This is a genomic window from Kitasatospora indigofera (genome assembly GCF_014655955.1).
GTDB classification, from domain to species: Bacteria; Actinomycetota; Actinomycetes; order Streptomycetales; family Streptomycetaceae; genus Kitasatospora; species Kitasatospora indigofera.
Genome location: NZ_BNBO01000011.1, coordinates 1 through 175,966, shown reverse-complemented (window position 1 = coordinate 175,966; position 175,966 = coordinate 1). Strand labels below are relative to the sequence as shown.

Here is a 175,966-nt window from a genome sequence, read left to right as displayed (position 1 = left end):
CCAACGACGCCGTCGACCCGCTCTCCTTCCAACCCGAGTTCAAGGCCTGCGCGGTCTCGTTGGCCAAGGTCGCCGCGCCGGCCCGGCCCGCGGCGGGCCGGCGGCCGGCCGGGGCGGCGCCCGCCCCCGCTCCGGAGGCAACAGCGGCCGGCCCCGCCCAGGCGCAGCCGGGTGCCGGCCCCGCCGCCCTGCTGGCCCGCGCCCTCGGGGTCGCCGACCTCGTACCGCCCGCCTTCGACCCGGACGAACGCCGCTACCTGGCCGGGTACCTGGCCGGCCTCGGCAGCGCCGGGCAGCCCGCCGGCGGCGCCGTACCCGTGCTGCCGGTCGAGGCCCCGCTCGACCAGGACCGGGCCCGCTGGGTGAACGGGCTGCTGGCCGGGCTCTTCTCGCGGGCCCCGCTCGCCCCGCAGACCGCCGCCGGCGACGGCCCCGGCGGCAACGGCGGCCGAGGCGAGCCGGCGGCCGAGGTGATCGTCCTCTGGGCCTCGCAGACCGGGAACGCGGAGAAGGCCGCCGCCGGCGCCGCCCGCCGGCTGGCCGAGGCGGGCTGGGCCCCCACCGTGCTCAGCATGGCCGGCCGCACCCCCGGATCGCTGCCGCCCGGGGTGCCCGTCCTGATCGTCACCAGCACCTTCGGCGACGGCGAGGCCCCCGACAACGGCACCGGCTTCTGGGACGCCCTCAGCGCCGACGGGCACCCGGGCATCGGCGGCCTGGCGTACTCGGTGCTCGCCCTGGGGGACTCCAGCTACGACGACTTCTGCGGCCACGGCCGCCGGATCGACCAGCGCCTCGGCGAGCTCGGCGGCACCCGGCTGGCCGCCCGGGCCGACTGCGAACCGGACGACGAGCAGGCCGCCGCGCGGTGGCTGGAGGAGGTCCTCGCCGCGCTGACCGCCCGGCGCGCCAGGGCCCGGGCCGCCGCCCGGCTGTCCGCCGCACGAACGCCCGCCGCACAGCGGCCCGGCGCGGCGGCCGGCTCCGGGTACTCCAGGACCTCGCCGTTCGCCACCCTGCTGGTCGGCAACCGGCTGCTCAGCCTGCCGGGCGCCGGCAAGGAGGTCCGGCAGTTCGCCTTCGACACCCGGGGCGGGGAGCACGGCGGCCTCGGCTACCAGGCCGGCGACGCGCTCGGCGTCTGGCCCGTCAACTGCCCCGGGCTGGTGGCGGAGTGGCTGGCCGTCACCGGACTGGACCCGGACGACCTCGTCGCACCGGCCGGGGGCGGCGCGGGCGGGCCGGACGCCGTGCCGCTGCGCGAGGCCCTGCGGACCCGCCTGGAGATCGCCCGGATCACGCCCGACCTGCTGCGCTTCGTCGCCGAGCGCACCGGCGACCGCGACCTCAAGCGGCTGCTGCGCCCGGACAACAAGGGTGAGCTGGCGAGGTGGAGCTGGGGGCGGCAGGCCGTCGACGTGGTCGGGGCCCACCCCGTCCGGGCCACCGCGCAGGAGTGGGGCGGCGTCCTCAAGCGCCTCCAGCCGCGCCTGTACTCGATATCGTCCAGCCCGCTGGCCCACCCGGGCCAGGTGCGGCTGACCGTCTCCGTCGTCCGGTACCCGGGCGAGACGGGCCGCGGCCGCAAGGGCGTCTGCTCCACGTACCTGGCCGACGCGGCCGACGACGGCCCGGTGCCGGTGTTCGTCCAGCCGTCGCCGCACTTCAGGCCGCCCGCCGACCCCACCGCGCCGATGGTGATGGTCGGGCCGGGGACGGGCGTGGCGCCGTTCCTCGGGTTCCTGGAGGAGCGTCAGGCCCGCGGGCACACCGGCCCGAACTGGCTGTTCTTCGGCGAGCAGCGGGAGGCCACCGACTTCTACTACCGCGAGGAGCTGGACGGGTTCCGCCGCGCCGGCCACCTGGACCGGCTGGACCTGGCCTTCTCCCGTGATCAGCGCTCCAAGATCTACGTCCAGGACCGGATGCGCGAGCAGGGCCCGCGGCTGTGGGACTGGCTGCAGAACGGCGCCCACTTCTACGTCTGCGGCGACGCCGGCCGGATGGCCAAGGACGTCGACCTGGCCCTGCGCGAGATCGCGGTCAACCACGGCGGCCTGACCGAGGAGGAGGCCGCCGGGTACGTGAAGCAGCTCGCCACCGAGAAGCGCTACGTCCGGGACGTCTACTGACGGCGCGGCGCCCCGCTCAGCGCGCCGCGGCCGGCCGCCGGCGCAGCCTGCGCCAGGCCGTCCGGCCGGCCCGGACCGGGTCCCACAGGCCCGGGCGGGCGCGGGTCAGCGGGTAGCAGGCGAGGCCCAGCAGCACGGCGGAGAAGTGGCCCACGCTGGTGAAGTCCCGGCCCTCGACCAGGGCCAGGCCGTAGAAGAACAGCACCCCGCCGACGTAGAGGTAACGCCAGGGCGCGGTGATCCGGTACGTCAGCACGGCCTCGACGCCGGCCAGGGCGTAGCTGACGCCGTAGTCCAGCGTGTAGACGGCGCTCTGCGGCGCGTGGCCGTGCTCGATCGCCCAGTAGAGGACGCCTTCGCTGAGGTAGGTGGCGCCGACGTGGGCGATCAGCAGCACCGCCAGCCAGCGCCGGGTGCCCAGCCAGCGTTCGGCCGGCACGTGGAAGACGTTGTAGAGGACGAAGTAGAAGTACCAACCGCCGCCGGCGATCCACATCGCGCTGGTCACCAGCACCCGGACGGGCGACTCGGCGAGCTGGTGGAGGTTGGTCGAGCGCCGCTCCAGGATGTGCTCGGCCGTCTCGGGCGACACGTGCCGGATCACCACGGTGGTCGCGAACAGGATCGCCAGCCAGATGTGGGTGCCGGGGGCCCGGCGGATGTACGCCCAGTAGGCGCGGGCCGCGCGGGCGAGGTGCGTCGGCACGGGAGGCCCCCTCCGGCAGGGCCGGCCTGGCACGGCCGGCGTCAGGCCCAGCCTGCTGGACGGGCGGCCCGGGGACGCTCCGCACTGCTCCGACCGGGTGAGGCGGGCGGTCGCGGAAGCTGTAGCAGAACTGTGACGTGCGCCACATCGGATCCGGAAGCCGGGCTGTCACCCTGCTGGGGACCGTCACCGTACCCGGGGGGAAGCACCGATGTCCGTACGCACCCGCCTGAGCACCGTCGCCGCCGTGGCCCTCACCACCGCCGTCACCGCCGGCGCCGCCGCGCTGCTGGCCGGCTGCGGGCCCGAGGACCAGGCCGGGCCGGCGGCCGCCCCGCCCGTCAGCACCGCGCCGGCCGGGGCCGGGACGGCGCCAGGACCGGGCGGCACCGCGTCCCCCACCGCCCCGGCCGTGAACGGCACCGAGGGCAACCACCTGACCATCAGCAACGGCACCGACCACGTCCTGATGAACGGCACCTCGGTCGACTTCGGCACGGTGGTCCGGGACCTCGCGTGGTCGCCGGACGGCGCCAAGGCGGCCTTCGTCGACGGCGCCGGCAACCTGATGGTCGCCAACCCGGACGGCAGCGGCCGGGTCCTGGTGGCCCGGGCGCCCAGCGGGGAGACCTGGTCCCACCCCACCTGGCAGGTCAGTTCGGTGCTGCCGGACGTCGAGCTGCCGCTGAAGAACAACATCTTCTTCGCCGCCGCCAAGGGCGGGGTCTCCCGGCTCAAGGGCATCGCCGCCACCAGCGTCGACGGCACGCCGCAGGTGCTCCGGCTGGGCACCGAGGAGGGCCCGGACAACAAGCAGCTCCCGCAGACCGGCAACACCTGGCCGAGCGCGGCGGGCGCACAGGGCACCGCGGTCTACGCGAACAGCGACACCGGCGAGGTCTACATCCGGGACGACTTCCTGCGCCAGCAGGGCAGCTCGCTCCTCCCCGGGTCCCAGCCCGCGCTGGCGCCGGGCGGCGAGGACCTGGTCTTCGTCCGGGCGGTGGGCGGTCACGACCACGTCTTCGAGGGCGGGGTGGCCGAACGGCCGGCCAAGGACCTCACCCCGAACGCCACCACCGACTTCACCGAGCCGGCGTGGTCCCCCGACGGCAGGACCCTGGCGGTCCGGGCGCCCGACGGCATCTACACCCTCCCGGTGGACGGGTCCGCCGCGCCGGTGAAGATCTCCACGTACACCGGCCTGCCGGCCTACCGGCCCTGACGGCCCGGCGGCGGAGCCCGCGGCGGCCGGGCCCCGGCAGGCGGAGCCGGTGCCGGCGGGGGTGCCCGGCGGGCACCGCCCGGCGACGGCTGCCCGGCGACGGCTGCCCGGGCTACCGCCCGGTGCGGGCGATCTCGGCTCGCAGCTCGGCCAGCTGCTCGTCGGCCAGGCCGTACGGCAGGAACTCGGCCAGCCCGAGGAAGCGGAACAGCACCTGGGCGCCGGTGACCGCGTACTCGTAGTCGCCGAAGCCCGCCACCGCGCCGACGGCGCCCCTGGCCGCGCCCCGGACGACGTGCCCGGTCAGCTCGTCCGGGGTGTCGGCGGTCAGCCCGCGCCGCGCGCCGGGGCGGGCCAGGTACGGGCAGACCATCGAGGCGTACAGCATGCAGACCCGGTGGCCGGGGGCCTCCGGGGTCGGCACGAGGTTGCGGTACGGGCGGCCGGCGGCCAGGGCGGCCTCGATCGCGGTGCACTCCGCCGGGCCGACCACCCGCCAGACCGGTCCGGGCGCCATCTCCCGGCCGCAGACCGAGCAGCGCCGCTGCCGCGCGCAGTCGGCGCTGCGGCCGTGGTCGGTGCGCGCGAACTGCGGCTCGCCGCCGGTCCAGGGGGTGATGGCGGGCACCGGGTAGCCGCGGGTGTCGCGGGGCCTGCCCGCGACGGCCGGCGGCATCGGAACGCGGTCGAAACGCACGCCTCCTGCCTACAAGTCACCGCGGCACGGCACCAGGGCCGGGCCGGTCGCCGGCCCCGGCCCCGACCCACGTCCCGTCCCGGACCGGTCCGGACCTAGGCGCTGCCCGGCCGCACCAGCCCGCTCTCGTAGGCGATCACCACCACCTGGGCCCGGTCGCGGGCGCCGAGCTTGGCCATCGCCCGGTTCACATGGGTCTTCGCGGTGAGCGGGGTGACGAACAGCCGCTCGGCGATGTCGTCGTTCGAGAGGCCGGCCGCGACCAGGGTGACCACCTCCTGCTCGCGGGCGGTGAGCACGTCGAGCCGGGGCAGCGCGGCCCGGTCGGCGGGCGCCGGCTGGGCCAGGAACCGGCCGATCAGGGCCTTGGTCGCGGCCGGGGAGAGCAGCGCGTCACCCGCCGCGACCACCCGGATCGCGTCCAGCAGCTCCTCCGGGTTGATGCCCTTGCCGAGGAATCCGCTGGCCCCGGCGCGGATCGCCTCGGCGACGTACTCCTCGCTCTCGAAGGTGGTCAGCACCAGCACCTTGACGCCGGCCAGGTCCTCGTCGGCGGTGATCAGCCGGGTGGCTTCGAGGCCGTCCAGCTCGGGCATCCGGATGTCCATCAGGACGAGGTCGACCCGGGCGGTGCGGGCCAGCCGGACGGCCTCCCGCCCGGTGCCGGCCTCGGCCACCACCTCCAGGTCGGGGGCGGAGTCGATGAGCATCCGGAAGGTGCCCCGGAGCAGTGCCTGGTCGTCGGCGAGCAGCACACGGATCGTCATGGACAGCAGCCCTTTCGGCCGGCGCCGGCGGGCAGCGGCAGTTCGGCGTGGACGCGGAAGCCCCCGCCGGGGCGCGGGCCGGCCGCGAGGGTGCCGCCGGCGGCCCGGGCGCGTTCGTGCATCCCGATCATGCCGTGCCCGGTCCCCGCCCCCGGGCCGGTGCCGGGCGGCCGGCCGGCCGGCGGAGTGCGGCCGTCGTCCTCGACGGTCAGCCGCAGGGTGTCGGTGCCGAACTCCAGCCGGACCCTCGCCCCGACCGGCCCGGCGTGCTTGTGGGTGTTGGTCAGCGCCTCCTGGATGATCCGGTAGGCCGTCAGGTCGGTGATCGGCGGCAGGTCGGCCACCGGGCCGACGCGCTCCAGCCGGACCGGCAGCCCCGAGTGCCGGAAGGCCTCCAGCAGGTCGTCCAGGCCGGCCAGGCCCGGCGCGGGCTCCCGGGGGGCCGCCTGCTCACCGCTGTTGCGGAGCAGGCCGACGGTGGCGCGCAGCTCGTCCAGCGCGGCGCGGCTGGTGTCGCGGATCCGCTCCAGCGCCTGGTAGGCGTGCTCGGGGTCGGTGCGCATCAGGTGGTGCGCGACGCCGGCCTGGGCGTTGACCAGCGTGATGTGGTGGGCCACCACGTCGTGCAGCTCGCGGGCGATCCGCATCCGCTCCTCGGTGACCCGGCGGCGGGCCTCCTCCTCGCGGGTGCGTTCGGCCCGTTCGGCCCGCTCCATCGCGGAGGCGAGCAGTTCCCGGCGGCTGCGGACGGCGTCCCCGACGGCCACCGACAGGGACGTCCAGGCGATCAGGCCGAGGTTCTGCGGCAGCTCCTCCACGCCGGGGCGGCTGACCAGCCCGGCGACGGTGAGCGCGACGGCGGCGCAGAGCCCGGTGCGCCAGGCGGTGCGCCGGTCGGTCCGGATCGCGACGGCGTAGAGGGCGAACCCGACGGCGCCCGGCGGCGGCCCGTCGACCGGCACCAGGACGAACTCGACCACCCCGATCAGCACGGTCGCCGCGGCCACCTGGACCGGCCAGCGGCTGCGCACCAGCAGCGGCACGCAGGAGATCGCGAGCAGCACCAGGTAGACCGGGATCGAGGCGTTCCGGTGATAGGCGGTCGCCGCCGCGAACGGCGCGACCAGCACGAAGCAGACCAGCGCCACGGCCAGGTCGGTCATCAGCGGCCGCGCGCGCAGCCACTGCCTGATCGGGTCGGCCATCTGCACTCCTTCACCGTACGCAGTCGGGGCGGTCGGCGGGCCGGGCGGCGGCCCGGCGGGGCGGGTAACGGGCGGGTCGGACGTGGTCCGGGTCGGACGTGGTCCAGGTCCGGCACGGTCCGGGTCCGTGTCCGGCACGGTCCAGGTCCGGCACGGTCCGGGTCCGTGTCCGGCACGGTCCAGGTCCGGCACGGTCCAGGTCGGGCACGGGCGGCACGGGGCGGGGCCCGGACCGGTCCTGCCGCCCGGTCCGGGCCCCGCACCGCCCGGGCGGTCAGTGGGTGGCGTCCACCGGCTCGGGGGCCGGCTCCGGGACGACCCGCAGCGGCGGAGCCTGGTCCGGCTCGCCCTCGACCGAGACGTGCGGCAGCAGCCGGTCCAGCCGGCGGGGCAGCCACCAGTTGGCCGCGCCGAACCGGTGCATCAGCGCCGGGACCAGCACCATCCGCAGCACCAGCACGTCGAGCAGGACGGCGAGCGCCAGGCCGATCCCGAACTCGGCGATCATCCGCTGGCCGCCGAAGATGAAGGCGGCGAAGACGCAGGCCATGATGACGGCCGCGGCGGTGATGACCTGCCCGGTCTCGCCGTGGCCGACCCGGACGGCCCGGCGGTTGTCCCGGGTGTGGGTCCACTCCTCGTGCATCCGGCTGATCAGGAAGACCTGGTAGTCCATCGAGAGGCCGAACAGGATCGCGATGATCATGACCGGCGCGAAGGCCTCGATCGGTCCGGCCGCACCGGCCCCCAGCGCCTCCGACCCCCAGCCCCACTGGAAGACCGCGACGATCGCGCCGAACGCCGCGCCCATCGTGAGCAGGTTCATCGCCACACCGATGAGCGGCACCAGCAGGCTGCGGAAGGCCACCATCATCAGCAGGCAGCCGAGGCCCACGATGATCGCGATGAACACCGGCAGCTTGGAGATCAGGACGTCCGCGAAGTCCGCCGCGGTCGCGGTGGCACCGCCCACGTACACCTGCAGCCCGGTGCCGGCCTCGGCCTGCGGGACGACCCGCTCCCGCAGGTCGGTGATCAGGTCCGAGGTCTGCTCGGACTGCGGGGAGGTGCTCGGCACCACCCGTACGGTGCCGATGCTCTGGCCGTCCTTCAGCGGCGCGGAGGCCACCTGGGCCACCCCGGGCACCGTCTTCAGCTCGGTGACGAGCTTCGCCAGCGCCGCCTTCTCCGGCGCGCCGGGCGCCTCGGCGACCAGCAGCAGCGGGCCGTTGGAGCCGGCGCCGAAGCCGTCGGCCATCAGGTCGTACGCCTGCCGGGTGGTGCTGGTCCTCGGGTTGTTGCCCGCGTCCGAGCTGCCGAGGCGCAGGGAGAACACCGGCACCGCGACGGCGGCCATCACCAGCAGCGCGACCAGCGCCTTGCCGGTCGGCCTGGACTGCACCCGCAGCGCCCAGCGGGCCCAGACGCCGGCGGACTGCAGCTCCGCCGGGCCCTGCTCGGCCAGCTGCCGGCGCTGGGCGCGGCTGAGCACCTTCAGCTTCAGCATGCCGAGCATGGCGGGCAGCAGGGTGATCGCGGCCAGTACCGTCAGCCCGACGGTCAGCGCGGCGGAGATGGCCATCCCGTTCAGGAAGCCGATGCCGAGGATCAGCATGCCCAGCAGGGCGATCACCACGGTCAGGCCGGCGAAGAGCACCGCCCGGCCGGAGGTGTTCAGCGCCCGGACCACCGACTCCTGCACGGTCAGCCCGGCCATCAGGCCCTTGCGGTGCCGGTTGACGATGAACAGGGCGTAGTCGATGCCGACGCCCAGGCCCACCAGGGCGCCGAGGGTGGGGGCCACCGAGGCGACGCTCATCCCGTGGCTGAGCAGGCCGGTGCCGATCACACCGGTGCCGACCCCGGCCACCGCGGTGAGCACCGGCAGCGCGGCCGCCCACAGCGAGCGGAAGACCAGTGTCATCACGATCAGCGCGGCGACGATGCCGATCAGCTCGCTGGCACCGCCCATCTCGCTCTCGCTGTTCTGCACGGCCTGCCCGCCGAGCTGGACGTCCAGGCCGTCGGTACGGGCCTGCTGGGCCAGCCCGACCACGTGCTCGACGTCGGTTTTGGGGATCTCCCGGGCGTTCCCGGTGAAGTTCACCTGGGCGTACGCGGTGGTGCCGTCCTTGCTGACCTGCGCCGCGCCCTGCGGGTCGTAGGGGCTGACCACCGAGGCCACCGACGGGGCGGTGGAGATCTCCTCCAGCACCTTGCTCATCCGGTCCTTGGTCGCGGCGTCGTTCACCGAGCCGCCGGTGCTGTGCCAGACCACGGTGTCGGTGTCGCCGGCCGCGGCCGGCATGCCGGCCTTCAGCAGGTCCAGGGCCTTGCTGGACTCGGTGGCGGGCATCGACATGCTGTCGCTGTACTTGGTGCCGAAGGCTCCCGAGGCCGCGCCGAGGCCGACCAGCAGGCCCAGCCACAGCAGGACGGTCACGAGCCGGTGCCGGTGGCACCAGCGGGCAAGCGCGGACATCGGGTCTCCAGAAGGTGTCGGGCCCGGGGTCGGGCCGGCCGGCGCGCCGCCGCGCACGTCGCCATGGGTGCCCGGCGCGGGCCCCGCCGCTGACGGCGGTCCTGCGGCCGGGCGCGGCCGGCGCCCGGTGGGCGCCCGGCCGTCGCACGGGTCGGGGCCGGGGTGCGGACGGCACTGTCCGGCCCGGCCCGGCGGGGCCGCGGGCCTCTCCCCCGGTCCGTTCCACCCTCCCTTCCGGCGGCCGCGCTGTCGTCACCCGTCCGCAGACACCGGGCGTACCGCGCCCGCGGTATCCGGCCCGGCGGGATACCGCGGGCGCGGGCAGCGGCGCCGCGCGCTGGCGTGTTGCCCCGGCGCTCCCGGCCCGGTCCGGGAGACTGGCACCGCCGGACGGACGAAGGCCGGCCGGAAGCGAGGACCGGACCCATGGACATCACACTTCGGCTCGCCCAGCAGCCGGAGGCCGACGCGTTGCTCGGCCGCAGCCCGCTGGCCGCCCTGGCGGGCATGCTGCTCGACCAGCAGGTCCCGATGGAGTGGGCCTTCTCGGGGCCGTACACGATCGCCCGCCGCCTGGACCGGGACGACCTGGACGCGCACGAGATCGCCGCCTACGACCCGGAGGCCTTCGCCGCGCTGCTCTCGCAGAAGCCGGCCGTGCACCGCTACCCGGGCTCGATGGCCAAGCGCCTGCAGCAGCTCTGCCAGTACCTGGTCGAGCACTACGACGGGGACGCCGCCGCCGTCTGGGAGGGCGTGGCGAGCGGCAAGGAACTGCTGACCCGGCTGAACGAGCTGCCCGGCTTCGGGAAGCAGAAGGCCCAGATCTTCCTGGCCCTGCTGGGCAAGCAGTTCGGGGTGGCCCCGGAGGGCTGGCGGGAGGCCGCGGGCCCGTACGGGGAGCAGGGCTGCCACCGCTCGGTGGCGGACATCACCGGCCCCGAGTCGCTGGAGCAGGTCCGCGCGTACAAGCAGGAGGCGAAGCGCGCGGCGAAGAAGGCCTGAGGTGTCCATGCGATCTTTTCAGAAGCCTCACACGAACGTCTGTTCGTGGGCGGCGCGGGCTGCTTAGGCTCCGCGTGCGTGCCCAACGGCGTGTGCGGCCTCCGGTGCCGGCGGCGCGTCCTCGCGCCTCCGCCCGTACGGAAAGATCACATGGACTACTGCGCATCCTGCCGACGCCATCTCAACGGCGCCCTCTCCTGCCCCGGGTGCGGTGCGGCCGCCGCGACGGCCACCGCCCCACCGCCCGGGCCCGCCCGGCCGGCGGCGGCCGGGACCCCGGCCGAGCTGCTGCCCGCCGTGCCCCCGGCACCCCGGGCCCGCGCCGACCGGCGCGGCCGTGGCCGGCCCCGACGGCGGCGCGGCGCGCTGGTGCTGGGCGCCGCCGTCCTGGTGCTGGCGGGCCTCGGCGCGGTGGCCCTGGCCGGTACGGACCAGGAGCCGGTGGCCGCACCGGCCGCCACCCCCGCCGCGCCGTCCCCGGCGCCCACCGCCGGCGGGCCCGCCACCACCGCCGCGCCGGCGCCCGCCCCGGCGGCCACCAGCGCGAAGCCCGCCACGGGTACGCCGAGCGGCCGGCCGAGCGCCACCGCCTCCCCCTCGGCCACCGCCACGGCGCCCTCGCCCGGGCCGGCCGCACCCGGGCCCGCGACCGCGCCGGGGACGGCCCCCGCCACGCCCGCACCCGGGCCGACCACGCCCGCCCCCGCGCCGACCACGCCCCGGCCGCAGCCCTCCCCGACGGCCTCGCCGAGCTGCACCCGGATCCTCTTCTGGTGCTCCTGAGACCGGACGCCCCCGGGGCCGTCGCCCGCGGCCGAGGCTCCGTCAGCGGATCCTGCGGTACGGGTAGCGGCCCCTGACCGTCCGGCCGAAGCAGCGGCCGTGGCTCGGGGCGTCCACCAGCTCCTCGTGCACCCGCCGGGGGACGTCCGCGTAGGTGTACACCGCGCCGCTGACGAACTCGATCTCCAGCACCCGGCTCGCCGCGTCGTAGCCCACCGAGCGCAGCGCCGAGGAGTCCACCGGCCGGCGGCCGCCGGCCGTCCGCGTCCGTGCCATGGGGCCACCAGCCTTCGCCGTCCCGGGTCCTGGCCCCCCGTCCAGTGTGCGCCCGTCAGGCCTACGACGCGAAGGGGTCCCGGCCGGCGGCCGGGACCCCTCGGGAACGCTCCGGCTCAGAGGACGGCGACCGGCTCCCCCTTCGCGGGCACCCCGGCGGCGGGCTCCGTCGCCGGACCGTCGGCGGCCTCCCCGGCGATGCCGTCCGCCGCGTCCCCGGCGGCGTGCCCGGCGGAGTGCTTCGGCAGGGCGAACATCAGCGCGAAGACCGCCAGCAGCACACCGACGACCCACCACATCGCGTGGACGAACCCGGCGGTGAACGCCGCCCCGACCGCCTGCGGCGCCGTGTTCCCGTCGATCACGCCGAAGAAGGCCACCGAGACCAGGCCGAGCCCGAGCGCCATGCCGAGCTGGCCGGTGGTGTTGATCAGCCCGGAGGCCGAACCGGCGTGCTCGCGCGGCACCTCGGAGAGGATCGCCTCGGTGATCGGGGCGACGATCAGGCCCATCCCGGCGCCCATCACCACCAGCGGCAGCGCCATCTGCCAGGACGCGACGGCGCCCGCGTACCGGTCGGCCTCCCAGATGTAGAGCAGCACGCCCGCCGCCATCACCAGGGCGCCGGCCTGCAGCACCTTGCGCCCGAACCGCGGCACGAGCTTCTGCACCGACATCCCGGCGGCCACCGAGACCGCGATCGAGAACGGGATGCCGGTCGTCCCCGCCTTCAGCGCGCTCCAGCCGAGCCCGACCTGCATGTAGAGCGTCCAGACCAGGAAGAAGATGCCGGTGACGATCCCGAAGGTCAGCTGCACGCCGATGCCGGCGGCGAAGCTCTTCACCCGGAACAGCGTCAGCTCGACCAGGGGCGAGCCGTCCCGGCGGGTCTTGACCTGCTCGTACCGGACGAACAGCGCGAAGACCGGCAGGCTGCCCGCCATCGAGAGGTGCCCCCAGAGCGGCCAGCCCGCCTCGCGGCCGTGGGTGAGGGGGTAGATCAGCATCAGCAGGCCGACGCTGGCCAGCGCCATCCCGGCCAGGTCCAGGCGCAGCGCCTTCTCGGCGCGGGACTCGGAGATGTACCGGCGGCCGAGCAGCAGGCCCGCGACGCCGACCGGCAGGTTGATCAGGAAGATCGGCCGCCACTGCAGGCCGAAGAGGTCCCACTGGGTCAGCAGCGCGCCGATCAGCGGCCCGGAGACCGCGCCGAGGCCGACGATGGCGCCGAACATCCCGAACACCTTGCCGCGCTCGTGCGCGGGGAAGGTCGCGTGGATGATCGACAGCACCTGGGGCACCATCAGCGCGGCGGTCGCGCCCTGCAGCACGCGGGTGGCGACCAGCATCTCCGGGCCGGTGGCCAGGCCGCAGAGCGCGGAGGCGACGGTGAACCCGCCGATGCCCAGCAGGAAGAGCCGCTTGCGGCCGTAGATGTCGCCGAGCCGTCCGCCGGTGATCAGGCCGATCGCGAAGGCCAGCGCGTACCCGCCGGTGACCCACTGGACGGCGCTGAACGAGGCGCCGGTGTCCTGCTGGATGCTCGGGATGGCGATGTTGACGATGGTGACGTCGACCAGGTCCATGAAGGAGGCCATCATCACCACGGCGAGGGCGATCCAGCGACGGCGGTCGGCCGCGCCGTCGGGTTCGGTTCCGGTGGCGGTCCTGGGTACTGCTGCGGCGGTCATCGCACGCCTTTCCTTGGCTGTCCGGGGCACGTCGCCGACTCTAGAAGCGATGTAGGCCGGATCCTGTCCTCGTTCTGCGGCATGCTGACGGCCATGACGGACACCCCGGCACGACTGCTGAATCTGCTCTCCCTGCTGCAGACCCCGCGCGAGTGGCCCGGAAGCGAACTGGCCGAGCGCCTGGAGGTCAGCCCGCGCACCATCCGGCGCGACATCGAACGGCTGCGCGACCTCGGCTACCCCGTCCAGGCGACGATGGGCGCGGTCGGCGGCTACCGGCTGGTCGCGGGCACCGCGATGCCGCCGCTGCTGCTGGACGACGAGGAGGCGGTGGCCATCGCCGTCGGCCTGCGGGCGGCGGCCGGGCACGCCGTGGGCGGCATCGAGGAGGCGTCGGTACGGGCGCTCGCCAAGCTGGTCCAGGTGCTGCCGTCCCGGCTGCGGCACCGGGTGAGCACCCTGAACGAGGCCACCGTCCCGCTGCTCAGGGGGGACGGGCCGACCGTCGACCCGGAGGACCTCACCCTGCTGGCCGCCGCCATCTCCAACCGCGAGCGGCTGCGCTTCGGCTACCGGGCCGTCGACGGCGCCGAGAGCAAGCGGCTGGTGGAGCCGCACCGGCTGGTCCCGGCCGGGCGCCGCTGGTACCTGGTGGCCTACGACAACGGCCGGGACGACTGGCGGATCTTCCGGGTGGACCGGATCACGGAGCCGTTCGCGACCGGGGTGCGGACCCCGCCCCGCGAGCTGCCCGCCGAGGACGCCGCCGCGTACGTGGCCGCCAAGTTCTCCCGGCTCACCCCGTCCTTCCGGGCGGTGGCGACCGTCCACGCGCCGGCCGAGGAGGTCCTGCGGCGCTTCCCCCGTGCCGACGAGGTGCTGCCGCTGGACGAACGGAGCTGCCGGCTGCAGAGCCGGGAGGACTCACTGGAGTGGCTGGCGATGCGGCTGCTCATGCTGGGCTGCGAGTTCGAGGTGCACGAGCCGCCGGAGCTGGCCGGCCACCTGCGCGCGCTCGGCGCCAGGGCCACCCGCGCGACGGCGGGCGGCCCCGGCTGAGCACCGCTCAGCTGCTCGGCTGTTCGGCTGCTCGGCGGCGCCTCAGGCGCTGTACTCGGCGGTGATCACCGCGCGGGCCAGCGTGTGGAAGGTGAGGTGGAAGCCGATCTGGGCGGCCGGGGTGTCGCGGGTGACGTCCAGCGCCGGGACGTCCAGCGCGTGCACGGCGAAGAGGTACCGGTGGGCCGGGCCGGGCGGCGGGGCGGCGCCGTCGTACCGGTGGCCGGGGAAGTCGTTGCGGGCGTGGAAGGACGCACTGCCGGGCAGGTCCGCGTCCGAGGAGCCCGCGCCGCGCGGCAGTCCGGTGGTGCCGGCGGGCAGGTCGAGTGCCAGCCAGTGCCACCAGCCGCTGCCGGTGGGAGCGTCCGGGTCGTAGCAGGTGACGGCGAAGCCGCGGGTCCCCTCCGGCGCGCCGGACCAGGCCAGCTGCGGCGAGAGGTTGCCGCCGGCGTGGGCGAACTCCTTCGGCAGCACACCGCCGTCGGTGATGTCACTGCTGGTCAGTTCGAAGGACGGCACCTGCGGCAGGAAGTCGTAGGGAATCGGCGGACGGGCGCTCACGATGGGTCACCTTTCGACGGGGGCGGCCGGGCGTCCCCACTTTAGGGTTCCCCCTCCCGCCGGGGCAGCAGCTCGCCCTAGAGTCTGCCCATGGCCTCGGACGACCGCAGCAGCACTCCCGCCCTGGACCCGGCCCGCATGATCGCGGACGCGCGCCGGGCCTTCTTCGTGATGATCGGCGCCCTGGCCGCCGTCTGGCTGATCCAGGTCGCCAACTGGGCCGGCGACTACCGGCTGACGCAGGACTTCGGCATCCGCCCGCAGCAGCTGGGCCGGCTCGGGGACGTGTTCGCGGCGCCGTTCCTGCACATGAGCTGGAGCCACCTGGAGGGCAACTCGGGGCCGTTGTTCATCTTCGGGTTCCTGGCCGCGTACCGGGGCGTGCGCAAGTTCCTCGGCCTGACCGTGCTGATCACGGTGACCAGCGGGGCGGCCGTCTGGCTGTTCCAGGGCGCGGACACCATCTCGGCCGGGGCCAGCGGGGTGATCTTCGGCTACTTCGGCTACGTCGTGCTGCGCGGGGTCTTCGACCGGAACCTGGTCGACACGCTGATCGGCGTGGTGATGGGGGCGTCCTTCGCCTACATCCTCACCACCGCCCTGCCGGGCACCCCGGGCGTGAGCTGGCTGGGCCACCTGGGCGGCCTGGCCGGCGGCCTGGCGGGCGCCTGGATCTTCCGCGACCGGAGCGGGAGGAAGGCGCCCGCCGCCACCGCTTCGGTGCCCGGGCCGGCCCGCAGCGCGCACGCCGACCTGCTGAAAGAGCTGGACGACCTCGGCATCTGAGCCCTCCAGGTATAGACCAATCCGGAGCGCCGGGCTAGCGTGAGCAGCACCTGTACCCCCTGCTCCGGAGCCGCGCCGTGGAGTCGTCCGTCCTCGCCTTCGCCACCGACCTGATCGACGAGGGCGCCGACACGTTCTTCGGCAACCTGACCGACCGCGCCGGCGTCGGCGGCGTCACCCTCGCCTCGGTCTACCACGAGGCCCGCGACGTCTTCCCGCACAACCCCGGGCGGGTGGTCAGGTACCTGGAGCCGGGCGCCGCGTACTTCCGCCCGGACCCGGCCCGCTGGGCCGGCCGCCGGCTCGCCCCGGCGCCGTCCACCGCGATCGGCGACCGCGACCCCTTCGCCGAGGCCGCCGACGAGGCCCGCCGGCGCGGCCTCAAGCTGCACGCCTGGACGGTCTTCTGCCACAACGACCGGCTCGGCTTCCAGCACCCGGACTGCGCCCCCGCCAACGCCTTCGGCGACCGCCACCTCACCGAGCTGTGCCCGGCCAACCCGGAGGTCCGCGAGTACGCCGTCACCCTGGTGGCCGAACTCGCCCGGTACGGCGTCGACGCGATCCGGGCCGAGTCGCTGCACTTCCACGGCCTGCGGCACGGCTACCACCACGAGCGCTACTTCGAGGAGCTCGGCCCGCTCGCCGAGGCCCTGCTCGGCATCTGCTTCTGCGACCACTGCCGGGCGAACGCCGTCCGCGCGGGCGTCCCCGCCGAGGAGGTCCGCACCGCCGTCCGGGCCGAACTGCGCCGCCGCCTCACCGACGAGGCCGCCGCCGCCGAGCCGACGCCGCTGGACCAGCTGGCCGGCGGCGCGGTCGCCGGGTACGTGGACGCCTCGGCGACGACCGTCACCTCGCTGGCCGCCGACGTGGCCGAGGCGGCGCAGCAGCACGGCATGCGGCTGACCTTCATGGACGGCGGCGGCCCCGGCACGGGGTGGCTGTCCGGCATCGAGCTGCCGGCCCTCGCGAAGGCCGCGCACCAGATCGAGACGCTCGGCTACGCAAAGACCCCGGAGGCCGTCCGCGAGAAGGTCGCCGCGTTCGCGCTGCACGGCGTCCGGCCGGAGTCGATGGCGGTGATCCTGCGCCCGATGGCCTCGGACTGCGACGGCCCGGCCAACCTCGCAGCCAAGATCGAGGTGCTGCGCTCGCTCGGCGTGCCGGAGGTCGAGTTCTACAACTACGGCCTGATGCGGCTCTCCTCGATGGACCGGATCGGCGCCGCACTGGCCGGCTGACGGACCGGCTCGCCGACCTGCCGGCCCTGACCTGCCCAGCCCTGACCTGCCCCCTGACCTGGCCGGGCCGGGCCGGCCCGCTACCGCCGGCGCCGGGACGTCCCGAACAGGCTGCGGCTGATCTCCCGGCCGAGCTGCGTCCCCGCCGAGCGGGCGAAGGACTTCAGCGCGGGGTTGGCCAGCAGCGAGCCGAGCAGACCGCCCTCGTCCTTCCCGGCCCGCTCCGCCTTCCCGGCCCGCTCCGGCTCCGGCGTCGGCGCGGGCCCGGCCGGCGCCGGTGCGTCCGCCGGCGCGGGCCGGGCCGCACGGGCCGCGAGCTTCTCGTACGCCGACTCCCGGTCGATCGCGTCCCGGTACCGCGCGCCCAGCGGGGACGCGTCCACCGCGGCCCGCAGGGCCGGCTCCCCGAGCGGGCCCATCAGCGAGCGCGGCGCGCGCAGCCGGGTCGCCGCGACCGGCGTCGGCGCGCCCGTCTCGGAGAGCACCGTCACCACGGCCTCCCCGGTGCCGAGCGAGGTCAGCACCTCGGCGAGGTCGTAGGAGGACCGGGGGAAGGTCGAGACCGTCGCCTTCAGCGCCTTGGCGTCGTCCGGGGTGAAGGCCCGCAGCGCGTGCTGCACCCGGTTGCCCAGCTGGGCCAGCACCTCGCCCGGCACGTCCTTCGGCGACTGGGTGACGAAGAAGATCCCGATCCCCTTCGACCTGATCAGCCGGACGGTCTGGGTGATCGCCTCCAGGAAGGCCTTGGAGGCGCCCTTGAAGAGCAGGTGCGCCTCGTCGAAGAAGAAGACCAGCTTGGGCCGCTCCAGGTCGCCGACCTCCGGCAGCTCCTGGTAGAGGTCGGCCAGCAGCCACATCAGGAAGGTGGAGAAGAGCCTCGGCCGGTCCTGCACGGCCGGCAGCTCCAGCACGGAGACCGTCCCCTCCCCGTCCGGGCCGACGCGCAGCAGGTCGGCGGTGTCGAACTCGGGCTCGCCGAAGAACGCCCCCGCGCCCTCGTTGTCGAGCACGGTGAGGGAGCGCAGGACGACACCGGCCGTGGCCGCCGAGAGGCCGCCGATGCCCTTCAGCTCCTCCTTGCCCTCGGGCGAGGTGAGGAAGGTGATGACGGCGGTGAGGTCCTTGAGGTCGTACAGCTCCAGGCCCTGCTTGTCGGCGTAGTGGAAGACCAGGCCGAGCGAGGCCTCCTGGGTCTCGTTCAGGTCGAGCACCTTGGCGAGCAGCAGCGGGCCGAAGCTGGTGACGGTGGCTCGGACGGGGATGCCGGTGCCCTGCCCGCCGAGCGCGTAGAACTCGGCCGGACAGCCGCGCGGGGTCCAGTCCTGGCCCACGTCGGCGGCCCGGCCGGTGATCCGGGCGCCGGGGGTGCCGGGCGCCGCGATGCCGGAAACGTCGCCCTTGATGTCGGCGAGGAACACCGGGACGCCCTGGGCCGAGAGCTGCTCGGCGATCAGCTGCAGGGTCTTGGTCTTGCCGGTGCCGGTCGCCCCGGCGACCAGCCCGTGCCGGTTGAGCACCGGGAGCGGGATCCGGACCGGCGCGGCCGGGTAGGCCGTGCCGTCGAGCAGGGCGGCGCCGAGGTCCAGGGCCGGACCGGTGAAGGCGTAGCCCGCGGCGATCTCCCGGACGGCGTCCGGCAGCCCGGCGTCCCGGCCGGCCGCCGGCCCGCCGGATCCGTCCTCGCCCGCCGGGCCCGGCTTCTGGTCGGTGGTCATCCGGGCACGCTCCTGGGCAGGCTGGGCAACGATCGCGACATTTCCCATGAAACATCCGCAATCGCCCGCCGGGCCTGAACGACAGGCCACTTCACCAGGGAACATTTCGCCCGCGGTTCCGGGCATCGACGCAGGTCGGCCATGTTCACGCAGTCTTGCCGGGCCGCGTCTGCTGCGCCGGCCGCCACCCAAACGGTAGGCTTTCCGTGTGATCTTCAAGCGCATCGGCAATGGGCGGCCGTACCCGGATCACGGCCGGACCAGCACCCGCCAGTGGGCGGACGTCGCCCCACGCCCGGTGCGACTGGACCAGCTGGTGACCACCAAGGGGCAGTTGGACCTCGAAACCCTCCTGGCGGAGGACTCCACCTTCTACGGGGACCTCTTCGCCCACGTCGTGAAGTGGCACGGCGACCTCTACCTGGAGGACGGGCTGCACCGGGCCGTCCGGGCGGCCCTGCAGCAGCGTCAGGTGCTGCACGCCCGCGTCCTCGAAATGGAGTGACGGGCCCGCTCCGTCGCTCCACCGCGTCCGGCAGGCGGCCCTGCCTGCTCCGCGGCGCCCTGGACCAGGGCGCCCCCGGCCGGGCCCGTACATCCTTTCGGGTGCCGCCGTACTCCAGATGATGATCATTTAGTACCTTCGGAGCGGTCCCGCACTAGTCTGCTGACAACGGCCGAAATCTCCCTGGCGCCCCGCCCGACCGGCCGTACCCGTCACCGAACCCCGCCCTGGCACGAGGGGGAGACAAACCGTGAGCATGTTGACTCCCCAAGGCTTGAAGGGGAAGCAGTACCGGGTCACCGGCACCGCGTATCCGCGGCTCGGCCGACCCCCCAGGAAGGGCCGCAAGATCTTCGCGTTCATCGGCTCGCTGCTCGCGCTGGCGCTGATCGGCCTCGGCGGTGTGCAGCTGGTGGACATCTTCACCGGCAAGGGCAAGCACGCCACCGCCCAGGCCTGTGCGACCCCCTCGTCCGCCGTCAGCGGCAAGGCACTGGCGGCACCGGCCGCCGACGCCCCGCCGGGGGCGACGCCCGCCCCGGCCGCGCCCGTCGACCCGGCCGCCATCCCGCAGCCCCAGACCGTGACCGTCAACGTCTACAACGCCACCGCCAAGGCCGGCCTGGCCGGCCGCACCGCCGAGGAGCTGAAGAAGCGCGGCTTCGTCATCGGCACCGTCGGCAACGCGCCCACCGCCCTCGACAAGAAGGTGCCCGGCACCGCCCAGGTGATCGGCGGCCCCGCCGCCGTCGGCGCCATGACCCTGCTGACCTCGCAGATCGCCGGCGCCACCAGTACCCCCGACGCCCGCACGGACGGCAGCGTCGACTTCGTGATCGGCGACAGCTACAACGCCCTGCTCGACGAGACCCAGGCCGCCGCGGCACTCGCGCTGGCCACCAAGCCCTCGCCGAGCCCCACCCCGGGCAGCTGCTGAGCGGCCGCGGATCCCCGAGCACGGCGAAGGCCCCCGGTACCGGTACCGGGGGCCTTCGCCGTGCTCGGGAGTCAGGGGCCGGCGGCGCCGGTCCGGTTCAGCCCGCGGTGCCGTAGAGGCGGTCCCCGGCGTCGCCGAGGCCCGGGACGATGTAGCCGTTCTCGTTGAGGCGCTCGTCGACGGCGGCGGTGACGACGGTGACCGGCAGGCCGGCCAGCTCCTTCTCCATCACCGCGACGCCCTCGGGGGCCGCCAGCAGCACGACCGCGGTGACGTCGGTGGCGCCGCGGTCGATCAGCATCCGGATGGCCGCCACCAGCGTGCCGCCGGTCGCCAGCATCGGGTCCAGCACGTACACCTGGCGGCCGGAGAGGTCGTCCGGCATCCGGGTCGCGTAGGTGGAGGCCTCCAGGGTCTCCTCGTTGCGCACCATGCCCAGGAAGCCGACCTCGGCGGTCGGCAGCAGCCGGGTCATCCCGTCGAGCATGCCGAGGCCGGCCCGCAGGATCGGGACGACCAGCGGGCGGGGGTAGCTCAGCCGGGTGCCGGTGGTGACCGCGACCGGTGTGGTGATCTCCACCGCCTCGGTGCGGACGTCCCGGGTGGCCTCGTACGCGAGCAGGGTGACCAGCTCGTCGGTGAGGCGACGGAAGGTCGGTGAGTCGGTGCGCTCGTCGCGCAGGGTGGAGAGCTTGTGGGCGACCAGGGGGTGGTCGACGACGTGGATCCGCATGTCTCGACCATAACCGCGGCCGGACACCCGTACGACCCGCCGACCGGGGCCTTCCGGCCGCTTCCGGGGCGGTGCCCGCGGGACGCCCTCCCCGACGGCCCCCGGACGACCGCTCCGGCCGCCCCACCGGCCCGTTCGCCGGATGCCCGGGGGGCCGGCCGGCGGCGGGCACCGGCCGTCACGCGATCCGCGGCACGCCGTGACACACCGCGCATGCCCGAGTCGGTCCCGCTCCTGTGGTATCAAACCGGCGGATCTGGGAAGGTCAGACGCTATGACGAGCAACCCGAACGCCGGGGGCGGCTCGACGGGCGGGCCGTTGGGCCCGTCGGGCGGGCCCGCGAGGGCGGCCCCGGACCACCCGGAGACCGAGACGGAACGCCGTAAGCGGCGGGCCGTGTTCCTGCGCGAGCTGGCCGAGGCCCGCGAACTGCGGGCCCGGGTGCAGCCCCGGCGCACCAAGGAACGCCGGATGCGCGAGGCCATGCGGATGCGGACCTTCCGGATCTGACGGCGTGTCGCCCCACTTCTCGGCCCCCGGCCAATACTTCCGACACGACCTGCGAAGACGCGCTGCCGAACACCCCCCGCAATCGCGGGCTTTCTGTCACGATTCCGATGGGACGGTCCGAACAGCGGACCGCCTCTGGCGCGGGGGCGGCCAGACCGCGTTCGCCCGAGATCGCCTACAGCCGAGACCAATCTTGGGAGTGTCCCTGGTGGCGTACTTCGCTGCAGTGCTTGCTCGCACCGAGGACGGGTGGGATGTGAGCGAGACGGAACTCGACGCCGTCGAGAGTCTCGCCGACCTGGCCGACCTGGCCCGCGAGGCCGCACAGGAGGACGACAGCGTGCTCGTCTTCATCGAACAGGAGGACGCGTGGTTCGCCATCGTCCGGGTGGACGGTGAGGAGGACCCACGGATCTTCGTCTCGGACGGCGCCGCAGCCGCCCGGAGTTCCTACGGGTCGGTCCTCACCGACGAACTGGTGGAACAGGCCGGCGAGAGCGAGTTCGACGACCTCGACAACCTCGTCGCCGAACTGGACGACGAGGACTCCGCCTCCGAGGAGGAAGAGGACGAGGACGACGGCCCGGCCGTGGGCCCCGGCGGGGTGCCGGTCGGCCCGCTCGGCGACTCCGAGATCCTGGCCGAGTTCGGGCTCGCCGCCAAGGACCTCGTCGACCTCAGCGGCGAGGGCGCGGTGCCGGGCGACGCCCTGGCCGAGATCGCCGACGCCCTGGGCTGCGGCGAGATCCTGGAGGCGGTGCGGTAACCGCCGTGCGGATGCCCGGCGCGGGCGGCCCGCCGGCCGGGTCCGGCGGCTCCCGCAGGACGGCCCCGGCGGACGGCCCCGGCGGCGCACGCCGCCCGGACGCCGCCGCGGATGCCCGACACTGGATGCCATGCAGTCCGCCCCGCAGATCGCCCCGCTGCCCGCACCCGTCCGCCCCGACCCGGTCCGCGACCGGTGGGCGGCGCCGATGCGCCTCGCCGTCGCCGAGGCCGCCCTGGCGCCGGCCGCCGGCGACGTCCCGGTCGGGGCGCTGGTGCTGGGGCCCGACGGGACCGTCCTCGGCCGGGGCCACAACGAGCGGGAGGCGGTCGGCGACCCGACCGCCCACGCCGAGGTGGTGGCCATCCGGGCGGCCGCCAAGGCCCTGAACGAGGGCCTGCACACCCTGCCCGGCACCGACGGCGAGGCCGAGGACCGGCGGGCGGGCGAGTGGCGGCTGGCCGGCTGCACCCTGGTCGTCACCCTGGAACCCTGCACCATGTGCGCGGGCGCGATCGTGCTCTCCCGGATCGCCCGGGTCGTGTACGGCGCCTTCGACGAGAAGGCCGGCGCGGCCGGCTCGCTCTTCGACGTGGTCCGCGACCGCCGGCTGAACCACCGGCCCGAGGTGATCGCGGGCGTCCTGGCCGACGAGTGCGCCGAACAGCTCCGCTCCTTCTTCGACGGCCACCGGCCCGGTTCCGCGGAACGGATTTCGTGACCGCCACCGGCGTCCGGTAGAGTCTCCCTCGGTAGCGTGTCCGAGCGGCCAAAGGAGCACGCCTCGAAAGCGTGTGTGGGGGCAACTTCACCGTGGGTTCGAATCCCACCGCTACCGCCACTTCGTCAGAAGGGCCCGTCCTCGCGGACGGGCCCTTCTGCGTTCCCCCGGCCCCGCACCGGCGGGTGCCCCGGATCCTGCCCGGGCCGCCGCGGCGGCCCGGCTCTCCTGACATGGCAAGGCTCCGCACCCGGAACGACGACCACCATCGTCGGACGGGTGCGGAGCCTGGAGGGGGAACGGTTCCGGGGGGGTCGAACCGCTCCCCCGGCGGAGTCCCACAACCGGCACCGCGTCGGGGGGAAGCCGCGGCGGCCGGTCCCACAGCGGGGAGCTCCGGATCGTTGTACCGGTGATTCCTGCCAGATCCTCGGTACAACAACCATCCTGCTCCACCGGCCCCGCCGGGGCACCCGCAGAAAGCCCCCACTCGCGGGGACCTTCGTCCCGTCGGGCGAACGGGATGCTGATCCGCTGCGCCGTCCGGTGGAACCGGCCGGCCGGCGGGCAGTGCCGCAGAAGGGCGCGAATCCGGGCGCCGCGCCGCCGCCCGCGCTGGGCCGGTCGGTCTAAGCTGCTGCACAGCAGGGGCCGCTCGGGGACCGGATGACGGCGGCCCACGGCAGGGAGGCGGGCAGTTCGATGGCACAGGCGCGGAAGATCGGCATGTACCTCCTGCTCATCTTCGTCCTCTACACGATCATCACCTCCCCCGCCCGCGCGGCCGAACTCGTCCAGTCGGGGTTCGAGGGGATCTCGACGGCGGCCAAGGCCGTCGGCACGTTCATGACCGGTTTGGTCAAGTAACTCCCCCGGCCGGCCGCACCCCGGCGGGCACCCGGCCCGGTCAGGGGCGTGCCGGGCCGGGCCGGACCGGCGGCTACCGTGGCACGGTCCACAACCCTCGCCCGCTGGGAGCGGCATCATGATCCGGCACCTGGTCCTTTTCAAGCTCGACGAAGGCGTCACCAAGGACGACGAGCGCGCGCTCGCCGGCGCCAAGGCCTTCGAGGAGCTCGGCTCGCTGATCCCCGAACTCCGTGAGTGGGAGTGCGCCTGGAACATCACCGACCGCGACATCGCCTACGACTACGCGATCAACAGCCTGGTCGAGGACCGCGCGGCGCTGCAGGCGTACATCGCCCATCCGGCCCACCAGGCCGCCGCCGGGCAGTGGCGGGAGTTCGCCACCTGGGTGATTGCCGACATCGAGGTCTGATCCCCCGAGCACGTCGGTCGCATCCGCACGACCCCTGGCGCCCCGCCTCCGACCGAGCCGGGGCGCCTTTCGCGTGCCCGGACGGGGCGCCCGGGCGCTGCGCCGGATGCCCCAACGGTGCTTCAACACACCTCGGCGCGGTACTTGAACGAACTGTGCCCACCTTGTGATGCTATGACCGGTTTTGCCGGACATGGCGAGGTGATGAACGGGGGCACGACACCCGACCCGCAGGTCCCCACCGTTGTCGATCTTGGGAGGGGTGAGTCCGTGCGGACTCGAGGGAGTGCACCTGACACCGGCGCGGGCCCGGCGGCCGTGACCGTCCCGGCGACCGCCGTCACCGGCGCCGCCGCCTCGACGGTGGCCGCCGTACAGGCCGCCGGGACCGTCCAGGCACCCCCGCCGCCCCAGGGCGCCCAGGCACCCCAGCCCCTCCCGGCCGTCCACCCCCTCCAACCTCTCCAGACCGTCCAACCCCTCCAGGCCGTCCCAAGCACCCAGAGCACCCAGACCGTCCAGGGCGCCGAGGCCGGCCGGCCCACCGGGCCCGCCCGGGGCACCCCGGCCGCCCGGGCCGTCCGGACCGGTTTCGCCGGCCGGGCCGAGCCCGACGACGATCCGGCCGAGGAGCCCCCGCCCAGGCCCTCGCCGGACGAGGCGGTCGCGGCCGTCTTCGGACCGGCGGGCGAGCTCAGGCCCGGCGGGCGGCGGCCCGCGGTGGACGTCCGGACGCTGACCCGGGTGCTCTTCGAGCGGCTCGCCGAGCTGCCGCCGGACGCCCCCGAGCGCCGCCGGGTGCGGGCCGCCCTGATCGAGGTCAACATCCCGCTGGTGCGTTACGCCGCGACCAGGTTCCGCAGCCGCAACGAGCCGATGGAGGACGTCGTCCAGGTCGGCACCATCGGGCTGATCAACGCGATCGACCGGTTCGACCCGAGCCGGGGGGTCCAGTTCCCGACGTACGCGCTGCCGACCATCCTCGGCGAGATCAAGCGGTACTTCCGCGACAACGTCCGCACCATGCACGTGCCGCGCCGGCTGCAGGAGCTGTGGGTCCAGGTCAGCGGCGCGATGGAGGAGCTGACGGTCACCCACGGGCGGGCGCCGAAGGTCCCCGAGATCGCGGCCAGCCTGCGGATCCCGGAGGAGGACGTCCGGGCCTGCCTGGACGCCGGCCGGGCGTACAACGCCGCCTCGCTGGAGGCGGCGCAGGAGCACGAGGGCGGCCTGGCGCTGCTGGACCGGCTCGGCTACGAGGACTCCGCGCTGGCCGAGGTCGAGCACCGCGACATGGTGCGGCACCTGCTGGTGCAGCTGCCCGAGCGCGAGCGGCGGATCATCATGCTGCGGTTCTTCGCCAATCTGACGCAGTCGCAGATCAGCAATGAGCTGGGCATGTCACAGATGCACGTCTCCCGTTTGCTGTCCCGGATCCTGACGAGGCTTCGGACCGGCAATTCCTGGGAAGACTGACCGTCACAGACCCACCCATACCGCCAGAATCGGACCAACCGAACCAGGATTGCTGCGCGTTACTGCCACGTGACATCTTGCGATGTTCGGGTTTGCGGGCGCCCGGGGACCGGTATGGAGGGGGAGGGCGCCGCGCGGGAACCACCGGGCGGTGACGAGCGTTCAACAGTCAGTCACAAGGGGGTGGGTGCATGTCCGCAGAGCTGGGCACTGCTGAGATCCACGGCGCCATCACGGTCGTCGACCAGATCCCTGTCCAGGGGGCCCGGCGGCAGGCCGGGCCGCCGCCCACGCCGGACACTGTCGACACGCCCGGCACGCCGGCCGCACCCGTCGCGGCCGCGGCCCCCGCCGCACCGGCGGCGCCGGCCCTGGACACCCGCACGCTCTCGCGGGCGCTGTTCCTGCGGCTGGCCACCCTGGAGGCGGGCAGCGCGGAGCACACCTACGTCCGGGACACCCTGATCGAGCTCAACCTGCCGCTGGTCCGGTACGCCTCCGCGCGCTTCCGCAGCCGCAACGAGCCGATGGAGGACATCGTCCAGGTCGGCACCATCGGGCTGATCAAGGCGATCGACCGGTTCGACCCGGAGCGCGGCGTCGAGTTCCCGACCTTCGCGATGCCCACCGTGGTCGGCGAGATCAAGCGCTTCTTCCGTGACACCAGCTGGTCGGTCCGGGTGCCGCGGCGCCTCCAGGAGCTGCGGCTGGCGCTCACCAAGGCCGGTGACGAGCTGGCGCAGAAGCTCGACCGCTCCCCCACCGTCGCCGAGCTGGCCGTCTGCCTGGGCGTCAGCGAGGAGGACGTGGTCGAGGGCCTGGCGGTGGGCAACGCGTACACCGCGAGCTCGCTCGACTCCAGCCCCGGCGAGGAGGACGGCGACGGCCCGCTGGCCGAGCGCCTCGGGTACGAGGACCTCGCCCTGGAGGGCGTGGAGTACCGCGAGTCGCTCAAGCCGCTGCTGGCGAAGCTGCCGCCGCGGGAGCGCCGGATCATCATGCTCCGGTTCTTCGGGAACCTGACCCAGTCGCAGATCGGCGAGGAGATCGGCATCTCGCAGATGCACGTCTCCCGGCTGCTCACCAAGACCCTCACCCAGCTGCGCGAGGGCCTGATCAGCGAGGCCTGAGAGGCCCCGGAGGTGTGGCCGGGAGCCCGTGGCTCCCGGCCACACCTGTCACAGGCGCCCCACGGGCCCCTCAGAGCCTCAGGAGACCCACCGGGCCGCCTCCGGGCCCCGGCCCTCGCGCGGCGCCCGCCCAGGGCGGGCCCAGGGCCCGCCGGGCGCCCTCCGGGGCGTCAGCCGGCCAGCAGGTTGGCACGCAGGCCCGCCAGCACCTCGTCGTCCAGGCCCAGGCCGTCCTGCCAGAACTTCTCGAACGACGCCCAGCCGGCCGCGACCTCCTCGAAGGCGGCGTCCAGGTAGGCGCGGTCGGCGCGGAAGACCGGCAGCAACAGCTCCGGCTCCTCCATCAGTCCCCGGGTGCCGAAACTGTCGACGATGTGCTCGACGATCGCGGCGGACCGCTCATTGGTCAGCAGGTAGTCCGTGAAGACGGTGTCGCGGTCCACCCCGAGGGCGGTGAGCAGGATCGCGGCCGTCCAGCCGGTCCGGTCCTTGCCGGCCGAGCAGTGGAAGAGCAGCGGTGCGCCGTCCGGCGCGGCCAGCAGTCGCAGCACGGTGGCGAACCGCTCCCGGGCGACCGGGTCGGTGACGAACCAGCGGTAGAGGCCGACCATCATCGCGGCGGCCCGCCCGTCGCCGAGCAGCGCGCGCTGCTTCTCGGGGCTGCGGTCGGCCAGCGCGTCGCGCAGGGCGACGTAGATGTCGAAGTCGGCGGCGAAGACCGGCAGGTGGTGCAGGGTGACGCCGTCGGGGGTGGTGCGCCCGACGGTGATCGGGGTGGCGGAGAGCTCGGCGGCGGCGATCTCGGCGACCGGCAGGCCGGGGACCCGGTCCGGGCCCGCCTCGCGGACCTCGTCCAGGCTGCGCAGGTCGACGACCTGGCGCAGGCCGTACCCGGTGAGCACGTCGAGGTCCTCGTCGGTGAGCCGGTTGAGGCCGTCGCTGCGCAGCGCGACGCCGTGCCGCAGCACCCGGCCGTCGGCCGTCCGGTACCCGCCGAGGTCGCGGGCGTTGACGGCCCCGCGCAGGCCGAGACTGCGGGCGGCCGCGAGGCCGGCGAGCGGCCCGCCGGCCAGGACGTCGGCGGCCCGGCCGGTGGCGCCGGGGGCTGCGGTCTCGGTCTGCTGATCTGTCACGGGTCGGGCCTCCATCGAATATTCGGAACGCCGCAGCGCAGAACCTCGCACGATGTTGCATGAACCTGCCCGACGGGGGGCACAGATGTGCGAGAGTGGTGGTGCTTGATCAGTCTAGGCAGCCCGGTGGGGCCTACCCGGGAGTAGTCGGTGACCAGCAGGTATCCGGCCGACGGCCGCATTGGTCAACAGATTGCTGTCAGCTGCTGACGGATTGTTGTTCTCATTTAATTATTTGCGTAGATTGTGGCTTTCTGACCACGTTCAAACCCTTTATGGCATCGCCATGAACGTTGGTAACAGATTCGCTGCACTCTCACCCATTTGGTCCCTAGCACCCCTGAACCTCCACCAAGATGACACCAGGCAGCCTGCTGCCTTCGAACAGAGTCAGGGCAGGCGCGCCGAGCAGCGGACCGCCCCTGCCCAATGGGGAGGAACCACATGGGTCGAGCGACCCGAAGAGCTGCCGCTTGCGCGGTGGCAGTCCTGCTGGCCGGCGGTCTCCAGTCGTCCTTCGCCAACGCCGCGACGACGACCCGGATCGACCTCACCGTGCTCGTGATCAGCGACGGTGGCCCCGCCACCGCCGCCATCGCCGCCGAACTGGCGAGCCAGGGCACCCCCTACAAGATCGTCAATCTGAACGACGCCAACCGGCCCGTGATCGATGCCGCCTTCCTGAGCGACACCGTGAACGGGCAGCCCCGCGCGAAGTTCCAGGGTGTCGTCCTGCCCAACGACAACCCCTTCGCCGCCGGGTCCGCCGAGATGACGGCCCTTGCCGCCTTCGAGGCCGCCTTCGGCATCCGACAGGTCGACGCCTACACCTATGCCCGCCCGGACGTCGGTCTTAACTGGGCGCAGAACCCCGGTTACATCGGCAGCCTCGACGGCGCCCAGGGCCAGGTCACCACGACCGGCCTGGCCGGCCCGTTCAGCTACCTCAAGGGCAGCGTCCCGTTCGAGGACAACGACCCGAACATCGGCGAGAGCTACGGCTACCTCGCCACCCCGCTCGCCGGGGCCGACTTCAAGCCGCTCGTCGAGGCCCCGATCCCGGACACCACCGAGAAGGGCTCGCTGGTCGGCGAGTACACCCACGACGGCCGCAAGGAGCTGGTCGTCACCTTCGTCTACAACCAGTACCAGCAGCAGTACCGGCTGCTGGCCCGCGGCATAGTCGACTGGGTGACCCAGGGCATCCACCTCGGCTACGACCGCAACTACTTCGCGGCCCACGTCGACGACGTCTTCCTCGCGGACGACCGTTGGGACACCAGCCTCAAGTGCACCCCCGGTGACGTCACCTGCCCGCCCGGCACGCCCGAGTCGAGCAACCCGATCCGGATGACGCCGGCCGACGCGCAGTACGCGAAGCAGTGGCAGATCGACCACAACTTCACCATGGACATGGTGTTCAACGGTGGCGGCAGCGAGGACTGGAAGGCGGACCACGAGGTCACCGCCGACCCGGTCGTCGACCAGATGGTGGCCGACCAGGCCAGCTACCGCTGGATCAACCACACCTACACGCACCCGTACCTGGGCTGCCTGCAGGACGTCTCGGTGGTGCCGTGGAAGTGCACCAAGGACGCGGGCGGCAACACCGTCTGGGTGGACCAGGCGACCATCACCGGCCAGATCAAGAACAACCTGGACTGGGCGGCCGCGCACCACATCACGCTCGACAAGAGCGAGCTCGTCACCGGTGAGCACTCCGGTCTGCTGACCGCTCCCCAGGAGACCAGCGACAACCCGTACCTGGCGCCCTCCCTGGTCACCAACGGTGTCAAGTGGACGGCGAGCGACGCCTCCCGCGAGGCCGGCCAGCGCGCCGTCGGCAGCTCCACGCTGACCGTCCCGCGGTACCCGATGAACGTCTTCTACAACGCCGGCACGGCGGTGGAGGAGACCGACGAGTACAACTGGATCTACACCAGCGTCGCCAACGGCGGCAGCGGGGTCTGCGAGAACAACGCGAACTCCACCTGCCTCACCACCCCGCTGAACACCTCCACCGGCTACACCTCGTACATCGTGCCGCTGGAGGCGCGGATCGACCTGGGCCACGTGCTCAGCAACGACCCGCGGCCGCACTTCATCCACCAGTCGAACCTGGCCGAGGGCCGGATCGTCTACCCCGTCCTGGACACGGTGCTCTCCACGTACCGCAACCTGCACGCGGACAACGCCCCGATCGTGAACCTCCCGCAGCGCGAGATCGGCGCCGAGTTCCAGCGCCGCGCGGCCTGGAACACCGCCCTGGCCGCCGGCCAGGTCACGGCGTACCGGATCGGTGACACCGTCACGGTCAACGCGCCCGCCGGGCTCGCGACCGAGGCCACCATGCCGACCGGCACCGTCCAGAAGCTCACCTTCGGCAGCACCGCGTTCGGCACCGCCTACGCCGGTACGCTGTCCGGCTGGGTCAAGGCCGGTTCGCTGCAGAGCACCGTCACGCTGAAGCTGACGGCCGCGCAGACCCCGGCGGCCCCGGCCGCCGCCGCTGCCGCCGCCGCCAAGACGGCGCCCGTCACCGCTCCGGCGGCCAAGACGGTCGTGCCGAGCGGCGCCGCCACCGCGGTCCCGGTCGGCCCGACCGACACCGACCGGACCGACGCGGCGACGCTGGTGCCCGGCAGTGGCAAGCCCGTCCTCGGCAAGGCCCTCCTGGGCAAGGCCGGGAACAACACCGCGGGCAAGCCCGCCGCGGGCAAGAGCACGGCGACGAAGCCCGCCGGCAAGACCGGCAAGCAGTAAGACGCAGGACCGGTGGTGGGGCGGGCGATCCCGCCCCACCACCGGCTGTACGTCCGCCACCACATCGGACGTCGACGGGAGAAGGAGGGGGATCGGGGATGCGCGTCACCCTGCTCACCGAGGGGACGTATCCGCACCAGCACGGGGGCGTGAGTGTCTGGTGCGACCAGCTCGTCCAGGGCATGCCGGACGTCGATTTCGACATCGTCGCGGTGACCGGCACCGGCCACGAGCCGCTCGCCTGGGAACTGCCCGCCAACGTGCGGTCGGTGACCACCGCACCGCTCTGGGGCCCGGCCTCGGGTGCCAAGCCTCCGCGCCGCAAGGAGCTGCGGAGATTCCTCGACGCGTACGAGCGCTTCCTGCACTCCATCCTCGACCCGGTCTACACCACCCACTTCGGCACGGAGCTGTACGGCTTCGCCGACCTCGCCAGGCGCGGCCTGCTCAGCCCGGCGCTGCGCAGCGAACCCGCCCTGCGCACCCTCCAGCGCGTCTGGACCCGTGACTACCTGCCGACCGCCGTCTCCCGGCCCACCCTCCACGACGCGCTCAACGCGACCGACCTGCTGGAGCACGCCCTGCGGCCGCTCTCGGTCGAGCCGCCGCAGGACGGCGTCGCGCACGCGGCCAGCGGCGGCCTGGCGACCCTGCCCGGCCTGATCGCCTCGCAGCAGTTCGGCGTACCGTTCCTGCTCACCGAGCACGGCATCTACCTGCGCGAGCGCTACCTCGGCTACCGCACCGGCCCGTACCGCTGGCCGGTCAAGGCGCTGCTGCTGGGCTTCTACCGGATGCTCGCCGAGGAGAGCTACCGGCGGGCCGCGCTGGTCACCCCCGGCAACCGGTACAACCGGCGCTGGGAGGAGCGCGGCGGCACGCCGTCCGCGCACATCCGCACCGTGTACAACGGCGTCGACCCGGCGGCCTTCCCGCCCGCCGGGCCCGAGCCGGAGACCCCCACCCTCAGCTGGGCCGGCCGGGTCGACCCGATCAAGGACCTGGAGACGCTGATCCGGGCCTTCGCGATCGTCCTCAAGGAGCTGCCGGAAGCCAAGCTGCGGCTGTTCGGCGGCACCCCCAAGGGCGGCGAGGGCTACCGCGACGGCTGCGTGGCGCTGGCCGCCGAGCTCGGCATCGCCGACTCGGTGGTCTTCGAGGGCCGCGTCGCCGACATCACCGACGCCTACGCGGCCGGGAACGTGGTGATGCTCTCCAGCATCAGCGAGGGCTTCCCGTTCACCCTGATCGAGGCGATGTCCTGCGGCCGCTCGACCGTCTCCACCGACGTGGGCGGCGTCCGCGAGGCCGTCGGCGACACCGGCCTGGTCGTCCCGCCCCGGGAGCCCGAGCCGATGGCCGCCGCCGCCCTGGAGCTGCTCCGCGACCCGGAGCGGCGGGCCCGGCTCGGCGAGCAGGCCCGGCTGCGGGTGATCGAGCAGTTCACCCTGCGGCAGAACATCGACGGCTTCCGGAACATCTACACCGAGCTGCTCGGCACCGCCCGCTGGCTGCCCGAGGGCGTCGTCGCCGTCGGCGCCGACGGCCCGGACCTCCCGCAGGAGCGCCCCGGCACCGCCGAAGGGCGCCCCGTCACCAGCTGGGGCCGGCGCGCCGAGAAGCTGCAGGAGGCCCGATGAGCGGCCCGCTGCGGCTCGTCCCCGACGAGGCCGGCCCCGAGTGGGCCGAGCAGACCATGCAGCTGCGCACCCTCCCGCGCCAGCGCCGCCGGCCGGCCCCGCCGGAGCCGGCCGACGACGGCCTCGACCTCTCCGCCGACCCGATCGACGCGCTGGCCGAGCGGCTCGCCGACGTCTGCGCCGACGCCGTGCACCCGTACGAGATCGCGGCGTTCCTGGAGTCGGACGGGCTGACGGACGAGCAGGCCGCGCTGAACTACGGCCGGCCCGACTCCTTCACCCTCGCCGAGGAGCTGTTCACCAAGGTCGCCCGGCGCTACCCCGGCCCGAGCGCCGAGTTCGCCAACCCCTGGCGGGCCGACCCCTGGCGCTGCGTGGTGCGCGGCCTGGTGTTCGCCCTGCCCGGCCTCGGCTACCTGCTCGGCGCCAACCTCTTCGCGGTCGACCGGATGCGCTTCGGCCTGCCCTCGGGCATGGTCGCGCTCTCCGTCGCCACCCTGGCCAGCTGGTGCTGGAACCAGGCGCTCGCCCACCGCTCCTACGCCTGGCTCGGGCGCGGCCGGCGCCGGGCCGCCGGACGCTGCCTGGCGATCGGCGCACCCGCGGGCGCGCTGGTCGCGGCCGTCAGCGCCTACGTGGTCGGCGGGCCGCTCAGCTCCCTGCTGTTCGCGGCCGGGCAGTCCGGGTACCTGGCGGCCGCCACCGTGCTGCTGGTGCTCGGCCGGGAGAAGTCCCTGCTGGTCGCCCTGGCACCGTCGGCCCTCGGCGCGGGCGTGGTCCTCGCGGTGGACGTGCCGCAGGTGGTCCGGACCTGCGTCCTGCTCGCCACCCTCGCGCTCGCCCTGGCGCTGGCCGTCCGCGAGGTGGTCCGCTGCCTGCGCTCCGAGCAGGACGCCACCGTGCTGCGGCTGCCGCTCAGCAAGGAGATCCCGCAGGGCCTGTTCGGCCTCGCGGTCGGCACCCTGACCCTGATCGCCGGCCTCGGCACCACCATCCACCAGGCCGTCGACGGGGGCGTCCGGGCCACCGACGCCGCCGCCCCGACCGGGCCGGCGATGGTCGCGCTGACCCTCAGCCTGGGCCTCGCCGAGTGGCTGCTCTTCCGCTACCGGGCGATGGCCGTGGCCGCGCTGCGCACCAGCCACACCCCCGGCCAGTTCGTCCGCCGGACCGGCGGCGTGCTGCTCGGCTGCCTGCTCACCTACCTCACCACGGTGGCCGCGCTGGACGCGGCCGCCACCGTGCTCTGGCCGGGCGCGCCGAACCTCGGGACCGTCCAGCTGGGCGCCCTGCTGGTCCTCGGCGGCGCGCTCTGGCTGGCCCTGCTGCTGAACGCCTTCGGCCACAGCTGGAGCACCGCCCTGATCTGCCTGGCCGCCGCGATCGCGGAGTGCGCCGGGCTGCTGGCCGGTGCGGACCCGACCCTCCTGCAGCTGATCGGCTGCGGGGCGGCCGCCCTGGTCCTCACCTCCATCGCCGGGCCCGCGCTCGGCAGAACCACCAAGCACCGCTGAACAGCTCCGGCCGCGGGGCCGGGCACGCCACCCACCTCAGCTGATCACCCACCAGAAAGAGAACGCGTATGAGCACCGTCGCCGTCACCGGAGCCGAGGGCTTCATCGGCTCCCACCTCGTCGAGACCCTGGTCGCCGACGGCCACCAGGTCCGCGCGATGGTCCAGTACAACTCCTTCTCCTCCTTCGGCTGGCTGGAGACCCTCGACCGCGAGGTGCTCGACTCGGTCGAGATCGTCCTCGGCGACGTCCGCGACCCGGGCTCGGTCAACGGCCTGGTCAAGGGCACCGAGGCGGTCTACCACCTGGCCGCCCTGATCGCGATCCCGTACTCCTACCGGGCACCGCACTCGTACATCGAGACCAACGTCACCGGCACCCTCAACGTCCTGGAGGCCGTGCGCCACCTGGAGATCCCGCGCCTGGTGCACACCTCGACCAGCGAGACCTACGGCACCGCGCAGACCGTGCCGATCACCGAGGACCACCCGATCAACACGCAGTCCCCCTACGCGGCCTCCAAGGCCGGCGGGGACCGCCTCGCGGACAGCTACCACGCGAGCTTCGAGACCCCGGTCGTCACGCTGCGCCCGTTCAACACCTTCGGCCCGCGCCAGTCGATGCGCGCGGTCATCCCGACCGTGATCGCCCAGCTCGCCGCCGGCGAGACCGTGATCACCCTCGGCGACCTGCGCCCGACCCGTGACTTCACCTTCGTCAAGGACACCGCGGCGGCCTTCCGCACCGTCGGCACCGCGCCCGCCGAGACCGTGGTCGGCAAGACCTTCAACGCCGGCACCGGCGGCGAGATCTCGGTCGGCGACCTGGTCACCCTGGTCGGCAAGCTGATGGGCGTCGACGTCACCGTCAAGGAGGACGAGCAGCGCATCCGCCCGGCCAACTCCGAGGTCATGCGCCTGGTCGCGGACGCCACCCGGCTGCGCACCGCCACCGGCTGGGCCCCGGGCCACTCCCTGGAGGAGGGCCTGGAGCAGACCATCGAGTTCTTCCGGGACCCGGCCAACCTGTCCCGTTACAAGACCGACCTGTACAACGTCTGATCCGTCCAGCACATGCAGACATCGTCTTCCGTGGGGGAACCACCATGCACGCAGTGATCCTGGCCGGCGGCAAGGGCGTACGCCTTCGTCCCTACACCACCGCCCTTCCCAAGCCGCTCGTCCCGATCGGCGACCAGCACGCGATCCTGGAGATCGTGATGCGCCAGCTCGCCTCGGCGGGCTTCAAGACCGTGACGCTGGCGATCGGCCACCTCGGCCACATCATCCGCGCCTACGTCGGCAACGGTTCGCAGTGGGGGCTGCGGGTCGGGTACGCCGTCGAGGACAGCCCGCTCGGCACCATGGGCCCGCTGCTCACCATGCAGGACCGGCTGCCGGAGAACTTCCTGGTGATGAACGGTGACATCCTCACCGACCTGGACTTCGCCGGGGTGCTCAAGCACCACGAGGAGTCCAAGGCGCCGCTGACCATCGCCACCTACGCCCGCCAGGTCAAGATCGACTTCGGCGTGCTGACCACCGAGGGCAGCAGCATCACCGGCTTCCAGGAGAAGCCCAGCATCGACTACCGCGTCTCGATGGGCGTCTACGGCGTCTCGCGCTCCACCCTCGCCAAGTACACCCCGGGCCTGCCGCTCGGCTTCGACGAGCTCGTCCTGGACCTGCTCGCCGCCGAGACCCCGCCCTCCGCCTACGAGTTCAGCGGCTACTGGCTCGACATCGGCCGGCCCGACGACTACGACCGCGCCAACGCCGAGTTCGCGACGCACCGTTCGCTGCTGCTGCGCGACGAGGCCCCCGAGGGCCTGCGCTCGGTGCCGTCCGCCGACGCCCCGGCCGCGCCGGTGCCCGCCGCCCGGACCGCCGCGGACGCCCCCTCCGAGCCGGTGGAGCCCACCGGCGCCGACGGGCGGGCCGCGTGAGGATCCTGCTGCTCGGCGCCGACGGCTTCCTCGGCCGGCACGCCGCCGACGCCCTGCGCGCGCTGCCCGGCGCCACGGTGCTCACCGGCGGCCGGCGGGCCGCCCACGACCTGCCGGTCGACCTCGCGACGGCGCAGGCCGACGTGCTGGCCGAGCAGCTCCGGCAGCTCGCGGTCGACGCGGTGGTGAACTTCGCCGGTGCGGTGGCCGGCAGTGCCGTCAAGCTCGCCGAGGTCAACGCCCGTGGCCCGGCCGTGCTCTGCGAGGCGCTCCGGGAGGGCGCCCCGCAGGCCCGGCTGGTGCACATCGGCTCGGCCGGCGAGTACGGCGCCTGCGAGAACGGCACCTCGCTGGGCGAGTCCGCGCAGCCCCGCCCGGTCGGGGTGTACGGCGCCACCAAGCTGGCCGGCAGCCTGGCGGTGGCCGGCTCCGCGCTGGACGCGGTGGTCCTGCGGGTCTTCAACCCGGTCGGGCCCGGCGCGCCGGCCGGTTCGCTGCCCGGACGGCTCGCCGCCGAGCTGCGCCGGGCCGGCCCGGACGGCGTGGTGGAGGTCGGCGACCTCTCCGCGTACCGGGACTTCGTGGACGCCCGGGACATCGCCCGGGCGGTCGCGCTGGCCGTCTCGGCGGACGGCCCGCTGCCCCGGGTGATCAACCTGGCCGGCGGCGTGGCCCGCCCGGTGCGGGCGATCGCGGACGGCCTGGTGGCCGCGGCCGCCTTCGCCGGCCGGATCGACGAGAGCGGCGCCGGCTCGGAGCGGTCCGCCGCCGTCTCCTGGCAGCAGGCCGACATCTCGCTCGCCGCCCGGGAGCTGGGGTGGAAGCCGGAGACCGACCTCGGTGACACCCTGCGCGACCTGTGGCTGAGCACCGGCCCGGACCCGGTCGCCGCATGACCGCCGGCTCCTCCCACGACGGCCGCCTGCTGGTGCCGCTGTACGTCCACCCCGCGGTGGACCCGGCGGCCTGGCGGGCGGTCGCCGCCGCCGGCCCCGCCCGGGTCGCCGGCGTCGTGATCAACATCGCCGACGGCCCCGGGGACGCCTTCGACAACGTCTTCGCGGCCGGCGCCGAGGAGGTGCGCGCGGCCGGCATACCGCTGCTCGCCTACTCGGACACCGACTACGGCCGCCGGCCCCACGCGGACGTGGTCGGGGACCTGCTGACCTACCGTCAGTGGTATGCGCCCGACGGTGTCTACTTCGACCAGGTCGCCGGCCACGCCGGCGCCCTGCCGCACTACCGCCGGCTGGCCACCGCCGCCCGCGCGGCCGGCTGCGGCACGGTCGTCTTCGGCCACGGCGACCACCCCGAACCCGGCTACGCCGAGATCGGGCTGGCCGATCTGCTGGTCACCTTCGAGGGCGACTGGGAGGCGTACCGCGAGATGACCCTGCCGCTGTGGACGGGCCGTCACGCCGCCGCCCACTTCTGCCACCTGGTGTACGACGTGCCGGCCGAGGCGGCCGCCGAGGCCGCGGCGCTGATCACCGCACGAAGAGCCGGCGTCGGCTGCGCGGTCCCCGGCAGCGGGGACAATCCGTGGTCGACCCTGCCGTTCGAGCTGTCGGCGCTCCAGACCCAGGGCTGACCGGCCGCACCACCGACCGGCCACGGCCCCGCGCCGCACGACACCTCACGACACCGAGCCGGCCCGGCTCGGAGCCCGACCAGACAGAGATCCGAGCAACAGACCAGACCGACCCGATCCGATCCGGAGTTCGAGTACTGTGACCCGCCGTTCCCGGCCCCTGCTGGCCGCCATCGCCCTGACCACCGCCCTGCTGGCCAGCTCCTGCAGCAGCTCGGACGACGGCGACGACGACACCTCCGCCGACGCGACGGGCTCCGGATCGCCGGTGGCCACCGCCCCGGCGGTCCCCCAGCCGGCCACCCCTTCGGACACCCCGACCGACACCGGCTCCGCCACCCCGGGCGCGACCCCGTCCGCGCCGGCCACCCCGGCCCCCGGGACGCCCCCGGCCCCCGGCACCCCCCGGCCCACCGGCCAGCCGCCCGCCCCGGGACCGGCCGGAGCGGTGTGGCAGCCCAAGCCCGGCGTCACCTGGCAGTGGCAGCTCGGCGGCACCCTCGACCAGTCGGTGGACGTACCGGTGTACGACATCGACGGCTTCGAGCACGACGCCTCGGTGGTCGCCTCGCTGCACGCCAAGGGCCGCAAGGTGATCTGCTACATCAACGCCGGCTCCTGGGAGGACTTCCGCCCGGACGCCGCCGCCTTCTCCAAGAGCATGCAGGGCTCGGGGAACGGCTGGCAGGGCGAGAAGTGGTTCGACATCCGGCAGATCGACAAGCTGAAGCCGCTGATGGCGACCCGCTTCGACATGTGCAAGGCGAAGGGCTTCGACGCCGTCGAGCCCGACCTGCTCGACGCCTACATCAACAAGACCGGTTTCCCGCTGACCGCGGACGACCAGCTGAAGTACAACCGCATGATCGCCGGCCTGGCGCACGAGCGCGGCATGGCGGTGGCCCTCAAGAACGACCTCGACCAGATCCCCGCCCTGGTCGGCGACTTCGACTTCGCGGTGAACGAGCAGTGCGCGGAGTTCAGCGAGTGCGACAAGCTCAGCCCGTTCATCAAGGCGGGCAAGGCCGTGCTGCACGTCGAGTACAAGGTGCCGACGAGCAAGTTCTGCGGGCAGGCAAAGGCCCTGGGCCTCAGCTCGATGGAGAAGCACCTGGAGCTGGACGCCTGGCGCCAGCCCTGCTGACCGGCTCACCACGACGAGCGGCCGGGCCTGCCCAGCAGGCCCGGCCGACGCGTCGGTCCGGCCGGCGGGCCGGGGCCGGCCCGCGCGGCGGGCGGCCCTGGCCGGGCAGGGTCAGGCCGGGCGGGATCGGACGAGGTCGGGCGGGAGCCGCCGGGCAGTTGCGAACTGCCCGGCCCGGTAAGGACGTTCTTACTTGACCGCGAGCCAGATGACGACGGCCAGCACGGCCACCACCACGACGGCCACGCCGGCGATCACGCCGGTGCGGCTGTTGCCGCGGCTGCTGCCATAGGTGGAGACGGAGCCGGGCGCCTGGGGGGCCGGGGTCTCGTCGACGAACGCCCGGAACATCTGGGTGCTGCCGGCGGGGTCGTAGTCGTTGTCAGCCATGGCAGGGACTCTAACGAATCCGCCCGCCCTACCGACACCCCGGATCCCCCGCCGACCGGCGGGCCGCCCGGCCGGGCGGCACCGCGGGGGTGCCGGCGGCCCGTCTGCAACGGCCGCACGACAACATCGTGAAGTCCTGGCGGTCCCGGAATGGCCGCTCCCGCGATCAGGTTGACTTCGGGCATGACCGAAAACCACAGTGACTCCCGCCCCGGTGTGACGCTCGGCACCTCCGACCTCACGGTGTTCCCGCTGTCGCTCGGCGGCAACGTCTTCGGCTGGACGGCGGACGAGGCGCAGTCCTTCGCGGTGCTGGACGCCTTCGCCGCCGGCGGCGGCAACTTCATCGACACCGCGGACGTCTACTCGGCCTGGGTGCCGGGCAACACGGGCGGCGAGTCGGAGACCATCATCGGCAACTGGCTGCGCAGCCGGGGCAACCGGGACGACGTCGTGGTGGCCACCAAGGTCGGCGCGCACCCCGAGTCGACCGGCCTGAAGGCACACACCGTCAAGTCCGCCACCGAGGAGTCGCTGCGCCGCCTCGGCGTGGAGCGGATCGACCTGCTCTACACCCACCGGGACGACACCGACACTCCGGTGGAGGAGTTCATCGCCGCCCTGGACGAGCTGGTCAAGGAGGGCAAGGTCCGGGAGATAGCCGCCTCCAACATCAGCGCCGAGCGGCTCACCGAGGCCCTGGACTTCTCCGCCCGGGAGGGCCTGGCCCGGTACGTGGCCGTCCAGCCGCACTACAACCTGGTCTCCCGCAACACCTACGAGGGGCCGCTCGCCGAGGTCGTCGCCGCCCACGGGCTCTCCTCGGTGCCCTACTTCGCGCTGGCCTCCGGGTTCCTGACCGGCAAGTACCGGCCCGGCGGCGCCGACGTGGACAGCGCCCGGGCCCAGGGCGCCGCCCGCTACCTGGACGACCCGCGCGGACCGAAGGTGCTCACCGCCCTCGACGCGGTCGCGGCCGCCCACGGCACCGAGCCGGCGACCGTCGCGCTGGCCTGGCTGGCGTCCCGCCCGACCGTGGCCGCGCCGATCGCCAGCGCCCGGACGGTCGAGCAGTTGCCGCCGCTGCTGGCCGCCGCCACCCTGCGGCTCGCCCCGGAGGAGCTGGCCCTGCTGGACGAGGCCTCGGCCTGATCCGCCCGGCGCCGTGTCCACAGGCTGTGGACGGACTCGTGCCCGGTCCGCTTGTCCACAGGCCTGTGGACAAGCGGACCGGGCACGGTGCTTGCGGACGCCCGGGCGGGGTCTCCGGCGACGAGGGCCGCCCGCGGCTCCCGGGACGCTACGGCCGCCCGAAGTGGGTCGGATGGAAACCGCTGCTGAGGGTGGAGACCCGGACGTTCTTGCCGGGCCGCGGGGCCTCGACGAACTTGCCGCCGCCCAGGTAGATCCCGACGTGGTGGATGGCGGACGCCCGGCCGCTGTCCGACCAGAAGAGCAGGTCACCCCGGCGCAGGTCGCCGGCGTCGATCGGGGTGGTCGCCGCGTACTGGTCGTTGGCGACCCGAGGGAGGCTGACGCCGGCCCTGCGGTAGGCCTGCTGGACCAGCCCCGAGCAGTCGAAGCCGCCCGGGCCGTCGCCGCCCCAGACGTACGGCTTGCCCACCTGCGCCAGTGCGTAGGCGACCGCCGTCTCGGTGCTGCCCCGGTCGGTCTCCCCGGCCGTGTCCGGCCCGTCGGAGTCCGGGCCGGCCGCCTGGCCGGACGCGGCGCCCTGGCCGGTCCGGCTGAGGTAGACGTCGTAGTGGCTGGTCCACCGCCACTCGCCGCTGACGCTGCGGAACCAGTACTTCGAACCGTCCCAGCCCTGCTGGGGACCGCTGCCGCTCGCACCGCCGGCGGTCTTCGGCGCGGTGCCATTCGGCGCGGTGGCCTTGGGCGCGGTGGCCTTGGGCGCGGTGGCCTTCGAGGCGGTGCCCTTCGGCGCGGTGCCCTGGGCCTGGCCGGCCGAGGACGCGGCGGGCCGGCCGGCCGACGTACCGCCCGTCCGGTCCAGGTAGACGTCGTAGTGGCCGGTCCACCGCCACTCGCCGCCCACGCCCTTGAACCAGTACTTCGAACCGTCCCAGCCCTGCTTCACCGGCGCGGGCGCCGCGTGCGCCGATCCGGTGCCGGCGGTCAGCCCGACCACTCCGGCGCCGGCCACCACCGTGGTCGCCAGGCAGGTGCCGCGAACCGTGCGGAGTATTCGGCTGTCCCCCGGCCGCGCGGCCCGGGCGGGCGTACGCACCCGGGCGGCGCAGCTGAGGCAGCCGCAGCCCGCCAACGCGGGGATGCTGCCGCGGCTCTCCACGAACCCCGCCAGCGCCGGATCGGCGACGGCGGGTGCGGTGGCTATCTTCATCGGGATCGTCCTTCCTTACGCCCGGCCCGCACGGCCGGCGACGGTCCGCCGGCGCGGACACTGGGGGATGGCACCGAGGCGGCCACTCCGGACGGAGCGACGAACGCGACGAGCAGGTGCTCCATCAGGGCACTGCGCGCGGCCTCGTCCAATTCGTGGGCGGTCGCCCGCTCCAGACGGCGGACCGCCAGGGCCGCCGCCTCCACCGCGTCGTCGACGAGCACGGTGCGCAGGCCCGCGTCGAGGTCGGCGAGACGGCGGCGCCGCATCGACTCGGCGACCTCGGGGGCGTAGTCGAGCGCCATCGGCTGCACGGAGTAGACCTCCAGCCCGGCCGGGGCGACCTCGGCCGCCAGCGCCCGGGTGAGCTCGTCCGCGAACCACTGGCCGTCCCGCAGGGCCGGCCCGGGCACCGCGTTGCTGTCGCACGGCAGTGTGGAGGCGGTGCGGGTCAGCACCGCGTGAACCTGCTCGCGCAGGTAGTTCTCGTGGTCGGCGATCGAGAGCAGGGCGCGCGCCGTGTCCTTGACCCGCCAGACGATCAGCAGCCGGACCACGATGGGCGTGCCCGTCCGGTCGACGGCGTTGACCGGCTCGCTGCGCCAGTGCCGCAGCCGGACGTCCAGCCGGCGCCGGCGGAGCAGCGGGTTGACCCAGACCAGCCCGGTCCGCCGGACGGTGCCGCGGTAGCGGCCCCAGCGGGTCAGCACCCGGGTCTCGCCGCCGGCGTTGGCCAGCAGTCCGGCCAGGACGAACAGGATCAGCAGGCCCGCCCCGCTGACGGCGGCGACGTCCCGCAGGGCCACCACCGGCCGGCCGGCCGCCCGCGCGGCGCCGACGCGGACGTCGGGGAGGACCTGCCAGTGCGGGATCACCCCCGTCCGGGCGAGCAGCAGGACCACACCGGCGAAGCCGGCCAGCAGGGCGAAGAGCGCGAGCCAGCCGGGCAGGGCCACCGCGCCGTGCTCCCGCAGGGCGGGATCGGCGCGCGGAGGGCGCCGGGTGGTCGTGGCGCGCACCACCGTCTCCTCCTCCGGCCGGGCCGGCCGGGCCGCGCCCAGCGGCAGGACCGGCTGAACCGGCTGAACGGCCTGCACCGGCGGCATCTGGTGGGCCGGCTGGGCCGGCTGCGCCGTCACGGGCCCGGCGGCCGGACCGTCCAGCGGGTCGAGGACGGTCCGCGGCCCCGACCGGCGGGCCGGCGGGTCCAGCGGGAGCTTCGCCATCCTGGTGAGCGGCGTGGCCCCCGCCGTCGGGGACTCGGGCAACGGCCGGATGAGGGCGTTGGCCAGATTGTCGGGTCGCTGCGAAGAATCGCGGGTGACGTCCATGCACGGATCCTCGGGGTCGGTGTGTCGCGCAACGGGCGGCCCGGATCTGACGGGCAGTGCCAGACTCAGGCTAGGTTCATATGTCATCAAATGCGACATTTAACGCGTAGCGTGTCGACATTCACTGACGAACCGTCTGAGTTCGACCTGACGCGCAGGCACATGCTGGGTGTGGGGACGAACATCTTCAGCGCCGCCGCCGGCCGGCCCCCCGGCCGAACACCCGGCGGGTGATCAGCCCCACCGAGGCGAGCAGCAGCAGGGCTCCGGCGAGGGCGGCCCGCCATCCGGTCGACACCGGCCGGTGCCGGGCCACCGCTCCGCCGCCGCCGGGCTCCGCCAGCGCCCCGGCCGGCTCGGCGGCTTCCCCGGCGGCCCCTCCCCTGCGGCAGCGTCCTGAGCCCCCGGCCCCGGCAACCGGACGGCGGACGGGCCGGCGGGCGGCAGCGGCCGGGCGGAGCCCCGCGCCGCGGACGAGGCGGCGGAGACGGCGGCGACGGAGACGGACGGGACGGGCGACGGGGACGACGAGGTGAGCGGCGGGGTGAGTGGCGACGGCACCGCGGACGGTGCGGACGGCCGTCCGGACGGCGCCGAGGAGGCCGCGGGCAGGGCGGCGGGGGCAGCGGAGGCCGACGGCGCGGCGGGAGCGCCGGCCGGCGGGACGAGGATGGGCAGCAGGCCCGGCGGTGCCGGTGGTGGCGACTGGGCCGTCCCGGCCTCCGTCGTCGACGGGACCGGACTCACCACCGGGGCGGCGGCTGCCGAGGACGCCGCCGCGGCGGCAACAGGGCTCGGCGGGACGGACGAGGAGGGCCTGGGCGAGGACGCGGACGCGGACGCGGACGCGGACGCGGAGGGCCGGGGCGAGGGCGAGGGCGGGAACTGCCCCGAGGGAGCCGCCGCGGCCGTGGACGCCCTCCCCGGCGCGGGGGAGGAGGCGGACGCGGCCGGCGTCACCGGCGAAGGCGAGGGTGACAGCGGCGAAGGCGAGGGTGACGGCCGCGACGGCGACGGCGTGGCCGCGGGTACGCCCGCCGGGGCCGGCGCCGAAGGCGTCGCGGAGGGCGTCACCGAGGCCGAGGCGGAGGGCGCCGCGAGCCGGACCGTCACGGCGTCCGCCGTCGTCCCGTTGCCGGCCCGGTCGGTGGCGCTGACGACCAGTGAGTGTTCGCCCGGCGCGAGGTCCCGGGCCGCCGTGCAGCTCCAGCCGCCGTCCACGGCGGCCACCGCGCTGCAGGACGGGACGCGCTCCGCCGCCGGGGCGGCCGCCCGGGTGCCCACCATCACGGTGCTGCCGCCCTCCGCGCGGCCGGCGAACCGGGGGCGGGCCGTCCGGAGGACCTCGCCGGCCGCCGGGGTGGTCAGGACCGGGGCGGCCGGGGCGACGGTGTCGACGACCAGGGCGGAGGCCCGGCCGGTCGCCCGGTTGCCGGCCGCGTCGACGGCGGAGGGGGTGAGCCGGTGCGTCCCGTCCGGGAGGTTCTCGACCGGCAGGCAGGACCAGCCGCCCGTCGGTCCGACCAGGGTGCTGCACAGCTCGGTGACCGTGGCCGTGGCCGTGGCGCCGGCCTGGTCGGCGACCGAGACGGTGCTGCCGGGATCACCGGTGCCGGTGAGCAGCAGTCCGGGGTCGTTGGTGAACTCGGGCAGGTCGAGCACGGGCACGGCCGGCGGCGCGCTCTTCACGGTGAACCGGACGGGGTCGCCGGTCAGCACCACCCCGCCGGTGGTGGTCTCGACCGGGGTCAGGGCGTGCGCCCCCTGCGCCAGCGCCGCGTCGGGCCGGCAGGCCCAGCCGCCGCCCTGGTCGACCCTGGCCCGGCAGAGCACGGAGCCGCCCTCCCGGATCTCGACGGACGCGCCCACCACCGCGCCCTCGCCCCGGACCTCGGGGCGGGCGTCGGCCACCGTGCCGCCCTCGACCGGGCGGCCGATCTCGGGCCGGGCGGCGCCGACGGTGAGCCGGACGCGCTGGTCCTCGACCCCGCCGGAGTCGGCGAACCCGCCGGGGGCGACCAGTTGGGAGGCCTCCCGGGCGAGGCGCAACCGGGCCCAGGTCTCCCCCGCCGAGGCGCCGGGCGGGACGGTCCATTCGAGCCCGGCCGTGGTGGCACCGGCCGGGGCCTCGGCCTGCACCCGTTCGGCGGCGTCGAAGCGGCCGTTGCGGTCGAAGTCGATCCAGCCGGCCAGGGTCGCCGGGGCGCCGCCCACCGCGACCGGCACGCTCAGCCGGTAGTAGTGCCCGATGGAGGCCTCGGCCGGGTAGCTGACGACGGGGCCGGTGCCCCGCCGGTCGGTGCGCCCTGGCTGTGGCCCGGGCGGGGTGAGCCCGGCGAAGGGGCTGCGCCGGGCGGCGCCGTGGTCGAGTTCGACCAGCGGCCCGCCGCCCTCGGCGGCGCCGTCGGCGGCCGCCGTCCGGTCGGTACGGGCCGGGCCGAGTCCGGCCGCGGAGCCGAGGAGCAGGTCGGTGGCGAGGTGGGAGGCGTTGGTGTAGCCGGCGGGTGCGGTGCCGACCGTCTCGTCGAGGGTGACGGTGTACGCCTGACGCAGCGCGGCCGGGGCGGTGCTGCTGCCGGCCCGCGCGGTGGAGCGCTGCTCGACCCGCAGGGTGGCGGTGCTGAAGGTGCCCGCGAGTTCGAGACTGCCCTCGGCGACGGCCTCCGGCGAGGCGTCCGAGCCGCCGTCCGGCCCGGCCGGGGCGAGGGCGTTTCCGGCCACCGTCCAACCGGTCCAGCTGCTCCGCGCGGTCAGCACCGGGGCGGCGGGGGAGCCGCCGGTGACGGTCAGCCGGGCGGCGGTGGCGGTGCTGCCGCCCCGGCCGGTGGCGAGCGCGGCCAGGCCGCTGACGTGCAGCCGGGGGTTGCGGACGGCGCGCGAGAAGGAGATCTGGAGGGTGCCGAGGGTGCTCCAGGCACCGTCGGCCCGCAGGCGGTCGGGGGCGAGGCCGAAGGCCTCGGCGGGGGCTCCGGCGGCGAGCCCGTCCGCGTAGCCGGCCGGCCGGCCGCCGGCGCGGTCGGCCAGCCGGCCCGGTTCCGCCGTCACGGTGACGCCCGGGGCGGCGGCGAAGTCCAGGCGGACGGTGAGGCCGGAGGGAAGCGTCGCGCGGCCCTGGCCCGACCAACCGTCAGGGGACTGCTGGGCCAGCACGGGGGGTGAATTCCAGCCAAGCAGCAGGCCGGTGGCGAACAGGGCGGCCGTGGCCGCGCCGAACACCCGCCGGCGCGCTTTCCGCGGCTCGTCCGGGCACCCGCCGAAGGTGGGACCGGCGGCGGGGCGGGAATACTGTCGGCTCATCCGGCTCTCCTTCGGCGTCGGCCACCCGAAGGGGGTCTGGGCACAAGATCCGACAAAACGGAATCACGATCACGAGCCGGTAATACTCCGACACCGGCAACATTGCCCAGGTCGTACCCAAATGGCGGCCCCCCACCCGGCCGACCGCCCGGATGGCACCGGGGGCCGCCCGGTGTGACAGCCGCCGAGGGATCGTCAGATCATTCCAACCGACCGTTACTGACCAGTATTTGACCATTCATCGGTCATCCCTGTTCGAATTGCCGAAAGGCTCAGTAGAGTCGGCGCCCGTGACCATCAATCCCGTTCTCATCAAGAGCAGTTTCGCGGTCGTCGAACCTCATGGCACGGACGTCACCGCGCACTTCTACCAGCACCTGTTCGAGCACAACCCCGGCGTCCGCCCGCTCTTCGCCGAACATCTCGACGCCCAGCAGGACCGTCTCTGGGGCGCGCTGGGCGCACTGGTCACGCACCTGGAGGACACCGAGACCCTGGTCGGCATCCTGCGTGACCTGGGCGCCCGGCACGCCCGCTACGGGGCCCTGCCCGAGCACTTCCCCGCCGTCGGGGCCAGCCTGCTGGCCACCCTGCGGCACTTCGCGGGCGAGGAGGCCTGGACGGCCGAGGTGGAGGCCTCCTGGACCGCCGTCTACGGCGTGATCGCCGGCACCATGACCGAGGCACTCACCGCCGCGCAGTCCCACTCCTGAGGCCGCCGCGGTGCCCTTCGACCCCGCGGTCATCCGCGCCAGCTTCGCCGTCGTCGAGCGCCGCGCCGACCACATGGCCAAGTACTTCTACGCCCACCTGTTCGCGCACCACCCCGGCGTCCGCGATTTCTTCCCCGAGCAGATGGCCGAGCAACGCGACCGGCTGTTCGCCGCGCTCACCCAGCTCGTCCTGCGGCTGGAGAACCCCGGACAGCTCACCGGCTACCTGCGCGCGCTCGGGCGCGACCACCGCAAGTTCCAGGCCGCGCCCGAGCACTATCCGGCCGTCGGGGCCAGCCTGATCGCCGCACTGCGGCACTTCTCCGGCCACAGCTGGACCCTGGAGATCGAGAAGGCCTGGACCGAGGCGTTCACCGTGATCGCCCAGGTGATGACCGAGGCCGCCGCGGAGGACGAGCCCGAGTCCCCCGCCTGGTGGGAGGCCGAGGTGACCAACCGCCGCCGGGGCGCCCCCGACGTCGTGGTGCTCACCCTCGCGCCGGACCGCCCGTACCCGTTCACCGCCGGCCAGTACCTCAGCCTGTGCAGCCCGCGGGTGCCCCGGGTCTGGCGCCCGTACTCGATCGCCAACGCCCCCCGCCCGGACGGCAGCCTGGACGTCCACGTCCGCCGGGTCCGCGGCGGGCTGCTGAGCACCGCCCTGGTCGAGGACGTGATGCCCGGCGACCGGCTGCGGCTCGGCCCCGCCATCGGCGACGCCTGCCTGGTGCCCGGCTCCCGGCGGCCGCTGCTCGCGGTGGCCGGCGGCACCGGCTGGGGCCAGATCAAGGCCCTGCTGGAGGACCTGCTGGCCGCCCCCGACCCCCGCCGGGTGATGGTCTACCTGGCCGCCCGGAGCGACGCCGACCAGTACGACCTGGCCGCCGTCGAGCAGCTGGTCGACCGCTACAGCCGCCTGGACGTCCTGCTGGCCGCCCCCGCCGACGGCGCGGACCGCACCTCGGCGAACGGGCTCCTCACCGACGGCCTGCGGGCCCACGGCGACTGGGAGGGGTGGGACGTCCACCTCAGCGGCCCGCCCGGCCTGGCCCCCGAGATCACCGAACTGCTGCTGGGCCTCGGCGCCGAGCCGGAGCGGATCCGGCACGACCCGGTGCCCGAGACGCTCAACCGGACCCGCCCGCTGACCTCCTCCGACTGGTTCCTCGACCGCCGGGACGTGGCCTGGATCAACCGCACCGAGCTCGGCCGCACCGAGCCACCCGCCCCGGAGGAGTAGCGGGCGGCGGCCCCGCGAACGACGGAAGCCCCGCCGACCTGGTGGTCGGCGGGGCTTCCGTTTCAGCTGGTGCGCTCAGCAGGATTCGAACCTGCAACCTCTTGATCCGTAGTCAAGTGCTCTATCCGTTGAGCTATGAGCGCCCTCGGGGACCTTGCGGCACCCTGTGGTACTCGGGAAAGCCTACCTGATCCAGGGGCCCTCCCCGCACACCCGGCGCGGCGCGTGCGGCAAGCGGCGAGGCCCCGGGCCGGAGCCTGGGGCCTCGCGATTGCAGTGCGCTCAGCAGGATTCGAACCTGCAACCTCTTGATCCGTAGTCAAGTGCTCTATCCGTTGAGCTATGAGCGCTCGCCCTGGCGTTGTTGCCGCCGGGGCGGTGCGGGAACAACATTACATGACCTGCGACGTGGGGCGAAATCGTTTGATCCGGGCGCCCGGCGGCCCGGCCGGAGAGCACCGGACGGGCCCGCGGCCCGCGGCCTGCGGGGCGGCCAGCCGGCCGGGCGGGCAGGCTTCGGCCACGGGGTGGGGCGGGACGTCGGCAGACCGCCGGCAGGGCGGCCGGCCCCGGGCACGCAGAAGCCCCGCCGGCCTGAGGGCCGACGGGGCTTCCGGAGGCGGAGGCTGAGGGATTTGAACCCTCGATGGGCTTTAAAACCCAAACCGCATTAGCAGTGCGGCGCCATAGACCGGACTAGGCGAAGCCTCCTCCACAAGGACCGTCCCCGCATGGCGGATCCGTTCCGTGTGCCTGTGATGATGCCACAGCCTACCGGCCCGGCACCAACCACCGCTTACGTTACTAGGCGGGTCGTCCCCACCGCAAAGAACAATGAGATACTCCAGTCTCCGGAGGAGCTGCCCTGAGCCGAGGAGACCTGTCGACGTGAGCAGCAGGCCGATCCGAGGCGCTGCTCGCCTCGCCGCCATACTCGACGCCCTGCCCGACGCGCTGCTGCTGGTGAACAGCAACGGCACCGTCGTCGATGCCAACAACGCCGCCGTGCAGAGCCTGCAGGCGCCCGGGACCTCACTGGTCGGGATGGGCGTGCTCGATCTGCTGCCCGAGTTCGACCCCAGTCGGATCCCGGGCTCGATGCGGCCCGCCCCGCGCGAGGACGACGCGCTCGACCGGCCCGTGCGGATGACCGCGCGGCGCACGGACGGCACCGCCTTCCCCGTGGAGGTGTCCGGCAACGACTTCGCGGACGACGGTGCGAGCGAGGGCCGCGGGTACGCGCTCTCGCCGCTGGTGCCGTACGACCCGTACCGGGACACCCCGCGGCAGTCCTCCGGCAGCGACCTGCTGCTGCTGCTGGTGCGCGACCTCTCCAGCCGGCTCGGCGTGGAGGCGGAGCTGCGGCGCCAGCACAAGCAGACCGAGATGATCCTGCGGGCCGCCGCCGAGGGCGTGCTGGGCGTCGACCTGGAGGGCCGCTGCGTGCTGGTCAACCCGGCCGCCGCGCACATCCTGGAGTACCGGGCGAGCGAGCTGGGCGGGCGCGAGCTGCACCCGCTGATCCAGCACTCCAAGGCGGACGGCACCCCGCTGACGCTGGAGGAGTCCGCCCTCCTGGACACCCTCACCTCCGGCCGCAAGCACCGGGTCCGCGGCGCCGTGCTGTGGCGCAAGGACGGCCGGCCGGTCACCGTCGACCTGACCACCGCCCCCGTCCGGGACGGCGACCAGCTGGTCGGTGCGGTGATGACCTTCACCGACCGCAGCCGCGAGCTGGCGCTGGTCGCCCGCAACGAGCACCTGACCGCCGTGCTGGAGAGCGAGCTCGGCGGCGCGCTGACGGCCCTTCACCGGCGGATCGACGCGCTCGCCGGCGACCCGGCCGGCCAGCTGTGGCCGGAGGCGAACTGGACCCTGCGGCGGCTCGCCGACGAGTGCCGGCGGTTCGGCAAGCTGATCGACGGCGTGCTGTCGTACCAGCGCTACGAGGCCGGCGCCGAGAGCGGGCAGAGCGCCCCGGAGCGCGAGCCGGTCGGCCTGGACAAGGTGGTCCGGCGGGCCGTGGAGCACGCCGGCGAGCTGGTCGGCGCCGGGCGGGTGCGCTTCTCGGTGCACGCCGCCGCCGTCGAGGTGATCGCGGACGAGGACCGGCTGGCGCAGGCGCTGGCCCACCTGGTCGCGGACGTGAGCGGCGTGGCGCTGTCGCTGGACGCCGTGCCGGTGGTCGACGGCGTTCCCGCGCCGGCCCCCGCCGGCCCGCTCGAACTGCCGCCGTCCGGCGGGGACGCGCCCATGGTGGTGCTGGCGGCCGCCCAGCGCGGCGAGGTCGCCCGGGTCGAGATCCGTGGTCCGGGCCTCGGCCCCAGCCCCGTCCACCTGCCGATAGCGCGCAGCGTGGTCGAGCGGCACGGCGGCGTGCTGCAGTCCCACGAGCTGCCGAACCGGGCCGGCACCACGTACGTGGTGGAGCTGCCGCTGGACCCGGCCGCGGCGAAGGCCGCCGCCGAGCGCGCGGCGGCCGGCGGACGCCGGGACACCCCGAAGGAGTCGGACACCGCGGTGCTGCCCGACCTCCCGGGGATCCCGCAGCTGCCCTCGGGCGAGCAGGCGGAGGCCGCCGGTCCGGAGGGCGGCGCCGCGAAGGACGGTGGTGCGGAGGCCGGCGAGGAGCCGGCCGGGCGCACGGCGGAGCAGCTGCCCGCGGCGCCCGAGGAGGAGGGCCGGACCGGCCGCGGCCGCCGGGCCGCCCGGACCGCCGAGCCCGAGCACTGGCAGGAGGCGCCCGCCGCGCGCACCGGTCAGGGCAGCGGCACCGGGACGGGCGTCAGCCTGGGCCGGTCCGTCCCCGAGCAGTGGAACGGCGGCGAGCCCGGCTACGGCAGGGCCGCCGGGGCCGCCGAGCAGCCCGAGCACGACCCGTGGCGCGGTGGCGACGACGGCGGGACGGCCTATGCCGTCCCGGCCGGCGAAGGCGACCGGACGGCCGGCGGCCGGGACTCCGCGGCGGCCGGGCAGAGCGCCCCGAAGCCCTCCGGCGGGCCGATCGCGCTCGGGCCCGGCCCGTCCGCGGCACCCGCCGCGCCGGAGCGCCCGGCGGAGCCGCAGGCTCCGGAGCGCGGGCCGATCGCGCTCGGGCCGGCCCCCGAGCCCGCCGCCGACCCGGCGCAGGCCCAGAGCCAGGGGCAGAACCAGAGCCAGGCCCAGAACCAGGGGCAGGCCCAGGGGCAGGGCGCCTCGCGGCGCCGCCGGGCGCTGCCCGCCGCCGGCGAGGAGGCCCAGCCCGGTTTCTCGCTGCCCGGCGTCCCCGACCCCGGCACCCCGCTCTACCCCGGCCTGGAACACGCCCTGCCGGCCGGCCCGGCGCCGGCCGCGCCCGAGCCGGGCACGGTGCCGCCCACCGGCCGGCGCCGGCGCCTCGCCGTGCCGCCGGGCGGCGAGGCCGAGGCCAGGCCCGAGGAGCAGGGCGAGGAGCCCGGCCCCCTCCCCGCCGTGCCCGAGACGGCCCCCGCGGCCTCCGGGGCCCTGGAGATCGCCAGACCGGCGGGCGACAACCTGCCCGCGACCACCCAGCCCATGACCGGCCAGCCCGGTCAGCCCGGCACCGCCGAGGCGGGCGAACCGCGTCCGCCGCAGCCGGTCGGCAGCGGGCTGGGCGAGCTGGCCCCGCCGCGTCCGATGGGCGCCGGCGGCGGGTTCCCCGGCTCCTTCCCGGCCGCCCCGGGCACCGCCGTGGCGGTGTCCCAGCCGGGCGGCCAGGCGGACGGCGGGGCTCCGATGGAGGCCCGCACTCCCCCGCGCCCGATGGCCGAGCTGGCGCCCGCCGCGCACGGCGAGCCCGCCCCGGCCCTGGCCGCCGACCCGTCCGCGCCCGCCAACCCGGCCGCCGCCGGGGACCCGCGCCGGCTGCTGGTCTGGCCGGAGCCCGACCCGTCCACCAAGCAGGCCTTGCAGGACCGCGGCTACCACCCGGTCATCGTCCGCTCCCGCGAGGAGGTGGACGCGCAGGTCGCCGGCTTCCCCGCGGCGCTCTTCGTCGACCCGCTGACCGGCCCGATCACCCGCACGGCCCTGCAGTCGCTGCGGACGGCGGCGCTGAACAGCCGGGTGCCGGTGCTGGTCACGGCCGGGCTCGGGCAGTCCACCCGGGAGGCCGCCTACGGCGCCGACCCGGCGGTGCTGCTGCGCGCCCTGGCCCCGCGCGACGGGGAGAACCACGCGCCCCGGGTGCTGCTGGTGGAGTCCGACCCGGACATCGCGGCCGCGATGATCAGCAGCCTGGAACGGCGTGGCATGCACGTCGAGCACGCGGTGGACGAGAACGACGCCGTCGCCCGCGCCAGCAGCGTGCAGCCCAACCTGGTGGTGATGGACCTGCTCCAGATCCGCCGCCGCCGGGTCGGCCTGCTGGACTGGCTGCGCGCCAACGACCGGCTGCACCGCACCCCGCTGGTCGTCTACACCTCGGTGGACCTCGACCCGCGCGAGCTGCCGCGGCTGCGGACCGGCGAGACGGTGCTCTTCCTGGCCGAGCGCTCGACCGACGCGGACGTCCAGTCGCGGATCGTGGACCTGCTGGGCCGGATCGGCTCCCTCGGCGAGCCGGGGGCGGCGGCCGGCGCCGGGGTGATGCGGATGGCCGACCGCTGAGCCGGTAGCCGTCGAACGCCGTCGGGCCGCCCCTCCGGACGGAGGGGCGGCCCGACGGCGTTGCGCCCGGACGGGTCCGGCGGCTACTTGCCGAGGACGGTGACCTCCAGCTCGTCGGCCGCGTACGAGGCCCGGATCACCTTCTTGTCGAACTTGCCGACCGAGGTCTTGGGCACCGCCGGCACGATCGACCAGCGCTCGGGCAGCTGCCAGGAGGCCACCCGCTCCGCCAGGAAGGCCCGCAGCTCGGGCAGGCCCGCCACCGCGCCGGGGCGCAGCACGACGGTGGCCAGCGGGCGTTCACCCCACTTCTCGTCGGGCACCGCGACCACCGCCGCCTCGGCCACCTCCGGGTGGGCCATCAGGGCGTTCTCCAGCTCCACCGAGGAGATCCACTCGCCGCCGGACTTGATGACGTCCTTGGCGCGGTCGGTCAGCGTCAGGTACCCGTCCGCGGTGATGGTGCCGACGTCGCCGGTGCGCAGCCAGCCGTCCTCGCTGAACTTGTCGTCCGGACGCTCCGGGTCGTTGCCCGCCCCGCCGTAGTAGGCGCCGGCGATCCACGGACCGCGGACCTCCAGCTCGCCGGCCGCCGCGCCGTCGTGCGGCATGAACTCACCGGACGGGCCGGCCAGCCGGGCCTCGACGGAGGCGGGGAACAGGCCCTGGGTGAGCCGGTAGGGCCACTCCTGCTCGGTGGTCAGCCCGCCCGGCGGGAGGGCGAAGGTGCCGAGCGGCGAGGTCTCGGTCATGCCCCAGGCGTGCACCACGCTGATGCCGTGGCGGTCCTGGAAGGCCTTCATCAGGGCGGGCGGGCAGGCCGATCCGCCGATCACGACCATCCGCAGGGCGGAGGTGTCGTAGTCGCCGGCGTCCAGCTCGTCGAGCAGGCCGCTCCAGATGGTGGGGACGGCCGCGCTGACGGTCGGCTTGATCCGGTCAATCATCGCGGCCAGCGGCTTCGGCTGCAGGAAGCGGTCCGGCATCAGCAGGTTGGCCCCGGACATGAAGGCGGTGTGCGGGATGCCCCAGGCGTTGACGTGGAACATCGGGACGACCGGCAGCGCGGTGTCGCGGGCGGTCAGCCCGAAGCTGTCCGCCGCGATCACCTGGAGGCAGTGCAGGTAGACGGAGCGGTGGCTGTACAGCACGCCCTTCGGGTCCCCGGTGGTGCCGGAGGTGTAGCAGAGCGCCGCCGCCTGGCGCTCGTCGATGTCGGTCTGCCACGGGTACTCGGCCGGGCGGCCCTCGATCAGCTCCTCGTAGTCGTGGACGGTCCCGGCGAAGCCGGCCAGGACGGACCGGTCGCCCTCCCCGTTGACCACGATGTGCTGGAGGGTCGGGTTCAGCTGCGGCAGCACGGCCGCCAGCAGCGGCAGCAGGCTGCCGTCCGCCACGATCACGCGGTCGGCTGCGTGGTTGACGATGAAGGACAGCTGGTGCGCGGGCAGGCGCAGGTTCAGGGTGTGCAGCACGGCACCCATGGAGGGAACGGCCAGGTAGGCCTCCAGGTGCTCCGCGTTGTTCCACATCAGGGTCGCCACCCGGTCGTCACCCGCGACGCCGAGCTCGTCCCGCAGCGCGTGCGCGAGCCGGGCCGCACGGGCCCCCACCTCGGCGTACGTCCGGACCACCGGGCCGGTGCCGTCCCAGGTGGTGACGGTGGAGCGACCGTGGACGGTGGATCCGTGCACGAGGATCCGGGCGACGGTGAGCGGTACGTCCTGCATGGTGCTGAACACGCGGGTCCTCCTTGACCTGGCGGCTCCTGGCTTCGGCTACCCGACGGTAACGAAGGGCGTCCGTGGCCGATTCTGCCGTTCACGAGGGCCGATGTCAGCAGGTGCGGCCGTTGCGCCGGTCACGGCTGGGCCACGTTCGACCGGCGCACCACCCGTCATCCGTCGCGACCGGGGAACGCGCCGGGTGCTCCGGCCCCGCGTCCGCCGGCCCGTCCGCACGGCTCCCGGCGCCCGCCCGGAGCCCCGCGGCGGGCCGGTGATCACCAGGGGACGACGCCGTCGTCCTCGAAGAAGGACCCGGTCGGGCCGCCGTCGGGGAGGGTGGCGAGCCGGATCGGGGTGGCCGCGCCCTGGGCGGGGGTGCGGGGTCCGTGGAAGCCGGTGAAGTCGGTCGCGACCAGGCCCGGGCAGGCGGCGTTGATGAGGATGCCGGTCCCGGCGAACTGGCGGGCGTACTGCAGGGTGAGGGCGTTGAGGAAGGACTTCGTCGGTGCGTAGGCCGCCATGACGGGGCCGATCTCGGTGTCCGGGTCCGCCTGTCGGGTCAGCGAGCCGACGCTGCTGGAGACGTTGACGATGCGTGGGGAGACGGAGCGCCGCAGCAGCGGCAGCATCGCGTTGGTCACCCGGACGACGCCCAGGACGTTGGTGTCCACGACGGTGCGGACCACGTCCAGGTCGAGCACGGTCGGGTCCTGCAGCCATCCCGGTCCCATCTCGCCCGGGATGCCGGCGTTGTTGACCAGGGCGTCCAGGCGCCCGGCCAGTCCTTCGACCAGTTCCGCGGCGGCGGTGACGCTGCGGTCGTCGGTGACGTCCAGCGGCACCCCGAACGCGTCCACGCCGGCGGCGCGCAGTTTGCCGACGGCGCTCTCGCGTCGGGCCGCGTCGCGGGCTCCCACGCCGACCCGGTAGCCGAGGCCGCCCAGTCCGGCCGCGATCTCGTAGCCGATCCCCTTGTTCGCGCCGGTCACCAGCGCGATCTTCGTTTCGCTCATGCCGATGATGTTGGCCCGCGGGCGAGTGGCGCGGCCAACACCGATACGGTGCCCTGTCATACCCGGCGGGTATCACCGCGTATGCTGCGGCCGTGGACACCCTGGAGACCCGCGAGTTGAGGTACTTCGTGGCCGTGGCCGAGGAGTTGCACTTCGGGCGCGCCGCCGAGCGTCTCGGCATGGCCCAGCCGCCGCTGTCGCGGGCCATCCAGCAGCTGGAGCGGCGCCTGGCGGTCTGTCTGCTGGAGCGCAACCGCCGCGGTGTCCGCCTGACCGGCGCCGGGGAGGTGCTGCTGCAGGAGGGCCGGGCGGCGCTCGACGCGGCCGCCGCCGCCGTTCGCCGCACCCGGCGCACCGGGGACGCCGGCGGTCCCGGCGGCCCCCGCGGCCGGCTGGTCCTGGCGGTGAAGGCCGCCGCGTCCCACGAACTGCTGCGGAGGCTCCTCGACGCCTACGCGGCCGAGCCCGACAGTGCCGAGATCGAGGTGCTGCCGTGCGGCATCTGCGAGCAGGAGGAGCTGCTGCGCGACGGACGCGCCGACGTCGCGCTCATGCACACGCCGTGGAACTCCCTCGCCGGCTTCGACAGCGAGGCACTGACGGCCGAGGGCCAGGTCGCCGTCCTGCCCGCCGGGCACCCGCTCGCCGCCCGCGAGACCTTGTCCCTGGCCGAGGTCAGGGACGTCCCCGGTCTGCCGCTCGCCCGCTGGCCCACCCGCGGCGTCTACGCACCCGGCCCCGGCCCCGAGATCCACAACCAGACGCAGCTGGCCCAGCTGATCGCCCTCGGACGCACCGTGGCGGTCGCCCCCGACTCCGCCCGCTCCTGGCTGTGGGCCGAGCACGCGGCCGTCCCGCTGACCGACGCGCCTCCCGTCGTGACCCACATCGCCTGGCCCGCGCACAGCCGTTCCCTCGCCCTGGCCGGCCTGGTCCGTACGGCCACCGCGATGACGGGCCCGCCGGCGAGCACGGTGCCGGCCGGTTGACCCGTCTCCGACGGATGGGTTCGGCCCCCGGCCGGGACCACCCGGTGCGAGGCGTCAGGCCGCGACCAGGGCGTCCAGCTGGTTGCGGTCGACGGTGAGGGTGACGCCGCCGTGGGTCTCCTCGACGTCGCCGCGGTACTGGTGGATCCGCTGGTGCTTGGTCCAGAGGCCGCGCAGGCTCGCGTGGTCCGTGGTCGGGCGGTCGTCCCAGCGGGCGTACCAGAGCGCGTCCGGGAGCGGGGCGGCGCCGGCCCGGGCGGCGGCGGCCAGGTCGGCGATGCCGGAGTCGAGGCTGGAGTAGAACCCGGAGCGGTATCCGGCGGCGTGCAGGGCCTGGGTCCAGCCGAGGGCGAAGTCGACCACCGCCTGGCCGCAGGCCGGGTCCTGCAGCGGGTAGGACTCGATGTCCAGGTAGACCGGGCTGCCCTTGCCCAGCCCGACCGCCTTCAGCCCGCGCACGGCGGCGGCCGCCTCGTCCCGCCCCTGTCGGACGGCGTCGGCGGGGTCGATCCGGCGGGGCTTGCCGGCCTGGGTCCGGCACGGCGCCTGGAGGCCGACGTGGACCGGGAGGAAGCGCCACCCCATCGCGCGGGCCTGCCGGATCCAGTCGGCGGTGAGCCGGGGCTGGCCGCAGGCGCGCTGGGCACCGCTGGTGTAGATGCCGACCGCGCCGTAGGGCGAGTCGGCGCGCCAGGCCTTCAGGGTCTCCAGCGAGGGCGCGGTGCAGGCGTCGAAGCCGGGGCCCTCGAAGACCTCCCGGCGCACGCCCTGCAACGGTCCGGCCGGGTCGTCCAGGACGGTGGCGCGGATCCGGGGCGGTGGTGCCGGCGCACCCGCGGCGGCCGTGGCGGCGAGCGCCTCGGCACCGGAGCCGGCACCGCCGTCGGTGGCGAGGAGCAGCACGAGGGAGGCGGCCGCGAGGGACGTGGGGCGGAGGTAGCGCACAGTCCATAGGTACTGACGGTTCGTCGGATGATCTGAGCGACAGGGCCGCCGCGGCACCCCCGGGCCACCCATTTGGCCGACCCGTCCAGGTACGTCCATATTCTGGTAACGAGCTTGCCGGGCCAGCACTCCTTACGGCACACTCACTGGCATGCCCGCTCCCCAACCGACCGCCCCCGCCTTCCCGGCCCGGCCCGGCGCCACCGTCGCCACCGCCGAGGCCCTCGCCATGCCGCCCGCCCCCAAGGGCGAGCCCGCCGGCGAACGCGGTGGCTGGCGACGAGGCGGCGGCAGCAGCACGACCGACGGGCCGGCCGCCGCACCACCGGGCACACCCGTCGGCCGGACACCGTCCGGCCGACGGACCTCGAAGCTGCTGCGGCGCCCGGCGAGAATCCCGGCGCCGCTTCTCTGTGTTCTGGCCATGTTCACCGTCCAGGGCGGCACCGCCCTGTCCAAGCCGCTGTTCGGACTGCTCGGCGTCGGCGGCACGACCTTCCTGCGGCTCGGCTTCGCCGCGATCGTGCTGCTCGCGGTCGCCCGTCCCCGGCTGCGCGGCCGCAGCCCGCGCGACCTCGGCGCGGTGGCGCTGCTCGGCGTCGCCTCCGCCGGGATGACCCTGCTCTTCGCCGGGGCGGTCGACCGGCTGCCGATGGGCACGGCCGCGACCATCGAGTTCCTGGGCCCGCTCGCGGTCGCCCTGGTCTTCGCCCGGCAGGCCGCCCACCTGCTCTGGGCCCTGCTGGCCGGCGGCGGGGTCGCCCTGCTGACCCTGTTCACCGGCGGCGGGCACGGCGGCTCCGCGCTGGACCCGGTCGGCCTCGCCTACGCCTTCGGCGCGGCCGCCTGCTACGCGGTGTACATCCTGTTCACCGACAAGGTCGGCGCGGCCTTCCAGGGGTTCCAGGGCCTGGCCGTGTCGATGACGGTCGGCGCGATCACACTGGCGCCCTTCGGCCTCGGCCAGGCCTGGCACGGGCTGAGCTCGCCGGGCGCCTCGCCCGTCCTGCTGCTGCTCGCCGTGGCCGGGGTGTCCCTGCTGCTGCCGGTGATCCCGTACGCGCTGGAGATGACCGCCCTGCGGCGGATGCCGCAGCGGGTCTTCAGCGTGATCGTGAGCCTGGAGCCGGCGGTGAGCGCGCTGGTCGGCCTGCTGGTGCTGCACCAGCTGCTCGGCCGGCCGCAGCTGGCCGGGATCGGGTGCGTGGTCGCCGCCAGCGTGGGCGCCACCCTGACCGGACGCCGGTAGCGCCGCCGTCGCCCGCCCGCTCCGGCGCGCGGGCGCGGCGACCGACGGCGGATGCCCCGGCGGCCCGAGGAGGGCTGCCGGGGCATCCGCCGTCCCGGCGTCAGGGCCAGAGCAAGGTCCGCTGCCAGCCGGCGGGCGCGTGGTCACCGGCCGGGGCCTCGCCGGCCGCGGCATCACCGGCTACGGCACCACCGGCCGCGGCGTCCGTCCTGCGGTAGTGCAGACGGACGTGACGGCGGCTCTGGTCGCCCTGCCAGAACTCCACCTCCCGGGCCCGCAGGGTGTAGACGGTGTGGGTCGGTGCCACCACGGCCGGGTCCAGCTCCAGCCGGCGGGCCACCTCCTCGGCGGCGAGGTCGTACGCGGCCGGCGACGGCAGCGGCTCGCTCTGGTGTCCGACCAGCGTCGCCGCCCGCGCCCCGGGGGACCTGGTGGCGAACTCGGCCGCCGAGACCGCCGGCGGGGCCTCCTCGACCGTGCCCCGTACCCGGACCTGCCGGCCCTGCGCGGGCCAGTACAGCGTCATCGCGGCCACCGGGTGCCCGGCGAGCTGGCGGCCCTTGGGGCTGTCCGCGTCGATCGCGAAGACCCACGCCCCGCCGTCGGCGTCGACGTCGCGCAGCACCAGCGCCCGGGCGTCCGGCGCCCCGTCCGTCCCGATGGTGGACAGGGTGACCACCTGCGGGTCGAGGACCCCGGCCGCGAAGGCTCCGGCGAGCCAGTCGGCGAACAGCGGCCCGGGTGCGTCGGGAGCTCGCTCCGGGTCGAAGAAGGGCAGTGCGCGGGCCATCGGCGGCCGGCCGAACAGCAGCCCGGCAACCACGCTCCGGCCGGGACCGGCCGGCCGGGGGGCGTCCACCGAGTCACTCACCATGGGTCTCTCCTCCGTGCTGGGCGGGTCAGGTCGGCGTGGCGGCGCCGTGCGAGCGCCACCGTACCCGGCGTACCTCCGCCGGCGGCGGAGCGACCGGCGGCCGGGCACCGGGCACCGGGCGGCGGCCCGATCGGCCGCGGGGCCGGTTGCCCCGTCCCGGAACGCACCGCTCCGCGGTGTTCCGCGCTGTTCCGCGGTGCTCCGCGCCGAGCGGCGGACACCCCCGGGTGCGGCGCCCGGACGCGCCGGTGGGCGGCGCCGGTGATCGGCGCCGCCCACGAGGCCGGTTCGCGGTGACCCTTTCCGCTGTCCCGGTGAGGCCGGACGGGCGCGGTCGCGCCGCGCCGTCCCGTACGGTCTTCGAGCCCGCTCCGGGGTGCTCAGCTCACCCGCGGCCGCGGCCCGTCCGACGATGCCCGCCTCCGGCGCCCCCGCCGTCGGTGTGCGTGTCGTGCGGGCGCGGTGCCCGTCGCCGTACTCCCCCGCGCTGCCGCTGCGGCGCCGCGGGGTGTCGTTCGCCCGGCCGTCGCCGCCGCTGCCGGCGCTGCGACGACCCGTGAACCCGGTGGACCCGGGGATGGACCCGATGGGCCCTTCCGGGCTCAGGGCTAGCCGAAGGCCGGCACGAAGACCGGGTTGAAGTAGACGTTGAGGTTCTTGTTGGACTGGTCGGCGAAGACGAGACCGGCGTTGTCCTTCACCCCGACGGTGTTGTTCTGGTTCGAGGCACCGGACCCGGTCGCCGTTTGCTGCGTCGCGTTGTAGTTGCCGTCCACCGAGCCGAAGATGTTGCCGCTGCCGATGTTCGACACCACGCTGCTGTTCGAACCGTCCCCGGCCAACGCCCCGTTGTCGGCGACCGCGGCCCCCGCTCCGGCCAGCAACAGTGCCGCGGCGATCGGGAGCGCGGCGAGCAGACCAAGGCGACGAGTGGTGCGGATGCGAGCCATGAATGCCTCCATAAAAGCTGTAAGTCATGCTATCTGTGCAGAAGTTCGCGGCCAGACGAACATCTGCGGGCTGCGACGCCGAGACACAGACTTCCGCAACAAATCGACAAAGCACCACCCCCACCCGGCTTTTTCGCCCATTAGCGTGACATCGAGCCGACGGCGAATATCGGGCGGACACCCGGTTCGACAACCGACACACGGATCACCACCTGGCATTTCCCCCGAACGGCTGCCCCGCGCGGCCTCCCCGGACGGACCTAGGACCGGCGCGAACGGCGCGACATGGAAACGGCCCGCACCACCCCGGCGCGGGCCGACGGCCGACGCGCCCCTTTTCGGTGCGGTCGGCCATCCAAGTCGACATATCAAGCCATTCTTCGGCGGCGCGAAAATCATTTCGTCAGCCACCCCGATATTGGCCCGCAGAATGCGGACCCGAGCGCCGGCCCCGGCCGATCCACCGGCCGGCCCGCCCGAAGGACCGGACCGCCCGAAGGACCGGACCGTCCGAAGGGCAGGACCGTCCGAAGGATCAGACCGCCTTGCCCGGGTTGAGGATCCCCAGCGGGTCGAACACGGACTTCAACTGCCGCTGCAGCTCCACGGCGACCGGCCCCAGCTCCCGCTCCAGCCAGTCCCGCTTCAGCAGCCCGACCCCGTGCTCGCCCGTGATCGTCCCGCCCAACTCCAGCCCCAGGCCCATGATCTCGTCGAAGGACTGCTTCGCCCGGGCCGCCTGCTCCGGGTCGTCCGCGTCGAAGATGACGATCGGGTGGGTGTTGCCGTCACCGGCGTGACAGACCACGCCGATGGTCAGGTCGCAGCGCTCGGCGATCGCCGCCACCCCGCTGAGCATCTCGGCCATCCGCGAGCGCGGCACCGCGACGTCGTCGATCATCGTGGTGCCGAGCCGGTCCAGCGCCGTGAGCGAGAGCCGCCGCGCCTGCAGCAGCATCTCCGACTCGGCCTGGTCCTCGGCCGGCACCACCTCGGTCGCCCCGGCCGCCAGGCACAGCTCGCCCACCGCGGCCAGCTCGGCCGCCGGGTGCGGACCGTCGAAGGCCACCAGCAGCAGGGCCTGGGTCGACTCCGGGAGCCCCATCTGCGCGAGGTCGTTGACCGCCCGCACGGTCACCGTGTCCATCAGCTCCATCAGCGAGGGCGTGAAGCCCCGCGCCATCACCTCGCACACCGCGGCGCAGGCCGCGTCGGTGCTCGGGAACTCCGCCGCCAGCGCCAACTGCGGTGCCGGGGCCGGACGCAGCGCCACCACGGCCCGCACCACGACGCCGAGCGTGCCCTCCGAACCGACCAGCAGCCGGGTCAGGTCGTAACCCGCGACGCCCTTGGCCGTCCGGCGGCCGGTGGACAGCAGCCGCCCGTCCGCCAGCACCACGTCGAGGCCGAGCACGTACTCACTGGTCACCCCGTACTTGACGCAGCAGAGCCCGCCCGCGCCGGTACCGATGTTGCCGCCGATCGTGCAGGACTCCCAGCTGGACGGGTCCGGCGGATAGGTGAGCCCCAACTTGCCTGCAGCGCGTGAGAGTTCGGCGTTGACCACGCCGGGTTCGACCACCGCGATCCGGTTCACCGGGTCCAGCTCCAGGATCCGGTTCATCTTGACCATCGACAGCACGATGCAGTCGTCCACCGCGTTGGCGCCGCCGGACAGGCCCGTCCTGGCGCCCTGCGGCACCACCGGGACGCGCAGTTCGGTCGCGGTGCGCATGATGTGCTGCACCTGCTCGACCGTCTCCGGGAACACCACCACGGCGGGCGCCCCGGCCTCGCAGAAGCCCGCCATGTCGTAGCGGTACGCGGCGGTGACGTCCGGGTCCACCACCAGCGCCCCCGCCGGAAGCCCCTCCGCCAAACGGTCCGTCAGGTCACTCACAGTGCTCTCCGATCGCTCGCCGCGCGGGCAGTCCCACCTCTCCCCGCACTCTGCCCCGCCGCCCGGGCACCGGCAAGCACCCGGCACCCCTACCCCGGCCGGAGGCCCGCAGGGGTAGGGGTGGTGCCGGGCAGGCCCGGTCAGGCCTTGGTGACCGGCTCCTGGATCTCGGTCACCCACTTGTCCCGGTCCTCCGGGCACTCCAGGTAGAGCTCGCGCGCGTACCCGGTCGAGCGGTAGCCGTTCGCGTCGGTCCAGCGGGCCAGGGTCTGCACGGTCGGCATGATCCCGTCCATCGGACCGCGGTGCACGACGGTCGCGGCCGTCTCGATCGCGGGCAGGTCGACCACCGCGAAGTCGTACCCGTCGGCGGGGCCGACCGTGACGGTCATCCCGGCGTGCACCAGCACGGCGTCACCGTCGCCGGGCGCGTCCTCGTACCAGGCGATCCCGGGACCGAACGGGCCGACCCCGGCCGCGACCAGCCGGCGGCACAGCTCGTCGTACAGCGGACCGATCACCGGGCCGATGTCCTCCGGCCCGTAGGAGGCCGCCACCCCGGTCAGCTCGGCCACCCGCACCGCCGGGATCCTCTTCACCACAACGTCGTCGGCAGGCATCCGTCCCTCACTCTCGATCGTCCGGAGCCTCGCCTCGACCTGGGCCAGCCGCCTGGCGTCCGCCGCCATCGCGGCCGCCAGTTCCGCCCGCCGCAGCCGGAGCATCCCGCGCAGCTCCTCCGCACCCACCTGCTCGTCCAGGACGGCCTGCACCTGCTGGAGCGTGAAGCCGAGGTCCTTGAGGGCGATGATGCGGTTGAGCCGGGCGAGCTGCTCCGCCTCGTACGAGCGGTAGCTGCTGACCGGGTCGACCCGGGCGGGGCGGAGCAGTCCGATCGCGTCGTAGTGACGCAGCATGCGGACCGACACCCGGCCGTGTCTGGCGAAGTCTCCGATGTTGAACATGACGCCTCCTACTGGACAGCCTCACACGGTGTCATGGTCAAGCCCGCCCTCCCCGACGCCTCCGCCGCCCTCCCGGGCCGGGTGCCACCGCCCCTCCCCCCGCCCGGCCCGTGACCGCTCCGCCGGTCAGTCCGTGACGGTGAAGCCGTGCCGGTCGCCGAGTTCGGTCAGGCTGCGCTGGCCGGGGATGCCGTCCGCCTGGGCGCCCTGGTAGCCCAGCCGCCGCTGGAACCCGGCGTACGCCTCGATGGTCCTGGTGCCGAGCGAGCCGTCCACCCAGACCGGGTCGAGGAGCCCCTCGTCGACCAGCGCCTGCTCGACGATCCGGACCTCGTCGCCGTACGTCCGGTGCCCCTGCTCCGCGCCCGGGTCGGTGCGGGCGGCGGCCCGGACGTGCGCCAGCGAGACGACCCGCGGGGCGGGGAGGTGCCCGAGCAGGCCGCGCAGCGAGGACTCGCCCGGGACGCCGTCCGCGTCGGCGCCGGAGTAGCCGAGCGAGCGCTGGTAGTCGGCGTAGTTGAGGGTGTCCGGGTCCCGCCAGTCCTCGTCCGGGCCGCTCCGGTAGTGGGTGCCGAAGCCGTGGGCGACCAGCGCCTCGCCCACCTCGCGGACGTGCGGGCCGTGCGCGCCGTAGCCGTAGACCAGGCCGCCGATCGTCACCTGGTAGCGGGCGACGGCGGGCTCCGGGGCCGGCGGGGGCGGGGTGGGGGTGCGCGGGGTGGGCAGCGGGCCGCCGCCGGCCCGGGCGACGATCCCGGGGAGGACCGCCTCCAGGAACTGGCGCACCCGGGCGTCGCCGGGGCAGGCGGTGCCGCCGTCCGACCACTGCGGGAACAGCCGGTGGTACCCGTACCCCGGGTCGTCCCAGGTGCGGCAGACGCGGAGCGGGATGCCGTGCTGCTGGTGCATCCAGACACCGAGCCGGATCAGCGTCTCGACCTGGGCGTCCGTCCAGGGGTCGGTGTGCTGGAGGTTGGACGCGCTCTCGACGGACACCGCGCCGGTGCCGTCGGGGCGGCGGTTGGCGTACATGTTCGCGTCGGCGCGGGTCTGCGTGCCGATGTACTGCGCGATCGCGCCGTCGTACCCGAGGCCGAAGTGGCTCTCCAGGTTCGTGCTGTCCCGCCAGTACTCGAAGATCCGCTGCGGCGTCCACGGCGCAGCGATGCTGTGCAGGATCAACTGGGTCGGGACGATGGCCGGCTGGCCGTCGGATTCGGGTTGCAGCTCCATGCGCTCAGCGCCGGGGTACCAGGCCATGAGGTGCCTCCTGGACATGCCGAAGTTCCCGGCACGACGGCCGGGACGTGGTGCGCGGACTGTTCGCCCGCGATCCACCAGCGAACGGCAAAACCGGAACGTCGGCCCTCAGATCGTATTCAAACCACCCGATCGAGGCACCCGGCGAGTCTCCTGGGGCTGATGATCCGAACAATCGCGCACGCCACCGACGGCCGAGCGAAGCCTGCCCCGACCTGCGTCGGAACGGGTGGTGACGCCGTGTCGGCCACCGGCGGACGGCGCCGCCGCCCTAGGGTCGGCGGCATGCCCAAGCTCGTCCTGATCGACCTCGACCACACCCTGATCGAGCGCCGGGTCCCGGTGGCGGACTCGGTCGCCCGCTTCTGCGCGGCCCGCGGCCTCGGCCAGGACGCCGCCCGCCGCCTGGCCGCCGCCCTGAAGGACCGCACCTCCCCCGACACCTTCGCCGCCCTGCGCGAGCCGCTCGGCCTGCCCGGGAGCACCGAGGAGCTCTGGGCCGCCTACGTCGCCGCCCTCGCCGCCGACGTCACCCACGAACCCGCGACGCTGACCGGCCTGGACCGGCTCCGGGCGGCCGGCTGGACGGTCGGCGTCCTCAGCAACGGCGTCACCGACGTCCAGCGCGCCAAGATCCACGCGGCCGGCATCCACCACCACGTGGACGCCGTCTGCATCTCCGAGGAGGCCGGCGCCCGCAAGCCCGACCCGGAGGTCTTCCGGATCGCCGCCGAACGCTGCGGCCTCCCCCTCTCCTCCGCCACCTGGATGGTCGGCAACAACCCCGCCACCGACATCACCGGCGCCACCGCCGCCGGCATCCGCTCCCTCTGGATCTCCGCCGGCCGCCCCTGGACCGCCGACCAGCCGGCCACCCCCGACCACATCGAGGACGACGTGGCGGGGGCGGCGGGACACCTGCTGGCCCTGACGGGTGCGGGAGGCTGACGGGCCTACGGCCGGGGCTGGTGCCGACCGCCGGACCCCGGTCACCCGCCGCGCGACGCCCGCCCGGCGACGCGGGCCTGCCGGTGGAGCGCGGCCGAGCTGGGGCTCCGGCCCAGGACCGGCGGCCGCGGGCCCGGAGCGACCCGGCCCGGGCCGTCGCGGCCCCGGGAGCGGAGGAAGTGCCGGCCAAGATCGGGCGGACCTGCCCGGCCCGGCGGGCGGCGCCCGCCACAGGGACCCGGTCCATGCCGGCCAGGAGCACCGCTCAGGTTGGACGGGCGAGGCCGGGCAACGCGAAGGGCGGGTACCGGTGAGTTGCCGATACCCGCCCTGAGCAGGTGTTTCTCCTACCAGCGGAGAGCGTGGGATTCGAACCCACGGTGACGGGTCACGCCACGACAGTTTTCAAGACTGTTCCCTTAGGCCGCTCGGGCAGCTCTCCAGGCGGAGGTCAGCCTAACGGGTCCGGCGGGGTTCGGTGCACCTGGTTTGCCGGGTGGGTGGGAGGTGGCGCCGGGGCGCCGCCCGGGGTCAGTTGTCGCCGGTGCGCTCGCCGAGGGTGACCTTGGTGGTGCCGGTCTTGCCGTCGCGGACGTACTCCACGTCGACCGTCTCGCCGGGCTTGTGCGTCCAGATCTTGCTGACCAGGGCCGGGCCGTTCTCGATCGGGCTGCCGCCGAGCTTGGTGATGACGTCACCGGGCTTGAGGCCGGCCTTGTCGGCGGCGCCGCCGGGGGTGACGGCGGGGGTGCCCTGGACGGCGTTGGTCTGGATCTGCGCGCCGTCGCCCTTGTAGTCGTCGTTGCGCAGCACGTCGAGCTTGGCGTACACCGGGCGGCCGGTCTTGATCAGGGTGTCGGCGACCCACTTGGCCTGGTTGATCGGGATGGCGAAGCCGAGGCCGATGCTGCCGGCCCGGCCGCTGCCCGAGGAGTTGGACTGGATGGCCGAGTTGATGCCGATCACGGCGCCGGCGCCGTCCAGCAGCGGGCCGCCGGAGTTCCCGGGGTTGATCGAGGCGTCGGTCTGCAGGGCGTTCATGTACGAGGCCTGCGCGCCGGTCTCGTCGCCGGAGGCGACCGGGCGGTCCTTGGCGCTGACGATGCCGGTGGTGACGGTGGACTCCAGGCCGTACGGCGCGCCGATCGCGATGGTCGCGTCGCCGACGTTGACCTTGTCGGAGTCGCCGAGCGGGAGCGGGCTGAGCTTGTCCTTCGGCGGGTTGTCCAGCTTGACCACGGCCACGTCGTAGCCCTCGGCGCGGCCGAGCACCGAGGCGGTGTAGGACGAGCCGTCGGCGAACTTGACGGTCAGTTTGCCGCCGTTCGCGGCCGGGGCGACCACGTGGTTGTTGGTGAGGATGTGGCCCTCGGTGTCGAAGACGAAGCCGGTGCCGGTGCCGGACTCGGTGCTGCTCTGCGCCTTGATGGTGACGGTGCTGGGCAGCGCCTTCTGGGCGATGGCGGCGACCGAGCCGGGGGCGGCCTCGTTCTTCTGGGTGTTGCCGGCCGGGACGGTGGTGCTGCGGTGGTCGTTGGCGGAGCTGACCGTGTCGCCGTTGTCGGTGACCGCGACGCCGACGGCGCCGCCCGCCACGCCGGCCACCAGGGCGACCGCCGCGATCAGGGCGACCAGGCCGCCGCGCTTCTTGCGCGGACCGCCGGGCGCCGCGCCCGGGTACTGGCCCGGGTAACCGGGGCCGCCGGGCAGGCCGGGCCCGCCCGGGCCGCCGTAGGTGCCACCGGCACCGGCGTCCTGGGCGCCCCAGCCGCCGAGCGGCTGTCCGGCGCCGAACGGGTGGTGGCCGTGCTCGGCCGGGGTGCCGGGCGGCGGGCCGTACGGGTCGGCGGCGGGGCCCTGGCCGGGCGCGGGCGCGGCCGCGTACGGGCCGGCGGCGACCGGGACGGGTGCCGCGTACGGGTCGGCCGCGGGGGCCGGGGCCGCGTACGGGTCGGCCGCCGGGGCGGGGGTGGCGTACGGGTTGGCCGGCGGCGGCGCGTCCAGGTAGGACGGGGCCGCGGGGGCCGCGGGGGCGGCCGGGGCGGCCGGGGGCAGCACCGGCGGCGGCGCGTCCAGGTAGGACGGGGCGGCCGGGGCAACAGGTGCGGCGGGTGCCACTGGCGACCCGGGTGCGGCCGGCTCGGGCTCGCTCAGCTTGCCGAAGGCCAGCGTCCGCGGGGAGTCCCCGGCGGGCGGCGTACCGGCACCCGCCGCGGCGGCCGCGGGCTGCTGCGCCGGGCCGTCGGACGCCGGACCCACCGCCCCGTGACCGCCGGAGGGCTGCCCCTCCTGCGGTCCGGTGGACCCACTCTCGCGCTCGGTGCTCACTGACGACCTCCATAGCTGACAGGACCAAGAAGCATAGTTTTTCGTATGCGGGATTCGATTGCCGTAAGGGGCCCTCTGAAGAACTCATAAGAATCCTTAGCCGGACCGAACACCGGCGCCCGTCAGGGCCCACGCGTCCCGCGATGCGGACGGCCCGCGGCCCCGGCCTTGGCGTTCCACCCGGCTCCCGCTAGCCTGTCGCTTCAATCTGAACACGCGGGAGCTTGGACCCCTTCCAGGCTGAGAGTGCGCTGGTCGACCGTACGCCACGGTAGTCGTGGAGGGCGGGCGAGGGAGCGCTGACCGCCGGAACCTGTCCGGGTAATGCCGGCGTAGGGAGTATCGGCCATGCCGTCTGCTTCGCCATCCTCTTCTTCGGACGCGTCGGCGTCCACGGAATTCCCCGCTCCTCCGGAAGGCCTTCACACGGACGTCGCCGTGCTGGACCGTCCGGAGGCCCACGGGCGCGCCGAGGCGCCGCTCGTCCTCGACACCGAGCCGCCGCGCACCCTGTCCTTCAAGGACCAGTTCGCGCTCTGGCTCAACCTGGGCGTCAGCCTGATCGGCTTCAGCACCGCCGCGACCGTGCTGGGCGCCCCGGGCTCGGAGATGTCCTTCACGGCCGCCGTGGTCGCGATCCTGGCCGGCACCGTGATCGGCACCGCCGCGCTCGGCGTCGCCGCCCTGATCGGGGCGAAGACCGGTGCGCCGGCGATGGCCAACCTGCGCGGGCTGTTCGGCACGAGGCTGAGCTACCTGCCGACGGTGCTGAACATCGCCCAGTGCGTCGGCTGGGGCGTCTTCGAGCTCACCGTGATCGCGCAGGGCGCCCAGACGGTGGCCGGCACCGACGGCTACCGCTGGCTGTTCGTCCTGCTGGCCGGGTCGCTCACCACCGTGCTGACGATCTGGCCGCTGGGCTCGATCGCCGTCCTGCGCAAGTACGTGGCCGTCGCGGTGGCCGTGGCGATGGTGTACTTCACCGTCCAGCTGGGCCGCCAGGGCTTCCCGGACCCGGGGGCGGGCAACTGGCACGGTTTCCTGCCCGCGACCGACGCCGTCATCGCGCTGTCGATCTCCTTCGTGCCGCTGGCCGCCGACTACACCCGGCACTCGCGCACCGCCGCGGCCTCCTTCTGGGGCACCTTCTCCGGCTACACCGTCGCCCAGGTCTGGTGCTACGTGCTGGGCCTGATCGCGCTGCTGCAGTCCGGCGGGGACACCGAGAAGATCTTCTCCTCGTTCACCGGGGTCTGGGCCGGCTGGGCCTTCCTGCTGGTGCTGGTGCTGCGCGAGACCGACCAGTCCTTCGCGAACGTGTACTCGACCGCGATGTCGGTGCACAACCTCTTCCCGCGGGTCGACCGGCGGCTGCTGACCGGCGGGATCGGCGTGCTGACCACCGTCCTCGCCCTGCAGATCAAGGAATTCACCGCCTCGTACTACAACTTCCTCGGCCTGATCGGCTCGGTCTTCGTGCCGCTGTTCGCGGTGCTGGCGGTGGACTACTTCTTCGGCGCCGGGCGCCGCGGCTGGGACCTCTCCGAGCGGGCGCCCTCGCGCTGGCTGATGCTGCTGCCGTGGGCACTGGGCTTCGCGGTCTACCAGTTCATCGCCCCGACCGCGATCACCAGCTGGTGGGTGGACCTCTGGACGGACGCGCAGAGCGCCCTGCACTTCACCCCGCAGGAATGGACCTCGGCCTCGCTGTTCGGCTTCCTGGTGCCCGCGCTGGTCACCCTGGCCCTCACCCCGCTGACCGGGGACCGCCAGGCCGGCTGACCGGCTGACCCTGGCCGGCCCGGCGACCGGCCCGGCGACCGGCCCGACCTCCCGGATTGCGCCACCACGGCGACGGCGGCCCCGCAGGTTGGGGCCGCCGTCGCCGTTCCGTCATCCGGGCCGCCTATCGTTGGCGCTGTGACCAGCGCCGACCTGTCCCCCGCGACCGCCCGCACCGCGCAGCCCGTCCAGGTGGTGGCCCACCGCGGCTCCTCCCGGGCGCTGCCCGAGCACACCCTGGCCGCGTACCGGCGGGCCCTGGCGGAGGGCGCCGACGCCTTCGAGTGCGACGTCCGGGTGACCGCGGACGGGCAGCTGGTCTGCGTGCACGACCGGCGGATCCAGCGGACCTCGGACGGACGCGGGGCGGTCTCCGCGATGACCCTGGCCCAGTTGGAGGCGTACGACTTCGGCTCCTGGAAGGACGGGGCGGGGGCGGCGGACCCGGAGGCGCGGGCGGTGCTGCGGCTGGACAGCCTGCTGGAGCTGGTGGCCGACTGCGGCCGCCGGGTCGACCTGGCGATCGAGACCAAGCACCCGGTCCGGTTCCGCGGCCGGGTGGAGTCGGAACTGCTGAAGGCACTGGCCCGGTACGGGATCTCGGGGCCCGGCGGGAATCCGGAGAGCCGCCCGCAGGCCCGGATCATGAGCTTCTCCGCACTGGCCCTGGGCCGGGTGCGGCGGGCCGCGCCGGAGTTCTCCCGGGTGTTCCTGTTCGACCGGATGCTGCCGCTGCGGCTGCGGCCGGGCGCCTCGCTGCCGGGCGGCGCGACCATCGCCGGGCCCGGGATCGACCTGGTGCGGGCCCGCCCCGGGCTGGTGCCGGCGCTGCGCCGGGCCGGGCACCAGGTGCACGTCTGGACGGTGGACGAGCCGGCCGACGTGGAGCTCTGCCTGGAGCTGGGCGTCTCCGCGATCATCACCAACCGCCCGGCCGAGGTGCTGGCACAGCTCGGCCGCTGACGGATCGAGGGCCGGCGGGTCGGGCGCCGGCGGGTCGGTCCGCCGACCGGTAGGACGCTGACACGGCGGAGCCGACCGGCCGGGCGGTGAGGCGGCCCCGGGACGCGGCGCGGCCACTGTCCGGTTTCCGGTGGGTTCCGCGGGACGGAACACATTCAATGTCCGGAATGTACCGAGGGTGAGCGCGGAATCACCTCGCGCTGCTGGTTTGCCGTTCGTCTTGAAATGTCCGCGCAGGATCGCCCCGCGGCCGTTTCCGACCCATTCCCAAGGGGCATCCATCCCTCGGCATACGCTGAAGGAGGTCCGGGGGTGGCGTTGATGGTGGCACGCGAAGTGCCGACTTCATCGACCATGGCGGTGCCGCACGGCCCGGCCAGCGTCGGGGTCGCGCGGCGTCGGCTGCGTCGGGATCTCGGCGAACGACAAATACCGGACACGGTCGTGGACGACGCGGTTCTGATTCTCTCGGAACTGCTCAGCAACGCCTGTCGGTACGCCAGACCGCTCGGCCGGCTGCTGGACCTGGGCCGGGACACCGAGGCGGAGCTGGTCGACGAGGTGCTGGTGGCGGTGCCCTCGCGGCAGCCGGCCGGCGCCCGGTCCAACGGCTTCCAGGCCGGCGGCTTCCAGCCCAACGGCTTCCAGTCCAACGGGCATCCGGCCGACGGGCTTCGGGGCCACGACGCGGACGACGGCGAGAGCGCCGAGGAGCCCGGCGGCGTCCTGGTCCGCTGGGGCCTGCATCCGGACGGGATGCTCACCCTGGAGGTCACCGACGGCGGTGCGCCGACCCGGCCGATCCCGTCCAGTCCTTCGCTGACCTCGCGCGGCGGACGCGGACTCAGCATCGTCGGCCAACTGGCCAGCGACTGGGGCGTGCGGGATCTCCCGGGCGAGGTGACCGTCTGGGCCGCACTGCCCGTCCGGGGCAGGCACGCCCGGCGGGGCGGGAGCGACGCGCGAAGCGCGTGAGGAAACCTCAGTAGGCTTCCGGGAGCACGACCGACCGGCCGGCCGGGATGGGTGACGCCATCCCCGGCGGCCGCCGGTCCCAAGAAATTCACCGTTCCCGGGAGAGCCGCACCATGGGCAAGAAGGCCGCCAAGAAGGCGCCGCAGCGCAGCCAGTCCGCCACCGCCACGACCTCCGCCACCGGCGGGATCCCCGTGGTCGGAGCCCGGGAGGACTGCCCCTGCGGGTCGGGCCGCCGGTACAAGGCCTGTCACGGCCGGGAGGCGTCGCACGCCGTCCAGGAGCTGGTGCACCGTCCGTTCGAGGGCCTGTCGGGCGAGGCCGACTGGGTCGCGCTGCGCGAGCTGGTGCCGGCCGCCACGGTGCCGCTGACGCTGGCCGCCGGTGTGGTCGACGAGGCCACCGGCGACGTCCCGTCGGTGACCCTGGCGACCGTGCTGCCGCTGGCCTGGCCGGCCCTGCGCCGCCAGGACGGTTCGATCCTGCTGGGCCTGCAGACCCAGTCCTCCTCCGGCGACCTGAGCCGTGACCTGGCGGACGCCCTGGAGCTGGCCCTGACCGCCGAGCCCGGCGCCCCGGTGCCCTCCCGCCGGACCGTCCCGGGCGGCCGCCGCCTCCAGGACCTGCTGGACGCGTCGGCCCCGTTCACGCCGGCCGTGCACACCGGCTTCGAGTTCTGGCTGGAGGACGCCGAGTCCGCCACCGGCGAGGTCGCCGCCTCGCTGGAGCGGGCCAACGCCTCGGCCATCCCGACCGAGAAGCTGTCCGGCGTGGACTCCGCCTACTGGTGCGGCACCCCGGACAAGAACCACCTGCGCTGGGTGATGACCGTCCCCGAGGAGCAGCTGCTGGACGCGCTGGCCCGGCTGACCGCCGCCGACCTGTCCTCGATCGGCCCGGACACCCGCCTGGTCGGCTCGTTCCGGGCGCACGGGCTGACCGTCCCGGTCTGGGACCTGCCGCTGGAGATGACGGCCGCCGACTGCGAGAAGCCGGCCGCCGAGTTCGCCGAGCGGCTCGCCGCCACGCTGGCCGACCCGGCCCCGTTGACGACCGAAGAGCGGCGCGCCCGCGCCAACTTGGTGAACCGTCAGGTAACGCTGAACTGACGGCATGTGATACGCGTCACAATCCGGCCGTCGCCCGCAATTTCCGGGCGGCGGCCGGGTCTTGGAAATTGGCGCGGCCGCGGATCCTTGTTACTGTTTAAACAGTCCGGTCGCTGGTGCATCCCCCGTCGCCAGCGGCCGGATTTTTTCGTGCCCGGCGCCGGCCCGGCCGACCGCCCCGAAACGACCGCCGACACCCGGCGCGGACACCGCCGCGGACGCCGGCGCGACAGTGGAAATCCCGCCCGACGGAGCCGGCCCGACAACTGGCCCGGCTGCCGGGCCGACAGCCGGGAACGGCCCCGGGCGGGTGCCCGGAGCCGTTGCCGAGGAGAGCCGGCCGGACAGCACCGGCCGAGCCGCACCGGCCGGACCGGGCCGACGGGCGCGACCCCGGAAACAGGCCCTAGAACCGCGGCCGGCCGCTGTCCTGCTTGGCCGTCGCCGCCACGAGTTCCTCCAGCATCGGCCCGACCTCCGGCAGCCGCACCCCGCCGCCCTCCAGCCGCTCCGGCGCCAGCACCCAGCGGACCCGGCCCCGGTCGCACCCCGGCGGCAGCGCCAGGTATCCCCCGGGCCCGTGGTAGCGCATCGAACCCGGGACCCACGGCTGCTGCGCCAGCAGCTCGGCCAGCGCGTCCAGCGAGTACGGGGCCACCAGCAGCGTGTACCGGCCCGGCGTGGCCAGCACCGGGCCGAGCGGCATCCGCAGCGCCTCGAAGTAGGCGAGCGCCCTGGCCGCCGCCGGGGCAGGCAGGCTGACCGCCGAGACCGCCCGGCCGGTGGCGACCAGGACCGGCGCGTCCGGGCTCTGCCGCTCCCACCACCAGCGCACCATCCGGGCGTCGGTGGTGGCCGCCAGCAGCTCCGGGTCGTGCGGGTGCGCTCCCGGCACCGGGCAGTCGGGGCTGTCGCAGGAGCAACGGCCGCCGGGTGCCCCCGCGCCCGGCACCACGGGCCAGCGGTACTCCACGGCGGCCTCCAGGGCCGCGGCCAGCCGCGCGGAGCGGCCCTCCTGCCGGTCTCGCCTGGTCTCACGCATGGGCGCTCGTTCCTTTCCGTGACCGCTGGGGCTTGCCGGCCCCGACGGAGCCATACGGCCGCAAGGGCCGGCCATCACCGCAGCCGCGCCGTACCGCACGCGACGTGGAACACGACATGGAACAGGACTTGAAAAGGGCCCCTGAGAGGTCGGCCCCTGGAACGAGAATCCCTCATGCGACCAGATGGACGCCGCTCAGACGCCCCTGGTTCCACCGTACGAGTGAGTGACCCGCGACCGGCCCGGGCCACGGGCCGCGCAGGCATACGATCCGGACGGCCACCGGTTCGGTCGTCGGGACCGGCGGGCCGCGAAACACCGTCCCTGCCTGTCTTGCCCGCTCTCCGGGCTTCCATGCCGACCGGCCGGTACCCGGTGCGGGCCGGCCGGCCCGGTGCGGCCCGCGCCCGGCCGCTCCGGGACCGGCTCCGGGAAATGCCCCGAATGGCCGGTCCAGAAGTAGGGCCGATGCTGTCGATCAATGACGAGTAGTGCCGAGAAATGACGAGTAGTGCCGAGCGGTGACGCCTGACGGCGATTCGCAGCGACCGAAGGCGAAGCAACGGCTCGGCCGGACTTGGGGGTATCGCATGACACGTACCACCGTGCTGGGAGAAACGGCATGACCGAGCCCCACCCGTCCGCCGCCAGGCTGCGCACCACGCAGCCGCTCACGGCGGCCGCCGCCCCCGGCGACCTCGGCCACGGCAGCCGGCTCCCGCTGCTCGACCTCCCGCCCGCGGCCCCGCCGGCCGGGCCGGGCCCGTACGCCGCCGCCAGCGGCCCGGCCGGGCCCCCGGAGCCGGCCGGCGCACCCGCCGCCGAGGCCGGCCCGGACGGGCTGACCGGCGCCCTGGCCGACCTCACCGAGCTGTACGAGCACACCGCGCTGCTCGCCCGCGCCCGCGGCGCGGAGGCCGCCCTGGCGGCCCTGCTCGGCTCCGGGGCCGCCCTGCTCGGTGCCCGCCGGGGCTTCGTGGTCATCGGGTCGCCGGGCGGCGTGAGCCGGCCCGTCGGCCTCGGCCTGGACCGCTCCGCCCTCGGCGCGCTGGAGACCGTACCCGCCGACCACGGCCCCTTCGGCGGCCTGCTGCGCCCGCACGGCCGCCCCCGCCAGGTGCTGCACCCGGACCTGGCCGGCCCCGCGACCCCCGCCCGGCTGCGCGAGGTGGCCGGGCAGCTCGGCCTCGGCGCCAGCGTCGGGCTGCCGCTCAGCACCGAGGAGGACGGCCCGCCGGCCGCCGCCGTGTGGTTCTACGACGGCCCCGCCGAGCCGGACGAACGACGGCTGCGGCTCGCCCGCGCCTACTGCGAGGCCGCGGCCCCGCTGCTGGCCGGGCAGCTGGAGGCGGACCGGGCCCGGCGGGCCGGCGAGGCGCTGCGCCGGGGCCTGCTGCCGGACCGCCTCCCCCGGCTGCCGGGCGTGCGGCTGGCCGCCCGCTGCGTGCCCGCCGGGCTCGACCGGTCCACCGGCAGCGACTGGTACGACGCCATCGCCCTGCCGGACGGCACCCTCGGCCTGAGCGTCGGCAGCGTCTCCGGCGACGGGCCCGGCGCGGGCCCCGGCTCCGCCCCCGGCGCGGCCGCCGCGATGGGCCGGGTCCGGGCCGCCCTGCGGGCCTACGCGGTGCTGGAGGGCGAGGACCCGGTCTCCGTCCTCGGCGACCTGGAGCTGCTGCTCAAGACCACCGAGCCGGCCCGCAGCGCCACCGCCGTCTACGCCTGGGTCGAACCGGACGAGCGCCGGATCACCCTGGCCGGCGCCGGGCACTGCCCCCCGGTGCTGGTCACCCGGCACGGCGCGAACTTCGTCGAGACCTCGCTGTCCGCGCCGCTCGGCATGCTCAGCTGCTGGGAGGCGCCCGGCGTGGAGCTGGACGCCGAGCGCGGCGACCTCCTGGTGCTCTACACCGAGGGCGTGGCGCGGCGCTTCGGCCCGACCCTGCACGCGGGCCAGAGCGCGCTGCGCCGGGCGGCGGCGGACGCCCCGCGCGACGTGCGGACCGACCCGGACCGGCTCTGCGCCCACCTGCTGGCCTGCTCCGCCCCGGCCGGTGCCCCCGGTACCCCCGGCGTCGCCGGCGGCACCGGTCCGGACACCGGCACCGACGACCTGGTGCTGCTGGCCGCCCGCTTCGAGTAGGCCGCCCGGGCGGTCCGGCCGCCGCCCCCGAACGGGTGAACGAGCGGCCGTCCGTACCATGGGACGGACGGCCGCCCACGGGTGTCGCGATCCGACGCGTCCGGGGCGGCGAGACTCGCAAGGAGGCGACGTACGTGACCGAGGACCGTACCCCGGCAGTGGCCGAGAACCCCGAGGCCGCCGGAACCGATGGGGACGAACGGCCCAAGGGCCGCAAGAACGGCCTCTACGACGAGGTGTCCGACGAACTCGCCGCCTCGATGAAGACCGGCTGGGACGACACCGAGCTGCACGGCCTCGCCCCGGTCGCCCAGGCCGGCTACGCCGCCGAGCGCCGCGCCAAGCTGTCCGCCGCCTACCCGGGCGAGCGGCTGGTCGTCCCCGCCGGGAACCTGCGGGTGCGCGCCAACGACACCGAGTACGCCTTCCGCGCCGCCAGCGAGTACGTGCACCTCACCGGTGACCGGACCGAGGACGCGGTGCTGGTCGCCGAGCCGGCCGGCGCCACCGGCCACGACTTCTCGCTCTACCTGCTGCCCCGCTCGAACCGCGAGAACGGCGAGTTCTGGCTGGACGGCAACGGCGAGCTCTGGGTCGGCCGCCGGCACAGCCTGGACGAGGCCCAGCAGCTGTACGGCCTGCCCGCCCGGGACGTCCGCAAGGCCGCCGAGGAGCTCAAGGCCGCCGCCCCCGCGCCCACCCGGATCGTCCGCGGCTACGACGCCGGCCTGGAGGCCGCGCTCGCCGGCGTCCTGGACGAGGACAAGGACACCGAGCTCAAGGAGTTCCTGAGCGGGCTGCGCCTGGTCAAGGACGAGTGGGAGATCGGCGAGCTGCGGGCCGCCTGCACCGCCACGGTCAACGGCTTCACCGACGTGGTCCGCGAGCTCGGCCAGGCCGTGGCCACCTCCGAGCGCTGGATCGAGGGCACCTTCTGGCGCCGCGCCCGGGTCGAGGGCAACGACGTCGGCTACGGCTCCATCTGCGCCGCCGGCCCGCACGCCACCACCCTGCACTGGGTCCGCAACGACGGCGACGTCCGCCCCGGCGAGCTGCTGCTGCTCGACGCCGGCGTGGAGACCAACACCCTCTACACCGCCGACGTCACCCGCACGCTGCCGATCAACGGCCGCTTCGACGAGCTGCAGCGCAAGATCTACCAGGCCGTCTACGACGCCCAGGAGGCCGGCATCGCCGCGGTGAGGCCCGGCGGCCGGTTCCGCGACTTCCACGACGCCTCGCAGCGGGTGCTCGCCGAGCGGCTGCTCGCCTGGGGCCTGCTCGACGCCACCGTCTACGACGTCGAGAAGGTGCTGGAGCTGGGCCTGCAGCGCCGCTGGACCCTGCACGGCACCGGCCACATGCTCGGCCTGGACGTCCACGACTGCGCCCAGGCCCGCCGCGAGTCGTACGTCGACGCCCTGCTGGAGCCCGGCATGGTGCTGACCGTGGAGCCCGGCCTGTACTTCCAGCAGGACGACCTGACCGTCCCGGCGGAGTACCGCGGCATCGGCGTCCGGATCGAGGACGACATCCTGGTCACCGCCGACGGCAACGAGAACCTGTCCGCCGGGCTGCCCCGCCGGGCCGACGAGGTCGAGGCCTGGATGGCGTCCCTGACGGGCTGACCGCCGCCTCGCGTACGACGGCGCGGGCCCGCCCCCGGACCCTCGGGGGCGGGCCCGCGCCGTCGTACGTGCCCGCGGAACGGCTCGGCCGGCGTACTCGGGCGCGACCTCGGCGCTCGGGGCGCGGTGCGCGATGACGGCGGCGAGGGGCGGGGTGAGGGCCGGGCGGCGGGAGCGTCCCTTGGCCGAACCGGCGGTGACGATCTTCCGGCGGCCTCGTCCGGGGCGTCAGCAGGCCCCACGGGACTCCCGCCCGGGCCCGCCGGCCGGCCCCGGAGAGCCCCGGGCCGGACACCGGGCAGGGCGCCGTGGCCAGGGATCCCCGGCTCACGACGCCCTTCCCGAGGAGCGCGCGCCGCTTCCGGCACGCCGCCCACGGCCCTACTTCACGACCACCCGGACCGGGGTGCTCTTCTGCCCGATGACGGTCAGTTCGCCGTTGCCGTCGTAGGGCAGCACGGCCTGGGCGGTCATCGGCAGCACACCCGCGGCGTCGTCCCGCGTCAGCTTGAACCGGTACTTCACGGTCCGGCTCTGACCGGGCGCCAGCGGGAAGGCCGCGTCCTTGCCCTGCGTCGCGTAGTCCATGCCACCGCCGACGCCGAGGCCCAGCGGCTTCCAGGCCGTACCGTCCAGCCGCTCCAGCGATCCGTTGGTGATCGGCACGGCCGTGCCCGGCGAGCCCGCGTACCACTCGGCGAAGAACAGCGGCTGCACCGAGGGGCAGTTGGCCTGGGTGGTGTTGCGGTAGGTGACCGCCACCTGCACCGTCGTCCCATCGTTCGGGATCGACTGGCCCGGGTTCAGCCCCTCCACCGTGATCGCGATGTCGTTCTGGTGCGCCTTGAGGGCGGGCGCCGGCCGTCCGCTCAGGTCGAGCGTGTCGAGGATGGAGACCAGGTCCGCCTGGTACTCCGGCTTCAGGCCGACGGCCGCGACGAAGACCTGGTCGTCGGCGAGGCCCCAGAGCTGGGCGGTGAAGCTCTCCCGGCTGTTGCAGGACACCTGCCACTGCGTCTTGCTGATCGTCTTGCTGGCGACGATGTCCTTGGTCCGCACGCCGGTGTCGGCCGGCTTGAGGCTGTCCCCCTTGCCGATCGCGTGCGGGTTCCCCCAGACCGGGCAGTTCGGCTGAGCACTCCAGCCGGCGTCGGTGTCCAGCGAGCCCATGGTCGGCCAGCCCGCTCCCTGGACCTCGGCGGCCGTGTTGTACGCGGTCAGACTGACGCCGTACGGGGCACAGTCCTTCGCGCCGGCGCCGGCCGGGGCACCCGGGCTCAGCACGCACAGGGTGGAGGAGGACGCGTCCTGCTCCGGCACCGTCCACCCGTTCGGAATCCTGAACTTGACGCCCCGGAAGTTGTACGGAACCGCCGCACCGCTGCCCGGCGTCATGGTGGACGAGGCGGCGACACCGTCCGGCGGGGCCAACGGGGAGACAGTGGACGTCGTGGAAGCACTGGGCGAGGCGGCGGCGGTGGGCTCCTGCGCCGACGGGCTCGGGCCGGCCGGGACGGTCGCGGCCGGTGGTGCGTCATGGCGCTGAGCCGCGGAATCGCCCCGGAATCCGAGCACGCTGACCGCCAGCGCCGCGGCGAGCCCGAACAGCGGCACCGCGGCGACGTACACCGGCCGTAGCCGGCGGACCCGGCGGCTCGGCGGGCCGGCCGGCCGCAGGTCGTGCGCGGAGATCTGCCCCGCGCGCGCTTCGAGCGCCTCGCGGAGCAGGCGTTCCATCGGGGTGCCGCCCTGCCCGTCGTCGTCGCCTTCGAGCGACCGGGGATGCTTCTTGCTCATCGGACCTTCTCCAGCTGCTTCTCAAGGGCGTCCAGGGCCCGACTCGCGGTGGACTTCACGGCGCCCCGGGACAGCCCCAGGGTTTCGGCTATCTGGGCCTCCGACATGTCGGACCAGTAGCGCAGCACCAGCACCTCGCGCTGACGCGTGGTCAGCTCCTGGAGGGCGACCAGCACCCGGCGGTGCTCGTCGTTCAGTACGGCGTGGTCCTCGGCCGAGGGCGCGTCGGCCTCGTGCGGCGGGACGTACTCCCGGGCCGTCCGGCGGCGGCGCAGCATCGAGCGGGCGCCGTTGAGCACCGCGGTCCGCAGGTAGCCGAGCGCGTTGTCGAGGTCGTCCAACTCCTCGCCGTGCCGCTGGTAGAGGGCGGTGAAGGCCTCCTGCACCACGTCCTCGGCGAGGTCCTGATGGTCGACCAGCAGGACGGCCATCCGCACCAGGCCGAGCCGGTGCGCGTGGTAGAGGTCGGTCAGGGTGGGCTTGTCCTCGGCGGGCTTGCGGCCGCCTCGCAGCAGCCGGAAGCCCGACCGCCGCCGGGCCGCCTCCTGCTCGGCCGGCGGCCCGGCGGGCGCCTCCCCGGCGCTCTCCTCAGCCGGCCGGGCACCGAAGAGCAGTTTCAACAGGCCCCGGAGAGTGACGACTCGCCCCCCGTGGGGTGCCCCTGCCCGCGCGATGGCCATGGACATCTACAGTTCGCTTTCCCCCAGGACGGCGGCGATGGGCCCATCGCCCCCGCCAGGTCAACTGATCAAGGTCGTGATCGGTGTGATTGTGTCAGCGGCGCAGCCGTCGGCCACGCCGCCCCCACTGGTAGGGACGTCCGTCCGCCGCCGAGGTTGCAGGTGACTTCGGTCCTTCTCGGCAGGAGTGCCGCGGCGGCATGCCGGAGGGCGCCGGCCCCGGTGTCCCCACCGGCGCACGGCGCCCCCGGTCACGCATCGCCGGCCTGCGGCCTTCCGCCTGCGCACGGCCGGTCCGCGGCCTGTTCCCGCCCGCGCGTCGCCCGTCCGCGGCCCCCTCGCCGCCCGGTGACCGGACGTCAGCAGACCAGGCCCGGGTCGGCCGCCGTGGCGGTGCGCGGGTCCACCGGCCGCCGGCCCTCGGTCGGCCGACCCTCGCGGATCCAGTACTCCAGGCCGCCGATCATCTCCTTCACCTCGCGCCCGAGCGCGGCGAGCCTCATCGCACCCTTGGTCGAGCCGTTGCAGGCCGGGCCCCAGCAGTGGACGAGCAGCAGGCCGGACGGCAGTCGGGCGGCCCGCTCGGGGGTGATGCCGGACAGCGGCAGGCTGATCGCACCCGGCAGGTGGGTCTTGCGACGGGCGCCCTCGGCACGGACGTCGACGACGGTGAAGTCCTGGAGGCCGTCGCGCATCGCGTACCAGACGTCGGCCGGGTCGGCCGGGCAGCCGAGCCGCTCGGCGAAGAAGGCGAAGGCCCGCTCCGGGGTGAGCGCCGGGATCGCGGTGACCGGCGGGACCGGGACGGCGGTGGTGGCGGCGGGTGGCGGACAGGTCGGCTCTGACGGGCGAGGTGGTCATGTCCGGTCTCCTGGTGGTCGGTTGTGCTCCCTGCGCTGTCGGTTCGATCCTCCTCCGCGGCCACCGGCACCGACGGTGGCGGGAGCAACTACACTCGCCAACATTCCGCCAACCCACTCGATCAAGGGGATCCCGTGGCCGAGCAGCAGACCTCCGCGCCGGTGACCACCGCGGCCGGACCGGTGGCCGTCACCATCGGCCGCCGGCCGGAGCCCGTGCACGACGTCGCCGTGTACGCCTTCGACGGCATGACACCGTTCGAACTCGGCGTGGTGGTCGAGGTGTTCGCCCTCGCCCGGCCCGAGCTTGGCGGCCTGCTGGCGGTTCCCTGGTACGGCCTCAAGGTCTGCGCGGACCGGCCCGGCGCCGCCCTCGGCGCGGTCGGCGGTTTCTCCCTCACCGCCCACCACGGCCTGGACGAGCTCGCCGCGGCCGACACCGTGGTCGTCCCCGGGGTGCCGAACGCCTTCGGCGGCGAGGTCTCCCCCGGCCTGGTCGCCGCCCTGCGGACGGCGCACGGGCGCGGGGCCCGGATCGTCTCGATCTGCTCCGGCGCCTTCGCCCTCGCCGCCGCCGGCCTGCTCGACGGACGGGAGGCCACCACCCACTGGCGGTACGCCGGCCTCCTCCAGCAGCGGTACCCGCTGGTCCGGGTCAACCCCGATGTCCTCTACGTCGACAGCGGCGACGTGCTGACCAGCGCGGGCAGTGCGGCCGGCATCGACCTCTGCCTGCACCTGATCCGGCGCGACCACGGCGCCAAGGTCGCCAACAGCGTCGCCCGCCGGTTCGTCGTCCCGCCGCACCGTGACGGCGGGCAGGCCCAGTTCATCGAGGCGGCGGTCAACCCGGTGGAGGAGGAGGACGACGGCATCGCGCTCAGCATGCAGTGGGCGATGGAGCACCTCTGCACCCCGCTCACCGTCTCGCTGCTCGCCCGCGCCGCGCGGATGTCCGACCGCTCCTACCTGCGCCACTTCACCGCCCGCAACGGGACCACGCCGATGCGCTGGGTGATCACCCAGCGCATCGCCGCCAGTCTCCCGCTGCTGGAGTCCCCGGACGGCACCGTCGAGGAGATCGCCACGGCCGTCGGCTTCGAGAGCGCCGCCACCTTCCGCCACCACTTCGGCCGCGCCATGCGGACGTCGCCGACGGCCTACCGGCGCTCGTTCGGGCGCGGAGCGGCGTAGCGCGCGGGCGGTCGGCGCCCCGGCGCGGCGGTGCCCGGACCGGCGTACGGACGGCCCGGGACAGGTGTACGGCCGGCCCCGGACCGGCGTACGGGCGGTGCGGCAGGGTTGGCTGCCGCACCGCCCGTGAGCGTCAACTCCGTTCGGCGCGGTCCGCGTTGGCGATGATCGCGTCGTGCAGCCAGCGGGCCAGGCCCGGCGCGAGCTGCTCATAGGTGGCGGTGAAACGCGGGTCGGCGAGGTACATCGCGGCCAGGCCGCGGTGGATCCGGTAGCCGCAGTCGTAGAAGTTGTCGGTGATGTGGCCCCGGTGCACCTCGGCGAGGTCCATCGCCTCGCCGCTGTCCGGCGCCAGGCCCGCCGCCATCGCCCGGACCAGCCGCTCGTTGAGGGCATCCAGCTCGGCCTTGATCCGCTGCCAGTCCGCCTTGCCGTAGCGGGTGGTGCGGCGCCGGGACTCCTTCCAGGCGTCGGTCCCGCCCCACTTCTGCTCGGCCTCCTCCTCCCAGCTCTCCTGGTAGTCGGCGCCGAACACCTCGAACTTCTCCTCGGGTGTCAACCGGTGTCCCATCCGCTCTGCCTCCATCGCTCGTTCGACCGCCGCGGCCAGGTCCTGGAGATGACCGATCCTCGCGGTCAGCAGCTGGTGCTGACGTCGGAGGTGTTCGGCCGGGCTCACCGAGCCGTCGTCCAGGATCGCCGCGATCTCCTCCAGCGGGAACCCGAGCTCGCGGTAGAACAGGACCTGCTGCAGCCGGTCCAGGTCGGCGTCCTCGTAACGGCGGTAGCCGGACGCGGTGCGGCCGCGCGGTGACAGCAGGCCGATCTCGTCGTAGTGGTGCAGGGTCCGGACGGTCACGCCCGCGACCCCGGCCACCTGGCCCACCGAGTAGCCGGTGCTCATTCGGGTTGCTCCCTTCTGCTGCCACCGACCCTCCCGCCTCACGTCGCGTGAGGGTCAACCCCAGTTTCGGGGAGCACCACCCACCCCCCGGGTGCACACCGCCGTGCGAGTCTCCGAGCGCGGGCCCGGGCGGCGGGCCCGCTTTGGACGGAGCCGCCAATTGCCGGGGCCGGGCGGCTCCCGCGAGCATGTGGCCATGACCCTCATCGCGCCGCCCCTGCCCCGACGTCTGGCCGCGGAGGCGGTCGGCACGGCCGCGCTGACGGCCGTCGTGGTCGGCTCCGGCATCCGGGCGAGCGCCCTCAGCCACGACGCCGGGGTGCAGTTCCTGGCGAACGTCACCGCCTCGGCGCTGGCCCTGGTGGTGCTGATATCGGTGCTGGGCCCGGTGTCCGGCGGCCACTTCAACCCGCTGGTCTCGGCCGCCGCCTGGTGGACCGGACGGCACACCGGGACGGGGCTCACCCTCCGGGAGCTGGGCGGGTACACCGGGGCGCAGCTGGCCGGCGCGGTCACCGGGACGGGGCTGGCCAACGTGATGTTCGAGCGGCCGTTCCTGGAGGTCTCCACCCGGGCCCGGGACGGCGCCCACCTCTGGCTGGCCGAGGTGGTGGCGACCGGGCTGCTGATCCTGCTGGTCTTCGGCCTGGTCCGGGGCGGCCGGGCCGGATTCGTGCCGGCCGCGGTCGGCCTGTGGATCGCCGCGGCCTGCTGGGCGACCTCCTCGGGCGCCTTCGCCAACCCCGCCGTGACCGTCGCCCGGATGTTCACCGACAGCTGCACCGGGATCGCGGCCGGCTCGGTGCCGCCCTTCCTGCTGGCCCAGCTGGCGGGCGCGGTGGCCGGGGCGGCCCTGTTGCCGGTGCTGTTCGGGCGGCCGGCCCGGCCGGCCGCGGTGCCGGACGACGCCCGCGAACTGATCGCCGGCTGAGCCCCCGGCCGGTCCGGGGCCTGGGCCTGGCCCGGGCCGCCAAGGGATCCGTACGGGTGAGGACGCCGTCCCCGCCGCGCGGCCCCGGGTGGTTCAGCCGCGGCTGCCGGCCGGCACCCGCCCCGCGCCGGCCCGCCGGCGCCCCGGCTCCGTACCTGCCCGGCCGCCGTCCGGCGCCCGGCCCCGCCGTCCGCCCCGCCGACCGCGCGACCGCTTGGCCGGCCGGAGCAGCACGTACGCCGTGGAGACCACCACGAAGGCCAGCCGTACCAGGCCGCAGGCCGAGTCGGACGGGATCACCAGGGTGCCCCCGTACAGCGCCGCCAGCGCGATCCAGCTCCACCACGGGACCAGCCGCTTCTGGCCGACCGCGTCCCAGAGCAGGGTGCCGAGCAGGATCGACGCCGTGTAGTACGTGTAGACGCTGGGGTCGAACAGGATCCGGGCGTTCGCACCGACCAGGACGACGGCCGGCCAGCGGCCCCGCAGCACCGCCGCCGTCCCGAGGCCGAGCCCCAGGGCGGCCTGCGCCGGGCGGTCCCACCAGGGGGTCGCCGGGTCGGAGACGCCCAGCCAGCGCAGCGAGGACGCCGCCTGGTTGGGGATGGTGAACCTGGCGGCCGCGAACGAGCCGGAGGTGCCGAGGTAGAACGGCAGCCAGGCGACCGCCACCAGCGCGCCCAGCCACAGCGCCGCGCGCCGCCACTGCGGGCGGGGCAGGGCCAGGATCAGCGGGACGAACGACAGCGCCCAGGGCTTGGAGTCCACCGCCAGCGCCAGGTAGACGCCGACGGCGGTGGCCCGGCCACGGCTCAGCGCGTAGGCGGCGAGCGTGGTGAAGAACAGCGCCAGGACGTCGTCCAGGTGCGCGAACCGGACCGAGACCTCCACCCACATCGGGATGAAGGCCAGGCCGGCCACCAGCAGCCGCTGCTGGAGGCGCCGGTGGTTGGTGCCGGTGCCCAGGTAGTACCAGGCGGCGGTGCGGCCGACCACCACCAGCATCAGCAGGCCCAGCGCGGACATGGTGGCCTCGGCCAGCACCTGGCCGACGTGGTCCGGGAAGGGCGCGAACAGCCGGGCCGCCGCCAGGCTGACCGGGCCGATCTGGAGTTCCGGGTGGTGGGCGTAGAGCGAGAGCCCGCCGCCCGGCTGCTGGTCGAACAGCAGCTGCTCGCCCTGGCGCAGGTAGTGCCAGGAGACGCCGCCGCTGGGCTCGACCACCAGGAACCAGAGCACCGTCCAGGCCACCAGCAGCACGTGGTGTCTGCGGACCGGCAGGCCCGCGATCCGGCCGGTGGCCGCCTCGTAGTCGCCGGTGCCCCTGGCCGGACTGGCTGTGCGCACGTGTACCTCTTCCCCGGCCGTCCGGTCGCCCGGGGCCGTCCCCGTCGGCCGGTCATCCTAGACCGGCCGGGAGGACGACCGGTGCAGACCGGGTGGCGAAGACGTGAGGGCCGGCGCGCGGGGGAACGCGCGAGCCCCCGCTCCCGGCGGAGGGCCGGGGGCGGGGGCTCGGGTCAGGGCGCTCCCGGCCTCGGCCGGGAGCGGCCGTGACCGGGGTCAGCGGTGACCGGGGATCAGCTGCCCTGGGTGGTCTTGCGGCGGCGGAGCACCACGAGGGTGCCGATGCCGGCGGCCAGGACGGCACCGCCCGCGATGGCGATCGGGGTGCTGTCGCTGCCGCCACCGGTCGCGGCCAGGTCCTTGCCGGCCGCGTCGGCCTTGGCCTTGGCCTTGCTGACGGCCGCGTCCGTGATCTTCGGCGGGGTGACGGTCGGGACGTTGACCGGGAAGTCGACCGGCGTGCTGTCCGTGGCGCTGGCGGACGGCACCGGGGCGCTGGTCGAGGCGGCCGGGCTGGTGGCCGCGGTGGTGGCCGGCGTGGTCGGCGTGCTGCTCTGGGTGGCCGTGGCCGAGGCCGAGGGGGACGCCGACGTCGAGGGGGACGTCGTGGCGGACGGCGAGGTCGTCACGGTGGCGCTCGGGCTCGGGCTGGTGCTCGGCTTGGTGGTGCTCGCGCTGGGGCTCGGGACCGGCTTCGGGGCCTTGATGGTGAAGCCCGCGCCCTTGATCTGGTCGCAGGACCAGACGCCGTCGCCGTTCGGCTCGTGGGTGGTGTCGTCCAGCTCGGCGGAGACCACGACCGGGACCACGGCGGCCTTGCCGAGCGGCGCGTCCTTGGTGAAGGCGACCCGGACCTTGATGGTCACGTTGGTGCCCTTGGCCACGTAGAGCACGCTGTCGTCGGTGAGCTCGCCCTCCGGGGTCAGCGCGGCGAGGGCGGTCAGGCCCGCGTCGTCACCGCTGGTGTCCACGCCGGGCGGCGGGACGGTCGGCAGCCAGGCGGTGGTCTTGGGGAGCTGGTACTCGGCCTTGAAGTCGGCCGCGTGCAGCTTGCCCTTGCTGTCCTTGAACTTGAGCAGCGGCACGAAGGCGAAGTCGTGCCCCGTGGAGTTGTCGATCGTGAAGGTGAACTCACGGGCCTCGCCACCGGCGAAGAACTCGTTCGGAACGCCCTTCACGGACAGGTCGAGGATCTTGTGCCCCGCCTTTTCGGCCTGGGCCGCGGCGGTGGCCGACGGGGAGGCGCTTCCGACGGCGAGCGCGCCCTGAGCACCGCCCAGCACGATCGAGGAGGCGAGCGCGACAGAGCCCGCGAGGGCAAGACTACGACGAATGGACAAAGCGATACCTCACGAAGAAGTCCGGGTCGTCCCGGAGGGCGCGGCTCGGATCCGCCGCCGTGCAGCAGAGCCCCCGCGAAGCTGAAGTCCGACGGACGATACCGAAAGATCCGTGCGATTCGGTAGCCGGATACCATCTTGTGCCCCGGAATGGGAGATTCGATGTCCGTTTAAGGCAAGTCCGTCACTACACAAGGCTTTTGTCCCGTGGTTTCGACGGCCCGAAATGGCCACGACGCGCCCCCCGCGAGCGCCGGGCACCGGGGAGTTCGAACGTACACACCCTTCGCCGCGTCAGATTTCCGGGACGCCGTCAATCGGCCGCGCAAATTCCGCTCTGCACACGACAATGATCATTTACCCGGCGCGGGACCGCGACCGGTCCGGCCGGGGGGCCGGTCCCCCGACGAGGCGTCAGTCCGGCAGGCCGGCCCGGCGGCGGGCGACGGCGGCGACCGCCGCCCAGTCCTTGTCGGCGTCACCGTGGGCCAGCGCGTCCAGGAAGGCGTCGCGGAGCACGCTCCCGAACGGCAGCGGGACGTTCCGCGCCTCCCCCGCCGCCAGCGCCAGCCCGACGTCCTTCAGGCCCAGCGGCAGCCGGAACCCGGCCGGCTCGTACCGGCGCTCGGCGACCATCGCCCCGTAGCCCGAGTAGACCGGCCCGGGGAACAGCGTCCCCGTCAGCATCTCGATCAGGTCGGTGGGCCGCACGCCGTTCGCCTCGGCGAGGGTGCAGGCCTCGGCCATCGACTCGATCGCGCAGGCCAGCAGGAAGTTCGCACTGATCTTGGCGGTGTTGGCCTGCACCGGCCGGTCGCCGAAGTGCCAGGTCCGGCGGCCCATCGCGGCCAGCAGTGGCCCGACCCGCTCCAGCTGCGCGGCCTCGCCGGCCGCCAGGATGTTGAGCTCCCCCGCCGCCGCGACCCCGGGCCGGCCGAGGACGGGAGCGGCGACGTACCCGATGCCGTGCTCGGCGTGCAGCGCCGTGGCGTGCTCGGCGAGCGCGGCCGAGACCGTCGCCATGTTGACGTGCACCCCGGCCCGGGCACCGGCGAGCAGCGCGCCGTCCAGCAGCAGGGCCTCGACCGTCCGGTCGTCGGGCAGCATCGAGACGACGGCCTCGCTGTCGTAGACCTCGTCGAGGCCGGCGGCCGCCGTGGCGCCCTTCGCCACCAGCTCCTGCACCGGCCCGGGCGAGCGGTTCCAGACCCGCACCGGGTGCCCGGCCGCGAGCAGCCGGGCGGCCATGCCCCGGCCCATCGCACCGAGACCGACGAATCCGACCGTCATCACGGACATGGCTGACTCCCTGTTTCGCGTTGCGGCGCCCTACGACGCTCCGACCCTAGGGCCTCGGCGGCCGGGCGGGGTGGATCAGCACGCGACCGGGCCACCGGCGGGGCACGCCGGGTGCGGCACCGGCGGGCCGGCGGCTCGCGGCGGCCGGGTCAGCGGGCCGCGGCGGCGACGGGCGACCTGCCGTGCTCCCGGGCCCTGGCACCGGCGGCCAGCGCGGCGAGCACCCGCCCGCGCAGCAACTCGTACTCGCCCTGCAGCCGGCCCGGCCGCTCCGGCCGGGCGACCGGCCGGCCCGGGCCGACCTGCTCGCAGGCGTCGAACTGCTCCCGGGTGAGGTCGATCTCCACCCCGCCGGCGAAGCGGTTCCACCAGTGCAGGTCGGTCCGTACGCCGTCGACGTGCACCTCGCCCATCATCAGTTCGCCGCCGAGCAGGTCGTTCAGCACCATCGCGACCACACCGCACTGCCCGCGCGCGGGATTGCCCGGATGCCACCGGCCCAGGTCCTCGGGCGCACAGGTGTCGACGCCCCAGGAGGAGCGGATCGCGCGTTCGATGTCGATGAGGGTCCACGGCGTCATGCCCGGAAGCCTGCCACGCGGCACCGACAATCGGCGGCCGCCACCGGCCGGCGGCGGCGCGAGGTCACGCCGACGGCCGCCGGACGGGCCCGGACCGGACGGGCGGACGGCCCCGGGCGACGCCGGAGGCACCGCCGGCCCGGGCCGGCGGGAGGGCCGGCGGTCAGTGGGCGATGCCCGACTCGGCCGTCACCTTCTCGATCCGCACCCGCACCAGCAGCTCGCCGGGCACACCGTTGCGTTCGCCGTACTGCTCGGCGAGGTCCTCACCCATGTAGCGGGCGGCGATCCGGGTGGCCCAGGCACGGACCTCCGGAAGGTCCTCGCTCAACGTCGCCGTGCCCTGCACCAGCACGAAGGAGAACGGCGGCCGGTCGTCGTCCACGCAGAGCATCACCCGGCCGTCGCGGGCCAGGGTGCGGCCCTTCACCGTGGTGCTGCCGGTGTTGAGGACGATGTCGTCCCCGTCCAGCAGGAACCACACCGGGGCGACGTGCGGGCGCCCGTCGGCGCGGGTGCTGGCGAGCTTCGCGGTACGGGTGCCCGCTGCGAGGAAGGCGCGCCACTCGGGTTCGGTCATCTGGGCCATGCCGCCCATCCTGCTGGATCATCCCGCGGCGCGCCGCCCGGCGGACCGGATCGGGTGTGCCCGGCCGTCGTCCGTCCGCCGCGCGGCCGCGTCCGGCGGTCGGCAGGGCCTCGGCACCCGCGTCCGCGTCCGGACGGGCCGGCCGCCCGGGCCGGGGTGTGCCGGCACCCCGGCCCGCCGGCGGCGGGGTCCGGTCACTTGCCGAGCGCCGCCACACCGGCCTGCGCGAACTGCTCGTCCAGGTCGCCGCTGGGGGCGCCGGCCACGCCGATCGCCGCGATCGGGGCGCCCTTGGCCTGCACGGGCGCGCCACCGGCGAGGAACAGCGTGCCGGGAATGTCCTTCAGGTTGGGGGCCTGGGCCAGGCGCTTCGCCAGCTCGGAGGTCGGGGCGTTCCAGGAGACGGCGGTGAACGCCTTGCGCTCGGCCGAGACCGGGGACTGCGGGCCCGCGCCGTCGCCCTTGAGCAGCACCCGGGTGATGCCGTCCCGGTCGACGACCGCGACCGAGACGTGCTGGCCGGCCTTGGCGGCCGCGTCCAGGGTGGCCTGCGCGGCCTTGGTGGCGGCCTCGACGGTCAGCTCGGTGGTCTCGGTCAGGTTCTTGTTCTGGGGGTCGGCCTTCACCGCAGCCTGCACGGCCGGGGTCTGCGCGGTGTCCGCGCTGGCGGAGACGGCGCCGAGCGTGCCGGCGCCGAGGGCGGCCGCCGCGACGGCACCGGTCAGTACCCGGGTGCGCATGCTGATCTTCTTCATGGTCCAGCTCCTCGTCGGATCGGGCCGGAGCCGCGCGGCTCCCGCTCTGCTTCGATCCTCGGGCCGGATCCGGCCGCGCCGGGTCGGCGTTCCGGCCCGCCCGGCGACGCATGATGGTGGACGGCGGGGTCAACCGATCGGCTGATGCGCGCGTGGGCCGGGCGGGCCAGGATCGTGGTGTCGGCGCAGGTCGGGGCGGTGTCCGGAGCCACGGCCGGAGGCACGGCCCGGGCCGCGGTCACCGGGTCCGCCGGTCCGCCGCCGGGTCACCGGCCGGGCGGCGCGTCCGCCGCCTGCGCGTCCACCCCCTGCGGGCCCGCCCTCCCCGGGCAGCACGGGCCCGCCCCGCAGCAGAAGGAGCCTCCGGTGCAGCATTCCCGCCGTCCCGGCACCGACCCGGACGCGGGCTGGCTCGCGGCCGTGCTGGACTCGGCCTTCCTGCTGCTGCTCGCCGCCTCGCTGGTCCGCTACCTGAGCCACCACCCGGGCAATCCGCGGGTGCCCTGGGTGCTCGGGCTGAGCGCCGCCCTCGCCGTCGCGCAGCCGGCCGGTTCCTGGCTGCTCCGCACCCGGCCGGCCGGCGCCCGCCGGGGCACGCCCCGGCCCCCGGGCGCCGGTACGGATTCCGACCCGAACGGCGGTACGACGTCCGGTCCGGGCGCGAACGCCGGTACAGGGTCCGGCGCGGGCCCGGACACCGGCGCGCACACCGGCCCGGGCGCCGGCCGGCCCGCCGCACGCCGCCGGCTGCTCCCGCTCACCGCCGTGGTGGCCCTCTGGGTGGTGCTGGTCCTGCTGGCGCCCAGCTTCGCCTGGTGCGCCGTCCCGCTGGTCTACACCGCCCTGCGCGCCCTCCCGGCCCGGACCGCGATCCCCCTGGTGGCGGCGCTCACGGCGCTGGTGATGGTCGCCCAGGCGCGGCTCGCCCACACCCTGGACCCGATCCAGCTGCTGGTCCCGCCCGCGGTGGCCGCCCTGGCCACCGCCGTCTTCCTGTACATGGAGCGACAGGCCGCCCGGCAGCGGGCCCTGATCGACGACCTGGTCCGCACCCGGCGCGAACTCGCCGCCACCGAGCGCCGGGAGGGCACGCTGGCCGAGCGCGAGCGGCTCGCCATGGAGATCCACGACACCCTCGCCCAGGGCCTGTCCAGCCAGCAGATGCTGCTCCAGGCCGCCGACCGCACCTGGGAGAGCGACCCCGCGACCGCCCGCGGCCACGTCCGCACCGCGGGATCGGTGGCCGCCCGCAACCTCGCCGAGGCCCGCCGGTTCGTGCACGACCTCGCCCCGGCCGAACTCGCCGACGGACGCACCCTCGACCAGGCGCTGAGGGCCCTCGCCGAGCGCGAGTCCGGGGAGAGCGGCCTGCCGGTCCGGTTCCTGCTGGACGGCGTGCCGGCGCCGCTGCCGGCCGCCGCCCAGTCCGCGCTGCTGCGGATCGCGCAGGGGGCGCTGGCGAACGTCCGGGAGCACGCGGACGCCACGGCCGCCGCGCTGACCCTCTCCTACCTGGGCCACCAGGTGGTGCTCGACATCGCCGACAACGGCCTGGGCTTCGCCCCGCCCCCCGCGGGCGCCGGACCGGACGGCCCGGACCGCCCGGCCGGGCGCGGCCACGGGCTCCCCGCGATGCGCGCCCGGCTCCGCCGCTTCGGTGGCACGCTGACCGTGGAGAGCTCCCCCGGCGAGGGCACCGTGGTCTCCGCCGCGATCCCGCTCGACGCCGCATGACCCCGGCGGCCGGACGCCCCCGGGCACCGCACGACCCCGGACGGCGCATCCCCCGGCCGCCCGGCCACCCCGGACGCCCGACCACCCTGGAGGCCGCATGACTCCGCCCGTACGCCTGCTGGTCTGCGACGACCACGCCGTGGTGCGCGCCGGACTGCTGGCGCTGCTCGCCAGCGCCGGCGACATCGAGGTGGTGGGCGAGGCCAGCAGCGGCGAGGAGGCGGTCGCGCTGGCGGCCAAGCTCCGCCCGCAGGTCGTCCTGATGGACCTGCAGCTCGGCGAGGGCATCGACGGGGTGGAGGCGACCCGCCGGATCAGCGGCGCCCCCGGCGCACCGCACGTGCTGGTGCTCACCACGTACGACACGGACGCCGACATCACCCGGGCGATCGGGGCCGGCGCGACCGGCTACCTGCTCAAGGCCGAGCGGCCGGAGGAGCTGTTCGCCGCCGTGCACGCCGCCGCCCAGGGCCGCACCACCCTCTCGCCGCCGGTCGCCTCCCGGGTGATGGCGCAGATGCGCGCGCCCGCGCCGCAGCTGACCGACCGCGAGCAGGACATCCTCGCCCAGCTCGCCCAGGGCCTGGGCAACCGCGAGATCGCCCGGGCGCTGTTCATCAGCGAGGCCACCGTGAAGACCCACCTCGGCCGGATCTACGACAAGCTGGGCGTGGACACCCGGGCCGGCGCGGTGGCCGCGGCCAAGGAGCGCCGGCTGATCCGCTGAGGCGGGCGGCCGGTCCGGGCCCGCGTTCGGGCCCCGCCCGGCCGGTCCGCCGACGCGGCGGTCGGTCCGCCTCGCGTTCAGACCCCGCCCGCCCCGCCGGACGCCGCGTCCGCGCAGGCCGCCGCCCGCCCCAGGAGCAGGGTCCGCTCCCGTTCGTTGCCGGTGAGCGAGGCCGCCCGCCGGAACTCCCCGGCCGCCTCCTGGTACCGGCCCAGCCGGGCCAGCAGGTCCCCGCGCACGCTGGGCAGCAGGTGGTACGCCTTGAGGGCGGGCTCCGAGGTGAGCCCGTCCACCAGGGCCAGCCCGCGGGCCGGCCCGAGGGCCATCCCCACCGCCACCGCCCGGTTCAGCTCCACCACCGGCGACGGCGTGACCCGGGCCAGCACGGCGTACAGCGCGGCGATCCGCACCCAGTCCGTCTCCTCCGCGGTCCGGGCCCTCGCGTGGCAGGCCGCGATCTCGGCCTGCAGCCGGTACGGGCCGCGCGCCGTCCCGAGCGCCTCCGCCCGCTCCAGCGCCGCGAGTCCGCGCCGGATCAGCACGTGGTCCCAGCGCCCGCGGTCCTGGTCGAGCAGCAGCACCGGCTCCCCGGCGGGACCGGTCCGGGCGCCGGCCCGCGAGGCCTGGATCTCCATCAGGGCGACCAGCCCGTGCACCTCGGCCTCGGCGGGCGCCAGCTCGGCGAGGATCCGGCCGAGCCGCAGGGCCTCCTCGCAGAGCGCCGGCCGCATCCAGTCCTCGCCGGCCGTCGCCGAGTACCCCTCGTTGAAGACCAGGTAGACCACCTCCAGCACGGACGAGAGCCGGCCGGCCAGTTCAGGCCCCCGGGGCACCTCGAACGGGACCTTCGCCTCGGCGAGGGTCCGCTTGGCCCGGACGATCCGCTGCGCGACGGTCGGCTCGGGGACGAGGAAGGCCCGCGCGATCTCCTTGGTGCTGAGGCCGCCGAGCAGCCGCAGGGTGAGCGCCACCCTCGCCTCCGTGGACAGCACGGGGTGGCAGGCCGTGAACACCAGCCGCAGCAGGTCGTCCCCGATGTCGTCGTCCAGGGCCGCGTCGACGTCCGGAACGGCCCCGGCGGCGTCCCCGTCCACCGCCAGTTCGTGGCCGAGTTCGTCGATCTTGCGGCGCAGCACCTCCTTGCGGCGCAGCGCGTCCACCGCCCGGTGCTTGGCGGTGGCCGTCAGCCAGGCCCCGGGGTTGCGCGGGACGCCGGACTGCGGCCACTGCTCAAGCGCGGCGACCAGCGCGTCCTGCGCCAGCTCCTCGGCCAGCCCGACGTCCCGCACCAGCCGGGCGACGGCGGCGACGACCTTGGCCGACTCGATCCGCCAGACCGCTTCGACGGCCCGGTGCACCTCGGCGGTCTCCCGCGCCCCGTCGGTCTCCCGCGCCCCGTCCGGGGCGGCCGGCGGGGCACCGGGGACGGCGGGGCCGTCAGGGCCGACGAGGTCGTCAGGGCCGGCGGTGCTGTCCGCGGGAGGCGTCACGGCCACCCATCAGAGCAGTTCGCCGCAGGCCGGGCCAACACCGACGCGCCCGCCCGGCCGGCGCCGCGGGGCGGGCCGGTCGGTGTGGCCGCGCCTACGACCCGGGGGTGTTGCGCAGCGGCTCGTCCCGGAAGGCCTGCTCCTTGGCGACGATCTCCGGCGAGACCACCTCGGGCGGGAAGTCCGCCGCCTCGAAGACCTGCCGCAGCTCCACCGCGCCCTCCTCGAACGGGATCCGGGTGGCCCACTGGACGGCCTCGTCCTTGGAGGAGACCTGGATCAGCCAGTACCCGGCGATCAGCTCCTTCGCCTCCGCGAACGGCCCGTCCGTCACGGTGGCCCCGTCGCCCGAGTACGAGACGAGCGCGCCCCTGGAGCTCGGGTGCAGCCCCTCGGCGGCGAGCAGCACGCCCGCCTTGATCAGCTCGTCGTTGTAGCGGTCCATCGCCTCGACGATCTCCTTGGCGGGCGGTGCCCCCTGCTCGGTCTGCGCGTCCGACCTGACCAGCATCATGAATCGCATGGCTGTCCTCCTGCGTCCCGGTCGGGGCCAGGTCCGGCCGGACGCGTCGTCCGGCCCGGGTGTTCCGGCCTCTACCCGGACGTCGAACGGCGGCCCCGGTTCTCGACACGGGCGGCGAGGTTTTTTCGAGCCGGCGCCGGAGCGGGCCCGGAGCGGGCCCCCGGGCCCGGCCTCACCGGCCGGTCCGGGTGGAGTCACCGGACGGGCCTCAGGCCGGGTCGCCCTTCAGCCGCCGGCTGTGCCGGGCCACCCGGACCCGGTTGCCGCAGCCGACCGTGCACCACTCCCGGCGGCCGTGGCTCTTCACGAAGTAGAGGATGCAGCCGGGCGCCGGACAGGCCCTGACCTGCCCGGCCGCCTCCCCGGCGAGGAGTCCGACGCCGGCCACCGCCACCTCGCCCAGCGCGGCCAGGAGCGGGTCCGGCTCGGACCACCGGGTCACCGTCCGGGCCGGCCCGCCGGACCCGGGCTCGAACTCCGGCCAGCTGACGGCCAGCCGGGCCGAGCTGTTCAGCAGGGCGACCGGCGCGTCGGCCGGCCGTTCGCCCGCGACCAGCGCCGCCGCGAGGTCCCGCAGTGCCTGGCGGAGTTCGCGGAACCGTGCCACCTGGGCCCCGGTCACGGCCGCCCCGGCGAGTCCGGCCCGCAGCGGCTCGCTGAACAGCGGAGCCCGGGCCGCCAGCCAGTCGCCGAGGTCCTCCGGCGTCCGCAGGGCGTCCACCAGGACGCCCCGGACCCCGCCCCGGACGAAGGTGGTGTTGACCAGCTCAAGGGCGAGGGGCTCGCCCGTGAGCGGCATCCCGTCCGCCGTCGCCCGGTCCTGCGCCCGCGCCTGCGTGTCCACCGTGCCACCGCCGTCCATCGCCCCATCATCCCGCGCCCGGCACGGGCGCCCGGGGTACCGCGGCCGGGCACCCGTCCCGGCGGGCGGGCACTCCGACCATTACTAATGCAAGTTCTCCGGTTCATACATTATCTTGAGTCGGTCACGGACCCCCGACGTAGGGAACGCCATGTCCAACGCCCCCAGCACGGCCGCCACCGCCCCGGCCCCCACCACGGCCGCGGCCACCGCCACGGCCGCCGAAGCCGCCGGGCCCCGGCGCCGCCCGGCGAGGACCAGGTTCGCGAGCAAGGCGCCGGCCCGGCCCCCGGCCGCGTTCCTCGCCGTGGCCACGGCCGGCGGCGTGGCCGGACTGGTCCTGCTGGTGGCCGTCGGGAAGGTCCTGCACCTGCCCGTCCTGATCCCGCCGCTGGCCGCCAGCGCCGCCCTGGTGCTGGCCGCGCCGGCGCTGCCGCTCGCCCAGCCGCGCAGTGTCGTCGGCGGACAGCTGGTGTCGGCCCTGGTCGGGTTCGGCGCCCTCGCGGTCGGCGGCGGTTCGCTGTGGACGGCCGCCGTCGCGGGCGGCCTGGCGATCGGCGCGATGGCGGCGGCCCGGACGCCGCACTCCCCGGCGGCCGCGACCTCGGTGATCGTCGTGCTGACCCAGCCGCCCGCCCTGCGGTTCCTGGGCCTGCTGGCGCTGGCGACCGTCCTGCTGGTGCTGGTCGGCGTCCTGGCCGGGCGCAGCGGCCGGACGGCCCGCTACCCCGCGTACTGGTGGTAGGACGGGCGGCCGGGCCGCACCCCGCACGGCCGCGCCGGGGAATTGCGCCGGCGCCGGCCGCTTCCGCGGGAATTCCTCCGGGCAGGCGGGCGGCCACCGCCGTTCGGAATGCCGGACACCGGCCGGAATTCCGGCGAGGACGGTGAAACGGGAACCTCCCGTACTCCCCGGGGAGGAAATCCCGGGCCGCCGGCAATTCCAGCTGCGGCCGAGGTCACCGGACCTCCGGCGGGCGGCGGCGCCACCGGGCACCCGGAGGTCGACGGGCCGGGGCCGGCCGGCGCTCCGACCGGCCGGTCAGCACCGTTCGCTCGGCACCGTTCGCTCGGATCAGCCCGCTCGGCGCGGCCCGCTCAGCCCCGGCCGCCGGCCCAGTGGCGTCGGGCGGCCAGGCCGATCAGCCCCAGGCCCAGGCCCACGGCGAGCCCGCCGGTGGCGGCCAGCGACAGCCCGCCGGTGCCCCCGCCGGTCTCGGCCAGGCCGGCGCCGAGGGAGCCCTGCGAGGTCGGGGACGGCGCTGCCGGGGCCACGGTCACCGCGGCAGGCGGCCCCGTGGACGGCTCCGGGCCGGTCTCCTCCACGGCCGGGGCGACGGCGCGCAGCGCGGGCCCGGGCTCGGCGGTCCAGCTGCGGATCGTGGTGGGAGCCGGCGCCGCACCGGAGGTGACGGTGAACAGGGCGGCGCCGGCGAGGGCCTGGCCCTCGACCGAGGCCCGGCCGGGCGCCCGGTCCAGCGGCTCGGCGAGCAGCAACTGGAAGGTGTAGGCCTCGAACTCCCCGGGCGCCAGGGTCCGGGTCCGGGCGCACAGGAAGACGGTGGGTTCGGCCGGCCGCCCGGCGCAGCCGGCCGGGGCGCCGGCGATCCGGACCCCGGACGGGAAGCTCACCAGCAGCCCGGACGGGTCGCCGTCCGCCGTCCGCCCGTCGCGGACCGCCGCGGGCGCGTCCCCGTCGTTGCGCAGGGCGAAGGTGGCCGGCACGGTCGCGCCCTGGACACCCGTGACATCGGTGGCGACGGCCGCCAGCGCGTACCGGCGGCCGGTCTGCAGGTAGCTGGAGGCGGCCTCGTCGCCGAAGCCGCCGGCCGGGCCGGCGGTCAGCGTCAGCGGCGCCCCGGCGCCCGGCCGGCCGGCGCCCTGGGCGGCGGTGAGCTGCCGGTCCGTCGGGCCGCCGGCGACGTCCGCGCCGTACTCGAACCGCCCGTCCCGCGGGTCGTCGCCGGCCAGCAGGGTCACCGGCACGGACGGGCGGAGCACCTCGCCGGGGCGGACCACGGTGTCGTCGAGGCGGCAGAGCACCAGGCCGGCCCCGCGGTCCGGGTAGCGGCAGTTGGCGAAGTCCCCGAAGGCCGCCGCCGGGGCGTACCCCTCGGGTATCCGGAACCACAGCAGGACGCCGCGGGCGTCGCGGTCGCCCTGGTTGGTGAGGCCGGTGGTGAGGGTGGTGGCGGTGCCCGGCTTCGTCCGGGTGAGGACCGGCAGCCGGGCGACGGAGAGCTGGGGGCCGTCGCCGACGCGCACCTCGGTGACGTCCCGTCCGGCGGCGTGGTTCACCACGGCGTTGCCGGCGGTGACGCTGAAGAGGACCTTGCCGGTCGCGCCGGCCTGCGCGCCCTGGGCGGCCCGGACGCCCAGCGTCAGGTGCCCGCCGCCGGTGAAGTCCCCCGGTGCGCAGAGCGCTTGGAGGTGCTCGGCGTCGGTGAAGGCGCAGGACGCGGGGAGGCTCAGCTCCGCGAGGCGGGCCAGCTGCCGGCCGTCGACGACGATCTTGACGCCGGCCAGCGGGCTGCTGCCGTCGTCGGCCGCGAAGGAGACCAGCAGGTCGGAGAAGCCGCCCTCGCCGCCGGCGGACGGGGCGACCAGGGTGCGCGCGGCGGCGGTCACCGTGAACGAGGCCCGGGAGCTGTCGGCCAGCGCGGGCAGTGCGCCCGCCGCGCCCGCCAGTGCCGCGACCGAGAACACCGTCGCGGCGCCGCCTGCCCAAGGTCTCCGGCGTACCGGCGAGTCCCCCATGAAAAGCCCACTCCCCCACAGAACATGACGCACAGCACTCCGGATCAAACCACTCCCGACCCGGAGACGCCACTTCGTTCCACCGCCGTCCGACTCGTACACGCAGCACCCTGCCCACGGCGCGCGACGGCGCCGGGACGACCGCCGGAACAACGCCTGTACGGGTGGTGACCGGGCATCGCCGCCGGGGCCGCCGGCCGGCGGCCCCGGGCGGCCCTCCGGCGGTGGCGGAAATCCGCGCGGAGGGGGGGAAGGCGTAGTGTCGTGCGAACTCCTGCACCGAATGACCGTTCGGCCGGTCGGACCGGCATGCGGAAATGCGCGGAACGCGGTGAATTTCCCCCGGGGCCGCACTGTCGTCATCTGCAAGTTCCTGCACTTGCGGAAACCTGCAATCAGGCGCCACTTGTTCACCGGCCGACACACTGTGATGGTGGATACACGCCAAGTCGTCCGGGCAATCGCAGCCCGATGATGGCGACTTGCTCTTCGCATGGGTGCGCCCGGTACGTCCGTGCCGGCGCCCACGGGGGAGGAGCACCGGGGGGAAGCCATGTGTGGTGATGGCTTCCCGGCTCCGGGACCGGTGAGGCGTTGCTGCTCCGCCTCACCGGAAGCGCCGTGCGCTTGGCGTTCACCGGCGGGCCCCTGGGGCCGGGCGTGCCGACGCACGACCGGCCCGGGGGGCCGCCGGCGGCGGAGTCCTTGATCGCGGACATGCATGAGCCCTGCGATCATGATCGGACGTTGAGGGACATCCGGCAGGGAGTTGTTCGAGTGACCGCGGATCCGACGGCCGGCCAGGGCACGGGCGTGCCAGACGAGGCGGCCCGCCAGCTGTACCTCGCGATCCTGGCCGAGGGCGGACGGATACCGGTCAGCGCGGTGGCGCCCGCGGCCGAGCCCGCCCTGCGGCAGCTCCTCGACACCGGCCTGCTGATGCCCAACGCGGTGGACGCCTCGTACAACGCGGTCAGCCCGCGCGCCGTCACCGACCGGCTCGGCGCCGAACTCCGCTCCGAGGCGACCCGGTTGCTGGTCCGCGCGGAGGGCCTGCCGACCGCGCTGGACACCCTGACGAAGGCCTACGACGCCGTTCCCCGGCTGCCCGACCAGCCGGGTGACACCACCCTGGTCCAGGGCCGCGAGGCCATCCGGCACCGGATCGCGGAGCTGCTCTCGGACTGCCAGGAGGGGCTGCTCACCGCGCAGCCCGGCACCCGCGAGGCCACCACGATGGCGCTGGCGCTGCGTCAGGACGTCCCCCTGCTGCTGAGCGGCCGGAGCCTGCGCACGTTGTACCAGCCGACGGCCGTCCTGGACGGCAGCGCCGCCGACTACGCGCTGGAGGTGACCCGGCTCGGGGCCCGGCTGAGGGTCCTGGACGAGCCCTTCCAGCGGATGATCATCGTCGACCGGTCGATCGCCGTGGTGCCCGCGGCCGACGACCACAGCCGGGCCGCGTTCATCTCCGACCCCGCCGCCGTGGCCTTCCTGGTCGCGGTGTTCGAACGCGACTGGGCCCGGGCCGACTCGGTGGAGTGGGAGCCGGCGGCGGCGAAGGGGGCGGCCCGCCTGGCCGCCGACCGCGTCGGCCGCCTGCTCGCCACCGGGCTCACCCAGCGCGCGGTGGCCACCCGGCTCGGCCTCAGCGAGCGCACCGTGGCCGCCCACATCGCGCGGCTGCGCGAGCGGCACGGCGCCCAGACGCTCTTCCAGCTGGGCTGGCTGATGCGGGGCGGCCGGGGTGAGTGAACGCACCGCCACCACCCCGCCGGACGGCCGGACCGGCACGCCGGGACGGACGGCACACGGCCCGGACCCGGTCCACCGGCGGCTCGCCCGGGTGGGGGCGGTCGGCCGTCGGGCGTGCACGGCGGCGCTGCCCGGCCGTCCCGCCGGGCCACGGGCACCCGGCCGGGCAGCACGGGTTGGAGTGACGGTCCAGGTTCGGGCTGCACTGCGGGTTCGGACGGCACTGCGGGGTCGGGCTGCACTGCGGGTTCGGACGGCGGTGCGGGTTCGGACGGCGGTGCGGCGGTTTCCGGCGGCGGTCACCGTCCCGGCGGTCTTCGCCGCCTCGACGGTCGCCGGTGTCCCGACGGTTATCGGTGTCCCGCGCGTGATCGGCGTCCTGCCGGCGGTCGGTGTCCTGCCGGTGCGCCGCACGCGGGGCGGTCAGCGGGCCGCGCGGAGCCGCCGGGTGGTGCCCGGCACCGGGAGCGGGTGCGGGCGGTCTGCCGGCGTCCGGTTCGGGCGGCTGCCGTCCCGGGGGGTGACCCGGTGGGTGATCAGCAGTCGGGAGGGCCTGGCGAGCGTGCGGTTGCCGGCCGCCGCCCGGGGTTGCGGGAGCGGTACGGCGCCGAGTGGCTCTTCCGGCCGGGCCGGCGGGTGCGGGGAGCCGGGGTGTGACCCGGTGTGCGGAAGCCGGTGCCGGGGGTCAGCCGGTCGCGGCGCCGGTGGCCCAGAAGTCGAACGGTCCGACGGCCGGCGGCTGCTGGCGCGGGATGGTGAAGTGCTCGCCGGGGGCGGTCCAGAAGCCCTCGCGCAGGGAGAGCGCCATGCCGGCCCAGTCGAGCGCGGTCTCCACGGTGTGCCGCAGGGCCTCCTGCGACCAGGTGTCGTCGAAGACGAGCGGCAGCACGGGGGCGACCTGCTCGATGGTGGCGATCAGCGGGTTGTGCGTGATCGCCTCGTCGACCAGCAGGACGACCGGCTTGCGCAGCGCCGACGCCCAGCCGAGCTCCAGGCTGACCCCGGCGCTGAGCGGCGCCCCGACGTACGCGAAGACCAGGTCGGCGGTCTGCAGCGCGCGGAAGTCGGAGGGGACCCGCGGCTCGGGCGCCCGGCCGGCCACCGTCCAGGCGTCGCTGTGGTGGGCGCTGTACACGGCGGCACCGCTGCGCAGCAGCGTGGACCGGAGCGTGGTCAGCCTGGTCCGGCTCGCCAGGGTCACCACGCTGTCGGCAGGCCCGGTCAGTCGCATCAACGGCGCGGCGAGGAACACTCGGGCTCGCCGGCCCTCGGGGGCATGACCGGCGTGATCGCGCTGGTAGGGCTCACTCATGTCGACTCCGGGGGAATGGCCGGCCGGAGCGGGGGCTCGGGTCGGCCTGCGGGCTTTCGGGCTGGCGGTGACCGACGCTCACGGCATTCGGATGCCAGTGTTGAGTTTTGGTTGACGGATCAATATGTGGCGATATGCCTGGTATGGTCTGCGGAAACCATGAGCTGATCGTCCAACAAGCACCACAAAGGCGTCCACTGTCACGCGGTGTCATCTGGCTGCCTGGCAGAGAGATGACAGCCCCCCGCCCTACTACTGCCGCCGACCGTCTGCCAGAGTTAGCTTCGCTTCGAAAGATTGAGGATCAGGAATCCGGCAGAATCGATTGCCGTTCCTGGACAACGGCGGGCACAGTCGATCGAATGTGAACCGCAGTAGTCATGTAGGCCTGATCTTGAAGGAAGTGGTCTTGTGCGCAAGGCGCGTCGTCTCGTCACCGTGGCCCTCCTCGCCGGAGCGGCCCTTTTCGTCGGCTCCGGTCCGGCGAGCGCCGACCTCATCTGGAACCGGTCCGTCCCGGCCAACCCGGTCGAGACCGTCACGGTGGCGCCCCAGCCGGCCCCGCAACCGGCGAGCGACGGCGACCTGATCTGGACCGTCGCCACCCCCCGCCCCGCCACGCAGTCCCTGACCGGCGACCTCATCTGGACGTGATCCCGGGGCACCGGGTCAGTCGTCGAGGTCGCCGTCACCGTCGGGCAGCCGGTGGAAGCTCTCCGAGAGCTTCCACCCCAGCTGGAAGAGGGTCTCGGCGTCGTACTCCTCACGGAGCTCGGCGATGTGCCGCGCCAGCGTGCGCTCGCTGAGGCCCAGGTTGCGGGCGATCACCCGGTGGCCGACCCCCTGCAGCATCATCCGCACGATGTTGCGGCGCAGCCGGGTCACGACCTCCGGCGGCACGTCCCCGTTGCCGAGGAAGGGTATGGCCCGCTCCCAGCAGCCCTCGAAGAGGCTCAGCAGGTAGCCGATCACGGCCTCGTCCCGGATGAAGGCGGCCCGCTCCGTGTCGCCGCTGCCGGGGATGACCGCCACCGTCCGGTCGATGATCATCAGCCGGGTGAACGGCTCGTCCAGGGTGCGGACCTGGCCGCCCTCGGCCGTCATCGCCGTGACGTAGTGCCTGGTGGGCGCCGAGTAGCGGGTGCTCGGCTGGTAGATGGTCCGCCGTGACACCCCGCGCCGCAGGATGCCCACGTCGAGCGCTATCGCCGCCTCCGTGGGGAACGACCTGGCCCCGCCGCCGGGCTGGGCGCTGAGTATCTCCTTGGTGCTGCCCTCGAAGAGCGCCGACAGCCGCTGGTTGATCTCGGTCTTGCCCACCAGGTGCTCGACCGGGCCGCCCTCCCGGGGGTCGGCACCCACCTCGCTGTAGGCCTGGCTGAGCTGCTGGAAGTCGCTGGGCAGGGCCATCGACCGGCTGAGCAGCTCCAGTGCCTTGCGCTGCCAGGCGGCCGAGAGGCCGGCCGTCAGCTGCCGCGGGTCGACCGCCACCAGGACCCCGGGGTCGTCCATGTCGGGGACCAGCAGGCCGATCTCCACCAGCTCGCGCAACTGGCTGGTGCCGTCACAACCCGACTCGGCCGGGACCAGCCGGCCTCCCGACCGGACCGCCGAGAGGTAGAGCGTCCGGGCGCCCGCGGACAGAACGCCAAGTCCGCCCTCGGTCACTCCTGGCTCATCGGTGCCGCCCATTTATGGCTCCTTGACCCCCGCCAGGCCGATAGTTGGAAGATCGGCCGTACTCACCCACCCTGATACCAGTGAATACCGTATAGGAGTTGACGCTTGGCACTACCGTCCACGATCCGGCTTTTCGGTGTGGAGAGCAAGAAAGATGTTGTGCGCAGAACAAGTTCGGGAACGGCCGAAGGCCGCCGACGGTCGGTGGAATAGACCGTCGGCGACCTGCCCATGACAATGCCGGCTTTACCGCTTCGGCCGCCAGACCACGAGTGCGCTGGACTGCGTGACCTGCTGGTACGGAACCAGGTCCCGGCGGTAGGAGGCGTGCACGGCGGCCTCGCGCTGCTGGAGCGCGCTCGCGGCGCCTTCCAGGGAATCGGCCAGCTCGGTGATCCGCGACTGCAGCGCGGCGACCTGGTTCTCCAGCTCGATGATGCGCTTGATCCCGGCCAGGTTGATGCCCTCGTCCTGGGACAGCCGCTGCACCTCGCGCAGCTGCTGGATGTCCCGGGCGGAGTAGCGCCTGCCGCGCCCGGCCGTCCGGTCGGGGCAGACCAGGCCGAGCCGGTCGTACTGGCGCAGGGTCTGCGGGTGCAGGCCGGAGAGCTCGGCGGCGACCGAGATGACGTAGACCGGGGTGTCCTCGGTCAGCACGTACGCGGGGTTGCCTGCCGGGCTGCGGGTGGGCCGGCCGGGACGGGGGCCTCCGGGGAGGCCGTCGCCGAGGCCGACGCCGATCGAGTCACGGTTCATGTGCTGGTCACGCTCCCTCCGCCGCCCGGAAGAGGGCGGCCCGCGGGTCGTCCGAGGCGGTGGCCTCGCGGTACTGCTCCAGAGCCGTCAGCGCGTCACCGGTGACGTGCTGCGGTACCACGACGTCCACGGTGACCAGCAGGTCCCCGCGGGTGCCGTCCTTGCGGGTGGCGCCCTTGCCCCGGGCCCGCAGGGTGAGGCCGTTGGCACTCCCCGCGGGCAGTCTGAGTTTCACCGCCGGCCCCTTCAGCGTCGGCACCTCGATGGTGCCGCCCAACGCCGCTTCGGGGAAGGACACCGGCACACTGACCGTCAGGTTGTCGCCCTTGCGCCCGAAGACCGGGTGCGGGTCGACGTGCACCAGGACGAACAGGTCGCCGGGCTGGCCGCCGCGTTCGCCCTGGGCGCCCTTGCCCTTGAGCCGGATCTTCTGGCCGTCCTGGACCCCGGCCGGGATCCGCACCTGCATGGTGCGGGCCGAACTGGCCCGGCCGCTGCCGTGGCAGTCGGGGCACGGGTCGTCGACGATCATGCCGCGGCCGCGGCAGTCCCGGCAGGGCTCGGAGAGCGCGAAGGCGCCCTGGCCCCGGCTGACGGTGCCGGCGCCGACACAGGTCGGGCAGACCCGCGGCGTGGTGCCGGCCCGCGCCCCGGTGCCGCTGCACGAACGGCAGGGCGCCTGGCTGGTCATCCGCAGCGGCACGGTCGCGCCGTCCACCGCCTCCTCGAAGCTGAGGGTCACCTCGGTCTCGACGTCGGCGCCGCGGCGCGGCTGGGCCTGACGGCCGCCCCGCCCGAACAGGCCGCCGAAGACGTCGCCGATCCCGCCGCCACCACCGGCACCGCCCTGGGTGCCGCTGAAGAGGTCGCCGAAGTCGAAGCTGTAGTTGCCGGCACCGGGGCCGCCGGCCCGGTAGCCGCCGTTGGCGAAGAGGGTGCGCGCCTCGTCGTACTCCTTGCGGCGCTTGTCGTCCGAGAGGACGTCGTAGGCCTCGGAGATGTCCTTGAAGCGGTCCTCCGCCTTGGCGTCACCCTTGTTGGCGTCGGGGTGGAACTCCCGCGCCAGCTTCCGGTACGTCTTCTTGATCTCGGTTGCGGAGGCGTCCTTGGGCACGCCGAGGACCTTGTAGTAGTCCTTTTCCACGTAGTCCTTGCCGCTCATGGCTGCCGCCACCTCCCAGAGTCAATAGATCCGTGGTACCCCCGGGTGGTCCCGGCGGCACTGTCCGCCCCGCCGGGACCACCCGTGGATACGGCGCTGCGGAGCCGTTCGCCGTACTGGACGACGTACGACTCCGCAGCGCACAGGGTGTCAGCTTTCCGCGCCACCGTCAGCCTTGTCGGCGTCGGCGTCCGCCGCCTTGTCGGCGTCGTCCGGCCCGGACGTGGTCTGGGTGCCCGGCTGGGGCTCCGCGACCGCGACCATCGCCGGGCGGATGATCCGCTCGCCGATCCGGTAACCCGGCTGGAGGATCTGCACGCAGGTGTCCTCGGTGACGTCCGAGGAGTAGCTGTGCATCAGCGCCTCGTGCATCGTCGGGTCGAAGGGCTCGCCCTCCTTGCCGAACTGCTGCAGGCCCAGCTTGGCGACGACCGTCTCCAGGCTGTCGGAGACCGACTTGAAGCCGCCGGTCACCTCGCCGTGCTCGCGGGCCCGGCCGATGTCGTCCAGCACCGGGATCAGGCTCTCCAGGATGTTGGAGACCGCGATCTCGCGCACCGTCAGACGGTCCCGCTCGACCCGCTTGCGGTAGTTCTGGTACTCGGCCTGGAGGCGCTGGAGGTCACCAGTGCGCTCGGCCAGCTCACGCTTGGCAGCGGCGAGCTCCTCCGAGGCGCCGCCGGAGACCGCCTCTTCGGCGGCCTTCAGGACAGCCTCCTCGGCGGCGGAGTCGTCGCCGGGCTCAGCGCCCTGCGGCTTCTCCGTCATGCCGCACCACCCTTGGGCTTCTCGTCGTCGACGATCTCGGCGTCGACCACGTCGTCCTCGGGGGCACCGGCGGCCGGGCCCTCACCGGCGGCCGCACCGGCGGCGTCGGCGTTGGCGTAGAGCGCCGTGCCGAGCTTCTGGGCGGTGGTGGAGACCTTCTCGGTGGCCTCGCGGATCGCCGCGATGTCCTCACCCTTGAGGGCTTCCTTGAGCTCGGTGATCGCGGCCTCGACCTCGGTCTTGACGTCGGCCGGGAGCTTGTCGGTGTTGTCCGCGATGAACTTCTCGGTCGAGTAGACGAGCTGCTCGGCCTGGTTGCGGGTCTCGACCGACTCGCGACGCCTGTGGTCCTCCTCGGCGTACTGCTCGGCCTCGCGCATCATGCGCTCGATGTCGTCCTTCGGCAGCGCGGAGCCACCGGTGACGGTCATCCGCTGCTCCTTGCCGGTGCCGAGGTCCTTCGCGCCGACGTGCATGATGCCGTTGGCGTCGATGTCGAAGGTGACCTCGATCTGCGGCAGGCCACGGGGGGCCGGGGGCAGGCCGGTCAGCTCGAACATGCCGAGCTTCTTGTTGTACGAGGCGATCTCGCGCTCGCCCTGGTAGACCTGGATCTGCACGGACGGCTGGTTGTCCTCGGCCGTGGTGAAGATCTCGGAGCGCTTGGTCGGGATCGTGGTGTTGCGCTCGATCAGCTTGGTCATGATGCCGCCCTTGGTCTCGATGCCCAGGGACAGCGGGGTGACGTCGAGCAGCAGGACGTCCTTGACCTCGCCCTTCAGGACACCGGCCTGCAGGGCGGCGCCGATGGCGACGACCTCGTCCGGGTTCACGCCCTTGTTGGCGTCCTGCCCGCCGGTCATCTCCTTGACCAGCTCGGCGACGGCCGGCATCCGGGTCGAGCCGCCGACCAGGACCACGTGGTCGATCTCGGAGAGCGAGATGTTCGCGTCCTTGATGACGTTGTGGAACGGGGTCTTGCAGCGCTCCAGCAGGTCGGCCGTGAGCTGCTGGAACTGCGCCCGGGTGAGCTTCTCGTCCAGGTGCAGCGGGCCCTCGGCGGAGGCCGTGATGTAGGGCAGGTTGATCGAGGTCTCGGAGGACGAGGACAGCTCGATCTTGGCCTTCTCGGCAGCCTCGCGCAGACGCTGCAGGGCCATCTTGTCCTTGGACAGGTCGACGCCGTGGCCGGCCTGGAAGACCTTCACCAGGTGGTCGACGACCTTCTGGTCCCAGTCGTCACCACCGAGGTGGTTGTCACCGTTGGTGGCCTTCACCTCGACGACCCCGTCGCCGATCTCCAGCAGGGAGACGTCGAAGGTGCCGCCGCCGAGGTCGAAGACCAGGATGGTCTGGTCGTCCTTGTCGAGGCCGTACGCCAGCGCGGCCGCGGTCGGCTCGTTGACGATGCGCAGGACGTTGAGGCCCGCGATCTCACCGGCCTCCTTGGTGGCCTGGCGCTCGGAGTCCGAGAAGTACGCCGGAACGGTGATGACGGCGTCGGTGACCGTCTCGCCCAGGTAGGCCTCGGCGTCCCGCTTGAGCTTCTGCAGGATGAAGGCGGAGATCTGCTGGGGGTTGAAGTCCTTGCCGTCCAGGTTGACCTTCCACCCGGTGCCCATGTGGCGCTTCACCGAGCGGATGGTCCGGTCCACGTTCGTGACCGCCTGGCGCTTGGCGACCTCGCCGACCAGCACCTCGCCGTTCTTGGCGAAGGCGACGACGGACGGCGTGGTCCGAGCGCCCTCGGCGTTCGTGATGACGGTGGGCTCGCCGCCCTCCAGAACGCTGACGACCGAGTTCGTCGTACCGAGGTCGATGCCGACCGCGCGTGCCATCGTAAATACCTCCACGGAAGAGTTGAGCTTTACGGGCTCAAGCATGCCTGACGAGATCGGGAGCGTCAACAGGCTTGAGCCGTCGCCACTCAACTTTACTGCGCGCTTATCTGTACGCCACCCCGCGCCACGCCGCCCCACCGGCCCCGACCAGCACGCATTCCCGCCCCGCCGACGGCCGCCAACTCCGGCCGCCACCCCGCGAAGCACCCACCGACGGCACCCCGCCACCCGCACGAGCACCCCGCCCCGGACCCCCGCCGGCCGAAGGCCCCAATCCCTTCGCGCACCCCCCGCCGCGGTGGCCGGCGGAAGGCCACCCCCGCGAGCGGGCCGAAGGGACGCGCCGGCGCCGAAAGGGCGGGCCCCTCCTGCCCGTCGGCGGGCAGGAGGGCGAGCGCGGGAGGGAGCGGAGCGACCGACGAGGCGACGAGTGTCGGCGCCGGATCAAAGCGTCCCGGAGGCGAGCGAGCTCCGACAAGGCAGCGCCCCGGAGGCGGGAGAGCCTCAACCAAACAGGTGAGTAAGCCCTTAGTGACTGCCGCCATACCTTGCGCATCTTCTGAACGGGCGTTAACGAGCGATAGTCTCCGCCGAGGTCCACCTGCAAGTTACCGATGAGTACAATCGGTCGGACCCCTCTATACACAGCTCGACCCCAGCCGCAGGAGACGGAGAGCCGATGCAGCTAGCAGCGATCGTCATCTCGCTGGTCACCACTGTGATCGGCACCGCGCTCGCCGCCCGTGCGGCCGCGTACATCTACAAGGTGGTGAAGACCGGTTCGCCGGACGCCACCCGCACCGGGAACCCGGTGCTGAGGGCGAAGACGGTGGCCGTCGAGTTCCTCGGCCACACCCGGATGAACCAGTGGGGCGTCGTCGGCGTCGCCCACTGGTTCGTCGCGGTCGGCTTCTTCACCCTGATCACCACCCTGGTCACGGCCTTCGGGCAGCTCTTCGACGCCGAGTGGACGATCCCCGTGATCGGCCACTGGCTGCCGTTCGAGATCTTCACCGAGCTGGTCGGCACCCTCACCACGCTCGGCATCGCGACCCTGATCGTGATCCGGCTGCTCAGCCTGCCCGGCCGGGCCGGCCGCAAGTCCCGCTTCGCCGGCTCGATCGCCTGGCAGGCCTTCTACGTCGAGTACACGATCCTCGGCATCGGCATCTGCATCATGGTGCTCCGCGGCCTGGAAGGCGCCCTGGCGGGCGTCGAGTCCTACGAGGCCGCGTACCTGGTCTCGTACCCGCTGGTGCTGGCCTTCAAGGGCCTCTCGCACGGCACGCTGGAAAACCTGATCTACCTGTTCGCGATGCTGAAGATCTGCATCTCCTTCGCCTGGGCGACCACCATCGGCGTCAACCCGTCGATGGGCGTGGCCTGGCACCGCTTCCTCGCCTTCTTCAACATCTTCTTCAAGCGCGAGGAGAGCGGCTCCGTCGCCCTCGGCGCGCTGCGGCCGATGACCAGCGGCGGCGCCCCGATCGACTTCGAGGACCCGGCCGACGACGCCGTCTTCGGCGTCTCCCAGGTCGAGCACTTCTCCTGGAAGGGCATCCTCGACTTCTCCACCTGCACCGAGTGCGGCCGCTGCCAGTCGCAGTGCCCCGCCTGGAACACCGGCAAGCCGCTCTCGCCCAAGCTGCTGATCATGAGCCTGCGCGAGCACGCCTTCGCCAAGGCGCCGTACCTGCTGGCCGGCGGCGGCAAGGACGCCGAGGGCAACGAGACCGCCACCGCCGAGCAGCTCAAGGACGTCCCGGCGGCCGCGCTGGCCGAGGCCGAGCGCCCGCTGATCGGCACCGCCGAGGAGAACGGCGTCATCGACCCGGACGTGCTCTGGTCCTGCACCAGCTGCGGCGCCTGCGTCGAGCAGTGCCCGGTGGACATCGAGCACATCGACCACATCGTCGACATGCGCCGCTACCAGGTGATGATCGAGAGCTCCTTCCCGACCGAGGCCGGGACGATGCTCAAGAACCTGGAGAACAAGGGCAACCCGTGGGGCATGGCCACCAAGGCCCGCCTGGACTGGGTCAAGGAGCTCAAGAAGGAGACCGGCATCGAGGTGCCGGTGATCGGTGAGGACATCGACCCGGCCGAGGTCGAGTACCTCTACTGGGTCGGCTGCGCCGGCGCCCTGGAGGACCGCGCGAAGAAGACCACCAAGGCCTTCGCCGAGCTGCTGCACACCGCGGGCGTCAAGTTCGCGATCCTCGGCAAGGAGGAAACCTGCTCGGGCGACTCCCCCCGCCGTCTGGGCAACGAGTTCCTCTTCCAGATGCTCGGCGCGCAGAACGTCGAGACGCTGAACGCCGCGCTGGAGGACGCCCCGGTCAAGCGGATCGTCGCGACCTGCCCGCACTGCTTCAACACCATCGCCAACGAGTACCCGCAGCTGGGCGGCCACTTCGAGGTCATCCACCACACCCAGCTGCTGCAGCACCTGATCGACGAGGGCAAGCTGCTGCCGGTCAACCCGGTCGAGGGCCTGATCACCTACCACGACCCCTGCTACCTGGGCCGGCACAACAAGGTCTACAGCCCGCCGCGCGAGATCATGGACAAGGTCCCCGGCCTGCGCCAGCAGGAGATGCACCGCCACAAGGAGCGCGGCTTCTGCTGCGGCGCCGGCGGCGCGCGGATGTGGATGGAGGAGCGCATCGGCAAGCGGATCAACAACGAGCGGATGGACGAGGCGCTGTCGCTCAACCCCGACATCGTCTCCACCGCCTGCCCGTTCTGCCTGGTGATGCTCTCCGACTCGGCCAACGGCAAGAAGAACGAGGGCGCGGCCAAGGAGCACCTGAAGGTGGTCGACGTGGCCCAGCTGCTGCTGGAGTCCGTCAAGGCGGCGCCGACGGCCGAGGCGGCCGCCGAGACCGTCGACGCCTGAGCCGTACCGGCCCGGCCCGCCACCCGTGCGGGCCGGGCCGGGCGGGGCGCCGTTCGACAGTTCTGCTACAAGATCTGCGCCGGCCCGCCGCCCTCACCGGGCCCGGTCCACGCCTCCTCGGCGTCGGCCGGGCGCGGTCGTTCCGGGGCCGCGCCGGGCCGCGGCCGGGGCCTCGTCCGGCTGGACGTCCCGCCAATCGGGCAGCCGCCTGACCGGGCCGCCGCGGGAAGGAAATACAGTAGGCGCCTGACCCGCGCCGTGCGGGTCTGTCCCACCCCCGGACGGACCGGGCGGGACCATCACCAGCGGAGGCCGCGGCCGCACCATCGGCGGCGCCACACCGGAGCACAAGGGGAACAGGGCAGACCATGACCGAGGCGATCATGCTGGTCGGCGGCAAGGGCACGCGACTGCGCCCGTTGACGACGCACACCCCCAAGCCCATGCTCCCGGTGGCGGGCGTCCCGTTCATCGCGCACCAGCTGGCCCGCGCCGCGGCGGCCGGCGTCACCCGGGTCGTGCTCGCCACGTCCTACCTGGCCGAGGTGTTCGAGGACCACTTCCAGGACGGCACCCCGTACGGGATCGAGCTGGTCTACCTGACCGAGCGCGAGCCGCTCGGCACCGGCGGGGCCATCCGCAACGCCGCCTCCGGCCTGACCTGCGGCCCCGACGAGCCGGTCCTGGTCTTCAACGGCGACATCCTGTCCGGCGTCGACATCGCCGGCCTGCGGGACGGCCACGTGGCCGCCGGCGCGGACGTCACCCTGCACCTCACCCGGGTCGAGGACCCGCGGGCCTTCGGCCTCGTCCCGACCGACGAGGACGGCCGGGTGCTGGAGTTCCTGGAGAAGCCGGAGACGCCCGAGCAGATCGTCACCGACCAGATCAACGCGGGCTGCTACGTCTTCACCCGTTCGGTGATCGACCGCATCCCGGCCGGCCGCGAGGTCTCGGTCGAGCGCGAGACCTTCCCCGAGCTGCTGGCCACCGGCGCGCTGCTGCGCGGCGTGGTGGACACCTCGTACTGGCTCGACCTGGGCACCCCCGCCGCGTTCGTCCGGGGCTCCGCCGACCTGGTCCTCGGCAAGGTCGACTCCCCCGCCGTCCCCGGCCCGACCGGCGACGCGCTGCTGCTGCCCGGCGCCAGCGTGCACCCCGGCGCCGTGCTCAGCTCGGGCACCGTGGTCTCCGAGGGCGCGGTGGTCGAGGCCGGCGCGATCGTCGAGGGCAGCGTGGTGCTCCCGGGGGCGACCATCGCCGCGGACACCTTCGTCAAGGACTCCATCGTCGGCGCCTACGCCGTCATCGGCGCCCGCACCTCGCTGGACGGCGCCGTGATCGGCGACGGCGCGACCGTCGAGGCCGACAACGAACTGCCGAACGGCATCCGGATCGCCTGCGGCACGCTGCTGCCGGTCGGCGCCGTGCGGACCACCGCGGGCCCGGGCGGCTGCCCGGCCGGCGCCTCCGCGGCGGCCGCCGTCCACGCACCGCGGGTCGGCGCCCAGCACTAGGCCGAGCGCTTCGGCGGGGCAGGCACCCGGCCCCGCCGAAGCACTCCCGCCCGGCCGTCGGAGGCGGGGCGACCGCGGACGGCCCGTCACAGAGTCGCTGCAATCCGGCCCCGGAGCCTTGATCGACCGCCGCGGGGGCCGAAGGACCGGTACCTTCGGAACGTGGCTGGCAATCGATACGACAACGGTCAGGGCGCCGATCCCCGCAGGTGGACGGCGCCCCCTGGGGGGAATCCGCAGCAGCAGTACGGGCAGGCGGACGGACCCGAGTACTTCACCGCGCCGCAGGGCCGCGGCCCCGCGGCCGGCTCCGGCGGCTACGACCCGTACGGCGCCGACCAGCCCGGCCACACCCGGGCCTTCCCGGTCGGCGACGGCGACCCGTACCCCGGCGGCCAGGACGGCCCCCCGCAGGGGTATCCGCAGCAGTACCCGCCGGAGTACCCGCAGGACGGCTACGGCCCGCAGGGCTACGACCAGCAGGGGTACGAGCAGCAGGGCCACGGCCCCGAGTACGGGCAGGACAACGTCGCGGTCTACCGGGCCGGCGGCCAGTCCGCGCCACGGGTGTCCGGGCCCCGCCCGCGCTGGCGCGAGCTGCTGACCGGCATCTACCGCTCGCCCTCGGCCACCTTCGACCGGGCCCGCGACCACCAGGTCTGGCTGCCCGCGCTCTGCGTCTCGCTGCTCTACGGCGTGCTCGCCGTGCTCGGCCTCGGCCTGACCCGCGACGACGTGCTCAGCTCCACCTTCACCGTCGCGCTGTCCGCCCTCGCCGCCTCCGCGGTGGTCTTCGCCCTCGCCGGCGGCATGCTGGGCGCCGTCACGTACGCGCTGGCCCGGCAGTTCGGCGGGGACGGCCCGTGGCGCTCGACGGTCGGCCTGGCGATCCTGATCGGCTGGACCACCGACGCGCCGCGGCTGCTGCTGGCGCTCTTCCTGCCGGCCGACAACCTGGTCGTCCAGGTGGTCGGCTGGGTCACCTGGCTGCTCTGCGCCGGGCTGCTGACCACCATGGCGCGCCGGATCCACGACCTGCCGTGGGGCAAGGCCGCCGGGGCCGCCTCGCTGCAGCTGCTGGCGCTGCTCGTCCTGATCAAGCTGCCGACCCTGGGCTGAGGGCCCGGCAGGGTCCGGACGGGGCGCTGGCCGGGTGCGGGCGGGGTGGACGCGGGGGTCCGGGCGGGCCCCGGTGCGGGGCCGCGTCCGGGGGGAGAATGGCCGGGCGGGCCGCGCGCACCGGGGCCCGCCCCGCTTCCAGCTCCTCGGAGCCGTTCCCACCCACCCTCGCACCAGTGCACGGAGCCCGCATGACCCTCCCCACCACACACGTCAGCTTCCCGGCCGGGGCGGTGACCGGCGAATCCCCGGTCCTCGCCGTCCAGCGGCTGGCCGACGGGCGGTACGCCGTCGTCACCGCGGCGACGCCGTTCCACCCGCTCGACCACACCTGGCCGGACCAGCCCGCCGACACCGGGACGCTCACGGTGGACGGCGTCGGGCGGCCCGTCGTGGACTGCCTGACCGGCGCCCTCGGCCCGGACGGCGGCGAGCTGCTGGCCGGCCCGGACATCCCGGTCCGGCGCGGCGACGAGCAGTGGTCCTGGCTGGTCCTGCACGTGCTCACGGACGACCCGGGCGACATCGTCGGCCGTCCGGCCGCCCTCGCCGTCGACACGGGCCGCAGGGCCGCCCTCAGCGCCTCGCACAGCGGGTGCCACCTGCTCGCCCTGGCCCTCAACGCCGCACTGGCCCCGCGCTGGCGCAAGGACCCGGGCCGCGCCGACGCCTTCGGCAACCCCGACTTCGACAGTCTGGCGATGGCCTCCTCGGTGATGGACACGGAGGCCAGCACCGACACCTACCGGCTCGGCAAGTCGCTCAGGAAGAAGGGCTTCACGGCCGAGGCCACCGACGAGCTGCCCGCCCTCGCCGACGCCCTGCCCGCCGTCACCGAGACCGTCAACGACCTGCTCGCCGCCTGGGTCGCCGCCGACGCGCCGGTGCGCGTCGAGACCCCCGGCCCCGAGCTGACCGCCCGTCGCCAGTGGCACTGCGAGCTGCCGGAGGGCCCCGCGCAGATCTTCTGCGGCGGCACCCACCTGCACCACCTGGGGGAGCTCGCCGAGCTCCGCACCGAACTGCGGCTCTCCGCGGACGGCGGCGAACTGACCGCCGTCACCCGCCCGAAGCGCGCCTGAGCCGTACCGGCCGCCCGGGCCCGCGCCGGTGACGGCGGCCCGGGAACGCCTGCGGGCGGCCACCCCCCGAGGGGTGACCGCCCGCTGCTGCGTTCTCTGCCCGGATCAGACCTGGCTGCGGTGGAAGTTCAGGTGCGAGCGCGAGGCCGTCGGGCCGCGCTGGCCCTGGTAGCGCGAGCCGTAGCGTGCGGAGCCGTACGGGTGCTCGGACGGCGAGGAGAGCCGGAACAGGCAGAGCTGCCCGATCTTCATGCCCGGGTAGAGCTTGATCGGCAGCGTCGCCACGTTCGACAGCTCCAGCGTGACGTGCCCGCTGAACCCGGGGTCGATGAAGCCCGCCGTGGAGTGCGTCAGCAGCCCGAGCCGGCCGAGGCTCGACTTGCCCTCCAGCCGCGAGGCGACGTCGTCCGGCAGCGAGATGACCTCGTACGTCGACGCCAGCACGAACTCACCCGGGTGCAGGATGAAGGCCTCGTCACCCTCCGGCTCGACCAGCCGGGTCAGGTCCGGCTGCTCCTCGGAGGGGTCGATGTGGGGGTAGCGGTGGTTCTCGAACACCCGGAAGAAACGATCCAGCCGGACGTCGATGCTGGAGGGCTGGACCATCGAAGGGTCGAAGGGGTCGATGACGACCCGGCCCTTGTCGATCTCGGTTCGAATGTCCTTGTCAGAGAGCAGCACGCTTCGAGGTTACGTGCACGGGCGGGCCCCGGACGAATCCGCCCGGGGCCCGGCACCGCCCTCACCCGGCCTCAGGCCAGGAACTCCGCGGCCTCCAGCCGCAGCGCCCGCTCCAGTTGCGGCTCCGACAGCTCCCGCACATCGGCGAGCACCGAGCTGCGCATCCGTCCACACTGCGGACACCGGATCAGTCTCCCGGGGCCCAGCCGCGCCGGGCCGAGATTCTGCATCGGGAACGTGGTGGTGCTGAACAGGTGCCCCTCGGCACAACGAACGACGGCGCGCTGCTCCATCGGTCCCCTTCCCATTCTTCCCCCGTGCTCATGGCGTCCCGACGGGATTCGCCTCGCGGGACAGCGACACATTAGGGGATCTTCCGGACATTCCGCACAGCGGCTCGCCGCCCCGGGAAGGCGCCTCCGGGACTCTCCGCGCGACCAGAACAGTACGCCTCCGCACCCCTCCCGGGAGTGCTCCGACGCGACTCCCGCCCGACTCCCGCACACCCCCGCCGCGCGGGCCCGCCCGCCACGGCGCCGGCGTCACGGCGCGATCCGGCAGGGCGCTACAAGCACCTGCGGCGATGGGGTAGAGTGATCGTGGATCGAGCGGTCTCGTGACGGCTCATCAGGCGGGCGTAGTTTAATGGTAGAACATGAGCTTCCCAAGCTTATAGCGCGAGTTCGATTCTCGTCGCCCGCTCTTCAGTGAAGCCCCAGGTCAACGACCTGGGGCTTTTTCGTTGCCGGAATCGCCGGCGCACGGCGGGCTCCACGTACCGGCGGAGCCGGACCCACCGGCTTGATCCGCACCTGCCATATTCCACCCGGCGCCAATGCCGGCGCTCTCGCGGCGAGACCCGGACACCGGTATCCGCTTGACGGTGGGACACACCACGTCACACGCCTGAAATCTGGCGTACTGGTCAATTCGGGCTGCCGGAATTCATCGGTCCGCTTTTCCCGGCAGCAGCCGGAGGGCGCCCAGGGAATGCATTGCACACCTTCTGACCTCGGCATTCTCAGAACATGAGATCGAAGATCAAACTTGGTCTAGACAACCTAGGACGTGTTCGATAGGTTTTCGGCACGAGATCTCGCCAGCGCTGGATCGACCAAACGCATCCGTCTTCGCAGTCGTGGAGGATCCATGGTTCAGGCAATTCTTGAGATGACCGACCGCGCGCTCTCGCGAGTGCTGCGCAAGGAAACCGCCGAGGCTTACTGTGCCTGCCCGGCGGGCAGCTCCACCTACTGCGTGGGTGACACTCTCGTCACCAAGTTCTGCTGCTCGTGGAACTGCGCGGTGGCCCCGTCGTGCACCTACACCTACGTGTACGGCGCCTGCTGATCACCGTGATCATGTCCGGTTCCGGGCACCGGCGGGACGGCGTTTCCGAAGCCGCCCGCACCGCCCGCCGCCCGACCTGACGGCCGGCGCGCGCCTCGGTCGAGCGGGCCGTGTTCCTGCCGCCACCGACGGGTGGCGGCAGGAACACGGCACCGTCTTTTGGGGGAATTCATGAACGAGTACCTGGAACTGGCCTTCCGCTCCGTCGTGACCATCGTTTTCGCGGCCTCCGCGGTGGGCAAGGCCCGGGCCCCGCAGGAGTTCGCGGCCGCGGTGCGGGAGATGCGCGTCGCGCCGGAGCGGTTGACCGGGCGGATCGTCCTGGCCGTGCCGCTGCTGGAGGCCGCGCTGGCGGCGGCGGTCTGGGTGCCGGCGGCCGCGCCCTGGGCGTACGCCCTGGCGGCGGGTCTGACCGCGGTGTTCACCGCCGTCCTGGTCTCGGTGATCCGGCGCCGGATCGACACCGCCTGCTCGTGTTTCGGCGTGTCCGCGACACCGGTCGGAACGGCCCATGTCGTCCGCAATTGCCTGCTCTTCGCGGTGGCCGCGGCCGGCTGCGCCACCGCGCTCGCCGGCGGCCCCGGATCCGCTTATTCAGCACATTTCCCGGAAGCACTCCTCAGTATTTTCGCCGCCGCCTGCACCAGCATTCTCATCATTGCCACCGATGTTCTTGCCGATGTCTTTTCCAGCCCTTCGAAGGCGACTCCCCGAAGCTCCTCCTGAGTTTCCCCGCCCTTCCACCGCTCCGCCTTCTCCCCCCGTTGCCGCACTCCTTGTGCACACTCATTAGCGAGCGCCGAAGCGAGGCCCCGTCATCATGCTTGTTGCCGCTGTCGTCCTGATTGCCTGCCTGTCCGTCTTCAATTTGGTCCTGACGCTCGCCGTGGCCCGCCGGTCGTCCGGCACCACGACGTCCGGCAACGAGCCGCCGGCGAACAGCCTGCCGGACGGATCCCCGCTGCCCGAATTCACCGCGCACACCCACGCGGACGGCCCGATCAGCCGGGACGATCTGCGCGGGGAGGCGATTGTCGGATTCTTTTCGACCACCTGCCTGCCGTGCCGCGAGCAGGCCCCGGAGTTCGCCCGCCTGGTGCGGGACATTCCCGGCGGCCGCGCGCAGGTGCTGGCGTTCGTCAAGGGCGGCGGCGCCGCGGAGGCGGAGCTGGTCGGGCTGCTGAGCCCGGTCGCCCGGGTGGTGACCGAGCCGGCCGGCCACGCGGGGCCCTCGGCGGCCTTCGGGATCGTCCGGTGGCCGAGCTACCTGAACGTGGACGCCGAAGGCAGGATCACGGACCGCGGCCAGGTCTCCGAACTCGCCGTCCCGACGCCGTCCCCGGCGCCGTGACCGGGGCGTACACCGCGCCCGGCACCGGCCTGCGGGCGCTCGGCTCGGCGCGGGCCGCCGCCGGGCTCGCCTGGCGGTCGGGCCCCCGGACCATCACCTGCTACGCGCTGGCCAGCGTGGTCGCCGGCCTGCTGCCGGCCCTGATCGCCTTCCTGGTCCGCGAGTTGTTCGACGCGATCACCCAACTGCGCTCCACCGGCGTACTGGTGCGGGTCACCGCGCTGCTGGTAGCGGCGAGCCTCGGGCTGTCGCTGGTCCCGTCGGTGATCGAGTACCTCCGGGCCCAGAACAGCCGGGCGATCCGGCTGCGGGTGCAGGACGAGCTGTTCGACGGCGTCAACCGGCTGCCCGGCCTGCGCCACTTCGAGGACCCGCGGTTCCAGGACGAGTTGCGGCTCGCCCAGCAGGCCGGCGCCTCCGCCCCCGAGCTGCTGATCGGCTCGGCGGTGAGCAGCCTGCAGGCGCTGGTGACCCTCACCGGGTTCCTGGCCACGGTGTTCGTGCTCAACCCCGTCCTGGGCGTGGTCACGGTGCTGATGGCGCTGCCGCTCTTCGGCACCCAGCTGGCCGCCGGGCGGCGGCGCGCCGCGGTGCTGCAGGACAACATGCCGCGCAACCGGCGGCAGATGTTCTACGGCAGCCTGCTGACCGACGTCGACGCGGTGAAGGAGATCCGGCTCTTCGGGCTGCAGGACTTCTTCAAGGACCGGGCCGGGGCCGAACTGCGCGCCGCCTCCGCGGCCGAGCGCCGCACCGACCTGGGCAACCTGCTCCGGCGGCTGCCGCCCTCGCTGCTGGGGGTCGCCGTCCACGGCGCCGGCCTGGCCTGGGCGGTGCACACCGCACGCGCCGGTGCGCTGTCGATCGGCGACGTGTCGGTGTTCCTCGCCGCGACGGCCGGGATCCAGGCCGGTGTCGCGCAGTTGGCCGGCACCGGCAGCGCCGCCTACCAGGCGTCGATCACCTTCGGGTTCTACCGCGGCCTGCAGCTCGTCCCGCCGGACCTCTCCCGTCCGCCGGTGCCGGCGACCCCTCCCCCGCCCGGCCCCGGCATCACGTTGCAGGACGTCTGGTTCCGCTACGACGACGCCTCGCCCTGGGTGCTGAAGGGCGTCGACCTGACCATCCCGGTCGGCGGCACGACCGCGCTGGTCGGCCTGAACGGCGCGGGCAAGAGCACCCTGGTGAAGCTGCTCTGCCGGCTGTACGACCCGACCCGGGGCCGGATCCTCTGGGACGGCCTGGACATCCGGGAGTTCACCCCCGAGCAGCTCCGGGAGCGGATCGGGGTGGTCTTCCAGGACTACTGCCGGTACGACCTCACGGCCGGCGAGAACATCGGCCTCGGCCTGGTCTCCCGGCTGGACGACCCGGAGCCGGTGACCGCGGCCGCGAAGGCGGCGGGGGTGCACGGGCGGATCGCCGCCATGGAGGCCGGCTACCGGACGCTGCTGAGCCGGATCTTCGTCCCGGAGCCGGAGCAGGGCGGCGCCGGCCGCTCGGGCCGGTCGTTGTCCGGCGGCGAGTGGCAACGGGTCGCCGTCGCACGGGCGTTCATGCGCCGGGACGCGGACCTGCTGATCCTGGACGAGCCGAGCGCCGGCCTGGACGCGGCCGCCGAGAAGGAACTCCACGACAGCCTGAGGGAGTTGCGGCGCGGCGCGACGAGCGTGGTGATCTCGCACCGGCTGAGCTCGGTCCGGGACGCGGACCGCATCATCGTGCTGAAGGGCGGCCGGGTGAGCGAACTGGGCACCCACGACGAGCTGATGGCGCGGGCCGGCGACTACGCCGGACTGTTCACCCTGCAGGCGGAGGGCTACCAACTGGCCGCACCGGGCGTGCCGGGCCGGGTCTAGGCCGGGCCGGGTCTAGGCCGGGCCGGGTCTAGGCCGGGCCGGACCGGGAGCGAACCACATCCGGGCCCGCTCCGGGAAGCACCGACCGGGCCCGCCGGACGGAAGGAGGAAACCGAAGTGAACCTGCTCCACCTGCTCCTGGGGGCCGCGGCGCTGCTCGCGGCCCTGCTGGTGCTGCTCCGGCTGTCGGTGTCCGTCCTGCTGGTCTCCGGACCGAGCATGACGCCGGCCCTGCGGCACGGGCAGCGCGTGCTCTTCGTCCGGCCCGGGCTGGCCCGGCTGCGGACCGGCCGGATCGTCGTGGTGACCCCGCCGGCCATGGCCACGGACGGCCGGCCGGCCCGGACCGGACGACCGCCCGGCGGCCGGCCGCTGCTGGTGAAGCGGGTCGCGGCGGTGGCCGGGGAGCCCGTCCCGCCGGAGGTCCGCGAGGCCGCCGGGGCCGCCGCCGGGGACGTGGTCCCGCCCGGGCGGCTCGTCCTGCTCGGGGACAACCCCGGCTTCAGCACCGACTCCCGGCTCTGGGGCCTGCTCCCCACGCAGAGCGTCGTCGGAATCGTCCTCGACGGCATCCGGCCCCGAGGCTGACGGAAGTGGTACGCGCGATGAGGTGGTCGACTTGCTCGTGATGGTGCGGTCCCAACTGCGGCACCGGCTCGGCAGGGCCGTCGCCCTGATGTCCGGAATCGCGGTCGCCACGTCCGCGTTCACCGTGCTCACCGGCGCGGCCCGGACGCAGGAGCTGCAGGTCCGCCGGACGGTGGACAGCAACTACCGGTCGGCGTACGACATCCTGGTCCGGCCGAACGGCGCCCAGTCCGAGGCCGAGCGCGCCCAGGGCGTGGTGCAGGCCGGCTTCCTGTCCGGGATCTTCGGCGGGATCAGCCTGGAGCAGTGGCAGCGGATCCAGCGGATACCGGGCGTGGACGTGGCGGCGCCGATGGCCATGGTCGGCTACGTCATGGCGAGCGCCTCGGTGCCGGTCGACCTGGCCGCGCAGATCCCGGCCGGACAGGACGGCGCCGTCTTCAGGATCACCACCACCACCGCCACCGACCAGGGCCTCAGCCGGACCCCGCCGGCCGTCACCTACCAGTACGTCACCCGCAACCAGCTGGTCGAGAACCAGGGCGGCCAGAGCGGCCCCGGGCCCGTGATGGAGGAGCTCCCCTCCGGTGCCCAGGTCGCGGCCTGCCCGGTCGAGGCGCCGCCGCCGGCCGGCCCCTTCGACACCCCGGACCGGATCGGCTGCGACTCCACCAAGGGCTCCCGCTCGGTGGTCAACGGCGAGACCATCAGCACCCGGCCGGCCTCCGGCCCGGTCGGGTACAAGGTCAACATCCGGGTGCCGATGCTGATCGGCGCGATCGACCCGGCCTCCGAGGCCCGGCTGGACGGCCTGGACGGCGCCGTCGTCTCCGGCCGGTACCTGGCCGACCACCAGGGTGCCGGTACCCGCCAGGTGCCCGCCGCCGTGGGGACCGCCACCGACACCACCGCCACCACCGTCCCGCAGCCGACCTTCCCGGTGCTGGCGGCGGCCCGGAGCAGCCTCGACCAGACCGTCGACGTAGCGGTGCAGCGCCTGTCCGGGACGGACGGCCGCACCCCGGCGCAGCTCGGCACCGCGGCCCTCGGCGCACTGGCCGGGCAGCCGGTCACCACCCGGACGGTCACCGCCGAGGAGGCCTACGGGCAGCTGCTCGGCGGGATCTCCGCAGGCACCCCGGCCTCCCTGAACTCGCTGGCCGCCACCTGGACGACCGGCCCGCTGACCTTCACCGAGGGGCCGGGCGGCGTGCTGCGGCCCACCGCCGCGCAGAACCCGGACTCCACCTGGGCCTCCGGGGTGCCGAACTCGCCCTGGCTCAAGGTGCCGCCGAGCAACGCCGAGACACCGCTGCGGCCGGTCGCCAAGCACCTGGCCGTCCCGCAGTCCGAGCCCGGCCGGCTGACCGTCCCCGTGCCGGAGGCCGTCGGCGTCTTCGACGCCGCGAAGCTGCCCGCGACCAACCCGCTCACGGCCGTCCCGCTCGGCGCCTACGACCCGCCGACCACCACGCCCGCGGACGCCGCCTCCACCGCCGCGCTCGGCGGCAAGGCCCTGCAGCCCGACGGCAGCCTCGGCGGCCTGCTCAGCCAGCCGCCGCAGCTGCTCACCACCCTGGACGCGCTGCCCGCACTGACCCGGGGCGCCTTCCAGGGCGACCTGCACGCCGCCGACCCGATCAGCTCGGTCCGGGTCCGGGTCTCCGGGATCACCGGCACGGACGCGGTCAGCCGCGAGCGGGTGCGGCTGATCGCCCAGCAGATCCAGGACCGCACCGGCCTGCACGTGGACGTCACGTACGGCTCCTCGCCGCATCCCACCACCATCGCGCTCGACGCCGGCCGCCTGGGCCGGCCGGAGCTGACCGTCCAGCAGAACTGGGCCAAGCTCGGGGTCGCCTTCACCGTGCTGGACGCGCTGGACCGCAAGAGCCTCACCCTGTTCGTCCTGATCCTCGCCGTGTGCGCGCTGTTCGTCACCAACTCGGTGGGCGCCGCCGTCCGCTCCCGGCGCACCGAACTGGGCGTGCTGGCCTGCCTGGGCTGGTCGCCCGGCCGGGTGCTGGCCACCCTGCTGGGGGAGGTCGCCCTGCTCGGACTGCTGGCCGGACTGGCCGGCGCGGCGCTGTCCTGGCCGGTGTCGGTGCTCTTCGGCCTGAAGATCACCCTGGCCCGCGCGGCGGCCGCGGTACCGGGGGCCGTCCTGCTGGCCCTGCTCGCCGGCGCCGTCCCGGCCCTGCGCGCCGCCCGGACGGCGCCCGCCGCGGCCGTCCGCCCGGCCGTGTCGGACGCGCACCGGGTCAGCCGGGCCCGCGGCATCTCCGGACTGGCCGCGAGCAACGTCCGCCGGACCCCCGGGCGCAGCCTGCTCGGCGCGCTGAGCGTCGCCATCGGCACCTGTGCGCTGACCGTCCTGATCGGCGTCACCTGGACCTTCCGCAACGCCCTGGTCGGGTCGCTGCTCGGGCAGGCGGTGTCGTTCCAGGTCCGCGGCATCGACTACGTGGCCGTGGCGACGGTCGTGCTGCTCGGCGCCCTCGCGGTGGCCGACGTGCTCTACCTCGGCATCCGCGAGCGGGCCGCCGAACTCGCCGCGCTCTGCGCCGCCGGCTGGGACGACCGCGAACTCGGCCGGCTGGTCGTCACCGAGGGCGCGCTGATGGGCCTGCTGGGCGCGCTGGCCGGAGCCGCCGCCGGGGCCGCCGCGACCGCGACGCTGGCCGGCGCCCTGCCCGCCGGGATCGTGGCGACGGCGGCCGCCGTGGCGGCCGGCGGCGTACTGACGACGATCGTCGCCTCACTCGTGCCCGCCGCTCTGCTGCGCCGCACCCCCATCGGCCAACTGCTCACGGAGGACTGACCCTTGACCGACACACCCACTGGCTCCGGGGCCGCCGTACGGGCGCTGGACGTGCGGAAGTCCTTCCGGACCGGCGCGGACCAGAGCCTGGCCGCCGTCGACGGGGTGAGCGTGCGGATCGAGCCCGGCCGGGCGGTCTCGCTGACCGGTCCGTCCGGCTCCGGCAAGTCGACGCTGCTGCACATGCTGGGCGCGATCGAGCGTCCGGACAGCGGCTCGATCCATGTCGGCGACGCCGAGATCACCGCTCTGTCCCGCCGCCGGCTGGCCGCCTACCGGCGCGGCATCGGCATCGTGTTCCAGCGCTTCCACCTGCTGCCGGCGCTGTCCGCGCTGGACAACGTGATCGCGCCGGTGCTGCCCGTCCGGACCGACTTCGACAAGCGCGCCCGGGCCCGCGAGCTGCTGGAGGTGGTGGGGCTCGGCGGGCGGGAGGCCGCCCTGCCGTCGAAGCTGTCGGGCGGGCAGCAGCAGCGGGTGGCGATCGCCCGGGCCCTGATCAACGACCCGGCGCTGCTGCTCGCGGACGAGCCGACCGGCAACCTCGACAGCCGGACCGGCGCCGCGGTGGTGGAACTGCTGCTGAACCTGCGGGCCGAGCGGGGCATGACGATGGTGATCGCCACCCACGACCCGGGACTGGCCGACGACTGCGACGAGCAGATCCGGCTGCGGGACGGACGTCTGCTGGACGGCTGAACCCCGTCCGGACGGGCGGGGCCCGCGGCGTCCGGCCGCCGCGGGCGCGGGCGCCGGGCCCGCGGCGGACGCCGACCGGGCCGCCGGCCCGGTCAGCGCCCGCCGGGGTGGTCCTCGTCCTCGGCCGGCGGCCGGCGGTGGGCGTCCTCGGCCGGCGGCCGGCGGTGGGCGTCCTCGCCCGGGGCCAGCCGGGCCACCACCTCGGCCAGCGCGACGCAGGCCTGTTCGATCCTGGAGTAGGTGTTCCGCTGCTCGGCGATCAGCGCCGACAGCAGCAGCGCGGTCAGCGCCGCCGCGCCGTTGAGGGCCTGCAGCGTGAACATGACCGCGAGCGTGCTGTGGCCGGCGAACGGTCCGACGTCGTCGACGGCGGCCCGGACGGCGACCACCGAGACGGCCAGCACGCAGGGCGCCGCGGCCGTCAGCTGGTAGCGCAGCGCCGCCCACATGAGCAGCGGGAAGACCAGGAAGAGCAGGTGCAGGGTGCTGCGGGTGCCGGCCAGCGCCACCGCCGTGGTGACCATCACCAGCAGCGGCGGCTCGATCCACTGGTGGGGCCGTATCGCGGCCGGCCGGCGGAAGGTGTAGGCCGCGAGCAGCAACGGCGTGATGACCAGGACGCCCATCGCGTCGCCGGCCCACCAGGCCGACCAGGTCGCGCAGAACCCGCTGGCCGGCAGCGAGCCGACCAGCATCAGCGCGAGGCTGCCCACGGTCGCGCTGATCAGCATCCCGGCCAGCGCGCCGAGGAAGACCAGGGCGACGCCGTCCCGCAGCCGGTCCAGCTCGATCCGGAACCCCACCCGGCGGAGCATCAGGCAGGAGCAGACCACGGCGAGGCTGTTCCCGGCGGCGATCGCGACGGAGGCGCCGTTCACCGGCCCGATCGTGGCGATGACCAGCAGGGTGCCGATCGCGATGCCCGGCCAGACCCGCAGGCCGAGGATCAGCAGGCAGGTCAGGGCGATGCCGGTGGGCGGCCAGAGCGGCGCGACCTTGGCGCCCCCGACGACCACCTGTTGCAGCAGTCCGATCCGGCCGGCCACCAACCAGGCGGCCGCGACGGCGAGGATCCGCAGGCCCGCTGCGGTGAGACGCCGGAATTCCTCGTTGCGCACCACAGAAGCCATCAGACAACGCCGCCGGCCCGGCACCGGCCCGTGACACGCGCTGCGGGGCGTCTTCCGCCGGCCGGCCCGGGAAGCGGGGGGCGGAACGGGCCACGGGCAGGGCCGGGGACGGCCTACGGCTCGCGGTCCCGCTCGTCGTGGCACAGCACCAGGACGGCGGCGTCGTCCGTGTGGCCGGTGAGGTCGGCGACCTTGATGATCTCGGTGGCCAGCTCGCCGGGGTCGGGGGCGCCGCCGTCCGCGGAACCGCTGCCGACGCCCTCCTGGACCACCCGGGTGACCTCCTCCAGGCCGGCCTCGATCGGGAACGAGGGCCCCTCCACCACCCCGTCGGTCACCAGGACGAAGGCGCCCGGCACCGGCAGCCGGCGCCGGGTCACCGGGTACTCCTCGCCGGGCAGGATCCCGATCGGCAGTCCGCCCTCGTCCTGGGTGACGCCGCTGCGGCCGTCGGTGGTGGCCCAGACCGCGGGCACGTGGCCGGCCCGGGAGTCCGACAGCTCCCAGCTGACCGGGTCGAAGCGCAGGAAGCTGCAGGTGGCGAAGAGCGTGCAGTCCATCGAGAGCAGCAGTTCGTTGGCCCGGGCCAGCACCTCCCCCGGGTCGGCCGAGATGCCGGCCACCGCCCGCAGGCCCACCCTGACCTGCCCCATGAAGGCGGCCGCCTCGACGTCGTGGCCCTGGACGTCGCCGATCGAGAAGCCGAGCGCGCCGTCCGGCAGCCGGAACCCGTCGTACCAGTCGCCGCCGATGTCCAGGCCGTTGCGGGCGGGCGCGTAGCGGGCCGCGGTGCGCAGGCCGGGCAGCTCCGGCAGGGCGCCGGGGAGCAGCTCGCGTTGCAGGGCCTGGGCGAGTTCCACCCGGGCCTGCTGCAGCTCGGCGCGCTCCAGGGCCTGTGCTGTGAGGCGCCCGAGTTCGGTCAGCAGGTCGTCGGCGCTGGCGGGCCGGCGTCGGGTCATCGACCCTCCCAGGGGCTTGGGTCACGGGCCCGCGGCCGGTCACCGCGGGTGCGACCGTACCCGGGACACTCCCCGGTGCGGGTGACCGCGCGGCGGCCGGAGGCCCGGCCCTGCCGGTCACCCGGCGAATCGCAGGTTCATCCTATTTGTGCGGTGCCGCCGCCGCTTGACGGAGCGGCCCGGCCCCCGGCCCGGGCCGCTCCCGCCCTGGTCGGCCCGCCCTGGTCGGCCCGCCCTGGTCAGCCCGCTTCGGCGAGCGCCTGGTCGAGGTCCGCCCACAGGTCGTCCGGGTGCTCGATGCCGACGGTGACGCGGATCGTCCCGGCGCCGATGCCCGCCGCCCGCAGCTGCTCGTCGTCCAGCTGGCGGTGCGAGGTGCTCGCGGGGTGCATGACGAGCGTGTGCACCCCGCCGAGCGAGGGCGCCAGGGCCGCGAGCCGGACGGCCCCGGCGAAGGCGTGGCCGGCCGCCCGGCCGCCGGCGTGCTCGAAGGCGAGCATGCCGCCGTGGCCGCCGTCCAGCAGCCGGCCGGCCAGGACGTGGTCCGGGTGCTGGGGCAGCCCCGGGTAGTGCACGGCGGCCACCGCCGGGTGGGCGGCCAGCCGGGTGGCCAGCGCGAGGGCGTTGTCGCAGTGCCGCCGGACCCGCAGCGCGAGGGTCTGCATGCCGCGCAGGGTGAGCCAGGCGGTGAACGGGTCGGCCGAGGCGCCCAGCTCCGAGGCGTGGTGCCAGACCTTGGCGTGCAGCTCGGCGGAGGCGAACACGGCCACGCCGCCGAGCACGTCGCTGTGACCGCCGAGGTACTTGGTGGCGGAGTGGACGACGATGTCGGCGCCGTGGTCGAGCGGACGGCAGAGCAGCGGGGTGGCGAAGGTGTTGTCGACGACGCTGAGCACGCCCGCCTCCCGGGCGACGGCGGTCAGCGCGGGCAGGTCCGAGACCCGGGTCATCGGGTTGGAGATGGTCTCCAGGTAGAGCAGGCGGGTGTTCGGGCGCAGCGCCTGCCGGACCTCCTCGGCGCTGTCGCCGCCGACGTGGGTGACCTGCACGCCCCAGCGCCCGGCCAGGTCGCCGAGCATCGCCATGGTGCCGCCGTAGAGGCTGCGCTGGGCGATCACGTGGTCTCCGGAGCGCAGCAGCGCGAGCAGCACGGAGTTGATCGCGCCCATCCCGGAGGCGGCGGCGAGGGCGGCCGCGCCGCCCTCCAGGTCGGCGACCGCGCGTTCCAGGGTCCGGACGGTGGGGTTGCCCATCCGGCCGTAGAGGAAGGCGCCGGCCGGGTCCGTGAAGGCCGCGGCCAGGGCGTCCGGGTCGTCGAAGGCGAACACGTGGCCCTGGTGGATCGGCACGCCGAGCGGCCGGCTGCCGGCCACCTCGGCGGCCGGCGGGTGGACGGTCCTGCTCTCGGGGTGCCGCTCCGGGGGAAGTGTGGTCATGACGCCATCCTCGGAACCCCCGGCCGGGCCGTCCAGGGCCAATCGGAGCGAATTGGCCCAGGCCCCCGGTGGCGCCCCGGGCGGGCGCGTGGCCGGCCGGTCACCGCCGGGCCGGCCCGGCGGGGACGTGGGCCAGGCCGAGCAGCACGCTGACGTCCGCCAGCGCCGGGACGTCGTAGAGCAGCGGGCGGGGCCCGGCCTGGTCGGGGCGGCTGAGGTAGCCGCCGTCCGCCTGCTGGCGGTCGGTGAGCAGCCGGACGGCCCGGCCCAGCAGCGGGCCGTGCTCCGCCGAGCCGGCCAGGGCGATCACCGCGTACGCCGTGCTGATCGGGTCGCTCGGGTCGCCGGGCCGGTGGCCCCAGCCGCCGTCGGCGTTGCCGGTCGCGACCAGGTGGCCGACCGCGCGCCGCCTGACCAGGTCGAGCTCCGGGCGGGCGGCGGGGGCGGCGCCCGCCCGGACGGCGTCGCAGGCCAGCACCGCCCGGAAGACCGCGTTGGAGGCGTTGCGGCTCCAGCCGCGTCCGAAGCCGCCGTCCGGCCGCTGGCCGGCCGCGATGAAGCGCACGCCGTGCTCGACCACCGCGCGGTGCGCCGGGTTCGGGGCCAGCGCGTTGACGGCCCCGGCGGTCATCGCGATCTCCGAGGGGATGCCGCGGGCGTAGGTGGGGAAGCCGCCGTCGGGGTTGCGCCGGTCCAGCAGGTAGCGCTCGGCCGCGCCGATCCGCCCGCGGTGCCGGGCGGCGCCGGAGCCGCGCAGGAACTCGACGGCGTACGAGGTGTCGTCCACGTCGCTCTGCGTCACGCCCGGGTGGAAGCCGAACCCGCCGTCGGGGTTCTGCCGGCCGGCGAGGGCCTCGGCCATCCGGTCGACCAGCGGCCCCGCGTACCCGCAGCGGACGAGGGCGAGCCCGGCGGTGGCGGTGGCGAAGAGACCCATGCCGGTGATGAACGGGAGTCCGCCGTCGGTGCGCAGCCCGGCCAGCACGTCCACCAGGACGCGGCGGACGGCCCGCCGGTGGGCCGGGTGCTTGCGCAGGGCCAGCAGCCCGAGCAGCCGGGCCAGGTTGTTGCACTCCCAGGCCGGCCCGGGCCGGACGGCGGGCGCGAGGACGGCCCAGTCCGCGGCGGTGACCAGTCCGGGGGCGCCGGTGCCGTACGCCGCCATGATCTTGAGCGAGGTCATCTCCAGCTGGAGCCAGCTCTGCTGGCCGCGCATGTCGTAGGCCTCGGGCCGCACCCGGGGGAACTCCCCGACGCCGAGTTCGGCCAGCAGGATGCCGAACATCAGCCGCTTGCGGCCGGCCGTGAAGTGGTCGGCCATCAGGTGGTCCGCCGTGACGCGGTCGGCCGTCAGGTGGTCCACCGCGACGTGGTCCGCCGTGACGCGGTCGACGGCGTCGGGGGCCCGGGCGGCCGCCCGGTCGGCGCGGCCCGCACCGGCGGCACCGGCGAGGCCGAGGGCGGCCCGGCCCAGCGCGCGCTGGACGGCGTCCGGCGGACTGTCGTCCAGGGCGTCCCGAAGGTACCGGACGAGCCGCCGGCGGGCCCGTGGGGCGGCCCCCTCGGCGGTGAGCAGCCACAGCGCCAGCGCGGACTCCAGCACCCGGCTCTCGCAAGGCGCCCGGAGCAGGCCGTCCGGGCCCACCCGGGCGGCCACCCTGCGGGCCAGCCGGTCGCGGCAGCGCAGGAGTTCAGGGGTGAGCGGCCCGTGGGCGCGGGGTTCGACCCGGCCGCCGGAGGGCAGCAGGACAGGCGTCAACTTCGGGGCTTTCGACGGGGGAGGACGCGGCCGGGCCGGTCGCCGCGGACGTGCGGCCGGACGGTGGCGGGCCCGGCCGGGCCGCTCCGCCGCCGCGCCCGGCCGGGTCGCCGGGGCACGACAAGATCATGACTCACGGATCGTAGCCCATCGGGCACGTTGGGTGACCTGATTCCCGGAATTCCGCCTTCCGGCCAACTCCCGCCCCGGCGGCATCCGGTGACGCCCGGGCCTCAGGCCCGGGCGGCCAGTTCCCGGACCACCTCGGCGAAGCCCCGCACCAGCGGGTTGTCGGCGCCGGCCACCCAGGCGAGCACCACCCGCAGCGGCTCCGCGTCGGTGAGCGGCACCCAGCGGAGATCGGGACGGCCGTAGTACCGGGCCATGCTGGCCGGCGCGAAGCAGATGGCGGCGCCGTCGGCCACCTGCTCCAGCATCTCCTCGACGTTGTCGTTGGTCGGCCCCCAGCGCGGGGCCGACCCGTCCGGCCGGGGGTTCACGGCCCACCAGTCGACCCACTCGCGGGGCGCCCGCTCGGTCCACATCAGCGGCTCGTCGTTGACCTCCATGACGCCCACGCCCGCCCGGCCGGCCAGCGGGTGGCGGGCCGGCAGGCCGACCACCCGGGGCTCGGAGTGCACCAACTCGGCGTGCAGGCCGGTGAGGTCCGCGGGCAGCCAGACGAAGGCGACGTCGACCCGGCCGTCGCGCAGCGCCGCGGCCTCCTCGCTCCAGTCGAAGCGCTTGGGCGTCACCCGGACCCCGGGGTGGCGGCGGGCGAACTCGGCCCGCGCCCGGGTGGTCAGCTCCCCCGCGCCGCTGGCCTCGAAGCCGACCCGCAGCACCCCGGTCTCGCCGCGCAGGTGGCGCTCGGCGGCGGCCGTCACCCGGTCGGCCTGGCGCAGCGTCCGGCGGGCCTCGGCCACCACGTCCAGCCCGGCGGCGGTGGCGTTCACGCCGCCGGAGTGCCGCTCGAACAGCCGCAGGCCCAGCTCGGACTCCAGGTTCCGGAGCGCGTAGGAGAGGGCCGGCTGGCTCACGAAGAGCCGTTCCGCGGCCCGGCCCAGGTTGCCCTGATCGGCGATCTCGACGAGGTAGCGCAGTTGCCGGAGCTCCACGCAGCGATGATAAGCAGCCTCTATCGGGCGGCGGAAGCTCTGTCTTGGACGACGGACACCGCGCGATGGCTCACTGGATCCGTCAACAGCGGACGAAGGAGCAGGACATGACGAACACTCACCAGGGCGCCACCCGCACGGCGGCCGGCCGGGTCTGGCTGATCACCGGGGCCTCCTCGGGCTTCGGCCTGGCACTGGCCGAGGCCGCCCTCGCGGCCGGCGACACCGTGGTGGCGGCGGTCCGCCGCCCGGAGGCGCTCAAGGACCTCGCCGACAGGCATCCCGACCGGGTGGTGCCGGTCGCCCTGGACGTCACCGACCAGGCGCGGATCACCGCCGTGGTGGCCGAGGTGCTGCTCTGGTACGGGCGGATCGACGTCCTGGTCAACAACGCCGGGCGCGGCCTGATCGGCGCGGTCGAGGAGAACACCGACCGCGAGCTGCGGGACTTGATGGACCTGCACTTCTTCGGCCCGGCGGCGCTCACCCGGGCGGTGCTGCCGGCCATGCGGCGGCAGCGGTCCGGCGCGGTGGTGCAGGTGAGCAGCATGGGCGGGCGGTTCTCGTTCGCCGGGGTCGGCGCCTACTCGGCCACCAAGTTCGCCCTGGAGGGGCTGTCGGAGGCGCTGGCGCTGGAGGTGGCCCCGTTCGGCGTGAAGGTCATGATCGTGGAGCCCGGCTCGTTCCGGACGGGCTTCGCGGGCGGCGGGGCGCTGCTGGAGTCGGCCGCCGTCGACGCGTACCGGGAGACGGTCGGCCAGGTCCGCGAGCTGCTGCCGCAGAGCGACGGCAAGCAGCCCGGCGACCCGGCCAAGGCCGCGGCGGCGATCCTGACCGCGCTGGCGGCCGAGCGGACCCCGCTGCGGCTGGTGCTGGGCAACGACGCGACCGACGCGATCCTGGCGAACGCCGACGCGGCCCGCGCGGAGCTGCTGGCCTGGGAGCCGGTCAGCCGGGGCACCGACTTCGACGCCTGAACCGCCGCCGGGGCGGGGCCGCCGGGTACGCGGCGCGGGCCGGTCGCACCGGCCCCGCCCCGCAGCCTGGCCGCCGTTCAGGCCCGCAGCAGCCGGCCGCCGGCCAGCCCGCCGACCGTGCGGACGGCCGCGACCGCCCAGGCCGCGAGCAGCAGCAGGTACAGCGCCACGGCCAGACCGGCGAAGCCCGCGAAGCCGGTGTGCCGGGCGAGGCCGGCCGCGCCGGTGACGCACGTCCCGACCGGGAAGGTGAAGGCCCACCAGGTCATCGCGAACGGCATCCCGGCCCGCCAGGCCCGCAGGTTGGCGGCCGCGGCGACCAGCAGCCAGAGCATCGCGACGCCCATCACCGCGACGCCGTACAGCTCGGACAGCACCAGTGCGGCGGGCGCCAGCGCCGGGGCGGCCGGCCCGGCGGCGTCGGCCAGCTGGCCGGTCGCGGTGGTGGACTGCCCGAGCGGCCCGAGCACCAGGAACAGCGCGGGGGTGAGGGCGGGCGCGAGCGGCTTGCTGTGCAGCAGCCCGGTGATCACCACGGGCAGCAGCGCCAGGGTGGCCAGCAGGCCGGCGCCGAGCAGCGCGTAGCAGCCCTGCAGCATGGCCGTCCGCCAGCCGCCGGCCGGCAGGTACGGGACGAGCGCGGGCCCGGTGGCGGCGGCGACCAGCGGCGCCACCACCGGCAGCAGCCAGGTGGGGTTGGCGTCCTGGGCGGCGAGCCGGTGCCGGGTGATCATCAGGTAGGGGATGCCGGCCGCGACGGCCAGCGCGTACCCGGTGCCCGCCGTCCACAGCACGGCGTCGACGGCCAGTGCCGGGCCGGTGCCGATCACCCGCGGGCCGAAGGCCAGCGTCGCGTACCCGACCGCGAGCAGGGCCATCGGCGGGCAGCCGTAGAAGACGGCGGTGGCCGGGTTGTCGAAGAGGCCGGCCCGGGCGGTGGCGCGGTGCCGGGTGAGGTGGACGGCGCGCGCCACCACCAGGGCGAGCAGGGCGGCGGCCGACAGCCCCCAGAGGATCTCGCCGAAGCCGGTCAGGCCGGGCGGGCGGACGGGCAGCGCGGCCGCGCCGTTCGCCACGATGGCGGTCCCCATCACGGCGGCGTACCAGTGCGGGCCGAGTCCGGCCAGGGCGGGAGCGCGGCCGTGGCCGGTGAGCGGGCGGGTGAGGGTGAGGGTGGCCATGGCACCACCGTGCCCGGGGCGTGGTCGCGCCGGTAGCGCCCGCGCTCCTATGAGCGCATAGCCTGGGCCTATGCCTCTCTCCTCGCACGTCCCCGAGCTGGGCGCACTGGAGCTGCTGCTCGCGGTCGCGCGACTGGGCAGTGTCGGGCGGGCGGCGGCCGAGCTGGGCGTGAGCCAGCCGACCGCCAGCGCCCGGATCAAGGGCATGGAACGGCAGATCGGGGTGGCGCTGCTGGAGCGCTCGCCGCGGGGGTCGAAGCCGACCGGGGCCGGCCGGCTGGTGGTCGAGTGGGCCCGCAACGTGGTCGAGGCGGCCCAGGCGCTGGACGCCGGGATCGACGCGCTGCGCGAGAACCGGGACGCCCGGCTGCGGGTGGTGGCCAGCCTGACCGTGGCCGAGTACCTGATGCCCGGCTGGCTGCTGGCGCTGCACGGGGTCAGCCCGCAGACCTCGGTGACGCTGCGGACGGCGAACTCCGCGGACGTCGCCGGGCACGTCCTGGCCGGCGAGGCGGACCTCGGCTTCGTCGAGGGCCCGACCACGGCCGCCGGCCTGTCCGGCACGGTGGTGGCGGCCGACCGGCTGGTCGTGGTGGTCGCCCCCGACCATCCGTGGGCCCGCCGCCGCGCGCCGCTGACCGGCCCCGAGCTGGCGGCGACCGCGCTGGTGCTCCGCGAGCCGGGCTCGGGCACCCGGGAGGTGCTGGAGATGGCGCTGGAGCCGTACGGCGGCGCGGCCCGGCCGCTGATGGAGCTGGCCTCGTCGACGGCGCTGAAGGCGGCCGCGATGACCGGCGCCGGGCCGGTCTGCCTGAGCGAGCTGGCGGTGGTGGAGGAGCTGGCGACCCGCCGGCTGGTGGAGGTCCCGCTGGTGGCGGGGCTGGACCTGCGGCGTCCGCTGCGCGCGGTCTGGCCGGCCGGGCAGCGGCCGTCCGGCCCGGCCCGGGAGCTGCTGGGGCTGACCCGGCGGACCGGCTGAGGCCGCGATGCCCGTCCCCGGCCGCCGGTCCGAACTGTTCACCCGAAAGTTGAGCGGAATAGACTCAACTTAGTGCATGCTGTATTCAGCAGGAGCGACCGCTCCCCCACCCCGGGCACCGGCCCCGGCGGCCGGCCCGGCCCCCGACGTACAGGAGGACGACCCAGCAGTGGACGCCAGCAAGTTCACCACCAAGACGCAGGACGCCCTGTCCGCCGCGATCCGGCAGGCGGGCGCAGCGGGGAACCCGGACGTCAAGCCGGTGCACATCCTGCTCGCCCTGCTGGAACAGCCCGAGGGCATCGCCAAGCCGCTGCTCGAAGCCGTCGGCGCGGACGCCGGCCAGGTCACCGCCGAGGCCCGGCGCCAGCTGGCCGGGCTGCCGAGCGCCAGCGGCTCGACCGTGGCCGCTCCGCAGCTGGCCCGGGACACCCTGGCCGTGCTGACCGAGGCCGGCAAGCGCGCCGACGACCTCGACGACCAGTACCTCTCCACCGAGCACCTGCTGGTCGGCCTGGCCGCCGAGGGCGGCGCGGTGGCCGACCTGCTGAGCCGGCACGGCGCCACCCCCAAGGCGCTGCTCGCCGCCTTCAAGGACGTCCGCGGCAGCGGCCGGGTCACCTCGCAGGACCCGGAGGGCACCTACAAGGCCCTGGAGAAGTACGGCACCGACCTCACCCAGGCCGCCCGGGACGGCAAGCTCGACCCGGTGATCGGCCGCGACCAGGAGATCCGCCGGGTCGTCCAGGTGCTCTCCCGCCGGACGAAGAACAACCCGGTGCTGATCGGCGAGCCCGGCGTCGGCAAGACCGCCGTGGTCGAGGGCCTGGCCCAGCGGATCGTCGCGGGCGACGTGCCCGAGTCGCTGCGCGGCAAGCGGCTGGTCGCGCTGGACCTCAGCGCGATGGTCGCCGGCGCCAAGTACCGCGGCGAGTTCGAGGAGCGGCTGAAGGCCGTCCTGAACGACATCAAGCAGAGCGACGGCCAGGTCGTCACCTTCATCGACGAGCTGCACACCATGGTCGGCGCGGGCGCCGGCGGCGACTCCGCGATGGACGCCGGCAACATGCTCAAGCCGATGCTGGCCCGCGGCGAGCTGCGGATGGTCGGCGCCACCACCCTGGACGAGTACCGCGAGCGGATCGAGAAGGACCCGGCGCTGGAGCGCCGCTTCCAGCAGGTGATGGTCGGCGAGCCCTCGGTGGAGGACTCGATCGCGATCCTGCGCGGCCTCAAGGGCCGGTACGAGGCGCACCACAAGGTGCAGATCTCGGACGCCGCCCTGGTCGCCGCCGCCACCCTGTCCAACCGCTACATCACCTCGCGCTTCCTGCCGGACAAGGCGATCGACCTGGTCGACGAGGCCGCCTCCCGGCTCCGGATGGAGATCGACTCCTCCCCGGTGGAGATCGACGAACTCCAGCGCTCGGTGGACCGGCTGCGGATGGAGGAGCTGGCCCTGGAGAAGGAGTCCGACCCGGCCTCGATCGACCGGCTGGCCCGGCTGCGCCGCGACCTGGCCGACAAGAACGAGCAGTTGAGCGTGCTGACCGCGCGCTGGGAGCAGGAGAAGAAGAGCCTCAACCGGGTCGGCGAGCTCAAGGAGCGCCTGGACGACCTGCGCGGCCTGCTCGAACGCGCCCAGCGGGACGGCGACTTCGAGCGCGCCTCCAAGCTGATGTACGCCGAGATCCCGGCCGCCGAGCGCGAGCTCACCGAGGCCCAGGAGCGGGCCGCGGACGAGGACGCCAGCCAGTCGATGGTGAAGGAGGAGGTCGGCCCGGACGACGTGGCCGACGTGGTCTCCTCCTGGACGGGCATCCCGGCCGGCCGGCTGCTGGAGGGCGAGAGCGCCAAGCTGCTGCGGATGGAGGACGAACTCGGGCGCCGGCTGATCGGCCAGCGCGAGGCCGTCCAGGCCGTCTCGGACGCGGTGCGCCGCACCCGCTCCGGCATCGCCGACCCGGACCGCCCGACCGGCTCCTTCCTCTTCCTCGGCCCCACCGGCGTCGGCAAGACCGAACTCGCCAAGGCCCTGGCCGACTTCCTGTTCGACGACGAGCGGGCGATGGTCCGGATCGACATGAGCGAGTACGGCGAGAAGCACTCCGTCTCGCGGCTGGTCGGCGCCCCGCCCGGCTACGTCGGCTACGAGGAGGGCGGCCAGCTGACCGAGGCGGTGCGCCGCCGCCCGTACAGCGTCGTGCTGCTGGACGAGGTGGAGAAGGCCCACCCCGAGGTCTTCGACGTGCTGCTGCAGGTGCTGGACGACGGCCGGCTCACCGACGGCCAGGGCCGGACGGTGGACTTCCGCAACGCCATCCTGATCCTGACCTCCAACCTCGGGTCCCAGTACCTGATCGACCCGAGCACGCCGGAGGACCGCAAGAAGGCGCTGGTGCTGGACACCGTCCGGGCCACCTTCAAGCCGGAGTTCCTCAACCGGCTCGACGACATCGTGGTCTTCGAGCCGCTGGGCACCGCGGAGCTCAGCCGGATCGTGGACCTCCAGGTCCACAAGCTCGGCGAGCGGCTGCGCGAGCGCCGGCTCACCCTGGAGGTCACCCCGGCCGCCCGGGACTGGCTGGCCCTCACCGGCTACGACCCGGCGTACGGCGCCCGGCCGCTGCGCCGGCTGGTGCAGTCCGCGATCGGCGACCAGCTGGCCAAGGCGATCCTGTCCGGCCAGGTCCACGACGGGGACACGGTGGTGGTCGAGCTGGCCGAGGACAGCGACCGGCTGACGGTGCGCGCCCGGGGGCCGCTGGAGAAGTGACACCGCGCGCCGGGGCGGGCCGTTCCCTTCGGGGCGGCCCGCCCCGGCATTCCCCCGGCACTACCCCGGGGCGGCGCCGGCCGACGGCGCCCCGGCGGGCTCAGGACCCGGCGACGATCCGGGCGAGCTCGGCGTCCCGCGCCTCGGCCTTCCTCCGACACTCCGTCAACTGCTGCTGATGGGAGTCGATCAGCTGCTTCTGGTAGCCGGCCAGCGCCTCGAACCAGATCCCGGCCAGGTTGGTGCCGGTCGTGCAGGCGGCGTCCGAGGTCGCCGCGGCGATCTCCTCGGGCGGGACTCCGGCGGCCGCCTGCGGCCGGCCCCGGTACCGGTCCACCAGCCCCTGCGGGGTCACGCCGGGGAACCCGGCGGCGCCCATGCACCCCTGCCAGGCCGTGGTGGCCGCGGACACCCTCGGATCCTTCGCCAGCGCCGCCAGCGAGGCCGCGTAGAGCCGCCCGAGCAGCTCCGCACCGGCCTTGTCGGTGCTGTTGATCTGCTGGAACGCGCCGTCCATGCAGGCCTGCACGGCCCGCTCCTCGCCGGCCTCCAGCTCCCGGCGGGGCGGGGCGGCCCCGGGCGGCGCCCCGTGGAAGCCCTGCACGGCCGCCACCCGCTCCGGGAAGTAGCCGAAGGCGCCGGCCGGCATCGCCGAGATGTTGTCGGGCGGCGGGCCCTCGTTGAGCGCGTCGTCCCGGGTGAAGGTGGCGTAGCCGCCCTTGTGCATGCACTCGGTGATCAGCGCCCGCACGGCCTGGCCCGCCATCTCGCTCCGGCCGTCGGTCGATCCGTAGGCGGAGAGAGGGAGTTGCATCATCCCGTCGCGCCCTGAGGGGGGCGCGAGCGCGGCTCCGGCCGGCGGCGGGGTCAGGGCCGGACCGGCCGCCCGGCCGCCCTGGCCGGAGGCACAACCCGAGAGGGCGGCGAGCAGCCCGGCGCCCGCCAGGACCGATGCCGCGACCCGTGCCCGCACCTTCACGCATACGCTCCGGTCTTGAGGTTCCGGCCGGCCCGGTCGCGCTCGGCACGGGCCAGCCGGTGCAGTTCGGCCCCCTGGGCCTCGGACAACTTCCAGGTCTGGGCGAGCAGTCGGAGGGTGGAGATCCGCGGGCAGGAAACCCCGCGCTCCAGATCACGGATGGACCGCACGCTCATTCCGGAAGCCGCACCCAGGTCCTCCTGGGTCATTCCCCGGTCGAGCCGCATGCTCCGGAGCAATGCCCCCAGACAATTGCCCGTCGCCATGACAGGACCCCCCACCACTGACTCCCCCGAACCAATGAAAACCTCAACTGGACGTCCGACAGCGGAAATTGTCCTGCCGGGAGGGTTTCACCGCACGCTAACGGCATCCGGCGGCGACGGCAACGGAATGCGATCACTCAGCGCGTGACAAAGCTCACTGCCCGTGAACGTTTGGGTGCGCCGCCCGGCAGTTCCTCCGGTCAACCTCCGGTCAACCTCCTGGCCCGTGCCACCCCGCCTTGCGAGGATCCGGTCGGCCCACGCCGACCGCCGGCGGCCCGCCGGACCCGCCCCTGGGCCGGCCGGGGGAGACGCCAGGGACATCAGGAGAATCATGACCCGCCGCTGGAAGAAAGCCGCCTGCACCGCCGCGGCCGCCGCCGCCCTCACCCTCGCCGCACCGGCCACGGACGCGAGCGCGATCAACCGGGTCAACTGCGACGGCCGGTGGGACTTCGTGAACATCCTGACCACCAGCGACCACCTGTGCTTCGCCAACGACGGGTACCTGGACGTGGCGATCTACAACACGGGGGACATCTATTCGGGCAACAACGATTTCTTCTTCTACTACAGCATCTCCTCCCCCGCCGGCAGCGGCAGCCGCCACCTCCGCGCCTGGACCTGGAACAGCGGCACGTACAACGACGCCGGCCGGCGCGGGACCGTCCGCTCGGTCGAGTCGTACCGGCCCTGACCCTGGTCGGACCGGCGCGGCCGCCCCGGGGAGCCCCTGTGTCCGCGGCCCCGGATGAGGCAGGATGGGACGTGGAAGGGCGGCCTCTCATTGCCGACCACCCACGTGCACTGAGAAGAGGACCTCCCCATGAGTATCGACCCGTCGTCCATCCCTTCGTTCGGCGTCCCGCAGGGCCCGCAGGGTGGTCAGCCCGGTCAGGGCCAGCCGGCCGGCCCGCCGCCGGTCGTGGTGCCCGACCAGGCCCTCGTAGCCCAGCTGCTCGACCAGATGCAGCTGAAGCACGTGGTCGACGAGGAGGGTGACCTCACCGCCCCCTGGGACGGCTTCCGCGTCTACTACATGTTCCGTGGCGAGCAGAAGGAGCTCTTCGCGGTCCGCGCCTTCTACGACCGCTCGTACCCGCTGGAGGACAAGGGCGAGATCCTCGACCTCATCGACGAGTGGAACCGCGAGACCCTCTGGCCGAAGGTCTACACCCACACGCACGAGGACGGCGTGGTCCGCCTGATCGGCGAGTCCCAGATGATCGTCGGCACCGGCGTGAACCTGGAGTACTTCGTGACCACCACCGCCAACTGGACCCAGGCCGCGGTCGGCTTCGAGCAGTGGATCGTCGAGCGCCTCGGCCTGCAGAAGGACATCGAGGGCGACGAGGGCACTCCCGAGGGCGGCGACTCCTCCGACGAGTCCTGAGCCGCTCCGGCGCGCGTCCCGCGGGCCCGTGGCACTCGCACGGCCCGCCCCGGGGGCGGGCCGTCGTCGTGCCCGGCTCCGGCCCGCCCGGGCCCGCCCGGGCGCGCCCCGGACGTCGGCCCGGACGTCGGCCCGGACGTCGGCCCGGGCGTCGGCCCGGGCGTCGACCCGCCGGGCGGACTTGTCCCGGGCCGGGCGCTGCCCGGAGGATGATCCCGACGACAAGCCAGGAGGAGCCGGTATGGGTACCAGGCCGCTGCTGAACCGCAGGCTGCAAGGCCTCGGCACGACGATCTTCGCCGAGATGTCCGCGCTGGCCACCGCCACCGGCTCGATCAACCTCGGCCAGGGGTTCCCGGACACCGACGGGCCGCGCGAGATCGCCGAGGCCGCCGCCCGCGCCGTCCTGACCGGCCAGGGCAACCAGTACCCGCCCGGCCCGGGCATCCCCGAGCTGCGGCAGGCCGTCGCCGAGCACCAGCTGCGCTTCCACGGCCTCGGCCACGACCCCGACACCGAGGTGCTGGTCACCGCGGGCGCCACCGAGGCCATCGCCGCCGCCCTGCTCGCCCTGCTGGAGCCCGGCGACGAGGTCATCGCCCTGGAGCCCTTCTACGACTCCTACGCCGCCTGCATCGCCATGGCCGGCGCCGTCCGCGTCCCGCTCACCCTGCGCGCCCCGGCGTTCCGCCCCGACCTGGACGAGCTGCGCTCCCTGATCACCCCGCGCACCCGGCTGCTGCTGCTGAACACCCCGCACAACCCGACCGGCACCGTCCTCACCCCCGAGGAGCTGGCCGGGATCGCCGCCCTCGCCGTCGAGCACGACCTGCTGGTGGTGGCCGACGAGGTCTACGAGCACCTGGTCTTCAGCGGCGTCCACCACCCGATCGCCGCCCTGCCCGGCATGCGCGAGCGGACCGTCTCGATCTCCTCGGCCGGCAAGACCTTCTCCTTCACCGGCTGGAAGGTCGGCTGGGTCACCGCCTCCGCGCCGCTGGTGGCCGCCGTCCGGACCGCCAAGCAGTACCTCACCTACGTCAGCGCCGGCCCGTTCCAGTACGCCGTCGCCGAGGCGCTCCGGCTGCCGGACGAGTACTTCGCCGCCTTCCGCGCCGACCTGCTGCGCAAGCGCGACCTGCTCGCCGACGGCCTGGACGCGGCCGGCTTCCAGGTCTTCCGTCCGGAGGGCACCTACTTCATCACCACCGACATCACTCCGCTGGGCGAGAAGGACGGCCTGGAGTTCTGCCGCTCGCTGCCGGCCCGCTGCGGCGTGGTGGCCATCCCCAACGTGGTCTTCTACGACAACACCGACGCCGGCCGGAGCCTGGTCCGGTTCACCTTCTGCAAGCGCGACGACGTCCTGACCGAGGCGGTGGCCCGCCTGCGGCGGCTCTGACCGGGCCCGGGGCGGTCAGGTGGTGTAACCGGAGTTGAGCCCGACGTAGCCCTCGGTCAGGTCGCAGCCGTACACCGTGAAGGCGCCGTCGGCGATGCCCAGGTCGATCCGGATCACCACCTCGTCGCCGGAGAGGTACCGGCGGGCCCGCGCCAGCATCTCCTCGTCCGGCTCCTCGGGGAACATCTCCAGCTCGCCGTAGTGGATCCGGGTCCGGGACGGCTCGATGTCGAGGTCCTCGTCGAGCTTGCCGACGGCCATCGCGACCCGTCCCCAGTTCGGGTCGGCGCCGTGGACGGAGGTCTTGACCAGCGGCGAGTTCACCACGGCCTTGCCCGCCCGCTTGGCCTGGGCGGCGTCCCGCGCGCCGGTGACCCGGACCTCCAGCAGCTTGCCGGCGCCCTCGCCGTCGGAGGCGATGTCGCGGACCAGCGCGAGCGCGGCCCGGTACAGCACCTGCTCGAACCCGGCCTCGTCCACCGGCCCGGCCAGGCCGTTGGCGAACACGGCCGCGCTGTCGCTGGTGGAGGTGTCGGTGTCGATGCTGAGCGCGTTGAACGTCCGGTCGACCACCCGGCGGAAGACGGCGTCGAGCCGCTCGGGGGCGAGTTCGGCGTCGGTGAAGAAGAAGGCCAGCAGCGTCGCCATGCCGGGCTCGATCATGCCGACGCCCTTGGCGATGCCCACCACGACGGCGTCGCCGCAGCGCAGGTGGACGGACTTGGCCCGGGTGTCGGTGGTCATGATGGCGGCCGCCGCGGCCTCGAAGTCCGCCGGCGGCAGCGGCGTGGGGATCGCGGCGATGCCCTCCCGGATGCCCTCGATCGGGTACGGGCGGCCGATCACCCCGGTGGAGCCGATCACCAGTTCCTCGGGCCGGACCCCGGCCTTCGCCGCGGCGAGCCGGCGGACCTCCTCCGCGTGCGCGGCGCCGACCCTGCCGGTCGCCACGTTGGCGTTGCGGGAGACCACCACCATGCCGCGACTCCGCTGCGCGGCGGTGTCCGCGCGGCTCAGCACGACACTGGGCCCGGCGAAGCGGGACTTGGTGTACACCGCCGCGGAGACGGCGGGCACCTCGGAGACCACCACCGCGAAGTCGTGGGCCGAGTCCTTCAGCCCCATGTTCGCGGTGTACGAGCGGAACCCCTGCGGCACTGCCTGGTCCATGGCCACCCTCTTGTTGATGCATATAGATGCGACAATCAACATACATCCTCATGGCGCCGGACGCCATGGATTCATCGAGGGGCCGTCGACAGCACCGCAACTCATGCCCTGGACCAGTCACATGACATGCCACCGGCTCCGGAGCATCGAAGCCATGGGCCGACCGTGCGTCATCATGTGCATAATTATGAGCAGCCCACGCCGCCCTGGAACCGGCCGGAGCACCGCTCCCCCGGCGCGGCCCGCCTGACGCCCTGTCACATCGGACGGACCCGCCGGGACGGCCGCCCGTCGCCCCGCGGCCACGGGGCCACCGCGCCACCGCGCCACCCGGACGGCGGTACGGCACCCGGTCACCGGGAGCGGGGTGCGGCAGGCGGCGCGGATCGAACGGCGAAGGCGCGCGGAGCCAGCTGCCCGAGGGGCGCACGACCGGATTGCACGGCGCACACTCCGGTCAAGGGGGCGCACTCCGAACACAGTCACGCACCGGAGTGATCGGACTGGGGAAGCGCCGGTGCCCGAACCGGTGAATGCTTGACAAAGTTGGGTAAATCACCGACGGACCCGGCGTATTCATGCTTCTCTGCTGCTGAATCTCCAGCCGGAATCCTTCCTTCCACGGTCGGCCGCGCCCTGGACCGCACAGCCTCGAACAGCCTCGTCTTCGGCCTAGTCGGACGCTGCACGGCGGGCGCGCACGGAGCTGAAACGCGGAGCCGAGCATGCTCACCACACTGCAGACCTCCTACACCGACACCCGCGCCGGTGACCTGGCCTGGTGCCTGGGCGGCGAACCGCTGCCCGCACTCGCCGTCCGCGACCTGAGAATCGGCGGCGTCCGCGGACCAGGACCCGCCGGAACGCTGCAGCTGCGCCTGCTCGGCGCCTCCCACCAGGTCCTGATCGCGGCCGGGCCCGGCGAGTGCCTGGAGACGGTCGCCTGCCTGCCGGGCCGGCGCACCCCGCTGCCCGCCCGGGTCGCCAAGCAGGTCGCAGGCTGGGAGTACGAGTTCGCGGCCCGGATCGAGGCGATGCCGCCGCACGACTTCGCCGCCCGCGCCCAGGAGCTGCTGGCCCTGGTCGAGGGCCACCCGCGCGGCCTCGCCGGGGTCTTCCCCGGCGACCCGAGCGCCTTCACCGCCCTGATGACCCAGGGCGACGCCGACCGGCTGCTCTGGCGCACCTGGCACGCCTACCCGCAGGAGGGACGGCTGGTGTGCACCCGCTCCTCGCTGGTGGTCCGCGGCCGATGACGGGGACCACCCCCGATTCGCACGCAGGAACGATCCGTCAACCGGACGCACCGCGCTGTCCCACGGACGGACGCAGCCATCCGCATCATCCGTCGCCTAGCGTTTGTTCGTGATCAACCATCCGGCGGGTCCACCCGCTCAGCCGGTTCTCGACCCGAGCCCCGACCCGGCCGCCGGCCCCGGCGGCCCCGGCGCCGACGGCCGCCCCGCGCGGCCCGGCCCGGCCGGGAGCCGACGGGCCCCGCGCCGTCGCAGCCGGCCGCGGACCCGGCCGGGCCCGGCCCGGACGGCGGTGCTGCTGGCCGCCTTCGTCTGCGCGGCCTGCGGCCTGGTCTACGAGCTGGAACTCGTCGCCCTCGGCAACTACCTGATCGGGGACTCGGTCACCCAGACCTCCGTCGTGCTCTCCGTGATGGTGTTCGCGATGGGCCTCGGCTCGTTGCTGGCGAAGCGGTTCACCCGGCGCCCGGCCAGCGCCTTCGCCCTGGTCGAGTGCGCGCTCGCGCTGGTGGGCGGGCTGTCGGTACTCACCCTGCACGCCTGGTGGGCCAGGTTCGGCGGCTACCAGGCCGCGATCGTCGCCCTGACCGGGCTGATCGGCGTCCTGATCGGCGCCGAGATCCCGCTGCTGATGACCCTGATCCAGCGGATCCGCCGGGAGGACGCCGGCCGCGCCGTCGCGGACCTGTTCGCCGCCGACTACGTGGGCGCCCTGGTCGGCGGGCTGGCCTTCCCCTTCCTGATCCTGCCCGCCTTCGGCCCGGCCGCCGGCGCGCTGGCCACCGGTGCGGTCAACGCCGTCGCGGGCGGCGCCGTGGTGCTCTGGCTGTTCCGCGACGAACCCGAGCCCCGGGCCCGCGCCCTGCTCTGGACGGGCTGCGGCCTCGTCCTGGTCACCCTCGCGGCCGCGGCCGCCTGCTCCGGCGCGATCGAGCGGGCCGCCCGGCAGGCCCTCTACGGCGCGCAGGTCCGCTTCGCCGCCCAGAGCCGCTACCAGGAGATCGTGCTCACCGGCCCGGCCGGTGCCCGCCCCGGCACGGACACCGGCACCGGCACCGGCACGGACCCGGCCCAGCCCTTGCGGCTCTACCTGGACGGCCGGCCCGCCGTCTGCGGCCCCGACGAGTACCGGGACAACGAGGCGCTGGTCCACCCGGCCATGGGCACCGGCCCGGACGCCCGGGTGCTGCTGCTCGGCGGCGGCGACGGGCTGGCGCTGCGCGAGGTGCTGCGGCACTCGGGGGTGCGCAGCGTCCGGCTGGTCGAGCTGGACCCGGCGCTGACCGGCCTGGCCCGGACCGACCCGGCACTCGCCGCGCTGGGCGGGCACTCGCTGGACGACCCCCGGGTGCGGATCACCCACGCCGATCCGCTGGAGTGGCTGCGCAGCCCGTCCGGCGGGCGGGCCGCGGGCCCGTTCGACGTGGTCCTCTCCGGCCTGCCGGCGCCGCCCGAGGCCCGCGGGGCCAAGTTCCAGTCCCAGGAGTTCCTCGGGCTGGCCGCCCGGGTGCTCGCCCCGGGCGGGCGGCTCGCCGTCCGGGCCGGCTCGTCGGAGGCCGGGCTCTGGCCGGTCGAGTCGGGCCTGCGGGCGGCCGGCCTGCAGACCCTGCCGTACGGGATCGCGGCCGGTCCGGCCACCGGCTGCGGCCCGGCCCGCCCGCAGGGGTTCCTGCTGGCCGCCGCCGGGCGGCCCGGCCTCGCCCTGGCCGCGGACGCGCCGCTCCCCCGTTCGCTCACCGAGGCCGGCCTGCGCGCCGCGGCCGAACGCCTGGCGGCCGCCCGGCCGGCCCGGGCACCGGCCGCGTCGACCGTGCTCGGCCTGCGCCGGCAGCCGCCCGCAGGACCGGACCGCCGCAGGACCGGACCGCCGCAGGGCGAGGGCCGGTGATGACGGGGGGCCGGTGGTGAAGGGGGGCCGGTGGTGACGGTGGCCGGTTCCGACGGTGGGCCGGGGCGGCCTCCGGAGGCTCCGCGGGGGCCGCCGGGGCGGTCCGTCACCGGCGCACGGGCCCGGACACCGCTCACAACCCGCGCCGGTGGGTAGGCTCGCAGACATGGAGCATGAGGTTGTCGTCCCGATGCCGGCCGCACTGGTCCGGCAGGCCCTGCAGGATCCGGCCCTGCTGGCACGCTGCGTCCCCGGTCTGAGCACCGAGCCGGCCGCCGCGGGCAGCGGGCAGGCCGAGGAGATCAGCGGCCGGCTCAGGCTGCGGATCGGCACCTCGACGATCACGTACCGGGGCGTGCTGTCCCTGATCGAGGGCCGCGAGGGCGTCCTCACCGCGTTCGCCGAGGGCCAGGAGGCGCGGGGCAGCGGCGAGGCCACCGCGACCGTCCGGATCGCGGTCCGCCCGGGCGGCGGCGCCGACAGGGACGGCGGGAGCGACGAGCCTGCGGCCGACAGCGCCACCGCGACCGTCCGGTTCACCGGCGACCTGAGCGCGACCGGGCGGCTGGACGAGTTCGACGCGGAGACCCTCGCCGCCACCGGACGCCGCCTGCTGGACCGCTTCGCGGCCGCACTGTCCTCCGCGGGCGACGGCCTGCCGGAGGAGGACGAGGGCGAGGAGCCCGAGGAGGAGGCCGCCGAGGGCCCCGGCGCCACCGTGCTGTTCCTGGAGGACCGGGCCCAGGCCGCCGACGAGGCCGGCGGCGAGGCCGGGCCCCCGGCCGAGGACGCGGACGGCGGCGAGGGCGGGACGGAGAGCGGTGACGCGGGCGCGGCTGCGGCTGCGGCGGCGGCCGACGCGGCCTTCGAGGAGGCCTTCGACGGCGACTCGCTGGACGACGACCTGTCCGACCTGATCGCCTTCACGGACGCCGACGCCGAGCGCTTCGGGCTGCCCACCGGTGCCGGGGAGGAGACCGGGCAGCCGGCCAACGCCTCCGCCGACCTGCCCTACGACTACGACCAGGACCAGGCGCTCTCCGGCCCGGTGCGCCGCAGCATCGTGGGCCGCTCCGCCGAGGAGGTCGACCACGCCCCGCCGCGCGGCCGGTACGCCCCGGCCCTGCCGGCCCGCAGCGCGCGGGCCCGGGCCGCCTCCCGGTGGGGCGGCGACGCCGGCGGCGCCGTCCCGGGCGGCCGGGCCGCCGTCCCGTGGGTGATCGGCGGCGGGGTCGTCCTGCTGGGCGGAGCGGTGGTGCTCGTCCGGGCGCTGCGCCGGCGCTGAGGCCGGGCCGGACCGCCGGACCGTCCGGCCGGACCGCCGCCGGGCCTGACGCCCGCCCGGCCCGGCACGGCCGGGTGACCCGGCGGGCGGTCCCGCCGCGGGACGGCCTCTAGACTGGCTGTTCATGAGCAACGACCTGAGCAACGACCGCGACGCCCTGCTGGCACAGATCAAGGACAAGGCCGTCGTGCACGGCAAGGTCACCCTCTCCTCCGGGCTGGAGGCCGACTACTACGTCGACCTGCGCCGCATCACGCTGGACGCCGAGGCGGCGCCGCTGGTCGGCAAGGTCATGCTGGACGCGACCGCCGACCTGGACTACGACGCGGTGGGCGGCCTGACCCTGGGCGCCGACCCGGTGGCCGCCGCGATGCTGCACGCCGCCGGCGCCCGCGGCCGCAAGCTGGACGCCTTCGTGGTCCGCAAGGCGGGCAAGGCCCACGGCCTGCAGCGCCGGATCGAGGGCCCGGACGTGAAGGGCCGCCGGGTGCTGGCCGTGGAGGACACCTCCACCACCGGCGGCTCGGTGCTCACGGCCGTCGAGGCGCTGCGGGAGGCCGGCGCCGAGGTGGTCGGCGTCGCGGTGATCGTGGAGCGCGGCGGCGAGGAGGCGGTCCGGGCGACCGGCCTGCCGTACCGCACCGCGTACAACCTGGCCGACCTCGACCTGGGCTGAGCCCGCCGCACCACCGGCACCGCGAGCCGCGCCGCACGCACCCGCGCCACCGGGCCCGCCGACGACCGGCGCCGGTGCCCGCGCCGTGCGGTGCGAACGGCGGCCGGGCGCGTACGCACGAGAAGGCCCCGCTCTGTTTCACGTGAAACAGGGCGGGGCCTTCTCGTGCGTACGGCGGGGCCGTCCGGCGGGAGCCGGGGCACCCGCGCGGCGGTCAGCCGCGGCGGTGACGGCCGCCGGACTGCACCGCGTCGACCTCCTCGGCCGCCACCGGCCCGCCGGCCTTCTTCTTGCGCTCGCGCATCACCTCGACCAGGACCGGCGAGATCGACAGCAGGACGATCAGCAGCACGGCGGGGATCAGGTACTTGTCGATCACCGGCGCCAGCGCGTCGCCGAAGAAGTAGCCGATCAGCAGCATCGACTCGGTCCACAGGACACCGCCGACGACGTTCCACAGCAGGAAGGTCTTGGCGGGCATCTGCAGGGTGCCGGCCACCGGGTTGAGGAAGGTCCGCACGATCGGCATGAAGCGGGCCAGCACCACGGCCTTGCCGGGGCCGAACTTCTCGAAGTACTCCTCGGCCTTGAGCACGTACTCGCGGCGGAAGATCTTCGACTCCGGCTTGTCGAACATCCGGGGGCCGACCCTGACCCCGATCAGGTGGCCGAGCTGCGCACCCGCGACGGCCGCGAGCGGCGCGCCGATCAACAGCGCGGCGATCGGCAGCCGGGCGCCCTCGCCGAGCACCGAGGAGGCCGCGCTGGAGGAGGCGACGCCGGCCAGGATCAGCAGGGAGTCACCGGGGAAGAAGAACCCGACCAGCAGGCCGGTCTCCGCGAAGATGATCGCGATCAACCCGATCGCGCCGAGCGACGAGATCAGCGATTTGGCGTCGAGCAGGTTGACGGCGAGCTGGTTGTAGTCCACGGCCGCAGGATAGCGGGCCATCCTTGGCGGAGTCCTCAGCCTCCGGGGCGGCGACGGGTCATCCGTTCGTAGCATGCGGGGGCCGGGCGTCCGACTGGCGGGCCCTTGGTGGACCGCGGGGGCAAGTCTGGGAAGATGGCACCGGCGTCCGGCCCGTGGTAGCGAACACCCTCTTCGTGACACCGCGGCGGCAGCCCCGAAGCCCGGTACCAGAAAGCCGTGTCGCAGAGCCGCGTCGGCCCCGGTACCTCAGGTCGTACCGAAGGCGTACACAGCGTCGGACATCACCGTCCGTACGCCGCAACCCGACAGGAGCGGATTCGCATGCCCATCGCAACTCCCGAGGTCTACAACGAGATGCTGGACCGGGCCAAGGCGGGCAAGTTCGCCTACCCGGCCATCAACGTCACCTCGACGCAGACCCTGCACGCGGCCCTTCGCGGCTTCGCCGAGGCGGAGAGCGACGGCATCATCCAGATCTCCACCGGTGGTGCGGAGTTCCTGGGTGGCCAGCACAACAAGGACATGGTGACCGGCGCCGTCGCGCTGGCCGAGTTCGCCCACATCGTGGCCGCGAAGTACGACATCACCGTCGCGCTGCACACCGACCACTGCCCCAAGGACAAGCTGGACGGCTACGTCCGCCCGCTGCTCGCGATCTCCGCCGAGCGCGTCGCCAAGGGCCAGAACCCGCTGTTCCAGTCGCACATGTGGGACGGCTCGGCCGAGACCCTCGCCGACAACCTGTCCATCGCGCAGGAACTGCTGGCCCAGGCCGCCGCCGCCAAGATCATCCTTGAGGTCGAGATCACCCCGACCGGCGGCGAGGAGGACGGCGTCTCGCACGAGATCAACGACGAGCTGTACACCACCGTCAACGACGCCGTCCGCACCGCCGAGGCCCTCGGCCTGGGCGAGAAGGGCCGCTACCTGCTGGCCGCCTCGTTCGGCAACGTGCACGGCGTGTACAAGCCGGGCAACGTCGTCCTGAAGCCGGAGCTGCTCGCCGAGCTGCAGGCCTCGATCGGCAAGCAGTACGGCAAGCAGGACCCGTTCGACTTCGTCTTCCACGGCGGCTCGGGCTCCACCGCCGAGGAGATCGCCACCGCGCTGGAGAACGGCGTCGTGAAGATGAACCTCGACACCGACACCCAGTACGCCTTCACCCGCCCGATCGCGGACCACATGTTCCGCAACTACGACGGCGTGCTGAAGGTCGACGGCGAGGTCGGCAAGAAGAACACCTACGACCCGCGCACCTGGGGCAAGCTGGGCGAGGCCGGCATGGCCGCCCGCGTCGCCGAGGCCGCCCAGAGCCTGCGCTCGGCCGGTACCCGCCTGAAGTAGTCCGGCCGGCCCGCGACGAGCAGGCCCGACCGAACCGCGCGCCCCCGGCCCGGACACCACGTCCGGGCCGGGGGCGCGGTGCGTTCCGGGCGTGGTGCTTTCCCGGCCCGGCACGTTGCGGGCGCCGGTCCGGGCGGGCCGCGCCGGGCGGACCGGCCCGGAACCGGCACACCGTGGCCACGGCCCCGGCGTCCGCTGATGGTTCACTGGGGGCATGAGCGCACACGAGAACCCCTTCGCGGGCCAGAACCTCCTCGGCGGCCCGGCCCCGACCCACCTGCCCGTCGAGACCGCTCCGCTGGAGCTGCTGGCCGGCGGCGCCTCCCCCGCCGAGGTGGCGGCGAAGTACCCCACCTCCTCCCTCGCCTGGGCCCAGCTCGCCGACGACGCCTTCGTCGCGGGCCGGGTCGTCGAGTCCTACGCCTACGCCCGGACCGGCTACCACCGCGGGCTCGACTCGCTGCGCCGGGCCGGCTGGAAGGGCCACGGCCCGGTGCCGTGGGAGCACGAGCCGAACCGCGGCTTCCTGCGCGCGCTGCACGCCCTCGGGCGCGCGGCCGCCGCGATCGACGAGAAGGGCGAGGCCGAGCGCTGCGCGCAGTTCCTGCGGGACAGCTCGCCGACCGCCGCCGACACCCTGGGCTGACCACCCGGCGCGCCGCGCCCCCGCCGTCCGGCCGTCCAGCGGCCAGCCGGCGGGGGCTTCGTGCATACCGGGTATGTGGACAGCGGTGCCGCGGCCGTGCCAAGGTGAAGGCGCGACGGGGGCGCGCAGCAGGTTTCGCACGCCTCCTCGGCCCTGCCCCCGGACCAGGAAGCGTACGCCGTGCGAACTGCCCCACCCGCCCCGAACACCGCGCGGCCCGGACGTGGCCGACGACGGCGGGCCCGGCGGGGACGGGGCCCCGGCGCAGCCGTCCTGCTGGCCGTCGCTACCGTCCTCCTCGGCGGCACGGTCTACGCCCTCGCCCGGCCCCTCGGCCCCGACGGACCGGCCACCCCCGCCGCCGCGCAGCCGCCGGCCGCCGCGGCCCCCGTTGGTACGCCCGGGGCCGGACCCTCGGGGGACGCGAAGTCCCAGGACGACCGGCCCGCCGGCGACCCGCCGGCGACCGCCGCCCCCGCACCGTCGCACAGCGCCGAGCCGCACCCGGCCGGCAGCCCGCCCGCCCCCTCCCCGACCGTGACGGCGTCCACGCCCGCCCCGCCGGCCGCCGGCCCGGTGCACGGCTCGGGGACCTTCACCGTCGCCGGCGCCGCGGGCGACCAGGTCGGCACCGGCACCGTCCGCCGCTACCGGGTCGAGGTCGAGGACGGCAGCGGGGTCGACCCGCAGGCCGCCGCCGCCCAGATCCGCGGCATCCTGGCGGACCGGCGGGGCTGGACGAACGACGGCCGCAACGCCTTCCAGCCGGTCGCCTCCGGCCCGTACGACTTCACCGTGAAGATCGCCTCGCCCGACACCGTGGACCGGATCTGCGGCGCGGCCGGGCTGGACACCCACGGCGAGGTCAACTGCAACGTCGGCGACCAGGTGGTGGTCAACGTCAAGCGCTGGAACACCGGCTCGCCGCAGTTCGACGGGCCGATCGACGAGTACCGCGCGCTGATCGTCAACCACGAGGTCGGGCACCGGATCGGCCACGGGCACGAGACCTGCCCGGGCAAGGACAAACCGGCCCCGGCGATGATGCAGCAGATCTACGGCCTCAAGGGCTGCCGGCCCAACGCCTGGCCGTACAGCGCGGAGGGCGGCTACCTCGGCGGCCCGGCCGTGCCCTGAGCCGCGGGCGTCCCCCGGCCTTCCCCTGAGCCGCGGGCGTCCCAGGCCGGAGCCGCGCCCGGGCGGGCGGGGCTCCCGGCCGGTCAGCCGATCAGTCCGCCCATGTGCCCGTCCTCGGCCAGGCCGCGCCAGGGCCGCCGCTCGGACGCGAAGGCCGCCGGATCGATCTCCGCCAGCAACTCCTCCAGCAGCCCCTCCAGCAGCGCCGACGGATCGAAGACCCGCCGGCCGCCGCGTCGGGGCCCGGCCGCGCCGCGCCCGTGCTCCGCCCGGATCCGGTCCACCGTCCAGCACATGAGGAGCAGCGCCGAGAGGTCCTGGTTCAGGTAGGCCTCCGGCCAGCCCTCCTCGCCGTCCCCGGCCGTCACCTCGACCCGCCCGGTCCGGCCGTCCAGCACGATCCCGCAGTCGTAGGGCCAGCCGCCGATCCGCAGGAAGTCCCGCTGGTGCGGGCGGTCGTCCTCGGCCTCGTCCAGGTCCTCGTCGAACCGCCACGGCTCGGCCTCGGCCAGCGGGAGGAGCTGCCGCGACACGTCCCGGAGCAGGCGGTGGCCCGCCGGCAGCCCGAGCTCGGTGAGCAGCCGGCCGGTCGGGCCGTGGGTCAGCGCGGCCGGCAGCCCCGCCGCCGGGTGGCGCACCGGCTCGCCGAGCTCGGCCACCAGCTCCGGCGCCAGGTCGAAGGCGAGCCCCGTGCCGTCCCCGCGCGAGGCGCCCCAGCGCAGCCCCTCGGCCCGGACGAGCGTGCTCCAGTACGGCGCCGAGCCGTCCGTGCCGAACGGCGCCGGGTCCAGCTCCCGCATCCGCTCCTCGGCCGCCGCGATCACGCGGCGGCAGGCCGCCGGCCCGCGCCGGAGCGGCCCGGCCGCGGGATCGGCGGCGCCCCGCCGCAGGGCGACCGCCTCCCGCAGCAGACGGACCAGGCCGGCCAGGCCGGAGGCGATCAGCTCCAGGTCCGGCTCCGCCGGGGGCCCCGGACGCCGGGTGGCCAGGTGGACGGCTCCACCGACCGCGTCCAGCACCAGCAGGCCGTCCCCGTACGCGGGCGCGCCGATCACCAGCAGCCGCCCGCCGTCCAGGACGTCCTCGCCGAGCACCGCGGACAGCGTCGGCCAGGGGGCCACCGCGTCGGCGTCCAGCTCCAGCCCCGCCGCGCGCAGCGGGAGCCCCACCCGGGTCAGGAAGCGCCGGCTGGGCTCGTGGACCAGCGCGCCGGGCAGCAGCCCGGCCGGCAGCCGGCGAACCTCGGCCGGCCCGAACCAGTCGTCCAGGTCCCGCGCCGTCACCGGCGCCCGCAGGCCGTCCATCCGCTACCCCGCCCCGAGTCGCACGGCCACCGGCCCCTCGGGCCCGCCGATCACCAGCAGCCCGCCCGCCAGCGCCAGCGACCAGACCGGGGACCCGAGCCGCAGGTCGAGGACGCCGTCCGGGTCGTCCGGCCACCGCACCCTGACCAGTCCGTCCTCCCAGGCCGCGGCCACCACCGGCCCGGCCGCGCCGATCCCGGCGGCGACCGCCGTCACCGGGCCCTCGCGCCGGTCGAGAGGGCCCGGCATCGGCTCCGAACGCGGGCCCCAGAGCCGGACGACGCCGTCGAAGCCACCGCTCACCAGCAGCGGGAAGCCCTCGTCGGACACCCCGTCACCGTCCACCGCGGCCCCGGCGAGCGCGGTCACCGGGCCCTGGTGCAACTGCTCCCGGCGCACCACGCCGTCCTCGTCCCAGCACACGCCGCCGGCCACGTCGCCGACCGCCGGCGCGGCGCCGGACAGCCCCGGGACGGCCGCGAGCGTGCTGAGCTCGCCGGCCGCCGCGGCGCGCAGCCGCTCCAGCGCCCCGCCCAGGGCGTACGGGTCGAGGCCGGGCCCGGGCCGCGGCGGCGCCAGCAGTTCGGTGCGGCCGCCGGCGTCGAGCAGCACGACCGTCCCGCCCGGTGTCGCGGCGAGCGCGCGCAGCGGCCGGGGGCCGGGCACCAGCAGGCTCCCCGGGCGGCCGGTGGCCGCGTCCACCGTCCGTACCGCGCCGGTCGGGCCGGCCAGCAGCACCTGCCCGGCGTGGGCGCCGAGCCCGGCGGCCAGCGCGGTGACCGGCCCCGGCCAGGCGTCCCCGGCGGACGGCCAGAGCGCCCAGGCGCCGGCCCAGGCGGCGGGTACGGCGGACAGCCTGGCGACGGCGGCCTCGTCCACGCCGAGCAGCCGCGCCCGCAGGGTGGCGGCCCGCTGGGCGGGGTCGGCCTGCTCCACCAGCGCCGGGCCGGCCGCCCACCAGGCCCGGGCGACGGTGCCGTCCTCGCCCTCCAGCGCGGCCGTGACGGCCACCGGCCCGGCCAGCACCAGCAGCAGCGGGTCGGCCTGCATCCGGCCCGCGCCGCCCTCGCGGGCCGCGGCGGTCCAGAACTCGGAGAGCAGGTCCTGCTCCGTCCGCAGCAGGTCGGGCGTGCCGTCGGGGCGGACCGGGATCCGGGCCGCCAGTTCACCCAGCGCGGCCGGCCGGGGCCGCTCCGAACGCCCCAGCGCGGCGGCCGCGTTGGGGTACGCCCCGGGGTCACCGCCGTGCCCGAGGCACCAGGCGCCGAAGCGTTCGCGGTCGGTCCACTGCGGGTCGTCCAGCTCCATCACGGCCGGCGCCGGGCCGGGGCCGAAGGCCGCCGCGCCGGGGCTGCCGGTGACCGCCTCGACCACCAGCCGGACCTGCGGCAGCTCCAGCAGCGGTCGCAGCAGCCCGGTCACCAGGGCGGCCGGGTCGGCCGCCCGGTTGAGCCCGGGGACGCAGATCACCGTGGGCCGGCCGTCCTCGGCCAGCGCGGCCGTCAGCTCCTGCGCCGTCCGCGCGGACAGGCCGAGCCGGACGCCGAGCGACCAGACGGCGGAGCTGAGGGAGTGGCCGGCGGCGGGCAGCACGGCCCTGATCCGCCGGGCGGCCGGGGTCTCCGGCCGGGTGCAGCCGGTCGCCAGCCAGTCCAGCAGGTGGCTCTTGCCGACGCCCGGCGGGCCGGACACCCGGCACAGCCGGGGCGCCCGGGCGTCGTCCAGCCACCCGAACAGGGCCAGCCCGGCCGGGTGGCGGCCCGCCAGGAGGGGCGGGATCCGCCGGCCGTCCGTCGTCATGCCTGCCCCTGTCCGTCCCGGCTGCCGGCCCGCAGGAGACCGCCGTGCCGGGGCGGGCGTCCGTCGGGCAGCACGCTCTCCCATCAACGCTACGAGCATACTTACTGGGCGTCAGCCGGTCCGGCCGGGCCGCAGGGTCATGACAGCCGAGGGCCCGGCGAGGCGAAGCCGCGCCGGCGCCGGCACCCGCTCCGCCCGCACGCGGACTCCCCCGACGAACCGCCCCCGCACCATCACCGTGGCCGATATCCGGCAACCGGCCGGAATGCCCGCCCGGCAGGGAAATCCAGCCGCCGAAGCCCCCGGGGCCGCCCGGCATTCGCCGGTGAATGCGGCGCACCCGCCCGCTCCCACCGGAATGCACGAAGGATTCGCCGGCCCGATCACGGGCCGCCGGGACGGCGGGCCGCACCGGCCACCTCCGCGAGCAGCACCGACAACCCCTCGGACGACACCGGCCGCATCCACGGGTGCCACCTGGAACTCGGGCGGGAATCACCGGGGCGAAATCCACCGACCGCGCCAATTCCGCCGGGGGCCACCCGACGGGCGGGCCGGACCCAGCCCTCCCGGGCCACGGCGGAACTCCCGGGCATTGCGGGGCGGATTCCCGGGAATGGCCGGCCGGGGTGAAGTCGGGGCGGGCGGGCGGGCCCGCTCCGGACCGGCCCGCCCGCGCCCGGCCGTCGCCGCCGGCCGCGCCGCCCGGCACCGCAACTCCCCCTTGCCCACGGCTTGCAGGGTGGTAACGTCCGGATGAAGCATCACCTGGACCGCCTCTCGCGAGAGGCACGGAGTCCGGTGCCCGCAGGCCCCCGACCCCGCCCCGGAGAGCAGCAGAGGAGCGCCATGGCCCGGGTCACTCCCGAGATGTTCGATTCGGTATTCGCCGCCGACCAGCTCGTCCGGATTCCCGGCGAATCCGTACCCGTACGGATCACGCACGGCCCCTCGCGGGAGTACTTCACCGGGACCGGGTTCCCGCTGGTCCGGAACTGGCTCTACCGCTCACCGGTGGACGAACCGTCCGGCGAGTTCTCCGACCTCGGGACGCTCCGGCCCGAACTCGACGAATTCATCGACATTCCGGGCGGCGCCAAGGAATGGCTCCTCGTCGGGCGCCTCGGGCCCGACCTGCTGATGCTGGACGGGGCAAGCGGTCGGGTACATGCCATATTGAACGGCTCGGACGAGATCACGCCCGCGCACGAGAGCCTCCAGGAACTGGGCTTCTTCCTCTATGTGATGCAACGCGAGCGGGCGCTCTTCTACGGCCCGTACGAGGACACCGACCGGAGCGAGGACGTCCGCGGGGCCATCGACCAGGTCCGCGAGGAGCTTGCCGCGGCCGGGCCCGACGCCTTCACCGCCCCCGGGGGCAGCTGGCCCCGGCTGCTGCGGGAGTTCAAGGACGAGTGGGTCGAGTACGCCCCGGCGGGGGGCGGACAGCACGCCGGCACGTCGTACCCCGGCGAGCACGGCTGGTGGGTGCCCCCGCACCCCGCCTGACCCGGCCGCCGGACCGCCCGCGCCCAGATCATGACGGACCGTCAGTTCAGCACGGGGAGCAGGCCGCCGAGGTCACTGCGCTCACCGCTCGCCGAGACCAGGGCCTCCTCGACGGCGGCCGCCCAGCCGGTCCGCCCGGTGGCCAGCCGGATCCAGGTCAGCGGGTCGGTCTCGACGACGTTCGGCGGCGTGCCCCGGGTGTGCCTGGGCCCCTCCACCGCCTGCACCACCGCGTACGGCGGCACCCTCAACTCCACCGCCCCGCCGGGCGCCTGGGCGGCCAGCGCGTCGGCCAGCAACCGGACCACCGCCGCCACGGCCTGCCGGTCGTGGGCGAAGGCCGGCAGACCGAGCGCGTCCGCCAGGTCGTCGGCGTGCACGACGGTCTCCACCAGCCGGGTGACCAGCATGTCGGAGAGCAGCATCGAGCCCAGCCGGATCTCGAACCTCCTGGCCGGGTCGGCCACTTCGGGGCCCGCCAGCAGCGCGAGCAGTTCCTCGGCCGCGTCGTCGAACCCGGCCGCCACCTCGGCCGGGGAGCCGTCGAAGGCCTTCGCGGTGTACTCCCGGGTGCCGGCGTCCAGCAGCGGCGCCACCGTGCCCACCCCCGCGACCCACTGCGCCAGGCTCAGGGCCGGCGCACCGCGCAGCGGTTCCCGGACGTGCCGGGGCACCCAGGCGATCTGCAGGGCGAGATGGGCCACCAGCTCCCGCACCCGCCACTCCCCCAGCCGGGTCGGGCGGGCGAGCCGCCGCTCGGCGTCCGGGCCGGCGCACAGCTCGTGGACGGTGGCGCGGAGCGCCCCGACCTGGGCGGCCAGCGCGGCGCGCACCTTCACGGGGTCGTAACTGCGGGTCTTCGGCGGCATACCGGCAGGCTATCGCCCCCGGCCGAACGGCCCCAGGACGGCGGGGAACCGCCGGGGACGAGCCGAGGAGGGCCGGGGAACGGCCGAGGGGCGGCCCGCGCCTGCGCGCGGACCGCCCCTCGGATCGCTGCTGGTCGCAGCCCTGACCGGATCAGGCGAGCAGAGCCTCGATGACGCCGGTGTGGGCGTCCTTCAGCTCGGCCAGCGAGACGGTGAACTGGCCCTGGACCTCCAGGACGTCGCCGTCCACCACGCCGATCCGGGTGGCCGGCAGGCCACGCGCACCGCACATGTCGTTGAACCGGAGTTCCTCGCTGCGCGGCACCGAGACGACGGCGCGGCCGGCGGACTCGGAGAACAGGAACACGAACGGGTCCAGCTCGGCCGGCACCACGATCCGGGCGCCGTTGCCGCCCTTGAGGCAGCTCTCCACCAGGGCCTGGGCCAGGCCGCCGTCGGAGAGGTCGTGCGCGGCGTCGATCATGCCGTCGCGGGAGGCGGCGATCAGGATCTCGCCGAGCAGCCGCTCGCGCTCCAGGTCCACCTTGGGCGGCAGGCCGCCGAGGTGGCCGTGGACGACCTGGGACCAGGCCGAACCGCCCAGCTCGTCGGCGGTGTCGCCGAGCAGGTAGAGGTGCTGGCCCTCCTCGGCGAAGCCGATCGGGGTGCGCCGGGTGACGTCGTCGATGACGCCGAGCACCGCGACCACGGGGGTCGGGTGGATGGCGACGTCGCCGGTCTGGTTGTACAGCGAGACGTTGCCGCCGGTGACCGGGGTGCCGAGCACCAGGCAGGCGTCGGCGAGGCCGCGGGTCGCCTCGGCGAACTGCCACATCACGTCCGGGTCCTCGGGGGAGCCGAAGTTGAGGCAGTCGGAGACGGCGAGCGGCTTGGCACCGCCGGCCGCGACGTTGCGGTACGCCTCGGCCAGGGCCAGCTGGGCACCGGCGTACGGGTCCAGCTTGGCGTAGCGGCCGTTGCCGTCGGTGGCGACCGAGACGCCGAGGTTGGTCTCCTCGTCGATCCGGACCATGCCGGAGTCCTCGGGGGTGGCCAGCACGGTGTTGCCGATCACGTACCGGTCGTACTGGTCCGTGATCCACGCCTTGGAGGCCTGGTTCGGCGAACCCGCCACCTGCAGCAGGGCCTCCTTGAGCGCCTCGCCGGTGGCCGGGCGCAGCAGCCGCTCGGCGGTCGGGGCGTCGGCCTGCAGCGCGTCCTGCCAGCTCGGCCGGGCGTACGGGCGGTTGTAGACCGGGCCGTCGTGGGCGACGGTGCGCGGCGGCACGTCGACGACCTGCTCGCCGTGCCAGAAGATCTCCAGGCGCTCGCCCTCGGTCACCTCACCGATCACGGTGGCGATGACGTCCCACTTCTCGCAGATCTCCAGGAAGCGGTCGACCTTGCCGGGCTCGACGATCGCGCACATGCGCTCCTGCGACTCGCTCATCAGGATCTCCTCGGGGGAGAGCGAGGAGTCGCGCAGCGGGACGGTGTCGAGCTCGACCCGCATGCCGCCGGAGCCGGCCGAGGCCAGCTCGGAGGTGGCGCAGGAGAGGCCGGCGCCGCCGAGGTCCTGGATGCCGAGCACCAGCTTCTCGGCGAAGATCTCCAGGGTGCACTCGATGAGGAGCTTCTCCTGGAACGGGTCGCCGACCTGGACGGCCGGGCGCTTGGCCGGGCCGGTGGCGTCGAAGGTCTCCGAGGCGAGCACGGAGACGCCGCCGATGCCGTCGCCGCCGGTGCGGGCGCCGTACAGGATGACCTTGTTGCCGGCGCCGGAGGCCTGCGCGAGGTGGATGTCCTCGTGCTTCATCACGCCCACGCAGAGCGCGTTGACCAGCGGGTTGCCCTGGTAACAGGAGTCGAAGACGACCTCGCCGCCGATGTTCGGCAGGCCCAGGCAGTTGCCGTAGCCGCCGATGCCCGCGACGATCCCGGGCAGCACGCGCCGGGTGTCCGGGTGGTCGGCCGCGCCGAACCGCAGCGGGTCCATCACGGCGACCGGGCGGGCGCCCATCGCCAGGATGTCGCGGACGATGCCGCCGATGCCGGTGGCCGCGCCCTGGTAGGGCTCGATGTACGACGGGTGGTTGTGCGACTCGACCTTGAAGGTGACCGCGTAGCCCTGGCCGACGTCGACCACACCGGCGTTCTCGCCGATGCCGACGAGCATGGCGTCCGAGGCGGGCGCCTTCTCGCCGAACTGCTTCAGGTGCACCTTGGAGCTCTTGTAGGAGCAGTGCTCCGACCACATGACCGAGTACATCGCGAGCTCGGCCCCGGTGGGGCGGCGGCCCAGGATCTCGCGGATCCGGGCGTACTCGTCCTCCTTGAGGCCGAGTTCGGCCCAGGGCTGGGCCGCGTCCGGGGTCTGCTCGGCGTTCTTGACGGTGTCGAGGCTCATCAGGCGTTCACCAGCTGCTTCAGTACGGAGGTGAAGAAGCCCAGGCCCTCGGTGGTCGGGCCGGTGAGCGGCTCCACGGCGTGCTCGGGGTGCGGCATCAGGCCGACGACGTTGCCGGCGGCGTTGGTGATGCCGGCGATGTCGCGGTACGAACCGTTGGGGTTCAGGTCGAGGTAGCGGGCGACGACCCGGCCCTCGGCCTCCAGCTCGTCCAGGACGTGCTGGTCGGCGACGAAGCGGCCCTCGCCGTTCTTCAGCGGCACCACGATTTCCTGGCCGGCCGAGTAATCACGCGTCCACGCAGTGTTCGCGTTCTCGATCCGCAGCTTCTGGTCGCGGCAGATGAAGTGCAGCGAGTCGTTGCGGGTGAGCGCGCCGGGCAGCAGGTGCGATTCGCAGAGCACCTGGAACCCGTTGCAGATACCGAGGACGGGCATTCCCAGCTTCGCCTGCTCGATGATGGTGTCCATCACCGGGGAGAAGCGGGAGATCGCACCGCAGCGCAGATAGTCGCCGTAGCTGAACCCGCCCGGCAGGACGACCGCGTCGACCTGGTGGAGATCCTTGTCACGGTGCCAGAGCGCGACCGGCTCGGCGCCGGCCAGGCGGACCGCGCGCTGCGCGTCGCGGTCGTCGAGCGAGCCCGGGAAAGTGACGACGCCGACGCGGGTGGTCACGAGGACTCCTCCACTCGAACGGTGAAGTCCTCGATCACGGTGTTGGCGAGAAAGGTTTCGGCGGCTTCGCGGATGCGGGCGAGCGCGGCGTCATCGACCGGGCCCTCCAGCTCCAGCTCGAAACGCTTGCCCTGGCGGACGTCGGCGATCCCGGCGAAACCAAGGCGGGGCAGTGCACGCTGCACCGCCTGTCCCTGGGGGTCGAGGATCTCCGGCTTGAGCATGACGTCGACTACGACGCGTGCCACTGGCACTCCCGGTGGTGTTCTCGTGAAGGCGGGGGAACTCCAGACTACCGGGGGTTTGAGGTCCGATTGCGGCCCGGACGTCGCGACGCGCGTAGACCACAGCCCCTTACGCCACAAGGGCATCACCTCCACGGACACTCCCGCCGGTGCCCCTTTTCGGGGGATTCGGGACCCTTCTCAAGAACACCCGAATACCGGCACTCCGGACAGATCGGCCATCACGCGGCGCCGGTATCCGGTCCTCGGTGAATCACGTGAATATCCGGAAAAGAAAGCAGGACTCTTCGATTTCACCCCGCTTCGGGTGCAGAATAGGGCCACCTGCTGCGGCAAGTGCTGCGTATCCGGCATGGCATCCCGCCTGCCCGTATGCGCTTGCGCGACTGGTGCACATCGGGCCTCAGGAGCGCACCCTGCGCCCTGCGGCCGAAATGCCCGAGAGGATTGACACCCATGGCTCAGCGTGTAGTTGTCACGCTCTCCGACGACCTGGACGGCGGCGCGGCAGCGGAAACCGTCCACTTCGGCGTCGACGGGAAGTCGTACGAGATCGACCTGTCCCTGGACAACGCGGAAAAGCTGCGGGAGGCCCTCGCGCCGTTCGTCGCCGCCGGCCGCCGCCAGAGCCGCACCGGAAAGTCCTTCCGCCGCACCGCCCTCACCCCCGACCCGGCCGCCGTGCGCGCCTGGGCGCAGTCCCGCGGCATGGAACTGCCGGCCCGCGGCCGCATCCCCAAGCACGTCTACGAGTCCTTCGCCGAGGCCAACTGACCTCCCGGAGCAGCTGGTCGCCCCGCCCGTCCGGAAGGGTGGGGCGACCACCCCGATCGATGGGGTAAAGTATTCCTCGTCGCCGCAACCGGAGTCCGGTCGAGGCGGCCGGTGCCCTGCAAAGCACCGTGCGGACGTGGCTCAGTTGGTAGAGCATCACCTTGCCAAGGTGAGGGTCGCGAGTTCGAATCTCGTCGTCCGCTCGCAGTAAGCACGAACAGCACGACCGGGTAGTATGCCCGGGACGGACAACTCAATAGCTCAGCATGCGGACGTGGCTCAGTTGGTAGAGCATCACCTTGCCAAGGTGAGGGTCGCGAGTTCGAATCTCGTCGTCCGCTCCATGAATCGAAGGCCCCCTCTCACGAGGGGGCCTTCGTCGTTCGGTGACACAGATCACAAACCGCCGGCGCTCCCCGGTCGCATACCGCCGGCGCTCCCGGCCCATGACATTTGTCACCGCCGACCCGTGAATCCGCGTCCGTGACCGATGACAGCGCGCACTGCCCGCGCCGCGCCGGTGGCGGAAGGCTGGAGCCATGGAAACGAGCCACCCCCAGCCGCCCGCGGACCACGTGATCGAGGTCGCCGGCCTGCACCGCCGCTACGGTCCGGCCGACCCGGCCGGCTTCGACGCCGTCCGCGGCGTCGACCTCACCGTCCGCCGGGGCGAGCTGTTCGCCCTGCTCGGCACCAACGGGGCCGGCAAGACCTCCACCATGGAACTGATCGAGGGCCTGGCCGCCCCCACCGGCGGGCAGGTGCGGGTGCTCGGCCACGACCCGTACCGCGAGCGCGGGGCACTGCGACCCCGGATCGGCATCATGCTCCAGGAGGGCGGGTTCCCCGGTGACCTCACCGTCGCCGAGACGGGCCGTGCCTGGGCCGGGATCACCAGCGGCGCGCGGCCCGGCGACGGCGGCCGGACGCTGGACGAGGCGTTGGCGCTGGTCGGGCTGACCGGCCGGCGCGGCGTCCGGGTCAAGCAGCTCTCCGGCGGCGAGCGGCGCCGGCTCGACCTCGCGGTGGCCCTGCTCGGCCGCCCGGAGGTGCTCTTCCTGGACGAGCCGAGCACCGGCCTCGACCCGGAGGCGCGTGCCGCGACCTGGCGCCTGGTCCGCGACCTGCGGGCCCAGGGCACCACCGTGCTGCTCACCACCCACTACCTGGAGGAGGCCGAGGAGCTGGCCGACCGGCTGGCGATCATGCACCGCGGCCGGATCGTCACCACCGGCACGGTGGCCGAGGTGATCGCCGGCCGCCCCTCCCGGATCTCCTTCGAACTCCCCGAGCGGGAGCTGGAGTTCGCCGACCTGACACTGCCCCCGCTGGCCGGCGCCGAGGTCCGCGCCGAAGGCCGGCGGATCACCGTGCAGACCCCGCGACTGCAGGACACCCTCACCGAGCTGCTCGGCTGGGCCGCCCGCCACCGGCTCGCCCTCGGCGGGCTCGACGCCCGCAGCGCCTCGCTGGAGGAGGCCTTCCTGGCCATCGCCGCCGGCGCCGAGGAGCAGAGCCCCGAGCCCCCGGCCGTGCCCGCCCGCCGCAACCCGCTCCGCAAGCTGATCGGAAGTGCCCGATGACGACCGCCGCTCCCGCCGCCCCCGTCCGGCCGGCCACCGCCGCGCCCACCACCACCCCGGCGGGCCGGATCCTGGCCCTCGGCCGGGCCGAGGCCACGCTGCTGCTGCGCAACCGCAGCGCCCTGTTCATCGCGGTCGCCCTGCCGCTGCTGATGATCGGCGCCCTGCGCGGCGTCCTGGACCAGCAGGCCGAGAAGCTGGCCGGGCTCGACCTGGACGCCGCCCTGGTGAACGGCGTGGTCGGCTTCGTGCTGATGTTCGTCGTCTACTACAACCTGACCAGCGCCTACGTTGCCCGCCGCAACGAACTGGTGCTCAAGCGACTGCGCACCGGCGAGGCCGGCGACCTGGAGATCCTGGCCGGCACCGCCGTCCCGGCGGTCGCCCTCGGCCTGCTGATGTGCGCGCTGGTGGCCGTCGGCGGCGCCGTCATGATGCACCTGCCCGGCCCGGCCAACCCGCTGCTGATCGTGGCCGGCCTGGCCCTCGCCCTGGTCCTGCTGATCGCCCTCGCGGCCCTCTCCAGCAGCTTCACCAAGACCGTCGAGAGCGCGGGGATCACCACCCTGCCGCTGATGCTGGTGACCCAGTTCGGCTCCGGCCTGCTCGTCCCGCTCGAAGCGATGTCCGACCGGGTGGCCGACCTCTGCCGGCTGCTGCCCGCCACTCCGGCCTTCGAACTGATCCGGCTCGGCTGGTTCGGCACCGACGGCTCCGCCCCCGCCACCGGCTTCGCCGGCACCTGGGCCGAGGCCGCCCCGCACCTGGCCGTCGGCACCCTCTGGACAGCCGTCGCCGTCTGGACCACCCTGCGGGTGTTCCGCTGGGAGCCCCGGCGCTGACCGGCCGGCCGCCCCGTCGATGGTCACCGCGCCCCGCCACTGGTAGGAAGACAGGCAGCAAGATCATGACTTCAGGGGGAGCGGCGGAGATGGACGTCACGGCACCGGTCCGGCGCTGGCGGGGCTACGGCAAACCGCAGCGCAGCGAGCTGTACCTGCGCTGGTCGCTCTACCTGATGGCGTTCTCCCAGCCCCCGGTGGTGCTGCTCACGCTGGTCGGGACAGCCCCGCAGCACGGGCCGGGACCGGCCGGCGGGGCCGCCGTGCTGGCCCTGTCCTGCGGCGTCAGCTGGCTGTCGATCAGGGCCTACGGCGCCGCCCTCGACCACTACCTCGGCCGTCCGAGCGCGGTCGACCGCCGGCTCCGGTCGACCGCCGCAGGAGCGCTGGCGGCGCTCTGGATCACCGTGCTGATCGGCTCGGACATCAGCCCCCGGGAGGACGGCGCCAGCCTGGCCGTCACGCTGGCGGGCGGCCTGGCGGTGCTCTGGTTCGGACCGCTGAGCGTCGCCCGCCCCGTCCGGACCGTCGCGCTGCAGGGGCCGCTGGGGCTGGCCCTGCTCGCGCCCCCGCTGCTGATGGCCGGCACCGACCCCGCCACCACCTGCGGGCTGCTGGTGGGCCTCGGAGTGATCCTGCCGCTGCTCGGCGCCAGCTGCCGCAGCTTCGCCTGGCTGCTCGGCGTGGTGTGGGAGCTGGACGCGGCCCGCGAGGCGCAGTCCCGGCTGGCGGTGGCCGAGGAGCGGCTGCGGTTCTCCCGGGACCTGCACGACGTGATGGGCCGTAACCTCACCACCATCGCGCTGAAGAGCGAGCTGGCCGTCCAGCTCGCCCGGCGCGGGCGACCCGAGGCCGCCGACCAGATGACCGAGGTCCAGCGGATCGCGCAGGAGTCCCACCGCGAGGTCCGTGACCTCGTCCGCGGATACCGGACCGCCGACCTGAACGCCGAGGTGATCGGCGCCCGCGCGGTGCTGCGGGCCGCCGGCGTGGAGTGCGGGATCGACCTCGGCGAGGACGCGGCCGCGCTGGCCGGGCCCGTCCAGTCGGTGCTCGGCTGGGTGCTGCGGGAGGCGACCACCAACGTGCTTCGCCACAGCGAGGCCCGGCACTGCTCGGTCCGGCTGCGGGTGGCCGACGGCCGGGCGGTGCTGGAGCTGGCGAACGACGGCGTGCCGGCCGGCCCTCCGGTGCCGCCGGGCGGGCGGCCGCCCGGCGGCACCGGGCTGCGCGGCCTGCGCGAACGCCTCGCCGCCCACGACGGCACCCTCGACCTGCCGCCCGCGGCGCCCGGCAGCTTCCTGCTGCGCGCGAGCGTCCCGCTGGGCGCCGGCCCGGCGGCCGGCGCCCCCGAACCCACCGCACTGGAGAAGACCGCCCGATGAACACCCCGACGGAGCCGACCGCGCCGACCCCGGTCCGCGTCCTGCTCGCCGACGACGAGCACCTGATCCGGGGCGCGCTGGCCGCCCTGCTCGCGCTGGAGGACGACCTGACGGTGGTCGCCGAGGCGGCCTCCGGCCCGGAGGCGCTGGCGATGGCGAAGGCGCACCGGCCGGACGTCGCGGTGCTGGACCTCCAGATGCCGGGCCTGGACGGCATCGAGGTGGCCACCGAGCTGCGCCGGCTGCTGCCGGACTGCCGCACGATGATCGTCACCGGCCACGGCCGCCCCGGCTACCTGAAGCGCGCCCTGGAGGTCGGGGTCCGGGGCTTCCTGCCGAAGACCGTCTCGGCGGCCGACCTGGCCGGCATCATCCGCACCGTGCGGGCCGGCGGCCGGTACGTCGACCCGGAGCTGGCGGCGGACGCGATCGCGGCCGGCGAGACCCCGCTGACCCCGCGGGAGACCGACGTCCTGGAGCTGGCCGCCGACGGCACCTCGATCGCCGGGATCGCCGAGCGGGCGGCGCTCTCCCAGGGCACCGTCCGCAACTACCTCTCCTCGGCCGCCGCCAAGCTCGGCGCCGAGAACCGGCACGCGGCGGTGCGGATCGCCCGCGAGCACGGCTGGATCTGACCGGCCGGCCCGCGGGCGGGCTGCTCCCGGGCGGGACTACACCCAGTCGGTGGGCCAGTCGGTGCCGGTCAGCCGCTCGTACGCCTCGACGTACTTGGCCCGGACCCGCTCGACGACCTCGGCCGGCAGCTCCGGCGGCGGCTGCTCGCTGTTGCGGTCCCAGCCGGACGCCGGGGAGGTCAGCCAGTCCCGGATGATCTGCTTGTCGAAGGACGGCTGGGCCCGGCCCGGCTGCCACTGGTCGGCCGGCCAGAAGCGGGAGGAGTCGGGGGTGAGCACCTCGTCGCCGATCACCAGCCGGCCGTCGGCCAGGCCGAACTCGAACTTGGTGTCCGCCAGGATGATCCCGCGGTCGCGCGCGATGTCCCGGGCCCGGGCGTAGACGGCCAGCGTGACCTGGCGCAGCTCGGCGGCCAGCTCGGGGCCGATCCGGCGGGCGGTCTCCTCGTAGCTGACGTTCTCGTCGTGCTCGCCGACCTCGGCCTTGAGCGCGGGGGTGTAGATCGGCGCGGGCAGCTCGGAGCCGTCCTCCAGGCCCTCGGGCAGCGCGATGCCGCAGACCGTGCCGTCGTTGCGGTACTCCAGCAGGCCGGAGCCGGTCAGGTAGCCGCGGGCCACGCACTCGACCGGGGCCATCTCCAGCGGACGGCAGACCAGCGTGCGGCCGGCCCAGTCGGCCGGGGCGCCCGCCGGGACCTCGGTGGAGATCACGTGGTTGGGGACGATGTCGGCGATCCGCTCGAACCACCACAGCGAGAGCTGGGTGAGGATCCGGCCCTTGTCGGTGATGGCGTTCGGCAGCACCCAGTCGTAGGCCGAGGTCCGGTCGCTGGCGACCATCACCAGCTCGCCGGACTCGGCGCGGTACAGGTCGCGCACCTTGCCGGTGTGCAGGTGGATCAGGCCGGGTACCTGGACAGGCTCGGGCTTGGTGACAAATCCGCTCAAGGTCGTCTCAGTCCTCAGGGTGGTTCGCGTGTCCGCGGGCACGAACAGGGGGGGTCGGTGGGGCCGAGTCTTTCACGAGGCCCCTTGTCCGTTCACCCAAGGGCGCGGGCCGTTCAGCCGTCCTTGCACAGACGATCCAACAGGTTGGCGGTGGCCCGCTGGACCCGCTCGTCGGTGTGCCCGGGGCGGTCCAGCGCCGGCGACCAGGCGAAGGTGCCCGCCGCGAAGACGTACGCGCCGCTCGGCGCCCGGTAGAGCGAGGTCTCCTGGTAGCGGGTCCGCCCGGCCGAGTCCTGGTACGGGGAGTGCGCCAGCAGCACCCGCTCGGTGTGCTCGGGGAGCGCTACCTTGGGGAAGTAACGGTCCGCCTCGCCGGCCACCAGGCCGGGCAGGCCTTCGCCCTCGCGCAGTCCGGTGCCGTCCCAGAGCCAGTGCTCGGTGTTGCGCGCCACCAGCGGCACCGGCGCGGCGACCCGGCTCGCGTACTGGATGCCCAGCAGGTGCTGCTCCGGCTCGGCCGCGTCCCGCCAGAGCGCGCTCTGGCTGCCGGCCACCCCGGCGGCCGGGCTGCCGGCCGGCACCTTCTGCCGCTTGCGGCAGTTCAGCAGCCGGTTGGGCTCGCCGGACGCCGCGGCGGACAGCTCCACCCGCCAGTACATGGTGTTGGCGGAGAGGAAGACCAGCGAGGTGCCGTCGTCCCGGGCCCGCTCGACGGCCCGCCGCATCGGCTCGGACCAGTACTCGTCGTGGCCGGGGAAAATCAGCGCCCGGTGCCGGGCCGGCTCGACCAGGCCGGCGTGCAGGTCGCCGGCGGTGGCGTAGGCGAGGTCGTAGCCGTACCGCTCGGCCCAGCGGATGAAGTCGTAGGCGTGACCGACGTGCAGCGGCAGCCCGGCGCCGGCGTGCGGGCGGTCGAAGGAGACCGTGACGGCCGCCTCCCGCTCGCCGAGCAGCCCGCCCCGGTCGTCCCAGGCGTGGTAGAGGCTGGCCCCGTGGCGGCCGTCCTCGGGGAAGAGGTTGTAGGCCTGCCAGGTCACGTCGGGGAGCACCAGCAGCAGGTCGGGGGTGTGCGCCGGGTCGTCGTGGTCCCGCACGGTGAACGGGATGTGGTTGCGGTGCAGGTTGTCGCTGGTGGTCAGCACGGCCACGTAGGCGCCGGGCCGCCAGTGGGCGGGCACCTGCAGCCGCCAGGACTGCCACCAGTGGTGGCAGGAGACGGTGCGGCCGGCCACCAGCGGCGCGGGCTGCGCGAGACCGGCGATCAGCGGGCTGGACGTCATGTGGTGGGCGCCGTCGCCGCCGTAGTGGCCGATCCGGTAGACGTCGACGGTGAACTCGCGCGGCGGGCGGACGGTGACCCGGAAGTCCACCGACCCGCCGGGGCGGACCACGCCGGCCGAGGCGAAGCCCTTGATCTGCTGGTCCACGTCGTCGGAGTTGGCCGGGGTGCCGACCGGGGGTCTGGGTCTGGCTCCGGTGAGCGGCTGCTGGCCCGGCGCGTCCAGCGAGACGTACCAGGGCACGGCCTCCCCGGTGCCGGCGACGTACTGGTCGGGGCTGCGCAGCCACGGCAGCGGGCCCTGTCCGAAGGGGTCGGAGACGCCGTGGGCGTGCGTTCCCGACTCCCAGCGACGGTTGAGTTCGGTCCCCACGCGCCCCTCCCAGGTGCACCTCCCCCGGGCGGGCACGTGCCACCCGGATGTGCGTGCGGTCTAATACACCACACACTGCTGGCGCTGCGTAGCCTCACCGTAGCAACTAGTGGCGGTCAATCCGTTCCGCTCCCCGCACCGGGCCGCTGTCCTGCGGGAACAGCGGATCCCGGGGGCGCGCACCCCGGCACCGTGCGCCGCCCCGCAGCCCGGCCGGGGCCGGTCGGGGGGCCGTCGGGTGCCGGTCCAGGGGCTGGTGCCGCTGCCGGGCCGGCGGCCGGTCCCGGTGCCGGGCTCAGAGTCGTACGGGCTTCTCCAGTCGTACCCCGGCCGCGTCCAGCCAGGCCCGCAGCGGGCCGTCCTGGCCCTGCTCGACGGCCTGCGCCACCGGCTCGGCCAGGTCGGTGCGGCGCACCCCGCCGATCAGCAGGACGGGGCCGTCCAGCCAGTCCAGGCCCGGGGTGCCGCCCGCGGTGTCGACGGCCGCGCAGCAGACCATCGCGGTGACGTGCTCGACCAGCAGGTCCCGCCCGCTGCGGGCGGGCTCCAGCAGCGAGGGCGGGCGGCCCGTCCGGGCCAGCTGGCTGGCCAGGGCGGCGGCCAGCGGCTCGCCGTCGCCCTCGGCGAGCCGGGACAGCAGACGGGTGAGGGTCGGGGCGCCCGGCCGGGCCTGCGGGGCCAGCCGGTCCAGCGCGGCCTGCAGGGCGGCGGCCCGGGCCCGCCAGCCGAGGTCGACGACCTCGGTGGGGTAGTCGGCCCAGTCCAGTTCCTTCCAGCCCTCGGCGGCCGCGGCCGCCGACCGGTCGGCGACGGACCGCTCGGCGGCGGGGCCGGCCGGGGTCGCGGGCCCGGTCGCGGCCGAGGCCGTCGCCGGACCGGTGGCGGAGGGCCTCTCGGGCGCCCCGAAGAAGAGTTCGGCGGCGAGCAGCGAGACGGCCGTGTCGACGGTGCCCGGCTCCTCCAGCAGGTCGCAGGCGGGCCGGTCGCCCAGCCGGGTGCCGTAGCCGTCGGCGGCGAGCCGGTCGCGCCGGGAGAGTTCGGTGAGTGCGGCGACCACGCCGGCGTTCAGGTGACAGGGGTGCCGGCCGAGCTTCCAGGCGGGCAGCGCCACCCGGGTCAGCAGCCGGTCCCAGCCCGCGTACGCCAGCCCGACCTGCTCCTGGGCGGCGATCCGCAGTCCGTAGTCGACGGCCTTGGCCTGCTCGGAGGCCCAGCCGGCGACGGCCCGCTCCAGTTCGGCGGAGTGCTCACGGCAGGCGCCGAGCAGCCGCCGGGTGATCCGGTCGGTCAGCAGCCGGGTGCCCCGGCGGGCGGGCCGGCCGGCGGCCGGATCGAGGGCGGACCCGTGGTCGAGGGCGGACCCGGCGCCGGAGTCCAGGCTCGCGTCGAGGCCGCGGACGAACCGGCGGGCGGCGGCGATGTCGGGGTCGGCCGCGGCCGCGGTACCGGCCACCACCGGGGCCAGCAGGGCGCGCAGCTCGCCGGCCCGCATCCACCACAGGAACGGCGAGCCGATCACCAGGACCGGCGCGGGCGGCCGGGTGTCCGCCCGCCCGCGCCCGGAACGGCGGCCCGTCCGCGGGACCGGCACGTCCTCCAGCCAGCTGTCGCAGTCGGGGGTGAGCGCGATGGCCGACGGCGCCGGGACCTCCAGGCGGTCGGCCAGCTCGCCTATCAGGCGGTAGAGCTCGGGGGCGTCCGCCCGGGAGAGCGGGACGGCCGGGGTCTGCGGCACGGCGGCGGTGCGGCGGGCCCGGGCCACCAGGCCGGCCACCAGCAGGGTGGCCGCGGCGACCGCGCACACCGCCCAGCGGACGGCGTCCCAGGCCGCCGCGTCGGGCGACCCCGGAGCACCCAGCCGGCCGGTGACCCGCCCGGCGAGCAGCACCACCGCGACGGCCGCCGGCAGTACGGCGGCGGCCACGGCCCGGCCACGGACCCGCAGCACCGCTTGGGCGCGGGCGCGTGCGGTCTCGACAGCGGCCATACGGTGCGGCACCCCCTTCGGAGTCCCCGGGCGCCTTGTCAGGACGACCGGGCCGACTCGAAACGATCAGTTCCGACCGGGAACGGCGGTATCCGAGCCCGGTTGTGCATCCTGCGTGGCGCTCCTGACAGTTTTGACGCCCGCGTCCTGGCCGGTGTTCCGGATCGCCCCGGTTTCCACTCGTCCCAGTGACGCCGCACGCATTCCGGACGCCGACGTCCGGCGTCGATGCGCGGCGGGCCCGGACCGGACCGGCACACCGGGCCACGCACCCCCCAGCATCCCCCCGTACGGGCCCCGCCACCTGGCGACGATCATCGCGGCGCGGCCCGTGGCACTGCGATCCAGCGCACCATAAGGCCGATGGCCGGACCACGTCAGCCGGACGAGGATGCTGTCACTCGAACTGGTGGAATCCGGCGGCCGACCGGTGTGGCAGCTGGCGCCCGCCGCCCGGCCGGGAAGGCCCGAGGGCGCTGCGTCCATGAGGGTCGCCGCCCCGGATCGGGGCGGGGACCGGACGCAGCGCCCTCGGGGAGCCCGCTCGTGCGGCGGCCGGCCGGTGCCCGGCGGCCCGGCCGGCCGGTGGAGCTGCAGGACGGTGGAGCTGTCCGACGGTGGAGCTGTCCGACGGAGCAGGCAGGACCTAGCCGGCCGCCTTCGCGGCGATGTCGGTGCGGTGCTGGCCGCCCTTCAGGCGGATCGACGCGAGCGCGTCGTAGGCCCGGCCGCGCGCCTCGGCGAGGTCCGCGCCGGTCGCCGTGACCGACAGCACCCGGCCGCCGGCGCTGAGCACCTGGCCGGTCCCGTCCAGACGGGTGCCGGCGTGCAGCACGTAGGCGGTGCCGTCGGCGGCCTCGGCCTCGGCCAGGCCCTCGATCGGGTCGCCGGTGCGCGGGTCGGCCGGGTAGCCCTCGGAGGCGATCACCACGGTGACGGCGGCGCCGTCGTCCCAGCGCAGCGGCTCCAGCAGCTCCAGCGTGCCGGTGGCGGAGGCGTGCAGGACACCGGCCAGCGGGGTCCGCAGCCGGGCCAGCACGACCTGGGTCTCCGGGTCGCCGAAGCGCGCGTTGAACTCGATCACCCGGGTGCCGCGCGAGGTGAGCGCGAGGCCCGCGTAGAGCAGGCCGGAGAACGGGGTGCCCCGGCGCCGCAGCTCGTCCACGGTCGGCTGCAGGACGGTCTCCAGGACCTCCTCGACCAGGCCCTCGGGCGCCCACGGCAGCGGCGAGTACGCGCCCATGCCGCCGGTGTTCGGGCCCTCGTCGCCGTCCAGCGCGCGCTTGAAGTCCTGGGCGGGCTGGAGCGGCAGCACGGTGACGCCGTCGGTGATCGCGAAGAGCGAGACCTCCGGGCCGTCCAGGTACTCCTCGATCACCACCCTCCCCCCGCCCTGACGGCCGGACGGCGCCCCCATGCAGGAGGCGGCGTGCGCCAGCGCCTCGGCGCGGTCGGAGGTGACCACCACGCCCTTGCCGGCGGCCAGGCCGTCGTCCTTCACCACGTACGGGGCACCGAAGGCGTCCAGCGCCTCGGCGGCCTCCTCCACGGTGGTGCACAGGTAGGAACGGGCGGTGGGCACGTTGGCGCCCGCCATCACGTCCTTGGCGAAGGCCTTGGAGCCCTCCAGCTGGGCGGCCTGGCCGGAGGGGCCGAAGACCGGGATGCCGATCGCGCGCACGGCGTCGGCGACGCCCGCGACCAGCGGGGCCTCCGGGCCGACCACGACCAGGTCGGCGGTGAGCAGCCGGGCGAGCGCGGCCACGGCCGCACCGTCCAGCTGGTCGACCGGGTGGACCGTCGCCACCTGCGCGATCCCGGCGTTACCCGGGGCGCAGTGCAGCTCGGTGACGGCGGGATCTTGGGACAGAGAGCGGCACAGGGCGTGTTCGCGGGCGCCGCCGCCGATGACGAGGACCTTCACGGTTGGCAAGGGTAGTCGGTGACGCGATCGGGCCGCTCTCCGGTCTCATGCGGACGTCCGAGGCGGGGGCGGATCCGGCGCCGCCCACCTGGAGGAAACTCCGAACCCGGGCCCGCGGCGGCCCGCCCGCGGCAGCAGCGGGTGCCCGGGTCAGGACAGCGGGTCACCGGCGGCTCGCTCGGAAGGGTGAAATCTCGCCGGCCCCCGCAACCCTCCCACCTCGGGATCCTGAGGTCATTTCCGGTAACGATCATTGGCGAAGCGACCCCACGGTCAGCCATTTGGCGGTAAGAAGTGCTGTTGGACAACCACCGGCGATGTGCCGGTACGCGAACCTACGGGCGGCCCGCACCGCCCGGCGGCCTCGCCCGTCCACCGCACCAGCAGGATTTCACGAACCGTCAGGGGGATGAACCGTCAGGAAGTCACCTCTTCCGGGCGATTCCGCCCCCGGCCTCCGAAGCCCGCGCCCCGGCACCCGGGCCGTGCGGACCACCGGCGGTCCGGCCGTTCGTGGCCCGGACCCAGTCGACCCAGCAGTCAGCCCGCCACAGGGAGCCCCACAGGTGAGCCAGCCGGAAATGCAGCCCGAGGAGAGTGCCTGGGGCAAGGACGTCGGCGAGGAGGACCCGCCCGCGACGGCCCCCGCCGCCCCGGGCCGGGCGTCCACCCGCCGCCGGACCGACCTGAGCGCCCGCCAGTTCCCCCTGGGTGACTGGGGCGAGCCCGCCGAGCGGCTGGAGGAGCTCTACCGCTGGTCGGAGGAGCGGGCCGTCGAGGCGATCGACTGGTACCGCCGCGACCGCCTCGCCAAGCGCCGCTGGGCACGCCTGCTGCGGCTGGGCACCGCCACCTTCACGGTGGCCGGCGCGACCGCGCCGCTGGTGGACCTCACCGGCGTGCTCGACCACGCGTCGAACTGGGGGTACGTCGGCCTGGCGCTCGCCGGGGCCTGCCTCGGCGCCGACCGCGTCTTCGGCCTGACGTCCGGCTGGATGCGGGACGTCAGCACCGCGCAGGCCCTGCAACGACGCCTGGAGGCCTTCCAGTTCGACTGGGCCTCGGAGTGCGTGCGCGAGGTGCTCGGCCCCACCGAGGGCACCGCGGGCGAGGCGGCCGAACGCTGCCTCGGGGTGCTGCGCCGGTTCTGCGAGGACGTCTCGGACATGGTCCGCAGCGAGACCTCGGAGTGGATGCTGGAGTTCCGCGCCACGATGACCCAGCTGCCCACCCAGACCCCGGGAGCCTGGGGCGGGCGGTCGGAGCCGGGCAGCGGCGCGCAGGTCCGGATCCTGCCCACGCCGGGCACCCGGCCCACCATGCCGCGCCAGCGGCCGCCGGAGGGCCCGCTCCGCTGACCGCGGGGCCCGGAGCGCGGTGCTCCGGGCCCGCAGCGCCCAGCCCCGGCAGCCCCGGCAGCCCCGGCGGAGCGGCGCGGACGGCCCGCTCAGGCGAAAACGATCATCGATCCCTGGGTGAGGCTGCGGGTCGCGGCCGCGTACAGGCCGGCCCAGGCGTGCCGCTCCCGCGCGTACGGGTGCACGTCGTCCAGCGGCGGCCCGAAGGGCTGCTCCAGCCCGGTCGGGCCGAGCGGCCTGGTCGGCGCGGGCGGGGCCATCGGGTCGATGCCGAGCACCGGCGCGACCGCCTGCAGCTCGCGCAGCAGCCCCTGGGTGGAGCCCAGCGGGCCGCCCGAGGCGAGCAGGGCGTCGTCCACCAGCGGGGTGGCGAACTCGATCGGCACGTACGCCCCGGCGTGGTCGAAGTGCCAGACCAGGTGGGACTGCTCCGCGGTGCTCTCGAACATCTCCAGCAACTGCTCGTAGTCGCCGCCGAGCGCGTCCACCGGGGTGATCTCGAAGCCGGTCAGCCCCAGCAGGTAGGCCCGCCGCAGGAAGTGCAGCGAGTCGTAGTCGAAGGCGGCTATCGGCTCCACCGCCCCGCTGAGCCCGGGCACGTACTGGTAGACCGGCACCTCGGGCAGCCCGTGGGCGGCCAGGGCGGCGTTGTAGACCACGAGGTCGTCCCGGAAGGGGTTCTCGGGGCTGTGGCTCAGGACGTCCACCAGCGGGACGAGCCAGAGGTCGCAGGCCATGAGCCGGCCTTCCTCTCGGGCGGTGACGCCCGCACGGTGGCGGGCGGCGGACGGGTGCGGTCGGTTCAGCGACCGCCACCCTACCGGCCCGGCGTGCGCCGCGAGTCCGGCTCGGAGGGGGGCAGGGCGGGCCCGAACCGGCTGAAGGGGATCGAGCGGGGCTGCGGCACCAGGCCGAGCCCGACGTCCCGGGAGAGATCGAACAGCCGGCCGGTGCCCGGCACCGCCGGCCGTGCGCCGGCGGACGGCCCGGCCTGCCGCGGCGCGGCCTGGTCACCGCTGCGGGCCCCCGGACGGCCGGCGGCCTCGCCGGGCCGGCCGCCGGAGCGGGTCGCGGGCCGGGCCGCCGGTGCCGCGCCCGGCTGCTGCGGGGCGACCGCCTCCACCAGCAGCGGGAGCACCACGAGGCTCTCCGGGTCGTGCCCGGTCAGCTCCGCCATCAGGCGGACGGTGATCAGGTTGTACTCACCCACCACCCGGCGGGCGGCGGCCACGTCCGCCTCCTCGACCGCGTCGACGAACGCGTGGTGCCCGTCCCAGCACCGCCCGGCCAGGTCGGGCGTCGCCCGCAGGTACGGCGCCGCGAACATCCAGGACTGCACCCGGAGCCAGTCCAGGTAGTCGGCGATCCGGCGGTTGCCCAGCAGGGCGCCCGCCTCCTGCCAGAACCGGCGGTCGCAGCCCACCATCACGTCCAGCTGGCCGGCCCGGGCGGCCCGGGCGGCCGCGTCCGCCCGGCGGCGCAGCTGGGGCAGCCGGGCGGCGTCCGGCAGGGTGGCCCGGCCCGCCAGCCGCCGGAAGGCGCTGTCGGTGAGCAGGGTGCGGGTCTCGAAGATCTCCACGAAGTCGTCCCAGCCGAACTCCGGAACGGTGAAGCCGCGGTGGTGCTCGGTCCGGAGCAGGCCCTGCGCGGCGAGGTCCACCAGCGCCTCACGGGCCGGCGTCGCCGAGACCCCGTAGAGCTCGGCGATCTCCCGGACGGTGAAGTTGCGGCCCGCGGCCAGCCGGCCGGCCATCATCTCCTCACGCAGCGCGCCGGCGATCTGCTCGCGCAGGCTGTTGCGGTGGATGGCGGAGCGGCTCTCCTCCGTGCCTGGGTCCGGCATGCGTGCGACCTCCTCCCCGGCGGGACTGGAACGACGGCCGCTCATCTTCTCAAACTTGCCCATGCGGTGCACAGGGGATCAACACCGGAAAACCGGACGCCGCCCGGGGCCACGGGCGGCCGGACCGCCCGCGGCCGCCGGGCCGGGGTGCCCTACGCGCCTAGGTGCCGGACGCCCGGGTGCCCGTCCGGGGGCCGGACGCCCGGGTGCCGGGCCGGGGGCCGGACGCCCGGGTGCCCGTCCGGGGTCAGCGCTGCACCGGCGCCGGGATCCCCAGCAGCCGGTCGCGCAGCACCGGGAAGTCGGCCCGGGCCTTGGCCACCTCGGCCGGGTCGAACTCGACCGTGAGGACCTCCTCGCCGTCGCCCGCCTCGGCCAGCACCCGGCCCCAGGGGTCCACCACGATGCTGTGGCCCGCCTGCTCGACCCCGCCGTGCGTCCCGGCGGTGTTGCAGGCCAGCACGAAGGCCTGCTCCTCGACCGCCCGGGCCCGGCTCAGCAGGGTCCAGTGCTCCCGCCGGCGCGCCGGCCAGGCGGCGGGCACCACCAGCAGTTCGGCCCCGGCGTCCAGCAGCGCCCGGAACAGCTCGGGGAAACGCAGGTCGTAGCAGGTGGCCAGGCCCAGTACGCCGAAGTCGGTGCCGGCGGTGACGATCTCCTGCCCCGCACCCATCACCACCGCCTCGCCGCTGTCGAAGCCGAAGCGGTGGATCTTGCGGTAGGTGTGCACCAGCTCGCCGTCCGGGGCGAAGACCAGCGAGGTGTTGTAGATCGGCCCGTCCGGGTCCCGCTCCACGATCGAACCCGCGTGCAGCCACACCCCGGCGGCCCTGGCGGCGGCCGCCATCACGTCGGAGGTCGGCCCGTCGAGCGGCTCGGCGCCCGTCGGCCAGGCGTCGTACGCGAAGCCGCCGAGCGGCCAGAGCTCCGGCAGGACGACCAGGTCGGCACCCTCCTGGGCCCGCACCAGGGCGGCCGCCCGGGCCCGTCGCTCGTCGGCGGGCTCGGTGTCGGAGACCGAGAGTTGGATCAATGAAGCGCGCACAGTACCACCGTCCACGGCAAGAGTCCTACGATCGTCACCCGAAAGCGCTGCCCTGCTCTCTCCAGGCAGCGTAACGTGCGGTTAGCGCGTGCGCCCGGAAGCCGCCGTTCCCGTCTTCCGCCATTCCTGGGCACGTGTGTTGGGCAGCTGACGGAGGCCGGAGATTCCCGTGACGGACAACCAGACCGTGCAGGCATACACCGATGCGTGGACGCAGTCCATCGAGTCGATATCGGAGCTGGTGGCTCCGCTGCCCGCCGATGCCTGGAACCGGGCGACCGAATGCCCCGGCTGGTCCGTCCGCGACGTCGTCTCGCACGTCATCGCCTTCGAGTCCGAACTCCTCGGCGACCCGCGCCCGATCCACTCGCTGCCGAGCGATCTGCGGCACGTCACCGACGAGTTCACCCGGTACATGGAACTCCCGGTCGACAAGCGCCGCTGCCACACCTCGCCCGAGATGACCGGCGAGCTGGAGTACACGATCATCCGCCGCTCGCGCGCCCTGCGCACGGCCCGCCACGAGCCCACCGACCTGGTCCGCTGGCCGGCCGGCCCCTTCACCCGCGACATCCCGTACCACGAGCTGCTGCGGCTGCGGGTCTTCGACGTCTGGGTGCACGAGCAGGACCTGCGGCGGGCCCTCGGCGAGCCCGGGAACCTGGACTCCGCCGCCGCCCTGATCGCCCGTGACCACCTGGTCGCCGGGCTCCCCAAGGTCGTCGCCAAGCTGGCCGGCGCACCGGCCGGCAGCACGGTCGGCTTCGACGTGACCGGCCCGGTCGAGTTCCTGCGGACCGTACGGGTGGACGGCACCGGCCACGGCACCGTCGACGACAGCATCAGCCTCGCGCCCGACGTGCAGTTCACCCTCGGCTGGGAGACCTACGTCCGGCTGGCCTGCGGCCGTGGCCGGCCGGGCCCGGTCAAGGCCGAGGGTGACGAGGAGCTGGCCGCCCGGATCCTGGCCAACTTCGCCGTGACCCCCTGACCCCGGTGACCCCCTGACCCCGGTGACCGATTGAGCCGGTGACCGATTGAGCCGGTGACCGGACGGGTCACCGGAGCGCCGGGCCACCGAGGGAATCCAACTCGACGACGACGCCGGTGCGATGAGATGCTGACCCGCTGATCTTCACCGGTTCTCCCAAGGGGATTCCCACCTTGCGTCTGCGTCCATCTGTCGGCCTCACAGCGGCGGCGGTCATCGCCGTCCTCGGGTTCCCGGCACCAGCCCTCGCGGCCCCGGCCGCCACCGTCCTGTTCGTGAACAACGAGGACGACTCGCACTGTTCCGACTCCGGCACCGGCACCTTCGCCCAGCCCTACTGCAAGGTCTCGGCCGCGGCCAAGGCCGTGCAGCCGGGCCAGACCGTCAAGGTCCTCGCCAGCAGCAACCCGTACCTCAACGACGAAGTCCGGCTGACCCGCTCCGGCACCCCGGAACAGCCGATCACGTTCCTGGGCGCGCCCATGGCGTACGACTGGAGCGAGCAGCCCTCGCTGGCCTCCAACGACGGGACGACCAGCAGCTTCGTGCTGTCCGGTGTCCACGACGTGGTGATCCGGGGCTTCCACAACGCCGGCAAGCAGGACGCGGTCGTCATCACGGACTCGTCCCGGATCACCGTCGACCAGAACCGGTTCGACGAGTCGCGCGGCACCGCCGACGTCCGGATCTCGGGTGCCAGTGACCACGTCACCGTCAGCCGCAACCTGTTCTTCGCCGGTATCGGTGTGGCGCTCGGCCCGGGGACCCACGACAACCTGGTGACCACCAACGACTTCAACCGCACCACCGGCCCGGCGGTGACGGTGAAGGACAGCCCCGGACTCGCCGTCACCCACAACACCATCGCCTTCTCCTGCCAGGAGAGCGTGCTGATCGACGGCGCCTCGCCGGGTGCGGTGATCGAGAACAACGTGATCACGGCCGACAACCCGGCCCGGACCCAGTACGACCCGCCGCAGTGCGACGCCGCCCACCGGGGCGAGGCGGAGATCTCGGTCTCGGCCGGCTCCACC

143 protein-coding genes, 8 tRNA genes and 2 pseudogenes are annotated in these 175,966 nt (G+C 74.6%); 80 read left to right on the top strand and 73 right to left on the bottom strand.

Translation table 11 applies throughout. The features are described 5' to 3' along the window. Nucleotides 1-2,132 (top strand): diflavin oxidoreductase (locus IE329_RS13315; RefSeq protein WP_190211036.1); only part of this gene is annotated, 2,132 nt, incomplete at its 5' end. 16 nt (nt 2,133-2,148) lie between these two features. On the opposite strand, the gene IE329_RS13310 is transcribed toward IE329_RS13315, so the two are convergent. Next, the gene (locus tag IE329_RS13310) at nt 2,149-2,838 is read right to left on the bottom strand and encodes a rhomboid-like protein (RefSeq protein WP_190211035.1); all 690 of its coding nucleotides are present in this window, start codon (nt 2,836-2,838) and stop codon (nt 2,149-2,151) included. Nucleotides 2,839-3,049: 211 nt separating this feature from the next. Between IE329_RS13310 and IE329_RS13305 the strand changes: the two genes are divergently transcribed. Then, a complete protein-coding gene (locus tag IE329_RS13305) occupies nt 3,050-4,063 on the top strand; it encodes a TolB-like translocation protein (RefSeq protein WP_190211034.1) in 1,014 nt (337 codons plus the stop codon). Between the two features lie 112 nt (nt 4,064-4,175). Here the strand turns inward: IE329_RS13305 and IE329_RS13300 are convergent, their stop codons facing one another. The 4 genes from IE329_RS13300 to IE329_RS13285 all read right to left on the bottom strand — a co-directional run bounded on the left by IE329_RS13300 (nt 4,176) and on the right by IE329_RS13285 (nt 9,214). Then, nucleotides 4,176-4,760, bottom strand: a complete 585-nt coding sequence (locus tag IE329_RS13300) for a hypothetical protein (protein ID WP_229927402.1) — start codon at nt 4,758-4,760, stop codon at nt 4,176-4,178. Between the two features lie 95 nt (nt 4,761-4,855). Next, nucleotides 4,856-5,527 (bottom strand): response regulator, encoded by a 672-nt coding sequence (locus tag IE329_RS13295; protein WP_073929058.1) that lies wholly within the window; start codon nt 5,525-5,527, stop codon nt 4,856-4,858. Next, a complete protein-coding gene (locus tag IE329_RS13290) occupies nt 5,524-6,732 on the bottom strand; it encodes a sensor histidine kinase (protein WP_190211033.1) in 1,209 nt (402 codons plus the stop codon). Before IE329_RS13290 ends, IE329_RS13295 begins: the two co-directional genes overlap by 4 nt. A gap of 274 nt (nt 6,733-7,006) precedes the next feature. Then, nucleotides 7,007-9,214: an MMPL family transporter gene (locus IE329_RS13285; protein WP_190211032.1), complete on the bottom strand. Its 2,208-nt coding sequence runs from the start codon at nt 9,212-9,214 to the stop codon at nt 7,007-7,009. Nucleotides 9,215-9,640: 426 nt separating this feature from the next. Between IE329_RS13285 and IE329_RS13280 the strand changes: the two genes are divergently transcribed. Further along, complete coding sequence (locus IE329_RS13280) at nt 9,641-10,219, top strand: HhH-GPD-type base excision DNA repair protein (RefSeq protein ID WP_190211031.1); 579 nt, start codon at nt 9,641-9,643, stop codon at nt 10,217-10,219. Between the two features lie 150 nt (nt 10,220-10,369). After that, on the top strand, nt 10,370-11,002 hold the full coding sequence (locus IE329_RS13275) for a hypothetical protein (protein ID WP_190211030.1): 633 nt from the start codon (nt 10,370-10,372) through the stop codon (nt 11,000-11,002). A 42-nt stretch (nt 11,003-11,044) separates the two neighbouring features. On the opposite strand, the gene IE329_RS13270 is transcribed toward IE329_RS13275, so the two are convergent. After that, nucleotides 11,045-11,278: a KTSC domain-containing protein gene (locus IE329_RS13270; protein WP_190211029.1), complete on the bottom strand. Its 234-nt coding sequence runs from the start codon at nt 11,276-11,278 to the stop codon at nt 11,045-11,047. 116 nt (nt 11,279-11,394) lie between these two features. After that, on the bottom strand, nt 11,395-12,969 hold the full coding sequence (locus tag IE329_RS13265; protein WP_190211028.1) for an MFS transporter: 1,575 nt from the start codon (nt 12,967-12,969) through the stop codon (nt 11,395-11,397). A gap of 93 nt (nt 12,970-13,062) precedes the next feature. Here IE329_RS13265 and IE329_RS13260 point away from each other — a divergent pair, with 93 nt between their 5' ends. Beyond that, nucleotides 13,063-14,028 carry a helix-turn-helix transcriptional regulator gene (locus IE329_RS13260; protein WP_190211027.1) on the top strand — a complete coding sequence of 322 codons (966 nt, stop codon included), beginning with the start codon at nt 13,063-13,065 and terminating at the stop codon, nt 14,026-14,028. Nucleotides 14,029-14,070: 42 nt separating this feature from the next. Here the strand turns inward: IE329_RS13260 and IE329_RS13255 are convergent, their stop codons facing one another. Next, complete coding sequence (locus IE329_RS13255) at nt 14,071-14,592, bottom strand: YbhB/YbcL family Raf kinase inhibitor-like protein (protein ID WP_190211056.1); 522 nt, start codon at nt 14,590-14,592, stop codon at nt 14,071-14,073. 87 nt (nt 14,593-14,679) lie between these two features. Between IE329_RS13255 and IE329_RS13250 the strand changes: the two genes are divergently transcribed. Both IE329_RS13250 and IE329_RS13245 read left to right on the top strand, forming a co-directional pair. Next, the gene (locus IE329_RS13250) at nt 14,680-15,375 is read left to right on the top strand and encodes a rhomboid family intramembrane serine protease (RefSeq protein ID WP_190211026.1); all 696 of its coding nucleotides are present in this window, start codon (nt 14,680-14,682) and stop codon (nt 15,373-15,375) included. A 77-nt stretch (nt 15,376-15,452) separates the two neighbouring features. Continuing rightward, nucleotides 15,453-16,619: a hypothetical protein gene (locus tag IE329_RS13245; protein ID WP_190211025.1), complete on the top strand. Its 1,167-nt coding sequence runs from the start codon at nt 15,453-15,455 to the stop codon at nt 16,617-16,619. Nucleotides 16,620-16,699: 80 nt separating this feature from the next. On the opposite strand, the gene IE329_RS13240 is transcribed toward IE329_RS13245, so the two are convergent. Beyond that, complete coding sequence (locus IE329_RS13240) at nt 16,700-18,334, bottom strand: helicase HerA-like domain-containing protein (protein ID WP_190211024.1); 1,635 nt, start codon at nt 18,332-18,334, stop codon at nt 16,700-16,702. Nucleotides 18,335-18,542: 208 nt separating this feature from the next. Here IE329_RS13240 and IE329_RS13235 point away from each other — a divergent pair, with 208 nt between their 5' ends. After that, a complete protein-coding gene (locus IE329_RS13235) occupies nt 18,543-18,839 on the top strand; it encodes a type II toxin-antitoxin system VapB family antitoxin (protein ID WP_030061387.1) in 297 nt (98 codons plus the stop codon). A gap of 256 nt (nt 18,840-19,095) precedes the next feature. Next, nucleotides 19,096-19,776: a LytR C-terminal domain-containing protein gene (locus tag IE329_RS13230; protein ID WP_308438365.1), complete on the top strand. Its 681-nt coding sequence runs from the start codon at nt 19,096-19,098 to the stop codon at nt 19,774-19,776. 97 nt (nt 19,777-19,873) lie between these two features. On the opposite strand, the gene upp is transcribed toward IE329_RS13230, so the two are convergent. Continuing rightward, nucleotides 19,874-20,509 carry a uracil phosphoribosyltransferase gene (gene upp, locus IE329_RS13225; RefSeq protein WP_073929070.1) on the bottom strand — a complete coding sequence of 212 codons (636 nt, stop codon included), beginning with the start codon at nt 20,507-20,509 and terminating at the stop codon, nt 19,874-19,876. A 274-nt stretch (nt 20,510-20,783) separates the two neighbouring features. On the opposite strand from upp, the gene IE329_RS13220 reads away from it, so the two are divergent. The 8 genes from IE329_RS13220 to IE329_RS13185 all read left to right on the top strand — a co-directional run bounded on the left by IE329_RS13220 (nt 20,784) and on the right by IE329_RS13185 (nt 26,392). After that, a complete protein-coding gene (locus IE329_RS13220; RefSeq protein WP_229913337.1) occupies nt 20,784-21,020 on the top strand; it encodes a hypothetical protein in 237 nt (78 codons plus the stop codon). A gap of 208 nt (nt 21,021-21,228) precedes the next feature. Continuing rightward, nucleotides 21,229-21,786: a tRNA adenosine deaminase-associated protein gene (locus tag IE329_RS13215; RefSeq protein WP_190211022.1), complete on the top strand. Its 558-nt coding sequence runs from the start codon at nt 21,229-21,231 to the stop codon at nt 21,784-21,786. A 130-nt stretch (nt 21,787-21,916) separates the two neighbouring features. Next, on the top strand, nt 21,917-22,507 hold the full coding sequence (locus tag IE329_RS13210) for a nucleoside deaminase (RefSeq protein WP_190211021.1): 591 nt from the start codon (nt 21,917-21,919) through the stop codon (nt 22,505-22,507). Nucleotides 22,508-22,537: 30 nt separating this feature from the next. Further along, nucleotides 22,538-22,627: transfer RNA gene (locus IE329_RS13205), tRNA-Ser, on the top strand. Between the two features lie 582 nt (nt 22,628-23,209). Further along, nucleotides 23,210-23,374 (top strand): hypothetical protein, encoded by a 165-nt coding sequence (locus IE329_RS13200; RefSeq protein WP_190211020.1) that lies wholly within the window; start codon nt 23,210-23,212, stop codon nt 23,372-23,374. 118 nt (nt 23,375-23,492) lie between these two features. Beyond that, nucleotides 23,493-23,786 carry a Dabb family protein gene (locus tag IE329_RS13195; RefSeq protein WP_190211019.1) on the top strand — a complete coding sequence of 98 codons (294 nt, stop codon included), beginning with the start codon at nt 23,493-23,495 and terminating at the stop codon, nt 23,784-23,786. Between the two features lie 270 nt (nt 23,787-24,056). Further along, nucleotides 24,057-25,262 (top strand): RNA polymerase sigma factor SigF, encoded by a 1,206-nt coding sequence (locus IE329_RS13190; protein ID WP_229927400.1) that lies wholly within the window; start codon nt 24,057-24,059, stop codon nt 25,260-25,262. 191 nt (nt 25,263-25,453) lie between these two features. Next, on the top strand, nt 25,454-26,392 hold the full coding sequence (locus IE329_RS13185) for an RNA polymerase sigma factor SigF (protein WP_190211018.1): 939 nt from the start codon (nt 25,454-25,456) through the stop codon (nt 26,390-26,392). Nucleotides 26,393-26,562: 170 nt separating this feature from the next. On the opposite strand, the gene IE329_RS13180 is transcribed toward IE329_RS13185, so the two are convergent. Then, entirely contained in the window at nt 26,563-27,525 is a 963-nt protein-coding gene (locus tag IE329_RS13180) for a tyrosine-protein phosphatase (RefSeq protein WP_190211017.1), read from the bottom strand. A 444-nt stretch (nt 27,526-27,969) separates the two neighbouring features. Here IE329_RS13180 and IE329_RS13175 point away from each other — a divergent pair, with 444 nt between their 5' ends. The 8 genes and pseudogenes from IE329_RS13175 to IE329_RS13140 all read left to right on the top strand — a co-directional run bounded on the left by IE329_RS13175 (nt 27,970) and on the right by IE329_RS13140 (nt 38,122). Continuing rightward, the gene (locus IE329_RS13175; protein ID WP_229927399.1) at nt 27,970-30,288 is read left to right on the top strand and encodes a hypothetical protein; all 2,319 of its coding nucleotides are present in this window, start codon (nt 27,970-27,972) and stop codon (nt 30,286-30,288) included. A 98-nt stretch (nt 30,289-30,386) separates the two neighbouring features. Next, nucleotides 30,387-31,928: a GT4 family glycosyltransferase PelF gene (gene pelF, locus IE329_RS13170; RefSeq protein WP_190211016.1), complete on the top strand. Its 1,542-nt coding sequence runs from the start codon at nt 30,387-30,389 to the stop codon at nt 31,926-31,928. Next, on the top strand, nt 31,925-33,442 hold the full coding sequence (locus tag IE329_RS13165) for a hypothetical protein (protein ID WP_190211015.1): 1,518 nt from the start codon (nt 31,925-31,927) through the stop codon (nt 33,440-33,442). The genes pelF and IE329_RS13165 overlap by 4 nt, the downstream gene beginning before the upstream one ends. Nucleotides 33,443-33,510: 68 nt before the next feature. Further along, nucleotides 33,511-34,503, top strand: coding sequence for an SDR family NAD(P)-dependent oxidoreductase (locus tag IE329_RS13160; protein WP_190211014.1), 993 nt, complete (start codon nt 33,511-33,513; stop codon nt 34,501-34,503). Nucleotides 34,504-34,547: 44 nt separating this feature from the next. Beyond that, a pseudogene (locus tag IE329_RS13155) lies at nt 34,548-35,252 on the top strand (nucleotidyltransferase family protein); the annotation flags it as partial. A gap of 131 nt (nt 35,253-35,383) precedes the next feature. Continuing rightward, nucleotides 35,384-36,283: an NAD-dependent epimerase/dehydratase family protein gene (locus tag IE329_RS13150; RefSeq protein ID WP_190211012.1), complete on the top strand. Its 900-nt coding sequence runs from the start codon at nt 35,384-35,386 to the stop codon at nt 36,281-36,283. Further along, on the top strand, nt 36,280-36,978 hold the full coding sequence (locus IE329_RS13145; protein ID WP_073929078.1) for a spherulation-specific family 4 protein: 699 nt from the start codon (nt 36,280-36,282) through the stop codon (nt 36,976-36,978). Before IE329_RS13150 ends, IE329_RS13145 begins: the two co-directional genes overlap by 4 nt. A 139-nt stretch (nt 36,979-37,117) precedes the next feature. Next, nucleotides 37,118-38,122, top strand: coding sequence for an endo alpha-1,4 polygalactosaminidase (locus tag IE329_RS13140; protein WP_229927398.1), 1,005 nt, complete (start codon nt 37,118-37,120; stop codon nt 38,120-38,122). Nucleotides 38,123-38,311: 189 nt separating this feature from the next. Here the strand turns inward: IE329_RS13140 and IE329_RS13135 are convergent, their stop codons facing one another. Continuing rightward, a complete protein-coding gene (locus tag IE329_RS13135) occupies nt 38,312-38,512 on the bottom strand; it encodes a hypothetical protein (protein WP_073929080.1) in 201 nt (66 codons plus the stop codon). Nucleotides 38,513-38,695: 183 nt separating this feature from the next. On the opposite strand from IE329_RS13135, the gene IE329_RS13130 reads away from it, so the two are divergent. Beyond that, complete coding sequence (locus tag IE329_RS13130; RefSeq protein ID WP_190211011.1) at nt 38,696-39,664, top strand: aldo/keto reductase; 969 nt, start codon at nt 38,696-38,698, stop codon at nt 39,662-39,664. Nucleotides 39,665-39,812: 148 nt separating this feature from the next. Here IE329_RS13130 and IE329_RS13125 read toward each other — a convergent pair whose 3' ends face one another. The 3 genes from IE329_RS13125 to IE329_RS13115 all read right to left on the bottom strand — a co-directional run bounded on the left by IE329_RS13125 (nt 39,813) and on the right by IE329_RS13115 (nt 45,502). Then, nucleotides 39,813-40,874 carry a C40 family peptidase gene (locus IE329_RS13125; protein WP_190211010.1) on the bottom strand — a complete coding sequence of 354 codons (1,062 nt, stop codon included), beginning with the start codon at nt 40,872-40,874 and terminating at the stop codon, nt 39,813-39,815. Further along, nucleotides 40,871-42,205 carry an SPFH domain-containing protein gene (locus IE329_RS13120; protein WP_229927397.1) on the bottom strand — a complete coding sequence of 445 codons (1,335 nt, stop codon included), beginning with the start codon at nt 42,203-42,205 and terminating at the stop codon, nt 40,871-40,873. The genes IE329_RS13125 and IE329_RS13120 overlap by 4 nt, the downstream gene beginning before the upstream one ends. Nucleotides 42,206-42,439: 234 nt before the next feature. Further along, the gene (locus IE329_RS13115) at nt 42,440-45,502 is read right to left on the bottom strand and encodes an Ig-like domain-containing protein (protein ID WP_190211009.1); all 3,063 of its coding nucleotides are present in this window, start codon (nt 45,500-45,502) and stop codon (nt 42,440-42,442) included. A gap of 290 nt (nt 45,503-45,792) precedes the next feature. Here IE329_RS13115 and IE329_RS13110 point away from each other — a divergent pair, with 290 nt between their 5' ends. Both IE329_RS13110 and IE329_RS13105 read left to right on the top strand, forming a co-directional pair. Beyond that, nucleotides 45,793-46,215: a globin family protein gene (locus tag IE329_RS13110; RefSeq protein ID WP_190211008.1), complete on the top strand. Its 423-nt coding sequence runs from the start codon at nt 45,793-45,795 to the stop codon at nt 46,213-46,215. Between the two features lie 10 nt (nt 46,216-46,225). Then, a complete protein-coding gene (locus IE329_RS13105) occupies nt 46,226-47,455 on the top strand; it encodes a globin domain-containing protein (RefSeq protein ID WP_229927396.1) in 1,230 nt (409 codons plus the stop codon). Nucleotides 47,456-47,522: 67 nt separating this feature from the next. Here IE329_RS13105 and IE329_RS13100 read toward each other — a convergent pair. From IE329_RS13100 to IE329_RS13090, 3 genes are all read right to left on the bottom strand, one after another. Next, nucleotides 47,523-47,598 (bottom strand) — tRNA-Arg (locus IE329_RS13100). 134 nt (nt 47,599-47,732) lie between these two features. Next, a tRNA-Arg gene (locus tag IE329_RS13095) sits at nt 47,733-47,805 on the bottom strand. A gap of 270 nt (nt 47,806-48,075) precedes the next feature. Then, nucleotides 48,076-48,166: transfer RNA gene (locus IE329_RS13090), tRNA-Ser, on the bottom strand. Nucleotides 48,167-48,343: 177 nt separating this feature from the next. Between IE329_RS13090 and IE329_RS13085 the strand changes: the two genes are divergently transcribed. Continuing rightward, entirely contained in the window at nt 48,344-52,063 is a 3,720-nt protein-coding gene (locus IE329_RS13085; RefSeq protein ID WP_190211007.1) for a hybrid sensor histidine kinase/response regulator, read from the top strand. A gap of 83 nt (nt 52,064-52,146) precedes the next feature. Here the strand turns inward: IE329_RS13085 and IE329_RS13080 are convergent, their stop codons facing one another. Both IE329_RS13080 and IE329_RS13075 read right to left on the bottom strand, forming a co-directional pair. Next, a complete protein-coding gene (locus IE329_RS13080) occupies nt 52,147-53,805 on the bottom strand; it encodes a long-chain fatty acid--CoA ligase (protein WP_190211006.1) in 1,659 nt (552 codons plus the stop codon). 260 nt (nt 53,806-54,065) lie between these two features. After that, nucleotides 54,066-54,803 (bottom strand): SDR family oxidoreductase, encoded by a 738-nt coding sequence (locus IE329_RS13075; RefSeq protein WP_190211005.1) that lies wholly within the window; start codon nt 54,801-54,803, stop codon nt 54,066-54,068. A gap of 92 nt (nt 54,804-54,895) precedes the next feature. On the opposite strand from IE329_RS13075, the gene IE329_RS13070 reads away from it, so the two are divergent. Beyond that, nucleotides 54,896-55,792, top strand: coding sequence for a LysR family transcriptional regulator (locus tag IE329_RS13070; protein WP_190211004.1), 897 nt, complete (start codon nt 54,896-54,898; stop codon nt 55,790-55,792). Between the two features lie 54 nt (nt 55,793-55,846). Here the strand turns inward: IE329_RS13070 and IE329_RS13065 are convergent, their stop codons facing one another. Then, on the bottom strand, nt 55,847-56,737 hold the full coding sequence (locus IE329_RS13065; protein WP_190211003.1) for a DUF1906 domain-containing protein: 891 nt from the start codon (nt 56,735-56,737) through the stop codon (nt 55,847-55,849). A gap of 151 nt (nt 56,738-56,888) precedes the next feature. Here IE329_RS13065 and IE329_RS13060 point away from each other — a divergent pair, with 151 nt between their 5' ends. Beyond that, entirely contained in the window at nt 56,889-57,986 is a 1,098-nt protein-coding gene (locus IE329_RS13060) for an EamA family transporter (RefSeq protein ID WP_229927395.1), read from the top strand. A 100-nt stretch (nt 57,987-58,086) separates the two neighbouring features. On the opposite strand, the gene IE329_RS13055 is transcribed toward IE329_RS13060, so the two are convergent. The 5 genes from IE329_RS13055 to IE329_RS40540 form a co-directional block, all read right to left on the bottom strand. Next, the gene (locus IE329_RS13055) at nt 58,087-58,860 is read right to left on the bottom strand and encodes a pyridoxine/pyridoxamine 5'-phosphate oxidase (protein WP_190211002.1); all 774 of its coding nucleotides are present in this window, start codon (nt 58,858-58,860) and stop codon (nt 58,087-58,089) included. 608 nt (nt 58,861-59,468) lie between these two features. Continuing rightward, nucleotides 59,469-59,810, bottom strand: a complete 342-nt coding sequence (locus tag IE329_RS13050; RefSeq protein WP_190211001.1) for a hypothetical protein — start codon at nt 59,808-59,810, stop codon at nt 59,469-59,471. 535 nt (nt 59,811-60,345) lie between these two features. Beyond that, on the bottom strand, nt 60,346-61,710 hold the full coding sequence (locus tag IE329_RS13045) for an FAD-binding oxidoreductase (RefSeq protein ID WP_190211000.1): 1,365 nt from the start codon (nt 61,708-61,710) through the stop codon (nt 60,346-60,348). A gap of 140 nt (nt 61,711-61,850) precedes the next feature. Then, on the bottom strand, nt 61,851-62,675 hold the full coding sequence (locus IE329_RS13040) for a MerR family transcriptional regulator (RefSeq protein ID WP_190210999.1): 825 nt from the start codon (nt 62,673-62,675) through the stop codon (nt 61,851-61,853). Between the two features lie 126 nt (nt 62,676-62,801). Further along, nucleotides 62,802-63,935: a peptidoglycan-binding protein gene (locus tag IE329_RS40540; protein WP_229927394.1), complete on the bottom strand. Its 1,134-nt coding sequence runs from the start codon at nt 63,933-63,935 to the stop codon at nt 62,802-62,804. 285 nt (nt 63,936-64,220) lie between these two features. Between IE329_RS40540 and IE329_RS13030 the strand changes: the two genes are divergently transcribed. Next, nucleotides 64,221-64,883 (top strand): HAD family hydrolase, encoded by a 663-nt coding sequence (locus IE329_RS13030; protein ID WP_190210998.1) that lies wholly within the window; start codon nt 64,221-64,223, stop codon nt 64,881-64,883. 354 nt (nt 64,884-65,237) lie between these two features. On the opposite strand, the gene IE329_RS13025 is transcribed toward IE329_RS13030, so the two are convergent. Both IE329_RS13025 and IE329_RS13020 read right to left on the bottom strand, forming a co-directional pair. Further along, nucleotides 65,238-65,325: transfer RNA gene (locus tag IE329_RS13025), tRNA-Ser, on the bottom strand. A gap of 89 nt (nt 65,326-65,414) precedes the next feature. Then, complete coding sequence (locus tag IE329_RS13020; RefSeq protein ID WP_190210997.1) at nt 65,415-67,211, bottom strand: S1C family serine protease; 1,797 nt, start codon at nt 67,209-67,211, stop codon at nt 65,415-65,417. Between the two features lie 438 nt (nt 67,212-67,649). Here IE329_RS13020 and IE329_RS13015 point away from each other — a divergent pair, with 438 nt between their 5' ends. The 4 genes from IE329_RS13015 (at nt 67,650) to IE329_RS13000 (ending at nt 72,040) form a co-directional block, all read left to right on the top strand. Beyond that, nucleotides 67,650-68,993 (top strand): purine-cytosine permease family protein, encoded by a 1,344-nt coding sequence (locus IE329_RS13015; RefSeq protein ID WP_229927393.1) that lies wholly within the window; start codon nt 67,650-67,652, stop codon nt 68,991-68,993. 138 nt (nt 68,994-69,131) lie between these two features. Then, nucleotides 69,132-69,956 carry a glycerophosphodiester phosphodiesterase family protein gene (locus tag IE329_RS13010; protein ID WP_190210995.1) on the top strand — a complete coding sequence of 275 codons (825 nt, stop codon included), beginning with the start codon at nt 69,132-69,134 and terminating at the stop codon, nt 69,954-69,956. A 312-nt stretch (nt 69,957-70,268) separates the two neighbouring features. Further along, nucleotides 70,269-70,931 (top strand): ATP-binding protein, encoded by a 663-nt coding sequence (locus IE329_RS13005; protein WP_373311168.1) that lies wholly within the window; start codon nt 70,269-70,271, stop codon nt 70,929-70,931. Between the two features lie 113 nt (nt 70,932-71,044). Next, nucleotides 71,045-72,040 (top strand): DUF5926 family protein, encoded by a 996-nt coding sequence (locus IE329_RS13000; protein ID WP_190210994.1) that lies wholly within the window; start codon nt 71,045-71,047, stop codon nt 72,038-72,040. Between the two features lie 406 nt (nt 72,041-72,446). Here IE329_RS13000 and IE329_RS12995 read toward each other — a convergent pair whose 3' ends face one another. Then, the gene (locus tag IE329_RS12995; RefSeq protein ID WP_190210993.1) at nt 72,447-73,082 is read right to left on the bottom strand and encodes a bifunctional DNA primase/polymerase; all 636 of its coding nucleotides are present in this window, start codon (nt 73,080-73,082) and stop codon (nt 72,447-72,449) included. 622 nt (nt 73,083-73,704) lie between these two features. Between IE329_RS12995 and IE329_RS12990 the strand changes: the two genes are divergently transcribed. Next, entirely contained in the window at nt 73,705-75,225 is a 1,521-nt protein-coding gene (locus IE329_RS12990; RefSeq protein ID WP_190210992.1) for a PP2C family protein-serine/threonine phosphatase, read from the top strand. 134 nt (nt 75,226-75,359) lie between these two features. After that, nucleotides 75,360-76,853 (top strand): aminopeptidase P family protein, encoded by a 1,494-nt coding sequence (locus tag IE329_RS12985; protein WP_190210991.1) that lies wholly within the window; start codon nt 75,360-75,362, stop codon nt 76,851-76,853. A gap of 381 nt (nt 76,854-77,234) precedes the next feature. On the opposite strand, the gene IE329_RS12980 is transcribed toward IE329_RS12985, so the two are convergent. From IE329_RS12980 to IE329_RS12970, 3 genes are all read right to left on the bottom strand, one after another. After that, nucleotides 77,235-78,650 carry a hypothetical protein gene (locus tag IE329_RS12980; RefSeq protein ID WP_190210990.1) on the bottom strand — a complete coding sequence of 472 codons (1,416 nt, stop codon included), beginning with the start codon at nt 78,648-78,650 and terminating at the stop codon, nt 77,235-77,237. After that, entirely contained in the window at nt 78,647-79,270 is a 624-nt protein-coding gene (locus IE329_RS12975; protein ID WP_373311166.1) for an RNA polymerase sigma factor, read from the bottom strand. Before IE329_RS12975 ends, IE329_RS12980 begins: the two co-directional genes overlap by 4 nt. A 419-nt stretch (nt 79,271-79,689) precedes the next feature. Next, on the bottom strand, nt 79,690-80,025 hold the full coding sequence (locus tag IE329_RS12970) for a rhodanese-like domain-containing protein (protein ID WP_190210989.1): 336 nt from the start codon (nt 80,023-80,025) through the stop codon (nt 79,690-79,692). Nucleotides 80,026-80,325: 300 nt separating this feature from the next. Between IE329_RS12970 and IE329_RS12965 the strand changes: the two genes are divergently transcribed. Continuing rightward, nucleotides 80,326-81,384 carry a helix-turn-helix domain-containing protein gene (locus IE329_RS12965; RefSeq protein ID WP_229927392.1) on the top strand — a complete coding sequence of 353 codons (1,059 nt, stop codon included), beginning with the start codon at nt 80,326-80,328 and terminating at the stop codon, nt 81,382-81,384. A gap of 133 nt (nt 81,385-81,517) precedes the next feature. On the opposite strand, the gene IE329_RS12960 is transcribed toward IE329_RS12965, so the two are convergent. Next, a complete protein-coding gene (locus tag IE329_RS12960) occupies nt 81,518-82,288 on the bottom strand; it encodes a MerR family transcriptional regulator (protein WP_190210988.1) in 771 nt (256 codons plus the stop codon). A gap of 196 nt (nt 82,289-82,484) precedes the next feature. Here IE329_RS12960 and IE329_RS12955 point away from each other — a divergent pair, with 196 nt between their 5' ends. Beyond that, nucleotides 82,485-83,219: an aquaporin gene (locus IE329_RS12955; protein ID WP_190210987.1), complete on the top strand. Its 735-nt coding sequence runs from the start codon at nt 82,485-82,487 to the stop codon at nt 83,217-83,219. Between the two features lie 93 nt (nt 83,220-83,312). On the opposite strand, the gene IE329_RS12950 is transcribed toward IE329_RS12955, so the two are convergent. The 6 genes from IE329_RS12950 to IE329_RS12925 all read right to left on the bottom strand — a co-directional run bounded on the left by IE329_RS12950 (nt 83,313) and on the right by IE329_RS12925 (nt 89,130). Beyond that, on the bottom strand, nt 83,313-84,566 hold the full coding sequence (locus IE329_RS12950) for a hypothetical protein (protein ID WP_373311165.1): 1,254 nt from the start codon (nt 84,564-84,566) through the stop codon (nt 83,313-83,315). 233 nt (nt 84,567-84,799) lie between these two features. Next, nucleotides 84,800-85,906 carry an LPXTG cell wall anchor domain-containing protein gene (locus IE329_RS12945; RefSeq protein ID WP_190210986.1) on the bottom strand — a complete coding sequence of 369 codons (1,107 nt, stop codon included), beginning with the start codon at nt 85,904-85,906 and terminating at the stop codon, nt 84,800-84,802. Nucleotides 85,907-86,320: 414 nt separating this feature from the next. After that, a complete protein-coding gene (locus tag IE329_RS12940) occupies nt 86,321-87,205 on the bottom strand; it encodes an NAD(P)-dependent oxidoreductase (protein ID WP_229927391.1) in 885 nt (294 codons plus the stop codon). Nucleotides 87,206-87,354: 149 nt separating this feature from the next. After that, nucleotides 87,355-87,786, bottom strand: coding sequence for a YunG family protein (locus tag IE329_RS12935; RefSeq protein WP_190210985.1), 432 nt, complete (start codon nt 87,784-87,786; stop codon nt 87,355-87,357). Between the two features lie 163 nt (nt 87,787-87,949). Next, nucleotides 87,950-88,375, bottom strand: coding sequence for a PPOX class F420-dependent oxidoreductase (locus IE329_RS12930; protein ID WP_190210984.1), 426 nt, complete (start codon nt 88,373-88,375; stop codon nt 87,950-87,952). A gap of 194 nt (nt 88,376-88,569) precedes the next feature. Next, complete coding sequence (locus IE329_RS12925; protein WP_190210983.1) at nt 88,570-89,130, bottom strand: GlcG/HbpS family heme-binding protein; 561 nt, start codon at nt 89,128-89,130, stop codon at nt 88,570-88,572. Between the two features lie 366 nt (nt 89,131-89,496). Between IE329_RS12925 and IE329_RS12920 the strand changes: the two genes are divergently transcribed. Both IE329_RS12920 and IE329_RS12915 read left to right on the top strand, forming a co-directional pair. Further along, nucleotides 89,497-90,864, top strand: coding sequence for a sensor histidine kinase (locus IE329_RS12920; protein WP_229927390.1), 1,368 nt, complete (start codon nt 89,497-89,499; stop codon nt 90,862-90,864). A gap of 97 nt (nt 90,865-90,961) precedes the next feature. Beyond that, on the top strand, nt 90,962-91,591 hold the full coding sequence (locus IE329_RS12915) for a response regulator (RefSeq protein WP_190210982.1): 630 nt from the start codon (nt 90,962-90,964) through the stop codon (nt 91,589-91,591). Nucleotides 91,592-91,668: 77 nt separating this feature from the next. On the opposite strand, the gene IE329_RS12910 is transcribed toward IE329_RS12915, so the two are convergent. The 3 genes from IE329_RS12910 to IE329_RS12900 all read right to left on the bottom strand — a co-directional run bounded on the left by IE329_RS12910 (nt 91,669) and on the right by IE329_RS12900 (nt 94,466). Further along, complete coding sequence (locus tag IE329_RS12910) at nt 91,669-93,081, bottom strand: RNA polymerase sigma factor (protein ID WP_461782294.1); 1,413 nt, start codon at nt 93,079-93,081, stop codon at nt 91,669-91,671. 94 nt (nt 93,082-93,175) lie between these two features. Next, nucleotides 93,176-93,604, bottom strand: coding sequence for a YciI family protein (locus IE329_RS12905; RefSeq protein ID WP_190210981.1), 429 nt, complete (start codon nt 93,602-93,604; stop codon nt 93,176-93,178). Between the two features lie 208 nt (nt 93,605-93,812). Then, a complete protein-coding gene (locus IE329_RS12900) occupies nt 93,813-94,466 on the bottom strand; it encodes a CGNR zinc finger domain-containing protein (protein ID WP_190210980.1) in 654 nt (217 codons plus the stop codon). Nucleotides 94,467-94,617: 151 nt separating this feature from the next. Between IE329_RS12900 and IE329_RS12895 the strand changes: the two genes are divergently transcribed. Next, a complete protein-coding gene (locus tag IE329_RS12895; RefSeq protein WP_190210979.1) occupies nt 94,618-95,211 on the top strand; it encodes an HPP family protein in 594 nt (197 codons plus the stop codon). A 353-nt stretch (nt 95,212-95,564) separates the two neighbouring features. On the opposite strand, the gene IE329_RS12890 is transcribed toward IE329_RS12895, so the two are convergent. Further along, the gene (locus tag IE329_RS12890) at nt 95,565-97,172 is read right to left on the bottom strand and encodes a hypothetical protein (RefSeq protein WP_190210978.1); all 1,608 of its coding nucleotides are present in this window, start codon (nt 97,170-97,172) and stop codon (nt 95,565-95,567) included. 828 nt (nt 97,173-98,000) lie between these two features. Here IE329_RS12890 and IE329_RS12885 point away from each other — a divergent pair. Next, nucleotides 98,001-98,978 carry a LuxR C-terminal-related transcriptional regulator gene (locus IE329_RS12885; RefSeq protein ID WP_190210977.1) on the top strand — a complete coding sequence of 326 codons (978 nt, stop codon included), beginning with the start codon at nt 98,001-98,003 and terminating at the stop codon, nt 98,976-98,978. 685 nt (nt 98,979-99,663) lie between these two features. Here IE329_RS12885 and IE329_RS12880 read toward each other — a convergent pair. Continuing rightward, nucleotides 99,664-100,290, bottom strand: coding sequence for a TIR domain-containing protein (locus tag IE329_RS12880; RefSeq protein ID WP_190210976.1), 627 nt, complete (start codon nt 100,288-100,290; stop codon nt 99,664-99,666). 411 nt (nt 100,291-100,701) lie between these two features. On the opposite strand from IE329_RS12880, the gene IE329_RS12875 reads away from it, so the two are divergent. Then, nucleotides 100,702-100,944, top strand: a complete 243-nt coding sequence (locus IE329_RS12875) for a hypothetical protein (RefSeq protein ID WP_190210975.1) — start codon at nt 100,702-100,704, stop codon at nt 100,942-100,944. A 15-nt stretch (nt 100,945-100,959) separates the two neighbouring features. Here IE329_RS12875 and IE329_RS12870 read toward each other — a convergent pair whose 3' ends face one another. The 5 genes from IE329_RS12870 to dnaK all read right to left on the bottom strand — a co-directional run bounded on the left by IE329_RS12870 (nt 100,960) and on the right by dnaK (nt 106,494). Next, a complete protein-coding gene (locus IE329_RS12870) occupies nt 100,960-101,982 on the bottom strand; it encodes a hypothetical protein (RefSeq protein WP_190210974.1) in 1,023 nt (340 codons plus the stop codon). Between the two features lie 234 nt (nt 101,983-102,216). Further along, nucleotides 102,217-102,726, bottom strand: coding sequence for a heat shock protein transcriptional repressor HspR (locus tag IE329_RS12865; protein WP_190210973.1), 510 nt, complete (start codon nt 102,724-102,726; stop codon nt 102,217-102,219). Between the two features lie 7 nt (nt 102,727-102,733). Continuing rightward, on the bottom strand, nt 102,734-103,888 hold the full coding sequence (gene dnaJ / locus IE329_RS12860; RefSeq protein WP_190210972.1) for a molecular chaperone DnaJ: 1,155 nt from the start codon (nt 103,886-103,888) through the stop codon (nt 102,734-102,736). A 150-nt stretch (nt 103,889-104,038) separates the two neighbouring features. Beyond that, the gene (gene grpE / locus IE329_RS12855) at nt 104,039-104,656 is read right to left on the bottom strand and encodes a nucleotide exchange factor GrpE (RefSeq protein WP_190210971.1); all 618 of its coding nucleotides are present in this window, start codon (nt 104,654-104,656) and stop codon (nt 104,039-104,041) included. Beyond that, a complete protein-coding gene (gene dnaK / locus IE329_RS12850) occupies nt 104,653-106,494 on the bottom strand; it encodes a molecular chaperone DnaK (RefSeq protein WP_190210970.1) in 1,842 nt (613 codons plus the stop codon). The genes grpE and dnaK overlap by 4 nt, the downstream gene beginning before the upstream one ends. Before the next feature lie 682 nt (nt 106,495-107,176). On the opposite strand from dnaK, the gene IE329_RS12845 reads away from it, so the two are divergent. The 4 genes and pseudogenes from IE329_RS12845 to IE329_RS12830 all read left to right on the top strand — a co-directional run bounded on the left by IE329_RS12845 (nt 107,177) and on the right by IE329_RS12830 (nt 113,114). Further along, a complete protein-coding gene (locus tag IE329_RS12845) occupies nt 107,177-109,396 on the top strand; it encodes a (Fe-S)-binding protein (RefSeq protein ID WP_190210969.1) in 2,220 nt (739 codons plus the stop codon). 368 nt (nt 109,397-109,764) lie between these two features. After that, nucleotides 109,765-110,829, top strand: a pseudogene (manB, locus tag IE329_RS12840) (mannose-1-phosphate guanylyltransferase); the annotation flags it as partial. Nucleotides 110,830-111,075: 246 nt separating this feature from the next. Beyond that, nucleotides 111,076-112,032: a Yip1 family protein gene (locus tag IE329_RS12835; protein ID WP_190210967.1), complete on the top strand. Its 957-nt coding sequence runs from the start codon at nt 111,076-111,078 to the stop codon at nt 112,030-112,032. 191 nt (nt 112,033-112,223) lie between these two features. After that, a complete protein-coding gene (locus IE329_RS12830; RefSeq protein WP_190210966.1) occupies nt 112,224-113,114 on the top strand; it encodes an alanyl-tRNA editing protein in 891 nt (296 codons plus the stop codon). Between the two features lie 105 nt (nt 113,115-113,219). Here the strand turns inward: IE329_RS12830 and dcd are convergent, their stop codons facing one another. After that, entirely contained in the window at nt 113,220-113,795 is a 576-nt protein-coding gene (gene dcd, locus IE329_RS12825; protein WP_073929122.1) for a dCTP deaminase, read from the bottom strand. Nucleotides 113,796-114,426: 631 nt separating this feature from the next. Here dcd and IE329_RS12815 point away from each other — a divergent pair. The 7 genes from IE329_RS12815 (at nt 114,427) to IE329_RS12780 (ending at nt 122,463) form a co-directional block, all read left to right on the top strand. Continuing rightward, a tRNA-Gly gene (locus tag IE329_RS12815) sits at nt 114,427-114,497 on the top strand. An 819-nt stretch (nt 114,498-115,316) separates the two neighbouring features. Next, a complete protein-coding gene (locus IE329_RS12805; RefSeq protein ID WP_190210965.1) occupies nt 115,317-115,871 on the top strand; it encodes a MauE/DoxX family redox-associated membrane protein in 555 nt (184 codons plus the stop codon). Nucleotides 115,872-115,965: 94 nt separating this feature from the next. Next, nucleotides 115,966-116,496: a TlpA family protein disulfide reductase gene (locus tag IE329_RS12800; protein WP_190210964.1), complete on the top strand. Its 531-nt coding sequence runs from the start codon at nt 115,966-115,968 to the stop codon at nt 116,494-116,496. Then, a complete protein-coding gene (locus IE329_RS12795; RefSeq protein ID WP_229927389.1) occupies nt 116,493-118,355 on the top strand; it encodes an ABC transporter ATP-binding protein in 1,863 nt (620 codons plus the stop codon). Before IE329_RS12800 ends, IE329_RS12795 begins: the two co-directional genes overlap by 4 nt. A 117-nt stretch (nt 118,356-118,472) precedes the next feature. Further along, entirely contained in the window at nt 118,473-118,943 is a 471-nt protein-coding gene (locus tag IE329_RS12790) for a S26 family signal peptidase (RefSeq protein WP_229927388.1), read from the top strand. A 22-nt stretch (nt 118,944-118,965) separates the two neighbouring features. Next, complete coding sequence (locus IE329_RS12785) at nt 118,966-121,764, top strand: FtsX-like permease family protein (RefSeq protein ID WP_190210963.1); 2,799 nt, start codon at nt 118,966-118,968, stop codon at nt 121,762-121,764. Nucleotides 121,765-121,767: 3 nt separating this feature from the next. Continuing rightward, the gene (locus IE329_RS12780; protein WP_190210962.1) at nt 121,768-122,463 is read left to right on the top strand and encodes an ABC transporter ATP-binding protein; all 696 of its coding nucleotides are present in this window, start codon (nt 121,768-121,770) and stop codon (nt 122,461-122,463) included. Between the two features lie 92 nt (nt 122,464-122,555). Here the strand turns inward: IE329_RS12780 and IE329_RS12775 are convergent, their stop codons facing one another. From IE329_RS12775 to IE329_RS12755, 5 genes are all read right to left on the bottom strand, one after another. Next, entirely contained in the window at nt 122,556-123,584 is a 1,029-nt protein-coding gene (locus IE329_RS12775) for an MASE1 domain-containing protein (protein WP_373311172.1), read from the bottom strand. 122 nt (nt 123,585-123,706) lie between these two features. Further along, the gene (locus tag IE329_RS12770; protein ID WP_190210960.1) at nt 123,707-124,552 is read right to left on the bottom strand and encodes a PP2C family protein-serine/threonine phosphatase; all 846 of its coding nucleotides are present in this window, start codon (nt 124,550-124,552) and stop codon (nt 123,707-123,709) included. Nucleotides 124,553-124,791: 239 nt separating this feature from the next. Further along, a complete protein-coding gene (locus IE329_RS12765; RefSeq protein WP_190210959.1) occupies nt 124,792-125,988 on the bottom strand; it encodes a trans-sulfuration enzyme family protein in 1,197 nt (398 codons plus the stop codon). Nucleotides 125,989-126,088: 100 nt separating this feature from the next. Beyond that, entirely contained in the window at nt 126,089-127,747 is a 1,659-nt protein-coding gene (locus IE329_RS12760; protein WP_229927387.1) for a prenyltransferase/squalene oxidase repeat-containing protein, read from the bottom strand. A 233-nt stretch (nt 127,748-127,980) separates the two neighbouring features. Beyond that, complete coding sequence (locus IE329_RS12755) at nt 127,981-128,865, bottom strand: LysR family transcriptional regulator (protein ID WP_190210958.1); 885 nt, start codon at nt 128,863-128,865, stop codon at nt 127,981-127,983. 107 nt (nt 128,866-128,972) lie between these two features. Between IE329_RS12755 and IE329_RS12750 the strand changes: the two genes are divergently transcribed. Beyond that, on the top strand, nt 128,973-129,842 hold the full coding sequence (locus IE329_RS12750) for an oxidoreductase (protein WP_190210957.1): 870 nt from the start codon (nt 128,973-128,975) through the stop codon (nt 129,840-129,842). 77 nt (nt 129,843-129,919) lie between these two features. Here the strand turns inward: IE329_RS12750 and IE329_RS12745 are convergent, their stop codons facing one another. Further along, the gene (locus IE329_RS12745; RefSeq protein WP_190210956.1) at nt 129,920-131,023 is read right to left on the bottom strand and encodes an SLAC1 family transporter; all 1,104 of its coding nucleotides are present in this window, start codon (nt 131,021-131,023) and stop codon (nt 129,920-129,922) included. Nucleotides 131,024-131,093: 70 nt separating this feature from the next. Between IE329_RS12745 and IE329_RS12740 the strand changes: the two genes are divergently transcribed. Both IE329_RS12740 and clpB read left to right on the top strand, forming a co-directional pair. Beyond that, on the top strand, nt 131,094-132,002 hold the full coding sequence (locus IE329_RS12740; RefSeq protein WP_190210955.1) for a LysR family transcriptional regulator: 909 nt from the start codon (nt 131,094-131,096) through the stop codon (nt 132,000-132,002). 169 nt (nt 132,003-132,171) lie between these two features. Then, nucleotides 132,172-134,778 carry an ATP-dependent chaperone ClpB gene (clpB, locus tag IE329_RS12735; protein ID WP_190210954.1) on the top strand — a complete coding sequence of 869 codons (2,607 nt, stop codon included), beginning with the start codon at nt 132,172-132,174 and terminating at the stop codon, nt 134,776-134,778. Between the two features lie 100 nt (nt 134,779-134,878). Here the strand turns inward: clpB and IE329_RS12730 are convergent, their stop codons facing one another. Then, nucleotides 134,879-135,595 carry a hypothetical protein gene (locus tag IE329_RS12730; RefSeq protein ID WP_190210953.1) on the bottom strand — a complete coding sequence of 239 codons (717 nt, stop codon included), beginning with the start codon at nt 135,593-135,595 and terminating at the stop codon, nt 134,879-134,881. Nucleotides 135,596-135,753: 158 nt separating this feature from the next. Next, the gene (locus tag IE329_RS12725; protein ID WP_266322549.1) at nt 135,754-136,023 is read right to left on the bottom strand and encodes a helix-turn-helix domain-containing protein; all 270 of its coding nucleotides are present in this window, start codon (nt 136,021-136,023) and stop codon (nt 135,754-135,756) included. Between the two features lie 334 nt (nt 136,024-136,357). On the opposite strand from IE329_RS12725, the gene IE329_RS12720 reads away from it, so the two are divergent. The 3 genes from IE329_RS12720 (at nt 136,358) to IE329_RS12710 (ending at nt 138,818) form a co-directional block, all read left to right on the top strand. Next, on the top strand, nt 136,358-136,720 hold the full coding sequence (locus IE329_RS12720) for a beta/gamma crystallin domain-containing protein (protein WP_190210951.1): 363 nt from the start codon (nt 136,358-136,360) through the stop codon (nt 136,718-136,720). Nucleotides 136,721-136,849: 129 nt separating this feature from the next. Further along, on the top strand, nt 136,850-137,416 hold the full coding sequence (locus IE329_RS12715) for a type III secretion system chaperone family protein (protein ID WP_190210950.1): 567 nt from the start codon (nt 136,850-136,852) through the stop codon (nt 137,414-137,416). A gap of 241 nt (nt 137,417-137,657) precedes the next feature. Beyond that, a complete protein-coding gene (locus IE329_RS12710) occupies nt 137,658-138,818 on the top strand; it encodes a pyridoxal phosphate-dependent aminotransferase (RefSeq protein ID WP_190210949.1) in 1,161 nt (386 codons plus the stop codon). A 15-nt stretch (nt 138,819-138,833) separates the two neighbouring features. Here IE329_RS12710 and argJ read toward each other — a convergent pair whose 3' ends face one another. Then, nucleotides 138,834-139,988, bottom strand: coding sequence for a bifunctional glutamate N-acetyltransferase/amino-acid acetyltransferase ArgJ (gene argJ / locus IE329_RS12705; RefSeq protein WP_190211040.1), 1,155 nt, complete (start codon nt 139,986-139,988; stop codon nt 138,834-138,836). Between the two features lie 725 nt (nt 139,989-140,713). Between argJ and IE329_RS12700 the strand changes: the two genes are divergently transcribed. The 4 genes from IE329_RS12700 (at nt 140,714) to pyrE (ending at nt 145,093) form a co-directional block, all read left to right on the top strand. Continuing rightward, entirely contained in the window at nt 140,714-141,244 is a 531-nt protein-coding gene (locus tag IE329_RS12700) for a DUF2617 family protein (protein ID WP_190210948.1), read from the top strand. A gap of 109 nt (nt 141,245-141,353) precedes the next feature. Further along, nucleotides 141,354-143,132, top strand: a complete 1,779-nt coding sequence (locus IE329_RS12695) for a polyamine aminopropyltransferase (protein ID WP_268257275.1) — start codon at nt 141,354-141,356, stop codon at nt 143,130-143,132. A 166-nt stretch (nt 143,133-143,298) separates the two neighbouring features. Beyond that, on the top strand, nt 143,299-144,417 hold the full coding sequence (locus IE329_RS12690) for an SRPBCC family protein (RefSeq protein WP_190210947.1): 1,119 nt from the start codon (nt 143,299-143,301) through the stop codon (nt 144,415-144,417). Nucleotides 144,418-144,541: 124 nt separating this feature from the next. Continuing rightward, the gene (gene pyrE / locus IE329_RS12685) at nt 144,542-145,093 is read left to right on the top strand and encodes an orotate phosphoribosyltransferase (protein ID WP_073929141.1); all 552 of its coding nucleotides are present in this window, start codon (nt 144,542-144,544) and stop codon (nt 145,091-145,093) included. 214 nt (nt 145,094-145,307) lie between these two features. On the opposite strand, the gene IE329_RS12680 is transcribed toward pyrE, so the two are convergent. Beyond that, nucleotides 145,308-146,024 (bottom strand): DedA family protein, encoded by a 717-nt coding sequence (locus tag IE329_RS12680; RefSeq protein WP_229927386.1) that lies wholly within the window; start codon nt 146,022-146,024, stop codon nt 145,308-145,310. A 324-nt stretch (nt 146,025-146,348) separates the two neighbouring features. Here IE329_RS12680 and fbaA point away from each other — a divergent pair, with 324 nt between their 5' ends. The 3 genes from fbaA (at nt 146,349) to IE329_RS12665 (ending at nt 149,154) form a co-directional block, all read left to right on the top strand. Continuing rightward, the gene (gene fbaA, locus IE329_RS12675) at nt 146,349-147,371 is read left to right on the top strand and encodes a class II fructose-bisphosphate aldolase (protein WP_190210945.1); all 1,023 of its coding nucleotides are present in this window, start codon (nt 146,349-146,351) and stop codon (nt 147,369-147,371) included. Between the two features lie 214 nt (nt 147,372-147,585). Next, nucleotides 147,586-148,017, top strand: a complete 432-nt coding sequence (locus IE329_RS12670) for a DUF3151 domain-containing protein (protein ID WP_190210944.1) — start codon at nt 147,586-147,588, stop codon at nt 148,015-148,017. 180 nt (nt 148,018-148,197) lie between these two features. Beyond that, nucleotides 148,198-149,154 (top strand): DUF3152 domain-containing protein, encoded by a 957-nt coding sequence (locus IE329_RS12665; protein WP_229927385.1) that lies wholly within the window; start codon nt 148,198-148,200, stop codon nt 149,152-149,154. Nucleotides 149,155-149,237: 83 nt separating this feature from the next. Here the strand turns inward: IE329_RS12665 and IE329_RS12660 are convergent, their stop codons facing one another. Together IE329_RS12660 and IE329_RS12655 are read right to left on the bottom strand one after the other, a co-directional pair. Then, nucleotides 149,238-150,458, bottom strand: coding sequence for an SUKH-4 family immunity protein (locus tag IE329_RS12660; RefSeq protein WP_190210943.1), 1,221 nt, complete (start codon nt 150,456-150,458; stop codon nt 149,238-149,240). A 3-nt stretch (nt 150,459-150,461) separates the two neighbouring features. After that, nucleotides 150,462-152,258: a WD40 repeat domain-containing protein gene (locus tag IE329_RS12655; protein ID WP_190210942.1), complete on the bottom strand. Its 1,797-nt coding sequence runs from the start codon at nt 152,256-152,258 to the stop codon at nt 150,462-150,464. Between the two features lie 870 nt (nt 152,259-153,128). Here IE329_RS12655 and IE329_RS12650 point away from each other — a divergent pair. Next, a complete protein-coding gene (locus tag IE329_RS12650; RefSeq protein WP_190210941.1) occupies nt 153,129-153,767 on the top strand; it encodes an SUKH-4 family immunity protein in 639 nt (212 codons plus the stop codon). 41 nt (nt 153,768-153,808) lie between these two features. Here the strand turns inward: IE329_RS12650 and IE329_RS12645 are convergent, their stop codons facing one another. From IE329_RS12645 to purS, 4 genes are all read right to left on the bottom strand, one after another. Then, nucleotides 153,809-154,636 (bottom strand): sterol carrier family protein, encoded by an 828-nt coding sequence (locus tag IE329_RS12645; RefSeq protein WP_190210940.1) that lies wholly within the window; start codon nt 154,634-154,636, stop codon nt 153,809-153,811. Between the two features lie 151 nt (nt 154,637-154,787). Then, nucleotides 154,788-157,043, bottom strand: a complete 2,256-nt coding sequence (purL, locus tag IE329_RS12640; protein WP_190210939.1) for a phosphoribosylformylglycinamidine synthase subunit PurL — start codon at nt 157,041-157,043, stop codon at nt 154,788-154,790. Further along, nucleotides 157,043-157,720, bottom strand: a complete 678-nt coding sequence (gene purQ / locus IE329_RS12635; protein WP_190210938.1) for a phosphoribosylformylglycinamidine synthase subunit PurQ — start codon at nt 157,718-157,720, stop codon at nt 157,043-157,045. The genes purL and purQ overlap by 1 nt, the downstream gene beginning before the upstream one ends. After that, a complete protein-coding gene (purS, locus tag IE329_RS12630; protein ID WP_073929151.1) occupies nt 157,717-157,968 on the bottom strand; it encodes a phosphoribosylformylglycinamidine synthase subunit PurS in 252 nt (83 codons plus the stop codon). Before purS ends, purQ begins: the two co-directional genes overlap by 4 nt. Nucleotides 157,969-158,421: 453 nt before the next feature. On the opposite strand from purS, the gene IE329_RS12625 reads away from it, so the two are divergent. The 7 genes from IE329_RS12625 to IE329_RS12595 all read left to right on the top strand — a co-directional run bounded on the left by IE329_RS12625 (nt 158,422) and on the right by IE329_RS12595 (nt 163,184). Beyond that, the gene (locus tag IE329_RS12625; RefSeq protein ID WP_073929152.1) at nt 158,422-158,739 is read left to right on the top strand and encodes a histone-like nucleoid-structuring protein Lsr2; all 318 of its coding nucleotides are present in this window, start codon (nt 158,422-158,424) and stop codon (nt 158,737-158,739) included. 130 nt (nt 158,740-158,869) lie between these two features. After that, nucleotides 158,870-158,942: transfer RNA gene (locus IE329_RS12620), tRNA-Gly, on the top strand. Nucleotides 158,943-159,007: 65 nt separating this feature from the next. Then, nucleotides 159,008-159,083: transfer RNA gene (locus IE329_RS12615), tRNA-Gly, on the top strand. A 195-nt stretch (nt 159,084-159,278) separates the two neighbouring features. Then, nucleotides 159,279-160,322: an ABC transporter ATP-binding protein gene (locus IE329_RS12610; protein WP_190210937.1), complete on the top strand. Its 1,044-nt coding sequence runs from the start codon at nt 159,279-159,281 to the stop codon at nt 160,320-160,322. Then, the gene (locus IE329_RS12605) at nt 160,319-161,164 is read left to right on the top strand and encodes an ABC transporter permease (protein WP_190210936.1); all 846 of its coding nucleotides are present in this window, start codon (nt 160,319-160,321) and stop codon (nt 161,162-161,164) included. Before IE329_RS12610 ends, IE329_RS12605 begins: the two co-directional genes overlap by 4 nt. 89 nt (nt 161,165-161,253) lie before the next feature. After that, nucleotides 161,254-162,549 carry a sensor histidine kinase gene (locus IE329_RS12600; protein ID WP_190210935.1) on the top strand — a complete coding sequence of 432 codons (1,296 nt, stop codon included), beginning with the start codon at nt 161,254-161,256 and terminating at the stop codon, nt 162,547-162,549. Next, entirely contained in the window at nt 162,546-163,184 is a 639-nt protein-coding gene (locus IE329_RS12595) for a response regulator transcription factor (RefSeq protein ID WP_073929156.1), read from the top strand. Before IE329_RS12600 ends, IE329_RS12595 begins: the two co-directional genes overlap by 4 nt. 36 nt (nt 163,185-163,220) lie before the next feature. Here IE329_RS12595 and IE329_RS12590 read toward each other — a convergent pair whose 3' ends face one another. The 4 genes from IE329_RS12590 to purD form a co-directional block, all read right to left on the bottom strand. Beyond that, nucleotides 163,221-164,132 carry a phosphoribosylaminoimidazolesuccinocarboxamide synthase gene (locus IE329_RS12590; RefSeq protein WP_190210934.1) on the bottom strand — a complete coding sequence of 304 codons (912 nt, stop codon included), beginning with the start codon at nt 164,130-164,132 and terminating at the stop codon, nt 163,221-163,223. Between the two features lie 113 nt (nt 164,133-164,245). After that, a complete protein-coding gene (locus IE329_RS12585; RefSeq protein ID WP_190210933.1) occupies nt 164,246-165,784 on the bottom strand; it encodes a N,N-dimethylformamidase beta subunit family domain-containing protein in 1,539 nt (512 codons plus the stop codon). Between the two features lie 295 nt (nt 165,785-166,079). Further along, nucleotides 166,080-167,771, bottom strand: coding sequence for a hypothetical protein (locus IE329_RS12580; protein ID WP_190210932.1), 1,692 nt, complete (start codon nt 167,769-167,771; stop codon nt 166,080-166,082). A 646-nt stretch (nt 167,772-168,417) separates the two neighbouring features. Beyond that, nucleotides 168,418-169,695: a phosphoribosylamine--glycine ligase gene (purD, locus tag IE329_RS12575; RefSeq protein WP_190210931.1), complete on the bottom strand. Its 1,278-nt coding sequence runs from the start codon at nt 169,693-169,695 to the stop codon at nt 168,418-168,420. 566 nt (nt 169,696-170,261) lie between these two features. On the opposite strand from purD, the gene IE329_RS12570 reads away from it, so the two are divergent. Continuing rightward, nucleotides 170,262-171,053: an SLATT domain-containing protein gene (locus IE329_RS12570; protein WP_229927384.1), complete on the top strand. Its 792-nt coding sequence runs from the start codon at nt 170,262-170,264 to the stop codon at nt 171,051-171,053. Between the two features lie 89 nt (nt 171,054-171,142). Here the strand turns inward: IE329_RS12570 and IE329_RS12565 are convergent, their stop codons facing one another. The 3 genes from IE329_RS12565 to IE329_RS12555 form a co-directional block, all read right to left on the bottom strand. Beyond that, the gene (locus tag IE329_RS12565; protein ID WP_190210930.1) at nt 171,143-171,790 is read right to left on the bottom strand and encodes a hypothetical protein; all 648 of its coding nucleotides are present in this window, start codon (nt 171,788-171,790) and stop codon (nt 171,143-171,145) included. Nucleotides 171,791-171,870: 80 nt separating this feature from the next. Next, nucleotides 171,871-172,896 carry a GntR family transcriptional regulator gene (locus tag IE329_RS12560; protein WP_190210929.1) on the bottom strand — a complete coding sequence of 342 codons (1,026 nt, stop codon included), beginning with the start codon at nt 172,894-172,896 and terminating at the stop codon, nt 171,871-171,873. A 247-nt stretch (nt 172,897-173,143) separates the two neighbouring features. Then, a complete protein-coding gene (locus IE329_RS12555; RefSeq protein ID WP_190210928.1) occupies nt 173,144-173,941 on the bottom strand; it encodes a carbon-nitrogen family hydrolase in 798 nt (265 codons plus the stop codon). Between the two features lie 169 nt (nt 173,942-174,110). Between IE329_RS12555 and IE329_RS12550 the strand changes: the two genes are divergently transcribed. Both IE329_RS12550 and IE329_RS12545 read left to right on the top strand, forming a co-directional pair. Continuing rightward, nucleotides 174,111-174,932: a maleylpyruvate isomerase family mycothiol-dependent enzyme gene (locus IE329_RS12550; RefSeq protein WP_190210927.1), complete on the top strand. Its 822-nt coding sequence runs from the start codon at nt 174,111-174,113 to the stop codon at nt 174,930-174,932. 173 nt (nt 174,933-175,105) lie between these two features. Next, nucleotides 175,106-175,966, top strand: an 861-nt coding sequence (locus IE329_RS12545) for a right-handed parallel beta-helix repeat-containing protein (protein ID WP_190210926.1), incomplete at its 3' end; no start/stop codon positions are given.

Coding starts and splice junctions, on each gene's coding strand:
- upp (WP_073929070.1), bottom strand. CDS start 20,509: ATGCGGATCCACGTCGTCGACCACCCCCTGGTCGCCCACAAGCTCTCC.
- IE329_RS12560 (WP_190210929.1), bottom strand. CDS start 172,896: ATGCCGGACCCAGGCACGGAGGAGAGCCGCTCCGCCATCCACCGCAAC.
- IE329_RS12670 (WP_190210944.1), top strand. CDS start 147,586: ATGAGCGCACACGAGAACCCCTTCGCGGGCCAGAACCTCCTCGGCGGC.
- IE329_RS13125 (WP_190211010.1), bottom strand. CDS start 40,874: ATGAAGATAGCCACCGCACCCGCCGTCGCCGATCCGGCGCTGGCGGGG.
- IE329_RS13060 (WP_229927395.1), top strand. CDS start 56,889: ATGCCCGCTCCCCAACCGACCGCCCCCGCCTTCCCGGCCCGGCCCGGC.
- IE329_RS13230 (WP_308438365.1), top strand. CDS start 19,096: ATGTTGACTCCCCAAGGCTTGAAGGGGAAGCAGTACCGGGTCACCGGC.
- IE329_RS13075 (WP_190211005.1), bottom strand. CDS start 54,803: ATGAGCGAAACGAAGATCGCGCTGGTGACCGGCGCGAACAAGGGGATC.
- IE329_RS12690 (WP_190210947.1), top strand. CDS start 143,299: ATGGAGCATGAGGTTGTCGTCCCGATGCCGGCCGCACTGGTCCGGCAG.
- IE329_RS12650 (WP_190210941.1), top strand. CDS start 153,129: ATGTTCGATTCGGTATTCGCCGCCGACCAGCTCGTCCGGATTCCCGGC.
- IE329_RS12765 (WP_190210959.1), bottom strand. CDS start 125,988: ATGACCACACTTCCCCCGGAGCGGCACCCCGAGAGCAGGACCGTCCAC.
- IE329_RS13160 (WP_190211014.1), top strand. CDS start 33,511: ATGAGCACCGTCGCCGTCACCGGAGCCGAGGGCTTCATCGGCTCCCAC.
- IE329_RS12725 (WP_266322549.1), bottom strand. CDS start 136,023: ATGGCGACGGGCAATTGTCTGGGGGCATTGCTCCGGAGCATGCGGCTC.
- IE329_RS40540 (WP_229927394.1), bottom strand. CDS start 63,935: ATGGCCTGGTACCCCGGCGCTGAGCGCATGGAGCTGCAACCCGAATCC.
- IE329_RS12960 (WP_190210988.1), bottom strand. CDS start 82,288: ATGAGCACCGGCTACTCGGTGGGCCAGGTGGCCGGGGTCGCGGGCGTG.
- IE329_RS12595 (WP_073929156.1), top strand. CDS start 162,546: ATGAACACCCCGACGGAGCCGACCGCGCCGACCCCGGTCCGCGTCCTG.
- IE329_RS13270 (WP_190211029.1), bottom strand. CDS start 11,278: ATGGCACGGACGCGGACGGCCGGCGGCCGCCGGCCGGTGGACTCCTCG.
- IE329_RS12845 (WP_190210969.1), top strand. CDS start 107,177: ATGCAGCTAGCAGCGATCGTCATCTCGCTGGTCACCACTGTGATCGGC.
- IE329_RS12740 (WP_190210955.1), top strand. CDS start 131,094: ATGCCTCTCTCCTCGCACGTCCCCGAGCTGGGCGCACTGGAGCTGCTG.
- IE329_RS12655 (WP_190210942.1), bottom strand. CDS start 152,258: ATGACGACGGACGGCCGGCGGATCCCGCCCCTCCTGGCGGGCCGCCAC.
- IE329_RS12730 (WP_190210953.1), bottom strand. CDS start 135,595: ATGATGCAACTCCCTCTCTCCGCCTACGGATCGACCGACGGCCGGAGC.
- pelF (WP_190211016.1), top strand. CDS start 30,387: ATGCGCGTCACCCTGCTCACCGAGGGGACGTATCCGCACCAGCACGGG.
- fbaA (WP_190210945.1), top strand. CDS start 146,349: ATGCCCATCGCAACTCCCGAGGTCTACAACGAGATGCTGGACCGGGCC.
- IE329_RS12750 (WP_190210957.1), top strand. CDS start 128,973: ATGACGAACACTCACCAGGGCGCCACCCGCACGGCGGCCGGCCGGGTC.
- IE329_RS12745 (WP_190210956.1), bottom strand. CDS start 131,023: ATGGCCACCCTCACCCTCACCCGCCCGCTCACCGGCCACGGCCGCGCT.
- IE329_RS12720 (WP_190210951.1), top strand. CDS start 136,358: ATGACCCGCCGCTGGAAGAAAGCCGCCTGCACCGCCGCGGCCGCCGCC.
- argJ (WP_190211040.1), bottom strand. CDS start 139,988: ATGGACCAGGCAGTGCCGCAGGGGTTCCGCTCGTACACCGCGAACATG.
- IE329_RS12700 (WP_190210948.1), top strand. CDS start 140,714: ATGCTCACCACACTGCAGACCTCCTACACCGACACCCGCGCCGGTGAC.
- IE329_RS12905 (WP_190210981.1), bottom strand. CDS start 93,604: ATGCGATTCATGATGCTGGTCAGGTCGGACGCGCAGACCGAGCAGGGG.
- IE329_RS13305 (WP_190211034.1), top strand. CDS start 3,050: ATGTCCGTACGCACCCGCCTGAGCACCGTCGCCGCCGTGGCCCTCACC.
- IE329_RS13285 (WP_190211032.1), bottom strand. CDS start 9,214: ATGTCCGCGCTTGCCCGCTGGTGCCACCGGCACCGGCTCGTGACCGTC.
- IE329_RS12865 (WP_190210973.1), bottom strand. CDS start 102,726: ATGAACCGTGACTCGATCGGCGTCGGCCTCGGCGACGGCCTCCCCGGA.
- IE329_RS13165 (WP_190211015.1), top strand. CDS start 31,925: ATGAGCGGCCCGCTGCGGCTCGTCCCCGACGAGGCCGGCCCCGAGTGG.
- IE329_RS13135 (WP_073929080.1), bottom strand. CDS start 38,512: ATGGCTGACAACGACTACGACCCCGCCGGCAGCACCCAGATGTTCCGG.
- IE329_RS13115 (WP_190211009.1), bottom strand. CDS start 45,502: ATGAGCCGACAGTATTCCCGCCCCGCCGCCGGTCCCACCTTCGGCGGG.
- IE329_RS12800 (WP_190210964.1), top strand. CDS start 115,966: ATGCTTGTTGCCGCTGTCGTCCTGATTGCCTGCCTGTCCGTCTTCAAT.
- IE329_RS13250 (WP_190211026.1), top strand. CDS start 14,680: ATGGCCTCGGACGACCGCAGCAGCACTCCCGCCCTGGACCCGGCCCGC.
- IE329_RS13050 (WP_190211001.1), bottom strand. CDS start 59,810: ATGGCTCGCATCCGCACCACTCGTCGCCTTGGTCTGCTCGCCGCGCTC.
- dnaK (WP_190210970.1), bottom strand. CDS start 106,494: ATGGCACGCGCGGTCGGCATCGACCTCGGTACGACGAACTCGGTCGTC.
- IE329_RS13130 (WP_190211011.1), top strand. CDS start 38,696: ATGACCGAAAACCACAGTGACTCCCGCCCCGGTGTGACGCTCGGCACC.
- IE329_RS12625 (WP_073929152.1), top strand. CDS start 158,422: ATGGCTCAGCGTGTAGTTGTCACGCTCTCCGACGACCTGGACGGCGGC.
- IE329_RS12915 (WP_190210982.1), top strand. CDS start 90,962: ATGACTCCGCCCGTACGCCTGCTGGTCTGCGACGACCACGCCGTGGTG.
- IE329_RS13000 (WP_190210994.1), top strand. CDS start 71,045: ATGGGCAAGAAGGCCGCCAAGAAGGCGCCGCAGCGCAGCCAGTCCGCC.
- IE329_RS13275 (WP_190211030.1), top strand. CDS start 10,370: ATGGACTACTGCGCATCCTGCCGACGCCATCTCAACGGCGCCCTCTCC.
- IE329_RS12880 (WP_190210976.1), bottom strand. CDS start 100,290: ATGAGTGAGCCCTACCAGCGCGATCACGCCGGTCATGCCCCCGAGGGC.
- IE329_RS12660 (WP_190210943.1), bottom strand. CDS start 150,458: ATGGACGGCCTGCGGGCGCCGGTGACGGCGCGGGACCTGGACGACTGG.
- IE329_RS13040 (WP_190210999.1), bottom strand. CDS start 62,675: ATGTTCAACATCGGAGACTTCGCCAGACACGGCCGGGTGTCGGTCCGC.
- IE329_RS12565 (WP_190210930.1), bottom strand. CDS start 171,790: ATGGCCTGCGACCTCTGGCTCGTCCCGCTGGTGGACGTCCTGAGCCAC.
- IE329_RS13175 (WP_229927399.1), top strand. CDS start 27,970: ATGGGTCGAGCGACCCGAAGAGCTGCCGCTTGCGCGGTGGCAGTCCTG.
- IE329_RS12870 (WP_190210974.1), bottom strand. CDS start 101,982: ATGGGCGGCACCGATGAGCCAGGAGTGACCGAGGGCGGACTTGGCGTT.
- IE329_RS12930 (WP_190210984.1), bottom strand. CDS start 88,375: ATGGCCCAGATGACCGAACCCGAGTGGCGCGCCTTCCTCGCAGCGGGC.
- grpE (WP_190210971.1), bottom strand. CDS start 104,656: ATGACGGAGAAGCCGCAGGGCGCTGAGCCCGGCGACGACTCCGCCGCC.
- IE329_RS13290 (WP_190211033.1), bottom strand. CDS start 6,732: ATGGCCGACCCGATCAGGCAGTGGCTGCGCGCGCGGCCGCTGATGACC.
- IE329_RS13295 (WP_073929058.1), bottom strand. CDS start 5,527: ATGACGATCCGTGTGCTGCTCGCCGACGACCAGGCACTGCTCCGGGGC.
- IE329_RS12990 (WP_190210992.1), top strand. CDS start 73,705: ATGACCGAGCCCCACCCGTCCGCCGCCAGGCTGCGCACCACGCAGCCG.
- IE329_RS12610 (WP_190210937.1), top strand. CDS start 159,279: ATGGAAACGAGCCACCCCCAGCCGCCCGCGGACCACGTGATCGAGGTC.
- purL (WP_190210939.1), bottom strand. CDS start 157,043: ATGAGCCTCGACACCGTCAAGAACGCCGAGCAGACCCCGGACGCGGCC.
- IE329_RS12600 (WP_190210935.1), top strand. CDS start 161,254: ATGGACGTCACGGCACCGGTCCGGCGCTGGCGGGGCTACGGCAAACCG.
- IE329_RS12900 (WP_190210980.1), bottom strand. CDS start 94,466: ATGGACGGCGGTGGCACGGTGGACACGCAGGCGCGGGCGCAGGACCGG.
- IE329_RS13185 (WP_190211018.1), top strand. CDS start 25,454: ATGTCCGCAGAGCTGGGCACTGCTGAGATCCACGGCGCCATCACGGTC.
- IE329_RS12645 (WP_190210940.1), bottom strand. CDS start 154,636: ATGCCGCCGAAGACCCGCAGTTACGACCCCGTGAAGGTGCGCGCCGCG.
- IE329_RS12605 (WP_190210936.1), top strand. CDS start 160,319: ATGACGACCGCCGCTCCCGCCGCCCCCGTCCGGCCGGCCACCGCCGCG.
- IE329_RS12925 (WP_190210983.1), bottom strand. CDS start 89,130: ATGAAGAAGATCAGCATGCGCACCCGGGTACTGACCGGTGCCGTCGCG.
- IE329_RS13195 (WP_190211019.1), top strand. CDS start 23,493: ATGATCCGGCACCTGGTCCTTTTCAAGCTCGACGAAGGCGTCACCAAG.
- IE329_RS13030 (WP_190210998.1), top strand. CDS start 64,221: ATGCCCAAGCTCGTCCTGATCGACCTCGACCACACCCTGATCGAGCGC.
- IE329_RS12715 (WP_190210950.1), top strand. CDS start 136,850: ATGAGTATCGACCCGTCGTCCATCCCTTCGTTCGGCGTCCCGCAGGGC.
- IE329_RS13145 (WP_073929078.1), top strand. CDS start 36,280: ATGACCGCCGGCTCCTCCCACGACGGCCGCCTGCTGGTGCCGCTGTAC.
- IE329_RS13210 (WP_190211021.1), top strand. CDS start 21,917: ATGCAGTCCGCCCCGCAGATCGCCCCGCTGCCCGCACCCGTCCGCCCC.
- IE329_RS12710 (WP_190210949.1), top strand. CDS start 137,658: ATGGGTACCAGGCCGCTGCTGAACCGCAGGCTGCAAGGCCTCGGCACG.
- IE329_RS12940 (WP_229927391.1), bottom strand. CDS start 87,205: ATGTCCGTGATGACGGTCGGATTCGTCGGTCTCGGTGCGATGGGCCGG.
- IE329_RS12805 (WP_190210965.1), top strand. CDS start 115,317: ATGAACGAGTACCTGGAACTGGCCTTCCGCTCCGTCGTGACCATCGTT.
- IE329_RS12580 (WP_190210932.1), bottom strand. CDS start 167,771: ATGGCCGCTGTCGAGACCGCACGCGCCCGCGCCCAAGCGGTGCTGCGG.
- IE329_RS13120 (WP_229927397.1), bottom strand. CDS start 42,205: ATGGACGTCACCCGCGATTCTTCGCAGCGACCCGACAATCTGGCCAAC.
- IE329_RS13265 (WP_190211028.1), bottom strand. CDS start 12,969: ATGACCGCCGCAGCAGTACCCAGGACCGCCACCGGAACCGAACCCGAC.
- IE329_RS13055 (WP_190211002.1), bottom strand. CDS start 58,860: ATGGTGAGTGACTCGGTGGACGCCCCCCGGCCGGCCGGTCCCGGCCGG.
- IE329_RS12770 (WP_190210960.1), bottom strand. CDS start 124,552: ATGACCCGACGCCGGCCCGCCAGCGCCGACGACCTGCTGACCGAACTC.
- dnaJ (WP_190210972.1), bottom strand. CDS start 103,888: ATGAGCGGCAAGGACTACGTGGAAAAGGACTACTACAAGGTCCTCGGC.
- IE329_RS12955 (WP_190210987.1), top strand. CDS start 82,485: ATGACCCTCATCGCGCCGCCCCTGCCCCGACGTCTGGCCGCGGAGGCG.
- IE329_RS13200 (WP_190211020.1), top strand. CDS start 23,210: ATGGCACAGGCGCGGAAGATCGGCATGTACCTCCTGCTCATCTTCGTC.
- IE329_RS12995 (WP_190210993.1), bottom strand. CDS start 73,082: ATGCGTGAGACCAGGCGAGACCGGCAGGAGGGCCGCTCCGCGCGGCTG.
- IE329_RS13240 (WP_190211024.1), bottom strand. CDS start 18,334: ATGACCACCGACCAGAAGCCGGGCCCGGCGGGCGAGGACGGATCCGGC.
- IE329_RS12980 (WP_190210990.1), bottom strand. CDS start 78,650: ATGAGCAAGAAGCATCCCCGGTCGCTCGAAGGCGACGACGACGGGCAG.
- IE329_RS12935 (WP_190210985.1), bottom strand. CDS start 87,786: ATGACGCCGTGGACCCTCATCGACATCGAACGCGCGATCCGCTCCTCC.
- pyrE (WP_073929141.1), top strand. CDS start 144,542: ATGAGCAACGACCTGAGCAACGACCGCGACGCCCTGCTGGCACAGATC.
- IE329_RS12830 (WP_190210966.1), top strand. CDS start 112,224: ATGACCCTCCCCACCACACACGTCAGCTTCCCGGCCGGGGCGGTGACC.
- IE329_RS13260 (WP_190211027.1), top strand. CDS start 13,063: ATGACGGACACCCCGGCACGACTGCTGAATCTGCTCTCCCTGCTGCAG.
- IE329_RS13280 (WP_190211031.1), top strand. CDS start 9,641: ATGGACATCACACTTCGGCTCGCCCAGCAGCCGGAGGCCGACGCGTTG.
- IE329_RS12970 (WP_190210989.1), bottom strand. CDS start 80,025: ATGCGCGACGGCCTCCAGGACTTCACCGTCGTCGACGTCCGTGCCGAG.
- IE329_RS12895 (WP_190210979.1), top strand. CDS start 94,618: ATGTCCAACGCCCCCAGCACGGCCGCCACCGCCCCGGCCCCCACCACG.
- IE329_RS13220 (WP_229913337.1), top strand. CDS start 20,784: ATGACGAGCAACCCGAACGCCGGGGGCGGCTCGACGGGCGGGCCGTTG.